Annotated in this window: 206 protein-coding genes, 2 tRNA genes, 2 pseudogenes and 1 riboswitch (1 of these 211 running past the window's edge); of the genes and pseudogenes, 123 read left to right on the top strand and 87 right to left on the bottom strand. The window is 70.5% G+C overall.

What is annotated here, in order from left to right:
- Nucleotides 1-337, bottom strand: partial view of a LysR family transcriptional regulator gene (locus ACWDEW_RS19930; RefSeq protein WP_450514268.1) — the beginning only. It extends 575 nt beyond the left edge of the window; 337 of the gene's 912 nt are visible here — the first part of the coding sequence; it begins with the start codon at nt 335-337; its stop codon lies beyond the left edge, outside the window.
- Nucleotides 338-436: 99 nt separating this feature from the next.
- Here ACWDEW_RS19930 and ACWDEW_RS19925 point away from each other — a divergent pair, with 99 nt between their 5' ends.
- Together ACWDEW_RS19925 and ACWDEW_RS19920 are read left to right on the top strand one after the other, a co-directional pair.
- Nucleotides 437-1,267, top strand: coding sequence for an oxidoreductase (locus tag ACWDEW_RS19925; RefSeq protein WP_450514267.1), 831 nt, complete (start codon nt 437-439; stop codon nt 1,265-1,267).
- 124 nt (nt 1,268-1,391) lie between these two features.
- A complete protein-coding gene (locus ACWDEW_RS19920) occupies nt 1,392-3,611 on the top strand; it encodes a DEAD/DEAH box helicase (RefSeq protein WP_450514266.1) in 2,220 nt (739 codons plus the stop codon).
- A gap of 42 nt (nt 3,612-3,653) precedes the next feature.
- Here ACWDEW_RS19920 and ACWDEW_RS19915 read toward each other — a convergent pair whose 3' ends face one another.
- From ACWDEW_RS19915 to ACWDEW_RS19905, 3 genes are all read right to left on the bottom strand, one after another.
- Nucleotides 3,654-6,257: a discoidin domain-containing protein gene (locus ACWDEW_RS19915; protein ID WP_450514265.1), complete on the bottom strand. Its 2,604-nt coding sequence runs from the start codon at nt 6,255-6,257 to the stop codon at nt 3,654-3,656.
- A gap of 105 nt (nt 6,258-6,362) precedes the next feature.
- Nucleotides 6,363-7,514, bottom strand: coding sequence for a serpin family protein (locus ACWDEW_RS19910; RefSeq protein ID WP_450514264.1), 1,152 nt, complete (start codon nt 7,512-7,514; stop codon nt 6,363-6,365).
- A 133-nt stretch (nt 7,515-7,647) separates the two neighbouring features.
- On the bottom strand, nt 7,648-8,832 hold the full coding sequence (locus tag ACWDEW_RS19905) for a serpin family protein (protein ID WP_450514263.1): 1,185 nt from the start codon (nt 8,830-8,832) through the stop codon (nt 7,648-7,650).
- Nucleotides 8,833-8,959: 127 nt separating this feature from the next.
- Between ACWDEW_RS19905 and ACWDEW_RS19900 the strand changes: the two genes are divergently transcribed.
- From ACWDEW_RS19900 to ACWDEW_RS19875, 6 genes are all read left to right on the top strand, one after another.
- The gene (locus ACWDEW_RS19900) at nt 8,960-10,306 is read left to right on the top strand and encodes a DUF4190 domain-containing protein (protein ID WP_450514262.1); all 1,347 of its coding nucleotides are present in this window, start codon (nt 8,960-8,962) and stop codon (nt 10,304-10,306) included.
- Between the two features lie 147 nt (nt 10,307-10,453).
- Nucleotides 10,454-11,206: a GntR family transcriptional regulator gene (locus tag ACWDEW_RS19895; RefSeq protein WP_450514261.1), complete on the top strand. Its 753-nt coding sequence runs from the start codon at nt 10,454-10,456 to the stop codon at nt 11,204-11,206.
- A gap of 394 nt (nt 11,207-11,600) precedes the next feature.
- Nucleotides 11,601-11,792, top strand: a complete 192-nt coding sequence (locus ACWDEW_RS19890) for an SPOR domain-containing protein (protein WP_019072018.1) — start codon at nt 11,601-11,603, stop codon at nt 11,790-11,792.
- A gap of 22 nt (nt 11,793-11,814) precedes the next feature.
- A complete protein-coding gene (locus ACWDEW_RS19885; protein WP_450514260.1) occupies nt 11,815-12,255 on the top strand; it encodes a (deoxy)nucleoside triphosphate pyrophosphohydrolase in 441 nt (146 codons plus the stop codon).
- A 225-nt stretch (nt 12,256-12,480) separates the two neighbouring features.
- Nucleotides 12,481-12,885 carry an ATP-binding protein gene (locus ACWDEW_RS19880; protein WP_450514259.1) on the top strand — a complete coding sequence of 135 codons (405 nt, stop codon included), beginning with the start codon at nt 12,481-12,483 and terminating at the stop codon, nt 12,883-12,885.
- 276 nt (nt 12,886-13,161) lie between these two features.
- Nucleotides 13,162-15,828 (top strand): SpoIIE family protein phosphatase, encoded by a 2,667-nt coding sequence (locus ACWDEW_RS19875; protein WP_450514258.1) that lies wholly within the window; start codon nt 13,162-13,164, stop codon nt 15,826-15,828.
- A 24-nt stretch (nt 15,829-15,852) separates the two neighbouring features.
- On the opposite strand, the gene ACWDEW_RS19870 is transcribed toward ACWDEW_RS19875, so the two are convergent.
- Nucleotides 15,853-17,313, bottom strand: coding sequence for a hypothetical protein (locus ACWDEW_RS19870; RefSeq protein ID WP_450514301.1), 1,461 nt, complete (start codon nt 17,311-17,313; stop codon nt 15,853-15,855).
- A 224-nt stretch (nt 17,314-17,537) separates the two neighbouring features.
- Between ACWDEW_RS19870 and ACWDEW_RS19865 the strand changes: the two genes are divergently transcribed.
- From ACWDEW_RS19865 to ACWDEW_RS19855, 3 genes are all read left to right on the top strand, one after another.
- Nucleotides 17,538-18,683 (top strand): hypothetical protein, encoded by a 1,146-nt coding sequence (locus tag ACWDEW_RS19865; RefSeq protein WP_450514257.1) that lies wholly within the window; start codon nt 17,538-17,540, stop codon nt 18,681-18,683.
- An 82-nt stretch (nt 18,684-18,765) separates the two neighbouring features.
- On the top strand, nt 18,766-19,053 hold the full coding sequence (locus ACWDEW_RS19860) for a hypothetical protein (RefSeq protein WP_450514256.1): 288 nt from the start codon (nt 18,766-18,768) through the stop codon (nt 19,051-19,053).
- On the top strand, nt 19,050-20,045 hold the full coding sequence (locus ACWDEW_RS19855) for a phosphotransferase family protein (RefSeq protein WP_450514255.1): 996 nt from the start codon (nt 19,050-19,052) through the stop codon (nt 20,043-20,045). The genes ACWDEW_RS19860 and ACWDEW_RS19855 overlap by 4 nt, the downstream gene beginning before the upstream one ends.
- On the opposite strand, the gene ACWDEW_RS19850 is transcribed toward ACWDEW_RS19855, so the two are convergent.
- The 4 genes from ACWDEW_RS19850 to ACWDEW_RS19835 are packed head-to-tail and all read right to left on the bottom strand — an operon-like array spanning nt 20,020 to nt 23,885.
- On the bottom strand, nt 20,020-20,796 hold the full coding sequence (locus ACWDEW_RS19850; RefSeq protein ID WP_450514254.1) for a succinate dehydrogenase/fumarate reductase iron-sulfur subunit: 777 nt from the start codon (nt 20,794-20,796) through the stop codon (nt 20,020-20,022). The two genes, ACWDEW_RS19855 and ACWDEW_RS19850, sit on opposite strands and share 26 nt — an antisense overlap.
- Nucleotides 20,793-22,736: a fumarate reductase/succinate dehydrogenase flavoprotein subunit gene (locus tag ACWDEW_RS19845; protein ID WP_450514253.1), complete on the bottom strand. Its 1,944-nt coding sequence runs from the start codon at nt 22,734-22,736 to the stop codon at nt 20,793-20,795. Before ACWDEW_RS19845 ends, ACWDEW_RS19850 begins: the two co-directional genes overlap by 4 nt.
- An 18-nt stretch (nt 22,737-22,754) precedes the next feature.
- Nucleotides 22,755-23,576 (bottom strand): hypothetical protein, encoded by an 822-nt coding sequence (locus ACWDEW_RS19840; RefSeq protein WP_450514252.1) that lies wholly within the window; start codon nt 23,574-23,576, stop codon nt 22,755-22,757.
- Nucleotides 23,577-23,594: 18 nt separating this feature from the next.
- A complete protein-coding gene (locus tag ACWDEW_RS19835; protein WP_450514251.1) occupies nt 23,595-23,885 on the bottom strand; it encodes a hypothetical protein in 291 nt (96 codons plus the stop codon).
- A gap of 291 nt (nt 23,886-24,176) precedes the next feature.
- On the opposite strand from ACWDEW_RS19835, the gene ACWDEW_RS19830 reads away from it, so the two are divergent.
- The 3 genes from ACWDEW_RS19830 (at nt 24,177) to typA (ending at nt 29,103) form a co-directional block, all read left to right on the top strand.
- Nucleotides 24,177-26,354 carry an ABC transporter family substrate-binding protein gene (locus tag ACWDEW_RS19830; RefSeq protein WP_450514250.1) on the top strand — a complete coding sequence of 726 codons (2,178 nt, stop codon included), beginning with the start codon at nt 24,177-24,179 and terminating at the stop codon, nt 26,352-26,354.
- Between the two features lie 106 nt (nt 26,355-26,460).
- On the top strand, nt 26,461-27,042 hold the full coding sequence (locus tag ACWDEW_RS19825; RefSeq protein ID WP_450514300.1) for a hypothetical protein: 582 nt from the start codon (nt 26,461-26,463) through the stop codon (nt 27,040-27,042).
- 153 nt (nt 27,043-27,195) lie between these two features.
- Nucleotides 27,196-29,103 carry a translational GTPase TypA gene (gene typA, locus ACWDEW_RS19820; protein WP_450514249.1) on the top strand — a complete coding sequence of 636 codons (1,908 nt, stop codon included), beginning with the start codon at nt 27,196-27,198 and terminating at the stop codon, nt 29,101-29,103.
- 53 nt (nt 29,104-29,156) lie between these two features.
- Here typA and ACWDEW_RS19815 read toward each other — a convergent pair whose 3' ends face one another.
- Nucleotides 29,157-29,900, bottom strand: coding sequence for a class I SAM-dependent methyltransferase (locus ACWDEW_RS19815; RefSeq protein ID WP_450514248.1), 744 nt, complete (start codon nt 29,898-29,900; stop codon nt 29,157-29,159).
- A gap of 85 nt (nt 29,901-29,985) precedes the next feature.
- On the opposite strand from ACWDEW_RS19815, the gene ACWDEW_RS19810 reads away from it, so the two are divergent.
- From ACWDEW_RS19810 to ACWDEW_RS19785, 6 genes are all read left to right on the top strand, one after another.
- Nucleotides 29,986-30,381, top strand: a complete 396-nt coding sequence (locus ACWDEW_RS19810) for a VOC family protein (protein WP_450514247.1) — start codon at nt 29,986-29,988, stop codon at nt 30,379-30,381.
- A gap of 506 nt (nt 30,382-30,887) precedes the next feature.
- Nucleotides 30,888-32,510 (top strand): peptide ABC transporter substrate-binding protein, encoded by a 1,623-nt coding sequence (locus ACWDEW_RS19805; protein ID WP_450514246.1) that lies wholly within the window; start codon nt 30,888-30,890, stop codon nt 32,508-32,510.
- 146 nt (nt 32,511-32,656) lie between these two features.
- Nucleotides 32,657-33,583 carry an ABC transporter permease gene (locus tag ACWDEW_RS19800; RefSeq protein WP_450514245.1) on the top strand — a complete coding sequence of 309 codons (927 nt, stop codon included), beginning with the start codon at nt 32,657-32,659 and terminating at the stop codon, nt 33,581-33,583.
- Nucleotides 33,576-34,514, top strand: a complete 939-nt coding sequence (locus ACWDEW_RS19795; RefSeq protein ID WP_450514244.1) for an ABC transporter permease — start codon at nt 33,576-33,578, stop codon at nt 34,512-34,514. Before ACWDEW_RS19800 ends, ACWDEW_RS19795 begins: the two co-directional genes overlap by 8 nt.
- An 11-nt stretch (nt 34,515-34,525) precedes the next feature.
- On the top strand, nt 34,526-35,587 hold the full coding sequence (locus tag ACWDEW_RS19790) for an ABC transporter ATP-binding protein (RefSeq protein ID WP_450514243.1): 1,062 nt from the start codon (nt 34,526-34,528) through the stop codon (nt 35,585-35,587).
- The gene (locus tag ACWDEW_RS19785) at nt 35,580-36,728 is read left to right on the top strand and encodes an ABC transporter ATP-binding protein (protein WP_450514242.1); all 1,149 of its coding nucleotides are present in this window, start codon (nt 35,580-35,582) and stop codon (nt 36,726-36,728) included. Before ACWDEW_RS19790 ends, ACWDEW_RS19785 begins: the two co-directional genes overlap by 8 nt.
- A gap of 70 nt (nt 36,729-36,798) precedes the next feature.
- Here ACWDEW_RS19785 and ACWDEW_RS19780 read toward each other — a convergent pair whose 3' ends face one another.
- Genes ACWDEW_RS19780 through ACWDEW_RS19760 form a run of 5 tightly spaced genes read right to left on the bottom strand, consistent with a single transcriptional unit; the run spans nt 36,799 to nt 42,685 of the window.
- A complete protein-coding gene (locus ACWDEW_RS19780; protein WP_450514241.1) occupies nt 36,799-37,794 on the bottom strand; it encodes an ABC transporter ATP-binding protein in 996 nt (331 codons plus the stop codon).
- Complete coding sequence (locus ACWDEW_RS19775; RefSeq protein ID WP_450514240.1) at nt 37,791-38,786, bottom strand: ABC transporter ATP-binding protein; 996 nt, start codon at nt 38,784-38,786, stop codon at nt 37,791-37,793. The genes ACWDEW_RS19780 and ACWDEW_RS19775 overlap by 4 nt, the downstream gene beginning before the upstream one ends.
- Nucleotides 38,783-39,727 (bottom strand): ABC transporter permease, encoded by a 945-nt coding sequence (locus ACWDEW_RS19770; protein WP_450514239.1) that lies wholly within the window; start codon nt 39,725-39,727, stop codon nt 38,783-38,785. The genes ACWDEW_RS19775 and ACWDEW_RS19770 overlap by 4 nt, the downstream gene beginning before the upstream one ends.
- Nucleotides 39,724-40,761, bottom strand: a complete 1,038-nt coding sequence (locus ACWDEW_RS19765; protein WP_450514238.1) for an ABC transporter permease — start codon at nt 40,759-40,761, stop codon at nt 39,724-39,726. Before ACWDEW_RS19765 ends, ACWDEW_RS19770 begins: the two co-directional genes overlap by 4 nt.
- Before the next feature lie 43 nt (nt 40,762-40,804).
- Nucleotides 40,805-42,685: an ABC transporter substrate-binding protein gene (locus ACWDEW_RS19760; RefSeq protein ID WP_450514237.1), complete on the bottom strand. Its 1,881-nt coding sequence runs from the start codon at nt 42,683-42,685 to the stop codon at nt 40,805-40,807.
- A gap of 344 nt (nt 42,686-43,029) precedes the next feature.
- Here ACWDEW_RS19760 and ACWDEW_RS19755 point away from each other — a divergent pair, with 344 nt between their 5' ends.
- The 5 genes from ACWDEW_RS19755 (at nt 43,030) to ACWDEW_RS19735 (ending at nt 48,994) form a co-directional block, all read left to right on the top strand.
- Nucleotides 43,030-44,664, top strand: a complete 1,635-nt coding sequence (locus ACWDEW_RS19755; RefSeq protein WP_450514236.1) for a peptide ABC transporter substrate-binding protein — start codon at nt 43,030-43,032, stop codon at nt 44,662-44,664.
- Nucleotides 44,665-44,670: 6 nt separating this feature from the next.
- The gene (locus tag ACWDEW_RS19750) at nt 44,671-45,594 is read left to right on the top strand and encodes an ABC transporter permease (protein WP_450514235.1); all 924 of its coding nucleotides are present in this window, start codon (nt 44,671-44,673) and stop codon (nt 45,592-45,594) included.
- On the top strand, nt 45,587-46,567 hold the full coding sequence (locus ACWDEW_RS19745) for an ABC transporter permease (protein ID WP_450514234.1): 981 nt from the start codon (nt 45,587-45,589) through the stop codon (nt 46,565-46,567). Before ACWDEW_RS19750 ends, ACWDEW_RS19745 begins: the two co-directional genes overlap by 8 nt.
- A 368-nt stretch (nt 46,568-46,935) precedes the next feature.
- On the top strand, nt 46,936-47,910 hold the full coding sequence (locus tag ACWDEW_RS19740; RefSeq protein ID WP_450514233.1) for an ABC transporter ATP-binding protein: 975 nt from the start codon (nt 46,936-46,938) through the stop codon (nt 47,908-47,910).
- Nucleotides 47,903-48,994 (top strand): ABC transporter ATP-binding protein, encoded by a 1,092-nt coding sequence (locus tag ACWDEW_RS19735; protein WP_450514232.1) that lies wholly within the window; start codon nt 47,903-47,905, stop codon nt 48,992-48,994. Before ACWDEW_RS19740 ends, ACWDEW_RS19735 begins: the two co-directional genes overlap by 8 nt.
- A 151-nt stretch (nt 48,995-49,145) precedes the next feature.
- On the opposite strand, the gene ACWDEW_RS19730 is transcribed toward ACWDEW_RS19735, so the two are convergent.
- Complete coding sequence (locus ACWDEW_RS19730; protein WP_450514231.1) at nt 49,146-51,269, bottom strand: prolyl oligopeptidase family serine peptidase; 2,124 nt, start codon at nt 51,267-51,269, stop codon at nt 49,146-49,148.
- Between the two features lie 202 nt (nt 51,270-51,471).
- On the opposite strand from ACWDEW_RS19730, the gene ACWDEW_RS19725 reads away from it, so the two are divergent.
- From ACWDEW_RS19725 to ACWDEW_RS19690, 8 genes are all read left to right on the top strand, one after another.
- Nucleotides 51,472-51,666 (top strand): hypothetical protein, encoded by a 195-nt coding sequence (locus tag ACWDEW_RS19725; protein ID WP_019058412.1) that lies wholly within the window; start codon nt 51,472-51,474, stop codon nt 51,664-51,666.
- 23 nt (nt 51,667-51,689) lie between these two features.
- Entirely contained in the window at nt 51,690-52,589 is a 900-nt protein-coding gene (gene mshB, locus ACWDEW_RS19720) for an N-acetyl-1-D-myo-inositol-2-amino-2-deoxy-alpha-D-glucopyranoside deacetylase (protein ID WP_450514230.1), read from the top strand.
- Nucleotides 52,589-53,008 carry a DUF6113 family protein gene (locus tag ACWDEW_RS19715; RefSeq protein WP_450514229.1) on the top strand — a complete coding sequence of 140 codons (420 nt, stop codon included), beginning with the start codon at nt 52,589-52,591 and terminating at the stop codon, nt 53,006-53,008. The genes mshB and ACWDEW_RS19715 overlap by 1 nt, the downstream gene beginning before the upstream one ends.
- A 150-nt stretch (nt 53,009-53,158) precedes the next feature.
- Entirely contained in the window at nt 53,159-55,768 is a 2,610-nt protein-coding gene (locus tag ACWDEW_RS19710) for a hypothetical protein (protein ID WP_450514228.1), read from the top strand.
- 136 nt (nt 55,769-55,904) lie between these two features.
- Nucleotides 55,905-56,831: an ABC transporter ATP-binding protein gene (locus ACWDEW_RS19705; protein ID WP_450514227.1), complete on the top strand. Its 927-nt coding sequence runs from the start codon at nt 55,905-55,907 to the stop codon at nt 56,829-56,831.
- Nucleotides 56,828-57,559, top strand: coding sequence for an ABC transporter permease (locus ACWDEW_RS19700; RefSeq protein ID WP_450514226.1), 732 nt, complete (start codon nt 56,828-56,830; stop codon nt 57,557-57,559). The genes ACWDEW_RS19705 and ACWDEW_RS19700 overlap by 4 nt, the downstream gene beginning before the upstream one ends.
- Nucleotides 57,556-58,770: a sensor histidine kinase gene (locus ACWDEW_RS19695; protein ID WP_450514225.1), complete on the top strand. Its 1,215-nt coding sequence runs from the start codon at nt 57,556-57,558 to the stop codon at nt 58,768-58,770. Before ACWDEW_RS19700 ends, ACWDEW_RS19695 begins: the two co-directional genes overlap by 4 nt.
- Nucleotides 58,767-59,381 (top strand): response regulator, encoded by a 615-nt coding sequence (locus ACWDEW_RS19690; RefSeq protein WP_381243112.1) that lies wholly within the window; start codon nt 58,767-58,769, stop codon nt 59,379-59,381. Before ACWDEW_RS19695 ends, ACWDEW_RS19690 begins: the two co-directional genes overlap by 4 nt.
- A gap of 100 nt (nt 59,382-59,481) precedes the next feature.
- Here ACWDEW_RS19690 and ACWDEW_RS19685 read toward each other — a convergent pair whose 3' ends face one another.
- The gene (locus ACWDEW_RS19685) at nt 59,482-60,360 is read right to left on the bottom strand and encodes a transglutaminase family protein (RefSeq protein WP_450514224.1); all 879 of its coding nucleotides are present in this window, start codon (nt 60,358-60,360) and stop codon (nt 59,482-59,484) included.
- Nucleotides 60,357-61,406 carry a GNAT family N-acetyltransferase gene (locus ACWDEW_RS19680; RefSeq protein WP_450514223.1) on the bottom strand — a complete coding sequence of 350 codons (1,050 nt, stop codon included), beginning with the start codon at nt 61,404-61,406 and terminating at the stop codon, nt 60,357-60,359. Before ACWDEW_RS19680 ends, ACWDEW_RS19685 begins: the two co-directional genes overlap by 4 nt.
- 140 nt (nt 61,407-61,546) lie before the next feature.
- On the opposite strand from ACWDEW_RS19680, the gene fdxA reads away from it, so the two are divergent.
- Together fdxA and ACWDEW_RS19670 are read left to right on the top strand one after the other, a co-directional pair.
- Nucleotides 61,547-61,867 (top strand): ferredoxin, encoded by a 321-nt coding sequence (gene fdxA / locus ACWDEW_RS19675; RefSeq protein ID WP_019058397.1) that lies wholly within the window; start codon nt 61,547-61,549, stop codon nt 61,865-61,867.
- A gap of 128 nt (nt 61,868-61,995) precedes the next feature.
- Entirely contained in the window at nt 61,996-63,090 is a 1,095-nt protein-coding gene (locus tag ACWDEW_RS19670; RefSeq protein WP_450514222.1) for a bifunctional succinyldiaminopimelate transaminase/glutamate-prephenate aminotransferase, read from the top strand.
- A gap of 143 nt (nt 63,091-63,233) precedes the next feature.
- On the opposite strand, the gene ACWDEW_RS19665 is transcribed toward ACWDEW_RS19670, so the two are convergent.
- Both ACWDEW_RS19665 and ACWDEW_RS19660 read right to left on the bottom strand, forming a co-directional pair.
- Nucleotides 63,234-63,686 carry a hypothetical protein gene (locus ACWDEW_RS19665; RefSeq protein ID WP_019072065.1) on the bottom strand — a complete coding sequence of 151 codons (453 nt, stop codon included), beginning with the start codon at nt 63,684-63,686 and terminating at the stop codon, nt 63,234-63,236.
- A 272-nt stretch (nt 63,687-63,958) separates the two neighbouring features.
- Nucleotides 63,959-64,957 carry a heavy metal transporter gene (locus ACWDEW_RS19660; protein WP_450514221.1) on the bottom strand — a complete coding sequence of 333 codons (999 nt, stop codon included), beginning with the start codon at nt 64,955-64,957 and terminating at the stop codon, nt 63,959-63,961.
- 85 nt (nt 64,958-65,042) lie between these two features.
- Between ACWDEW_RS19660 and dapE the strand changes: the two genes are divergently transcribed.
- Nucleotides 65,043-66,122, top strand: coding sequence for a succinyl-diaminopimelate desuccinylase (gene dapE / locus ACWDEW_RS19655; protein ID WP_450514220.1), 1,080 nt, complete (start codon nt 65,043-65,045; stop codon nt 66,120-66,122).
- Nucleotides 66,123-66,199: 77 nt separating this feature from the next.
- Complete coding sequence (locus ACWDEW_RS19650; RefSeq protein ID WP_450514219.1) at nt 66,200-66,958, top strand: LOG family protein; 759 nt, start codon at nt 66,200-66,202, stop codon at nt 66,956-66,958.
- Nucleotides 66,959-67,068: 110 nt separating this feature from the next.
- Here ACWDEW_RS19650 and folP read toward each other — a convergent pair whose 3' ends face one another.
- Nucleotides 67,069-67,929, bottom strand: coding sequence for a dihydropteroate synthase (gene folP, locus ACWDEW_RS19645; protein WP_450514218.1), 861 nt, complete (start codon nt 67,927-67,929; stop codon nt 67,069-67,071).
- Between the two features lie 135 nt (nt 67,930-68,064).
- Here folP and ACWDEW_RS19640 point away from each other — a divergent pair, with 135 nt between their 5' ends.
- Together ACWDEW_RS19640 and ACWDEW_RS19635 are read left to right on the top strand one after the other, a co-directional pair.
- Complete coding sequence (locus ACWDEW_RS19640) at nt 68,065-68,412, top strand: DivIVA domain-containing protein (protein ID WP_450514217.1); 348 nt, start codon at nt 68,065-68,067, stop codon at nt 68,410-68,412.
- The gene (locus tag ACWDEW_RS19635; protein ID WP_450514216.1) at nt 68,409-68,984 is read left to right on the top strand and encodes a DNA-3-methyladenine glycosylase I; all 576 of its coding nucleotides are present in this window, start codon (nt 68,409-68,411) and stop codon (nt 68,982-68,984) included. Before ACWDEW_RS19640 ends, ACWDEW_RS19635 begins: the two co-directional genes overlap by 4 nt.
- Nucleotides 68,985-69,062: 78 nt before the next feature.
- On the opposite strand, the gene chcB is transcribed toward ACWDEW_RS19635, so the two are convergent.
- Nucleotides 69,063-69,866, bottom strand: a complete 804-nt coding sequence (chcB, locus tag ACWDEW_RS19630; RefSeq protein WP_450514215.1) for a 2-cyclohexenylcarbonyl CoA isomerase — start codon at nt 69,864-69,866, stop codon at nt 69,063-69,065.
- A 375-nt stretch (nt 69,867-70,241) separates the two neighbouring features.
- Here chcB and ACWDEW_RS19625 point away from each other — a divergent pair, with 375 nt between their 5' ends.
- A complete protein-coding gene (locus tag ACWDEW_RS19625) occupies nt 70,242-70,409 on the top strand; it encodes a DUF3117 domain-containing protein (protein ID WP_003966491.1) in 168 nt (55 codons plus the stop codon).
- A gap of 87 nt (nt 70,410-70,496) precedes the next feature.
- Here ACWDEW_RS19625 and ACWDEW_RS19620 read toward each other — a convergent pair whose 3' ends face one another.
- On the bottom strand, nt 70,497-71,195 hold the full coding sequence (locus tag ACWDEW_RS19620; RefSeq protein WP_450514299.1) for an O-methyltransferase: 699 nt from the start codon (nt 71,193-71,195) through the stop codon (nt 70,497-70,499).
- A 270-nt stretch (nt 71,196-71,465) separates the two neighbouring features.
- On the opposite strand from ACWDEW_RS19620, the gene sigE reads away from it, so the two are divergent.
- From sigE to ACWDEW_RS19595, 5 genes are all read left to right on the top strand, one after another.
- Nucleotides 71,466-72,167, top strand: a complete 702-nt coding sequence (gene sigE / locus ACWDEW_RS19615) for an RNA polymerase sigma factor SigE (RefSeq protein ID WP_019072074.1) — start codon at nt 71,466-71,468, stop codon at nt 72,165-72,167.
- Nucleotides 72,164-73,138, top strand: a complete 975-nt coding sequence (locus ACWDEW_RS19610) for a zf-HC2 domain-containing protein (RefSeq protein WP_450514214.1) — start codon at nt 72,164-72,166, stop codon at nt 73,136-73,138. Before sigE ends, ACWDEW_RS19610 begins: the two co-directional genes overlap by 4 nt.
- A gap of 77 nt (nt 73,139-73,215) precedes the next feature.
- Entirely contained in the window at nt 73,216-74,628 is a 1,413-nt protein-coding gene (locus ACWDEW_RS19605; RefSeq protein WP_450514213.1) for a S1C family serine protease, read from the top strand.
- Between the two features lie 200 nt (nt 74,629-74,828).
- Nucleotides 74,829-75,257: a sec-independent translocase gene (locus tag ACWDEW_RS19600; RefSeq protein WP_450514212.1), complete on the top strand. Its 429-nt coding sequence runs from the start codon at nt 74,829-74,831 to the stop codon at nt 75,255-75,257.
- Nucleotides 75,258-75,479: 222 nt separating this feature from the next.
- Nucleotides 75,480-76,139 carry a hypothetical protein gene (locus tag ACWDEW_RS19595; RefSeq protein ID WP_019072078.1) on the top strand — a complete coding sequence of 220 codons (660 nt, stop codon included), beginning with the start codon at nt 75,480-75,482 and terminating at the stop codon, nt 76,137-76,139.
- Nucleotides 76,140-76,200: 61 nt separating this feature from the next.
- On the opposite strand, the gene ACWDEW_RS19590 is transcribed toward ACWDEW_RS19595, so the two are convergent.
- The 3 genes from ACWDEW_RS19590 to ACWDEW_RS19580 are packed head-to-tail and all read right to left on the bottom strand — an operon-like array spanning nt 76,201 to nt 79,252.
- Nucleotides 76,201-77,334: an Mrp/NBP35 family ATP-binding protein gene (locus ACWDEW_RS19590; RefSeq protein ID WP_450514211.1), complete on the bottom strand. Its 1,134-nt coding sequence runs from the start codon at nt 77,332-77,334 to the stop codon at nt 76,201-76,203.
- Nucleotides 77,335-77,376: 42 nt separating this feature from the next.
- The gene (locus ACWDEW_RS19585; RefSeq protein ID WP_450514210.1) at nt 77,377-77,961 is read right to left on the bottom strand and encodes a DUF1003 domain-containing protein; all 585 of its coding nucleotides are present in this window, start codon (nt 77,959-77,961) and stop codon (nt 77,377-77,379) included.
- Nucleotides 77,951-79,252: a magnesium transporter MgtE N-terminal domain-containing protein gene (locus ACWDEW_RS19580; RefSeq protein ID WP_450514209.1), complete on the bottom strand. Its 1,302-nt coding sequence runs from the start codon at nt 79,250-79,252 to the stop codon at nt 77,951-77,953. The genes ACWDEW_RS19585 and ACWDEW_RS19580 overlap by 11 nt, the downstream gene beginning before the upstream one ends.
- 189 nt (nt 79,253-79,441) lie before the next feature.
- Between ACWDEW_RS19580 and ACWDEW_RS19575 the strand changes: the two genes are divergently transcribed.
- Entirely contained in the window at nt 79,442-80,158 is a 717-nt protein-coding gene (locus tag ACWDEW_RS19575) for a hypothetical protein (RefSeq protein WP_450514208.1), read from the top strand.
- Between the two features lie 6 nt (nt 80,159-80,164).
- Here ACWDEW_RS19575 and ACWDEW_RS19570 read toward each other — a convergent pair whose 3' ends face one another.
- Nucleotides 80,165-80,680, bottom strand: coding sequence for a hypothetical protein (locus ACWDEW_RS19570; protein WP_450514207.1), 516 nt, complete (start codon nt 80,678-80,680; stop codon nt 80,165-80,167).
- 23 nt (nt 80,681-80,703) lie between these two features.
- Nucleotides 80,704-81,822, bottom strand: a complete 1,119-nt coding sequence (locus ACWDEW_RS19565) for a magnesium and cobalt transport protein CorA (protein WP_450514206.1) — start codon at nt 81,820-81,822, stop codon at nt 80,704-80,706.
- Nucleotides 81,823-82,348: 526 nt separating this feature from the next.
- Here ACWDEW_RS19565 and ACWDEW_RS19560 point away from each other — a divergent pair.
- Nucleotides 82,349-82,945 carry a suppressor of fused domain protein gene (locus ACWDEW_RS19560; protein WP_400979101.1) on the top strand — a complete coding sequence of 199 codons (597 nt, stop codon included), beginning with the start codon at nt 82,349-82,351 and terminating at the stop codon, nt 82,943-82,945.
- A 42-nt stretch (nt 82,946-82,987) separates the two neighbouring features.
- Here ACWDEW_RS19560 and ACWDEW_RS19555 read toward each other — a convergent pair whose 3' ends face one another.
- Nucleotides 82,988-84,229: an MFS transporter gene (locus ACWDEW_RS19555; RefSeq protein WP_450514205.1), complete on the bottom strand. Its 1,242-nt coding sequence runs from the start codon at nt 84,227-84,229 to the stop codon at nt 82,988-82,990.
- Between the two features lie 148 nt (nt 84,230-84,377).
- Here ACWDEW_RS19555 and ACWDEW_RS19550 point away from each other — a divergent pair, with 148 nt between their 5' ends.
- The 3 genes from ACWDEW_RS19550 (at nt 84,378) to ACWDEW_RS19540 (ending at nt 86,734) form a co-directional block, all read left to right on the top strand.
- The gene (locus tag ACWDEW_RS19550) at nt 84,378-85,019 is read left to right on the top strand and encodes a DUF6758 family protein (protein WP_026179063.1); all 642 of its coding nucleotides are present in this window, start codon (nt 84,378-84,380) and stop codon (nt 85,017-85,019) included.
- Nucleotides 85,020-85,216: 197 nt separating this feature from the next.
- A complete protein-coding gene (locus tag ACWDEW_RS19545; protein ID WP_450514204.1) occupies nt 85,217-86,074 on the top strand; it encodes a PHP domain-containing protein in 858 nt (285 codons plus the stop codon).
- A gap of 54 nt (nt 86,075-86,128) precedes the next feature.
- On the top strand, nt 86,129-86,734 hold the full coding sequence (locus ACWDEW_RS19540; RefSeq protein WP_450514203.1) for a MarC family protein: 606 nt from the start codon (nt 86,129-86,131) through the stop codon (nt 86,732-86,734).
- A 100-nt stretch (nt 86,735-86,834) separates the two neighbouring features.
- Here the strand turns inward: ACWDEW_RS19540 and ACWDEW_RS19535 are convergent, their stop codons facing one another.
- Complete coding sequence (locus ACWDEW_RS19535; RefSeq protein ID WP_450514202.1) at nt 86,835-86,987, bottom strand: hypothetical protein; 153 nt, start codon at nt 86,985-86,987, stop codon at nt 86,835-86,837.
- A 196-nt stretch (nt 86,988-87,183) separates the two neighbouring features.
- Here ACWDEW_RS19535 and ACWDEW_RS19530 point away from each other — a divergent pair, with 196 nt between their 5' ends.
- Entirely contained in the window at nt 87,184-88,077 is an 894-nt protein-coding gene (locus tag ACWDEW_RS19530; protein ID WP_093629010.1) for an NYN domain-containing protein, read from the top strand.
- Between the two features lie 33 nt (nt 88,078-88,110).
- On the opposite strand, the gene ACWDEW_RS19525 is transcribed toward ACWDEW_RS19530, so the two are convergent.
- Nucleotides 88,111-88,989, bottom strand: coding sequence for an alpha/beta fold hydrolase (locus ACWDEW_RS19525; protein WP_450514201.1), 879 nt, complete (start codon nt 88,987-88,989; stop codon nt 88,111-88,113).
- A 156-nt stretch (nt 88,990-89,145) separates the two neighbouring features.
- Nucleotides 89,146-91,854, bottom strand: a complete 2,709-nt coding sequence (locus tag ACWDEW_RS19520) for a DEAD/DEAH box helicase (protein ID WP_450514200.1) — start codon at nt 91,852-91,854, stop codon at nt 89,146-89,148.
- A 468-nt stretch (nt 91,855-92,322) separates the two neighbouring features.
- Here ACWDEW_RS19520 and ACWDEW_RS19515 point away from each other — a divergent pair, with 468 nt between their 5' ends.
- Nucleotides 92,323-93,060 (top strand): ferritin-like fold-containing protein, encoded by a 738-nt coding sequence (locus ACWDEW_RS19515; RefSeq protein WP_362975226.1) that lies wholly within the window; start codon nt 92,323-92,325, stop codon nt 93,058-93,060.
- Between the two features lie 104 nt (nt 93,061-93,164).
- Here ACWDEW_RS19515 and ACWDEW_RS19510 read toward each other — a convergent pair whose 3' ends face one another.
- The 4 genes from ACWDEW_RS19510 to ACWDEW_RS19495 all read right to left on the bottom strand — a co-directional run bounded on the left by ACWDEW_RS19510 (nt 93,165) and on the right by ACWDEW_RS19495 (nt 95,051).
- On the bottom strand, nt 93,165-93,434 hold the full coding sequence (locus ACWDEW_RS19510; RefSeq protein WP_262056281.1) for a hypothetical protein: 270 nt from the start codon (nt 93,432-93,434) through the stop codon (nt 93,165-93,167).
- Nucleotides 93,435-93,603: 169 nt separating this feature from the next.
- A complete protein-coding gene (locus tag ACWDEW_RS19505) occupies nt 93,604-93,831 on the bottom strand; it encodes a DUF3107 domain-containing protein (RefSeq protein ID WP_019072095.1) in 228 nt (75 codons plus the stop codon).
- Nucleotides 93,832-93,974: 143 nt separating this feature from the next.
- Nucleotides 93,975-94,619, bottom strand: a complete 645-nt coding sequence (locus ACWDEW_RS19500; protein ID WP_200714443.1) for a TetR/AcrR family transcriptional regulator — start codon at nt 94,617-94,619, stop codon at nt 93,975-93,977.
- Between the two features lie 213 nt (nt 94,620-94,832).
- A complete protein-coding gene (locus ACWDEW_RS19495) occupies nt 94,833-95,051 on the bottom strand; it encodes a hypothetical protein (protein WP_450514199.1) in 219 nt (72 codons plus the stop codon).
- 223 nt (nt 95,052-95,274) lie between these two features.
- Between ACWDEW_RS19495 and ACWDEW_RS19490 the strand changes: the two genes are divergently transcribed.
- The 12 genes from ACWDEW_RS19490 (at nt 95,275) to moeZ (ending at nt 110,676) form a co-directional block, all read left to right on the top strand.
- Complete coding sequence (locus tag ACWDEW_RS19490) at nt 95,275-96,453, top strand: alpha/beta fold hydrolase (protein ID WP_450514198.1); 1,179 nt, start codon at nt 95,275-95,277, stop codon at nt 96,451-96,453.
- A 9-nt stretch (nt 96,454-96,462) separates the two neighbouring features.
- Nucleotides 96,463-98,283, top strand: coding sequence for a DUF3152 domain-containing protein (locus tag ACWDEW_RS19485; RefSeq protein WP_450514197.1), 1,821 nt, complete (start codon nt 96,463-96,465; stop codon nt 98,281-98,283).
- Nucleotides 98,284-98,339: 56 nt separating this feature from the next.
- Nucleotides 98,340-98,432: an Ms4533A family Cys-rich leader peptide gene (locus tag ACWDEW_RS19480; RefSeq protein ID WP_317886218.1), complete on the top strand. Its 93-nt coding sequence runs from the start codon at nt 98,340-98,342 to the stop codon at nt 98,430-98,432.
- A 195-nt stretch (nt 98,433-98,627) separates the two neighbouring features.
- Nucleotides 98,628-100,346, top strand: coding sequence for an ABC transporter substrate-binding protein (locus ACWDEW_RS19475; RefSeq protein WP_450514196.1), 1,719 nt, complete (start codon nt 98,628-98,630; stop codon nt 100,344-100,346).
- A gap of 4 nt (nt 100,347-100,350) precedes the next feature.
- Nucleotides 100,351-101,445 carry an ABC transporter permease gene (locus tag ACWDEW_RS19470; protein WP_450514195.1) on the top strand — a complete coding sequence of 365 codons (1,095 nt, stop codon included), beginning with the start codon at nt 100,351-100,353 and terminating at the stop codon, nt 101,443-101,445.
- Entirely contained in the window at nt 101,442-102,440 is a 999-nt protein-coding gene (locus tag ACWDEW_RS19465) for an ABC transporter permease (RefSeq protein ID WP_450514194.1), read from the top strand. The genes ACWDEW_RS19470 and ACWDEW_RS19465 overlap by 4 nt, the downstream gene beginning before the upstream one ends.
- On the top strand, nt 102,437-104,134 hold the full coding sequence (locus tag ACWDEW_RS19460) for a dipeptide ABC transporter ATP-binding protein (protein ID WP_450514193.1): 1,698 nt from the start codon (nt 102,437-102,439) through the stop codon (nt 104,132-104,134). The genes ACWDEW_RS19465 and ACWDEW_RS19460 overlap by 4 nt, the downstream gene beginning before the upstream one ends.
- Nucleotides 104,135-104,397: 263 nt before the next feature.
- Complete coding sequence (locus tag ACWDEW_RS19455) at nt 104,398-106,278, top strand: glycosyltransferase (RefSeq protein WP_450514192.1); 1,881 nt, start codon at nt 104,398-104,400, stop codon at nt 106,276-106,278.
- Nucleotides 106,275-107,588: a hypothetical protein gene (locus ACWDEW_RS19450; RefSeq protein ID WP_450514191.1), complete on the top strand. Its 1,314-nt coding sequence runs from the start codon at nt 106,275-106,277 to the stop codon at nt 107,586-107,588. The genes ACWDEW_RS19455 and ACWDEW_RS19450 overlap by 4 nt, the downstream gene beginning before the upstream one ends.
- A 149-nt stretch (nt 107,589-107,737) precedes the next feature.
- Nucleotides 107,738-108,697, top strand: coding sequence for an NAD-dependent epimerase/dehydratase family protein (locus ACWDEW_RS19445; protein ID WP_450514190.1), 960 nt, complete (start codon nt 107,738-107,740; stop codon nt 108,695-108,697).
- On the top strand, nt 108,685-109,434 hold the full coding sequence (locus ACWDEW_RS19440) for a spherulation-specific family 4 protein (RefSeq protein WP_450514189.1): 750 nt from the start codon (nt 108,685-108,687) through the stop codon (nt 109,432-109,434). Before ACWDEW_RS19445 ends, ACWDEW_RS19440 begins: the two co-directional genes overlap by 13 nt.
- A gap of 63 nt (nt 109,435-109,497) precedes the next feature.
- Nucleotides 109,498-110,676: an adenylyltransferase/sulfurtransferase MoeZ gene (gene moeZ, locus ACWDEW_RS19435; protein WP_450514188.1), complete on the top strand. Its 1,179-nt coding sequence runs from the start codon at nt 109,498-109,500 to the stop codon at nt 110,674-110,676.
- Between the two features lie 74 nt (nt 110,677-110,750).
- Here moeZ and ACWDEW_RS19430 read toward each other — a convergent pair whose 3' ends face one another.
- From ACWDEW_RS19430 to ACWDEW_RS19420, 3 genes are all read right to left on the bottom strand, one after another.
- Nucleotides 110,751-112,307, bottom strand: a complete 1,557-nt coding sequence (locus ACWDEW_RS19430; RefSeq protein WP_450514187.1) for an alpha/beta hydrolase — start codon at nt 112,305-112,307, stop codon at nt 110,751-110,753.
- Between the two features lie 137 nt (nt 112,308-112,444).
- Nucleotides 112,445-113,989, bottom strand: a complete 1,545-nt coding sequence (locus ACWDEW_RS19425; protein ID WP_450514186.1) for an alpha/beta hydrolase — start codon at nt 113,987-113,989, stop codon at nt 112,445-112,447.
- 126 nt (nt 113,990-114,115) lie between these two features.
- The gene (locus tag ACWDEW_RS19420) at nt 114,116-116,869 is read right to left on the bottom strand and encodes a lysylphosphatidylglycerol synthase transmembrane domain-containing protein (RefSeq protein WP_450514185.1); all 2,754 of its coding nucleotides are present in this window, start codon (nt 116,867-116,869) and stop codon (nt 114,116-114,118) included.
- Nucleotides 116,870-117,055: 186 nt separating this feature from the next.
- On the opposite strand from ACWDEW_RS19420, the gene ACWDEW_RS19415 reads away from it, so the two are divergent.
- The 5 genes from ACWDEW_RS19415 to nudC all read left to right on the top strand — a co-directional run bounded on the left by ACWDEW_RS19415 (nt 117,056) and on the right by nudC (nt 127,261).
- On the top strand, nt 117,056-117,442 hold the full coding sequence (locus tag ACWDEW_RS19415) for an MGMT family protein (RefSeq protein ID WP_450514184.1): 387 nt from the start codon (nt 117,056-117,058) through the stop codon (nt 117,440-117,442).
- A gap of 257 nt (nt 117,443-117,699) precedes the next feature.
- Nucleotides 117,700-121,071, top strand: a complete 3,372-nt coding sequence (locus ACWDEW_RS19410; protein WP_450514183.1) for an ATP-dependent helicase — start codon at nt 117,700-117,702, stop codon at nt 121,069-121,071.
- Between the two features lie 100 nt (nt 121,072-121,171).
- On the top strand, nt 121,172-124,678 hold the full coding sequence (locus ACWDEW_RS19405) for a UvrD-helicase domain-containing protein (RefSeq protein ID WP_450514182.1): 3,507 nt from the start codon (nt 121,172-121,174) through the stop codon (nt 124,676-124,678).
- Nucleotides 124,679-124,748: 70 nt separating this feature from the next.
- Entirely contained in the window at nt 124,749-126,161 is a 1,413-nt protein-coding gene (locus ACWDEW_RS19400) for a dipeptidase (protein WP_450514181.1), read from the top strand.
- Between the two features lie 155 nt (nt 126,162-126,316).
- Entirely contained in the window at nt 126,317-127,261 is a 945-nt protein-coding gene (nudC, locus tag ACWDEW_RS19395; RefSeq protein WP_450514180.1) for an NAD(+) diphosphatase, read from the top strand.
- Nucleotides 127,262-127,347: 86 nt separating this feature from the next.
- On the opposite strand, the gene ACWDEW_RS19390 is transcribed toward nudC, so the two are convergent.
- Nucleotides 127,348-127,590, bottom strand: a complete 243-nt coding sequence (locus tag ACWDEW_RS19390) for a mycoredoxin (RefSeq protein ID WP_019072117.1) — start codon at nt 127,588-127,590, stop codon at nt 127,348-127,350.
- 183 nt (nt 127,591-127,773) lie between these two features.
- Between ACWDEW_RS19390 and ACWDEW_RS19385 the strand changes: the two genes are divergently transcribed.
- The 5 genes from ACWDEW_RS19385 to ACWDEW_RS19365 all read left to right on the top strand — a co-directional run bounded on the left by ACWDEW_RS19385 (nt 127,774) and on the right by ACWDEW_RS19365 (nt 131,681).
- Nucleotides 127,774-129,975 (top strand): ATP-dependent DNA helicase UvrD2, encoded by a 2,202-nt coding sequence (locus ACWDEW_RS19385; protein ID WP_450514179.1) that lies wholly within the window; start codon nt 127,774-127,776, stop codon nt 129,973-129,975.
- Nucleotides 129,976-130,151: 176 nt separating this feature from the next.
- On the top strand, nt 130,152-130,469 hold the full coding sequence (locus tag ACWDEW_RS19380) for a hypothetical protein (protein WP_400979148.1): 318 nt from the start codon (nt 130,152-130,154) through the stop codon (nt 130,467-130,469).
- Nucleotides 130,470-130,643: 174 nt separating this feature from the next.
- A complete protein-coding gene (locus ACWDEW_RS19375) occupies nt 130,644-131,012 on the top strand; it encodes a WhiB family transcriptional regulator (protein WP_019072119.1) in 369 nt (122 codons plus the stop codon).
- Complete coding sequence (locus ACWDEW_RS19370) at nt 131,009-131,338, top strand: hypothetical protein (protein ID WP_381243022.1); 330 nt, start codon at nt 131,009-131,011, stop codon at nt 131,336-131,338. The genes ACWDEW_RS19375 and ACWDEW_RS19370 overlap by 4 nt, the downstream gene beginning before the upstream one ends.
- A gap of 133 nt (nt 131,339-131,471) precedes the next feature.
- Nucleotides 131,472-131,681 carry a hypothetical protein gene (locus ACWDEW_RS19365; protein ID WP_450514178.1) on the top strand — a complete coding sequence of 70 codons (210 nt, stop codon included), beginning with the start codon at nt 131,472-131,474 and terminating at the stop codon, nt 131,679-131,681.
- 42 nt (nt 131,682-131,723) lie between these two features.
- Here the strand turns inward: ACWDEW_RS19365 and ACWDEW_RS19360 are convergent, their stop codons facing one another.
- A complete protein-coding gene (locus tag ACWDEW_RS19360) occupies nt 131,724-133,109 on the bottom strand; it encodes an ABC1 kinase family protein (RefSeq protein ID WP_450514177.1) in 1,386 nt (461 codons plus the stop codon).
- A complete protein-coding gene (locus ACWDEW_RS19355; RefSeq protein ID WP_450514176.1) occupies nt 133,102-134,328 on the bottom strand; it encodes a ThiF family adenylyltransferase in 1,227 nt (408 codons plus the stop codon). The genes ACWDEW_RS19360 and ACWDEW_RS19355 overlap by 8 nt, the downstream gene beginning before the upstream one ends.
- Before the next feature lie 219 nt (nt 134,329-134,547).
- Between ACWDEW_RS19355 and ACWDEW_RS19350 the strand changes: the two genes are divergently transcribed.
- The 4 genes from ACWDEW_RS19350 (at nt 134,548) to ACWDEW_RS19335 (ending at nt 138,379) form a co-directional block, all read left to right on the top strand.
- The gene (locus ACWDEW_RS19350) at nt 134,548-135,144 is read left to right on the top strand and encodes a M48 metallopeptidase family protein (protein WP_450514175.1); all 597 of its coding nucleotides are present in this window, start codon (nt 134,548-134,550) and stop codon (nt 135,142-135,144) included.
- A 114-nt stretch (nt 135,145-135,258) separates the two neighbouring features.
- Nucleotides 135,259-136,914 (top strand): TerD family protein, encoded by a 1,656-nt coding sequence (locus ACWDEW_RS19345; protein WP_450514174.1) that lies wholly within the window; start codon nt 135,259-135,261, stop codon nt 136,912-136,914.
- 11 nt (nt 136,915-136,925) lie between these two features.
- Entirely contained in the window at nt 136,926-137,606 is a 681-nt protein-coding gene (locus ACWDEW_RS19340) for an AIM24 family protein (RefSeq protein ID WP_019072125.1), read from the top strand.
- 17 nt (nt 137,607-137,623) lie between these two features.
- Complete coding sequence (locus ACWDEW_RS19335) at nt 137,624-138,379, top strand: AIM24 family protein (protein WP_399114725.1); 756 nt, start codon at nt 137,624-137,626, stop codon at nt 138,377-138,379.
- A 55-nt stretch (nt 138,380-138,434) separates the two neighbouring features.
- On the opposite strand, the gene ACWDEW_RS19330 is transcribed toward ACWDEW_RS19335, so the two are convergent.
- Entirely contained in the window at nt 138,435-138,956 is a 522-nt protein-coding gene (locus tag ACWDEW_RS19330; protein WP_450514173.1) for an NUDIX hydrolase, read from the bottom strand.
- On the bottom strand, nt 138,953-140,380 hold the full coding sequence (locus tag ACWDEW_RS19325) for a zinc-dependent metalloprotease (protein ID WP_450514172.1): 1,428 nt from the start codon (nt 140,378-140,380) through the stop codon (nt 138,953-138,955). Before ACWDEW_RS19325 ends, ACWDEW_RS19330 begins: the two co-directional genes overlap by 4 nt.
- Nucleotides 140,381-140,572: 192 nt before the next feature.
- On the opposite strand from ACWDEW_RS19325, the gene ACWDEW_RS19320 reads away from it, so the two are divergent.
- The 4 genes from ACWDEW_RS19320 (at nt 140,573) to ACWDEW_RS19305 (ending at nt 143,734) form a co-directional block, all read left to right on the top strand.
- Nucleotides 140,573-141,685, top strand: coding sequence for an SDR family oxidoreductase (locus tag ACWDEW_RS19320; protein ID WP_362984458.1), 1,113 nt, complete (start codon nt 140,573-140,575; stop codon nt 141,683-141,685).
- 118 nt (nt 141,686-141,803) lie between these two features.
- Entirely contained in the window at nt 141,804-142,265 is a 462-nt protein-coding gene (locus ACWDEW_RS19315) for a molybdenum cofactor biosynthesis protein MoaE (RefSeq protein WP_450514171.1), read from the top strand.
- Nucleotides 142,266-142,418: 153 nt separating this feature from the next.
- On the top strand, nt 142,419-142,583 hold the full coding sequence (locus ACWDEW_RS19310) for a hypothetical protein (protein WP_019072131.1): 165 nt from the start codon (nt 142,419-142,421) through the stop codon (nt 142,581-142,583).
- 53 nt (nt 142,584-142,636) lie between these two features.
- Entirely contained in the window at nt 142,637-143,734 is a 1,098-nt protein-coding gene (locus ACWDEW_RS19305) for a YlbL family protein (RefSeq protein WP_450514170.1), read from the top strand.
- A gap of 94 nt (nt 143,735-143,828) precedes the next feature.
- Here the strand turns inward: ACWDEW_RS19305 and ACWDEW_RS19300 are convergent, their stop codons facing one another.
- A complete protein-coding gene (locus ACWDEW_RS19300) occupies nt 143,829-144,371 on the bottom strand; it encodes a PPA1309 family protein (RefSeq protein WP_019072133.1) in 543 nt (180 codons plus the stop codon).
- 174 nt (nt 144,372-144,545) lie between these two features.
- Between ACWDEW_RS19300 and ACWDEW_RS19295 the strand changes: the two genes are divergently transcribed.
- From ACWDEW_RS19295 to ACWDEW_RS19280, 4 genes are all read left to right on the top strand, one after another.
- A complete protein-coding gene (locus tag ACWDEW_RS19295; protein WP_450514298.1) occupies nt 144,546-147,509 on the top strand; it encodes a UPF0182 family membrane protein in 2,964 nt (987 codons plus the stop codon).
- Nucleotides 147,510-147,581: 72 nt separating this feature from the next.
- A tRNA-Met gene (locus ACWDEW_RS19290) sits at nt 147,582-147,655 on the top strand.
- Between the two features lie 206 nt (nt 147,656-147,861).
- Nucleotides 147,862-149,841, top strand: a complete 1,980-nt coding sequence (locus tag ACWDEW_RS19285; RefSeq protein WP_450514169.1) for a sel1 repeat family protein — start codon at nt 147,862-147,864, stop codon at nt 149,839-149,841.
- 208 nt (nt 149,842-150,049) lie between these two features.
- Nucleotides 150,050-150,123 (top strand) — tRNA-Met (locus ACWDEW_RS19280).
- A gap of 51 nt (nt 150,124-150,174) precedes the next feature.
- On the opposite strand, the gene ACWDEW_RS19275 is transcribed toward ACWDEW_RS19280, so the two are convergent.
- The 6 genes from ACWDEW_RS19275 to hisN form a co-directional block, all read right to left on the bottom strand.
- Nucleotides 150,175-151,320, bottom strand: coding sequence for an ABC transporter substrate-binding protein (locus ACWDEW_RS19275; protein WP_450514168.1), 1,146 nt, complete (start codon nt 151,318-151,320; stop codon nt 150,175-150,177).
- Entirely contained in the window at nt 151,317-152,180 is an 864-nt protein-coding gene (locus tag ACWDEW_RS19270; RefSeq protein WP_450514167.1) for an ABC transporter permease, read from the bottom strand. Before ACWDEW_RS19270 ends, ACWDEW_RS19275 begins: the two co-directional genes overlap by 4 nt.
- Entirely contained in the window at nt 152,177-152,947 is a 771-nt protein-coding gene (locus tag ACWDEW_RS19265; protein WP_450514166.1) for an ABC transporter ATP-binding protein, read from the bottom strand. The genes ACWDEW_RS19270 and ACWDEW_RS19265 overlap by 4 nt, the downstream gene beginning before the upstream one ends.
- A 154-nt stretch (nt 152,948-153,101) precedes the next feature.
- The gene (locus ACWDEW_RS19260) at nt 153,102-153,518 is read right to left on the bottom strand and encodes a Fur family transcriptional regulator (RefSeq protein WP_200689012.1); all 417 of its coding nucleotides are present in this window, start codon (nt 153,516-153,518) and stop codon (nt 153,102-153,104) included.
- 97 nt (nt 153,519-153,615) lie between these two features.
- Nucleotides 153,616-154,008 carry a CBS domain-containing protein gene (locus ACWDEW_RS19255; protein ID WP_450514165.1) on the bottom strand — a complete coding sequence of 131 codons (393 nt, stop codon included), beginning with the start codon at nt 154,006-154,008 and terminating at the stop codon, nt 153,616-153,618.
- A gap of 192 nt (nt 154,009-154,200) precedes the next feature.
- Nucleotides 154,201-155,001, bottom strand: a complete 801-nt coding sequence (hisN, locus tag ACWDEW_RS19250; RefSeq protein ID WP_317884661.1) for a histidinol-phosphatase — start codon at nt 154,999-155,001, stop codon at nt 154,201-154,203.
- 215 nt (nt 155,002-155,216) lie between these two features.
- Here hisN and ACWDEW_RS19245 point away from each other — a divergent pair, with 215 nt between their 5' ends.
- Nucleotides 155,217-155,837 carry a TetR/AcrR family transcriptional regulator gene (locus ACWDEW_RS19245; RefSeq protein ID WP_450514164.1) on the top strand — a complete coding sequence of 207 codons (621 nt, stop codon included), beginning with the start codon at nt 155,217-155,219 and terminating at the stop codon, nt 155,835-155,837.
- A gap of 4 nt (nt 155,838-155,841) precedes the next feature.
- On the opposite strand, the gene ACWDEW_RS19240 is transcribed toward ACWDEW_RS19245, so the two are convergent.
- The 4 genes from ACWDEW_RS19240 to ACWDEW_RS19225 form a co-directional block, all read right to left on the bottom strand.
- Nucleotides 155,842-156,165 carry a DMT family transporter gene (locus ACWDEW_RS19240; protein WP_093629046.1) on the bottom strand — a complete coding sequence of 108 codons (324 nt, stop codon included), beginning with the start codon at nt 156,163-156,165 and terminating at the stop codon, nt 155,842-155,844.
- Nucleotides 156,166-156,251: 86 nt separating this feature from the next.
- The gene (rsgA, locus tag ACWDEW_RS19235; protein WP_450514163.1) at nt 156,252-157,262 is read right to left on the bottom strand and encodes a ribosome small subunit-dependent GTPase A; all 1,011 of its coding nucleotides are present in this window, start codon (nt 157,260-157,262) and stop codon (nt 156,252-156,254) included.
- 12 nt (nt 157,263-157,274) lie between these two features.
- On the bottom strand, nt 157,275-158,603 hold the full coding sequence (gene aroA, locus ACWDEW_RS19230) for a 3-phosphoshikimate 1-carboxyvinyltransferase (protein ID WP_450514162.1): 1,329 nt from the start codon (nt 158,601-158,603) through the stop codon (nt 157,275-157,277).
- Nucleotides 158,604-158,727: 124 nt separating this feature from the next.
- Nucleotides 158,728-159,450, bottom strand: coding sequence for a M50 family metallopeptidase (locus ACWDEW_RS19225; protein ID WP_381242992.1), 723 nt, complete (start codon nt 159,448-159,450; stop codon nt 158,728-158,730).
- Nucleotides 159,451-159,555: 105 nt separating this feature from the next.
- Between ACWDEW_RS19225 and ACWDEW_RS19220 the strand changes: the two genes are divergently transcribed.
- The 10 genes from ACWDEW_RS19220 (at nt 159,556) to ACWDEW_RS19175 (ending at nt 169,575) form a co-directional block, all read left to right on the top strand.
- The gene (locus ACWDEW_RS19220) at nt 159,556-160,371 is read left to right on the top strand and encodes an SOS response-associated peptidase (RefSeq protein WP_450514161.1); all 816 of its coding nucleotides are present in this window, start codon (nt 159,556-159,558) and stop codon (nt 160,369-160,371) included.
- Nucleotide 160,372: 1 nt separating this feature from the next.
- Nucleotides 160,373-161,035 carry an alpha/beta hydrolase family protein gene (locus ACWDEW_RS19215; protein ID WP_450514160.1) on the top strand — a complete coding sequence of 221 codons (663 nt, stop codon included), beginning with the start codon at nt 160,373-160,375 and terminating at the stop codon, nt 161,033-161,035.
- Nucleotides 161,036-161,271: 236 nt separating this feature from the next.
- Nucleotides 161,272-161,955 (top strand): RNA polymerase sigma factor SigR, encoded by a 684-nt coding sequence (gene sigR / locus ACWDEW_RS19210; RefSeq protein WP_363100519.1) that lies wholly within the window; start codon nt 161,272-161,274, stop codon nt 161,953-161,955.
- The gene (gene rsrA / locus ACWDEW_RS19205; RefSeq protein ID WP_362984429.1) at nt 161,952-162,254 is read left to right on the top strand and encodes a mycothiol system anti-sigma-R factor; all 303 of its coding nucleotides are present in this window, start codon (nt 161,952-161,954) and stop codon (nt 162,252-162,254) included. The genes sigR and rsrA overlap by 4 nt, the downstream gene beginning before the upstream one ends.
- Before the next feature lie 115 nt (nt 162,255-162,369).
- Nucleotides 162,370-163,677 carry an HD-GYP domain-containing protein gene (locus tag ACWDEW_RS19200; RefSeq protein WP_450514159.1) on the top strand — a complete coding sequence of 436 codons (1,308 nt, stop codon included), beginning with the start codon at nt 162,370-162,372 and terminating at the stop codon, nt 163,675-163,677.
- Nucleotides 163,674-164,930, top strand: coding sequence for an HD-GYP domain-containing protein (locus ACWDEW_RS19195; protein ID WP_450514158.1), 1,257 nt, complete (start codon nt 163,674-163,676; stop codon nt 164,928-164,930). The genes ACWDEW_RS19200 and ACWDEW_RS19195 overlap by 4 nt, the downstream gene beginning before the upstream one ends.
- 104 nt (nt 164,931-165,034) lie before the next feature.
- Nucleotides 165,035-166,015, top strand: a complete 981-nt coding sequence (locus ACWDEW_RS19190; protein ID WP_019072153.1) for a tetratricopeptide repeat protein — start codon at nt 165,035-165,037, stop codon at nt 166,013-166,015.
- 147 nt (nt 166,016-166,162) lie between these two features.
- Entirely contained in the window at nt 166,163-166,813 is a 651-nt protein-coding gene (gene def, locus ACWDEW_RS19185; RefSeq protein ID WP_450514157.1) for a peptide deformylase, read from the top strand.
- Nucleotides 166,814-167,122: 309 nt separating this feature from the next.
- Complete coding sequence (gene cyc1 / locus ACWDEW_RS19180) at nt 167,123-168,208, top strand: epi-isozizaene synthase (RefSeq protein ID WP_450514297.1); 1,086 nt, start codon at nt 167,123-167,125, stop codon at nt 168,206-168,208.
- Nucleotides 168,205-169,575, top strand: coding sequence for a bifunctional albaflavenone monooxygenase/terpene synthase (locus tag ACWDEW_RS19175; protein WP_450514156.1), 1,371 nt, complete (start codon nt 168,205-168,207; stop codon nt 169,573-169,575). The genes cyc1 and ACWDEW_RS19175 overlap by 4 nt, the downstream gene beginning before the upstream one ends.
- 16 nt (nt 169,576-169,591) lie before the next feature.
- Here the strand turns inward: ACWDEW_RS19175 and ACWDEW_RS19170 are convergent, their stop codons facing one another.
- On the bottom strand, nt 169,592-170,554 hold the full coding sequence (locus ACWDEW_RS19170; protein ID WP_450514155.1) for a GlxA family transcriptional regulator: 963 nt from the start codon (nt 170,552-170,554) through the stop codon (nt 169,592-169,594).
- Nucleotides 170,555-170,647: 93 nt separating this feature from the next.
- Here ACWDEW_RS19170 and ACWDEW_RS19165 point away from each other — a divergent pair, with 93 nt between their 5' ends.
- Complete coding sequence (locus ACWDEW_RS19165; RefSeq protein ID WP_450514154.1) at nt 170,648-170,806, top strand: hypothetical protein; 159 nt, start codon at nt 170,648-170,650, stop codon at nt 170,804-170,806.
- On the opposite strand, the gene ACWDEW_RS19160 is transcribed toward ACWDEW_RS19165, so the two are convergent.
- The 10 genes from ACWDEW_RS19160 to ACWDEW_RS19115 form a co-directional block, all read right to left on the bottom strand.
- Nucleotides 170,781-171,242: a hypothetical protein gene (locus ACWDEW_RS19160; protein ID WP_450514153.1), complete on the bottom strand. Its 462-nt coding sequence runs from the start codon at nt 171,240-171,242 to the stop codon at nt 170,781-170,783. The genes ACWDEW_RS19165 and ACWDEW_RS19160 overlap by 26 nt on opposite strands.
- A 156-nt stretch (nt 171,243-171,398) precedes the next feature.
- Nucleotides 171,399-173,483, bottom strand: a complete 2,085-nt coding sequence (locus ACWDEW_RS19155; RefSeq protein ID WP_450514152.1) for a putative Ig domain-containing protein — start codon at nt 173,481-173,483, stop codon at nt 171,399-171,401.
- Nucleotides 173,484-173,764: 281 nt separating this feature from the next.
- Complete coding sequence (locus tag ACWDEW_RS19150; RefSeq protein WP_019072161.1) at nt 173,765-174,778, bottom strand: ribonucleotide-diphosphate reductase subunit beta; 1,014 nt, start codon at nt 174,776-174,778, stop codon at nt 173,765-173,767.
- Complete coding sequence (locus ACWDEW_RS19145; protein ID WP_450514151.1) at nt 174,778-177,201, bottom strand: ribonucleoside-diphosphate reductase subunit alpha; 2,424 nt, start codon at nt 177,199-177,201, stop codon at nt 174,778-174,780. The genes ACWDEW_RS19150 and ACWDEW_RS19145 overlap by 1 nt, the downstream gene beginning before the upstream one ends.
- Before the next feature lie 125 nt (nt 177,202-177,326).
- Nucleotides 177,327-177,450, bottom strand: a riboswitch (cobalamin riboswitch).
- 62 nt (nt 177,451-177,512) lie between these two features.
- On the bottom strand, nt 177,513-178,019 hold the full coding sequence (locus tag ACWDEW_RS19140; RefSeq protein ID WP_450514150.1) for a GNAT family N-acetyltransferase: 507 nt from the start codon (nt 178,017-178,019) through the stop codon (nt 177,513-177,515).
- Between the two features lie 107 nt (nt 178,020-178,126).
- On the bottom strand, nt 178,127-179,716 hold the full coding sequence (gene mctP, locus ACWDEW_RS19135) for a monocarboxylate uptake permease MctP (protein WP_450514149.1): 1,590 nt from the start codon (nt 179,714-179,716) through the stop codon (nt 178,127-178,129).
- Nucleotides 179,713-179,976, bottom strand: coding sequence for a DUF3311 domain-containing protein (locus ACWDEW_RS19130; RefSeq protein ID WP_450514148.1), 264 nt, complete (start codon nt 179,974-179,976; stop codon nt 179,713-179,715). The genes mctP and ACWDEW_RS19130 overlap by 4 nt, the downstream gene beginning before the upstream one ends.
- Nucleotides 179,977-180,116: 140 nt before the next feature.
- Nucleotides 180,117-180,317, bottom strand: coding sequence for a YbdD/YjiX family protein (locus ACWDEW_RS19125; protein WP_450514147.1), 201 nt, complete (start codon nt 180,315-180,317; stop codon nt 180,117-180,119).
- Nucleotides 180,289-182,436, bottom strand: a complete 2,148-nt coding sequence (locus ACWDEW_RS19120) for a carbon starvation CstA family protein (protein WP_450514146.1) — start codon at nt 182,434-182,436, stop codon at nt 180,289-180,291. The genes ACWDEW_RS19125 and ACWDEW_RS19120 overlap by 29 nt, the downstream gene beginning before the upstream one ends.
- 105 nt (nt 182,437-182,541) lie before the next feature.
- Nucleotides 182,542-183,306 (bottom strand): GntR family transcriptional regulator, encoded by a 765-nt coding sequence (locus ACWDEW_RS19115; RefSeq protein WP_362984703.1) that lies wholly within the window; start codon nt 183,304-183,306, stop codon nt 182,542-182,544.
- Nucleotides 183,307-183,615: 309 nt separating this feature from the next.
- On the opposite strand from ACWDEW_RS19115, the gene ACWDEW_RS19110 reads away from it, so the two are divergent.
- The 4 genes from ACWDEW_RS19110 (at nt 183,616) to ACWDEW_RS19095 (ending at nt 188,395) form a co-directional block, all read left to right on the top strand.
- Nucleotides 183,616-184,902, top strand: a complete 1,287-nt coding sequence (locus ACWDEW_RS19110; RefSeq protein ID WP_450514145.1) for an extracellular solute-binding protein — start codon at nt 183,616-183,618, stop codon at nt 184,900-184,902.
- A gap of 98 nt (nt 184,903-185,000) precedes the next feature.
- Nucleotides 185,001-185,984 (top strand): carbohydrate ABC transporter permease, encoded by a 984-nt coding sequence (locus tag ACWDEW_RS19105; protein WP_450514144.1) that lies wholly within the window; start codon nt 185,001-185,003, stop codon nt 185,982-185,984.
- Complete coding sequence (locus ACWDEW_RS19100; protein WP_019072171.1) at nt 185,981-186,844, top strand: carbohydrate ABC transporter permease; 864 nt, start codon at nt 185,981-185,983, stop codon at nt 186,842-186,844. Before ACWDEW_RS19105 ends, ACWDEW_RS19100 begins: the two co-directional genes overlap by 4 nt.
- A gap of 9 nt (nt 186,845-186,853) precedes the next feature.
- On the top strand, nt 186,854-188,395 hold the full coding sequence (locus ACWDEW_RS19095) for a glycoside hydrolase family 3 protein (RefSeq protein WP_450514143.1): 1,542 nt from the start codon (nt 186,854-186,856) through the stop codon (nt 188,393-188,395).
- Between the two features lie 76 nt (nt 188,396-188,471).
- Here ACWDEW_RS19095 and nagB read toward each other — a convergent pair whose 3' ends face one another.
- The gene (nagB, locus tag ACWDEW_RS19090; RefSeq protein ID WP_450514142.1) at nt 188,472-189,257 is read right to left on the bottom strand and encodes a glucosamine-6-phosphate deaminase; all 786 of its coding nucleotides are present in this window, start codon (nt 189,255-189,257) and stop codon (nt 188,472-188,474) included.
- Between the two features lie 188 nt (nt 189,258-189,445).
- Here nagB and ACWDEW_RS19085 point away from each other — a divergent pair, with 188 nt between their 5' ends.
- Nucleotides 189,446-190,516, top strand: a complete 1,071-nt coding sequence (locus tag ACWDEW_RS19085) for an SIS domain-containing protein (protein WP_450514141.1) — start codon at nt 189,446-189,448, stop codon at nt 190,514-190,516.
- A gap of 20 nt (nt 190,517-190,536) precedes the next feature.
- On the opposite strand, the gene ACWDEW_RS19080 is transcribed toward ACWDEW_RS19085, so the two are convergent.
- A complete protein-coding gene (locus ACWDEW_RS19080; RefSeq protein ID WP_450514140.1) occupies nt 190,537-191,289 on the bottom strand; it encodes an SDR family oxidoreductase in 753 nt (250 codons plus the stop codon).
- A 109-nt stretch (nt 191,290-191,398) separates the two neighbouring features.
- On the opposite strand from ACWDEW_RS19080, the gene ACWDEW_RS19075 reads away from it, so the two are divergent.
- Both ACWDEW_RS19075 and ACWDEW_RS19070 read left to right on the top strand, forming a co-directional pair.
- On the top strand, nt 191,399-192,028 hold the full coding sequence (locus ACWDEW_RS19075) for a TetR/AcrR family transcriptional regulator (protein ID WP_450514139.1): 630 nt from the start codon (nt 191,399-191,401) through the stop codon (nt 192,026-192,028).
- Nucleotides 192,029-192,389: 361 nt separating this feature from the next.
- Entirely contained in the window at nt 192,390-193,856 is a 1,467-nt protein-coding gene (locus tag ACWDEW_RS19070) for a sensor histidine kinase (RefSeq protein ID WP_450514296.1), read from the top strand.
- A 238-nt stretch (nt 193,857-194,094) separates the two neighbouring features.
- On the opposite strand, the gene ACWDEW_RS19065 is transcribed toward ACWDEW_RS19070, so the two are convergent.
- Both ACWDEW_RS19065 and ACWDEW_RS19060 read right to left on the bottom strand, forming a co-directional pair.
- Nucleotides 194,095-194,352, bottom strand: a complete 258-nt coding sequence (locus ACWDEW_RS19065) for a WhiB family transcriptional regulator (protein ID WP_006142322.1) — start codon at nt 194,350-194,352, stop codon at nt 194,095-194,097.
- A gap of 319 nt (nt 194,353-194,671) precedes the next feature.
- A complete protein-coding gene (locus ACWDEW_RS19060; protein WP_450514138.1) occupies nt 194,672-195,640 on the bottom strand; it encodes a diacylglycerol/lipid kinase family protein in 969 nt (322 codons plus the stop codon).
- A gap of 116 nt (nt 195,641-195,756) precedes the next feature.
- Between ACWDEW_RS19060 and ACWDEW_RS19055 the strand changes: the two genes are divergently transcribed.
- Complete coding sequence (locus ACWDEW_RS19055) at nt 195,757-196,221, top strand: hypothetical protein (protein ID WP_450514137.1); 465 nt, start codon at nt 195,757-195,759, stop codon at nt 196,219-196,221.
- Nucleotides 196,222-196,235: 14 nt separating this feature from the next.
- Here ACWDEW_RS19055 and ACWDEW_RS19050 read toward each other — a convergent pair whose 3' ends face one another.
- From ACWDEW_RS19050 to ACWDEW_RS19040, 3 genes are all read right to left on the bottom strand, one after another.
- A complete protein-coding gene (locus tag ACWDEW_RS19050; protein ID WP_450514136.1) occupies nt 196,236-197,357 on the bottom strand; it encodes an RNA polymerase sigma factor SigF in 1,122 nt (373 codons plus the stop codon).
- 17 nt (nt 197,358-197,374) lie between these two features.
- The gene (locus ACWDEW_RS19045) at nt 197,375-197,788 is read right to left on the bottom strand and encodes an ATP-binding protein (protein WP_004925829.1); all 414 of its coding nucleotides are present in this window, start codon (nt 197,786-197,788) and stop codon (nt 197,375-197,377) included.
- 266 nt (nt 197,789-198,054) lie between these two features.
- Nucleotides 198,055-198,315: a UBP-type zinc finger domain-containing protein gene (locus tag ACWDEW_RS19040; protein WP_019072181.1), complete on the bottom strand. Its 261-nt coding sequence runs from the start codon at nt 198,313-198,315 to the stop codon at nt 198,055-198,057.
- A 62-nt stretch (nt 198,316-198,377) separates the two neighbouring features.
- On the opposite strand from ACWDEW_RS19040, the gene ACWDEW_RS19035 reads away from it, so the two are divergent.
- Nucleotides 198,378-199,973 carry a Na+/H+ antiporter gene (locus ACWDEW_RS19035; RefSeq protein ID WP_431252875.1) on the top strand — a complete coding sequence of 532 codons (1,596 nt, stop codon included), beginning with the start codon at nt 198,378-198,380 and terminating at the stop codon, nt 199,971-199,973.
- A 4-nt stretch (nt 199,974-199,977) separates the two neighbouring features.
- Here the strand turns inward: ACWDEW_RS19035 and ACWDEW_RS19030 are convergent, their stop codons facing one another.
- Both ACWDEW_RS19030 and ACWDEW_RS19025 read right to left on the bottom strand, forming a co-directional pair.
- Nucleotides 199,978-200,883 carry a 1-aminocyclopropane-1-carboxylate deaminase/D-cysteine desulfhydrase gene (locus ACWDEW_RS19030; protein WP_450514135.1) on the bottom strand — a complete coding sequence of 302 codons (906 nt, stop codon included), beginning with the start codon at nt 200,881-200,883 and terminating at the stop codon, nt 199,978-199,980.
- Nucleotides 200,884-200,931: 48 nt separating this feature from the next.
- Nucleotides 200,932-201,522, bottom strand: coding sequence for an N-acetylmuramoyl-L-alanine amidase (locus ACWDEW_RS19025; RefSeq protein WP_450514134.1), 591 nt, complete (start codon nt 201,520-201,522; stop codon nt 200,932-200,934).
- A gap of 298 nt (nt 201,523-201,820) precedes the next feature.
- On the opposite strand from ACWDEW_RS19025, the gene ACWDEW_RS19020 reads away from it, so the two are divergent.
- From ACWDEW_RS19020 to ACWDEW_RS18985, 8 genes and pseudogenes are all read left to right on the top strand, one after another.
- On the top strand, nt 201,821-203,227 hold the full coding sequence (locus tag ACWDEW_RS19020) for a family 2B encapsulin nanocompartment shell protein (protein ID WP_450514133.1): 1,407 nt from the start codon (nt 201,821-201,823) through the stop codon (nt 203,225-203,227).
- Nucleotides 203,228-203,340: 113 nt separating this feature from the next.
- Nucleotides 203,341-204,471 (top strand): family 2 encapsulin nanocompartment cargo protein polyprenyl transferase, encoded by a 1,131-nt coding sequence (locus ACWDEW_RS19015; RefSeq protein ID WP_450514132.1) that lies wholly within the window; start codon nt 203,341-203,343, stop codon nt 204,469-204,471.
- 289 nt (nt 204,472-204,760) lie between these two features.
- Entirely contained in the window at nt 204,761-205,366 is a 606-nt protein-coding gene (locus tag ACWDEW_RS19010; RefSeq protein WP_450514131.1) for a GNAT family N-acetyltransferase, read from the top strand.
- 4 nt (nt 205,367-205,370) lie between these two features.
- Nucleotides 205,371-205,556: a hypothetical protein gene (locus ACWDEW_RS19005; RefSeq protein WP_450514130.1), complete on the top strand. Its 186-nt coding sequence runs from the start codon at nt 205,371-205,373 to the stop codon at nt 205,554-205,556.
- A gap of 85 nt (nt 205,557-205,641) precedes the next feature.
- Nucleotides 205,642-206,056: pseudogene (locus tag ACWDEW_RS19000) on the top strand (YciI family protein).
- A gap of 5 nt (nt 206,057-206,061) precedes the next feature.
- Nucleotides 206,062-207,305: pseudogene (locus tag ACWDEW_RS18995) on the top strand (RNA polymerase sigma factor).
- Between the two features lie 9 nt (nt 207,306-207,314).
- On the top strand, nt 207,315-207,668 hold the full coding sequence (locus ACWDEW_RS18990; protein ID WP_450514129.1) for a DUF952 domain-containing protein: 354 nt from the start codon (nt 207,315-207,317) through the stop codon (nt 207,666-207,668).
- Nucleotides 207,656-207,919, top strand: coding sequence for a hypothetical protein (locus tag ACWDEW_RS18985; protein WP_450514128.1), 264 nt, complete (start codon nt 207,656-207,658; stop codon nt 207,917-207,919). Before ACWDEW_RS18990 ends, ACWDEW_RS18985 begins: the two co-directional genes overlap by 13 nt.
- On the opposite strand, the gene ACWDEW_RS18980 is transcribed toward ACWDEW_RS18985, so the two are convergent.
- The 5 genes from ACWDEW_RS18980 to sodN form a co-directional block, all read right to left on the bottom strand.
- Nucleotides 207,906-208,658 carry a VOC family protein gene (locus ACWDEW_RS18980; protein WP_450514127.1) on the bottom strand — a complete coding sequence of 251 codons (753 nt, stop codon included), beginning with the start codon at nt 208,656-208,658 and terminating at the stop codon, nt 207,906-207,908. The two genes, ACWDEW_RS18985 and ACWDEW_RS18980, sit on opposite strands and share 14 nt — an antisense overlap.
- 45 nt (nt 208,659-208,703) lie before the next feature.
- Nucleotides 208,704-209,120, bottom strand: coding sequence for a VOC family protein (locus ACWDEW_RS18975; RefSeq protein ID WP_019072193.1), 417 nt, complete (start codon nt 209,118-209,120; stop codon nt 208,704-208,706).
- A gap of 10 nt (nt 209,121-209,130) precedes the next feature.
- The gene (locus ACWDEW_RS18970; protein ID WP_019072194.1) at nt 209,131-209,541 is read right to left on the bottom strand and encodes a helix-turn-helix transcriptional regulator; all 411 of its coding nucleotides are present in this window, start codon (nt 209,539-209,541) and stop codon (nt 209,131-209,133) included.
- A 30-nt stretch (nt 209,542-209,571) separates the two neighbouring features.
- Nucleotides 209,572-209,796 (bottom strand): hypothetical protein, encoded by a 225-nt coding sequence (locus ACWDEW_RS18965; RefSeq protein WP_450514126.1) that lies wholly within the window; start codon nt 209,794-209,796, stop codon nt 209,572-209,574.
- Nucleotides 209,797-209,968: 172 nt separating this feature from the next.
- Nucleotides 209,969-210,364 (bottom strand): superoxide dismutase, Ni, encoded by a 396-nt coding sequence (gene sodN, locus ACWDEW_RS18960; RefSeq protein ID WP_005480378.1) that lies wholly within the window; start codon nt 210,362-210,364, stop codon nt 209,969-209,971.
- A gap of 145 nt (nt 210,365-210,509) precedes the next feature.
- Between sodN and sodX the strand changes: the two genes are divergently transcribed.
- Nucleotides 210,510-210,944: a nickel-type superoxide dismutase maturation protease gene (gene sodX, locus ACWDEW_RS18955; protein ID WP_450514125.1), complete on the top strand. Its 435-nt coding sequence runs from the start codon at nt 210,510-210,512 to the stop codon at nt 210,942-210,944.
- On the opposite strand, the gene ACWDEW_RS18950 is transcribed toward sodX, so the two are convergent.
- Nucleotides 210,848-211,477 carry a CGNR zinc finger domain-containing protein gene (locus tag ACWDEW_RS18950; RefSeq protein WP_450514124.1) on the bottom strand — a complete coding sequence of 210 codons (630 nt, stop codon included), beginning with the start codon at nt 211,475-211,477 and terminating at the stop codon, nt 210,848-210,850. The two genes, sodX and ACWDEW_RS18950, sit on opposite strands and share 97 nt — an antisense overlap.
- Nucleotides 211,478-211,591: 114 nt before the next feature.
- Here ACWDEW_RS18950 and ACWDEW_RS18945 point away from each other — a divergent pair, with 114 nt between their 5' ends.
- Together ACWDEW_RS18945 and ACWDEW_RS18940 are read left to right on the top strand one after the other, a co-directional pair.
- Nucleotides 211,592-212,350: a class I SAM-dependent methyltransferase gene (locus tag ACWDEW_RS18945; RefSeq protein WP_450514123.1), complete on the top strand. Its 759-nt coding sequence runs from the start codon at nt 211,592-211,594 to the stop codon at nt 212,348-212,350.
- 119 nt (nt 212,351-212,469) lie between these two features.
- Nucleotides 212,470-212,916 carry a hypothetical protein gene (locus ACWDEW_RS18940; protein WP_450514122.1) on the top strand — a complete coding sequence of 149 codons (447 nt, stop codon included), beginning with the start codon at nt 212,470-212,472 and terminating at the stop codon, nt 212,914-212,916.
- A gap of 94 nt (nt 212,917-213,010) precedes the next feature.
- Here the strand turns inward: ACWDEW_RS18940 and ACWDEW_RS18935 are convergent, their stop codons facing one another.
- The 3 genes from ACWDEW_RS18935 to ACWDEW_RS18925 are packed head-to-tail and all read right to left on the bottom strand — an operon-like array spanning nt 213,011 to nt 215,742.
- The gene (locus tag ACWDEW_RS18935) at nt 213,011-213,763 is read right to left on the bottom strand and encodes an amino acid ABC transporter ATP-binding protein (RefSeq protein WP_450514295.1); all 753 of its coding nucleotides are present in this window, start codon (nt 213,761-213,763) and stop codon (nt 213,011-213,013) included.
- Nucleotides 213,764-213,813: 50 nt separating this feature from the next.
- Nucleotides 213,814-214,752 carry an amino acid ABC transporter permease gene (locus ACWDEW_RS18930; protein ID WP_450514121.1) on the bottom strand — a complete coding sequence of 313 codons (939 nt, stop codon included), beginning with the start codon at nt 214,750-214,752 and terminating at the stop codon, nt 213,814-213,816.
- Nucleotides 214,753-214,785: 33 nt separating this feature from the next.
- A complete protein-coding gene (locus ACWDEW_RS18925) occupies nt 214,786-215,742 on the bottom strand; it encodes an ABC transporter substrate-binding protein (protein ID WP_450514120.1) in 957 nt (318 codons plus the stop codon).
- 501 nt (nt 215,743-216,243) lie between these two features.
- On the opposite strand from ACWDEW_RS18925, the gene ACWDEW_RS18920 reads away from it, so the two are divergent.
- The 4 genes from ACWDEW_RS18920 to ACWDEW_RS18905 all read left to right on the top strand — a co-directional run bounded on the left by ACWDEW_RS18920 (nt 216,244) and on the right by ACWDEW_RS18905 (nt 219,960).
- Complete coding sequence (locus ACWDEW_RS18920) at nt 216,244-217,467, top strand: NAD(P)-dependent malic enzyme (protein ID WP_450514119.1); 1,224 nt, start codon at nt 216,244-216,246, stop codon at nt 217,465-217,467.
- A gap of 616 nt (nt 217,468-218,083) precedes the next feature.
- Nucleotides 218,084-219,049 carry a zinc-binding dehydrogenase gene (locus tag ACWDEW_RS18915; RefSeq protein WP_450514118.1) on the top strand — a complete coding sequence of 322 codons (966 nt, stop codon included), beginning with the start codon at nt 218,084-218,086 and terminating at the stop codon, nt 219,047-219,049.
- A 126-nt stretch (nt 219,050-219,175) separates the two neighbouring features.
- Nucleotides 219,176-219,385: a helix-turn-helix domain-containing protein gene (locus ACWDEW_RS18910; RefSeq protein ID WP_359602372.1), complete on the top strand. Its 210-nt coding sequence runs from the start codon at nt 219,176-219,178 to the stop codon at nt 219,383-219,385.
- Nucleotides 219,385-219,960: a Clp protease N-terminal domain-containing protein gene (locus tag ACWDEW_RS18905; RefSeq protein ID WP_450514117.1), complete on the top strand. Its 576-nt coding sequence runs from the start codon at nt 219,385-219,387 to the stop codon at nt 219,958-219,960. Before ACWDEW_RS18910 ends, ACWDEW_RS18905 begins: the two co-directional genes overlap by 1 nt.
- Before the next feature lie 69 nt (nt 219,961-220,029).
- On the opposite strand, the gene ACWDEW_RS18900 is transcribed toward ACWDEW_RS18905, so the two are convergent.
- Complete coding sequence (locus ACWDEW_RS18900) at nt 220,030-221,127, bottom strand: helix-turn-helix transcriptional regulator (RefSeq protein WP_450514116.1); 1,098 nt, start codon at nt 221,125-221,127, stop codon at nt 220,030-220,032.
- A 1-nt stretch (nt 221,128) separates the two neighbouring features.
- Nucleotides 221,129-222,220 (bottom strand): DUF4097 family beta strand repeat-containing protein, encoded by a 1,092-nt coding sequence (locus ACWDEW_RS18895; RefSeq protein ID WP_450514115.1) that lies wholly within the window; start codon nt 222,218-222,220, stop codon nt 221,129-221,131.
- Between the two features lie 199 nt (nt 222,221-222,419).
- Here ACWDEW_RS18895 and ACWDEW_RS18890 point away from each other — a divergent pair, with 199 nt between their 5' ends.
- The gene (locus ACWDEW_RS18890) at nt 222,420-223,265 is read left to right on the top strand and encodes a hypothetical protein (RefSeq protein ID WP_450514114.1); all 846 of its coding nucleotides are present in this window, start codon (nt 222,420-222,422) and stop codon (nt 223,263-223,265) included.
- A gap of 49 nt (nt 223,266-223,314) precedes the next feature.
- On the opposite strand, the gene ACWDEW_RS18885 is transcribed toward ACWDEW_RS18890, so the two are convergent.
- Nucleotides 223,315-223,497 (bottom strand): DUF6104 family protein, encoded by a 183-nt coding sequence (locus tag ACWDEW_RS18885; RefSeq protein WP_019075209.1) that lies wholly within the window; start codon nt 223,495-223,497, stop codon nt 223,315-223,317.
- Between the last annotated feature and the right edge of the window lie 95 nt (nt 223,498-223,592).

Below are 223,592 nucleotides of genomic sequence, written 5' to 3'. Positions count from 1 at the left end.
GCAGGCCGCCCCGGCCGGGGCTGGTGCTCATACCGACCACCAGGGTGCTGCGTTGGGCCACACCGACCTCCGCCAGCGCGGACGCGCCCTCCGCCCAGAGGGCCAACACCCGCTCGGCGTACGGCAGTAGGGCCGCGCCGGCCGGGGTGAGCGTCACGGCCTGGCGGTCGCGGCGGAACAGTTCGGCGCCCAACTGCCGCTCCAGCGCCCGGATCTGCTTGCTCAGCGCGGGCTGCGACACGTACAGCTTCTCGGCCGCGCGCGTGAAGTGCAGTTCCTCGGCGACCGCGACGAAGTAGCGCAGGTCCCGCACATGGACGTCTCTCGTCATAGCCATCGGTTATGAGCTTAGGTCTTGGACGCGCAGCCGAGGGCGGGAGCAGGCTGGTCCGCGGATGGCAACACGGATCTCGAACGGATCTCAAGGGGAGACGTCATGAACAAGGTGTGGCTCGTGACCGGCGCCAGCAGCGGGTTCGGGCGGGCGATCGTCGAGGCCGCGCTCGCCGCCGGTGACGTGGTCGTAGGCGCCGCCCGGCGGACCGAGGCGCTGGAGGACCTGGTGGCCGCCCACCCCGACCAGTTGGAGGCGCTGCGCCTGGACGTCACCGACACGGGGGCGGCGGAGGCGGCCGTACGGGACGTGGTGGCGCGGCACGGGCGGATCGACGTCCTCGTCAACAACGCGGGCCGCACGCACGTCGGGGCCTTCGAGGAGACCACCGAGCAGGAGCTGCGGGACCTGTTCGACCTGCACGTCTTCGGGCCGGCCGCGCTCACGCGCGCGGTGCTGCCGTTCATGCGGGAGCGGCGGTCCGGGGCGGTCGTGCAGATGAGCAGCATGGGCGGGCAGATGTCCTTCGCGGGCTTCTCGGCGTACAGCGGAACGAAGTTCGCGCTGGAGGGACTGTCCGAGGCGCTCGCGGACGAGGTCGCCGAGTACGGCGTCAAGGTGCTGATCGTCGAGCCGGGCGCCTTCCGGACCGCCCTCTTCGACACCGGCCGGGCCGGGGTCAGCGCCGACAGCGGTGTGTACGCCAAGGTGACGGAGACCCGCGGCTTCGTCTCCGGCGGCGACGGCGGCCAGGCCGGCGACCCCGCGAAGGCGGCGGCCCTCATCCTCGCCGCCCTCGACGCCGAGGAGACCCCGCTGCGGCTGCCCCTGGGCGACGACGCCGTCGACGCCGTCCTCGGCCACCTCGACCAGGTGCGCGGCGACATCGCGGCCTGGGAGAAGCGGACCCGCGCGACCGGGTTCGACGCCTGACGGACGGCCGGCTCGACGCCCGGCGGACGGCCGGGAACCCTTGGCCCGCCCGCTCCCGTCCCCGTTGTCAGTGGTGGGTGCCACGATGGACGCACGACGGGACGAAGGCGAGCGGGGGGGTGACATGGAGGGGGAGCTTCCGCGCGGCGGGCGGCAGATCAGGGAGCTGTGCGCGCGAGGGACGCGGTTGTACGACGTGGCGCGTGCCCTGCGTGCCGATCACACCCGCGCCCTCGACACCGTCCGCTCCGCGCTGGAACCGCTGCGGGCCGAACTCGTCGCCCAGGAGCTGGAGTCCATCCCCGTCGGCAGACTGAAGGACGTCACCGAGGGGCGGCTGCGGCTCGGCGCCGTGGAGGCGGCGGGGCTCACCTCCGTGCGCGCGGTGTACGAGGCGAGCCGGTACGAGCTGCGGCAACTGCCCGGAGTGGGACAGCAGACCGCCGACCGGGCGCTCGCCGCGGCCCGGCAGATCGCGCGGGCGGTCGGGGAGACCGTCTCCGTGCGTATCGACGCCGACGACCCCGAACCCCGCACCACCGCCCTGGTCGTCGCCCTGCAGCGGCTCGTCGAGGCGGGCCCCGAACTGCGCCGCGCGCTGGACGCCGCCACCCGGCTCGACGAGCGGCTCGGCGCGCTGCTCCCGGTGGCCCGGCCCGCCACCAGCAGGCTGCTGATGGCGCTCGCCGGCCGCGGGCGGCGGAACCGCGCCCTCGCCGCGGTCGCCGATCTCCACGAACTCGTCGCCGACGCCACCGCGCGGGACGTACCGCTGCTGATCGCCCAGGCGTCCACCGATCTGCTGCGCCCGCCGGTCTCCGACATCGCGGCCCTGGTCGACTTCGAGCTGCGGTCCGCCGAGTACTACAGCCAGCTCGCCGAGGTCGACGGACAGCCGCCGGACCACGCGGCGAGCGAGGGGTTCCTGCCCTCGGAACTCGCCGAGCGCGTGCACGCCCAGCAGCTGGACGACACCCACCGGAGGGTCTCGTTGCGCGGGTACCAGTCGTTCGGCGCGCGGTTCGCGCTCGCCCAGCGCCGGGTCGTCCTCGGGGACGAGATGGGACTCGGCAAGACCATCCAGGCCATCGCCGTACTGGCCCATCTCGCGGCCGAGGGCCACAGCCACTTCCTGGTGGTCTGCCCGGCCGGTGTGCTCATCAACTGGACCCGGGAGATCGGCGCCCGCAGCACCCTGCGCGCCCTGCCCGTGCACGGCCCGGACCGGCAGGAGGCCTACGGCGAGTGGCGCGAGCGCGGCGGAGTCGCGGTCACGACCTTCGACACGCTGCACACCCTGCCCGCGCCGGAGAGCAGGAAACCGAAGCTCTGGAAGCCCAGGGGCGAGGCTCCGCCCGGCCCCACCCCGGGCATGCTCGTCGTCGACGAGGCCCACTACGTCAAGAACCCGGACACCCGCCGAACCAAGTCGGTCGCCCTGTGGACCGAGCGCTGCGACCGCGTGCTCTTCCTGACGGGTACGCCCATGGAGAACCACGTGGACGAGTTCCGCACCCTCGTCCGCCACCTCCGCCCCGAACTGCTGCCGACGGTCCGCAACGGCACGGCGGCGGCCGGACCGCAGGCCTTCCGCAAGTCCGTCGCCCCCGCCTATCTGCGCCGCAACCAGGTGGACGTCCTCACCGAACTGCCCGCCCTGGTCCAGGTCGACGAGTGGGTGGAACTCGGCGCCGCCGACCGCGAGGCCTACGACCGCGCGGTCGGCGCCGGCAACTTCATGGCGATGCGCCGCGCCGCCTACGCCGACGCCGAGAAGTCGGCGAAGCTGCAGCGCCTGCGGGAACTGGTCGCGGAGGCCGCGGAGAACGGCGTGAAGGTGGTGGTCTTCTCGTACTTCCGGGATGTGCTGACCACCGTCCGGCACGCACTGGACGGGCCCGGTACGCGGGTGACCGGGACGATCTCCGGGAGCGTCCCGGCCCTCCGCCGGCAGCAACTCGTCGACGACTTCACGCAGGCCCCCGGCCACGCCGTGCTGCTCGCCCAGATCAGCGCGGGCGGGGTCGGCCTCAACCTCCAGGCCGCCTCCCTGGTCATCCTCTGCGAACCCCAGGTCAAGCCGACGGTGGAGCACCAGGCCGTGGCCCGTGTCCACCGCATGGGCCAGATACGCACGGTCCAGGTGCACCGCATGCTCGCCACCGACAGCGTGGACGACCGGCTCCTGACCATCCTCAAGAACAAGGACCGCCTCTTCGACCGGTTCGCCCGCCGCAGCGACCTCGCGGACGCCACGCCCGACGCGGTCGACATATCGGATGCCACCCTGGCCCGCCGCATAGTCGAGGAGGAACAGCGGCGGCTGGCGGCCGAGGCCAACTGACCGTGCCCGTCAGGGCAGTTGGCCGTCACCGATAGGTGGCCGTCACGAGCGCACGTCGAGCTCGGCGAGAGCGGCACCCGTGCCGCCCCGCACGGTGACACGGACGTACCGGGCGGGCGTCCCGTTCGGGGCGTGCCACGCGCGGCCGTCCGCCGAGGCCTCGACCGTGTACGACCCCGGGCGCTTCGTCCACGTGGGCCGGACCGTCCCGACGCGCACCGGGCGGCCCAGGTCGACGGTGAGCGATGCGCGGTCGGTGCCCGGGGACCAGGCGGTCGCGGGGCTGCCGTCCACGGCGGCCTCCGGATAGCGGCCGGACTCCGAGGAGGTCGCCGTCGCGGGGCGGCAGCGGGCCAGGTCGGTGGTGGGGGTGAGGTCCGGGCGCCGGGTCTTCAGGGTGACCGTGCCGGACAGGGTGCGGCGGCCCTCGGGGGTGTCCAGCACGAAGGGCGCCCCGGAGCGCAGCCGTACGGTCGTCGTCTGCGCGCCGATGGCGATGTCGTACGTACGACCGCGCCAGCGCAGGCCCGACAGGCGTACGCCGTCGGAGAGTTGGGGCGGCAGGCTCGGGTCGAGGTGGAGGGCGTCGGGGCGCAGCCGCAGACCCGTCAGGCCGTGGGTGAAGACCTGGAGGAAGCCGCCCTTGCCGGTGAGGAAGTCCTGCGCGGGGGAGCCGGCGAGGGGGTCGGACGCGCCCGCCTTGTCGCCCCGCGACTCCGAGAAGAGGGCGAACGGGCCGCGTGCGAAGGGCTGGTAGGCCCGCCGCAGGTAGGTGTACGCGGCGCAGCCGGGCTCGCCGACGGCCGCCGCGTCGATCGCGTGGACGGCGTCGGTCATGGCGGGGCCGTCCGGGTCGGTGCGCTGGGCGTAGTAGTCGAGGGTGGCGGCTCCGGCGCCGGCGGGCATCGGCCACTCCAGTGGGTAGATCAGCAGCACGGTGTCGGCCTGCTTGATCTGCGAGCCGTCGTAGCCGTCGTACTGGAGGAAGGTCTTGCGCTTGGGGTCGTAGGGGATGCGCAGGTGGTTCGCGATGGTGAGCCACTCGGCGGGGGCGGACGTGCCCAGCGTGCGGGCCGCTTCGGTGGCGGCGCGGAGGGCGGTGGCGGCGACGGCGTTGGTGTAGACGGCGTCGTTCACGCCGTTGCTGTACTCGTCGGGGCCCGCGACCTCCTTGATGGAGTAGGAGCCGTCGGTGTTCTTCGTGACCCGTGAAGTCCAGTACTGGGCGAGGCCGTTGAGGAGGGGCCGCCCTTCGGTCTGGAGCCAGGTGCGGTCGCCGGTGGCGAGGTAGTACTGGCGGGCGGCGAGGGCGATGTCGCCCTGGAGGTGGTTCTGGGTGAGGCAGTGCGGGGGCTGCCAGCTCTGGCACTCGTTCCACAGCAGCCCGTGACTCGCGCTGGTCCACGGGAAGAACAGGCCCTTCACCACGGTCTTCGCCGCGTTCTCGGCGGCGGCCGTGCGGGTGCGGTAGCGGTAGTCGAGGACCGGGCGGGCGAGGTCGGGGTGGGTGGTGAGCAGCGACGGGAACATCCAGGTCTCGGCGTCCCAGAAGATCATGCCCGCGTAGTTGTCGCTGGTCAGACCGGCGGGCGCGATGCTGTTCCGGGCGCCGGGACGCAGTGCGGACAGCAGCCCGTACTGGGCGGAACGGGCCCAGAGCTGCAGATCCGGATGGCCGGGCACCTCGATGTCGGACGACCACAGCGCCCGCCACGCGGCACTGTGCGAGGCGAGCAGCGCGTCCCACCCGCGCCGCGCGGCCCGCCCGGCGGCGTCCTGGGCGGCGGCCCGGGGATCGCGCGAGGTGAGGGCGGTGTCGATGCCGACGTACTTGGTCGCGGTGTAGGTACGACCGGAGCGGACGGGCAGGACGGCCGTCTGGCTGGCGCTCGACTTCCCGTCGCGGGCGGCCCGTTGGCGTCGGCCGGGTGCGTCCAGCACGGAGGCCAGCGCGCCGTCGACCCCGGTCCCGTCGGTGCGGAACGCGACGCCGATGGTGTGCGCGCCGGCCTGGCCGCCGGCCGTCTGTGTGATGCGGCGGGCGCCGCGGCCGTCGAGGCGGTCGGTGAGGGTGAGTTCGCCGTCCCAGTGCGGGGTCACCCGCAGGTGCACGGCGCCGGTGTGCTCGCTGTCGCGGGAGGTGAGGACGTCGTAGACCAGGTCGGTGCGGCGGCCGTCCTTGGTCGTCCAGGTGAGGGACGTGCGGACGTAGCCGCAGCGGAGGTCGAGGGTCTGGCGGTACCGCGTGATCCGGCTGCCGCTGCCGTAGGTTTCGGCGCCCGCCGTCACATCGAGGCCGGTCCAGGTCGGGAGGGCGGCGAGGGCCTCGCGGCCCGCGGTGTTCGCGGGGCCCCGGGCATAGAGGCCGGAGACGAACGCGCCGTCGTAGCGCGGTGTGTAGAGCGGCCAGCCGGTCTTCTCGCCGGACGCCGCGTAGCCCGCGCCGGCGGGCGGGACCCGGGTGCCGAGGTAGCCGTTGCCGACGTACGGGTGGTAGGTGTCGGCCGGGTCGATCCGGGTGGCCGAGGGGGCCCAGCCGGTCGCCCCGCAGTCGTCGCGGTGGAGGGGCGCGGCCGAGGCCGGGGGCAGGGGGAGGAGCAGGGCGGCGGCGAGGAGCGGGAGCAGCAGACGGGGTGGCTTGGTCACCGTTCGACGATGGGCTGCGGGGAGGGACGGGGGCGGGAAGCGCGCGGGGGATTACCACGTACGGAGCGCACCACCCGACCCCGAGACCTGCCCCGACAGCCCCTACTACTGGTACGGCGTCGGCTCGGTGACCCAGCCCGCCGTCAGGACGAGCCGTGACTCGCGGTGTACGGCCAGGAAGCCGAAGGGGCGGTCGAAGCGGGCCGTGACGACCGTGGTCGTGCAGCGGAGTTCGGGCCGGGCACCGCCGGGGGCGGCCGCGACCGCGGTCACCGCTCCCGCCCGGAAGCCGAGCGCGCCGAACTGTGCCACCGCCGCCTGCTCGGCCTTGCCGACGGCCAGCGGGTCGGGGCTGATACCGGGGAAGTGGCCGGCGCCGGTGTCCATGGCGGTGCTGAGCCCGAACAGGCCGTGCTGGTCGAGGAGATCGTGCCGCGCGCCCATGTCGTAGGCCACCGTCGTCACGGACAGCTCCGGCGGCTGCGGTGTGGCGCACCGCCGTTGCTCGATGCGCAGGCCCGGTCCCACGTCGCCGTACGGGAGTTGGCCGCTGGGCACCACGGTGACCTGGTGGGCCAGGGCGGCGACGCCCGTGCCCAGCACCTGGCCGGGGGTCAACCGCTGTTCGCCGAGCAGGAGATGGACGTCGATGCCGTTGTCGCCGGGGACCTTCAGCTCGGTGACGTAGCCGTGCGGGCCGTCCGTCACGCCGGCCCGGTCGAGGCGGACGCCGGTGCGGCGCAGGCCCACCAGCCGCCGCCCCTGCCAGGGGCCGGCGTCCGGACTGAGCGGCAACTCCTCGAAGGGGCGCGGCCATTCGGTGCGCAGCGCGAGCGCGCTCGCCAGCACCATCACCACATCCGCGTCCAGGGCGACCGGCATCCGCTCGACCAGCCCGTCCGTCCGCTCGGCCGCCCACGCGTCCAACGCCCGTCGCCCGGCCGGGAGATCGTCGGTGAGCACTCCGTGCGTGTCCGCCGGCAGCCCGGCCCGCCACTCCTCGCGCAGGGCCAAGTCGTGCCGGGTCCACAGGCCGAGGGCGGAGCGCAGCCCGGGCATCGGTCCCATCGAGGCGAGCAACTCCCGTGCGGCGGTGGCGGCTTGATCGGCGGGCAGGCCCACCGCGTCCGCGAGCTCCGCCCGCGCGGCGCCCCGCGCCCCGTCGGCGAGGAGTGCCAGCAGCGGCCACACCCCGGCCGCCGAGAACACCGTGCCGCCGGTCGCCGTGTCCGCCCAGCGTGCCGTCAGCCGGTTCACCGCGTCGACGGTCCCCCCGACCGCCGTGCCCTGAACCGCCGTCCCCTGGACCGCTCCCAATTCCGCCCCCGTCAGTGCCGTAGCGCAAGATCGCGCACGGGAAGGCTATCGTCGGCGCCCGGACTCCGGATGATCAGCCCCGCTCGTCGGGGAACGGCCGCGGTTCGGTCACCCAGCCCGCCGCCAGCACCAGCCGCGAGTGGCGGTGCAGGGCGAGGAAGGCGAAGGGGCGGTCGAAGCGGGCGGTGACGGTGGTGGTCACATGGCGGAGGTCGGGCAGGCCGCCGGCGATGGGGCCGACCGCGGTCACCGCCGCCGCGCGGAAGCCGAGCGCGCCGAACCTCGCCGTCGTGGCCTGCTCGGCCGAGTCGATGGCCAGCGGGGCGGGGCTGATGCCGGAGAAGTGGCCGCGCGTGGCGTCCCGTGCCGTCGTGAGCCCGAAGAGGCGGTGCAGCCGCAGCAGATCGTGCCGCGCGGTCAGGTCGTACGCCGCCGTCGTCACATCGAGGGTGGGTGGCCGGGGGCTCATGGAGCGGGTCCGCTCCACCCGCAGGCCGGGTCCCGGGTCGCCGTAGGGGAGGTGGTCCCCGGGTACTACGGGATGACGGCTGTCCAGGATTCCCAGGCCCGCGCCCAGCACCTGCGCGGGTGTCATCCGCTCCTCCCCAAGGAGCAGGTGGACGTCGATCGCCGTGTCGCCCAGCACCTTCAGCTCGGTGACATGGCCGTCCGGTGTGTCCGCCACGCCGATCCGGTCCAGGAGGGAGGTCTCGCGCCGCAGGCCGAGCGGGACCCGGTCGCGCCAGTACGTGCTCTCCATCGGCACCTCGGTGAACGGCCGCAGCCACTCGGTGCGCAGGGCCAGCGCGCTCGCCAGCACCAGTTCGGTGGCGTCCGTCAGCGCGAGCGGCATGCGCTCGATCAGCCCGCCGGTCCGCTTCGCCGCCCACGCGTCCAGGGCCGCGCCGTCGACCGCGAGGTCCCCGGTGAGCACTCCGTGCGCCTCGGCGGGCAGCCCCGCCGCCCACGCCTCGCGCAGCTCCAGGGTCCGCTTCGTCCACAGCCCGAGCGCCGCGTCGACACCCCGCATCGCCGCCAGCCCGGTCAGCAACTCCCGTGCGGCGGCGGCCGATTGGCCCGCGGGCAGCCCCACCGCGTCCGCCAGCTCCGCCCGTGCCGCGCCCTCGGCGCCGTCCGCGAGGAGGGCCAGCAGCGGCCACACCCCGGCCGCCGAGAACACCGTGCCCCCGCAGGCGGCCCCGGCCCAGCGCGCGGTGAGCGCGTTCACCGCCCGGACCGTAGTCTTCGCAACCCGCATTCCGCCCCCGCTCACCTCGTGCTTAACATGCGCGAGTCGTACGTCAGTTCCGCACCTGAAGATCTCCGGTTCCTCGGCTCAAGCCCTCCCGCCGGAGATCCCCGCCTGAACCAGGAGCACGGTACCCGTGTCCATACCCCCGCCGCCGGAACCCCATGGGCCGCCCACCCAGGGCCCCGAAGGCCCCCAGGACCAGCCTCCGGGCCCGGCTCCTCTCCCCCAGGCGCCCGCCACCCCGTACAACCCGTACGCCCCGCCGCCGGAGGACACCCACGGGACGGCGCGGCCCCAACCCCCTTACGGGGCACAGCCGCAGCCCCCGTACAACCCGTACACCCCCTACCCCCAAGGTCCCCCGTCCCCGTACGCCCCCTACGGGCCCCAGCCCTACCAGACCTGGTCCCAGGGCTACAGCCCGTACAACCACCCCGCGCCCCTCAACGGCGTGTCCGTCGCCGCCCTGGTACTCGGCATCCTGTGCTGCATCCCGGGTGTCGGTCTGGTCCTCGGGCTGATCGGGCTGAACCAGACGAAGAAGCGGGGCGAGCGCGGCCGGGGCATGGCGGTGGCCGGCATCGTGCTCTCGTCGCTCGGGCTGGTGCTGTGGGCGCTCGGGGTGGCCGGCGGCGCGACCGGCTTCTTCGACGACGTCGAGGTCAGCGGGGGGAACAGCGCGAGCGCCTCCCCGGGCAAGGGCCAGTGCTTCGACGCGCCCAGCGGTTCGCTGGAGGGCATGGCGTACGACTTCGACGTGGTGTCCTGCGCCGGCGAGCACGACGGCGAGGTGTTCGCCGTGGTGCGGCTGAGCGGCGACTCGTACCCGGGGGACAAGAAGGTCACGGCCACCGCGGACGACCGGTGCTACGCGCTCCAGGACTCCTACGCGATGGACGGCTGGGCCGTGCCCGACGACGTGGACATCTACTACGTCACCCCGACCGAGCAGAGCTGGAGCCTGGGCGACCGCGAGATCACCTGCGCGTTCGGCAACAAGGACGAGGAGGCGAGCCTGCCCGGCGGTTCGCTGCGCAACGACGCCACGACCCTCGACGCGGACCAGGTCGCGTACCTGAAGGCGGCCCACGTCCTCAACGCGGCGCTGGACTCGGCGCCCGACGCGCAGTACGTCGAGGACGACCTGCCGGGTCACAGGGCCTGGGCGGGCCGGGTCTCGACCGCGCTGACCCGGCAGGCCGACCTGCTGGAAGGCCATCAGTGGCCGAGTGCCTCCGCGAAGCCGGTCGCCGACCTGGTCAAGGACCTGCGGGCGGCGCAGAAGCAGTGGGCGAAGGCGGCCGGGGCCTCCGACGCCGACGAGTTCTACGGGTACTACGACAAGGGCGCCGAACTCATCGACCCCCATCTGTCGGTCACCGCCCGCAAGGCTCTGGGGCTCGCCACGACCCCACCGCCGTACGACGAGAGCGACAGCGGCGGGGACAGCGGGGGAGGCGATACCGGTCTGGAGGTGTGACGGCCTCTATAGCGGGGAGAAACTGCCTGGGTAAAGCCCACACCGGGCACAAGTCATCACATCGAGTGATTCTCTGGCCTTTGCTTGCATGGCACAACCCACGGTTGCCAGGCTGTTGCTGTCTGTACAACCCGATGGGAGCGGCCAGTGACATTCGGTGAGCAGCCGGCATATCTGCGCGTCGCGGGTGATCTCCGCAAGAAGATCGTCGACGGCCAGCTGCCTCCGCACACCCGGCTGCCCTCCCAGGCCAGGATCCGCGAGGAGTACGGCGTCTCGGACACGGTCGCCCTGGAGGCGCGCAAGGTGCTGATGGCCGAGGGGCTGGTCGAGGGCCGCTCCGGCTCCGGGACGTATGTGCGCGAGCGTCCGGTGCCGCGCCGTATCGCCCGCTCCGGGTTCCGGCCGCCCGCCGGCGCGACACCGTTCCGGCAGGAGCAGGCCGACGGCGAGGCGCGCGGCACCTGGGAGTCCAGCAGCGAGCAGACCGAGGCCGGCGGCGCGATCGCCGCGCGGCTCGGCCTCCAGGTCGGCGAGCGCGTGATGCGCACGAAGTACGTCTTCCGGGACGCAGGCGAGACGATGATGCTCTCCACGTCCTGGGAACCCCTCGCGGTGACCGGCCGTACGCCGGTGATGCTGCCCGAGGAGGGCCCCCTGGGTGGCATGGGGGTCGTCGAGCGGATGCGGGCCATCGACGTCGTGGTGGACAACGTCACGGAGGAGGTCGGCGCCCGGCCGGGCCTCTCCGAGGAACTGCTCGCGCTGGGCGGCGTCCCCGGCCATGTGGTCCTGGTCATCCAGCGCACGTACTACGCCTCGGGGCGGGCGGTGGAGACGGCCGACGTGGTGGTCCCGGCCGACCGCTACCGGATCGCCTATCACCTGCCCGTGAAGTGATCGCCCACCACCCGCCCGTGAAGTAATACGCCGACTTCCCGTGAAGTAGCGCGCCGAGTAGCGCGTTGGGTGCATTCCAGGTGAAGTAGCGCAACTTTCCCGGCACTTGTCGCCGGAACCGGTCAATCCGCCCTGTCTGGACGGCCGTTGGATTCCGGTCTTTCTCGCAGGTCGCTCGCGGGACCTGTAGCGTGCCTCCGACCGGATGCATCGAGGTGTGCCAACGGCGCGTTCGTAGTCGTGCGCCCCCTCCGCCATGGCTGGTTGCGTACCTCTTTGTGAAAAGCCGTATTCGCTGCGTGAAGGTTAGGCGTAGGCTCCGGCATATGCGGATTGCGGTTTCCTTATGGGGTGGGGCACGGCACGAACCGCGAGCGGGAAGCGGAGGGGCGCGATGAACGACGGCACGATCACTCTTCCCTGGCTCGTGATACGGCAGGACGACAACGGCAATCGCTACCGCGTGGGCAGGTACGCGACCCGCGCCGAGGCCCAGAAGATCGCGGACAGCCTCGACGACCGCAAGCACAAGCAGCTCTACTGGGTCGAGCGGATCGGGCAGAACGGGGACGCCACCCGCAACTGACCCACCCCGTAGGCTCCGGCGCATGACGACACGGATCGTGGTGGTCGGAGCCGCCCTGTTCGACGGCGGCCCCGACGACGGCGGTGACGGCCGCGGCGCCCGGCTGCTCGCCGCGCGCCGCAGCGCACCCCCGGAGCTGGCCGCCCGCTGGGAACTCCCCGGCGGCAAGGTGGAGCCCGGTGAGGGCCCCGAGGCCGCGCTGGTGCGCGAACTCCGCGAGGAACTCGGCGTCGACGCCGAGGCCGTCGCCCGCGTCCCGGGGGAGTGGCCGCTGAAGCCTCCTTACGTCCTCCAGGTCTGGACGGCCCGTCTGCTTCCCGGTTCGCCCCGCCCGCGCCCCCTCCAGGACCACGACGAGCTGCGCTGGCTCGCCCCCGCGGACATCTGGACCGTCGACTGGCTCGACCAGGACGTGCCCGCCGTACGGGAGACGCTGGCGCTGCTCGACGCCGGGGCGCGCTGAACCCGTCGTAGGCCGCGACGAGCCGGGTGTGCGGAACCCGCCGTAGTTCGTGGCGGAGGGGCGCGGCGGATTCGTAAGGGGAGTGGGACGGCGGAGTGTGCCGGGGGCGGTGTACGCCGTTCGTGCCACAGTGCGCCCTCCGGGGCGGTACCGGGCCTTTGATATCGGGTATGTGCCCATTAACCCCATGAAATCGGACATGGGTGTGTTGGGCTGGCCCGGGATGTGATCGGCTTGATCGACACCGAAGGCGACTGCGCCGAGTGGACCTTTCCCGCCGACCCCGGAGCCGTCCGCACCGCGCGCTCGGCCGTCCGCGGTCAGCTGCGCGACTGGGACCTCGCCGCCCTCGCCGACCTCACCGCGCTGCTGGTCAGCGAGCTGGTGACCAACGCGCTGCGGCACGCCACCGGCCCCATCGGCCTCCGCCTGGTCCGCCCCGCCGGCCCGGACGGCGTCCTGCGGGTCGAGGTCTCCGACCCGCTCCCCGACCCGCCCCGCGAGCGCGTCGCCCGGCCCGAGGACGAGAGCGGACGCGGCCTCCAGCTGGTCGCCGGCGCCTGTGTCCGCTGGGGCACCCGGCCCGGCCTGACGGGCAAGACGGTGTGGTTCGAACTCGCGGTGCCGTGATGAACCCGGGCCGGTGCGCGGGCGCACGCTCCTGTACGAACCGGACAGTGGTGTCCATCGATTGGTCAAGGCCTGTGACGGTTGTCGATCGGCGTGGTTCGACTGCGTGTCCGCTGGTTAGAAGACTGGGAGTGTTGTCGCGGGCAGGTCCGAAATGCATCGGGATTGTCCTGTGATCGTGAACACCGTGTTGTGGGGCGCCGTAGTGCTGGATACTGCGGGCAGCCGCCCCCGGTGACCGGTGCCGGACGCGGTGAGCTGGAGGGGACGGTTCGCGTGAGCGAGATACCAGCGAAGGCCACGGAGTCCGAGGACCCGTCGGGCGGCGCGAGGGCTGAGGCCGTGGGCTTCGCCGACGTGCCCTCCGCCGACGCCATGACCGTCGGCGACGCCATGTGGCAGAGCAGCCCGCCCGGCTCGATCTACGACTACATCAAGGTCGCCTCCTTCTCCATCGGCCCCGACGGTCTCGTCGACCAGTGGAGCCTGCGGGCCGAGCAGCTCTTCGGCATCCCCACGGACCGCGCCGTCGGCATGGACCCCATCGAGGCGTTCGTCGACCCCGAGCTGCGCGAGCACGGCCAGCGGAAGATGGCCGAGATCCTGGACGGCCGGGAGTGGACCGGAGTGGTCCCCTTCCGGGTGCCGGAGAGCGAGCAGGGAGACCCGGGCAAGGAGGGTCTCGCCGAGGTCTATGTGATGCCGACCCGGACCGAGGAGGGCGAGCGGGCCGCCGTCTGCATCGTCGTCGACGTCCGGATCCTGCGTCGTATCGAGACCGATCTCGCCGCCTCGCAGTCGATATTCGGTCAATCTCCGTTCGGGTTCCTGCTGATCGACCCCGACCTGCGGGTCCGGCGCGCCAACCAGCAGATCGCCAACACCTTCGGCGGCACCCCCGACGACCACCGGGGCAGGGGCGTCCAGGACTATCTGCAGAGCCCCGAGGCCGAGCGGGTCACCGCGACCCTGCGCCGGGTCCTGGAGACCGGCAACTCGATAACCGACATGCATGTCACCGGATTCGTGCCCGGCTCCGAGGAGCGCCGGCACTGGTCCATCAACCTCTACCGCGTGCACAGTGGCAGCGGGCGCCCCATTGGCATCGCCTGGCTCGGCACCGATGTCACCGCCCGCCGCGCCGCCGCCCGCGAGGCCGCCTCCGCGCGGCGCAATCTCGCCCTTCTGAACGAGGCCGGCGCCCGCATCGGGAACTCCCTCGACCTGGAGACCACGGCCCGCGAACTCCTCGACGTGGTCGTCCCCGGCTTCTGCGACCTCGCCACCGTCGACCTCTACCAGGGCCTCCTGGCCGGCGACGAGACCCCGCCCGGGCGGGCCGACGGCAGTGCGGAACTCCGCCGGGTGGCCTTCGCGAGCGCGGTCTCCGACGCCCCCTTCGTGGGCGGCGGCGCACCGGTCTCGGTCGGCGCGGTCCACCACTACCCCTTCAACTCGCCCTGCGCGGACGCCCTGCGCACCGCTCGCCCGCAGTACGTCCCCGCCGAGGAGGGCGGCCCCGTCCAGTCCACGCTGGCCGTGCCGATGGTCGCCCACGACACCGTCGTAGGACTCGTGCAGTTCGCCCGTACGAAGGGCAGCGAGCCGTTCGGCGACCGGGACCGGGACCTCGCGGTGGAGCTGGCGGCACGGGCCGCGGTCTGTATCGACAACGCCCGCCTGTACCGCCGTGAGCACGAGCGGGCGTTGATACTGCAACGGTCGCTCCTGCCGCCCGGCGACCCGGAGGCCTCCGGCCTGGACATCGCCTGCCGCTATCTGCCCGGGAACGCGGCGACGGAGGTCGGCGGCGACTGGTTCGACGTCATCGAACTCCCCGGTCACCGCACGGCGTTGGTGGTGGGAGACGTGATGGGCCGCGGACTGCGCGCGGCGGTCGCGATGGGTGAACTGCGCACGGCGGTACGGACGTTGGCCCTCCTGGACCTGGAACCGGCGGAGGTGTTGTCCGCCCTGGACGAGATCGCGCGCGGGCTCGGCACCCCCGGCGGCGTCCAGCAGGCCACCCGGGCCGCGCGACGCCCCCGCGAGGCCGACCTCTCCGAGGTGTACCTCGCGACCTGCATCTACGCGGTCTACGACTCGGTGACCAGGCGGTGCACCTTCGCCAACGCGGGCCATCTCCCGCCGGTCCTGGTGGAACCCGGCGAGGCGGCGCTGATGCTCGACGTGCCGCCCGGCATGCCGCTCGGCGTCGGCGGCGAGCCCTTCGAGGAGGTGGAGGTCGAACTGCCCGAAGGGGCACTGTTGGCGCTCTACACGGATGGACTGGTCGAATCCCGCGACCACCCCCTCGACGAGGGCCTCCAGGCCTTCGTGGGCGCCCTGACCGACCCCAACCGCCCGGTGGACGACGGCCGTCCGGTCACGGCGGCGGCACTGAACGCCGAGACCCACCGCGACCTGGAGGACGTCTGCGACCACGTCCTCAGCACCCTCGACACCCACCACGGCGAGGACGACATCGCGCTGCTGATGGCACGTGTCCAGGGCCTGCCCGAGGACTCGGTCGGCGACTGGACGCTGCCGCGCGAGCCGCGCAGCGTGGGCCGCGCCCGCGAGTACGCGCGCGCCCGCCTCCAGTCCTGGGACCTCGAACCCCTCATCGACACCACGGAGTTGCTGGTCAGCGAACTCGTCACGAACGCGCTGCGCTACGGCGAGGGCGAGATCCGACTCCGCCTGCTGCTGGACCGCACGCTGGTGTGCGAGGTCTGGGACGCGGGCCTGGTCCAGCCGCGCCGCCGCCGCGCCCGCGACACGGACGAGGGCGGCCGGGGCCTCCAGCTGGTCGGCCTCCTGTCGGCGGCCTGGGGCTCACGCCGGACACCGCGCGGCAAGACGGTCTGGTTCGAACTCCCGCTCCCGGACGGCGAAACCGGCATGGTGGACCCGGCGGAGGCCCTGCTCAGCCTGTTCTGACGGACTCCGGTCAGCGGACTCCGGTCAGTCTGTTCCGACGGGCTCCGGGTCGGGTCCTCCGCGCCTCCGGGTGTCGGGTCCGCCGAAGGCGGGTGGCGGTCCGCCGTCCGGGGCCTCGCCGAGCAGCACGCCGCCGAGGACGGCTCCGCTCGTGTGTCCGGTGGTGCCGGAGTACGGGTTGCCGTGCACGCGGACGTCCTGTTCGGCCGACTCCCGGGCGGCCAGGGCGGGTTCGCCGGACGCGGCGGGGTCGGTGTCGAACAGCCGTGCCGCCTCCGCCAGGAGGGTCCGCGCACCGGCGCCCACCGCACCCCGGTGCGTCGCCACGAAGCCGTCCGCCGCCCGGACGTCAGTCCCGGCGACGAGCCACGCGGCGGCACCGAGCACCCCGTCCCGCCCGGCGCCCAGCGGCGACACGGCCCGCACGATGCTCCGCAGGGCGGCGAGGGGGTCGTACGGACGGCCGCCGGTCAATTCCTCCCGTACGGCGGAGAGGGCGGCGTCGGTGTCGCCCAGGAGGGAGCGGGCCGCGCCGTCGATCGTCCCGGTGGCTGCCCGCGCTCTCACGGTCTCCGCTCCGGTGAGCGCGGCCGGGACCAGGCCGGCGGCTGCGGCAAGGGAGTCGGCGAGCTGGTCGACGCCGGTCAGGAGGGTGTCGGCCTGACCGACGGCACCCTCGGCGGCGCGCAGATCACGCACCGCCTGCTCGGTCCGGCCCAAGTCGGCGGCCTGGCGGGCCTGGTTGAGATGGGTCGTGGCGAACACCAGGCGGTCCTTGGCCTGTTCGACGTATCCGGTGACTGTGGCGCAGGCCGAGGCCGGGTAGCGGGTGCGCAGGCCGGCGAGGGTGGCTTCTACGGCCCCCGTACGGCCGGTCAGTTCACGGAACCGGCCCTCCGCGACCTCCAGCGCCCCGCTCATCTCCCGCTCCAGCGACCGGAGTTGATCGAACTCCGGGGCTGCGGCGTCCAGTCGCCGCCCGGCTTCGGCACACCGTCCGACGATGCCGGCGAGGGCGTGCCGCCGGGCGGCCTCCTCCACGGGGACCCCTTCGTCGTAGCGCAGCCGTATCGCGAACGCGGCGGACAACTCGCGCTCGGCCTCGTGCAGGGCCAGGACGAACGGTTCGACAGCCCGCGCCCCGAACCGGGCCTCCGCGAAGGCGAGTTCGTTGCGGCTGGTGCGGACGCAGTCGTCGGCCTGGACGAGTGCGGCACCGGCCTGGCGTTCCAGTACGGGGAGCGGGGTCACCGGGGGTTGGGGTGAGACCACACCGGGAGTCGTACGGGTACGGGCTCTACGGGTCCGGCGTACATACCCGTACCCCGCGAGTACCCCCGCGCCGCCGACGGCGACGAGCGGCAGAACGAGGTCGGCGGCGGACGTTCCATCGGCAGCCTGCCCCGCGTCGGCCCGCTGACCGCCCCGGGCGGCGGCGGCTCCGGCCCGGGTGGCCGCAACCGGAACCTCCGCATTGATCGTCATCACCGGCAGCACCAGCCACACGACCCCGGCCGCCCCACCCAGCACGGCATGCGCCACCCGCACGGATATCTGAGAGGCCGCGCATCGCGGCCGGCCGCGTATCAGGGATGACGTCACATTTCGGAGCGTATGAGCAGGATTGCGGACGCGCGACCGGGGGTGGGACGTGCGGGTGTGCCGGTGACGGGTGGGGCGCGGGGTACGGCTACAGGAGGGGAGACACGGTGATCGCGCACGCAGGGGGCACGGGCACGGGGAGGGACGAGGGTCCCGAGGCAGCCGACGGTGACGTACCTCCGCAGGGGCCACCCGCACCCGACGACGAAAGCGGTACGGGAGGCACGGGTAGTACGGGTGGGAGAAGGAAGTGGGTCCGCTGGACCCGCCGTACCGCCCTCGCGCTCGTGCTCCTCCTGGTCCTCCCCACCCTCGCCGCCGAGATCGCCCTGCGCGTGAACTACAGCGGCGACCCCGCCGACGGCACCCACACCAGGAACCAGGACGCGATCTGGCTGGGCCACGCCTGGGTGGACGGGCGGAAGACCGACGCGGACGTCACCGCCCTGGCCCGGCGTCTGAAGGGCACCGGCATCCGCGATCTGTACGTCCATTCGGGGCCCCTGGAGCACGACGGCACCCTCCCCGAGGCGGACTACCCCAGAGCCACCTGGCTGATCGACTCGGTCCACCGCGCCCTGCCCGGCGTACGCGTCCAGGCCTGGCTGGGGGACAAGCTCGCCACCGAGAGCCCGGACGGACTGCGGCTGCAGCGCGCGGCGACCCGTACCGCGATCGTCGCCTCCACCCGCCAGATCCTCGACGCCGGCTTCGAGGGCGCCCACTTCGACCTGGAACCGCTGCACTCCGGCGACCGCGACTACCTCGACCTGCTCGACCGGCTGCACGACGTCACCGAGTCCCGGAACGCCCAACTCTCCGTCGCCGCCCACCAGATCGACCCGCTGCCCGCCTTCCACTCCTTCTGGGGCACCGTCACCAACCACCCCAAGTGGTGGTCGCAGGCGTACTTCGGCCAGGTCGCCCGCCGCGTCGACCAGATCGCCGTCATGTCGTACGACACGATGCAGCCCCTGCAGAGCCTCTACGGCGGCTACGTCGCCCAGCAGACCTCGCTCGCCCTGGAGGTCACCCCCGACTCCACCGACCTCCTCATGGGCCTGCCCTTCTACCACGAGAACCGCTTCGGCCACCGAGGCGCCGCCGAGACCGTCCCCGCCGCCGTCCGGGGCGTGCGCCTCGGCCTGTCCCGCACGGACGCGGACCGCGCGAACTTCGGTGTCGCCCTGTACGTGGACTTCGCGGCGACGGAGGCGGACTGGACGGCGTACCGGGAGGGCTGGGTGCATTGAGCGCGTGCCCGAGTCCGGTCAAAATACGGTGCCGTTCACAGCTGCGGATGCGATGATCCGTCACGTCCGATGGGGGTGGGCGATGGTGTTGACATGGCTGGCCGCGGTGGCCTTGCTGCTGCTGGCGGCTCTCGGAGTCCTCACGGCGACGACCGGCTGGATGCCGCCGATGGCGCGAGACAGGGTCGTGCGGCCCGCGTTGTGGGGACTCGGCGCGCTGGCCGGGGCCCTGGGCATGGGGACGGCGATGTCCCTGCGGTGGTGGGCGGACTCCCCGGTGACGGGCGACGTGGGCGGCGCGACGGCGTTCGCCCTGATCATCCTCGGCGGAGTACTGCAGTGGCGCGCGCAGCGCCCCGGCACCCTGTGACCGCCACCCGCAGGGAACTCACCCGCGACGACCTGGCACCGCTGACCCGCGCCGCTCTCGGCCGCACTCCGACGACCGTCACCCGTATCCGGGGCGGTTCGAAGAAGGGCGTCTACCGCCTCGCCTTCGAGGACCGTTCCACCGCCGTGGCCTACGTCTGGTCCCCGGACGAGGACCTCTGGGACGCCGGCCCCGGCGATCCCCGCGACCCCTTCTCCCACGCCTCCGGCCTGACCCTCTTCACGGCGGCGGCCGACCGTCTCGCCGCGGCCGGTGTCCGCACGCCCCGGCTCCTGCACGCCGACCCCACCCACACCCACCTCCCCGCGGACGCGGCGCTCGTCGAGGACCTTCCGGGCGGCACCCTGGAGGACCTGCTGGAGGGCGACCCGGCCGCCGCACCGGAGGCGCTGGAGCGGATGGCGGCCCTCCTCACCACCCTGCACAGCTGCACGGGCCCGCGTTTCGGGAAGGTCGCGGTGGTCGACAACGGCGGTTCCTCGTACGGGAGTTCATGCGAGGAGACCGTCGTGGCACGTGCCTTCGGCGACCTCGACGAACTCCCCGCCCGCGACCCGCGAGCAGCCGCGGCCCATCCTCGACTGACCGACGCCATAAGGACCCTGGCCGCCCGGGTCCGCCCGCGCGACGAGCCCCCCGCCCTCGTCCACGGCGAACTCGGCGGCGACCACGTCCGCGTGACCGCCGACGGCGACCTCGCCCTCATCGACATCGAAGGCCTGATGTACTTCGACGTCGAATGGGAGCACGTGTTCCTCCGCCTGCGCTTCGGCCGCCACTACGACGCCCTGCGCACCGAGCACTTGGACGAGGACCGCCTGCGTCTCTACCGCGTGGCCATGCACCTGTCCCTGGTGGCCGGCCCCCTGCGCCTCCTGGACGTCGGGGACTTCCACGACCCGGAGTTCATGCGGGGCATCGCGGAACACAACCTCAGCCAGGTCCTCACCCTTCTGGAGAACGCCTCCTGATCTTCGACCCCAGCCACACCAGCGGGTCGTACTTGCGGTCGACCGCCCGTTCCTTCAAGGGAATCAGCGCGTTGTCCGTGATGTGGATGCCCTCGGGGCAGACCTCGGTGCAGCACTTGGTGATGTTGCAGTAGCCGAGGCCGTGTTCGTCCTGGGCGGTCTTCTTGCGGTCCAGGCCGCTCTCGGCGGCCGCGTCCAGCGGGTGCATGTCCAACTCCGCGACCCGCATGAGGAATCGGGGACCGGCGAACGCCGTCTTGTTCTCCTCGTGGTCGCGGACGACATGGCAGGTGTCCTGGCACAGGAAGCACTCGATGCACTTGCGGAACTCCTGCGAGCGGTCGACGTCCTCCTGCATCATCCGATACTCGCCGGGCGCGACCCCCTGCGGCGGTACGAACGCCGGAACCTCCCTGGCCTTCTGGTAGTTGAAGCCCACGTCCGTGACGAGGTCGCGGACCACCGGGAAGGCGCGCAGCGGGGTGACGGTGATCGTCTCCTCGCGGGTGAACACCGACATGCGGGTCATGCACATCAGCCGGGGCCGCCCGTTGATCTCCGCCGAGCACGAACCGCACTTGCCCGCCTTGCAGTTCCAGCGCACGGCGAGGTCGGAGGCCTGGGTGGCCTGGATGCGGTGGATGATGTCGAGGATCACCTCGCCGTCGTTCACCTCGACCTTGAAATCCTCCAGGCCGCCGCCCTTGACGTCCCCCCGCCACACCTTGAAGCGGGCCTCGTAGCTGCTCACTCGTACAGCTCCTCTTCGGCGAGGTACTTGACCAGCTCTTCCTTCTCGAAGAGGGCGAGCAGGTCGGCGCGGATGGGGTCGGTGGTCTCACGGGTCAGGCCGATCTGCGCGGACACCGGGTCCGTCGCCCCCGACCCGCCTGTGGGATCGGTGAGTCGGCAGATGAGGTTGATGCGGCGCCAGTCGCGGTTCATACCGGGGTGGTCCTCGCGGGTGTGTCCGCCGCGTGACTCGGTGCGCTCCAGCGCGGCCCGCGCCACGCACTCGCTGACCAGCAGCATGTTGCGGAGGTCGAGCGCGAGGTGCCAGCCGGGGTTGAACTGCCGGTGGCCCTCGACTCCGGCACGGCGGGCCCGTACCCGCAGGTCGGCCAGTTTCTCCAGCGCCTGCTCCATCTCGCCCTCGCGGCGGATGATGCCGACGAGGTCGTTCATGGTCTGCTGGAGTTCCTGGTGGAGGGTGTACGGGTTCTCCGGCGGGCGCCCGTTCTCCTTGCCCGGTTCGGGGCCCTCCGCCGAGAAGGGGCGCAGTGCCTCCGCCGCCGCGAGGTCCACCTCGGTGTCGTCCACCAGTGGGCGGCTGTCCGCCAGGTCGGCCGCGTGGTCCGCCGCGTGCCAGCCCGCCCTGCGGCCGAACACCAGGAGATCGGAGAGGGAGTTGCCGCCGAGCCGGTTGGAGCCGTGCATGCCGCCGGCCACCTCACCGGCCGCGAACAGCCCCGGTACACCGCGTGCCGCCGCGGTGTCGGAGTCGACCGCGATGCCGCCCATCACGTAGTGGCAGGTCGGGCCGACCTCCATCGGCTCCGCGGTGATGTCGACGTCGGCCAGCTCCTTGAACTGGTGGTACATGGACGGGAGCCGGCGCCGGATCACCTCCGCCGGCATACGCGTCGACACGTCCAGGAAGACCCCGCCGTGCGGTGAGCCGCGGCCCGCCTTCACCTCGGAGTTGATGGCGCGGGCGACCTCGTCGCGGGGGAGCAGCTCGGGGGGACGGCGGTTGTGGTCCGGGTCCTCGTACCAGCGGTCGCCCTCAGCCTCCGACTCGGCGTACTTCTCCTTGAAGACGTCGGGGATGTAGTCGAACATGAACCGCTTGCCCTCGGAGTTGCGCAGCACCCCGCCGTCACCGCGCACCGACTCGGTGACGAGGATGCCCTTCACGGACGGCGGCCACACCATGCCGGTCGGGTGGAACTGCACGAACTCCATGTTCAGCAGCGGCGCCCCGGCGAGCAGCGCCAGCGCGTGGCCGTCGCCCGTGTACTCCCACGAGTTGGACGTCACCTTGAAGGACTTGCCGATGCCGCCGGTCGCGATCACCACGGAGGGCGCTTCCAGGACCAGGAAACGGCCCGTCTCGCGCTCGTACGCGAAGACTCCGGAGACTCGGCTCCCGTCCTTCAACACCCTTGTGACAGTGCACTCCTGATAGACCTTCAGACGGGACTCGTACTCACCCGTCTCGCGAAAGTCCTCCTGCTGGAGCGACACGATCTTCTGCTGGAGCGTGCGGATCAGCTCAAGTCCCGTACGGTCGCCGACGTGCGCGAGGCGCGGGTACTCGTGGCCGCCGAAGTTGCGCTGCGAGATCCGGCCGTCCCGGGTGCGGTCGAAGAGGGCGCCCCAGGTCTCCAACTCCCAGACCCGGTCCGGGGCTTCCTTCGCGTGCAGCTCGGACATGCGCCACTGGTTGAGGAACTTGCCGCCGCGCAGGGTGTCACGGAAGTGGACCTGCCAGTTGTCGCCGGAGTTGACGTTGCCCATCGCCGCCGCGATGCCGCCCTCGGCCATCACCGTATGGGCCTTGCCGAACAGCGACTTGCAGATGACCGCCGTACGGGCACCGCGCTCGCGCGCCTCGATGGCGGCCCGGAGGCCCGCGCCACCGGCACCGACCACGACGACGTCCCACTCCTGTCGCTCGACCACGGACATCAGAAGGCCCCTGCCAATCTAAAAGAAGCGCGGATCATTGAAGGCTCCTGAGGCGACCAGGTACACGTAGAAGTCCGCGAGCGCGACACTGATCAACGACGCCCAGGCCAGCTGCATGTGACGGTTGTTCAGTTTCCCGACGAACTGCCAGGCCCGGTAGCGCACGGGATGCTTGGAGAAGTGCTTGAGCTTGCCGCCGACGATGTGCCGGCAGGAGTGGCAGGAGAGGGTGTACGCCCAGATCAGCACGATGTTGGCCACGAAGACGAGGGTGCCCAGGCCCATGTGGCCCCAGTGGTAGTGCTCGTCGCGGAAGGTCAGCACGGTGTCGTAGGTGAGCGTGCCCGCCACCAGGAGCGCCGCGTAGAAGAAGTACCGGTGGACGTTCTGCAGGATCAGCGGGAAGCGGGTCTCGCCGGAGTACTTCTTGTGCGGCTCGGCCACCGCGCAGGCCGGGGGAGAGGCCCAGAAGCCGCGGTAGTAGGCCTTGCGGTAGTAGTAGCAGGTGAGGCGGAAGCCGAGCGGGAAGATCAGGATGATGATGGCGGGCGAGATGCCCCACCAGCTCCCGAAGAGATCGGCGTTCGGGCCCGCGTGCATGGTTCTGCACCGCTCCGCGAGGCAGGGCGAGTAGAACGGGGAGACGTAGGGCGCCGAGTAGTAGTTCGAGTCCGCGAAGGCCCGCCAGGTCGAGTAGACGACGAAGGCGAGCAGTCCGGCGGCGGTGACGGCCGGGGCCAGCCACCAGCGGTCGGTCCGCAGATGCGGGGCGTCGATGGCGGCGCGCGTACCGGTGCGTACGCCGCCGCTGTTCGGATGGGGTTCCGTACCAGTGGCCAACTCAGGACTCCGGTCGGTTCAGGGTGCGTGGCGGTGATGGGCGCCGAGTCCTTCGTCGTCCGTATCCGTCCACAGGGTGTTGTCGTAGGGGGTGTCGGAGATGGGGACGAGATCGGGGCGCTTGGGGCGCTCGATCCCTGGTGCGGCGTCGCGCAGCAGCGCGACGCTCTCGCGCAGGCGGTCGGCGTCGGCCTTGATCCTGCGCATCTCCAGGCCGCCGCTGCCGAATTGCTGTTCCAGCCGTCCCACGGACCTGAACAGGTCTTCGAGACAGCGTTGAACTGACGTCAGTTCGTCGTGCACGGACATGACGTGACCTCACTTCCGTGGGCGTCGGCCCTGGACGGCAACGTTCATGCGCCTGCGAGTGTTGCGCGCCACACCGGCCGGTGGGAAGCGGTGTGCACGGATTGGCCGGGGTGCGTTGGTGTGTACGGGGGCAGATTCGAACATTGCGCCGCACGGGTGGGCTTCCCGGCGCCCCTCGCCGTGTCGCCCCACGGGGCCGAACCGTTTCCTCTTCAGTGGCCGCATAGATCTGATCAGCTCCATATACCACCAAAAGCGATCAGAGCCCGCGGCTTACCGGAGGTAGCAGTGATGTCCCACGACGGCGTCGGACTGCGCGCGGTCATGCGCTCGGTCGCCTTCCTCACCGCGGGCGCGCTCGCGGTGCCCACCCTCTCGGCGTGCAGCTCCGCGGACGAGTCGGGCAAGCCGCTGGCCGCACAGGACATCGCGCCCGTCGCGCGTGACCTGGTCGCCGACGGCGGCACCCTGCGCTGGGCCGTCGACGACGTACCCGAGACCCTCAACGCCTTCCAGTCGGACGCCGACGACGCCACCACCCGCGTCGCCCAGGCCGTCCTGCCCGCCATGTTCCGGCTCGACGCGCAGGGCCGCCCGCAGCGCGACGCCGACTACCTGGAGTCCGCGAAGGTCGTCGACACCTCGCCCAAGCAGGTCGTCCTCTACAAGCTCGACCAGCAGGCCGTGTGGAGCGACGGCCGCGAGATCGGCGCCGCCGACTTCGCCGCCCAGTGGCGCGCCCTGTCCGGCAAGGACTCCGCGTACTGGACCGCCCGCAACGCCGGCTACGACCGCATCGAGAAGATCGACCGCGGCGCCAACAACCTTGAGGTCAAGGTCACCTTCAGCAGGCCGTACGCCGACTGGAAGTCACTGTTCTCGCCGCTGTACCCCAAGGACGTCATGGGCACCCCGGACGCCTTCAACGACGGGGCGCGCCGCAAGCTGAAGGTCACCGCCGGCGCCTTCGGGGTGCAGAAGGTCGACCGCAAGGACAAGGAGATCGTCCTCGCCCGCAACCCGCACTGGTGGGGCCGGCCCGCGAAGCTCTCCCAGCTCGTGCTGGCCGCCGTACCGCTGGACAAGCGGGCCGCCGCGCTCGCCGACGGCACCGTCGACCTGGCCGCGGTCGACCCCGCCGACGCGAGCCGGATCGCGCTCGCGGGCCGCGCCAGGGGCACCGGCACCCCGCTCCAGGGGGCGAGCGCGAGCGCCACGGGCGACACGGAGAGCAAGGACGAGAACAAGGGCGAGAGCCCCAAGGAGACGAAGAAGCTCAGCAAGAAGGAGCGCAAGGCGCTCGCCAAGTACCTGCGCCAGCAGGACGAGTTGCGTGCCTTCACCGTCCGCCGCTCCTTCGAGCCCGCCTACACACAGCTCGCCCTCAACGGTTCCGAGGGCCCCCTCGCCGACGAACGCGTCCGGCGTGCCGTGGCCCGCGCGCTCGACCGGGAGGCGCTCGCCAAGGTCGTCCTCACCCCGCTGGGCCTGCCCGCCGTACCCGTCGGCAGCCACCTCGCGCTCTCCGGGCAGGCCGCCTACGCCGACAACAGCGGCGCGCTCGGCGACCACGACACCGCGGAGGCGCAGGCGCTGCTCACCGACGCGGGCTGGGTGGCCGGCGGACCGGTGAAGGAGAAGGGTGAGAAGGCGGCCGGCGCCGAGGGCAGGAAGGGCAAGAAGGACGACGAGTCGGAGGGCGGCTCCGACGGGCAGTACATCGTGGGCGAGGACAACAAGGACCCCCAGGACCACACCAGGAAGCACGGGCACGGCGACGAGGGCTCCAAGCACCTCGCCGACGGCAAGCAGTACGACGGCCGCAAGGTGAAGCAGGGCGGGGCGCCCGGCGCGTACGCCCCGAAGGGCACGGCCGCCCCCGCCGGCGCGAAGACCGGGACGCTCGCCAAGGACGGCAAGCCGCTCACCCTCCGCTTCGTGCTCCCCTCCGGGACCGGCTCGGAGTCGCTGAGCGCGGTCGCCGACAGCATCTCCCGGATGCTGGAGAAGGTCGGCATCCGCACCGAGATCACCAAGGTCTCCGACGACAGCTACTTCAAGGACCACATCGCGTCCGGCCAGTACGACCTGGCCCTCTACTCCTGGCCCGCGTCCGCCTACCCCGCCACCGACGCCCGGCCGATCTTCGCCAAGCCGGTCCCGGCCGCCGACGGCTCCCTGAACGTCGAGCAGAACTACACCCGCGTCGGCACCGACCAGGTCGACCAGCTCTTCGACCAGGCCGTCTCCACCCTCGACGAGGACGAGTCCGCCGCCCTGGTCCGCAAGGCCGACGCCCGCATCTGGGCCGCGGCCGGCTCCATCCCCCTCTACCAGCGCCCCCAGCTCACCGCCGTCCGAAAGACCGTCGTCAACGCGGGCTCCTTCGGCTTCCAGACCCCGGTCTACGAGGACATGGGCTTCCTGAAGAAGGGGGCCCACCCCTCGGCGAGTCCGTCCAAGGGTTAGCATCGCGCGAACATGACGAGCAGCGCCGCCGTCCCGCAGGTGATGCGGGGCGGCGGTCGTCGTACGGGGGTGGGTTGTGCGGGGTCGGGGCGCGGCGTTGACCGCGGTGGTGATGCTGGGCACGGCCGGCTGTGGAGCCGCGGCCACCGACGACGGCCGGACCGCCGCCGGGGCGGCCACGATCTGCGGGCACGGGACGTATCAGTGGTCCGGGATCCAGCGCAGGCAGAAGCTGACCGCGCTCGCGGACCCGGTCACCTTCCCGAAGGGGACCGAGCACTACGAGTCGAGCCTGAAGCCCGTCGACGACACCGTCTACCGGGTCACCGTGTCCCGCGTGCCCAGGGGCGTCGGCGCGGCCCGCGTGGTCGAGGCGCTGGGCGACCGGCTCAAGACGGACAGTCCCCTGGCCGACCCGACGGAGGTGATGCGGCCCCAGCGGTCGCAGTACTTCCTGGACACCGGGGATCTGGAGGGCCCGTACTACTCCTGGGGATCGATCAGCCTCATTGAGGCCGACTTCACTTACAGCTGTGGGTACAACGTTCCGGTGCGCGGCCATGTGCTGACCTGGGAGACGGTCGGGGTGGGGTTCCTGCCCTGCTCCCAGCCCTCCGACGACGACGCGGGACGCACCGCGGGGCTGCGGCTGTGCCCGACCGGAACCGCGGCGGGGGAGCCCGCCTGACCCCTCCCGCCCCCGCCCGTAAGGCCCTGCGGAGGCCCCTTCCCCGTACGCCACGTACGATGGGGTAAGGCCGTGGCGTGTCCAGCCCGGCAGGGTCCGCGTAACACTGACGTACGCGCAGGCCTTCCTCACTCTCCGGGAGTACGCCGCAATATGGCCACGCGCCACGACATCCGCAACGTCGCCATCGTCGCCCACGTCGACCACGGGAAGACGACCCTCGTCGACGCCATGCTGAAGCAGGCCGGTGCCTTCGCCGCGCACGCCGCCGAATCGCTCGACGACCGCATGATGGACTCGAACGATCTGGAGCGTGAGAAGGGCATCACGATCCTGGCCAAGAACACGGCCGTGAAGTACCACCCGAAGGATGGCAGCGATGTCATCACCATCAACATCATCGACACCCCGGGCCACGCCGACTTCGGTGGCGAGGTCGAGCGCGGTCTGTCGATGGTGGACGCGGTGGTGCTGCTCGTCGACGCCTCCGAGGGCCCGCTGCCGCAGACCCGTTTCGTGCTGCGCAAGGCGCTCCAGCAGCGCCTGCCCGTCATCCTCTGCATCAACAAGACGGACCGCCCGGACTCCAGGATCGACGAGGTCGTCAACGAGACCTACGACCTCTTCCTGGACCTGGACGCCGACGAGGAGCAGATCGAGTTCCCGATCGTCTACGCCTGTGCGCGTGACGGCGTCGCCTCGCTGACCAAGCCGGAGAACGGCACCGTCCCGCAGGACAGCGACAGCCTGGAGCCCTTCTTCTCCACGATCCTGTCGCACGTCCCGGCCCCCGAGTACGACGAGGCCGCCCCGCTCCAGGCGCACGTCACCAACCTGGACGCCGACAACTTCCTCGGCCGTATCGCGCTGCTCCGCGTCGAGCAGGGCGAGCTGCGGAAGGGCCAGACCGTCACGTGGATCAAGCGCGACGGCACCATGTCCAACGTGCGCATCACCGAGCTGCTGATGACCGAGGCGCTCACCCGCAAGCCGGCCGAGATGGCGGGCCCGGGTGACATCTGCGCGGTCGCCGGTATCCCGGACATCATGATCGGCGAGACCCTCGCCGACCCCGAGAACCCGATCGCGCTGCCGCTCATCACGGTCGACGAGCCGGCGATCTCCATGACCATCGGTACGAACACCTCGCCGCTGGTCGGCCGCGGCGGCACCGGCAAGGGCGCCTCCGCGAAGGCGGCCGTCAAGGACCGCAAGGTGACCGCCCGGCAGGTCAAGGACCGCCTGGACCGCGAGCTGATCGGTAACGTCTCGCTGCGCGTCCTCGACACCGAGCGTCCCGACGCCTGGGAGGTCCAGGGCCGCGGTGAGCTGGCGCTGGCCATCCTGGTCGAGCAGATGCGCCGCGAGGGCTTCGAGCTGACCATCGGCAAGCCGCAGGTCGTCACGCAGATCATCGACGGCAAGGTGCACGAGCCGGTCGAGCGCATGACGATCGACGTGCCCGAGGAGCACATGGGCGCGGTCACGCAGCTCATGGGCGTCCGCAAGGGCCGGATGGACAACATGTCCAACCACGGCTCCGGCTGGGTCCGCCTTGAGTTCGTCGTCCCGTCCCGCGGTCTCATCGGCTTCCGTACCGAGTTCCTCACCGGGACGCGCGGCACGGGCATCGCCCACTCCATCCACGAGGGCCACGAGCCGTGGTTCGGTGTGCTGACGACCCGTAACAACGGTTCGCTGGTCGCCGACCGCGCCGGTGCCGTCACCGCGTTCGCGATGACGAACCTCCAGGAGCGCGGTGTGCTGTTCACCGACCCCGGCACCGAGGTGTACGAGGGCATGATCGTCGGCGAGAACTCGCGCGCCGACGACATGGACGTGAACATCACCAAGGAGAAGAAGCTCACCAACATGCGCTCGGCCGCCGCCGACTCCTTCGAGGCGATCGTGCCGCCGCGCAAGCTCTCCCTGGAGCAGTCCCTGGAGTTCTGCCGCGACGACGAGTGCGTCGAGGTGACCCCGGAGGCCGTCCGCATCCGCAAGGTCGTCCTCGACCAGAAGGAGCGCGGCCGCTCCGCGAGCCGCGCCAAGCACGGCTGACGCACACCGGTACAGCTCAACTGAGCCCGGGCACCCCTTGAGGGTGCCCGGGCTCAGTGCGTCGGCCGCGCCACGGTGATGATCTCGGGACTCGCGGAGGTGAGCGGCCCCCGCTCCCAGTCGCCGTACTGCTCGACGACCGCCAGCCCGGCCCCGGCGAGGAACCTCGACAGGGCGGCACGGTCCAGGAACCGCAGGGTCGACCGGCTGACCCGAGGCTGCGCCCACCTCCCGCCCTCGAAGGTCTCGGTGAACGTCACCCGGTCCGCCGCGGCCGGCACGGTCTCGACCTCCTGCCACACCTTTACGACGCCGCCGTCCGGGCAGGTGAGCAGGCGCACGCGGTCGGGCGTCCAGCTCTCCCAGGCACGGGCCGCCGGATTCCGCGTCTCGAACACGAACCGCCCGCCGGGTGCCAGCGCGTCCCGGACCGCGCGCAGCGCGACCCTCAACTCCTCGTCCTGAACCAGGACCTGGAACGCGTGCCCGGTCATCACGACAAGGTCGAACTCGCCGCGCCAGGCGATGGTCCGCAACTCCCCGAGCACCCACTCGACACCGGGTTCCCGCCGACGCGCCTGAACGAGCATGGCGGCGGCGGGATCGATCCCCGTCAACTGCCCCCGGTGCCCCCGGCCCCGGGCCCGGTGCAGCAACTTCCCCGTACCGCACCCCACATCGAGCACGGCCCGCGCGGACATCACCAGGTCCAGACAGAAGTCGTCCCCCGCACCCCACGGATTGAGCCCGTCGTACAACTCGGCAAGCGACATGTCCCCGAATGACCGATCCACCACCGATTCAGCCTGCCACAGCCGCCACACCGGCATGCCGGGACCACCTGCATTCTTGACGGGTTCTCAACTACGAAGGAGGCGGCGGGTGTTGTTGCACCACGTCGAGTTGTGGGTCGCGGACCTGGGGCGCGCGGCCCCGCAGTGGGGGTGGCTCCTGGAACGCCTCGGCTGCGAGCCGTACCAGAACTGGCCGGCGGGCCGGAGCTGGCGGACGGGGGAGACGTACGTCGTGATCGAGCAGTCACCGGCGCTGCGCCCGGCCGCCGGCCACGACCGGATGCGGCCGGGACTGAACCACCTGGCCTTCCATGTCCGCGGTGGCCGCGCCGAACTGGACGCGTTGGTCGCGGCGGCACCCCGGCATGGCTGGACTTCGATGTTCGCGGAGCGGTATCCGCACGCGGGTGGTCCGGATCACTGCGCCGCCTATCTGGAGAACGAGGACGGCTTCGAGGTCGAGTTGGTGGTGGGCGGAACGTGAAGCGGAGGCTTGGCCGAATACAGGGTTATCCCTTGTCCTGGTCAGGAATCCGCACAGGCTGGCGGATCCGCACTACTCTGCCGTTGGCGTGATCCTGTCCATGCCCTGTCGGCTGCCCTTGACGGCCTCCGGCGGAGGGGCGTGTTGACTGCACAGCGGTCTTTGAACCGCAACTGGATTTTCACGCGCTCCGCGTTCGGCATGCGGACATTCAAGCCCGATAAATATGTAACAAGTCCGTTTCGCAGGGATCTTTCACCAAACCCTTTGTCCGGATTTTGGAAGATGTACGCGCGAGGTGTGATCGAACCGAGACCTTGTGAATATGGTTCGGTCCCGCCTCATGGCAGATAGTTAGGCGCGTAGAGCTCGGATCACGGGTCACTCGCTGTAGGCGGCGACTCATCGAGCGCGGGGAGCACTTGACCATTTCAGGCACCGGTGACGGTGATGTGTCATGCGCTCCCCCATGTGGTGAACCATTGGACTCATGAGGAGGAGCCCCCATGCGTGGTGCCAAGAGCGCCAAGTGGGTTGCGATAGCCGCAGTTGTGGCGCTGGGCGCAACGGCCTGTGGCGGCGGCGGTGACGACAACAGCTCCGGCGGCAGCAAGGGCAACGGCGTCGTCTCGGTGGAGATCGGCGAACCGCAGAACAGCCTGGTTCCGACCAACACGTACGAGACCGAGGGCGGCCAGGTCATCAACGCCCTCTTCACGGGGCTGACCAAGCTTGACGCCGACAACAAGGTCGTCAACGCCATGGCGGAGTCGATCGAGTCCAAGGACAACAAGGTCTGGACGATCAAGCTGAAGTCCGGCTACACCTTCCACAACGGGGAGAAGGTGACCGCCCAGTCCTTCGCCGACGCGTGGAACTACGGCGCGAACCAGACCAACGCCCAGCAGACCAACCCGCTGTTCAGCCACATCGCGGGCTACGCGGACCTCAACCCGGGCGAGGGCAAGAAGCCCACGACCGACAAGCTGTCCGGTCTGAAGGTCGTTGACGACAGCACCCTCCAGGTCACCCTGAACGGCGCGTTCTCGGCCTTCCCGTCGCAGCTGTCCTTCACCGCCTTCGTGCCGCTGCCCAAGGCGTTCTTCAAGGACCCGAAGGGCTTCGGCGAGGCCCCGATCGGCAACGGCCCGTTCAAGATGAGCGGTACGTTCAAGCACAACCAGGAAATCGACACCGTCAAGTACGACAAGTTCCCCGACGCCTCGAAGATCGAGGTCAAGGGTGTCAACTTCAAGATCTACTCGAACCAGGACACCGCGTACAAGGACCTTGTCGCCGGCAACCTCGACAGCCTGCTGACGATCCCGACCTCGGGTCTGCCGACGTACCACAAGGACCTGAACGGCCGTTACATCGACGAGGCCGACTCGGCCGTCGGCTACATCGGCTTCCCGATCAAGTACAACAAGGCCTTCCAGAACGCGGACCTCCGCAAGGCCATCTCGATGTCGATCGACCGCGCGACGATCTCGTCGAAGATCTTCCTCGGCGCCCGTACGCCCGCGGACGACTACATCAGCCCGATCATCGACGGCTACCGCAAGGGCGCCTGTGGTGAGTCCTGCACGTACAACCCGACCAAGGCCAAGGAGCTCTACAAGCAGAGCGGTGGTCTGCCGGGCAACACGCTGGAGATCGGCTACAACGCGGACGGCGGCCACAAGGAGTGGGTCGAGGCCGTGTCGAACCAGATCCAGCAGGCTCTCGGCATCAAGGTGACGGCCAAGCCGTTCGAGCAGTTCCAGACCATCCTCAACGACCTGGACGCCAAGAAGTACCAGGGCGCGTTCCGTATGGCGTGGAGCATGGACTACCCGGACATGGAGGACTACCTCCGTCCGGTCTTCTCGAAGGAAGCCATCGCCAACGGCTCCAACTACTCGGGCTACACGAACGAGACGTTCGAGAAGCTGCTCGTCCAGGGCGACCAGGCCCCGACGCACGAGGAAGCCATCAAGAAGTACCAGGCGGCGGACGACGTCCTGCTCAAGGACCTGCCGTACATCCCGGTGTACTTCTACACGATGAACGCGGGCTTCAGCGACAAGATCAAGTCGATGAAGGTCGCCGGTCACCAGATCCTGTGGGACACGGTCAAGCTCAGCTGAACCGGTTCTGAGCAGTTCTGACACAGCAGTACGGGGTGAGCAGGGGGAGGAATAGCCTTCCCCTGCTCACTTCTGCTGCCGTCTCCCGTCCGACCGTGCCCTCCCCCCGGCCGCGGTCGGGTCGAGCATCCCCTCCTGGAGTACCCATGGGCCGATACGTCGCCCGGCGCCTCATACAGGTGATCCCTGTGATGATAGGCGTCACGTTCATCATCTTCTGCCTTGTGTTCTGGCTGCACGGCGATCCGATCCAGGCACTGGCCGGCGACAAGCGCGCCGACCCCAACATCGCGGCGATCCTCCGCGCGCACTACCACCTCGACGAGCCGTTGTACCAGCAGTACTGGCACTACATCAGCGGTGTCGCCACCGGTGACCTCGGTGAGACGTACAACGGGCGTGCCATCTCCGACATCGTCTCCGAGCGGTTCCCCGTCACGGTGAAGCTGGGGCTGACGTCCTTCGCGCTCGAAGCTGTCATCGGCATCGTCGCTGGTATCTTCTCCGCCCTGAAAAAGGGCAAGTTCATCGACAACGTCGTGCTGATCTCGACGCTGGTCCTGATCTCGATCCCGGTCTTCGTGCTCGGCTCCGTGCTGCAGCTGGAGTTCGGTGTGAACCTCAAGATCACGCCGGTCGCCGGCATCGAACACGGTTGGCCGCAGAGCTACATCCTCCCGGCCCTCGTACTCGCCTCGACGTCGATGGCGTACATCGCCCGGCTCGTCCGGACGAGCATGGGGGAGTCGGTCCGCGCCGACTACGTCCGTACGGCGATCGCCAAGGGCCTTCCGACGCGGCGGGTCATCGGCGTGCACGCGATGCGCAACTCCCTGATCCCGGTCGTCACCTTCCTGGGCTTCGACCTGGGCGCGCTCATGGGCGGCGCCATCATCACCGAGCGCGTGTTCAACATGCCCGGCATCGGCGGTCAGTTGGCCCAGTCCATCTATCTGCGCGAGCGGCCCGTCGTGGTCGGCCTGGTGACCCTCCTGGTACTGATCTACCTGGTCGCCAACCTCCTCGTAGACCTGCTGTACGCCGTGCTCGACCCGAGGATCCGCTATGAGTGAGAAGACGATAGAAAGGCCCACCACCGACGAGGCCACCATCGCCAAGGAGATCGAGGCGGAGGAGAAGGCGGCGGCCCGGCAGGCGAGCCTGCTCAGGGACGGCTGGGCGGATCTGCGCAAGCGGCCCATGTTCATCGTGACCTCGTTGATCATCCTGATCCTGCTCGCGCTGGCGATCGCGCCCAGTCTGTTCACGGCGCGCTCCCCGTTCACCGACGGCTTCTGCCAGCTGCAGAACTCGATGAACGGGCCCTCCTCCGGGCACCTCTTCGGCTACGACGTGCAGGGCTGCGACATCTACACGCGGACCGTCTACGGCACCCGCAACTCGATCGTCGTCGGTGTCGTGACCACCACCGCCACCACGCTGATCGGTGGTCTGGTGGGCATGCTCGCCGGTCTCATCGGCGGCTGGGCCGACGCGCTGCTGTCCCGTATCACCGAGGTGTTCGCGGGTCTGCCGCTGATTGTCGGCGGTCTGCTGATCATGTCCATCTGGGGCGGCGGCGACGTCTGGTCGGTGTCGTTCATCATGGCGATCCTCGGCTGGCCGCAGGTCTTCCGGATCATGCGCGGCGAGGTCATCGCCAACAAGTACAACGACTACGTGACGGCCGCGCGGGCACTGGGCGCGGGCTCCTGGCGAATAGCGTTCCGGCACATCCTGCCGAACACGCTCGCCCCCGTCATCGTCATCACCACCATGAACCTCGGTGTGTACATCAGCGCCGAGGCCGCCCTGTCCTACCTGGGCATCGGCATCCAGTACCCCAACATCTCCTGGGGCGTGATGATCAGTGACGCGCAGGACAGGTTCCTGACCTCGCCGCACGCGCTGATGTTCCCGGCCGGTGCCCTGAGCATCACGGTCCTGGCCTTCATCATGCTCGGCGACGTGGTTCGCGACGCCTTCGATCCCAAAATGCGCTGAGGGAGGCGTACGTGACCATCATCGACCCGACGGACGCCGTTCCGGGCCAGCGCCCAGGCGACCACGACAACACCGGCCCACTGCTCGAAGTGCGCGATCTGTACGTCGAGTTCCAGACCCGCGAGGGTGTGGTCAAGGCCGTCAACGGCGTCAACTACACCGTGGACTCCGGAGAGACGCTCGCCGTGCTCGGCGAGTCCGGCTCCGGCAAGTCCGTGACCGCGCAGGCGATCATGGGCATCCTGGACATGCCGCCGGCCCGGATCCCGCAGGGGGAGATCCGTTTCTACGGCCAGGACATGCTGACCATGGGTGCCGAGGAGCGGCGCAAGCTGCGCGGCGCCCGGATCGCCATGATCTTCCAGGACGCGCTCTCCTCGCTCAACCCCGTGCTCAGCGTGGGCTTCCAGCTCGGCGAGATGTTCCGGGTGCACCAGGGCATGTCCCGCAAGCAGGCCAAGGCCAAGTCCATCGAGCTGATGGACCGGGTGAAGATCCCGGCCGCCGCGGCGCGGGTGAACGACTACCCGCACCAGTTCTCCGGCGGTATGCGCCAGCGCATCATGATCGCGATGGCGCTCGCCCTGGAGCCCGACCTGATCATCGCCGACGAGCCGACCACGGCCCTCGACGTGACGGTGCAGGCCCAGGTCATGGACCTGCTCGCGGAGTTGCAGCGCGAGTACCGGATGGGGCTCATCCTCATCACCCACGACCTCGGTGTGGTCGCGGACGTCGCCGACAAGATCGCGGTGATGTACGCGGGCCGCATCGTGGAGACGGCACCGGTGCACGAGCTGTACAAGCGCCCGGCCCACCCCTACACCCGGGGTCTGCTGGACTCCATCCCGCGCCTGGACCAGAAGGGCCAGGAGCTCTACGCGATCCAGGGCCTGCCGCCCAACCTGCTGAAGGTACCGGCCGGTTGTGCCTTCAACCCGCGCTGCGAGAAGGCGCAGGACATCTGCCGTACGGAGTTCCCGCCGCTGGTCCCGGTGACCGAGGCGGACGGAACGGAACTGCCCGGCCGCGCCAGCGCGTGCCACTTCTGGAAGGAGACGATCCATGGCTGACCCGACCAAGGCCGACGAGCCCCAGGACGCGATGCCCAACGTCTCCGAGGTCGAGGTGGCGGAGGTGCACTCGGAGGAGGAGGCGGTCGCCGCTCTCGACGCGAACGTCGAGCGGGGCGAGCCGATCCTCCAGGTGCGCAACCTGGTCAAACACTTCCCGCTGACCCAGGGGATCGTGATCAAACGCCAGATCGGCGCCGTGAAGGCCGTCGACGGGGTCTCCTTCGACCTGCACCAGGGCGAGACCCTGGGCATCGTGGGCGAGTCCGGCTGCGGCAAGTCGACGGTCGCCAAGCTCCTGATGAGCCTGGAGACGCCGACGGCCGGCGAGGTCTTCTACAAGGGCCAGGACATCACCCGGCTGTCCGGCAGGGCCCTCAAGGCCGTCCGCCGGAACATCCAGATGATCTTCCAGGACCCGTACACCTCGCTCAACCCCCGTATGACGGTGGGCGACATCATCGGCGAGCCCTTCGACATCCACCCCGAGGTGGCCCCGAAAGGGGACCGTCGCCAGAAGGTGAAGGACCTCCTGGACGTCGTGGGTCTCAACCCGGAGTACATCAACCGCTACCCGCACCAGTTCTCGGGCGGCCAGCGCCAGCGCATCGGCATCGCCCGCGGCCTCGCGCTCAACCCCGAGGTCATCATCTGCGACGAGCCGGTCTCCGCGCTCGACGTGTCGGTGCAGGCACAGGTCATCAACCTGATGGCGCGACTGCAGGACGAGTTCAACCTCTCCTACATCTTCATCGCGCACGACCTGTCCATCGTCCGGCACATCTCGGACCGGGTGGGCGTGATGTACCTCGGCAAGATGGCCGAGGTCGGCACCGACGAGCAGATCTACGAGTACCCGACGCACCCCTACACCCAGGCGCTGCTGTCGGCCGTACCCGTGCCGGACCCGGAGGCCCGCGAGCACCGCGAGCGGATCATCCTCACCGGTGACGTGCCCTCCCCGGCCAACCCGCCGTCCGGCTGCCGCTTCCGCACCCGCTGCTGGAAGGCCCAGGACAAGTGCGCGCAGGAGGAGCCGCTGCTCGCGATCCCGGAGCGCTTCAAGGGGTCCGACACCCCGGCGGCCCACGAGTCGGCGTGCCACTTCGCCGAGGTCAAGGACGTGGTGCACGCGGCCTGATCCATCCGGCCACCACTGGTTCCCGGCACTGCACGACGGTGCCGGGAACCGGCGTTTCCGGACGGCGATCTCATACGGCGGGGTCGGGCACCCGTGCCCAATGGCAGGCCACCTGAGCCTCGCCCCCGCCGCCCAGCACCTCCAGGTCCTCGGTCCGGCACCGGTGCGCCACCCCCGCCCGCTCAGCCTCCCCGCTCGCGAGGATCTGGCAGCGCACCCGGAACCGGCAGCCGCTCGGAATGCGGGACGGGTCCGGGGGCTCGCCGGACAGCACCACGGGAGCGCCCGGCGCCTCCGGCAGCACCGACAACAGCGCCTGGGTGTACGGGTGTCGGGGTGCCGTCAGCACCTGCTCGGCGTCCCCCGTCTCCACGATCCGGCCCAGGTACATCACCGCGACCCGGTCGGCGATGTTCCACGCCAGCCCCAGGTCATGGGTCACCACCAGTGCGGCCAGGCCGAGTTCGGTGCGCAGCCGCAGCAGCAGGGCCAGGATCTCGCCGCGCACGGAGGCGTCCAGGGAGGCCACCGGCTCGTCGGCGACGAGGAGTTCGGGTTCCAGGACGAGGGCACCGGCGATCACCACGCGCTGCCGCTGACCGCCGGACAGCTCGTGCGGATAGCGCAGGAAGAACCGCTCGGGCGGCCGGAGCCCGGCCCGGCTCAACGCCCGTGCGACCACGGCCTGTTCGTCACCGACGCCCCCGTGGATGCGCAGCCCCTCGGCCACCGCGTCGTACACCGTGTGCCGTGGGTTGAGCGACCCGCTCGGGTCCTGGAGGACGAGCTGCACCCGTCGGCGATAGGCCTTGAGGGCCCGTGAGGAGTACTGCAGGGGCTTTCCGTCGAAGGTGACGCGCCCCCCGGTCGGCGGCACCAGCCCCAGCAGCGAGCGGGCCAGCGTCGTCTTACCGCACCCGGACTCACCGACGAGGGCGACGACTTCCCCCGGCCGGATGTCCAGGTCGACCCCGTCCACGGCCCGGGCGGGCGCACCGCCGCGCCGTCCCGGGAAGGCCACGTGCAGCCCCTGCGCGCTGAGCAGGGGCGCCGCCGGTGTGGTCATGACGCGCTCCTCGTGTCGTGGCCCCGGGCGCTGTCGCCGGCCGGTACCGGCACATGCACACAGGCCGCCCGCCGCCCCCGACCGGCCTCCCGGAGGAACTGGTCCTCGCTCGCGCACACCTCCAACGCCTCGGCGCAGCGCGGATGGAAGGCGCAGCCGGAGGGGAGCGCCGAGGGGTCGGGCGGGTCGCCGGCCAGGCCGCGGGGAGCGAAGCGGGAGGCCGGGTCGCCGATGTGCGGGAAGGAGGCCGACAGGGCCTTGGCGTAGGGGTGGAGGGCGTTCTCGTGGACCTGCCGGGCGGGGCCCTCCTCGATCACGCGGCCCGCGTACATGACGACGAGGCGGTCGCAGCTGTCGGCGAGGACCGCGAGGTCGTGGCTGATCATGATCAGGCCCACGTCCTGGTCGGTGACGAGGCCCTGGATCAGGCCGAGGATCTGGGCCTGGATCATCACGTCGAGTGCCGTGGTGGGCTCGTCGGCGATGATCAGCCGCGGATCGCAGGCGAGCGCCATCGCGATCATGACGCGCTGCCGCTGGCCGCCGGAGAGTTCGTGCGGGTACGCGTTCGCGCGGGCGGCCGGCAGCCCGGCCTGTTCCAGGAGTTCCCCGGCCCGCCGTTTGGCCTGCGCCGCCGTCGCGCCCTGGTGGAGCAGCACCGGTTCGGCGATCTGGTCGCCGATGCGGTGCACGGGGTTGAGGGAGTGCATCGCGCCCTGGAAGACGATCGAGGCACCGGCCCAGCGGACCGCCCGCACCCGGCCCCACCGCATCGTCAGCACGTCCTCGCCGTTCAGCAGGATCTCCCCGGAGACCCGAGTTCCCGGCGGCAGCAGCCGTAGCAGCGCGAGCGCCAGGGTGGACTTGCCGGAGCCCGACTCGCCTGCCACGCCCACTTTCCGGCCTGCCGTCAGGGACAGGTCGACGCCCCGCACGGCTGCGATGCCGCCGGGGTACGTCACTTCGAGGTTCCGGACCTCCAGGAGGGTCAACCCGCCACCCCCAGCCGGGGGTTGAGGACGGACTCCACCGCGCGCCCGCACAGCGTGAACGCCAGCGCGACCACGGCGATCGCGATGCCGGGCGGTACCAGGTACCACCAGTCCCCGGCACTCACCGCGCCCGCCTCCCGGGCGTCCTGGAGCAGGCCGCCCCACGACACCACCGTCGGATCGCCGAGTCCCAGGAAGGCGAGGGTCGCCTCGGCGAGGATGGACGAGGAGACCATCAGGGTCGTCTGCGCCAGGACCAGCGGCATCACGTTGGGCAGCACGTGCCGGGACATCACGTGCCAGTGCCCGCCGCCGAGCGCCCGGGCCCGTTCGATGTACGGCCGTGACTCCACCGCCAGCGTCTGCGCCCGCACCAGCCGGGCCGTGGTCGGCCAGGTGGTCACGCCGATCGCGAGGATCACCGTGCCCAGGGAGCGGGACATGACGGTGGCCAGCGCGATGGCGAGCACCAGCGTCGGCATCACCAGGAACCAGTCGGTGACCCGCATCAGCACGGTCCCGTACGCGCCCCGGAAGTGCCCGGCGGTGATCCCGACCACCGCGCCGATCGCCACCGACAGCACCGCCGCGAGCAGCCCGACGAGCAGCGAGACCCGCGCGCCCCAGATGACGAGACCCAGCAGGTTGCGGCCGAACTGGTCGGTGCCCAGCGGGAATTGGGCGCTCGGACTCTCCAGGGGCCGGCCCGGCGCGTCGGTCACGCTCGACACGTCCGAGCCGACCGTCAGCGGCGCGGTGAGCGCGACCAGCGCGAACAGGCCGAGCGCTGCCAGGCCGACCAGTCCCGCGCGGTGGGTGCGGTACCGCGCCCAGAACCGTACGGCGGACCGGCGGCGGCGCTGCCGGGCGAGGGCGCGCGGGCCGGCCGGGGCCGCCGGGGGAGTGGTCTCGGCGGCCGGGGGAGTGGCCTCGGTCGTCATCGGCCCACCCGGGGGTCGAGCAGCGGATAGACGAGGTCTGCCAGTGTGTTCATGACGATCACCGCCGCGGCGAAGAAGAGGAACAGGCCCTGGACCAGGGGCAGATCGGGCACGCTGAGGGCCTGGTAGAACAGGCCGCCCAGGCCGGGCCAGGAGAAGACCGTCTCCACCAGGATCACGCCCGCGACCGTCCGGCCGAGGTTGACGAAGACGAGGGTGACGGTGGGCAGCAGTGCGTTCGGCACGGCATGCCGGCGCCGGACCAGGTCGTCCCGAAGTCCCTTGGCCCGCGCGGTCGTCAGATAGTCGCTGCCCATCTCGTCGAGCAGCGCGGAGCGGGTGACCAGCAGGGTCTGCCCGTACTCGACCGCCACCAAGGTGACCACGGGCAGGACGAGATGGTGGGCCACGTCCAGTACGTACGCGAAGCCCTCCTTGCCGCCCGACTCCATGCCGCCGGTCGGGAAGAGCCCGGGGATCGGGCCCACGCCCACCGAGAACACGATGATCAGCAGCAGGCCGAGCCAGAACGACGGGACGGAGTAAAGGGTCAGCGCCAGACCGGTGTTGAGCCGGTCGGAGAGACTGCCGTTGCGCCATGCCGACCTGGTGCCGAGGAACATGCCGAGCGCGGTGTACAGCACGAAGGCGGTCCCGGTGAGCAGCAGCGTGTTCGGCAGTGCCTCGCTGATCCTGTCGATCACAGGTGCCCGGAACTGGTACGACGTTCCGAGGTCGCCGGTGAGCGCCTTGCCGCAGTAGTCCGTGAACTGCTCCCACAGCGGCAGGTCGAGCCCGAACTCCCGGCGGTACTCGGCCAGTTGGGCGGCCGAGATCGGACGGCCGCCGGTCATCGTCTTGACCGGGTCGCCCGGGATCAGCCGGAACAGGAAGAACCCGGTGACCAGCACGGCGAGCAACGAGACGACGGCGCCGCCCAGTTTGCCGCCGACGTAGCGGACGTATCCGGACCGGGTGCCCGCTCCCGGTCCGGCCGTCTCCTCCACCGGCACCGAGGTGACGTCAGCGGCCATGAACTGCCGTCCCACGCACAGCTGTCGAGGATCCGCGCACCTGCTACTCCCGGTCCTCGGCGGTGGCCCGGCGCCGCAGCGCGAACAGCACCACCGCGCCGATCACGACCAGCCCCCCGACCACGATGCCGGTGATCGCGCCGCCCGAGAGCCCCCCGGACGACGAGCCGTCGGAGGCCGCGGGCACCGCCGACCACCAACTCCAGTAGCCGTCCTGCCCGTAGATGTTGCCTCCGCCGCTGGGCATCGTCTCGATGGACTTGATCTGGTCGGTGCGGTAGGCCTCGACGGCGTTCGGGTACGCCATGACGTTCATGTACCCGAGGTCGTACAGCCGTGACTCCATCTGCTTGACGAGGTCCGCCCGCTTGGCCGGGTCGTACTCTGCCAACTGCTGGGCGTAGAGCTTGTCGTAGGTCTTGTCGCAGATGAAGTTGTCGGTGGCGCCGATGTCCTTGGGGGTCGCCGGCAGCGCCGCGCAGGTGTGGATGGACAGCACGAAGTCCGGGTCGGGGTTGACGGACCAGCCGTCGAAGGCGAGGTCGTACTTGCCCGCGAGCCAGGGGTCGGTGACGTTGTCGAGGCAGTCGAGCGTCACACCGATGCCGAGCTTGCCCCACCACTCCTTGAGGTACTGGCCGACGGCCTTGTCGTTGGGGTCGGTGGCGTGGCACAGCATGCGGTAGGTGATCGGCTTGCCGTCCTTGCCGACCCGTTTGCCGTCGCCGTTCTTCTTGTAGCCCGCCTGGTCGAGGAGTTGGGCGGCCTTGGCCGGGTCGTAGGCGAGTTCCTGGCTCGCCGAGGGTTTCCAGAAGTACGTCGAGAAGCGCGGCGGGATGTAGCCCTGGCCCTCGACGGCGTGGCCCTGGAACACCTTGTCGATCAGGGTCTTGCGGTCGACCGCAATGAACAGGGCGTGCCGGACGTTCTCGTCCAGCAGGGACGGGTCGCCGTCGCCGAAGTGCTTGCCGTTCTTCGCCCGGGCGCCGGGGTTGGTGGCGAGGGCGTAGAAGCGGCGGCCGGGGGCGTCGTTGACCTTGATGTTCTGCTCGCCCTTGAGGGAGGCGGCCTGGGCGGGGGTCAGGGAGGGGGAGCCGGCGACGAAGGAGACCTCGCCCTTGCGCAGGGCGGCCACCGCCGCGTCCTGGTCCTTGTAGTAGCGGAAGAGGAGTTCGTCGAACTTCGGTGCCCCGCGCCAGAAGGACTTGTTGGCCTTGAGGCGGACATAGCTGTCGGGCTTGTAGCTGGTGAGGACGAACGGACCGTTGCCGACGATCGGGAAGGTCTTGTCGTTGTTGAACTTGGAGAGGTCGCCGGCCTTCGACCAGATGTGCTCGGGCACGATCGGCACGTCGAGCGCGGTCATCGTGGCCTGCGGCTTCTTCAGCTGGATGACCAGCTGGGTGGGGCTGGGGGCGGTGACCTTGGCGAAGTTGGTGACGAAGCTGCCGTTGGCGGTGGCGGCGCCCGGGTCGGTCATCATCTTGTTGAACGTCCAGGCCGCGTCCTCGGCGGTGGCCTGCTGCCCGTCGGACCACGTGGAGTTCGAGCGGATCGTGTACGTCCAGGTCAGCTTGTCCGGCGACGACGTCCACTTGGTGGCCAGACCCGGGATCGTGTGGTTGTCCTTGGGGTCGTAGTTGGTGAGGTAGTCGTACATCAGCCGGCCGATGCTCGTGCTGACCAGGCGCTGTGCCAGGAACGGGCTCAAGGAGTCCACGCTCTGCGCGACGGCGACGGTGAGGACCTTGTCGCTCTTGTTCGCCTTGGCCTCGGCCTGCTGCGGTGCCGGGTTGAGGGGGGTGGCGAGAGCCGCCGTGAGGGCCAGGGCGCCGGATGCTCCGGCCACCAGCCGGTGTAAGCGGCGGGACCGCGGTCTTCTGGGGCGTGAGTGCTCTGTGCCGTTCCGGTCCTGAGTGCTCATGGTCCTGACCTCGCGCTTGACCAGGTGACGCCGGGCTGGGTTGAAGAGTGTGTCTATCAGCGCCGGTCGGCACCCGTCAACGGCGCATGAAAGCCCATGTGGCCTGCGGAAACAGCGAGTTGACGGACCGATCGGAGGTTTATTGGTCCACACCACTGAAGCGTGCCTGGTGGGGCCGTGGCGGTGGAACCGGGACCGCCTCGGCCTGTGGCGTCACCCCTCTCACGCATGGCCTGTGCTGCATTCGGGTGGCTGCGTGTGCGAGGTGCCCAATTTGTGCAGATATTGGCCGGTAATGGATCGATCTGGATCGGCCTGGGTCGGCTTTCCTGAGGAGGCACTCGATGCGTGGAGCCACGCACGCCAAATGGGCCGCTTGCGCGGCGGCGGTAGCCCTCGCGGCGACCGCCTGTGGGAGCAGCGGCGGCAGCAGCAGCGGTGGCGGTGACGGCAGCGCGGTGCTCAGTGCCTCCTGGGGAGACCCGCAGAACCCGCTGGAGCCGGCCAACACCAACGAGGTGCAGGGCGGCAAGGTCCTCGACATGGTCTTCCGCGGTCTCAAGCGCTACAACGCGAAGACCGGCAAGGCCGAGGACATGCTCGCCGACAAGATCGAGAGCACGGACTCGCAGAACTTCACGGTCACCATCAAGAGCGGCTGGAAGTTCAGCAACGGCGAGGCCGTCACCGCGAAGTCCTTCGTCGACGCGTGGAACTACGGCGCCAGCCTCAAGAACAACCAGAAGAACGCGTACTTCTTCGGGTACATCGACGGCTACGACAAGGTCCACCCCGACAGCGGCTCGCAGTCCGCGACCACCCTCTCCGGGCTCAAGGTGACCGGCACCGACACCTTCACCGTCAAGCTCACCCAGAAGTTCTCCACCTTCCCGGACACCCTCGGCTACGCGGCCTACTCGCCGCTGCCGTCGACGTTCTTCTCCGACCACGCCGGCTGGCTGAAGAAGCCGGTCGGCAACGGCCCGTACACCATCGAGTCGTACACCAAGGGCTCGCAGATGCAGCTCAAGAAGTGGGACGGCTACACGGGTGCGGACAAGGCGCAGAACGGTGGCGTGACCCTCAAGGTCTACACCGACAACAACACCGCCTACACCGACCTGATGGCCGGCAACCTCGACCTCGTCGACGACATCCCGGCCTCGCAGCTCAAGAACGTCAAGAGCGACCTCGGCGGCCGGTACATCAACACGCCCGCCGGGATCATCCAGACGCTCGCGTTCCCGTACTACGACAAGAACTGGAACAAGAGCGGCTCGGAGAAGGTCCGCCAGGGCCTGTCCATGGCGATCAACCGGGACCAGATCACCAGCACGATCTTCCAGAAGACCCGTACCCCCGCCACCGACTGGACCTCACCGGTGCTCGGTACCGCCGGCGGCTTCCAGGACGGGCTGTGCGGGGACTCCTGCAAGTACAACCCGACCGAGGCCAAGAAGCTGGTCCAGGAGGGCGGCGGGCTGCCCGGCGGCCAGGTCAAGATCACGTACAACGCGGACACGGGCTCGCACAAGGAGTGGGTGGACGCCGTGTGCAACTCCATCAACAACGCGCTCGACAACGACAAGGCGTGCGTCGGCAACCCGGTCGGCACCTTCGCCGACTTCCGCAACCAGATCGGCCAGCACAAGATGACCGGGCCGTTCCGGGCCGGCTGGCAGATGGACTACCCGCTCATCCAGAACTTCCTCCAGCCGCTGTACTACACCAACGCCTCCTCCAACGACGGCCAGTGGTCCAACAAGGACTTCGACAAGCTCGTGAACCAGGCCAACGCGGAGACCGACACCGGCAAGGCGATCAAGCTCTTCCAGCAGGCCGAGGGTGTCGTACGGGACAACATGGCCGCCATCCCGCTCTGGTACCAGAACGGCAGCGCGGGCTACTCGGACCGGCTCTCCAACGTGGCGCTCAACCCGTTCAGCGTCCCCGTGTACAACGAGATCAAGGTCGGCTGAGCCCGCATGGGACGGTACGTCGTCCGGCGACTGCTGCAGATGATCCCGGTCTTCATCGGCGCCACACTGCTGATCTTCCTGATGGTGAACGTGATGGGCGACCCCATCGCGGGCCTGTGCGGCGACCGGCAGTGCGACCCGGCGACGGCCGCCCAGCTCAAGAAGGAGTTCGGCCTCGACAAGCCCCTGTGGCAGCAGTACCTGACCTACTTGGGGAACATCTTCACCGGTGACTTCGGTACGGCGTTCAACGGCCAGAAGGTCACCGAGCTGATGGCGACCGCGTTCCCCGTCACCATCCGGCTGACCATCGTGGCGATCGTCATCGAGGTCGTCGTCGGCATCACGCTCGGTGTGATCACCGGTCTCAAGCGCGGCCGTCCGGTCGACACCGGGGTGCTGCTGCTCACCCTCGTCGTCATCTCCATCCCGACCTTCGTCACCGGTCTGCTGCTGCAACTGCTGCTCGGCGTCGAGTGGGGCTGGATCAAACCCTCCGTCTCCTCGGAAGCGACCTTCGGCGAACTGATCGTGCCCGGCCTGGTCCTGGCCTCGGTCTCGCTCGCCTACGTCACCCGGCTGACCCGGACGTCCATCGCGGAGAACCGGCGCTCCGACTACGTCCGCACGGCCGTCGCGAAGGGCCTGCCCAGACGCCGGGTGATCGTCCGCCACCTCCTCCGCAACTCGCTCATCCCGGTGGTCACCTTCATCGGCACCGACATCGGCGCCCTGATGGGCGGCGCGATCGTCACCGAGCGGATCTTCAACATCCACGGCGTCGGCTACCAGATCTACCAGGGGATCGTGCGGCAGAACACGCAGACCGTGGTCGGCTTCGTGACGGTCCTCGTCCTCGTCTTCCTGGTCGCCAACCTGCTAGTCGACCTCCTGTACGCCGTACTCGACCCGAGGATCCGCTATGCCTGAGCAGCCGTTCGAGCCGGATCGCGCCATCGCCGGGACCGGCGCGGGCGGCGCGATGGACCTCGCCACGAGCGAGGCGGAGACGCTGGAGAAGACACCCGGGGGACCGGACGGCACCGGCCCGCAGGAGCGGCCCCGCAGCCTCTGGTCCGACGCCTGGCGCGACCTGCGCCGCAACCCGGTCTTCATCATCTCCGCGCTGGTCATCCTCTTCCTGGTGGTCATCTCCCTGTGGCCGTCCCTGATCGCCTCCGGAAACCCCCTCAAGTGCAACCTCGCAAAGGCCCAGGAGGGCTCCCAGCCGGGCCATCCCTTCGGCTACGACGGCCAGGGCTGCGACGTCTACACCCGCACGGTCTACGGCGCCCGTACGTCGGTCACGGTCGGCGTCCTCGCCACGCTGGGAGTCGCGATCCTCGGCTCGGCCCTGGGCGGACTCGCGGGCTTCTTCGGCGGGGCGTGGGACTCGATCCTCTCCCGCCTCACGGACATCTTCTTCGCGATCCCGGTGGTCCTCGGCGGCCTGGTCCTGCTGTCCGTGGTCACCAGCAACACGGTCTGGCCGGTCATCGGCTTCATGGTGCTGCTCGGCTGGCCACAGATCTCCCGCATCGCGCGCGGCTCGGTCATCACCGCCAAACAGAACGACTACGTCCAGGCCGCGCGGGCACTGGGCGCCTCCAACTCCCGCCTCCTGCTACGGCACATCACCCCGAACGCGGTAGCCCCGGTGATCGTGGTCGCCACCATCGCGCTCGGCACGTACATCTCCCTGGAGGCGACCCTGTCCTACCTCGGCGTAGGCCTCAAGCCCCCCACGGTCAGCTGGGGCATCGACATCTCCTCGGCCTCCGCCTACATCCGCAACGCCCCCCACATGCTCCTCTGGCCGGCCGGAGCCCTCGCGATCACCGTCCTCGCGTTCATCATGCTCGGCGACGCGGTGCGCGACGCCCTCGACCCGAAGCTGAGGTGACGGCGCTGTGATGGTGGAAGGGCGCGAGGTGAGGAGCGGGGCGGCCGCCCCGGGGATCCGGCGCGGGCAACCGGCAACCGTGCCGAAGCCCACCGTGTACGGCGGTCCTGGCGCCGCGAGGTGGCAGCCGGCCCCGACCGGCGGGCCGGCGCCCGGTGACCGGGGCGCGGACGCCCGGCCGGCTCTGCGAGCCGGAGTCGGGGTGACGGCGTGCTGACGGCGGAACTGCGTGGCGTGCGGTGGGAGCCGCAGGGTGTGCGGTCCGCTCGGTGCGCTCCGGCCGGACCGGTCCAAGTCGGGGCCGGGGCCGGTGTGTTCGGCGGCGCCGTGTGCGGCGCACTTGATCCGAAGGCGAGGTGACCGGCGTCATGCTGCTCGAAGTGCGGGATCTGCACGTGGAGTTCAGGACCAGGGACGGGGTCGCCAAGGCCGTCAACGGGGTCAACTACAGCGTGGACGAGGGGGAGACCCTCGCCGTGCTGGGGGAGTCGGGGTCCGGGAAGTCCGTGACCGCGCAGGCCGTGATGGGGATCCTGGACGTGCCGCCCGGGAAGATCACCGGCGGCGAGATCCTCTTCCGTGGCCAGGACCTGCTGAAGTTCAAGGAGGAGGAGCGGCGCAAGGTCCGCGGCGCCGAGATGGCGATGATCTTCCAGGACGCGCTGTCCTCGCTCAACCCCGTGCTCTCCGTGGGGGATCAGCTCGGCGAGATGTTCGTCGTGCACAAGGGGATGTCGAGGAAGGACGCGCGCGCCAAGGCCGTCGAGCTCATGGAGCGGGTGCGGATCCCGGCCGCCAAGGAGCGCGTCCGGGACTACCCCCACCAGTTCTCCGGCGGTATGCGCCAGCGCATCATGATCGCGATGGCGCTCGCCCTGGAACCCGCGCTCATCATCGCCGACGAACCCACCACCGCCCTCGACGTCACCGTCCAGGCCCAGGTCATGGACCTGCTCGCCGAGTTGCAGCGCGAGCTCAACATGGGGCTCATCCTCATCACCCACGACCTCGGAGTCGTCGCGGACGTCGCCGACAAGATCGCCGTGATGTACGCGGGCCGGATCGTCGAGTCGGCCCCGGTCCACGACATCTACAAGGCGCCCGCCCACCCGTACACCCGCGGCCTGCTCGACTCCATCCCGCGTCTGGACCAGAAGGGCCAGGAGCTCTACGCCATCAAGGGCCTCCCGCCGAACCTGATGCACATCCCGCCCGGCTGCGCCTTCAACCCCCGCTGTCCGATGGCCCAGGACGTGTGCCGGACCGATGAACCCGAGCTGTACGAGGTTGATCAACACCGGGGCAGCGCCTGCCACTTCTGGAGGGAGTGCCTCAATGGTTGAGTCAACAGGTCGAGCCGGATCAACAGTTGAGCCGATCCTCGAAGTGACCGGACTGGTCAAGCACTACCCGTTGACCCAGGGCATCCTGTTCAAGAAGCAGGTCGGTGCCGTCAAGGCTGTCGACGGTGTCGACTTCACCCTGGGCAAGGGCGAGACCCTCGGCATCGTGGGGGAGTCCGGCTGCGGCAAGTCAACTGTCGCCAAGATGCTGGTCAATCTCGAGCGGCCGACGGAAGGGTCGATCAAGTTCAAGGGCGAGGACATCAGCAAGATGTCCGGCCGCGCCCTGAAGACCGCCCGCCGCAACATCCAGATGGTGTTCCAGGACCCGTACACCTCCCTCAACCCCCGGATGACGGTGGGCGACATCATCGGGGAGCCGTTCGAGATCCACCCCGAGGTGGCCCCAAAAGGCGACCGGCGCAAGCGGGTTCAGGATCTGCTGGACGTGGTGGGACTCAACCCCGAGTACATCAACAGGTATCCGCACCAGTTCTCCGGCGGCCAGCGCCAACGCATCGGCATCGCAAGGGGGTTGGCCCTCCGCCCCGAGGTCATCGTCGCCGACGAACCTGTCTCCGCGCTCGACGTCTCCGTGCAGGCCCAGGTCATCAACCTCCTCGACCGCCTCCAGGACGAGTTCGACCTCTCCTACGTCTTCATCGCCCACGACCTGTCGATCGTCCGGCACATCTCGGACCGGGTCGGGGTGATGTACCTCGGGCGGATCGTGGAGATCGGCAGGGACGAGGAGATCTACGACCACCCGACGCACCCGTACACCCAGGCGCTACTGTCCGCCGTCCCCGTGCCCGACCCCGACGCGCGTGAGCACCGGGAGCGGATCATCCTGTCCGGCGACGTGCCGTCCCCGACGAACGTCCCGTCCGGCTGCCGCTTCCGCACCCGCTGCTGGAAGGCCCAGGAGCGCTGCGCGCTGGAGGTGCCGCTGCTCGCCGTACCGGCCGAGTTCCGGCTCGTGAGCGGGCCCGCCGCGCACGACTCGGCCTGTCACTTCGCGGAGGAGAAGACGGTCGTACCGCCGGAAGAGACTCCGGGCGATCTTGGAAACGGGGCGGAATAACCGCACAAACAGGCATCAACCGCGTTAACACGCAGGCAACTCGGCCGACCCTATCTCGATATACGGACGCGTCAACCTGAACAACGTACGGCCGTGCGGGTGCCGTAAACGGACCGGGGCGCGCCATGTCGCCCCGGTCCGTTGCCCGTTGTCAGCGGGGGAGCCCCAACGCGCGCCGCAGGAAGTCCAGTTGCAGGAGCAGCAGGTTCTCCGCCACCGTCTCCTGCGGGGTCATGTGCGTCACCCCGGACAGGGGGAGCACCTCGTGCGGGCGGCCCGCCGCGAGCAGGGCCGAGGACAGGCGCAGGGAGTGGGCGACCACCACGTTGTCGTCGGCGAGGCCGTGGACGATCAGCATCGGGCGGTGCGGCTCGGCCGCGTCCACCAGGCCCGCGTCGTCGATCACGGAGTTGCGCCGGTAGACCTCGGGCTGCTCGGCGGGGTGCCCGATGTACCGCTCCTGGTAGTGGGTGTCGTACAGCCGCAGGTCGGTGACCGGTGCGCCGACGACCGCCGCGTGGAAGACGTCGGGACGGCGCAGCGCGGCGAGGGCGGCCAGGTAGCCGCCGAACGACCAGCCCCGGATCGCGGCCCGGCCGAGGTCGAGCGGGAAGTCGGCCGCGAGTGCCTGGAGCGCGTCGATCTGGTCCTCAAGGGTGACCGCCGCCACGTCGTCCCTGATCGCCTTCTCCCATGCCGGCGAGCGGCCCGGCGTGCCCCGCCCGTCGGCGACGAGCACCGCGAAACCCTGGTCGGCGAACCACTGCGAGGTGAGGTGCGCGTTGTGCGCGGCGACCACCCGCTGACCGTGCGGACCGCCGTACGGATCCAGCAGAACCGGGAGCGGGCTGGTGCCGTCGTAGTCCCGTGGCATAAGCAGGGCGCACGGGACGCGGCGTGCGCCCCCCTCGGTGAACGTGATGCGCGGGGACATACCGGGATCTTCGGCGTACGACGCGACCGTCACCGTCTTCTTGCCCTCGCGCAGCACCTGTACCTGCGTGCCCGGCCGGTCCGGCACCGCCGACAGCAGGATGGTCACGCCCCCGGCGCGTACCGCCGAGTGCACGCCGGGCTCCTGCGAGACGCGCTCCAGGCCGAGTTCGTTGACCCGGTAGACATGCACCTCGCCGATCTCCGGGGCGGCCGCTGCCTCGCCCGCCGAGGCCGCGACCAGCACATTGTCGTCCGAGACGTCCAGCACCGCGCGGACGTGCAACTGCGGTCCGGTGAGCGGGCGTCCACCGACCGAGAGGACCCGGGCGCCCCCCTCGTCGGCGATCCGCACGAGCCGTCCGGAGGGGCTCCAACAGGGCACGCCAGGGAAAAGATCAAGCCAAATTGGATCTTCGTCGGCATGCACCATCCGGGTCGCCCCGGTGTCCGGCTCCACGGCCAGGAACAGCTGGCTGCGCTGGTCCCGCGCCTGCACGAGCAGCAGCGGCGCACCCGCCGCTGACCAGTGCACTCGCGCCAGATACGGGTACCGCGTCCGGTCCCAGGCGACCTCTGTGCGCACCCCGTTCAACCCGATCACATACAGCCGCACCTCCGCGTTGGCCGTCCCCGCCGCCGGATACGCGACCTGCCGGGGCTCACGCTCCGGGTGGGCCGGGTCGGCGATCCACCAGCGCTCCACCGGCGTGTCGTCCACGCGGGCGACCAGCAGCCGGTCCGAGTCCGGCGACCACCAGAAGCCGCGGGTACGGCTCATCTCCTCGGCCGCGATGAACTCGGCCAGTCCGTAGGTGACTTGTTCCGACTCCGGCTCGGCCAGCGCCCGGTCGCCCTCTCCCTCGGCCCCCACGACCCGCAGGGCGCCGCCGGTGACGTAGGCGATGTGCCGTCCGTCGGGGGCCGGGCGGGGGTCGATCACCGGCCCGGGGACGGGGAGTTCACGTGCCGTGCCGGCCCGCAGCTCGGCCGTGAAAAGCCGCCCTGACAAGGCGAAAGACGCCAACTCGACCTCGCTGTCGGTGGCGTAGCCGACGATCCCCGCACCGCCCTCACGGGTGCGTTCGCGGCGCGCCCGCTCCTCGGGCGAGAGGTGCTCCGAGGCGCCGCCCAGGAGGGCGCGCGGATCGGCCGCGACGCGCTCCTCGCCGCCCGCCGGATCGAGGACCCACAGCGCGTTCGCCCGGTCCGTGCCGGAGGGGGAGCGCAGGAACACGACCCGCGAACCATCGGGCGCCACGCTGAACGCGCGCGGCGCGCCGAGCGTGAACCGCTGGGTACGGGCGTGCCGTCGGGGGAAGGAGTCGGTCTCGGTCGTCATGCCCCGACCATATTGGCCATGCGCCCCCTTGTGCGGCTGTGCGCCGAGCGATGCGCGAGCGCGGATAGTTATGATCACTGGCGCTGGGTGGGTATGAACCTGCTGGCTGCTGTATGGATTTGCTCTACGGATCCACGCCATGGGTCCATTGCCCCCATAGTCCGACCCCCCTAGTCCCTGGGATCATTGGAGGTGAGCCGCCGTGGCACTCTCGATTTCGGCGGTGGTGCTGCTGGCGATCGTCGTCTTCCTTCTGGTCAAGAAATCAGGGCTGAAGGGCGGACACGCGGTCGTCTGTGTCCTCCTCGGGTTCTATCTGGCCTCCTCGACCATCGCGCCCACGATCAGCGATCTCACGACGAACATCGCGAGCATGATCGGCAGCATCAAGTTCTGACGGCCCGCCTTTAGGGTGGGCACATGACCGAACTGCCCTCCCCCACCCTGCGGGCGGGGGGACCCCCATCTCGCTGCGCTCGCCGTCTGCTGCTCGTGCACGCGCATCCGGACGACGAGTCGATCAACAACGGCGCGACCATGGCCAGGTACGCGGCCGAGGGTGCCCACGTGACGCTGGTCACCTGCACCCTCGGTGAGCACGGTGAGGTCATTCCGCCCGCGTCGCGGCACCTGACGGGTGCCGCGCTCGGGAAACACCGGGCGGGCGAGCTCGACGCCGCGATGGGCGAGCTCGGAGTCCGTGACGTCCGTCTCCTCGGCGGTGCCGGTCGCTACCAGGACTCCGGGATGATGGGCACCGCGGACAACGACGACCCGGACTGCTTCTGGCAGGCCGACGTCGACGAGGCCGCCGGACACCTCGTCGAGGTGATCCGCGAGGTGCGCCCGCAGGTCCTGGTCACCTACGACCCCGACGGCGGCTACGGCCATCCCGACCACATCCAGGCCCACCGCGTCGCCATGCGCGCGGCCGAACTCGCAGCCGACGCAGGGCAGTCGATCGCCAAGGTCTACTGGAACCGCGTACCCCGGACCGTCGTCGAGGAAGGCTTCGCGCGGCTGCGGGACGCGCTGCCGGAGCTGCCCTTCGCCGCCACGGCCGCCGTGAACGACGTACCGGGTGTCGTGGACGACGGGCGGATCACCACCGCGATCGACGGCACCGAGTACGCCGCCGCCAAGACCGCCGCGATGCGCGCGCACGCGACCCAGATCGAAGTCGCCCCGGACGATCCGTACTTCGTGCTCTCCAACTACCTCGCGCAGCCGATTCTCACCACCGAGTACTACGAGTTGGTCAAGGGCGAGGCCGGCGGTCCGGCGCCCGAGACCGACCTCTTCGAAGGGCTGGGCCTGTGATGAGCGCGAATCAAGGCGGCGGAAGCCTGCTCGCCCAGCCGCTGCAACGGCCTTCCGGACCACGGGTGTTGGCCTACCTCGGGCTCTTCGTGCTCGGCGCGCTCGTCGGGGCGGCCGGTGCGCTGGTGCAGGGCGCCTGGTTCCCCGGCGGGCTGCTGCTCGCGCTCGCCGGAGCGGGCGGGCTGTTCCTCGGCGGGGCGAGAGCGGCCGGCGGCCGGGGCGGGGCCGTGGCGCCCGCGGCCGGCTGGATGGTCGCCGTCGTGCTGCTCACCGCCAGCCGCCCGGAAGGGGACTTCCTCTTCGGCGCGGGAGTCGGTTCCTATCTCTTCCTGCTCGGCGGAATGGCTGTTGCTGTGATCTGCGCCACGTTGGGTTTGGGGCGGCAACCAACCGGCCCTGACGTCCGACTTGGCAAGTGACGTACCACTTCGCGGTGACGCGCGCGTGCGAGTCCGGTGTGGGTTTCCCCAGCGGCCGTGGGATCCCGCCAAGAAGTGGCCAGTATGGTGGTGCGCGCCGCCGAGTCGCCCGCGGGTGTCGGGCGGCGGAGCCAACCGGGAGAACCTGCCTTGAGTCGTGAAACTGACACTCCGTCCTCCGGGCCCGACGGGCGCGGCGGAGCCGCTTACCCCTCGGGGACCCCGCCGTACGGGACGCCCGCGGCTTCCGACGACCGTACGGATGCGGGGCGTTCGGCCGCGCAGCCGGAGGAACGCAAGACCGAGACGACGCTGACGACCCGGATCCGGATCAACATCCCGGGGTCGCGGCCGATTCCGCCGGTCGTCGTGCGCACGCCCGTCGCGGACACCGAGTCCGCCGGCGGGTCCGCGACTGCGGAGACGCAGTTGCCGAGTTCCGCGCTGCCCACGGGAGTCGTCGAACCGACCGCCGAACTCGCCCTGCCCGCGCCCGAGGAGAAGACCAGCGACTGGTTCGCGCCCCGCAAGTCCGGCCCCCCGAAGGGCGGTCAGGGCGGTGGCGGCACCAACGGCGCCGGAATCCCGGGCGGTTCGGCCGCCGGGACCCCGAGTGCCGGCGCTCCGGCCGCGGGTGCGCCCGGGGCCGCGCGGCCGACCGGCGGCCGGCCCGGCGGTGTGGTCGGTGCCATGGGCCTGCCGAGTGCTTCCCGGCCGGGCGGCGCGAACGGCGGTACGAACGGTGCCGGGTTCGCCGGTGCCACCGGTGGCGGACCAGTTGCCCCCGGGCACGGCGGCGGCACCGGTTCCTTCGATGTGACCGAGGCACTGGCGGCCGGCTCGCTGGGCAACGGTTCCCGTCCGGGTGCCGGCCCCGGCGAACCGCGCCGCGACGAGCTGCCGTACTTCTCGGGGAACGGGCAGGGCGAGCAGGGCGGCCTTCCCGGAGCCGAGGTCCAGGGCAGCGAGCAGGGAGGTTTCCCCGGGCCCGGCGGTCAGGGCGCCCAGGGCGGCTACCCCGGTTCCAACGGACAGGGTTTCCCCGGGACCAACGGTCACGGCGCGCGCTTCGAGCAGTTCCCCGGAGCCGACGGCCAGGGCGTCGGACCCGGCGCCCCGGGCGGCCCCGGTGGACCCAGCGGTTTCAACGGCCCGAACGGGCGCGGCGGTCAGGGCGGTCCCGAAGGCCCCGCGGGCCCGACCGGCGGCCCGGTCACCGGCGACGGCCTGATGCTGCCGCCCGGCCCCACGGGCGGAGCACCGGGCGCACCCAGCGCGCTGAGCGGCTATGCCGACGGCCCGGGCGGCCAGGGTGCGGCCGGCGGCCCGGGTGGCCCCGGTGGTGCGGCCCCCGGCAGGCACAGCGGTCGTGGCAGGGGCCCGGGTGGTCCTGGAGGACCCGGCGGTCCTGGTGGTCCGGGCGCGGGCCCCGGCGGTCCTGGCACAGGCCCTGGTGGCCCCGGCGCAGGCAGCCCCGCCATGGGCCTCGGCGGCCCCGTCACGGCCGGCGGCGCGAGTCTCCCCGGCGCGATCCCCGGCGGCGGGCTCAGCGACGACACCGCGATCCTCACCCCGCAGAAGCTCACGCAGCCCGGCGTGCCCGGCTACGGCGCCCCCGCCGACCAGGTCTCCGGACACACCGTCACCAGCGGCATGCCGGTCGTCCCGGGCAGCGGCACCGCGCCGTTCGGCACGGGCACCCACCCCGACGGACCGCTGCCGCACACGCCCCCGAAGCTGCCCGACCCCGGCTCGGCGCAGGGCGCGCCCGCCGCCAAGAACGCGGGCAAGGGCGCGGCGAAGAAAAAGAAGAAGGGCCGCAGCAAGCTGGTCCTGCTGGGCGTCGGCGTGTTCGTCATCGCGGGTGGTGCCTACGGCGCCGGGCTGCTGATGAACCACACCGACGTGCCCAAGGGCACCACGGTGCTCGGCGTCGACATCGGCGGCGGCACCCGTGACGACGCGGTCAAGAAGCTCGACGACGCGTTCGGCGACCGGGTGAACAAGCCGCTGAAGCTGTCGGTGGGCGGCAGGACCGTCTCGCTCAAGCCGGACCAGGCGGGGCTGCAGTTCGACTTCGCGTCCACCGTCAGCAAGGCCGCCACCAGCGACTACAACCCGGTCTCCGTGATCGGCTCGCTCTTCGGCCAGCACCGGGTCGTCGAGCCCGACATGCCGGCCGACGAGGAGAAGCTCCAGGCCGCCCTGGCGGACCTGGGCGGCGGCTCCGGCTCCGGCGCGGTCACCGAGGGCACGATCCAGTTCACGTCCGGCAAGGCGGTCGCCGTCTACGGCAAGGCGGGCAAGGCCATCAACCCGTCCGGGTCCGTCACGGCGGTGAAGGAGGCGTACCGCAACGAGGTGGAGACCAACACGGCCACCACGGTGACGGTCCCGACCACCACCAAGCAGCCGACGGTCACGAACGCCGAGGTCGACCGCGAGATGAAGGCCTTCGCGGAACCCGCCATGTCCGCGGACGTGACTGTTCAGACGGACACCGCGCACTCGATCCGGATGAGCCCGCAGAACTCCCTGTGGAAGTTCCTCAAGGTGACTGCCGTCGACGGCAAGCTGGTCGACAAGCCCGACCTGACCGCCTTGAAGGAGCTCTACGGTCAGACCTTCGACGGCGTGCTGATCAGCCGGGCCAACGGCAAGAAGACCGCCGTCACACCCCAGGACGTCTACGGCGCCCTGCGCCAGGCCCTGATCAGCAAGACCGACCGGGTGGGGATCATCGACACCAACCCCAGCTAGACCGAGTCCGACCGACCGAGGGGGCACCCGGCACCACGCCGGGTGCCCCCTCGGTCGTAGGACATGACATCTGTCATGTGCCACACCGGACCGCCGACACTGCCGGGCACCGGCCCCGGGCGGCCACGATGGACGCATGACGACAACAGCGGCGACCACCGCCACCCCGGTGGTCGGGTTCGACCAGGTGAGCAAGAGCTACGGCGAGGTCCGGGCCGTCGACGGGCTGTCGCTCGCGCTGCACCCGGGGGAGACGGTGGCCCTGCTGGGGCCGAACGGGGCCGGCAAGTCCACCACCCTCGATCTGCTGCTCGGCCTCAAGCACGCCGACAGCGGCACGGTCAGCGTCTTCGGCACCAGCCCCCGCGAGGCGATCGTCGCCGGCCGGGTGGGCGCGATGCTGCAGAGCGGCGGGCTGATGGACGAGGTCACGGTCGGTGAACTGGTCAAGCTGGCCTGCGACTTGCACCCGAAGCCGTACAAGGTCACCGACGTGATCGCCCGCGCGGGCATCGCCCAGATCGCCGACCGCAAGGTCAACAAGCTCTCCGGCGGCCAGGCCCAGCGCGTCCGCTTCGCCCTCGCGACCGCCGGCGACAGCGACCTGATCGTCCTCGACGAGCCGACCACCGGCATGGACGTCTCCGCCCGGCAGGCCTTCTGGGCCACCATGCGCGAACAGGCGGACCAGGGCCGTACGGTCCTCTTCGCCACCCACTACCTCGAAGAGGCCGACGCCATCGCGGACCGTGTGCTGGTCCTGCACCGCGGCCGGCTGCTCGCCGACGGCACCTCCGCCGAGATCAAGGCCAAGGCGGGCGCCCGCAGGGTCGCCTTCGACCTGGAGGGCGAGATCGACGAGGCACCGATCCGGTCCCTCCCCTTCCTGACCTCCGTGGACATCTCGGGCCAGACGGTCCGCATCCAGTCCACCGACGCCGACGCGACCGTCCACGCGCTCTACGGCCTCGGCGTCTACCCCCGCAACCTCGAAGTCGCCGGACTCGGCCTGGAACAGGCCTTCGTCGCCATCACCACCGCCGAGGAGGCCAAGCAGTCATGAACAGCTTGATCAAACTGGAACTCACCCGCGCCCTGCGCAACCGCAAGTTCCTGTTCTTCTCGGTGATCTACCCGTCCGTGATCTTCCTGCTCGTCTCCAACCAGACCGGCACGGTCGACGGCACCGGCCTGAGCATCGCCAAGTACGTCATGGTCTCCATGGCCTCCTTCGGCGCCCTGACGGCCGTCCTGATGGGCAACAGCGAGCGCATCGCCAAGGAGCGCGAGAACGGCTGGGTACGGCAATTGCGGCTGACCACCCTGCCCGGGCGCGGCTACGTCCTCGCCAAGACCGCGAGTGCCGCGGTCGTCAGCCTGCCGTCCATCGTGGTCGTGTTCATCGTCGCCGCCGTGGTGAAGGACGTACGCCTGGACGCCTGGCAGTGGCTCGCGCTGACCGGCGCGATCTGGGCCGGCAGCCTGGTCTTCGCCGCGCTCGGCGTCGCCATCGGCTACCTCGCCTCCGGGGACGCGGTCCGCCCGATCACGATGATCGTCTACTTCGGACTGTCCATCCTCGGCGGCCTCTGGTTCCCGTCCACGACCTTCCCGACCTGGCTCCAGGACATCGCGAAGTGGCTGCCCACGCACGCGTACGCTGCCCTGGGGCAGGCGATCGAGCAGAGCCGGTCGCCCCACGCCAAGGACATCACCCTCCTCGTCGTCTACTTCGCGCTCTTCGCGGGCGGGGCGGCCTGGCTGTACCGGAAGGACACGCTGAAGGCGTGAGCGCGATGACCGAAGACCCGCTGCCGGAGAAGGCCAGGGTGGAGCGGCTGATCCGGATCGGACAGCCGCCCCGCAACCGGAGCGAGGTGCTGCGCAAGCTGGTGTGGATCCTGCCCTGGCTGGTCTTCCTCGGCGCGCCGGTGCAGGACCTGCTGGCCGGTCACCACACCACCGCTGCCACGACGGCCGGCTGGGCGGGCCTGGTGGCCTTCACCACGATCTACCTGGCCGTCGTCTTCCGCACCATGGGCCGCGCCTACGCCGGCTGGCTCGTCGGCGCCATGGTCGCCGTCCTGTGGGTCCTGGCGGTGGCGCTGACCCTCTCCCTCGGCCACTCCTGGCTCGGCCTCTTCGTCTACGTCTCCGTCACCTGCGGGGTCACCCTTCCGCTGCGCGCCGCGTACTGGACGATCCCGCTGACCACCACCGCGATGATGCTGGCGGGCTGGTTCGTCGACGACCTGGACGACGCCTGGGGCCTCTTCCTGATCGTGCTGCTGGTGGGCTACTCCATGACGGGAGTACGGCAACTCGTGCGCACGACCGTCGAGTTGCGCAAGGCACGGGCCACGGTCGCCCAACTGGCGGCCAACGAGGAGCGGTTGCGCCTGGCCCGGGACCTGCACGACCTGCTGGGCCACTCCCTCTCCCTGATCACACTGAAGAGCGAACTGGCCGGCCGGATGCTCCCCGACCACCCCGACAAGGCGGCCCAGCAGGTCGCCGACATCGAACAGGTCAGCCGCCAGGCCCTGGTGGACGTCCGCGAGGCCGTCACCGGCTACCGCCGCCCCCGCCTCCCCGGCGAACTCGCGGGCGCCCAGGTCGCGTTGGCGGCCGCGGGCGTCACGGCCGACCTCCCCGCCGAACCGGACCTCACCGACGTCCCCGAGGACAGCGAGTCCGCCCTCGCCTGGGCCCTGCGCGAGGCGATCACCAACGTCGTACGGCACAGCGGAGCCCAGCGCTGTGTGGTCGAACTGGTCCGGCGCCAGACCCTGGACGGCCCGATGCTCGAACTCTCCGTCGAGGACAACGGCTCGGGCGGCTCGGGCAAGGGCCCGGGCAACGGTCTGTGCGGGCTCACCGAGCGCCTGGACAAGGTCGGCGGCTCCCTGGAGGCGACCCGCGTCAAGCACGGTTTCAGGCTGGTCGCACGGGTGCCCGCGGGCGTTCCCAGCACCTCGGCGGACGTAGGATCCCCGGCATGAGCCGTACGATCAAGGTCCTCCTCGCCGAGGACCAGTCGATGGTCCGCGAGGCACTGGCCGCCCTGCTCGGCCTGGAGGACGACATCGAGGTCGTCGCCCAAGTGGCGCGCGGCGACGAGGTGTTGGCGGCGGCCCGGGAACACGCCGTGGACGTGGCCCTCCTCGACATCGAGATGCCCGGCTGCACCGGCATCGAGGCGGCGGCCCAGGTCCACAAGGCGCTCCCCGAGGTGAAGCTGGTGGTCCTGACGACCTTCGGCCGCCCCGGCTACCTGCGCAGCGCGATGGAGGCGGGCGCGGACGCGTTCCTGGTGAAGGACGCCCCGGCGGCGCAACTCGCGGCAGCGGTACGGAAGGTACTGGCGGGTGAGCGGGTCATCGACCCGACTCTGGCCGCAGCGGCCCTGGCAGAGGGCGCCAACCCGCTGACCGACCGCGAGCGCGAGGTCCTGCGGGCGGCGGCGGACGGTTCGACGAACGCGGAACTGGCAAAGGCCCTTCATTTGTCGCAGGGGACGGTCCGCAACTACTTGTCGACGGCCATCCAGAAGCTGGCGGTGAGGAACAGGGCGGAGGCGGTACGGATCGCGAGGGAGAAGGGCTGGCTGTAAAACGCTGGCCAGGGGCAATTTTCCGGGGGCGCGGGGCTGTATCGATGTGCGGCTCCGCCGCGTGGGCGCGACCAGCCACAACGCACCCGCACTCGCCAACTCAGTTCAACCTGGCCCTCGCAGACTGCGCCTGCCCCCGCACTCGATCAGCAGCAGGTTCATCCACAACAGCCACCACCTCCGCGTACGCCTCCAACTCGGCAGCCCCGGTGAGGAAATCCCCCCGCTCAACCAGCAGTTGAGCCCGCTCATACCGCAACCGAGCCGAGTGTGAGGGCAACAACAGCGCCAACTCGACGGCCCACAGGGCAACATCCGACCGCTCCGGCCGAGCAGCGGCCCACGCCCGGATGTTGTTCAGGACGCGCGAAACAACCTCCAGCGGCGCCGCGGGCACAAGCATCGAGGGCTCCAGCGAAGCCCCCGTCGCCCCCGCGACCAGCAACTCCGCATCGCCGCCCGACAACACCCGCCCTCCGTCGAACGGATCGGCCAGCACCTGTTCCTCCGCCGGCCCGAACCCCACCACGAAGTGCCCCGGCAGCGCGACCCCGTACACCGGAGCCCCCGCCCGCCGGGCGACCTCCATCCACACCACGGACAACAGGATGGGCAGCCCGCGCCGCCGCCGCAGTACGTCGTGCAGCAGCGAGGACCCCAGCCGCTGGTAGTCGCCGGGCGTGCCCCGGAACTCGAAGCGGACGCCGAGGAGTTGGTGCAGCGCGTTCGCCCAGGCGGAGGGCCCGCCGGGGCGGTACGGCAACTGACCGGCCAGCCGGTCGAGTTCGACCTGCGCCGCGTCGATGCCGGAGTCGTCCAGCGCCCCGTCGGCCGTCGCCCCCACCAGCAGGCAGAGCGTGGTCAGATCGGGCCGCTCGGACCGCGCCTCCTCGGCGAACCGGGCACGTACCTCCGCCGACCGCTCGGGCGACGGGGGGGAGGGACAGGGAACGGGCATGGCGAACTCGAACCCCCTCATGACGAAGCGTCGCGACCGGTGACACCGGTGACACCGGTGTCACCGGTCGAGGCCGGCTCGCGATAGTGGTGGTAGGCGTGGTGCGCCGCGAACCCCATTCCGGCGTACAGCGCCCGGGCCCCCGCGTTGTCCTCCTCGACCTGCAACCACGCGGCCGACGCCCCCTCCTCCAGCGCCCGCGAGGCCAGCGCGGCCATGACGAGCGAGGCGAGCCCCCGCCGCCGTAGCGCCGGATCCACCTCGACGGCACCGAAACCGGCCCAGCGCCCGTCGACGACACACCGCCCGACGGCCGCGGGAGCCGAATCCGGGGCCTCCGCGGGCACGGTCGCGAACCACACCGACGGTCCGCCGCCCAGTACCTTCAGGGCCACCTCGCTCACCCCCTTGCGCTGATAGCGGGCCAGCCACGCGTCGTCGGCCGTCCTGGAGAGGACGACCCCGGCCGGGTCGGCCCGGTCGGCGACCGGGGCCAGGGCCCCGACCCACAGCTCGGCCGTCACCTCCCGGGTCCAGCCGCGCCGCTCCAGCTCCGCACAGAGCAGCTCCTGCGTGCCCTCGGCGCCGGTCGCGGTCTGGACGTAGGCGGGCAGCCCGTGGTCGCCGTACCACCGTCGTACGGCGGTGAGGGCCGCGTCGAGGGGCAGGCCGGGATCGCCGAGCGGGAGCACGGAGTTGGCGCGGCGGGTGAATCCGGCGGCGGCGCGCAGCTCCCACTCGCCGAGCCGCTCGCTCTCCACCGGCAGCCAGCCGCGCGCGGAGACCTGTGCCAGTTCCCGGTAGGTGGCCGCGGGCCCGCGCCGACGGGCCGGAGCGGCCGGTACGACCTTGCCCGCCACCAGCGAGGATTCCGAAATATGCACGGTCTCCCCACCTTTCCGTGTGATCGTCAGCACACCGCTGTCCCATGATGTGAGAACACCCACCGTGTCGGTGAACTTCTCGGCCGTGTCTTCAGCATCTGACAAGCACCTGACGGACACCCGTTTGCCCACGTCAGCAGCGGTGATGCGGACCTCAAGACGTCCGGCCGCAGAGATTTCCACAGGTCAGTTCACCCCTCCTGTATGGATCACGCCCCGGAACGGAGATACTAGGTGCGGGCATGGACGACGCCGCGCTCCAGCGCGCCTGGCGGCGGAGCCTACGGAGGCCCGCCAGCGCCCTATCGAGGAGGAACGACAGCGTGACCTACGTCATCGCGCAGCCTTGTGTCGACGTCAAGGACAAGGCGTGCATCGAGGAGTGCCCGGTCGACTGCATCTACGAGGGCTCACGGTCCTTGTACATCCACCCGGACGAATGCGTCGACTGTGGAGCCTGTGAGCCGGTGTGCCCGGTCGAGGCGATCTTCTACGAGGACGACACTCCCGAGGAGTGGAAGGACTACTACAAGGCGAACGTCGAGTTCTTCGACGAGCTCGGCTCCCCGGGCGGTGCCAGCAAGCTGGGTCTGATCGAGCGCGATCACCCCTTCGTCGCCGCGCTGCCGCCGCAGAACCAGTAAGAGCGGCCCGCACAGACGCGCCGCCTCGGTCCCGTACGGCCTGATCACGCCCGATCAGCGCCCTACGGGGCCGAGGCGTTTGCCGTACCGGGTCTACCGGTCGTACCGATGAAAGTGAGCGAGCAACCGTGTCCGCAGTCTCCGACCGTCTGCCCACCTTCCCCTGGGACAAGCTGGAGCCGTACAAGAAGACGGCGTCGGCGCACCCGGGCGGCATCGTCGACCTGTCGGTCGGCACCCCGGTGGACCCGGTCCCCGATCTGATCCAGAAGGCCCTGATCGACGCGGCCGACTCGCCCGGCTACCCCACGGTCTGGGGCACCCCGGCCCTGCGCGACGCGCTCACCGGCTGGGTCGAACGCCGTCTCGGCGCCCGAGACGTCACCCACCGCCACGTCCTGCCGATCGTCGGCTCCAAGGAACTGGTCGCCTGGCTCCCCACGCAGTTGGGCCTCGGCCCGGGCGACCGCGTCGCGTATCCCCGCCTCGCCTACCCGACGTACGAGGTCGGCGCCCGTCTGGCCCGCGCGGACTACGAGGTCTACGACGACCCGCGCGACCTGGACCCGGCCGGCCTCAAGCTCCTCTGGCTGAACTCGCCGTCCAACCCGACCGGCAAGGTCCTCTCGAAGCAGGAACTCACCGAGACCGTCGCCTGGGCCCGCGAGCACGGCGTCCTGATCTTCTCCGACGAGTGCTACCTCGAACTGGGCTGGGAGGCCGACCCGGTCTCGGTCCTGCACCCGGACGTCAACGGCGGCTCCTACGACGGCGTCGTCGCCGTCCACTCCCTCTCCAAGCGCTCGAACCTCGCCGGCTATCGCGCCGCCTTCCTGGCCGGCGACCCGGCGGTCCTCGCCCCGCTCCTGGAGATCCGCAAGCACGGCGGAATGATGACCTCGGCCCCCACGCAGGCGGCGGTCGTAGCGGCCCTGGGCGACGACACCCACGTCCAGGAGCAGCGCGAGCGCTACAAGGCCCGCCGCACCCTCCTGCGCGAAGCGCTGACCGCCCACGGCTTCCGCATCGAACACAGCGAGGCCAGCCTCTACTTGTGGGCAACACGGGACGAGTCCTGCTGGGACACGGTGGCCCACCTGGCCGACCTGGGCATCCTGGTGGCACCGGGCGACTTCTACGGAGAAGCGGGCGACCGCTTCGTACGGGTAGCGCTGACGGCAACGGACGAGCGAGTAGGGGCAGCTGTAAACCGGCTGAGCTGAAGGTTCTCGCTTTGAGGGGCGCGGGGCTGTGACATTTGCGGCTCCGTCGCGTGGGCGCGACCGGCCCCCACCGGCAGTCAGCCAAGAAACCGGCATGAAAAAGGGGTCCAGGGAACTCCCTGGACCCCTTCAACGCAGGGCGCCTAGCCGAGCGGCAGCCCCTTCAACGGCAGCTCCTGAGCCGTCGGCAGCCCACCCTTGGTGACCGCGTCGGTCGGCAGGCCTCCACCCGCCGTGGCGGTCTTGGCGGTGTCACCGAGCAGGCCGCCGGCCTGCCCAGCCGTGTCCCCGGCAACGTGCTGCGCAGCCGGAGCCACCGTCTTGGCGACCTTCCCGCCGGTCTTGCCTGCGGCCGGTACCGCCTTCTCCAGCGTCTGGCCACCGGACTTGCCGGCGACCCCCGTGACGTTCTGGCTCGCGCCGTCGACCGTGTTGCCGACGCTCGCCCCGTCCAGGGCGGTCAACGCGCCCAGGTTCGGGGTGGCCGGCAGGGAGGGGGCCGCACTGGCGGAGCCGGCCGCACCGACCCCGGCTGCCGCTCCCGCTGCGACGAGCAGCGCGGCACGGGCGATCCGGCGGGTCAGGGGGAGGGACATGATGCTCCTTGTGTTGATCTCCGGGCTCGGACGCAGTGACTACCGCTCGAAGCGCGCGAAGGTTGCGGAGCGCCAACGTAAAGAGTTGGCAATGCGTCGCATTATCAGCTACGGATAAAAACGGACAAAGGTCGCCCGGTCCGAAAGTCCGTCGAATGCTTGCAGCCCTTTGTTTTCAAGGACTCCGGCGCACCCGAGGGTGACCACGCGAAAACCTGAGCACCCTCGACCCGGGACCGACCACGCATAACCCCTACGGGTGAGGACCCGTACTACTGCCCGGTCGGCCCCTCGGTCTGGATGCGGACCCCGCCCGCGGCCTTCGTGCCGGTCGAGTGCCACGGGTCGTCCGCGCTGCCGGCGGCCCACTCGCGCCCGGCGTACGACACGCGATCGATGTGCAGCGCCGAGGAGTTGGCCACCGCCCAGTGGGCGAGCTGCCAGCCGGTCTTCGTGCTGCCGGACCGGACCGGCAGGGTCACCGTGCTGCTCCCGCCGGTCGCACTCGCGCTCGGAGACGGCGTGGCCGTGCCTTTCGCCTTCGTTTTGGACTTGGACGTGCCCTTGGACGTGGAGCCGTCGCCGGTCACCTCCGCGCCGGTCTCCTTCAGCACCTCGCGCCCGAAGTCCCGTACCAGCGCGGCCCGTACGGCGTCCGGGCCGGTGGCGGTCACGGTGGTGTCCGGGAGGCCCTGGCAGGTCAGCGTGGCGGCCGACTGCCCGGTGAGGGCGGCGGACAGCAGCGCGGCGTCGGGCTCGTGCTTGGCGTACGCCTCCGGGTAGCCGCTGCGCTGCACGCGCTGCGCGGCGACCGTGAGGGGGAGCTTCTGGTAGTCGTCCACCTTGGCCAGGTGCTCGTAGAAGACGCCCGCCGCGTACGTCGGGTCCATGATCTGCTTCTCGGTGCCCCAGCCCTGCGAGGGCCGCTGCTGGAACAGGCCGAGCGAATCCCGGTCCCCGTGGGTGATGTTGACGAGCTGCGACTCCTGGATCGCGGTCGCCAGCGCGATGGTCACGGCCCGCTCGGGCATCCCGCGCCCGGTGCCGACGGCGGCGATCGTCGCCGCGTTCATCGTCTGCTCCTGCGTGAACTCGAACTCCTGGCCGTCGCCCTTCCCGGAGACCACCTTGCAACCGGGGCCGCCCCGGCCGCCTGTGACGTACTGGACGACCAGATAGCCCGCGACCGCGAGCAGCACCACGAAGGCGGCCGAGAACCTGAAGAGGCGGCCGCGTCGACGCTTCTTTGGGGTGGGGGACTGCTCAGGCATCCTCACAAGGTAGCGGAGGCTCCTGTTACCGCTGAGCCGGGTGTGGACAAACGGTGGAGACGCCCTTCGCGTTAGGGTCGACGGCATGGCCGATACCCCACTTGACCTCACGCTGGACGCCGCACGCCTCACCGCGCAGCTCGTCGACCTCCCCTCGGAGAGCGGCAGCGAGAAGCCCCTCGCGGACGCGATCGAGACCGCGCTGCGCGCCCTGCCCCACCTGACGGTCGACCGGTACGGCAACAACATCGTCGCGCGCACGAACCTGGGCCGTACGGAACGCGTCATTCTGGCCGGCCACATCGACACGGTCCCGATCGCCGGAAACGTCCCCTCGCGCCTCGACGAGCACGGCGTCCTGTGGGGCTGCGGCACCTGCGACATGAAGGCCGGCGTCGCCGTCCAACTCCGCCTCGCGGCCACGGTCCCGGCCCCCAACCGCGACCTCACCTTCGTCTTCTACGACAACGAGGAGGTCGCCGCTCCTCTCAACGGCCTCAAGCACGTCTCCGAAGCCCGTCCCGAGTGGCTGGCGGGCGACTTCGCGGTCCTCCTGGAGCCGACGGACGGTCAGGTCGAGGGCGGCTGCCAGGGCACGCTCAGGGTGTTCCTGAAGTTCAAGGGCGAACGAGCGCACTCCGCGCGCGCGTGGATGGGCTCCAACGCGATCCACGCGGCCTCCAGGGCACTGGCCAAGCTCGCCGCGTACGAGCCCCGCACGCCGGTCGTTGACGGCCTTCAGTTCCACGAGGGCCTCAACGCGGTGCGGGTGGAAGGGGGCGTGGCCACCAACGTCATCCCCGACGAGTGCACCCTGGTCGTCAACTTCCGCTACGCGCCCGACCGCAGCGAGGCGGAGGCGGAGGCCTTCGTGCGCGAGTACTTCGCCGACTGCGGGGTCGACGAGTTCGTCGTGGACGACCACACCGGGGGAGCCCGCCCCGGCCTCAACCACCCGGCCGCGGCGGCCTTCATGGCGGCCGTCGGCGGCGAGGCCCGCCCCAAGTTCGGCTGGACGGACGTGGCCCGCTTCAGCGCCCTCGGAGTGCCCGCGGTGAACTACGGCCCCGGTGCCCAACTCCTCGCCCACAAGGTCGACGAGAGGGTCGAGGCGGCTCTCATCCCCGAGGCGGAGCGGCGGCTGCGGGACTGGCTCACCGCCTGACATCCGTATGTCCCCCCTCCGTAACCCGCGTAGACCTACGCTGAGGTACGAAACACCTGCAAGTGGAGGGAGCGCACATGGCTACAGGCAACCCCGAGGGCAAGCAGCAGCCACCGGAGGAGCAGCGCCTGGGACCGGTCCTCCGGAGGCGCGGCCAGGTGACCGCGAGCACGACCGACCAGCGTCTCCTGGACGCGGGCGGCCCCTCGGACTGGGTCCACACCGACCCGTGGCGCGTTCTGCGCATCCAGTCGGAGTTCATCGAGGGCTTCGGCACACTGGCCGAACTGCCGCCCGCGATCAGCGTGTTCGGCTCGGCCCGCACCAAGCCGGACTCACCGGAGTACGAAGCGGGCGTACGGCTCGGACGCGGCCTGGTGGAGGCCGGGTGGGCTGTGATCACCGGCGGCGGCCCCGGAGCCATGGAGGCGGCCAACAAGGGCGCTCTGGAGGCCAAGGGCATCTCCGTCGGCCTGGGCATCGAGCTGCCTTTCGAGCAGGGGCTCAACCCCTACGTCGACATCGGCCTGAACTTCCGTTACTTCTTCGTCCGCAAGATGATGTTCGTCAAGTACGCCCAGGGCTTCGTGGTCCTGCCCGGCGGCCTCGGCACCCTCGACGAACTCTTCGAGGCCCTCACCCTCGTGCAGACCCAGAAGGTCACCCGCTTCCCGATCGTGCTGTTCGGCAGCGAGTACTGGGGCGGCCTGGTCGACTGGCTGAAGAACACCCTGATCGCCCAGGGCAAGGCGTCGGAGAAGGACCTCCTGCTGTTCCACGTGACGGACGACGTGGACGAGGCGGTAGCGCTCGTATCAAAGGAAGCCGGCCGGTAGTGATCAGCCCGTCCGGCGTTTGAGGACGAGGCCCCTTCAGGGCCGAAGCGGGGGTCTGGGGGCGGCAGCCCCCAGGGACGGGACGGGCAGGGGCGGTGGGGGCGAAAAAATCAGGCCAGCCCCCGCCGCGCCACAGCCGGCGGCCGATGCCCCGCGATCGACGCCACCATGTCCAGCACCTGCCGCGTCTCCGCGACCTCGTGCACGCGGTACACCTGGGCACCCAGCCACGCGGACACCGCGGTGGTCGCCAACGTACCGACGACCCGCTCCTTCACCGGCTTGTCGAGCGTCTCGCCCACGAAGTCCTTGTTGGACAGCGACACCAGCACCGGCCACCCCGTCTCGACCATCTCGCCTAGCCGCCGCGTCGCCTCCAGACTGTGCCGCGTGCTCTTCCCGAAGTCGTGCCCGGGATCGATCAGCACCGACTCCCTGGCCACGCCCAGCGAAACGGCCCGCTCGGCGAGCCCCAGGGTCACGCGCAGGATGTCGGCCATGACGTCGTCGTACGTCACCCGGTGCGGCCGCGTCCGCGGCTCGGCGCCGCCCGCGTGCGTGCACACCAGCCCCACGCCGTACCGCGCGGCGACCTCCGCGAGCTGCGGATCGACGCCGCCCCACGCGTCGTTCAGGAGATCCGCGCCGGCCTCGCAGACGGCCTCGCCGACCTCGTGCCGCCAGGTGTCGACGCTGATGATCACGTCCGGGAAGCGGCGCCGCACCTCGGCCACGAAACCGACCGTGCGCCGCGCCTCCTCCTCGGCGGTCACTTCCTCGCCGGGGCCGGCCTTGACCCCGCCGATGTCGATGATGGCGGCGCCTTCGGCCACCGCGTGCTCCACGCGCGCGAGGGCGGGCTCGTCGCGGAACGTCGCCCCCTGGTCGTAGAAGGAGTCCGGGGTCCGGTTCACGATCGCCATGATCACCGGCTCGTGCGCGTCGAATTCACGCCTGCCCAGCCTGAGCATCCCCTGTGACCTCTCCTAGTACTGACCCGTCTTCAGCCGCCTGTGACCCTAACTGTCAGCGTCGCATGGCACGATCGGACCCTGACACATTCGGCTTCGGCACGTCCGACATCGACGCCCGTGGAGACTCCAGCGATGTTCATGTTCCTGTTCCTGGTCGTCGGGCTGGCCGTCGTGGTCGGCGCCGTGACCCTCTCGGTGATCGGCGGCGGCGAGAACGCCCCGCTGCCCGACGTCGCGCCCGAGCGCCTCGACGACGCGCTGCCCCCGGACCGGCCCGTGGACCAGGCCGACGTGGAGAGCATCCGCTTCCCGCTCGCCGTGCGGGGCTACCGCATGGCCGAGGTGGACGACGCGCTGGGCCGCATCGCCGCCGAACTCGCCGAGCGCGACGCCCGGATCGCCGACCTGGAGTCCGCGCTGGCGGGCGCGCAGAGGCACCGCGTCTCGATCGAGAAGCCCGCCGAAGGCGACCACCAGTGAGCGAGGCCGTGGCCGGTCCCGACGGCGGGCTGCGCTGCCCCTGGGCGCTGTCCACCGAGGACTACGTCACGTACCACGACGAGGAGTGGGGCCACGCGGTCCACGGCGACGACGCCCTCTTCGAGCGGCTCTCCCTGGAGGCCTTCCAGTCGGGCCTCTCCTGGATCACGATCCTGCGCCGCCGCGAGGGATTCCGGGCCGCGTTCGACGGCTTCCGCATCGCCAAGGTCGCCGCCTTCACGGACGCCGACCGCGAACGCCTGCTCCTCGACGCGGGCATCATCCGCAACCGCCTCAAGATCGACGCCACGATCGCCAACGCGCGCGTGCTGGCCGACTGGGCGCCGGGCGAACTGGACGAGTTCATCTGGTCCCACGCCCCCGAGCCGGGCCCGGCCCCGAAGACACTCGGGGACGTCCCGGCGGTCACGGACGAGTCGACGGCCCTGTCGAAGGCCCTGAAGAAGCGGGGCCTGAAGTTTGTCGGCCCGACGACGGCGTATGCCTTGATGCAGGCGTGCGGACTGGTCAACGACCACTTGGAGACCTGCGTTGCCAGGAGCGCCCCTTAGGGGCGCCGGGCTGTATCGACATGCGGCTCCGCCGCGTGGGCACGACCAGCCACAGCGGACCCGCAGCCCCCGATGGCGCTATCGACCCAAGTACTTCGGCGTCTCCTTGTTGACGAACGCCTCCACAGCGATCGCGTGATCCTCCGACGCGCCCGCCCGAGCCTGGAGTTCGTCTTCTTTCTCCAGCGTCTCCTCAAGGGTGTGCGAGAGCCCGTACGCCACCGACTCCTTCAGCGCCGCATACGCGACCGTCGGCCCACTGGCCAACGCCCGCGCAACCTGCTCGGCCTCGGCGTGCAGCTCGCCCGCGGGCACGAGACGGTTGGCGATCCCGAGGTCGTACGCGTCCTGCGCCGTGATCGTGCGCGGGAACAGCAGCAGGTCCGAGGCGCGCCCGGGACCGACGACCCTGGGCAGCGTCCAGGAGATGCCGGAGTCCGCGGTCAGCGCCACGCCCGCGAAGGACGTGTTGAAGCCCGCGCGGTCCGACACCACGCGGTAGTCCGCGGCCAGCGCGAGCCCGAAGCCGGCCCCGGCCGCGACGCCGTTCACCCCGGCCACCACGGGCTTCGCCATCCCGGCCAGCGCCCGCACGATGGGGTTGTAGTGCTCTTTGACCGTCGTCATGGTGGCCCCGGTCCCGGCCTCGCGGTCGGAGGCCAGCAGGGTGATGTGCTCCTTGAGGTCCTGGCCCACGCAGAACGCCCGCTCGCCGGCCGCGGTCAGCAGCACCGCCCGTACGGCGTCGTCGCCCGCCGCGGCCCGGACCGCCTCCCGGAGGGCGACCTTGGTCGCGATGTTCAGCGCGTTCATCGCCTCCGGGCGGTTCAGCGTGATCTTCGCGAGTCCGTCGCTCACCTCGTAGAGCACGGTGTCGGCCATGGTGGGTCCCCTCCGGTGTCGCCGCTCCGGCGTACCGGTCGGTACGCCCTGTGTCCGTAGGACAGCATGGCGGAGATCGCCGTCCACGCGCCGGACCGGACGTGTGACCTGCGTCAAAGAATTCCGGGGCGGATTCGGTCGGCGGGGGTCCGCGCGGCGGCGAAGTATCGCAGTCACATCGGCGAATTGAGTGGTTTTGCTCGCGCGCGTTGCCCAAGCGATGCCGACTGATGTTGGTCATCGGGTCCTGAGATGCGGGATAATGGCTTGGAAGCAATGTGTTCGATGCCGGTGACGCGTGTCTCATTAGGGGCCGCGCGTGCCCTCCATGGGGCCGTCGGCGACGATGAGCTGGTTTCAGGAAGGGGAACGAGCATGGCGGCCATGAAGCCGCGGACGGGCGATGGCCCGCTCGAGGTGACCAAGGAGGGGCGGGGCATCGTCATGCGCGTTCCGCTCGAAGGCGGCGGTCGGCTCGTCGTCGAGCTGACCCCTGACGAGGCCGACGCCCTGGGCGACGCCCTCAAGAAGGTCGTCGGCTGACGCGGCGGAACGCGCCCATACCCCTTCAGCTGCCCCGGCATCCGAGATGGTGCCGGGGCAGCTGCTTTCCCGAGTTCCCACGGCGTCCTACCGCTTGACCGCGCACAGCAGCCCGTCGCCCACCGGGAGCAGCGACGGCACCAGCTCCGAAGTCTCGCGCACCGCCCGCAGCAGCTCGCGCAGCCGCAGCACCTCGGTCGGCTGCGGGCCCGAGTCGACGGTCCGGCCGTTGGCGAAGACGCCCTCGAAGACCACCAGGCCACCCGGACGCAGCAGGCGCAACGATTCAGCGAGATAGTCCAGGAACTCCTGGCGGTCGCCGTCGCAGAACACGAGGTCGTAGCCGGCGTCCGCGAGCCGGGGCAGCACGTCGAGGGCGCGGCCCGGGATGAAGCGGGCCCGGTTGCTGGCGAAGCCGCAGGCGCGGAAGGCCTGGCGGGCGAACTGCTGGTGGTCCGGCTCCTGGTCGACGGTGGTCAGTACCCCGTCCGGCCGCATGCCGTGGAGAAGATGCATCCCGGACACGCCGGTCCCGGTACCGATCTCCGCCACCGCCTTCGCGTCCACGGTGGCGGCCAGCATCCGCAGCGCGGCGCCCGTGCCGGGCGACACCGAGCGCAGCCCTGCCTCGCGGGCCCGGTCCCGGGCCCAGCGCAGTGCTTCGTCCTCGGCGACATAGGCGTCGGCGAACGCCCAGCTCGTCTGCCGGTTGCCGGTAATGACCCTCTCCTGTCCCCGTGGTTGCCTGGGCGTGACTGTATCCGTTGGTGCCGGGAACCTGCTGATGGGACCGGGCGTTTAGAGGGGGAGGAATGCACTGGGGGACGCGGCCGGAGGGGAGAGCGGGGGATGAGGACGGATCAGGACGTCGAGCAGCGGCGGGAGCAGGGGCCCGAGCATCGGCTCGTACCGCCGGAAGGTCGGTATGAGCGTGTATCAAATTCTCGTAAAACCCCTTATCCGGAGCTAACGGGCGAGGTGGCTATGGTAGGGACTCCACTGGACACCACCAGAGCCGACAGGGGAGGTGCGGCTGTACCTGTGGATCGGGGAGGAGTGCTCCGGCGCTTTCTCGGATCGGCGGGCAGGCCGAAATCCGTGAACGACACCGCTGCTGACCACAGCCACGCCGCTGACCATGCCCAGACCGCGACCTTCTCCACCGACGCGGACGGGCAGGCGTGGACTCCGCCCACCTGGGAGGAGATCGTCAGCACCCACAGCGGCCGTGTGTACCGGCTCGCGTACCGCCTGACGGGGAACCAGCACGACGCCGAGGACCTCACGCAGGAGGTCTTCGTCCGGGTCTTCCGTTCCCTGTCGACCTACACGCCCGGCACCTTCGAGGGCTGGCTGCACCGCATCACCACCAACCTCTTCCTGGACATGGTCCGCCGCAAGCAGCGCATCCGCTTCGACGCGCTGGGGGAGGACGCGGCCGAGCGCCTGCCCAGCCGCGAGCCGTCGCCCCAGCAGGTCTTCAACGACGCGCACTTCGACGCCGACGTCCAGCAGGCGCTGGACACCCTCGCCCCGGAGTTCCGGGCGGCCGTCGTCCTGTGCGACATCGAGGGCCTCTCGTACGAGGAGATCGCCGCGACCCTGGGCGTCAAGCTCGGCACGGTCCGGTCCCGGATCCACCGTGGCCGCTCCCAGCTGCGCAAGGCCCTCGCACACCGCTCGCCGGAAGCACGGGCCGAGCGCCGTTCCTTCGTGGCGCGTGTGCCCGCGCTGGGGGGAGGGGGCGCGACCGCGTGAGTGGATCACGTCCTACGCCTGCGGAGCAGCACCTGGGAGACCGACTTTCCGCCCTGGTGGACGGAGAGCTCGGTCATGAGTCGCGCGATCGCGTACTGGCGCACCTGGCCACCTGTACGAAGTGCAAGGCCGAGGCCGACGCGCAGCGCCGACTGAAGAACGTGTTCGCGGAAATGGCCCCGCCGCCGCCCTCCGAGAGCTTCCTGGCCCGCCTCCAGGGACTCCCCGGGGGAGACGGCGACTCGGACGCCGAGGAACCGCCCGGCGGGGGACTCTTCGCCGGAGCCGGTTTCTTCGGCGTGAAAAGAGACGGCCCGCTCGACGCCTTCGAGTTCGGCTACGTCCCCGCGGGCCCGCACACCGCGACAGCACTGACCCCTTCGTCCGCACCGGCCCGCGAGGGCTTCCGCATCCATGACGTCAGCCGGCACGACACCGACCGCTCCGCCTCGCGCGGCATGCGGTTCGCGTTCGTCGCCGCCGGCGCGGTCTCACTGGCCGCGATCGCCCTGGGCGGGGTCGCCACGGTCACACCGGGCGACACCGCGGCCGAGGCAAGGGGCGGCGCGGGGGTGACTCCGGCGCGTACGCAGGGCACGGGCGCCGCGGCCGCCGACTCCGGGCGCCGCCGTGGCGTCGGGCCCCTGCTCGCCCAGGGCGCGAGCCAGCGGTCGATGCTCGGCGACACCCCGATGGCCCCGACCTCCGTCTCCGCGCCGCTGCTGCCCGGGGTGCCGTCCCCGGCGGCCGTCCGGGGCGACGACGAGGTCATGCACACGCTGACCGCGCCCGTGGTGGCCGGCGCGGCGGTCATGTCCCCGCTGATACGCCCGCTCAGCACGAACCCGCCGGTCGCCCTCACCTCGTGGTCCACGACCCCCGACGTCATGGCCCCCGGCCTGCTGCGCGCACCCGACGCCACCTCTTCCCCCACACCCGCCCCCTCCGCCTCCTCCCGCCCGCTGCGCTGACCGGCCCCTGCACCGCACCCCGCCGACCTGGTTGAATCCGGGGAGTACGGGGTGGCACGGCGGGCGGTGGGGAGCACATGAACGAGGAGACACCGAAGCCGAAGTGGTGGGGCCGAGGGCGGGCGGTGACGCCCGGTGCGGCCGTGAGTGCCGAAGTCGCTTCCGCCGACGCCGACTTCGAGCCGGAGCGTCCCGCACAGGCGCCCGAAGGCGCCCCAGAGGCTCCCCCAACGGCCTCAGGTGTTCCTGCCCCACGTGATCCCACCCCCGACCCCGTTCCCGACCCCTGGCACCGCTACGACCCCTGGGCAGCCCCACCACCCGCGGCCCCCCTCCAGCAAACGGGCGCCGCACCCCCCACCCACCAGCAGCGCCGCAACCGCACCCGGAAGCTCCTCGTCGTCTCCGGGCTGGTGCTCGCCCTGGTCTCCGGCGGCGTCGGCGGTGTCGTAGGGGCGTATCTGGAGCGGGACGGTGTCGGCGGTGGAGACGTCGTGTTGCCGCAGGCCGGTGCGGAGGACGGTGGGCGGGCGGCCGGGAGCGTGGCCGGGATCGCCGCTCGGGCGCTGCCCAGTGTGGTCACCCTGCATGTGACCGGTGACGCGGAGTCGGGGACCGGCACCGGGATCGTGCTGGACACGCGGGGACACATCCTCACCAACAACCATGTCGTGCAGCCCGCGGGCGCCGACGGCGAGATATCCGTGAGCTTCAGCGGGGGACAGACCGCCAGGGCGAAGGTCGTCGGGCACGACACCGGGTACGACCTCGCCGTGGTGCAGGTGACCCGGGTGCGCGGGCTCAGGCCGATGCCCCTCGGCAACTCCGACAACGTGCGGGTCGGCGACCCCGTCGTGGCGATCGGCGCGCCCTTCGACCTCGACAACACCGTGACCGCCGGGATCATCAGCGCCAAGGACCGGCCCATCACGGCCGGCGGCGACTCGGCGGACGGGAGCGACGTCTCGTACGTCGACGCCCTGCAGACCGACGCGCCCATCAACCCGGGCAACTCCGGCGGCCCGCTGCTCGACGCCCAGGGGCGGGTCGTGGGGATCAACTCGGCGATCCGGTCCGCCGCCGACGGGACCGACACGGGCGACGGCCAGGCCGGTTCGATCGGGCTCGGCTTCGCCATCCCCGTCAACCAGGCCAAGCGCGTCGCCGAGGAACTGATCAACACCGGGAAGGCCACCCACCCGGTCATCGGCGTCACCCTCGACATGGACTACACCGGGGACGGAGCCCGCATCGCGACCAAGGGCAGCGGCGGCGACCCGGCGGTCACCGCCGGCGGCCCCGGCGCCAGGGCCGGGCTCAGGGCGGGCGACGTCATCACCGAGGTCGACGGCGAGCGCGTCCACTCCGGCGACGAACTCATCGTCAGGACCCGCGCCCACCGCCTCGGCGACCACCTGCGGCTGACTCTCCGGCGCGGCGGCAAAGGCATGACCGTGTCGCTCGTTCTGGGCTCCTCGACCGGCGATTGACAGAAACGTCACAGGTGAGAGCCCCGCGCCCCGTCCCACTAGGCAAACAACCCGGAAAACCGGTCCCGTACACCCACTCGTAGCCCACGGGACAGTACCGGTCGGGTGGGATCGCCGGGTACCGTGGACCCGGCCCGGACCACGGAAGACCCGCACAGCCACCGAGGGCCGAGGACCGAGGACATCGCAAGGAGCTTCAGGTGTTCAATGACATAGGACCGCTAGAGCTGGTGACGATCATTGTCCTCGCCGTGCTCGTCTTCGGTCCGGACAAGCTCCCGAAGGTCATCCAGGACGTCATGCGGACGATCCGGAAGATCCGAGAGTTCTCGGAGAGCGCCAAGGCGGACATCCGCGAGGAACTCGGCCCGGACTTCAAGGACTTCGACTTCGAGGACCTCAACCCCAAGACGTTCCTGCGCAAGCAGCTGGACAACGACGAGCTGGGGCTCAAGGAGATCCGCAACGGCTTCGACCTGAAGAAGGAGATGGCCGAGGTCACGGAGGCGGTGCAGAGCGCCGACACCCCGAGTTCCCCGCCCGCTTCCGGTGGTCGTCTCGACATGACCAAGAAGCCCGAGGACCCCGGGAAGGACGAGCGCCCGCCCTTCGACGCGGACGCCACCTGACCCTCCCGCGCGGCTCCCGAAGCCCTTCCCACGTGACGCGTTTCATACGTTTGCCACGCCCTCGTACGGCCTGAACACGGCCTCCGCACGCCTCACGCGCCGGGCGCTTTCCGGGCTGTCTCGCACGAGGTGGCTATGCTGCCGAGTTGTTGTGCGGACCGGGCGAGTCGCCCGAAGGGGGGCGGGCCGCCCCGGTCCGACGAGAGCGAGGAGGCGTCCGGCATGGAGACGACGAGTCGGGTAGGCGCGCAGGCGCCGGCCGCGGAGGGCGGACAACAGGTCCCCTCCGCCCGGCGCACGGTCGACGGCTACCTGCTGGCGCCCTTCCCGTGGTACGGCCTCGACGAGGCCTTCACGGGGCCGCGCTGGCTGATGCAGGTGGGCATGGCGGCGGACGGTGCCGTCGAGCACGGTTCGATCGGGCACGGCGACGAGCCCTCCGTACGCAACGAAGGCACGGAGGACAAGGAGAAGTTCGCGGTGGTCGTCACCGTCGCGGGCAACCCCGCCCGGCGCACCGCGGACGGCACGGGCCTCCTGGAGGCCACCTCGGTGTCCTCGGCGGCCTGGCTCGCCGGTGTCGGACTGCTGTCCTTCACCTGGCCCGGCCAGATGGACCACACCCTGCGCGACGACTGGCTGGAGCAGCAGACCGAGACGGCGTGGGTCCTGGCCGACGACCTCGCCGGCGACGACTGGTCGACCCTGTCCCTGCCCGTGGACGGCGTCCCGACGCCCTTCCACTACCGCGAGTCAGAGTTCGGCTGGGTACTGGCCGGGTCGACCCAGGCGGGGGTCCACGTGGGGGCGTACGGCCGGGGCATGAGCGCGTACGGGCTCGGCTTCGCCGCGATCAAGGACATCGCCGCGTACGCCCAGTAGGTCCTACGACGATGGGGGCGCCGTCTCACCGGACGGCGCCCCCATCGTCGTAGGAAGAGCTCTAGAACTTGTTCTTGGGCGTGATCCCCAGCGACAGTCCCGAAAGGCCTCGCTGCCGTCCCCCGAGCTTGCCCGCGATATCCCTCAGGGCCGCGCCCGCAGGGGAGTCCGGGTCGCTCAGCACCACCGGCTTGCCGTCGTCGCCGCCCTCGCGGAGGCGGACGTCGATCGGGATGGAGCCGAGGACGGGAACCGAGGCTCCTGTCGTCCGCGTCAGGCCGTCCGCGACCGACTGGCCGCCGCCCGTGCCGAAGACGTCGACCATCTCGCCGCAGTGCGGGCAGGGCAGGCCCGCCATGTTCTCGACGACACCGACGATCTTCTGGTGGGTCTGCACGGCGATGGAGCCGGCCCGCTCGGCGACCTCGGCCGCCGCCTGCTGAGGGGTCGTCACGACGAGGATCTCGGCGTTCGGGACGAGCTGCGCGACCGAGATCGCGATGTCGCCCGTGCCCGGCGGGAGGTCGAGGAGCAGCACGTCCAGGTCGCCCCAGTACACGTCCGCCAGGAACTGCTGGAGCGCCCGGTGGAGCATCGGGCCGCGCCACACGACCGGGGCGTTGCCCGGCGTGAACATGCCGATGGAGATGACCTTCACGCCGTGCGCGGACGGCGGCATGATCATGTTCTCGACCTGGGTGGGAGTGCCGTCGGCGCCGAGCATGCGCGGCACGCTGTGGCCGTAGATGTCGGCGTCGACGACCCCGACCTTGAGGCCGTCGGCCGCCATCGCCGCCGCGAGGTTCACCGTCACCGAGGACTTGCCGACGCCGCCCTTGCCGGAGGCGACCGCGTAGACGCGGGTGAGGGAGCCGGGCTTGGCGAAGGGGACCTCGCGCTCGGCCGTGCCACCGCGCAGGGCGGTCGCGAGTTCCTTGCGCTGCTCGTCGCTCATCACGTCGAGGGTCACGTCGACACCGGTGACGCCCTCGACACCCAGGACCGCCTCCGTCACGCGCTGCGTGATCGTCTCGCGCATGGGGCAGCCGGAGACCGTCAGGTACACGGTGACCGCGACCGCTCCGTCCGCACCGATCTCCACCGACTTGACCATCCCCAGTTCGGTGATGGGTCGGTGGATCTCGGGGTCGTTCACCGTCGACAGTGCTTCACGCACCGCGTCTTCCGTAGCCATGGGTCGATGGTACGGCGCCGACCGGGCCCCTAGGCCAGCCCCTCAGCGGTCGTCTGCGTCACGCACGGGAGACCGTTCTGCCGGGAATACGACATGCCCGTCGTGCCGTACGTCCAGTTCCTTGACCAGGTCCTGCAACTCGGAGCGGATCCAGTCCCGGGTCGCCACCTCGCCGAGCCCCATGCGCAGGGCGGCGATCTCGCGGGTGAGGTACTCGGTGTCGGCGATCGACCGCTCGTTCTGCTTGCGGTCCTGTTCGAGGTTGACCCGGTCGCGGTCGTCCTGCCGGTTCTGCGCGAGCAGGATCAGCGGGGCGGCGTAGGAGGCCTGGAGCGACAGCATCAGGGTGAGGAAGATGAACGGGTAGTTGTCGAACCGCAGATCACTGGGCGCGAAGATGTTCCACAGCACCCAGACGATGATGACGATCGTCATCCAGACGATGAACCGCCCGGTGCCCAGGAAGCGGGCGATGCGTTCCGACAGCCGTCCGAAGGCCTCCGGGTCGTACTCGGGCAGCAGCCGGCGCCGGGGCGGGCGCGGCTGGTCGAGCCGGGTCCGCGACCGGGTGGTGGCGGTCGCGCCCGCCGGTGTCCGCTCACGCGTGGTCTCGCGCTCAGGAGTCATGAGCCGCCACCTCCTCTGTCCCTGCCTCGTCCTCGTCCAGGTGGAATTCCGTCTCCCGCCAGTCCTGCGGCAGCATGTGGTCCAGTACGTCGTCCACGGTCACCGCGCCGAGCAGCGACCCGGTCTCGTCGACCACCGGCGCCGCGACCATGTCGTACGTCGCGAAGAACCCGGCGATGAGCTGCAACGAGGCGTTCGGGTCCAGGGGTTGCAGGTCGTCGTCGATGATCGCGCTGACCAGGGTGTACGGCGGGTCGCGCAGCAGCCGCTGGAAGTGGACGGTGCCGAGGTACTTGCCGGTCGGGGTGTCGTCGGGCGGGCGGCACACGTAGACCTGGGCGGCGAGGGCCGGGGAGAGGTCGGCGTTGCGGACCCGGGCGAGCGCGTCGGCGACGGTCGCGTCCGGGCGCAGGACGATCGGCTCGGTCGTCATGAGGCCGCCCGCGGTGTGCTCCTCGTACGACATCAGGCGGCGTACGTCGGCGGCTTCGGAGGGCTCCATCAGGTTCAGCAGCCGCTCCTGGTCCTCCTCCGGCAGCTCGCCGAGCAGGTCGGCCGCGTCGTCCGGGTCCATCGCCTCCAGGACGTCCGCCGCGCGCTCCTCCTTCAGCTTGCCGAGGATCTCGATCTGGTCGTCCTCCGGGAGCTCTTCGAGGACGTCGGCGAGGCGGTCGTCGTCGAGGGCGGCGGCGACCTCGGCCCGGCGCTTGGGGGAGAGATGGTGCAGGACGTTGGCGAGGTCGGCAGGGCGCAGCTGCTCGAAGGTGGCCAGGAGGCTCTCCGCGCCCTGTCCCTGCTCCTCCAGGGAGAAACCGGTGACGGCGGACCACTCCACGGTCAGCGTCTCGCCCTTGGCCCTTCTGAAGGCTCCGCCGGCCCTGCCCTTGCGGACGAAGACCCGGTCGATCTCCCAGTCCCGGCGGGCCGGCAGCTGCTGCACCGCCAGGTCGAGGACGGTGACCTCCTCGCCGGTCTCCACGAGGGTGACGCGCCGGTCGAGGAGTTCGCCGAACACCAGCCGCTCGGTGGGCCGTTGCTCGAAGCGGCGGACGTTGAGCACGCCGGTGGTGACGACCTGGCCGGACTCGATGCCGGTGACCCGGGTCATGGGGAGGAAGATGCGGCGCCGGGTGGAGAGTTCGACGACCAGGCCGAGCAGGCGCGGGGGCCTTTGGCCGACGCGGAGCATGACGACGAGATCGCGGACGCGGCCCACCTGGTCGCCGTTCGGATCGAAGACGGCGACACCGGAGAGGTGCGAGACGAAGACCCTGGGGGCGCCTCCTGCCATGGCCGCACCTCCCTTTCTCTACTGGTTTCCGGATGTTCCGATTTGCCCGCTCGGACGGGCTTCAGGCTAGCCCGTCCGTATGCGATCCGCGCAGGTGGGCGGTCCGGACGGACCCGCTCCGGCACGGTGCGGCGACCCCGGTACGCTGCCGTACGCCATCGCCGCCCGCCGCACGAAAGGCCCCCACCTGTGACTGCGATTCCCCAGGTCCGAAACCGTCGTGCGGCGCTGCTCGGCGCGGTCTGCGTCCTGGTGCTGACGGGGTGCAGCGAGGATCCGGACGCGGGGACCAACGGGGTCGGCAAGCTGGCCGCCGACAAGATCCAGTCGAAGTCGGTGACGGCGGCGGGCGCCGCCGACGCGGTACGGCTGTCCGGGACCGTCGTCACCAGCGGGCGGACGTACAGGCTCGACATGCGGCTGAAGTCCGACGGCGGCACCGGCTCGGTCACCTCGAAGGGGTCGACCTTCGGGCTGCTGCGGGTCGGCGAGCAGCTGTATCTGAAGGCCGACGCGGACTTCTGGAACAGCAACGGGGACTCGGGCGTCGGCGACTCGCTGCACGGCAAGTACGTGAAGGTGCCGCAGGACGACCCCTCGTACAAGAAGTTCAGTGGTTTCACGGACAAGGACGTCCTCCTCTCCAGTCTGCTGACCCTGCACGGGTCACTCGCGACGGACGGACACCACGACCAGAACGGCGTCCGCACGATCCGTATCACCGGCGACGACGGCTCCGGCGGCACCCTCGACGTCTCCCTTGAGGGCAAGCCGTATCCGCTCCGGCTGGTCCGCGCGGGCGGCGCGGGCACGCTGACCTTCTCGGACTGGGGCAAGAGCTTCGCCGTGACGGAACCCGCGGACGACGACACTGTCGACTACGGCAAGCAACTGCCGTCTTCCTAGCGGTACTTACCGCCGTTTGTGTTTCTTCAGCAGCAGGCGCGGCAGCGCGGCCGGGGCCGGCTGACGGGTCGTCGCGGGAGAGGGCAGCGGAGGTTCCGCCAGCGACCCCTCGGGCAACTCGGCCGTGGCGCCCGTCGGTTCGAGCCGCAGCACCCGGCACTCGCGCGCCCAGCGCTCCGTCATCGCCTCGCCGTCGGGCGCGTTGAGCCGCTTGCCCTTAAGCTCGCCGACGGCCGCGGTCCAGGCCTCGGAGCCCGGCGCCAGTTCCACGACCTGCGCCGTCCAGGCGACCAGCCGGCCGCCCTTGTCCTTGCTGCGGACCGTGACCTCGGCCGTGCCGCCGTCGGTCAGTCCCGGCAGCGGCTGCTCGCCCGGACCGTCGCCGACCAGACAGGCCGCGCCCTCGTGCCAGACGTGCCACAGGGCACGCGCCGGTACGCCCGGACCGTTGACCCAGACGAGGCCGGACTTCTTCGTGGCCTCCTCGACGAGGGCCTGGTCGAGCAGCTCGCTGCTAGTCATGTCGCCCAGCCTATCCAGGCCGCTCACAGCCAGCCGTTGCGCTTCAGCGTGCGGTGGATCGCCAGACAGACCGTCACCGTGAAGGCGAGCACCACCGGATACCCGTACCGCGCGTGCAGTTCGGGCATGTGCTCGAAGTTCATGCCGTACACGCCGGTCACCATCGTCGGTACGGCGATGATCGCGGCCCACGCGGTGATCTTCCGCATGTCCTCGTTCTGCGCGACGGACGCCTGCGCGAGGTTGGCCTGGAGGATCGAGTTCAGCAGCTCGTCGAAACCGATGACCTGCTCCTGAACCCGGGCGAGGTGGTCGGCGACATCGCGGAAGTACTTCTGGATGTCGGGGTCGATCAGCCGCATCGGCCGCTCGCTCAGCAGCTGCATGGGACGCAGCAGCGGCGACACCGCGCGCTTGAACTCCAGTACCTCGCGCTTGAGTTGGTAGATCCGCGCCGAGTCGACACCGCGCGAGACCCCGCCCTTGCGGCCCGGCGTGAACACCTCGGTCTCGACCTCGTCGATGTCGTCCTGCACCGCGTCGGCGACCGCGACATAGCCGTCGACGACATGGTCGGCGATCGCGTGCAGCACCGCCGAGGGTCCGCGGGCGAGCAGCTCGGGGTCGTCCTGGAGGCGGTGGCGCAGCGCCCGCAGCGAGCCCTGCCCGCCGTGCCGGACGGTGATGAAGAAGTCCCGCCCGGTGAAGCACATGACCTCGCCGGTCTCGACGACCTCGCTGTTGGCGGTGAGTCGGTCGTGCTCGACGTAGTGGATGGTCTTGAAGACGGTGAACAGGGAGTCGTCGTAGCGCTCCAGCTTGGGCCGCTGGTGGGCCTGCACGGCGTCCTCGACGGCGAGCGGGTGGAGGCCGAACTCCCCGGCGATACCGGCGAATTCGGCCTCGGTCGGCTCGTGCAGCCCGATCCACACGAAGCCGCCGTCACGGCGCACCTGGCGCATCGCCTCGTGCGGGGTGAACGGCTTGCCGGTGTGGACGCGGGCTCCGTCGCGGTAGACGGCGCAGTCGACGACGGCCGACGGGGTGCCGGGGTCACGCGTGGTGTCGTACGCGCCGCCGTCCTTGCGCAGGGAGGGGCGGGACGGGCGGACCACGGCACGCAGGTCGCGGATCATCGACATGGCGGGCTCCTTCGCGACGAGCAACGAAAGGCGCCAACGACGGTTGGAACTGCCCGGAATGGGGACGTCCTGTGTGCGGATGTTTGGCACGTCCACAAAGCGGGGAGCACCGCACCGTCGCGGTGGCGAGTTTCGCTACTGATACAGGCACTGCACTGACTTACAGGCACCGACCGACTTCGGGCCGTCTTCGGAACAGGCGGACCACGGACACGGCCGGACAGATCAGGTAAAGAAACGAAGTGCTCTTCCGCGACGGTGAAGAAGTGCGAGCGGCGACAGCCGGCTGGAGGCCAGAACCAGAGCTACGACATCAGCGGCCGGAAGAGCGGGTGGTACTGCCAGGTCGACTTCGGTCCATTGCAGCCCCACCTCCTCCGGCCGGTCCCCCGTAGGGGAGTCTCAACGGCGTCGGACTTGATCGCGACGCTTCTGCGTGCTGCCCGAACGACCGGCCCAGACTATCAGCAGGCCGAAGTGTCAAGGCGCTGCTTTGCCCGGTACTGACGAGTTCTATGCTCCCCGCATGGTTGATGTTCTTGCTCTGGTCGAGGCACGGTTGCGCACCGCGCTGGGCGAACCGGACGCGCGCGCGGCGGTCACCTTCCTGGGCACGGACCGCGTCGAGGTACTCCGTTTCCAGGACACCGGTCAGGAGGGCGGCATCGTCCGCTACGCCACGCTCGGCATGTCCGCACAGCCCATGAGCGACCCCACGGCGATGCTCGCAGACCCGGTCGCGGGCCCCCGCGCCGAGCTGGTCCTCTCCGTGCGCGGCGGCCTCGCCGACACCGACAAGGTGCTCCGCCCGCTCGCCGTGCTCGCCGCGTCCCCGCAGGTCGAGGGCGTGGTCGTGGCCCCCGGCGCTTCCCTCGACGTGGGCGAACCGCTGTGGCCCGGCGCTCCGTTCACCTCGGTGCTGGTCGCCGAGCCGGGCGGCCTGGTCGAGGACCTGGACCTCGACGCGCCCCTCGACCCGGTCCGCTTTCTCCCCCTGCTCCCCATGACCCCGAACGAGGCCGCCTGGAAACGCGTCCACGGCGCCCAGGCCCTCCAGGAGCGCTGGCTGACAAACGGGACGGACCTGCGGGATCCGTCCCGCAAGTCCGTCCCGCTCGACTGACGGCCGGAGTGAGCAAGCTCACCAACGGCGGCCGGGATCCGGCTAGTTGGCGAACACCGCGACACCGTCCTCGGACGCGTGCTTCGGCTCCAGCACTTCCGCCTCGTGCGTGAGCGCGTTCCGTCGTACGACGACCACCAGCGCGCCCAGCGTCGCGGTGACGGCGGCGACCACGAACGGGATGTGGATGTTGCTCCAGCCCTCGATCTTCGGCGCGAAGAACGGCGCGGCGGCCGCGGCGAACCAGCGGACGAAGTTGTAGCCCGCGCTCGCCACCGGGCGCGGCGCGTCCGAGACGCCGAGGGCCAGCTCGGTGTAGACGGTGTTGTTCACGCCGATGAACGCGCCGGACAGGATCGTGCAGACGACGGCCGTGGTGTGGCTGCCGTAGCCGAGGACGAGCACGTCGACGGCGAGCAGTACCAGGGAGCCGCCGAGCACCTTCAGGGAGCCGAAGCGGGACTGCAGGCGCGGGGCGACGAAGACCGAGAAGACGGCGAGCAGCACACCCCAGGCGAAGAACACGGCACCCGACTTGTAGGGGGTCATGTCCAGCACGAACGGGGTGAAGGCCAGCACGGTGAAGAACGTGTAGTTGTAGAAGAAGGACGACACGGCCGCGGAGGCCAGACCGCCGTGGCCGAGCGCCTTGAGGGGGTCCAGCAGTGAGGTCTTGCGGGCGGGCTTCGGCTGTTCCTTCAGGAATGCCGTGATGCACAGGAAGCCGATCGCCATCAGGAACGCGGTGCCGAAGAAGGGGTAGCGCCAGCTCTGGTTGCCCAGCAGGGCGCCGACCAGCGGGCCGCAGGCCATGCCGAGGCCGAGGGCGGACTCGTAGAGCAGGATCGCCGCGGCGCTGCCGCCGGCCGCCGCGCCGACGATGACCGCGAGGGCCGTCGAGACGAACAGCGCGTTGCCGAGGCCCCAGCCGGCCCGGAAGCCGACGAGTTCGCCGACCGAGCCCGAGGTGCCGGCGAGTCCGGCGAAGACCACGACGAGGGCGAGGCCGAGCAGCAGGGTCTTCTTGCCGCCGATCCGGCTGGAGACGAAGCCGGTCACCAGCATCGCGACGGCGGTGATCAGGAAGTACGAGGTGAAGAGCAGGGAGACCTGGCCGGCGGTGGCGTCCAGGCCCTTGGCTATCGACGGCAGGATCGGGTCGACGAGCCCGATGCCCATGAAGGCGACGACCGAGGCGCCCGCGGTGGCCCATACGGCCTTCGGCTGGCGCAGCAGGCTGCCGGTGCCGGCTCCGGTGTCGAAGGGGTCGTCCGTCCCGTCCATGCTTCCTCCCAAGTAGTTGGTATATGCACATAGTAAGTTAGGCAAGGTAATAAATGCAAGATGCATCTAGTTTTGTAACGTGAGTGGTCCCGTCCGGACGGGTGATCGTCCTTGACGTGCGGGTGCGAGGGTAGGACCGTGGGGCCCTATGAGGGGCGAACCCAGTTGCCCGAAGTGCGGTGGCCGGGTCAGGGCTCCCGGACTCTTCGCCGATTCCTGGCAGTGTGATGTCCACGGCACGGTGCATCCGGTGCAGCCCGTGATCCCGCCGAGCGTCGAGGCCCTCAGCGTCGTCGTGCACCGCACGCAGGTACCCGTGTGGATGCCGTGGCCCCTGCCGGTCGGCTGGCTGTTCACGGGCGTGGCGTGCGCGGGGGACGACCGGAGCGGGGGGCGGGCGACGGCTGTCGCGTGTTCCGGGCCCGGGCCGCTCGGTGGGATGGGTGAGCTGATCCTCGTCGCGGAGGAGCTCGGTGTCGGGCTCGGTGCGCGGTACGCCGGGATCGACGGGCCGGACCCGGGGCCGTACATGAGCGTCGAGAAGCCACCGCAGGCGAAGTTGTTGGCCGCCGGGCGGCCCACGCCGTTGTGGCATGTGGCTACGGCGCCGGATGATCGGGCCGTTTTCGCCGGGGAGGCGTTGGGGCTGTGGCTGTGGGCCGTTGTCTGGCCCGAGCAGTCGGGGCTGTTGATGTACGACGAGCTGGTGCTCACGGATTTGCGGGATGCCGGGGCGGAGGTCGATCTCGTGCCCTGTGGTGCGTTGTCGCCGCGCTTGCTGGAGCCGTAGCGCCCAAGGGGGTGTCTCGGTCGGTTGTGGGGCGGGTGAGGGTGCGTGGGGGCTTGTCGCGCCCACGCGGCGGAGCCGCATATCGACACAGCCCCGCGCCCCTTGGGGGCTGCGGCTCAGCGTGTTCGAAGGGGTCCTTGGGATGCCGTTACCCTTGAGTGGTCCCTTGTTGAACTGTCGCCGTCTGGAGCCTGCGCGTGCGTATCGATCTGCACACCCACTCCACGGCCTCCGACGGTACGGACTCGCCCGCTGAGCTGGTGCGGAATGCCGCTGCCGCCGGGCTGGACGTCGTCGGGCTGACCGATCACGACACCAGTCGTGGGTACGGCGAGGCGATCGACGCGTTGCCCTCGGGGCTCACGCTCGTGACCGGGGCCGAGATGTCCTGTCGGATCGACGGGATCTCGATGCACATGCTGGCCTATCTCTTCGATCCCGAGGAGCCGGCGCTGCTCGCGGAGCGGGAGCTGGTGCGGGACGACCGGGTGCCGCGGGCCCGGGCCATGGTGGAGCGGCTTCAGGGGCTCGGCGTGCCGGTCACCTGGGAGCAGATCGCGCGGATCGCCGGCGAGGGTTCGGTCGGGCGGCCGCATGTCGCCACCGCGCTGGTCGAGCTGGGTGTCGTACCGACCGTGAACGACGCCTTCACCGCGGACTGGCTGGGCGACGGCGGCCGGGCCCATGTGGCGAAGCACGAGACCGATCCGTTCGAGGCGATCCGGCTGGTCAAGGCCGCGGGGGGCGTGACCGTGTTCGCGCATCCTGGGGCCAGCAAGCGCGGGCGCACCGTGCCCGAGTCCGCCATCGCCGAGATGGCCGCGGCCGGGCTCGACGGCATCGAGGTCGACCACATGGACCACGACGCCGAGACGCGGGTGCGGCTGCGCGGGCTCGCGAAGGAACTCGGCCTGCTGACCACCGGGTCCAGCGACTACCACGGGAGCCGCAAGTCCGTGCAGCTCGGTGAGTACACGACCGATCCCGAGGTCTACGGCGAGATCACGCGGCGCGCGACCGGCGCGTTCCCGGTGCCGGGGGCCGGCGGAGTCTGACCCCGCCCGCGTCCTCCCCGCTCACCTCTTCTCTGCAAGGCTTGTGGCTCACCCATGTTCGACGTCGCCGTCTTCGGCTCTCTCTTCCTGACCCTTTTTGTCATCATGGATCCCCCCGGGATCACCCCGATCTTTCTCGCGCTGACCGCCGGACGGCCGGCCAAGGTGCAGAGGCGGATGGCCTTCCAGGCCGTGTGTGTCGCGGGCGGGGTCATCACCGTCTTCGGGCTGCTCGGGCACCAGATCCTCGACTACCTGCATGTCTCGGTGCCCGCGCTGATGATCGCGGGCGGGCTGCTGCTCCTGCTGATCGCGCTCGACCTGCTCACCGGCAAGACCGACGAGCCCAAGCAGACCAAGGACGTCAACGTCGCGCTGGTCCCGCTGGGCATGCCGCTGCTCGCCGGGCCCGGGGCGATCGTGTCCGTCATCCTCGCCGTGCAGAAGGCCGACAGCGTGGCCACGCAGGTGTCGGTGTGGGCGGCGATCCTCGCCATCCACGCCGTGCTGTGGGTGGTGATGCGGTACTCGCTGCTGATCATCCGGGTCATCAAGGACGGCGGGGTCGTCCTCGTCACGCGGCTCGCGGGGATGATGCTGTCGGCCATCGCCGTGCAGCAGATCATCAACGGGGTCACCCAGGTGATCCGCGCCGGCTGAGGCCGGTGAACGCGGAACCCCCGCACGGCGTCGGTGCCGTACGGGGGTTCTGAAGTGTGGTTGCGATGCGTCTTCGGTGCGCTGGCGAAGGTCGTAGGTGTTACGAGGTCTTGGTGTCGGCGGGGCGGATCCACAGTCGCTGTCCTATGGCGGCGGCCTGTTGCACGATCCGATTGACGGAGGCGGCGTCCACGACGGTGCTGTCCACGGTGGTGCCGTCGACCTCGTCAAGACGCATGATTTCGAAGCGCATTGGCTTCTCCCTTCGTCTGGTCATCCTCCTGAGGAGAACTACTTGGTTACGTATGTAGTCAACGGGGTGCGTGTTACAAACATTCCCTACGCTAAGGAAATTTTTCGAACGCCTAATTACTGACCGGTAAGGGATCGGTGCGAGACTGACCGGGACCGGTTGTGTTCGCAGCGTGACCGCCGGGACAATGGAGGTGATGAACGACGACCTCGCGGCCCTCAGCGCCCGCATCGACCGCACGAACGAGCTGCTGCAGCGCATGCTCGCCGAAGTGGCGAAGACGCCCTCGACGCATGCGATCTTCGTCGACGCCGGGTATTTGTATGCAGCCGCGGGCCGACTCGTCTCCGGGACCGAGGACCGGCGCACCTTCGACCTCGACACCGAGGGCCTCATCGAGGCGCTCATCGACAAGGCCCGCACGATCTTCGCGGACAGCCGACTGCTGCGCGTCTACTGGTACGACGGAGCCCGGCGCCGCATCCACACCGCCGAGCAGCAGGCCATCGCCGAACTCCCGGACGTGAAGGTCCGGTTGGGCAATCTCAACGCCAACAACCAGCAGAAGGGCGTCGATTCGCTCATCCGCTCCGACCTGGAGTCCCTCGCCCGGCACCGCGCCATCAGCGACGCGGCCCTCATCGGCGGCGACGAGGACCTGGTCTCGGCGGTCGAGGCGGCCCAGGGGTACGGCGCCCGCGTCCACCTGTGGGGCATCGAGGCCCCCGAGGGCCGCAACCAGGCCGAGCCGCTCCTCTGGGAGGTCGACAGCCAGCGCACCTTCGACCTCGACTTCTTCAAGCCGTACGTCTCCCGGCGCACAGCCGCCGTCTACGAGGCCGCCGCCACCCGGCCCACCCGCGACGACGTCCGCTTCGTGGGCGCGCAGATCGCCGCCAAGTGGCTCGCCGCGCGGGGACGGGAGGCGCTGGTGGAGCTCCTGCCCGGGCATCCGTATCTGCCCGGTTCGGTCGACCAGGATCTGCTGGTGGAGGCGGAGGGGCTGCTGCAGTACTCCCTGCGCGGTCAGTCCGATCTGCGCCGGTCGCTGCGGGACGGGTTCTGGGAGCACCTGCAGACGCAGTACTGACCCCTTCCCACAGGGGCAGTGCTGACTCCCTTCCTACGGGGCTGCCGTGTCCCAGAAGTCGGCGATGGCCTTGGCCGTCGCGTCCGGCTGGTCCGTGTTCGGCGAGTGCTCGGCCCGCGCGACGACCGTCCGCCGCGCCTTCAGCCGTACGGCCATGTCGTCGAGGAGCGGCACCGGCCAGGTGTCGTCGCGTGAACCCGACAGGACGTGGAACGGGAGCGGGACGGCGGCCAGTTCGGCGACCCGGTCCGGCTCGACGCACAACTGGCGTCCCGTGGCGAGGAGTTGGGCCGGCTTGGTGCCCAGCCAACGGCGCCGCAGGTCTTCCCGGTCGTCCAGCCCCTCGTCCAGCGCACCGCCGGTCTCGGTCTCCTCGGGCGTCTCCATCGCCTGGATCGCGTCCCACACCTCGGCCATCGACATCACACTCAGCGCGTCCCGCAACAGCTTCACCCGGTCCTGCTGGGACGCGGAGATCTGCGCGGGTCCCGACGCCATGAGCGTCAGTGACACGAACGGCGTGTGGTCCAGGAGTACGGCGGCCCGCGCGACCTGTCCGCCGAGGGAGTGTCCGAGCAGCTGCACCGGCGCGCCGACCGCCTCGGCCAGCGCGAGCACGTCCCGCGCCAACTCGTCCTGGGCGTAGGCGGATTCGTCGTCCCGGGGGCCGTCCGTCTCGTACTGCCCCCGCCCGTCCACGGCGACCGTCCGATACCCGCGCGCGCCGAGCTGCACATGCAAGGGGTTGAAGTCCTCCTTGCTCCCGGTGAATCCCGGCAGCAGCAGGGCGACGCCCCTCGGCTCGACACCGTCGGCCACGGGCGAATCCACGACGGCGAACTCACCGCGACCGGTCCGCAGCGGGTACGCGCGAGCGCCGGGGGGCGGGACGAAGGAGGGGGGCCTACTCATGGCCTGAGGTTATCCGGCGGAGGTGAGCGGAATGGGGACGGGAGGGTGTAACCGGGGTTAACGGGGGAGCGGGAGCGTCGAGCGGAGGGGGAACGCCGACGGCCCGGCCCACGTGGAGTGGGCCGGGCCGTTCGGTGGTGTCACCTTCGGCGGCGATCAGCTCTCGCCGACCTCCGCTGCTGCGGCCTTGCGGGGACGGCGCACCCTGGGCTTCGCCTCGGCGGCCTCCGTCTCCGTCGCGACCGGAGCCTCGGCGGTCTTGCGCGTCGTACGGCGACGGGGCTTGACCTCCGACTCCTCGGCCACCTGGGCCGGGATGTCGGCGACGGCCTTGCGGGTCGCGGCACGGCGGCGCGGCTTGGCCTCCGCGTCCTCGGCCACGGTTTCGGCGGCGACGGCCGCGGTCTTCCGGGTCCGGGTGCTGCGCGGCTTGGTCTCGGCCGCCTCGGTGGCCACCGGCTCGGCAGCGACCTTGCGCGTCCGACGCGGCTTGACCTCGGCCGCCTCCGACGCTTCGGCGGCTACCGGAGCGGCGGCCGCCTTGCGGGTCCGACGGGGCTTCGCCTCGACGGCCTCGACCGTGTCCAGGACCGCTTCGGCGGCCTCGGTGGCGACCGCGGTCTTCCGCGTCCGGCGCGGCTTGACCTCAGCGGTCTCCGTTGCCTCGGTGGCCACCGGCGCGGCGGCGACCTTGCGGGTACGGCGCGGCTTGGTCTCGACGGCCTCGGCCGTGTCCACCACGGATTCGGCGGCGACCGCGGTCTTCCGGGTCCGGCGAGGCCTGGCCTCCTCCGTGACCGCCGGCTCCACCGCGGCCGGGGCCTCGGCGGTCCTGCGGGTCGCACGGCGGGGCTTGACCTCGGACTCCTCGGCCACCTGGGCCGGGATGTCGGCGACGGCCTTGCGGGTCGCGGCACGGCGGCGCGGCTTGGCCTCCGTGCCCTCGGCCGTGTCCACGGCGACGACCTCGGCCGGAGCCGCGGTCTTCCGGGTCCGGGTGCGACGCGGCTTGGTCTCGACGGCCTCGGCCGTGTCGACGGCGGCCACGGCGGCGGCCTCCGGAGTGGCCGCGGCGACGGTCTCCGCCACGGTCCCGACCGGCTCCGTGGCAGCTACGGCCTTACGGGTCCGGCGGCGCGGCTTCGTCTCCTCGGCGACCGGGGCCTCGGCCACCGGCGTCTCGGCGATCACGGTCTCGGCCGTCGCGACCGCCGACTCCGAGGACTCCGCGGACTTGCGGGTCCGACGGCGGCGCGTCGGCGCGGGGGTGTCCAGGGCCGTGCCCTCGGCCGTAGCCACGGCGCTCTCCGCCGCCTCGGGTGCGACAGCGGAGGTGACTGCCGTGGCCGGCAGCTGCTCTCCCGTCGCTCCGTTGCGGGTGCGGCGACGGCGGCGCGGAGTGCGGGTCGCCGTCTCCTCGGAGGCGGCCAGCGCGGTTTCCTCCGGCGTGGACGTCACGGCCGTGGCGGCCGAAGTCCCTTCCATCGGGGCGCCGTTGCGCGTACGACGGCGGCGGCGCGGGGTGCGCGCCGGACGCTCGGCGTCGACGGGAGCGGAAGCGGAGCGGGGCTCGTTCCGGTTGTCCCGGCCGCTGTCACGTCCGCCTCGGCCGCTGTCACGACCGCCCCTGCCGGCGTCCCGACCGCCACGGCCACGCGGGCCGCCGCGACCGCCGGTCTCGCCGAGGTCCTCGACCTCCTCCGCGGCCAGCCCGGCGCGGGTGCGCTCCGAGCGGGGCAGGACACCCTTGGTGCCCGCGGGGATGTTCAGTTCCTCGAAGAAGTGCGGGGAGGTGGAGTACGTCTCCGGCGGGTCGTTGAACTTGAGGTCCAGCGCCTTGTTGATGAGCTGCCAGCGCGGGATGTCGTCCCAGTCGACGAGCGTGACCGCGATGCCCTTGGCGCCCGCGCGGCCGGTACGGCCGATGCGGTGCAGGTAGGTCTTCTCGTCCTCGGGGGACTGGTAGTTGATGACGTGCGTGACGCCCTCGACGTCGATGCCGCGGGCGGCGACGTCGGTGCAGACGAGCACGTCGACCTTGCCGTTGCGGAACGCGCGCAGCGCCTGCTCGCGGGCGCCCTGGCCGAGGTCGCCGTGGACCGCGCCGGAGGCGAAGCCGCGCTGCTGGAGCTGGTCGGCGAGGTCGGCCGCGGTGCGCTTGGTGCGGCAGAAGACCATGACCAGGCCCCGGCCCTCGGCCTGCAGGATGCGGGCGACGAGCTCGGGCTTGTCCATGTTGTGCGCGCGGTAGACGAACTGCTTGGTGTTCGCGACCGTCTTGCCCTCGTCGTCCGGCGAGGTGGCGCGGATGTGCGTGGGCTGCGTCATGTAGCGGCGGGCGAGACCGATGACCGCGCCCGGCATGGTCGCCGAGAACAGCATCGTCTGGCGGCGGGCCGGCAGGAAGTTGATGATCTTCTCGACATCGGGCAGGAAGCCCAGGTCGAGCATCTCGTCGGCCTCGTCGAGGACGAGTGACCGGATGTGCTTGAGGTCGAGCTTCTTCTGGCCGGCGAGGTCGAGCAGTCGGCCCGGGGTGCCGACGACGACGTCGACGCCCTTGCGGAGCGCCTCGACCTGCGGCTCGTAGGCCCGGCCGCCGTAGATGGCGAGGACGCGCACGTTGCGCACCTTGCCGGCGGTCAGCAGGTCGTTGGTGACCTGGGTGCACAGCTCGCGGGTGGGCACGACGACGAGCGCCTGCGGGGCGTCGGTCAGCTGCTCGGGCTTGGCGCGGCCGGCCTCGACGTCGGCGGGGACGGTCACGCGCTCCAGGAGCGGGAGGCCGAAGCCCAGCGTCTTGCCGGTGCCGGTCTTGGCCTGGCCGATGACGTCCGTGCCGGAAAGGGCGACGGGGAGCGTCATCTCCTGGATCGGGAAGGGGGAGACGATACCGACGGCCTCAAGGGCCTCAGCGGTCTCGGGAAGGATTCCGAGCTCTCGGAAAGTAGTCAGGGTGCTGCCTCTTCTGTGTGCGCGGTGCGAGGCGAGCGCGGGGGTCGTGTCAGGACCGTGCCGGGGACGTCGGCTGCCCGTACGGCAAGCCGTAAAGGCACGGGACCACTGCCGACGCTCTAGCGCTCGAACCGCTGAGGGTCCCCCTCCGAACTTCGTACGCAACGTGCCGTACGGGCGAGGAGGGCTGTCGGGTCGGAGCCGATCGGGCCACCGACCGGGCATCCTCATTCGTGCGGCCCGGCGAATACTCGGCGGGCGCATTACCACCATACCCCGGAATCACGCACATGCGTTGGCCGATTTGGTCACGTAGTCGTCGTCACAGTGATTGACCAGGGCCTTCCGCCGTGCGGTGAGCGGGCTATTGTGCGCTTCATGACGACCGCTGACAATGCCTCCGACGCACCCGCCGAACCCACCGGAGTCGCCGCCCAGGACTGGGCCACGGCCGCCGCCGACCCCCAGTACCGCAACGCGGTCGTGGACCTGCTCGGCGCCCTCGCGTACGGCGAGCTGGCGGCGTTCGAGCGGCTCGCGGAGGACGCCAAGCTGGCGCCGACGCTCGCGGACAAGGCGGAGCTGGCGAAGATGGCGTCGGCCGAGTTCCACCACTTCGAGCAGCTCAGGGACCGGCTCACGGAGATCGGGGCCGAGCCGACCGAGGCGATGCAGCCGTTCGTCGCCGCGCTCGACGGCTTCCACAAGCAGACGGCGCCCTCGGACTGGCTGGAAGGGCTCGTCAAGGCCTACGTCGGCGACTCGATCGCCAGCGACTTCTACCGCGAGGTCGCGGCCCGCCTCGACAAGGACTCCCGCTCGCTGGTGGTCGGCGTCCTCGACGACACCGGGCACGCCAGTTTCGCCGTGGAGAAGGTGCGCGCGGCGATCGACGCGGACCCGCGCGTGGGGGGCCGACTCGCCCTGTGGGCACGGCGGTTGATGGGCGAGGCGCTGTCGCAGTCGCAGCGGGTGGTCGCCGACCGGGACGCGCTGTCGACGATGCTCGTGGGCGGCGTGGCGGACGGGTTCGACCTCGCGGAGGTTGGCCGGATGTTCTCCCGGATCACCGAGGCGCACACCAAGCGGATGGCTGCGCTGGGGCTGGCCGCCTAGCTACGTCGGCTGCCCCGGGGTTCGCCGACCGGTTACGTCGGCTGACCCGGGGGTTTGTCGACCGGTTACGTCCGTTGCCGGGAGGGCTTGCCGCCTAGCTACGGCTAGGCGGGGGCCGACCGTCCCCGGAGTCGTCTCGACGGTCGAAGCAGCAGGGAGAGCGAGGCGGCCGAGACGACCGCGGCGCCGAGCAGGCTCGGCAGGCCACTGCCGGGGCCCAGCGCGCTGTGCGTGACGAAGTCGCCGAAAAGCGCTCCCGCGACACCGGTGGAGAAGACCAGGGTGCGGGCCGGAAGACGGTCCGCGAGCCGATGCGTGGCGGCCCAGGCGAGGAGCAGACCGAGCACAGCGGAGCCGAGCGCTTCCAGGATCATCACGGGGGTCCCTCCCACGGTCGGCCTGCGTACTGCTGTCACAGCCGGTCATACCCGTGACCTGCGGAATGCAATCCTCCCCTGTGGGCGTCTTGTGCTCCATCTGTGATGGAAACGCGTGGGGGCCCGGTGGCCTTTCCGGTCACCGGGCCCCCACGTCTGTCCGTGGCTACAGCGCTCCGAAGCCCACCTTGCGCGGGGCCGCCTCGCCGAGCTCGACATAGGCGAGCCGGTCGGCGGGGACGAGGACCTTGCGGCCGTGCTCGTCCACGAGGCTCAGCAGCGGAGCCTTCCCGGTCAGTGCCTCGGCCACGGCCTGCTCGACCTCCTCGGCGCTCTGACCGGTCTCCAGAACGATCTCGCGAGGCGTGTGCAGCACGCCGATCTTGACCTCCACGCTGTGTCCCTCCGACGGTCAGCAAAGTGCGCGATCTTCCGCGCCGTACGCAGCACACACTAGCCCGGTGAGAGGACGTAGATGTTCCGCGCCGGGAACGCCAGGAGCGAACACCGGACGGGAACAAAAGGGGAGCCCGCGGGTCAGTGGTGCTGTTCGCTCCCGTGCAGCGGGAAACCGGCGATGCCGCGCCAGGCCAGCGAGGCCAGCAGCTGGACCGCCTGGTCGCGCGGGACGCTGCGGTCGCTGTGCAGCCAGGAGCGGGCGACGACCTGCGCGAGGCCGCCCAGACCGGAGGCCAGGAGCATCGACTCGGCCCGCGAGAGGCCGGTGTCCTCGGCGATGACGTCGCAGATCGCCACGGCGCACTCGTTCGTCACCTTGTCGACGCGTTCGCGCACGGCGGGCTCGTTCGTCAGGTCCGACTCGAAGACCAGCCGGAAGGCGCCGCCGTCGTCCTCCACGTAGGCGAAGTACGCGTCCATCGTGGCCCGGACGCGCTGCTTGTTGTCGGACGTCGACGCGAGGGCGGTCTGCACCGCCTGGATCAGCGACTCGCAGTGCTGGTCGAGGAGGGCCAGGTAGAGGTCGAGCTTGCCGGGGAAGTGCTGGTACAGCACCGGCTTGCTGACGCCGGCGCGCTCGGCGATGTCGTCCATCGCGGCCGCGTGGTACCCCTGCGCGACGAAGACCTCCTGGGCGGCGCCCAGCAGCTGGTTCCGTCGGGCACGGCGCGGCAGGCGGGTGCCCCGCGGGCGTGCCGCCTCTGTCTGCTCGATGGCTGTCACGCCGCCTCCCAATGTCGTCCTCATGCGGTGAGCGCCGCGCGGCCATCGTACTTTTCGGTAACCCTGGTGTGCGCGCTGCGAGCGCAGAATTTCACGGACCGGACGGTGACGGAAGTCGCGCAAAGTGTTTTGAAAGGGGACGGAGCGGGCATGGGGGCGCGGTTCGGTACGCGCTCCAGGGGGAGGCGGAGGACGGTGGTGACCGTGGGGCGGTCAGCGATAGTCGTCCTCGTCGATGGAGACGATCCGGGCCTGTTCGATGACGTCGGCCTCGTTCGCGGAGTCCGGGTCCACCTCGGTCAGCGGGTCCTCGCGGCCCGCCGTCACCTCGGTCGACTGCTCGGCGGCGTCGTCCTCCGGAGCCTCGACGCCGAGTTCGGCGGCGCCGCTCTCGTCCTCGAAGGTCTCGGGATCGGTGGGATCGACGGCCATGAGGGGCTCCCTTCCTAGTACGTCCCTGGCGAAGCAGGGGGCCACATGCGGGTGCCCTGTCTACGAGACTAGGAGACACGCGATCCGGACGCCATGCGATGAGCGGAGCAGTTGCCCTGTTCGCCCGCCCGCTGCCGGGGCGCCGTCGGTCCGCCGCGGCTCGTTCGCTGTCTGTGACGGCGAACACATGAACCACAGCGTGATCGTCTCGTAACATTGCCGCATGTCTTCGACAGAGCTGCCCTCCGTGTCGGTCGCCGCCGTGCTCCCCAAAGTGGCGCCGGTCAGAGTCGGCGACGGCGAGCGGCTCAGGTCGGTCCGGCTGCCGGGAATCAGCCTCACGGTGCGGTCGAGGCCACCGGCGCGCGAAGGACTCCCGCCCGCGTTGTACGTCCACGGGCTCGGCGGTTCCTCGCAGAACTGGTCGCAGCTCATGGCCCGGCTCGACGGCGTGGTCGACAGCGAGGCCCTCGACCTGCCGGGCTTCGGCGACTCCCCGCCGCCGGACGACGGCGACTACTCGGTGACGGGGCACGCCCGCGCGGTCATCCGCCACCTCGACGCCGCCGGACGCGGCCCGGTGCACCTCCTCGGCAACTCCCTGGGCGGCGCGATCGCGACCCGCGTGGCCGCGGTACGCCCGGACCTCGTCCGCACGCTCACCCTGGTCTCCCCGGCCCTCCCGGAACTCCGCGTCCAGCGCACGGCCGTCCCGACGGCGCTGCTCGGCGTACCGGGAGTGGCCTCGCTGTTCACCCGCGTCAGCAGGGAATGGACGGCCGAACAGCGCGTCCGCGGCGTCATGGCCCTCTGCTACGGCGATCCCGGCCAGGTGACGCCCGAGGAGTTCCGCCACGCCGTCGAGGAACTGGAACGGCGGCTCCAACTCCCGTACTTCTGGGACGTGATGGCCCGTTCCTCCCGGGGCGTCGTGAACGCGTACACCCTGGGCGGCCAGCACGGCCTCTGGCGCCAGGCCGAGCGCGTCCTCGCCCCGACCCTCCTCGTCTACGGCCGCCGCGACCAGTTGGTCGGCTACCGCATGGCCCAGCGGGCCGCCCGCGCCTTCCGCGACTCCCGCCTGCTGTCCCTGCCGGACGCGGGGCATGTCGCGATGATGGAGTACCCGGAGACCGTGGCCACGGCGTTTCGTGAACTGCTCGCGGATGCGGGGGAGTTGGGGACGGACACGGGTACCGGCGCCCGTTCCGGTACCGGTGCGGGCGCGGGTGCGGTGACGGAGCGTCGGACGGCTGACGTGGAAGCGGTGGGCCGCGGTGGCCGAGGGGGCCGGAGTGGTGCGCGGGGGGTCCGTGACGGCGGTTCGGTGAGTACGGTGAGCGAGAGCGGCGGCGCTGCCGCGGCTGACGGCAAGAGCGACGATACGAACACGGGGAGTTGAGGAGGCGACGTGGGACGCCATAGTCGCCGTAAATCCAACTCCAAGGGTGACTCCGCGGACGGAGGCATAGGCACGGGGGCCGGTGCCGACGTCAATGCCAACGCCGGTACTGGCAAGGGCAGTTGGGCCGCTCAAGGGCGTCAGCGGGCTCAAGGGTCCCAGCCGGGCGAGGCGGCCAGGTCGAGCCGGGTGGGTCAGCCGGGCAGGCCGGGTCAGCCGGGCCAGCCGGGTCAAGTGAACCGAGCGGGCCAAGCGGGTCAGGGGGCTCAGCCGGGGGCGAGCCGGCCGGGTGCGCCGCGTTCCGGGGGCGGGAACCCGGGCCCTGGAGGGCCGCGTTACGTCGACGGGACCCCGGCGCACGGCTTTCCGAGGCTCCCGGACGGAACTCCAGCGCATGGCTTTCCGAGGCTTCCGGACGGCACTCCGGCGCGTGGTGTTCCGCGCCTGGCGGAGGGGACTCCCGCACACGGCAGTCCCCGCTTGCCCGACGGGACTCCGGCACATGGCATGCCGCGCTTTTCTGACGGCACGCCCGCGCACGGCACCCCCCGCTTTCCCGATGGCACTCCCGCGCGCGGTGTTCCGCCGGCTCGGGCCGGGCACCCCGAGCAGGCTGAATCCGGGGGCGGTTGGGGCGAGTTGAGGGGGCGGGGCGGTCGGTCCGGGGTGTCTCAAGCTCCGGTCGTCGGCGGACCCGTACCTCCCGGGGCGGGCCCGGTGCTTCCCATTCCCCGGCAGCGGCAGGCGCCTGCGCCTCAGGCCGGGACCGGGCGAGGTGGGCGGCGCGGTCGTGGTCCCCGGCAGGACTATGTCGACGCCTTCGACGGAGACGGGGACGGTGACGTCTTCGCGCCCCGGGCCAGTGTCGCCGCCCACCGCTCCGACCCGTATGCCTCCGTCACCGACTGGCCGTCCGCGAGTGACTTCGGCACCGACGCCGAAAACGGCACCGAGGGCGACGTCGACGGTGCGGGCGCGCCGCCCGGCGACCGTGGCCGGCCCGGCGTCGGCGCCGGTTCCGCCAAGGGCGGCAAGGGGCGTACCTACACCGGCATCGCCGCTGCGGCCGTCACCACCGTGCTGGCCGTCGTCGTCGCCGGACAGGTCGCCGGGGACGGCGGTAAGGGCGGTGTGCGGTCGGAGGCGGCCACCGACCAGGCCCGGGACGTACGGGGGACCGGTGCCGCCTCGGCGCAGGCCGGCACGTCCGCCTCGCCGCGGGTGGAGACTCTGACGTATGCCCAGAAGATGGACAAGAAGTACCCGCTCAGCGCCACGCTCAAGGGGCCGGACAAGTTCGACGCGGTGCCCGGTGTCGACAAGGCGCCCGGCAAGGGGCGCAAGTACACGTACCGCGTGGACGTGGAACAGGGGCTCGGGCTCGACGGCACGCTCTTCGCGGAGGCCGTGCAGAAGACGCTCAACGACAAACGGAGTTGGGCCCACAACGGCGCCCGTACCTTCGAGCGTATCTACTCCGGCAAACCGGACTTCGTGATCACCCTCGCGAGCCCTGGTACCACCGCCAAGTGGTGCGCCAAATCCGGCCTCGACACCACCGAGGACAATGTGTCGTGCGATTCGGCGGCCACCGAACGTGTGTTGATCAATGCGTATCGATGGGCGCAGGGGTCGTCAACATATGGGGACAAGATGTACGCGTATCGACAGATGTTGATCAACCATGAGGTCGGTCATCGTCTTGGCTACGGGCACGTCACCTGCGACAAGGACGGTGAGTTGGCCCCGGTCATGCAGCAGCAGACCAAGTTCCTCGACCACGACGGGATCCACTGTCTGGCGAACCCCTGGCCGTACCCGGGGAGTTGACGGGCGACGCTTATGTCACATTGACACGAGCCGCAGCATCCTTCATATTTTTGGGCATGTGGTCTAGTCATGTCGCGAATCGCGCCGCCATCGAGCTGGCGCTCATCGGCGTGACCCCGCTCTGCGTGGCCGACATCCTCTGTCGCTGAACACCGCCCCTGGCGTTCGTGTCGCGACCCGCACCACTCCGCCCTTGCCCGTGTGACTTCGGCAGGGCATTTCCGACGACCTGACGCCGGGGCAGACGCCTGTTCATTTCCGTCTCACCCCTCGTCCATCCGTCTCACTATTCGGGAAACCCCATGAGAATTCCCGAACATCCCCCCCGAGAGGTCGTCATTCCGATGCGTCAACCGTCCGTCATAGCCCGGCGCGTGGCCGTGGCATCCGTCAGCCTGGCCGTGGCAGCGGGCGCCGCCGCCTGCGGGCCGAAGGACAACGATGCCAAGGGCTCAAGTGGCGACTCCACGCCGCACAAGGGCGGCACGCTCACGGTCCTGAACTCCAACCCCCAGGAGGACTTCGACCCGGCGCGCCTGTACACCTCCGGCGGCGGCAACGTCCCCTCCCTCGTCTTCCGTACGCTCACCACCCGCAACCGTGAGAACGGCGCGGCCGGCGCCAAGGTCGTCCCGGACCTCGCCACCGACACCGGGCGCCCCAACAAGGACGCGACCGTCTGGACGTACACCCTGAAGAAGGGCCTCAACTACGAGGACGGCACCGCGATCACCTCGGCCGACATCAAGTACGGCATCGAGCGCTCCTTCGCCCCCGAACTCTCCGGCGGCGCGCCCTACTTGCGGGACTGGCTGGTCGGCGCGGCCGACTACCAGGGGCCGTACAAGGACAAGAAGGGGCTCAGTGCGATCGAGACTCCCGACAGCCGGACCATCGTCTTCCACCTGAACAAGCCCGAGGGCGAGTTCCCCTACCTCGCCACGCAGACGCAGTTCACGCCCGTCCCGCAGGGGAAGGACACGGGCACCAAGTACGAGCAGCACCCGATCTCCTCGGGGCCGTACAAGGTCGTCAGCAACCAGAACGACGGTGAGACGCTCGTCCTGGAGCGCAACACGTACTGGTCCACGGCCACGGACTCCGAGCGCAAGGCCTATCCGGACAGGATCGACGTGAAGTCGGGGCTCGACTCGTCCGTGATCAACCAGCGGCTGTCGTCGTCCCAGGGAGCGGACGCCACCGCCGTCACGACCGACACCAACCTCGGTCCTGCCGAGCTCGCCAAGGTGACCGGCGACAAGGAACTCGCGGCGCGCGTCGGCACCGGGCACTTCGGTTACACGAACTACATCGCGTTCAACCCCACGGTCGCGCCGTTCAACAACGTCAAGGTGCGCCAGGCGATCTCGTACGCCGTCGACCGGTCGTCGGTGGTCAACGCGGCGGGCGGTTCGTCGCTGGCCGAGGCCGCGACCACCTTCCTGCCCAACCAGAAGTCCTTCGGGTACGACCCCTACGACCTCTTCCCGGCGGGCGCGTCCGGCAACGCGACGAAGGCCAAGGAGCTGCTGAAGGAGGCCGGTTGCCCGAAGGGGATCACCGTCACCCTGACGCACTCCAACGACAAGGACTTCGAGACCAGCCCGGAGATCGCGACCGCGATCCAGGACGCGCTCAAGAAGGCCGGCATCACCGTCAAGCTGCAGGGCCTGGAGATCAACGACTACAAGGACAAGATCCACAGCGTCAGGACCGAGCCCGGCTTCTTCCTCGCCCACTGGGGTGCCGACTGGCCCTCCGGCGGTCCCTTCCTCGCCCCGATCTTCGACGGCCGCCAGATCGTCAAGGACGGCGCGAACTTCAACACCGGCCTCCTCAATGACAAGTCGGTCAATGCCGAGATTGATTCGATCAACAAGTTGACGAATCTTGACGAGGCCGCCAAGCGGTGGGGTGCACTGGACAAGAAGATCGGCGAGCAGGCCCTGACCGTGCCGCTGTTCCACCCCGTCTACAAGCGACTGGTCGGCAAGGACATCAGGAACGTCGTGATCAGCGACTGGACCGGCGTCCTGGACATCTCCCAGGTCGCGGTCAAGTAACCCCATGAGTGAGGCACTTGTCGCCTCCCAGGCCGCCGGGACGGACGTCTCCGTCCCGGCGGTCTCGGGGGCCCGTCAGTTCTGGCGGCGGCTGCGTGCGCAGCGCGCCGCCCTCGTCGCGGGGGCCGTCGTCGCCCTGCTCGTCCTGGTCGCGCTCGCCGCGCCGCTGCTCACCGCGATCGAGGGCCAGGACCCCTTCACCTACCACCCCGCGCTCATCGACTCCGCGCGCGGCGGCGTCCCGACCGGCTCCTTCGGGGGCGTCACCGGCGACCACTGGCTCGGCGTCGAACCACAGACCGGCCGCGACCTGTTCGCACGTCTCGTCTACGGCGCCCGGGTCTCGCTCGGTGTCGCGCTGGGGGCGACCGTCGTACAGGTCGTCATCGGTGTCGTGGTCGGTGTCGCCGCGGCGCTCGGCAGTCGATGGGTTGATCAACTGTTGAGCCGGTTGACCGAGATCATCGTTGCGATGCCATTGATGATCATGTCGTTGGCGCTGCTGGCGATCGTGCCCAGCAGCTTCCCGCGGCCCCTGCTGGTCGCCCTCGTCATCGGCCTGATCGCCTGGGGCAACACCGCGAAGATCGTGCGCGCCCAGACGCTGACCCTGAAGCAACTCGACTATGTGTCCGCCGCCCGGCTCAGCGGCTGGGGCACCTGGCGCATCGCCCGCCGCGAACTGCTCCCGGGACTGGCCGCGCCGGTCATCACGTACGCCGCGCTCCTCGTTCCGACGAACATCACCGTCGAGGCCGCGCTGTCCTTCCTGGGTGTCGGCGTGAAGCCCCCGACGCCCTCCTGGGGCCAGATGCTCACCGCCGCCGACGTCTGGTACCAGGCGGCCCCGCAGTACCTGCTGCTGCCGGCCGGTGCGTTGTTCGTCACCGTGCTGTCCCTGACGGTCCTGGGCGACGGCATCCGCACGGCCCTCGACCCGCGCGCGGCCTCCCGCCTGCGCATCGGCACCGGCCGCAAGCGCGAGGCCAAGGCGGGCGCGGGCACCAAGGACGTAAGCACCAAGGACGTAAGCACCAAGGACGTGAGCGACAAAGACTCGACTACGAAGAGCGCGAATTCCAAGGAGGCCACGTCATGAGCGGCTTCGGAGGATTCGTCCTGCGCCGCGGTATCGGCACCGTGATCACCCTGCTCGCCATCTCGGTGATCGTCTACGTGGTCTTCTTCGTCACGCCCGGCAACGTCGCCCAGATCACCTGCGGCCCGCGCTGCTCCCCGGAACAAGTGCACCAGGTCGCCCAGCAGTTGCGGCTCGACGACCCGCTGTACCTCCGCTACTGGCACTTCCTCCAGGGCATCCTCGTCGGCCAGGACTACTCCACGGGCACCTCCGTGGAGCACTGCTCGGCGCCCTGCCTCGGCCTGTCGTACCAGGGCGACCAGCAGGTCACCCAGCTGATCCTGACCAAGCTGCCGGTCAGCCTGTCCCTCGTGTTCGGCGCGATGGTGCTGTGGCTGCTCCTCGGGGTCGGCACCGGCGTCCTGTCGGCTTGGCGGCGCGGCCGGTTCACCGAACGCCTGCTGACCGGCATCACCCTCGCGGGCGTCGCCACCCCGGTCTTCGTGATCGGCCTGGTGCTGATGATCGTCGTCTGCGGGCAGCTCCAACTGCTGCCCTTCCCGCAGTACGTCGCCCTCACCGACGACCCCGAACAGTGGGCCTGGAACCTGCTGCTGCCCTGGCTCTCCCTGGCGCTCATCGAGGCCGCCACGTTCGCCCGGCTCACGAGGGCATCGATGCTGGAGACCCTCGCGGAGGACCACATCCGCACCTTCCGCGCGTACGGCGTCGGCGAGCGGTCCATCATCGGGCGGCACGCGCTGCGCGGGGCGTTCGCGCCGATCATCGCCCTCAACGCCAACAACGTCGGCTCGGCGGTCGGCGGCGCGGTGCTCACCGAGACGCTCTTCGGGCTGCCCGGCATCGGACAGGAACTCGTCCACGCCGTCAATGTCGTCGACCTCCCTGTGGTCGTCGGCATGGTCCTGATCATCGGTTTCTTCGTGGTCATCGCCAACGCCGTCGCGGACGTGCTGTACGCGGTGGCCGACCGACGGGTGGTGCTCGCATGAGTGCGGTGGAAGCTTCCATTGAAAGCTCGGTGGACGTCCTGGTGGAGGTCACCGACCTGACGGTCGGGTTCGGATCGCTGCGTGCCGTCGACGGTCTGTCCTTCCGGCTGGAGAAGGGCGCCGCGCTGGGGCTGGTCGGCGAGTCCGGCTCCGGCAAGTCCACGGTCGCCTCGGCCCTGTTGGGGTTGCACCGCGGCACGGGGGCCGACGTGGGCGGGTCGGTGCGCGTGGCCGGCCTCGACGTCCAGGAGGCGTCCGACGCGGACCTGGGGCGGCTGCGCGGCGGCAAGGCCGCGATGGTCTTCCAGGACCCGCTGTCGTCCCTGGACCCGTACTACGCGATCGGCGACCAGATAGCCGAGGTGTACCGGGTGCACGCGCGTGTGTCGCGTCGGGCCGCACGCGCGCGTGCCGTCGAGGTCCTGGACCGGGTGGGCATCCCGGACGCGGCACGACGGTCCCGTTCGCGCCCGCACGAGTTCAGCGGCGGTATGCGTCAACGTGCCCTGATCGCCATGGCGTTGGCCTGCGAGCCGGAGCTGCTCATCGCCGACGAGCCCACGACCGCGCTCGACGTCACCGTCCAGGCCCAGATCCTCGACCTCCTGCACACGCTGCGCGAGGAGACCGGCCTGGGGCTGCTCCTCGTCACGCACGACGTGGGTGTCGCCGCCGAGAGCGTCGACGAGATCCTGGTCATGCGGCACGGACGGGCCGTCGAGCACGGACCGGTGGGCACGGTGCTGGGGGCGCCGACCGAGACGTACACCCGGGACCTGCTGGGCGCGGTCCCGCGCGTCGACGCGCGGCGTGCTCGTGCCGAGGAGTCCGCCGGGGTGCTCCCCGCGGCCTCGTCCACGGCCTTGTCCGAGACGTCGTCCGAGACGTCCTCCGAGGCGTCTCCGACGGCCCAGGAGGTCGTCCTGGAGGCCACGGGCCTGCGGCGCGAATTCGGGCGCGGGAAGCGGGCGTTCGCGGCCGTGGACGACGTCTCGCTGACCGTCCACCGGGGCGAGACCCTCGGCATCGTGGGGGAGAGCGGCAGCGGCAAGACGACGCTGGGCCGCATGCTGGTCGGGCTCCTGAAGCCGACGGCCGGCGAGATCAAGCCCGGCGGCGGGGTACGCCCCGATGTCCAGATGGTCTTCCAGGATCCCGTCTCCTCCCTCAACCCCCGCCGCAGCGTGGGCGAGTCGATCGCCGACCCGCTACGCGCGCGCGGCGAACGCGACGAGGGCCGCATCCGGGGGCGCGTACGCGAACTCCTGGAGCGTGTCGGGCTGGAAGGGGCGCACTACGACCGCTATCCGCACGAGTTCAGCGGCGGCCAGCGCCAGCGCGTGGGTATCGCGCGGGCGCTCGCGGCCGACCCGCGCGTGATCGTGTGCGACGAGCCCGTCTCCGCGCTCGACGTCACCACTCAGGCCCAGGTCGTCGCCCTGCTCGGCGAACTCCAGAGCGAACTCGGCCTCGCCCTCGTGTTCGTGGCCCACGACCTCGCCGTCGTGCGTCAGGTCAGCGACCGGGTCGCGGTGATGCGACGCGGGAGGATCGTTGAACAGGGCCCCGCCGACGAGGTCTACGACTCCCCGCAGGACCCGTACACGAAGCAGCTGCTGGCTGCCGTACCGGCCCTCGACCCGGAGGTGGCGGCCCGGCGGAGGGCGGTCCGGCGGGAGTTGGCGACCACATGAGGATCGTAGAACGATCTGGGTGCGGATCGTAGAACGATCCGCACCCGGGTGATCCCTTAGCGCGAGCGAACGCGAGCCGCACGGGAAAGTTACGACCGTTCACCCCTTTTGGTGGTGCGATGGACAACCGTCCGTCGCGCCACCGTCATGTCCGCATACGTTCGTCCCGCTGCGAGCCGCCGGGTCAACGGTGGCTCCCCACAAGGGAGATCGGGGGTGTGGTCGTGCGCATAGGACTGGTTACGGAGGGTGGCTATCCGTATGTGAGCGGTGACGCCAGACTCTGGTGCGACCGGCTCGTACGCGGGCTCGGGCAGCACGAGTTCGACGTCTACGCGCTCAGTCGCAGCGAACGCCAGGAGGACGCGGGCTGGCTCGAACTGCCGCCCCAGGTCCGGCGAGTGCGTACCGCGCCGCTGTGGAGCACCGAGGACGACGGACCGGCGCTCGGCCGCCGCGCACGCCGGCGGTTCCGCGAGCACTACGAGGAGCTGGCGGCGGTGCTGTGCGCGGGGGATGCGCCGGTGCAGGGCTCGACCGTGTCGGGCGTGCCGACACCGGGGCCGATCGGGTCGGGGTCGGCCGTGTCCGAGTCGGTTGGGCCGGAGCCGACCGGCTCCGTGCGGCTCGCGGAGTTCTCGGAGGCCGTTGCCGAAGGGCCTTCCGCGCTCTCCGGGGAGGCTTCCGCCGTTGTGGCGGACCGTTTCGCCAACGCGCTGTACGGGCTCGCGGACCTCGCCCGCGACGAGGGCGGACTCGTGTCCGCGCTGCGCTCCGAGAGCGCCGTACGTGCCCTCGAACGCGCCTGTCGTGCGCCCGGCGCACTCCGCACAGCACGCGAGGCGCGCGTACCCGACCTCCTCAGCGTCGCCGCGCACATCGAACGCGCCCTGCGCCCCCTCTCGCTCGACTGGTACGAGGACGACGCCCTCGGCTCCGTGGACCTCTGCCACGCGACGGCCGGCGGCACCGCGGCCCTCCCCGGACTGCTCGCCCGGCACTTCGCCGGCGTACCGCTGCTGGTGACCGAGTACGGCGTACAACTGCGCACCCACTACCTGGCCTCCGCGGACGCCCCGCCCGCCGTACGGGCCCTGCTCGCCGCCTTCCACGGCAGGCTGGCCGCCGAGGTGTACCGGCGGGCCGCGCTGATCACCCCGGGCAACACCCACACCCGCCGCTGGCAGGAGCGCTGCGGCGCCGACCGTGCGAAGCTCCGCACCGTCCACCCCGGCATGGAGGCGTCCCGTTTCGCGGAGGTGGGCGAGGCGCCCGACCGCGCCGACCCGGACACGCTCGTGTGGGTCGGCCGTATCGAACCCGCCAAGGACCTGATCTCCCTCCTCCACGCCTTCGCGGAGATCCGCAAGGAGGAGCCCAAGGTGCGCCTGCGGATCGTCGGCGCGCCCGCCGGCGCCGAGGGAGCGGCCTACCTGGGCCACTGCCGGGCACTGGCCGCGCAGCTGTTCCCCGACGAGGCCGAGGGCGTGCACGCGGTGGGCGACAACCCGGTGTCTTTCGAGGAGATCGGCGGCCCGGAGGCTCCCACGCTCGCCGAGGCGTACGCGTCCGGCACGGTGATCGTCCTGTCGAGCGTCGTCGAGGGCTTCCCGATCGGCCTGGTCGAAGCCATGTTCTGCGGCCGGGCGACCGTGTCCACGGACGTCGGCGCGGTCGTCGAGGTCATCGGCGGCACGGGACTCGTCGTGCCACCGCGCAATCCTCGGGCGCTCGCCGAGGCGTGCGTGACCCTGTTGCGCGACCCCGAGCGCCGTGCGCGCCTGGGCGCCGCCGCGCGCGCCCGCGCACTCGAACTGTTCACCGTCGAGCAGAACATCGCGGCATTTCACGGCATTTACCTGGAGGTCGTCTCCCACTCCCCGGTCCACCGCGTCGTCCTCGACGACACCGGCGAACCCCTCCCGTTCGCGGCCCCCGCGGAGTCCCACGTCCCCGGCCGCTGGACCGGCCGCCCCACGGCAGGCCCGGCCAAAGGATCTACGGCCGTCCCGGCCATCGGCTCCACTCCAGGCCCGGCGACCGCCCCCGCAGCCCGCGTCGTCGCTCGCGGCGGCCCGCGCTGGGCGGCGGGAGCACCGGTAGGCGCCACCACTCCGCTGCCGACGACGGAGGCGGCCCGATGAGCGGCCTCGGTGAACTCGACCGCCCCGGAACACCCGCCGGCGCGGAGGCGTGGGACGCGCAGTCGGGGGAGTGGCTCGGAGGACGGGGGGAGCCCGAGCCGGACACGGAGAAGGCGCGGGCCGACGACGACACCGATCCGCCCACCGCCTGCCCCGCCCCCGTACAGCCCCCGCACGCAACCGGCCGCAAGTCCGCCCCCGCCCGGCGCGGTGCCGCCGATCCCGTGAAGGCGTTGATGCACCGGCATCGCGAACTGTGCGAGCGGGCCGTCGACCCGCTGGAGATCGCGGCGGGCCTTGAGGCGCACGGTGTCACCGACCGGACCGCCACCCGCTTCCGGCACCGTGACGTCTTCTCGCTCGCCGAGGAGATGTACGCGCGCGTGCCCCGCGCCGACACAGCGGCCGCACACCCCGACACCGACGCCGTCACCACGCCCGCGCCCCGCGCCACCTGGGCCGTGCGCACCCTGCTGCCCGGAGTCCTCTGCGCCGCAGCCGTGACCGGCGTGCGGCTCACGGACGGTCGGGTGCGGACGGCGGTGGCCGTCGCCGGCGTCCTCGCCGTGGCGTTCGGCGTGCGCATGGCGCTCGGTCGGGGCCCACTGAGCACCCCGCCCGGCACCCCCGCGTGGCGCACCCCGCCCGGCACGCGCCTGTGGACGTACTGGTTGCTCGCCTACGCCCTCCTCGGCGACGGTCTGCTCCGCGCGGCGGACGACGGCGGCCCCGACAACCTGCCGACCGGCATCGCCGGCGGACCCTGGCCCACGGCCACCGCACCCGTCCTGGCCCTCACCCTGGCTTGTGTCCCCGCAGCCTGGTGCGCCCACCACTTCGCCGTACGCGCCCGGCGCAAGCTCGCCACCAGCCGCGGCTTGGAGGACTTCGCCGACTCCGTGCAACCGCTGCTGCTCGGCACGTTCGCCCTCTTCGTGTGCGCCCTCGTTGCCCTCCTCGCTCTCTGCGGAGCCGTCCTGGGCGAGTCCGCCGCGTATGCCCAGGGCGTCACCCTGGGCGCGCTCCTGCTGCTCGCCCGCCTCCTCTTCGTGCACGGCTTCACCCGCGCCCCGGCCCTCGCCCTGGGTGCGGCAGCCGCGACGGAGGCCACGGGCCTGGCCCTGGACCTCATCGGCCGGCTCCCCGACTGCGGCTTCCTGGCCACCCCCGTCGAAACCCTCCTGGGCTCCTGGGGGCCGGGCGGCATTCCTGCCCTGGCCTGCGGAGCCGCCGCCGTGACCCTCCTGTTCCACACCACCCGCACGCTGACCAGAGCCTCCGCGCACGCGCCGGCGGACGAGCCGCGGTGACGCCGCCATGACCTCGAACCAACCGGCCCCGTCACCCAGCCGCAGGCGCCCGGCCCCATTGCCGCGCCGGAGGCAACCGCATCACCTTGTGAAGGAGAACACCAGATGATCACCTCCCGATCCGGAGAGTCGGCCCCGGGAGCCGTCCGATGAGGGTCCTGCTGATCGGAGCCAACGGCTATCTCGGCCGGTTCGTCGCCGACCGTCTGCTCGCCGACCCGGCCGTCCAGCTCACCGCGCTCGGCCGCGGCGACGACGCCGACGTCCGCTTCGACCTCGCGTCCGGCAGTCCCGGAGCACTCACCCGCTTCCTCGACGCCGTCCACCCCGGAGTCGTCGTCAACTGCGCGGGTGCCACCAGAGGCGGCGCCCGCGAACTCACCCGCCACAACACCGTCGCCGTCGCCACCGTCTGCGAGGCGCTGCGCCGCAGCGGCTGTGGCGCCCGACTCGTGCAGATCGGCTGCGGCGCCGAGTACGGTCCCAGCCAGCCCGGTTCCTCCACCGCAGAGGACGCCGTCCCCCGCCCCGGCGGCCCGTACGGCGTCAGCAAACTCGCCGCCACCGAACTGGTCCTGGGCTCCGGTCTCGACGCCGTCGTCCTGCGCGTCTTCTCGCCCGCCGGACCCGGCACCCCGGCCGGCTCCCCGCTCGGCCGGCTCGCCGAGGCCATGCGCCGGGCCATGCAGTCCGGCGACGGCGAACTCAAGCTCGGCGGCCTCGGCGCGCAGCGCGACTTCGTCGACGTCCGGGACGTGGCCCGCGCCGTCCACGCCGCCTCGCTCTCCGCCGCGCAGGGCGTCATCAACATCGGCTCGGGCCGCGCGGTCCGGCTGCGCGACGCCGCCTCCGTCCTCGCCCGCGTCGCCGGATACGGCGGAGCGCTGCACGAACTCGACGGTCCGCCCGGACCGCTGCGGGCCGCCATCGGCCACCCCCGCAACGACCCCGACCACGCGGCCCCGGTCGCGTACCCGTACCCGGACGGCTGCGGCAGCTGGCAGCAGGCCGATGTGCGCACCGCGCGCGACCGGCTCGGCTGGCGGCCCCGGATCAATCTGGAGGAGTCCCTCGCCGACATCTGGATGGAGGCGGCGTGCCGCATCTGACCAGCACGACCCAGGGCATCGCGACCACCGGTGTCCGGACCGGCTTCGGCATCCCCGGCTACGCACACCCCCTCGTCGCACCGGCCGAGTGGGGCGAACTCACCCGCCCCGGAACCCCCTTGCACTGGGTCGTGCTCAACGTCTCCTCCGGCCCGGGGGCGCGTCCCGACCCTCACTGCCTGGAAGCGGCCGGCCGGCTGCGCAACATGGGCATCCGCGTGCTCGGCCACCTGGACGCCGCGTACGGCGCCCGCGCCTTCGGCGAACTGATCTCCGAAGCGCACCGCTATCTCGACTGGTACCGGACCGACGGCTTCCTCCTGGACCGCTGCCCCATCGGAGGCACCGCGCTCCCCGAGGTCCGCCGCACCGTCACCACGCTCCGCGAGATCCGCGACGGCGCTCACGTCGTCCTGGGGCACGGCACCCACCCGCACCCCGGATACGCCGAGTTCGCCGACCAGTTGGTGACCTTCTCCGGTCCGTGGAGCGACTACCGCTGGTCCCAGGTGGCCGAGTGGACCGCCGACCACCCGCCCGAACGCTTCTGCCACTTCGTGCACAGCGTCCCGCTCGGCCATCTCGACGAAGCGCTGCGCATCGCCCGCTGGCAGGGCGCCTCGACCATCTACTTCACCGACCGCACCGATCGCGGGGGCCGCACCGATCCCTGGGAGACCATGCCCGGCTACTGGGACGAGATCGTCTCGCGGATCGGAACGGGTGTCTCGGAATGAAGAGGGGCATGGCAGTGTTACGGGGAGAACAACTGTAGTGATTGACCGACCAACGGAGACCCCGTGTCGCTGCCACCCCTGGTCGAGCCGGCTGCCGAGCTCACCGTAGACGAGGTCCGCAGGTACTCCCGCCACCTGATCATCCCCGACGTGGGCATGGACGGGCAGAAGCGGCTGAAGAACGCCAAGGTGCTCTGTGTGGGCGCCGGCGGTCTGGGTTCGCCCGCGCTGATGTACCTGGCCGCGGCGGGCGTGGGCACGCTCGGCATCGTGGAGTTCGACGAGGTCGACGAGTCGAACCTGCAGCGCCAGATCATCCACAGCCAGGCCGACATCGGCCGCTCCAAGGCGGAGTCGGCGCGCGACTCCGTGCTGGGCATCAACCCGTACGTGAACGTGGTCCTGCACGAAGAGCGGCTCGAAGCCGAGAACGTGATGGACATCTTCAGCCAGTACGACCTGATCGTCGACGGCACGGACAACTTCGCGACCCGCTACCTGGTCAACGACGCCGCCGTCCTGCTGAACAAGCCGTACGTGTGGGGTTCGATCTACCGCTTCGACGGCCAGGCCTCCGTGTTCTGGTCCGAGCACGGCCCCTGCTACCGCTGCCTCTACCCGGAGCCCCCGCCCCCCGGCATGGTCCCCTCCTGCGCCGAGGGCGGCGTCCTGGGCGTGCTGTGCGCGTCCATCGGCTCGATCCAGGTCACCGAGGCGATCAAGGTCCTCACCGGTGTCGGCGACCCGCTCGTCGGACGCCTGATGATCTACGACGCCCTGGAGATGCAGTACCGCCAGGTCAAGGTCCGCAAGGACCCCAACTGCGCGGTCTGCGGCGACAACCCGACCGTCACCGAGCTCATCGACTACGAGGCCTTCTGCGGCGTCGTCTCCGAGGAGGCCCAGGAGGCGGCCGCCGGTTCGACGATCACTCCCAAGCAGCTCAAGGAGTGGATCGACGACGGCGAGAACATCGAGATCATCGACGTCCGCGAGGTCAACGAGTACGAGATCGTCTCGATCCCGGGCGCCAAGCTGATCCCCAAGAACGAGTTCCTCATGGGCACCGCCCTGGAGACCCTTCCGCAGGACAAGAAGATCGTCCTGCACTGCAAGACGGGTGTCCGCAGTGCGGAAGTCCTCGCCGTCCTCAAGTCGGCCGGTTTCGCGGACGCGGTCCACGTCGGCGGCGGCGTGATCGGCTGGGTCAACCAGATCGAGCCCGACAAGCCGGTCTACTAGGCACACGCCTTCCCGGGAGGGGCTCGGCACCACGGGTGCCGGGCCCCTTTCCGCTGTCCGGGCGGGCGTGGACGCTACGAGGCGCAGACCTTGCCGTCCTTGGGCACCGTCCCCTTCAGCAGATACGCGTCCACCGTCGAGTCGACACAGTCGCTCCCACTGCCGTACGCGCCATGACCCTCGCCCTTCCAGGTCAGCTCCACACCGACGCCCTTGCCCAGCTCGTCGACCATCTTGCGGGCACCCTCGTACGGCGTCGCCGGGTCCCCGGTGTTGCCGACCACCAGAATCGGCGCCGCACCGGGCGCGCTGACCTCCGGGGTGTCGTACTGCCCGGTCACCGGCCAGTCGTGACACCACCCGGCCGTGTCCCAGCCCAGGAAGTCGCCGAACACGGGGGAGACCTTCTCGAACTCCGGCAGCAGCTTCTGCGTCTGCTCGGGCGTCGGCCGCTGCTTGTCGTCCAAACACGATATGACCCGTTGTGAATGCGTCGTCGTGCCGTAGTGCCCCGCGCTGTCACGGTCGTTGTAGCCGTCGGCGAGCGCCAGCAGTTCCGAGCCGTCGCCCTCCTTCGCGGAGTCCAGGGCGCTGGTCAGCGTGGGCCAGCTCTGCTTGCTGTACAGCGGAAGGACGATGCCGGTCAGTGCGAGCGTCTGCGTCAGCTTGCGTCCCGTCGAGGTCGCCAGCGGTTTGGCGTCGATCTGCTTCAGCAGGGCCGCGATCTTCTTCGAGCCCTGCGCGGGGTCCTGTCCCGTCGACTTGAGGTAGTCGTCCAGGGCGCGCTGGAAGCCCCGGGTCTGGTTCAGGGCGTGGCCCACCGAGTCGGCGCTCGGGTCGACGACCGCGTCCAGGATCAGCCGCCCCACCTTCGTCGGGAACAAGTGGGCGTAGACACCGCCGAGTTCGGTGCCGTACGAGATGCCGAAGTAATGCATCTTCGCGTCGCCCAGGACCTGGCGCATCAGGTCCATGTCGCGGGCCGTGTCGGTCGTGGACACGTGCGCCATCAGTCTTCCGGCGGCCTTCTCGCAGCCCTTGCCGAAGTCGCTGGCGTCCTGGAAGTACGCCTTCTCCTCGGCCGGTGTGTCCGGTGTGGCGTCCACGTCCTCGGCGGCCTGGATCGCCTTGTCGCTGCGGCAGCGGACACCCTCGCTGGCGGCGACCCCACGCGGGTCCCAGCTCACCAGGTCGTAGCGCTCGTGCAGCGCGGAGACGGTGGCGGAGTACGCCGGCATGTAGTCCACGCCCGAGCCGCCGGGGCCGCCGAAGTTGAACAGCAGCGAGCCGATGCGGTCGCCGCCGGTCGCCTTCGAGCGGATCAGCGCGAGCCCGATCGTGGTGCCGTCCGGCTTCGCCCAGTCCAGCGGCACCTTGAGCGTCGCGCACTGCCAGTCGCTGCTCGGCGCGGCCGAGTCGCCGGTGGCCTTGCAGCGCCCCCAGCCGAGCTTCTGCGCGGTCAGCGACGCGGGCAGCGCGGCCGTGGTGGACGTGGAAGAGGACGAGTCGGCCGCGGACGGCTTGGCGTCCCCCGCGCCGTCCTTGCCGTCGTCGGACGAGCCGCCGCTACAGCCGGCCGTCAGCAGTGCGGCGGCGGCCAATAGGGCCGTCCACCGTGCGAATCGCGCCATGTGCATTCCCCCCTCGCAGGCCGTCCGCGTCACGCCGCGGATGGCGGTCAGGCCATAGTAGGCGGCGCGCGCCGAGCCCGTGACGGCCTGTGGATAACCATTTGACCTGCGAGTTTGCCCGGATTTCGAGAGTGGGCTCAGGAGCAGACGGTGCCCGCCGCAGGCACTTTTCCGTTCAGCAGATAGCCGTTCACCGCGCTTTGCACGCACTTGTTCCTGCTGTCGTACGCCCCGTGCCCCTGGCCCTTGTACGTCAGCTCGACCGCGACGCCCTTGCCCAGCGCGTCCACCATCTTCCGCGCGCCCTCGTACGGCGTGGCCGGGTCGCCGGTGTTGCCCACGACGAGGACCGGCGCCGAACCGGCCGCGCTCACGTCGGGATGGTCGGCGGCGCCCGGCACGGCCCAGTCGGTGCAGCTGACCATGCCCCAGGCCAGGAAGTCCCCGAACAGGGGAGAGGCGGCCCGGAACTCGGGCAGCTTCTGTTCCACGTAGTCGGCCGTGTAACGCGGCTTGTCGTCGGCGCAGTTGATGGCGACGTTCGCCGCGGTGATGTTGCTGTACTCGCCGTTCTCGCTGCGCCCGTTCATCGAGTCCGACAGCGCCATGAGGACCTTGCCGTCACCGCTGTAGGCCTGTTCGAGCCCTTCGGTGAGGTACTCCCAGAAGTCCTTGGAGTACAGCGCCTGCGCGATGCCGTTGGTCGCGGCGGTCTGGGTCAACTGGCGGGGGAAGATGCCCGGGATCGGCTTGCTGTCGAGGCTCTTGAGCAGCTTCGCGATGCGGTCTTTGACGTCCTGCGCGGTGTCGCCGATCGGGCAGTCGGTGGTCTTCGACGTGCAGTCGTCGGCGAAGTTGTCGAGCGCCAGCTGGAAGCCCTTGGCCTGTCCCAGGGAGCCCTGCTCGGAGTTCTGGGTGGGGTCGACGACCGCGTCGAACACTGCACGGCCGACGTGCTTGGGGAACAAGTGGGCGTAGACACCGCCCAGTTCGGTGCCGTAGGAGATGCCGAAGTAGTGGAGCTTGTCGTCGCCGAGGACCTGGCGCATCAGGTCCATGTCGCGGGCCGCGTCGGTGGTGCGCACCTGGGGGAGCATCTGCTTGGAGTTCTTCTCGCAGGCCGCGTTGAACTGCTTGGTGTTGGCCAGGAGCTTGGTGCGTTCGGCCGCGTCGTCCGGTGTGGCGTCCTGCTGGAAGTACTCGTCGAGCTGGGAGTCGCTCTCGCACTTGACGCCGGCGCTGCGGCCGACTCCGCGCGGGTCGAAGCTCACCAGGTCGTAGCGGGTGCGCAGGGTCGCGTAGTCCTCGCCGAACGCGGGCAGTGTGGTGACGCCCGAGCCGCCGGGGCCGCCGAAGTTGAAGACGAGCGACCCGATCCGCTTGTCCGCGGCACCACTGGTCTTCGCCCGGATCAGCGCGAGCCCGATGGTGTCGCCCTTGGGCTTGCTCCAGTCGAGCGGCGCCTTCATGGTGGCGCACTGCCACTTGTCGCCGTTCCGCAGCGGCGACGGCGCGGCGCCGCCGCCCTCCGACTCGGACGGGGCCGGGCAGTCCTTCCAGCTCAGCTTCTGGGCCGTCGGATCCTCGTCCTTGGAGTCGCCGCTGCAGGCCGCCAGGGTGGCGGACAGGAGGACGACGGTGGCGGTCAGGGCAGCGGCACGCAGCCGGGAGGGGTTCGGCATGATCCCATCCTGGAGTCGTACCCGGCGGGGCGCTCGGGGCACGGGCCGTACGAGGTACGCACGCACGCGTGCCCCACGCCCGTCCGCGCACGCGCTCCACAGGGAGCGCCCGTCTGCGTGCGTGCTCTACAAGGAGCCCTTGCGGGACAGGTGGTTGAAGAACAGCCAGCCCGGCAGCACCGGAATCCACAGCGTCAGCAGCCGGTACAGCAGCACCGCCGGAGCCGCGACCTCCTTGGGCAGGCCGACGGCGATCAGACCGAGCGTCAGGCTCGCCTCGACCGCCCCCACACCGCCCGGAGTGGGGGCCGCGGAACCGAGCGCGTTGCCCGCGAGGAAGACGACGGCGACGCTGGCCAGGCTGAGCGACGTCGACTGATCGCCGAACGCCCGGATCGACGCGTCCAGGCACATCACGAAGCAGGCCGTCAGCAGCAGCATGCCGCCGATGCCGGTGACCAGCTTCTGCGGCCGCTGCAGGACGTCGAGCATGCGCGGGATGACACCCGCGAACAACGACCGCACGCGCGTGACGAGGAACTTCCGCAGGAACGGCACCGAGGTCACCACGAGCACGAGCACCGCCACCGTCAACAGCCCGGCGATGACCGTCCTGGACGGCGACAGCGACGGCGTCTTCTCGGTGCCGGTCAGATAGCCGAAGGACAGCAGCATCAGGATGTGACAGCCCAGGCCGAACAGCTGCGACGCGCCGACACTCGCCACCGCGAGCCCCGGCCGCACCCCGGCACGCTGCAGGAAGCGGGTGTTCAGCGCGACACCGCCGACCGCGGCCGGGGCCACGATCTTCACGAAAGACCCGGCGACCTGCGCCGCCACGGCCCGCAGGAACGGCACACGCTCCGGCACGAACCCCAGGAGGGCCATCGCCGCAGCGAAGTAGCTCAGCGCCGAGAACAGCACGGCCGCGGCCACCCAGCCCCACTGGGCGTTGGCGACGAGCGGCCCGAACTCGATGTGCGTGAGCTGCGTCAGCAGGAAGTACGCGCCGATCGCACCCGCGATGAAACTGATCAGCGTCCGTGGCCGCACCCGCTCCAGGCGGGCCGGTTCGACCGGCGCCTGCGGCCTGATCAACAACACCTGGTGGCGGATCTGGGTGAGCAGATCCTCCTCGCGCGCCTCGTCCAGGGCATCGTCGATGGCCCGCTTCTCGGCCCGCTGCTCCGCCCGTACGGCCTTCTTGTCGGGCTTCTCGAGTACGGGTGCCGAGCCACTCTCCGCGTTCGCCTCCGCGTGCGCCAGCCTGGTCTGCCGGGACGCCTCCAGGATCGCCTCACGCTCCCGCTGGGCCCGCTCCCGGGACAGCCGGCGCAGTGTCGCGCGCGTGGAGCGCGACAGCGCGATGGGCTGGAGCATCGGCAGACAGTCGGCCACGGCGTCGGGGCCGAGTACACCGACCGCCGACGCCACCGCGCGCTCGGCGCCCACCCGCAGCGCGAGCGTCGTCACCAACTGGGCGACGTCCATGCGCAGCAGCAGTTCACCGGCCGCGATCTCGCCGCCGCGCAGGTCGGTCAGGATCACTTTGCCGGAACGATCCACCAGAATCGCGTCACCGGCGAGCCTGCGGTGGGCGATGCGCCGTGACTGCAACGCCTGTACCTGATGCCAGGTCAGGCGCAGCAGATCGTCGGTGATCTCCTCGTCCGCGAGCGAGTCGAGCGTGCGCCCGCCGGTGTGCTCGTAGACGAGCATGACGGCGTCGGGGCCGAGTTCCGAGGTCGCGATCAGCTTGGGGGCGTTGGCCCCGGCCGCGATCGCCGCGTAGGCGAGCAGGGCCTCCTGCTCCAGCGCCTGGCGCAGCGACTGGAGGCTGCTGCGGGTCGCGAAGCCGCGCAGCGTCAGATTGCGCCACGCGCGGTAGAAGAACCCCTGTGCCTGCTGTTCCCGGTCGACCACGGTGACGTCCAGCGGCGGACCGTCCTCCAGGCTGACGAAGTAGCGTCGGCCGCGATCGCCGTTCTCGGTGTCCACGGCCTCCTCGCGGGCCGCGCCCACCGGGTGGAAGCCGACCGTCCGCAGGCCCGCCATCAGCGTCCGCCCGGTGGGACGGACGTTCGGGGAGCCCACCGCGTACAGCGTCCCGTAGGCCACGGTCCAGCCGATCAGCACCGTCAGGATGATCGAGAACGGAGTCGTGTACCCGGTGACCAGCATCGAGAAGGCGTCCAGCAGCAGCACGATCCACAGCACCGAGCGCCAGCGCGGCCTGCGGGACATGCCTACGGCCGTCATATAGGCGATGACGGGCGCCAGGTAGCCGTGCACCGGGTCGGTCAGCGCGTGGATGTCACCGGGGGAGGGCTGGGTGAGCGCCTCCTGGATGGACCCCGGGGCCGCTTTGGCGACCCACAGGTCCGTGGCGAGTGTCACTCCGTGCGCGAGGACCGCGGCGAGCACACCGTCGGCGATGCGCAGTCCGTCGCGCTTGATCAGCCGCTCGATCGCGAAGGCGACCGGCACCAGCAGAATGGCGATGCTGGAGGCCAGCCCCGCGAGCTTGATCAGCAGGTCGGGTGCCTGGCCGGTGCCCTTGTTGATGTCCTGTTCGAGCCCCGAGGTCGTGCCGTGCGCGAACGCGGCGATCGCGAGCAGTACGACGATCGCAAGAAAGCCCACCAGGAGGCGCATGAGATCGGAAGGGCGGTGCACGCGCGCGGGGAGCAGCGGTTCGTCGCCCTCGACCTCTTCGGCGTGCGTGTCGTCGCAGTCGTCGAGGCCGGGAGTGGGGTCGGGCGTGGGCGCCTCGGCGGGATCCTCCGAGGGGCCCTGCTCGTGCTTGTCGGCGGTGTCCGGGCGCGACGCAGCGTCAGAGGTGCCCTCCGCGTCTTCGGGGTGCACACCCTGCTGCTTCATCGTCTCTTCTTGATCTCGTATCACCTGTCACCGCCCGCACGATGGTGGCATGCCCCACCGACACACGGGGGCATCAGGGTGCAAATGCGGGGGCGCACAGTCTGCCCCAAGCGGCGCTTCGGGGCGAGGGATACGCACAGTCGCCAGCGCGTCGCACTGTCGGTGGCGTGCGGCAGGATGGGGCGGATGAGCGAGCAGAGCCTTCCGGACGACACCGCGCCGGAGCACGAGGACGCGCTGCCCGAGTACGCGGAGCGGGTCCTCGACGTGGCCGAACGCATTCCGCACGGACGCGTCATGACCTACGGCGACGTCGCCGAATGGCTGGAGCAGGGCGGGCCGCGCCAGGTCGGCCGGGTGATGGCCCTCTATGGAGGAGCCGTCGAGTGGTGGCGGGTCGTCCGCGCGGACGGCGTGCTGCTTCCCGGCCACGAACTGGAGGCCCTCGCCCACTACCGCGAGGAGGGCACCCCGCTGAAGGAGGCGAGCAGGGCCGCCGAGGGCCACCTGCCGCGCCTCGACATGAAACGGGCGCGATGGGACGGCGGCGAGCGCGCGGACGGTCACACCTGACAGCTTCCGCCATCGGACCCGCCCCGGTGCGACCTGTGGCCCGTACGGGGGAAACGAGGCACGTCCGTGGCATGCCGTACGTTCGAGGGGCGAGGGACACACGGGTCGTGAGAGCCGAGGGGGAAGAAGCAGAAGTCCCGCTCCCGTACGACCCGTCGGCGTAGCGTCGGCTGCGCGCGTCCCCCTCACCCCGCTGCCACCGACCTCGACGCGCGGCAGCCTGCCAACCAGTACACCCACCAGGACCGGCGAACCACGTGAGCTCCTCTTCCTCCACCAGGCGCCTGTCGCACCCCCAGGTGCGACAGGGGAACCGTGGCGCTTACCGACTGGTGCGTACCCCGCCGACCCGGCCGGCTCCCCCTCACCTGGACGCGCCACAGCGCTCGGTGGTTGACCACCAGGCCGGTCCGCTGCTCGTCCTCGCAGGTCCCGGCACCGGCAAGACCACCACACTCGTGGAGTCCGTCGCGGCCCGGATCGCCCGGGGAGGTGACCCCGCGCGGATCCTCGTGCTGACGTTCAGCCGCAAGGCCGCCGTCGAACTGCGCGACCGCATGGCACTGCGCATCGGCGCCGCCCGCGCACCCCGGGCCACCACCTTCCACTCGTTCTGCTACGCCCTGGTCCGCGCCCACCAGGACAGCGAACTGTTCGTCGAGCCGCTACGACTTCTGTCCGGCCCCGAACAGGACGTCGCCGTACGCGAACTGCTCGCCGGCCAGCCCGACCTGGAGCGGCTCGGCCTCGCGCACGTGCGCTGGCCGGACGAGCTGCGGGCCTGCCTGACCACCCGGGGCTTCGCCGACGAGGTCCGCGCGGTCCTCGCCCGCAGCCGCGAACTCGGCCTGGACCCCGCCGCCCTGGACGCCTTCGCCCGCCGCATCGGCCGCCCCGACTGGCGGGCGGCCGCCGCCTTCCTCGCCGAGTACCTCGACGTACTCGACCTCCAAGGAGTGCTCGACTACGCGGAACTGGTCCACCGCGCGGTGCTCCTCGCCCACCGCCCCGAGGCCGCCGAACGGCTCGCCGCCCAGTACGACGCCGTGTTCGTCGACGAGTACCAGGACACCGACCCGGCCCAGGTACGACTGCTGCACGCCCTCGCCGGCGGTGGCCGCACCCTCGTCGCCTTCGGCGACCCCGACCAGTCGATCTACACGTTCCGGGGCGCCGACGTGAACGGCATCCTGGACTTCCCGAGCGCCTTCCCGCGCGCGGACGGCCGCTCCGCCCCCGTAGAGGTGCTCCGGACCTCCCGCCGCTCGGGCGCCACCCTGCTGACCGCCACCCGCCTGCTCACCCAGCGCATGCCCCTGACCCGGCTCCCGGCCCAGAAGGTGCGCGCCCACCGCGAGCTGTCCCCGGTGCGCGACGGCGGACGCGTCGAGGTGTACACGTACCCGACCCCCGGCACGGAGCTGGACAACATCGCCGACATCCTCCGCAGGGCACACCTGGAGGACGGCGTCCCCTGGAGCGACATGGCCGTCCTGGTGCGCGCCGGCTCCCGGACGATCCCCACGGTCCGCCGCGCTCTCACGGCGGCCGGCGTCCCCCTGGACATCGACGGCGACGACCTGCCCCTGCGCCACGAACCGGCGGTGGCTCCTCTGCTGACGGCGTTGCGGGCGGTGGCGGTCGCGGAGGCGTCCGGGGGCGCCCCGGCCGAAGCGGACGACTCCGATCCGGACGTGTCCGACGAGAACCCCACGGACACCGTCCCCGAGGAGCCCGCCCCGGTCACCTGGCTCGACACCGAGACCGCTCTCACCCTGCTCGCCTCCCCCCTCGCCGCCATGGACGCCGCCGACCTGCGCCGCCTGGGCCGGGCGCTGCGGGAGGAGGAGCGGGCCGGTGGCAATCCCGTTCCGCCGCCCTCCGACGTGCTGCTCGCGCGGGCGCTCGCCGAGCCGGAGCGGATGGTCTCGCACGACCCCACGTACGCGCGGGGAGCCCAGCGCCTGGGCGCGCTGCTGCGCAAGGCACGGGAGCGCCTGGCGGGCGGCGGTACGGCCGAGGAGGCGCTGTGGGACCTCTGGCAGGGCACTCCCTGGCCCGGGCGCCTGGAGCGGGCCACCCTGCGCGGCGGTGCGGCGGGGCGCAACGCGGACCGGGACCTGGACGCCGTCTGCGCGCTGTTCGCGACCGCGGCCCGCGCGGAGGAGCGCACCGGGGGCCGGGGCGCCCTCAACTTCCTGGAGGAGATCGACGCCGAGGACATCGCCGCCGACACCCTCACGCGGCGTGCCGTACGCCCCGACGCCGTACGACTGATGACCGCGCACCGGTCCAAGGGCCTGGAGTGGCGCGTGGTCGTCGTGGCCGGTGTTCAGGAGGGCCTGTGGCCGGACCTGCGCCGCCGCGGCTCACTCCTGGAGGCCGACCGCATCGGCCGCGACGGACTCGCCGAACCGCTCACTCCGGGAGCCCTGCTCGCCGAGGAACGCCGCCTGTTCTACGTCGCCGCCACGCGCGCGCGTGAGCGACTCGTCGTCACCGCGGTGAAGGCACCCGCCGACGACGGCGACCAGCCGTCCCGCTTCCTCACCGAACTCGGCGTCGAGCCCAAGGACGTCACCGGCCGCCCCCGCCGACCGCTGTCCGTCGCCGCACTGGTCGCCGAGCTGCGCGCCACGACCGTCGACCCGCGCGTGTCCGACACCCTCAGGGAAGCCGCCGCGCGGAGGCTGGCCCGGCTGGCCGCGCTCGCCGACGAGGACGGCCGCCCGCTGGTCCCGTCGGCGCATCCGTACCGTTGGTGGGGCATGTTCGAGCCGACCGAGAGCAAGGTGCCGCTGCGCGACCGCGACCAGCCCGTCGTGCTCTCCGGAAGCGCCCTCGACCAGCTCGCCAACACCTGCGCCCTGCAATGGTTCCTGGGCCGCGAGGTGAAGGCCGACGCCCCCGCGACCGCGGCCCAGGGCTTCGGGAACGTGGTGCACGTCCTCGCCGACGAGGTCGCCTCCGGACGCACCCCCGCCGACCTGGCCGTCCTCATGGAGCGCCTCGACACCGTGTGGAACGCGCTCGCCTTCGACGCGCCCTGGAAGTCGGCACAGGAGAAGGACAACGCGCGCGTGGCGCTCGAACGCTTCCTGAAGTGGCACGTCGACTCCAACAGCCTCCGCGCCGGCCGCACCCCGGTCGCCAGCGAGCACGACTTCGACGTCACCCTCGAAGCGGGTGACTACGAGGTGCGCATCCGCGGTTCCATGGACCGCGTCGAGACGGACCGCGACGGGCGCGCCTACGTCGTCGACTTCAAGACCGGCAAACAGACGCCCACCGCCCGCGAGGTGGAACGCCACCCCCAGCTCGCCGTCTACCAGCTCGCCGTCCAGGAAGGCGCCGTGGACGACGCCTTCGACGGAGTGCGCCCCGAGCCGGGCGGCGCCGAACTCGTCCAGCTGCGGCAGGGCGCCGCCGTACGGGACGGCGGCGAGACCCTGCCCAAGGTGCAGGCCCAGGAGCCCCTGGAGGGGGAGTGGGCCGGTGAACTGCTGGCCACGGCCGCGGGCAAGGTCCTCGACGAACGGTTCACGCCGAAGACCGGCCAGCACTGTACGCACTGCGCGTTCCGGGCCTCGTGCAGCGCGCGGCCCGAGGGGCGGCACGTGGTCGAGTAGCGCGCGTGACACATCGCACCACATGTGCTGACCTGCGCTTCTTCTTCCCCCGAGGGCGATTGGTCCTCGACTGTCAGTGGCCGCCGCTAGCCTCTCCGACATGCCCGCCCGTATCACCGATCCCGATCAGCTCAAGGAGCTCCTCGGCATCCCCTTCACCCCGGAGCAGACGGCCTGCATCATCGCGCCGCCCGCCCCGCAGGTGATCGTGGCCGGAGCCGGGTCGGGCAAGACGACGGTGATGGCGGCCCGCGTGGTGTGGCTGGTCGGCACCGGCCAGGTCGCCCCCGAACAGGTCCTCGGCCTGACCTTCACCAACAAGGCCGCCGGTGAACTCGCCGAGCGCGTCCGCAAGGCGCTCATCAAGGCGGGCGTCACCGACCCCGACGTCATCGACCCGGACAACCCCCCGGGCGAGCCGGTGATCTCGACGTACCACGCCTTCGCGGGCCGTCTCCTGACCGACCACGGCCTGCGCATCGGCCTCGAACCGACGTCCCGCCTGCTCGCCGACGCCACCCGCTTCCAGCTCGCCGCGCGCGTACTGCGCGAAGCCCCGGGCCCCTATCCGGCGCTCACCCGCTCGTTCCCGGACCTCGTCAGCGACCTCCTCACCCTCGACGCCGAGCTTGCCGAACACCTCGTACGGCCCGAGGAGTTGCGCGCGTACGACGCCGAGTTGCTGAGTGACCTGGAGGGCCGCAGACTCGGCAACGCCGAGCTCCGCAAGGTCCCCGAGGCGGCTGCCGCCCGGCGTGAACTCACCGAACTGGTGAGCCGCTACCGGGCCGCCAAGCGTGAGCGCGATCTGCTCGACTTCGGCGACCAGATCGCCCTGTCCGCGACCCTGGCGCGCACCCGCCCCGAGGTCGGCGAGATCCTGCGCGACGAGTTCCGGGTGGTGCTGCTCGACGAGTACCAGGACACCTCGGTCGCCCAACGCATCCTCCTGGCGGGCCTGTTCGGCTCCGGCACGGGCCACCCGGTGACCGCCGTCGGCGACCCCTGCCAGGCGATCTACGGCTGGCGCGGCGCGTCCGTCGCCAACCTCGACGACTTCCCCGAGCACTTCGCGCACGCCGACGGCCGCCTCGCCGCCCGCCAGTCGCTCAGCGAGAACCGCCGCAGCGGCGGCCGACTCCTCGACCTCGCCAACGGCCTCGCGGAACCCCTGCGCGCCATGCACGCGGGCGTGGAGGCCCTCCGCCCGGCCCCGGGCGCCGAGCGCGACGGCATGGTGCGCTGCGCCCTGCTGCCCACCCACGCCGAGGAGATCGACTGGCTCGCCGACTCCGTCGCCCACCTCGTACGGACCGGGAAGGCACCCGGCGAGATCGCCGTCCTGTGCCGCACGGCCACCGACTTCGCCGAGATCCAGGGCGCCCTGGTGGCCCGCGACATCCCGGTCGAGGTGGTCGGCCTCTCCGGGCTGCTGCACCTGCCCGAGGTCGCCGACCTCGTCGCCGTCTGCGAAGTCCTCCAGGACCCCGGCGCCAACGCCTCCCTGGTCCGGCTGCTGACCGGCCCGCGCTGGCGCATCGGCCCCCGCGACCTCGCCCTCCTGGGACGACGCGCCCGACTCCTCGTGGCCCACGCGCGCGTGGGGGCCGACGAGGACCCGGACCGCAGGCTCGCCGCAGCCGTCGAGGGGGTCGACCCCTCCGAGGTGATATCGCTCGCCGACGCCCTCGACACGTTCCTGGAGACACCCCTCTACGGCTCCGACGGCAGAGGGGACGACGACGGGCTGCCCTTCTCACCGGACGCGCGCGTGCGCTTCGCCCGCCTCGCCACCGAACTGCGCGACCTGCGCCGCTCCCTGTCCGACCCCCTGATGGACGTCCTGCACCGCGTCCTGGCCGTCACCGGCCTGGAGGTCGAACTCGCGGCGTCCCCGCACGCCCTGGCCGCCCGTCGCCGCGAGACCCTGTCGAACTTCCTGGACGTCGCCGCCTCCTTCGCCGCGGGCGACGGCGAGGCCACCCTGCTCGCCTTCCTCGGCTTCCTGCGCACCGCCGCCCAGTACGAGAAGGGCCTCGACAACGCCCTCCCCGGCGGCGAGAACACCGTCAAGGTCCTCACCGCGCACAAGTCCAAGGGCCTGGAGTGGGACGTCGTGGCCGTCCCCGGCCTGGTCACCGGGACCTTTCCCAGCAGCCAGGGCCGCGAGAAATGGACCGCCCAGGGCAAGGTCCTCCCGCACGCGCTGCGCGGCGACACCGCCACCCTGCCCGGCGTCGCCTCCTGGGACTCCAAAGGCATGAAGGCCTTCCACGAGGCCATGAAGGACCACCAGAGCACCGAGGAACTCCGCCTCGGCTACGTGACCTTCACCCGCCCCCGCTCCCTGCTGCTCGGCTCCGGCCACTGGTGGGGTCCCACCCAGAAGAAACGCCGAGGACCGTCCGACTTCCTCCAGGCCCTCCACGACCACTCCGCGGCCGGGTACGGCGAGATCGAGGCCTGGGCGGACGAACCCGAGGAGGGCGAGGAGAACCCCGTCCTGCAGACGGCCACCGCCGACCAGGCCTGGCCACTGCCGTTGGACGACAGGGCGATGGCCCACCGTCACAAGGCCGCCAAGATGGTCATGGACCACCTGGAGCGCCTCGCCTCCCACGACGAGAGCCACCCCGCGGCCACCCACGACCCGGACGCGCACGACGACCCGGACTGGCCCCCGCCGCCGGAGGACGACGAGCCGCCCTACGACGAGCCTCCGTACGAGGAAACCCCCCTCGATGCCGAAGACGGCCTCCCGGAGGACGACCCCGCCGACTGGGACGCCTGGACCACGGACCGCCCGACCGTCCCGCACCAGGCGACGGCACCGCACCCGGACGAACACCCCAGCGCGCCGGAGGGCGTCCGCCCGCACCCGGCGGAACCGCCCGGCACCCGCCTCACCCCCGAGGAAGCCCGAGCCATCGCCTCCTGGGACCGCGACCTCGACGCGCTCACAGGTGAACTCCTGCGCGCCCGCCGGGGTGTCACCGATGTCCCCCTGCCGGCCTCCCTGACCGCCACCCAGCTGCTGCACCTGGCCGCCGACCCGGACGGGCTCGCGCAGGAACTCGCGCGCCCCATGCCACGCCCTCCGCAACCCGCCGCACGTCGGGGCACCCGCTTTCACGCCTGGGTGGAATCACGCTTCGAGGAGCTGACCCTGCCCATGCTGGAGCCGGAGGAACTGCCCGGCAGCGAGGCCGAGATCGCCGACGAACGCGATCTGGAAGCACTCAAGGACGCCTTCGAGCGCACCGAGTACGCCCGGCGCACGCCCTACCGCGTCGAGACCCCCTTCCAGCTCTCGATCGCCGGCCGCGTCGTACGGGGCCGTATCGACGCCGTCTACAAGCAGGGCGACGGCGACGGGGCGACGTACGAGATCCTCGACTGGAAGACCAGCAGCACCCGGACCGCCGACCCGCTCCAGCTCGCGATCTACAGACTTGCCTGGGCCGAGCAACAGGGCGTGCCGCTGGAGGCGGTCACGGCCGCGTTCCTGTACGTGCGCGGCGGCGAGGTCGTCCGGCCGAAGGGCCTCCCGGACCGGGCCGCACTGGAGCGACTGCTGCTGGAGGAGCCGAGCGCGCAGGGGGAGTAGCCGGCCGCGCAAGCAAACTGTGAGGAACCGCCCACCGAGGATGTCAGTGCGGGCCGATAGGCTCGTGACCATGAGCCACACCGTTGACAGTGCCGTCAGCGCGGTCCGCACGTACATCGAGCAGCACCGCGCAGCCTTCCTCGACGACCTCGCCGAGTGGCTGCGCATCCCCTCCGTGTCGGCGCAGCCCGAGCACGCGCCCGACGTCCGGCGCAGCGCGGACTGGCTCGCCGCCGCCCTCCGGGAGACCGGCTTCCCGACCGTCGAGGTCTGGCCGACCCCGGGCGCACCGGCCGTCTTCGCCGAGTGGCCCTCCGACGACCCCGAGGCGCCCACGGTCCTCGTCTACGGCCATCACGACGTACAGCCCGCCGCCCGCGAGGACGGCTGGGACAGCGAGCCCTTCGAGCCCGTCGTCCGCGGAAACCGCCTCTACGCGCGCGGGGCCGCCGACGACAAGGGCCAGGTGTTCTTCCACACACTCGGCGTCCGCGCCCACCTCGCCGCCGCCGGCCGCACCACCCCTGCCGTGCACCTGAAGCTGCTCGTCGAGGGCGAGGAGGAGTCCGGCTCCCCGCACTTCCGGGCACTGGTCGAGGAGCGCGCCGACCGGCTCACCGCCGACGCCGTGATCGTCTCCGACACCGGCATGTGGTCCGAGGACACCCCCACGGTGTGCACCGGCATGCGCGGCCTCGCGGAGTGCGAGATCCGGCTGCACGGCCCCGACCAGGACATCCATTCCGGCTCCTTCGGCGGCGCCGTGCCCAACCCGGCGACCGCCGCCGCCCGCCTGGTCGCCGCGCTGCACGACGAGCACGCACGCGTGACGGTCCCCGGCTTCTACGACGGCATCGTCGAACTCACCGAGCAGGAGCGCGAGCTCTTCGCCGAGCTGCCCTTCGACGAGCGGGAGTGGCTGCGCACCGCCAAGTCGCACGCCACCCACGGAGAGGCCGGACACACCACCCTGGAGCGCATCTGGGCCCGCCCCACCGCCGAGGTCAACGGCATCGGCGGCGGCTACCAGGGCCCGGGCAGCAAGACGATCATCCCGTCCTCGGCCATGGTGAAGCTCTCCTTCCGGCTGGTCGCCGGCCAGGACCCCGACCACATCGAGAAGGTCGTCCGCGACTGGGCAGCCCGGCAGGTGCCCGACGGCATCCGCCTGGAGATGGAGTTCAGCGCCGCCACGCGCCCGTGCCTGACACCGCTGGACCACCCGGCTCTCCAGTCCGTTGTCCGCGCCATGGCCATCGCCTTCGATAAACCGGTCCTCTTCACCCGCGAGGGCGGCTCGGGACCGGCCGCCGACCTCCAGGAAGTCCTCAGGGCACCCGTTCTCTTCCTGGGCATCTCCGTCCCCTCCGACGGCTGGCACGCCCCGAACGAGAAGGTCGAACTCGACCTCCTCCTCAAGGGCGTCGAAACCACCGCCCACCTGTGGGGAGACCTCGCCGACACCTGGCGCCACGCGCCCTGACGAACCCACGCGATCCGGAACGGCGACAAGCGCGAGGCACACTGGAAGAACCGCCCCGCACACCCGTCCCCGCCGGACCCGGTCGCCTCCTGCCGTACGTCCCGCTGAACCGCCCGCCGAAACAATCCGCATTGCCGGGGGAGTTGGAAGCACCCGTGACCACCTGGACCGACCACACAGCCGACCGACCCATCTCGCTCACCGCCCCGAGCGGCATCGACCGAGCCGCCCACCACCGGCTCGACGAGGCCTGGCTCGCCGCGGCGTGGAGCCACCCCACCACCCGATGCTTCGTGGTCTCCGGCGGCCAGGTCCTCATCGACGAGACGCCCGACGGCAGCACCGAACTCGTCATGACCCCGTCCTTCGAGGCACCCCTCACGGAAGCGCACCGCTACTTCCTGGGCACCGACGAGGACGGCGTCAGCTACTTCGCCCTCCAGAAGGACGCGCTGCCCGGCCGTATCGACCAGTCGGCACGGCCCGCGGGCCTGCGCGAGGCGGGCCTGCTGCTGTCTCCCCGGGACGTGGGCCTGATGGTGCACGCGGTCGCCCTGGAGAACTGGCAGCGCCTGCACCGCTTCTGCTCCCGCTGCGGCGAGCGCACGGTGATCGCCGCGGCCGGCCACATCCGCCGCTGCCCGGCCTGCGGCGCCGAGCACTACCCGCGCACCGATCCCGCAGTGATCATGGCGGTCACCGACGAGGAGGACCGCATCCTGCTCGGCCGCCAGGTCCACTGGCCCGAGGGTCGCTTCTCGACACTCGCCGGCTTCGTTGAGCCCGGCGAGTCCATCGAACAGTCCGTGCGCCGCGAGGTCTTCGAGGAGGCCGGCATCACCGTCGGCCACGTCGAGTACGTCGCCAGCCAGCCCTGGCCCTTCCCGTCCAGCCTCATGCTGGGCTTCATGGCCCGCGCCACCTCGACGGAGATCAACGTCGACGGCGACGAGATCCACGAGGCCCGCTGGTTCTCCCGCGAGGAGCTGCGCGCAGCGTTCGAATCCGAAGAGGTGCTGCCGCCGTACGGCATCTCGATCGCGGCCCGCCTGATCGAACTCTGGTACGGCAAGCCGCTGCCGACCCGCAGCCTCGTCTGAGGTCGACAACGAGAAGCAGACAGCAGGAAGGCGGCCCCTGACCTATCAGGGGCCGCCTTCTGCGGAGCCGCGAGCCGATCGCCGGATCAGGCGCCGACCTTCTGCTTGACCTGGGCCAGCGACGGGTTCGTGAGCGTCGAACCGTCCGCGAAGAGCAGGGTCGGAACCGTCTGATTCCCGCCATTCGCCTTCTCGACGAACGCCGCCGAATCCGGGTCCAGCTCGATGTTGACCTCGTTGTACGCGATGCCCTCGCGGTCCATCTGGCTCTTCAGCCGACGGCAGTAGCCGCACCAGGTGGTGCTGTACATCGTCACGGTGCCCGACATTCTCTCGCGCTCCTCAACAGCTCAGGGAATATGTCCTCGCGTGGAGGAAACGTACGCGACGCACCCGCCATTCCCGCCGGGGGTATCCCATGGGACGTGACGCCTGCCGCATTAGTACGACTGCGGGTGCCTCCCTGTGGACAACCGGCTCACCCGTCTCCGGCGACCTGGCAGCATGGCCGTGTGACAGCAGCAACGCACTCCCCCCTCTTCCCGCAGGTACCGGACTCGGCCGACGCGGTGCTCGAAGGGCTCGACCCCGAGCAGCGCGAGGTGGCGACCGCCCTGCGCGGTCCGGTGTGCGTGCTGGCGGGCGCCGGCACGGGCAAGACACGGGCGATCACCCACCGCATCGCCTACGGAGTGCGCGCCGGGGTCCTGCAGTCCTCCAGCGTGCTGGCCGTCACCTTCACCAATCGCGCCGCCGGCGAGATGCGCGGCCGGCTGCGCCAACTCGGCGCCACGGGAGTGCAGGCACGTACGTTCCACTCCGCCGCCCTGCGTCAGCTCCAGTACTTCTGGCCGAAAGCGATCGGTGGCAGTATGCCCCGGCTCGTCGACCGCAAGATCCAGCTCGTCGCCGACGCGGCGGCGGCCTGCCGCATCCGGCTCGACCGCGGTGAACTGCGGGACGTCACCGCCGAGATCGAGTGGTCCAAGGTCACCCAGACCGTCCCCTCCGACTACGCCGCCGCGGCGGCCAAGGCGGGCCGTGACGTTCCCCGCGCCCCCGCCGAGATCGCCCAGCTCTACGCCGCCTACGAGGACGTCAAACGCGACCGCGCGGTCATCGACTTCGAGGACGTCCTGCTGCTGACCGTCGCCGTGCTCCAGGACCGGCACGACATCGCCGAACAGGTCCGCTCGCAGTACCAGCACTTCGTGGTCGACGAGTATCAGGACGTCAGCCCGCTCCAGCAGCGGCTTCTGGAGCTGTGGCTCGGCGATCGCGACAATCTGTGCGTGGTCGGCGACGCCAGCCAGACGATCTACTCGTTCACCGGCGCGACCCCCGACCACCTTCTCGACTTCCGCACCCGCCACCCCGGCGCCACCGTCGTCAAGCTGGTCCGCGACTACCGCTCCACACCCCAGGTCGTCCACCTCGCCAACGGCCTGCTCTCCCAGGCCCGTGGCCGGGCCGCCGACCACCGACTGGAGCTGATCTCCCAGCGCACCGCGGGTCCTGAGCCCGTCTACGCCGACTACACCGACGAGCCCGCCGAGGCCGAGGGCGCCGCGCGCCGCATCCGTGACCTGATGGCAGCGGGCGTGCCGGCGAGCGAGATCGCGATCCTGTTCCGTACGAACTCCCAGTCCGAGACCTACGAACAGGCCCTCGCCGACGCCGGAGTCCCCTACCAACTGCGCGGCGCGGAGCGGTTCTTCGACCGCCCCGAGGTCCGCAAGGCCGGCGTCGCCCTGCGCGGCGCGGCCCGCTTCGGCGGCAACGACTCCCTCCTCGACGACATCGTCGACCTGCCCTCCCAAGTCCGTGCCGTCCTCTCCGGCGAGGGCTGGACCAGCGAGCCACCGGCCGGCTCCGGAGCCGTCAGAGAGCGCTGGGAGTCCCTGGCCGCGCTGGTCAACCTCGCCCAGGACTTCGCCGCGGCCAGACCCGGAGCCACCCTCGCCGACCTGGTCGCCGAACTCGACGAGCGGGCGAACGCCCAGCACGCCCCGACCGTCCAGGGCGTCACCCTCGCCTCCCTGCACTCGGCCAAGGGCCTGGAGTGGGACGCCGTCTTCCTGGTCGGCGTCGCCGAGGGCATGATGCCGATCTCCTACGCGAAGACCGACGAACAGATCGAGGAGGAGCGCCGCCTCCTGTACGTCGGAGTCACCCGCGCCAGAGAGCGGCTCCATGTCTCCTGGGCCCTCGCCCGCTCACCCGGCAGTCGGCCCAACCGCCGCCCCAGCCGCTTCCTGGACGGCCTGCGCCCCGGTTCGACCGGTGGCGCGGGCAGGCCCGGCCTGGTCGCCCCCGGCGGCATCGAGCGCGGTTACACGGGCACCGGCCTCAACCAAGTCGTCCCCCGGCGGACACAGCGCACCGTGGCCCGCTGCCGGGTCTGCGGTCGCACGCTCACCGACGCCGGCGAGATGAAACTGATGCGCTGCGAGGACTGCCCCTCCGACATGGACGAGGGCCTCTACGAGCGGTTGCGGGAGTGGCGGGAGATCCAGGCGCAGCGCAGCGGTCAGCCGGCGTTCTGCGTCTTCACCGACAAGACGCTGATGGCGATCGCCGAGACCGTCCCCGACGACGAGGGCGAACTCGCGCGGATCCCCGGCGTCGGAGTGCGAAAGCTCAACCGCTACGGGGCCGATGTCCTGGCCATCTGCGGCGGTCAGGAGCCCGCGGAGGGTGCTGCGGGGGACTGATGAAAACTCGTCGGAAAAATAGTTTGCGCATGCCCCGGCGATCCCCATAGGTTCTAAGCCACGGGAACAGAAGGCCTTCTCGGAGGCCCTGATTCCGTGATGTACTTGCATATCCGCAGGATCGGGCTTACCCCCGCTCCCCCGCTCCCCCGAGACGCCGAGAGGAGGCGATTCCAGTGATCAGCATCAACACCAGCTCCGCCAGCATCGTGAAAATGACCGATCCCTCGGTCGTCTCCCTGTGCATGCTCGGCGTTTCGAACCTGGGCACCGGTCTGTCCGGCATTTCTGCCGCCCGTCCGGCGTCCGTCCTGTCTCTCGCGGTTCTTCCCATCCGCGAGCGCAATGAGCGACCGACCAAGGCACTGGAAGCAGTAGGAGCACAGGCGCAGGCCTATGCCTTTGCGCCCGGTGCCGGAAGCCGGAAGCAGACGACGCAGCACCACCAGATGTGGGCCTTCCGTGGGCCAGAACCCTGGAGTGATCCAGCCTGATTGATCAGGCCGGCGCCTTCAGGGCCGCGGAACCCCATCCGGGATCCGCGGCCCTTCTGTTTGTCCCCGAACGGGGATGACGGAGCGAAGGGGCCTCGGGACAAGAAAAGAACCCGGTACCAAGCCGACACCCGGCCCAACAGGGCCGGACCGACCAGACGAGGAACAACAACCGTGCAACTCGAAGCGCACGCCCCGTCCGTACCGCCTTCCGAAACGATCCCCCCGCCCGGCCTCACGGAGGACTCCACCTTGACTCCGCTCACTGCGCTCACCGCGCTCGACGACGCCATCGAGAACCTCGGCGTGCCCGTCCCCTGCCGTTCCTACGACCCGGAGGTCTTCTTCGCCGAGTCGCCGGCCGATGTCGAGTACGCCAAGTCCCTCTGCCGCACCTGCCCGCTGATCGAGGCCTGCCTCGCCGGCGCCAAGGAGCGGCGTGAGCCCTGGGGCGTCTGGGGTGGCGAGCTCTTCGTCCAGGGTGTCGTCGTGGCCCGCAAGCGGCCGCGTGGCCGTCCGCGCAAGAACCCGGTCACGGCATGAACACCACCCTCGGAACGATCGACCGCCCCCTCACGCACGACCCCAAGAAGCAGGCCCCGATGAAGCCGTCCACTCCCAGCGAGCCCGCGGGCTCCGCGATCCCAGACTTCACCACTCCGGGTGCGACCGAGTCGCGCCAGAACAGGACGCGAGAGATGCAACTCATCCCAGAAGCCCTGGCCCGTGCGCATATGCACGAGCGCCTGCAGGAGGCCGAGCGGGAACGGCAGGTCACGCGCCTGCTGGCCGCTCGTCGGATGCAGCGCAGGGCCGAGCGTGCCTCGCTGCGCGCCCGGCGTGCGCTCGCCATGGCCGTCATGCAGTAGTCGATCACGCCTGAAGCGGTGGCCTCCCCAGCCCGGAGGCGAATGCTCCCCGCGGGGGCCGGTCCGTCCGAACGGACCGGCCCCCGCGGTGCGTTCTGCCCCCGATCCCCGACCCCGGCGATATCGTCGCCGGGTGACGAGTCGTCCCGGAGGCAGCGACACCAGCGCCTCCACCGAGGAGCCCCAGCCCCTCGTGTGCGCCCGCTGCGGTACCCGGTCCGAGGGCCCGCAACCCACCTGGACCTGCTCCGTGGAGAACGGAACCCGGCACTACTTCTGCGACACCTGCGCCAGGGAGAACCTCAGGGCGATCGAGGGACGGTTGGACTCCGACTGGTGGTAGGCCGCACTCGCGCCCGTCCTCGCCCCGCCCTCGCGACGGGGCTCAGGCCTCCGCCGCCGGTTCCTCCTCCGCGAACTCCTCGTACTCGTCCGGCTCCTCCGGCACGAACCCCGGCAGCCATTCCTCCAACTCCTCGCGCAGCCGCACAGCCGCACCCAGCTGACACAGAACGCCGATTGTGCTCAAGGTCACTCGATGTATCAGGAGATACGCGGGAGGCAGGTTGAGCTGCTTGCCCAACTGGTGGGCGGGAGAACGGGGATCGGCGATACGGGCGGCCTGACTGCGCATCCAGCCGCGGGTGAAGGTGAACTCGTCGACCTGGGCCGGCTCGATGATCGGCACCAGGTAGTCGAGGACGGCGTCCGGATCCAGCTCTATCGACTCCTTGACGAAGCCCTCCGCGCACAGCAGTTCGTAGACCGCCTCGGCGTCGCCGTCCAGCGTCATGCGCAGGGAATCACCGATGGGCGTCGGCAGACCGCCGGGCAGCCGGTCGACCGTGCCGAAGTCCAGGACACCCAGGCGCCAGTCGGCCTTGCCGTCCGGGTCGGCGGGCAGCAGACGGAAGTTGCCCGGATGCGGGTCCGCGTGGAGCAGGCCCGTACGGGCCGGGCCGGAGAAGAGGAAGCGGGCCAGCAGCTGGCCTGCCCGGTCGCGCTGCTCCTGGGTGCCGTCGGCGATCACCTCCGACAGTGGAATCCCGTCGATCCACTCCGTGACCAGGACCTGGTCGCACTGGTGGACCACGGCGGGCACCACGACATCCGGGTCGCCCTCGAACTCCTCGGCGTGCACCTGCTGGGCCTGTGCCTCCAGGCCGTAGTCCAGTTCCTCGGAGACCCGGTCGCGGAGTTCGGCGATGAGGGGCTTGATGTCCATCCCGGGGATGAGCGGGCCCAACAGGCGGGCGAATCGGCTCAGTTGGGTCAGGTCGGAGAGGAGGGCCTCGCCGGCGCCCGGGTACTGCACCTTGACCGCAACCTCGCGGCCGTCGTGCCACACCGCCCGGTGCACCTGGCCGATGGACGCCGCGGCCGACGGCTTGTCCTCGAACTCCTCGAACAGCTCGCGCCAGTCCTCGCCGAGCCGCTCCGCCAGCACACCGTGCACGGTGCGCGTCGGCATCGGCGGCGCCGCCTCCTGGAGCTTGGTCAGCGCGGCGCGGTAGGGACCGGCGACCTCTTCGGGCAGCGCCGACTCGAAGACGGACAGCGCCTGCCCGAACTTCATCGCCCCACCCTTGAGTTCGCCGAGCACCTTGAACAGTTGCTCCGCCGTGCGCTGTTGCAGCTCGCGGCCGACGATCTCCGCCGACTCGCCCACGATCCGTTTCCCGAGCCCCCACGTGGCTCTCCCGGCGAAGCCGAGCGGGAGCGCGGCGAGCTTGGCGGTACGGGTGACCGCCTTGCGGGGAAGATCAGACATGCGCCCTCCAAGTCCCAGCCGGCCGGGCCGAGTCTGCCTTACGGCGCACGCCCATCTTCGGCCGGTCCTCTGCCATTGTCGCGTGTCGATCCTCGTCCGTAGAGGTGTGTCCCTCCTTACCTTTCTCCGCCTCCCCTTCCGCGGCTCCGCAGGGGCATGCGGAATGCGCCCAGACCGGTCGCGCGTGCCAGTGCAGACCGGGTAGCGAGACCTCCCACCGCGCGCCCGCGCTCGACGGCGACTGCCCGTCCAGGAAGGCGAGCGCGTGCGCGGCCGCCAGCCCGGCGACGGTCGTGGCCAGCGTCAGATCGCAGGGCCGCACCCGGGGCTGCTTGCCGGAGCGCCACTGCGCGACCAGCCGGGGCCAGGTCGGATCCCGGTCGGTGCGCGCGTGCTGCAGACAGCCCGCGCACGCCGACTCGCCGGGCAGTACCAGCGGGCCGACCGTTCCCGTGGCCTCCACGACACCGGCGTACAGATGAGGGGTCCCCGAGGCGATCAGGTCGGCGGCGGCGGACGGGTCCGGCGCGTGCACGGCGACATCGTCGCGCGGGGCGAGGACCACCAGGGAGAAACCGGGTTCGCCCTCCTCCCGTGCGGTCCCGGAGGTCCGGCGCGGCGACCGGTCCGGGGCCGCGCGACGTACCGCCCGCCGCGCCGACTCGTCCCGGCGCTCGCCGACGGCCTCGGCGGGCAGCCCGCCCGGAGCGACGTCCCAGGGCTCGGTGTCACCTCCGTCGCGCACGTCGATCTCGCCGACCCCCGCACCCGACAGCAGTGAGGCAAGCACCGCGCCCACCCGGCCCGCGCCCCTCACCTGCACACGCAGTCCGCGACGCGCCGCCAGCCGGGCCATGGCCGCGCCCGGCTCGCCGGTCGTCAGGGAGAGCGACGCGAGGTCCGGGCGCAGCCGGTCCAGGACGTCCTTCTTCGCGCGAAGCGCGTCGGCAGCGGGACCGCCCCCTTTCGCGTCGTCGAGCAGGCCGGCGTGCGTGAGCCCCTTCACCAGGTGGTCGACATGGCCTTCGGGCAGATCCATCCGCTGGCCCTCCTCGCGCAGGAGCGGCAGGCCGCGCGTGCCGTTGAGCAGGTCCAGGAAACTGCCCGTCGCCGTGTCCATCGGTCCCAGCGTCATCGCGTGCGCCGGTGTCATCCCGAACTGCACGGTGTTGAGATCACGCCAGCCGCGCCGCAGCGCGGGCTTCAGCATCGGATGCATGACAGGCCCCCGTAGCCGTAGGAAGTACATCCCGTGTTCCGGTGGAACTGGTCGGTGCTCCGCCGGTGGTGCCAGAGTGCCCGGCCGGGCCGGAGGACGCCGAAAGTTGTCCACAGGCAGGGGGGATTCGTCGTACGAATCAAACGCTTGGTGGGGGATCGACACCGAAACCGTCCCGGAGTCGGGACTTCCCGCGTGTGCAGAGGGTAACGTCATGGCGTGCCCGCCGACCCACTGCACAGCGCCGGAAAACCACAGCGCAGTACGACGAGCCAGCCGCCAAGCGGCTCGGGGGCGAGCGCGATCGAGGTTCGCAGGAGTGCGCGTCGGCGCAGAACGGTCTCCGCGTACCGCGAGGGCGATCGCACCGTCGTGCTGATCCCCGCCCGGATGTCCGAGGCGGAGGAGAAGCGCTGGGTCACCGTCATGCTCGACAAGCTGGCCGCCCAGGAAAGCAAACGCGTGCTCGGGGACACGGAGCTGGCCGAGCGCGCCGAGCGCCTGTCCGCCCAGTACTTCGACGGCCGCGCCCGGCCCACGTCCGTGCGCTGGGTCACCAACCAGAACACGCGCTGGGGATCCTGCACGCCCTCCGAGGGCAGCATCCGGCTCTCCCACCGGCTGCAGGGCATGCCCGAGTACGTCGTCGACTACGTGTTGCTGCACGAGCTCGCGCATCTCCTGGTGCCCGGGCACGGACCGCGTTTCTGGCGGCTCCTGGAGGCGTATCCGCGCACCGAGCGGGCCAAGGGGTACCTCGAAGGCGTGGTCGCGGCCGAGCGGCTGCCCCATTCGCCGGGCGCCCGCGAGGAGTGACCGTCCCCTGTGGGGGATTGTGTACCGGGTCTGTACCGACTTACTCCGGTGTCGGAGATTGCCGTTAGCCTGACGCGACGCACATCGCATCGGGATGGGGGACGGTCGTTACGCATGGCCAGGGAATTCCAACGCGGCCACAAGGCCAAGATCAGTGACCTCACCGCGGGCACCGATCTGTACGTAGGCGTACAGATCACCGGCCCCGGGCTGACGTTCGACATCAGCTGCTTCGGTCTCGACGCCGAGGAGCGGCTCTCGGACGACCGGTACTTCGTGTTCTTCAACCAGCCGAAGTCCCCCGAGGAGTCCATTCAGCTCCTGGGTGCCCAGGCGGGCGACGCCGAGTCCTTCAGGGTCACGCTCGACAAGATCCCGCCGCAGATCCACAAGCTGGCGTTCACGGCCACGATCGACGGCGCCGGACAGATGTCCCAGATCGCCCCCGGGTACGTCCGGATCGTCGCGGGTGGCGAGGAAGTGGCCCGCTACTCGTTCAACGGTTCGGAGTTCACCACCGAGCGGGCCGTGATGCTGGGCGACTTCTACCTGAAGGACGTCTGGCGGTTCGCCGCCGTCGGCCAGGGCTTCGACGGCGGCCTCGAAGCGCTGCTGAAGAACTTCGGCGGCGAGGTCATGGAGGAGGAGGCCCCCGCCGCGCCGCAGCCGCAACCGCAGTCCGGCGCTGCCCCGGGCTTCGCGCCACCCGCGTTCGGCGCCCCGCCCGCCCCGACACCCGCCCCTGCCCCCGCGCAGGGCTTCGCGCCGCCGCCGGGAGCCACCCCGCCCCCGGCCCCGGCTCCCGCGCCCTCCGTGCACGCCGCACCGACGATCATCGCTCCGATGACCCCGCCCGGCCCCGGCACCGTGCCGCCGCCGGGCCCCGTTCCCGCGCCCTACGGCCAGCCGCCGCAGCCGTACGGGCAGCAGGCCCCCGGCCAGACCGCGCCGCTGCCTCCGGGGTACGGCCAGCCGCCGCAGGCACCGCCGCCCCCTCCCGGCTACGGCCAGCCGCCCGCGCCTCCCGGCTACGGGCAGCAGCCTCCCGCGTTCGGGCAGGTCCCGGCCCAGCCCGCCGCCTACGGAGTGCCCTCCGGCGCTCCCCAGGGCGCCGGTGTGTCGGCCGCGCTGCAGAAGTTCAAGGAGACGCCCACCGGGCAGCGCTGGACGCAGCAGAACAAGAAGCTGATCCGCGTCGACCTCGGCATCGGCGGCCAGCCCGTACTGGCCCGCCAGGGCAGCATGGTGCTCTACCAGGGCAAGGTCGACTTCGGCTACAAGGGCGCCGGGTTCGCCGGCCGGCTCGTGGGCAACGCGACCGGCCAGGAGATGCAGCTGATGCGCTGCACGGGCCAGGGCCAGGTGTTCCTCGCCGAGAACTCGACCAACCTGCACCCCGTCGAGCTCCAGGGGGACGCGATCTGCGTCTCCGCCGAGAACGTCCTCGCCTTCGACGAGAGCCTCCAGTACGAGGTCCGGCGGATCGAGGGACACGGCATCCCCGGGGGCGCGCTGTTCACGATGCAGTTCCAGGGGACCGGCACCATCGTCGTGAAGACCCACGGCGAGCCCGTCGTCCTGCCGGTCACGCCGACCACGTTCGCCGACTGCAACGCCGTCGTCGCCTGGTCCGCCGCCGCCCAGGTGATCGTCTCCAGCCAGGTCCGGATGCGCCGCAACGCGTACCCCGGAGACACCGGCGAGAGCGTCAACCTGCAGTTCCGGGCCGCCCCCGGCAACTTCGTCGTCGTCCAGCCTTACGAGGTCTGAGGGAGCCCGTCATGAACCAGCCGCTCGCGGGCTACGCCCCCGCACCCGTCACCGCCCGCATGGAGAACCACGGCAACAACATGCTGAAGGTCGCCATGCAGACCGGAAGCGACCTCTTCGCGCGCGTGGGCTCGATGATCGCCTACGAAGGCTTCATCCAGTACGAGCCCAACCCGCCGGCCGTGCGCCAGATCGCGCGCGACTGGATGACCGGCGAGGGCGCGCCCCTGATGAAGTGCTCCGGGGACGGACTGCTCTACCTCGCCGACTACGGCGCCGACGTCGTCGTGATCAACCTCAACGGCGACGGGATCTCCGTCAACGCCACCAATCTGCTCGCCTTCGACACCTCCCTCACCTGGGGCGTCGAGCGCGTCAAGGGGCTCGCCAAGTTCGCCGGGCAGGGCCTGTGGAACACCAAGATCAGCGGCCAGGGCTGGGTCGCGCTGACCTCCCGCGGCAAGCCGATCGTCGTCGACTGCGGTGGTGGCGACGACGAGACCTACGTCGACCCGGACGCGCTCGTCGCCTGGTCCCCGAACCTCAAGGTGAAGGGCAAGCGCAGCTTCAAGGCGCAGTCGCTGATCGGCCGCGGCAGCGGCGAGGCCTACCAGATGGCCTTCTCCGGGACGGGCATCGTCGTCGTCCAGCCCAGCGAGGACAGCACCGACCGCCTCCGGTTCCGGGGCTGAGGGGGGAACACGACACCATGCAGAGCCCGCTTTTCGCGTTCAACGACTCGCAGTCCCAGGACCGCTACAGCCTCCAGAACAAGCAGATGCTGCGCATCGTCCTGGAGGGCCACGACGACATCCTCGCTCGCAAGGGCACGATGGTCGCCTACCAGGGGCTTGTCGAGTTCGACGCCGAGTACCAGAACACCCGGCAGGCCTACGCGCGTGCGGCCACCGGCGAGGGCCTCAGTCTGATGCGCTGCCACGGGCAGGGCACGGTCTTCCTCGCCAACCTCGCCCAGCACATCCACGTGGTGGATGTGGAGCAGGACGGCCTCACCGTCGACAGCAGTTACGTCCTCGCGATGGACTCCTCGCTGCACCACGAGGTCATCGCCGTGGACAGCCAGTACGGCATCTCCGGCTCCGGGAAGTACCAGCTCAACATCACCGGCCGCGGCAAGGTCGCCCTGATGACCTCGGGCGCGCCCCTGATGATGCAGGTCACGCCGGACAAGTACGTCAACTGCGACGCCGACGCGATCGTCGCCTGGTCCACCGGCCTGCGTGTCCAGATGCAGGCCCAGACGCACTCCTCCGGGGTGTGGCGGCGCCGCGGCAACACCGGCGAGGGCTGGGAGCTGAGCTTCATGGGCAGCGGCTACGCGCTCGTCCAGCCCAGCGAACTCCTGCCGCCGCAGAACGCAGGCATCGGCCAGGGCCTCGCCGCGCAGTACGGCATGGGCCAGCACGGCGCCCACGCGCAGAACCAGGGCAACGCCTGGAGCTGAGCGACCAGCAGTCGAACGTAAGGGGCGCCCGCCATCGCGGGCGCCCCTTACACGTTCAGAGCCTGGCGCGCGACGCCTCCAGCAGCCGCACCACCGACTCGTCCGCTACGGCCGCCACCTCGTCGTAGGCGAACCAGCGCAGGTCGAGGGACTCGTCGCTGATCTCCTGCACGGCACCGGGCGGTGCCACGACCGCGTACTGGACGTCGTAGTGGAAGTGGCACGGTGCCGGGATGGGATGGAGGTCGAGGCGGGCAGGACCGCCCGGCAGCAGGGTGAGTCCGGTGATGCCTGACTCCTCCGTGGCCTCGCGCAGGGCCGCCTCCTCCAGGGAGGTGTCCTCGGGCTCGCAGTGGCCGCCCATCTGGAGCCACATCCGCAGCTTCTTGTGCAGGGTCAGCAGGACGCGACCCTGCTCGGGATCGACCACCAGCGCGCTCGCCGTGACGTGACCGGCGTGGCAGGACTTCCACATGCCGTCCGGGTGAGCGGCCAGGTGGTCCAGGTAGGCCTGGCGCAGCTCCGTCTGGTCCTCGTAGCTCTTCAGTACGAGGACCGCGTCGTCGTGCAGGGTCACTCGGAGTCGTCGTCCTTCTTCTTCAGGTCGGGCTTCTCCTCCGTGCCGCTCGCCGCCTCTCCGAGCAGCTTGTCCAGCTCGGAGAAGTCCAGCTGCTCGCGGTGCACGAAGCCGTCCGGGTCGTCCAGGTCGGAGGCCGTCGGCAGCATGTCCGGGTGGGCCCACAGGCCGTCCCGGCCGTCGACACCGCGCGCGTCCGTGAGCGAGGCCCACAGCCGGGAGGCGTCGCGCAGCCGGCGCGGGCGCAGCTCCAGGCCGATCAGCGTGGCGAACGTCTGCTCGGCGGGGCCACCCGTCGCCCGCCGGCGCCGCAGGGTCTCGCGGAGCGCGTCGGCGGACGTCAGACGCGGCTTCGCGGCGGCGTGGACCACCGCGTCCACCCAGCCCTCGACGAGCGCCAGAGCCGTCTCCAGACGGGCCAGGGCGGCCTTCTGCTCGGGCGTGTCCTCCGGCTGGAACATGCCCTGCTGAAGGGCGTCCTGCAGCTGCTCCGGGTTCTGCGGGTCGAACTGGCCGACCACGTCCTCCAGCTTGGCGGTGTCGACCTTGATGCCGCGCGCGTAGCCGTCGACCGCGCCGTACAGGTGCGAGCGCAGCCACGGCACGTGCGCGAACAGACGCTGATGGGCGGCCTCGCGCAGGGCGAGATAGAGCCGCACCTCCTCCTGGGAAATGCCCAGGTCCTTGCCGAAGGCCTCGATGTTCAGCGGCAGCAGCGCGGCCTTGCCGACCGGGCCGAGGGGCAGACCGATGTCGGTCGAGCCGACGACCTCGCCCGCGAGCACGCCCACGGCCTGCCCGATCTGCGTGCCGAACATGGCGCCGCCCATGGAGCGCATCATGCCGATCAGCGGGCCCGCCATGGCCTGCATCTCCTCCGGCAGGACATCGCCCATGGCCGCGCCGACGCGCTCGGCGACCGGGTCCACGAGTTCCTTCCAGGCAGGCAGGGTCGCCTCGACCCACTCCGCGCGGGACCACGCCACGGCGGAGCCGGCGCCGGACGGCAGCGAGGTCGCGTCGTCCAGCCACAGATCGGCCAGCCGGACGGCCTCCTCGACGGCGCTGCGCTCGGCGGGGCCGATGCTCGCGTCCTTGGTGCCGTCCTGAGTGCCCTGGGAGACCGTCTGGCGGGCGATCTGCTTGGCCATGTCCCAGTTCACCGGACCGCCCTCGTACGAGAGCATCTGGCCCAGCTGCTGGAACGCGGCGCCCAGGTCGTTGGGGTTCAGGGAACCGAACATGGCTGCGAGCGGATTGTCCGCGCCGGGGCCGCCAAAGCCCCCGGCACCGGGCAGCCCGCCAAATCCGAACGGGTTGGCCGGTCCCTGACCACCACCGCTCTCCTGGTCCTTCTTCTTGCCCTCGTCGCCGTCGTCCGGCTCCTCCGGCGGAAGGCCGAATCCGAATGGGGTGTCACTCACGGGATTCCTCGGCTGTTAAGGCCGCCGGTTCTCTCCGACGGCACGACTGCCCTTCAACACCACCCAGCGTAGACACCGCGAGCCGATCGGGCCTCGGTGCTTCGCCGAGACCTGGCCTGCGGCAGGATGGATGCCACCTGGTCCGGACGCGTCACGCGCGTCCGTACTGAAGACAACCGCTGGAGACGCCCGGTGAGTTCCCCAGATCCGCAGGTTCGCGCAGCGCGAAACCACTCAACCAGTCCCGCCGTGCGCGGGCCCGTCGTCGCGGTCACCGGCGCCGCGTCCGGGATCGGGGCGCTCCTCACCGAGCGGCTCGCCGCCTCGGAGGAGATCAAGCAGGTCATCGCCATCGACGAGCGGCGCGGCGAGTGCGCGGCGGCCCAGTGGCACATCCTCGACGTACGGGATCCGGCCATCGCGGAGAAGCTGCGCGGCGCCGACGTCGTCGTCCATCTGGCGCTGGACCTCGATCTGGAGACCGACCCGGCCGCCCGTTCGGCGTACAACGTACGGGGGACGCAGACCGTGCTGACCGCCGCCGCGGCGGCCGGGGTCCACCGGGTCGTGCTCTGCACCTCGGCGATGGTCTACGGAGCGCTGCCCGACAACGAACTGCCGCTCTCGGAGGACGCCGAACTGCGCGCCACCGCGGAGGCCACCGGTGTCGGCGATCTCCTGGAGGTCGAGCGGCTCGCGCGGCGCGCGCCCCGGGCGCATCCCGGGCTCAATGTCACCGTCGTCCGCCCCGGAGTGCTCGTCGGAGGCACCGACACCGCGCTGACCAGGTACTTCGAGTCGCCCCGGCTGCTGGTGGTGGCCGGGTCGCGACCCGCGTGGCAGTTCTGCCACGTCGAGGACCTGTGCAGCGCCCTGGAGTACGCCGTCCTGGAGAAGGTCGACGGGGAACTCGCCGTCGGCTGCGACGGCTGGCTGGAGCAGGAGGAGGTCGAGGAGCTCAGCGGCATCCGGCGCATGGAGCTGCCCTCCGCGGTCGCGCTCGGCGCGGCGGCCCGGCTGCACCGGATCGGTCTCACCCCGTCCCCGGCCGGCGACCTGGCGTACACGATGTACCCCTGGGTGGTCAGCGGGAGCCGGCTGCACGACGCGGGCTGGCGGCCCCGGTGGACCAACGAGGAAGTCCTCGCGGAGCTGCTGGAGGAGGTCGCCGGACGGCACACGGTCGTCGGACGACGGCTCGGCCGCAAGGACGCGACGGCGGCGGGTGCCGCGGGCGCGACGGTCGCACTGCTGGGCGCGGCGGCGGTCGTACGACGGGCGCGGAAGGCCCGGCGCCGGATCTGAGCAGCGTGTCCACGAAGGACACCGGAGGAGACCCTGTAGGACGCTCCAAACAGGCACGCGCGTGTGCCTGGTGAAAGTGCTATTCCGCGCTGTCGGCGGGGTGCGGCACGATGGAGGCATGGCACCCACGATCGACCACCCCGGTGAGCAGGCCGCGCAGGATCCCGTCAAGCTGATCGGGATCCGGGAGACGCCGCTCTCCGTGGACGAGGTCTTCCGAGCCGTCGGGGACGACGCGGCCGGTGGCACGGCGCTGTTCGTCGGGACCGTGCGCAATCACGACGGCGGCGCCGACGTCGAAAGGCTCGGGTACTCCTGCCACCCCAGTGCCGAGGCCGAGATGCGCCGCGTCGCCGAGAAGGTCGTCGCGGACTACCCGGTGCGGGCGCTGGCCGCCGTCCACCGGGTGGGAGATCTCGGGATCGGGGACCTGGCGGTCGTCGTCGCCGTGTCGTGTCCCCACCGGGGCGAGGCCTTCGAGGCGTGCCGGAAGCTGATCGACGATCTCAAGCACGAGGTGCCGATCTGGAAGCACCAGCAGTTCTCCGACGGCACCGAGGAGTGGGTCGGCGCCTGCTGACGCCGGCCCACCGCGTCTGCTGATGCGCACTCACGTACTTCTCACCCGCCCTCCGGTTGCGTAACCGCCCCCCTGCCACGAGCGTTGTCAGTGGGCCTGGCTAATCTGCTGATCAGGCAGTTGAGTTCACTTGTCCGGGGTTGGGAGGTCGGCATGGCGGCACTCGCCTGGTTGTTGATTCCGCTGGTGGCTGCGATAGGCGCCGGTCTGTGGGGCAGTTGGGCCAACAGGACCCGCAAGGTGCGCAGCGACGGTCCGGAACTGGACGGCTATGCCCGCTTTCGTGAGGCCATGGACAAGTCCCACTCCGGCACGTGAGCCGAAGGCGGCCCTGACGGTGCGCTGACAGAAGCGTCCCGTACTGTCGTGCCATGCCACGCCGCACCGCGACGATGCTCGCCTCCACCCTGATGCTGATCGCGCTCCTGTGCGCGGGAGTCCTCATCAACGTCCCGTATTCGGAGATGTCACCGGGCCCGACGGTGAACACGCTCGGGGACCACGACGGCGAGCCGGTACTGCAGATCACCGGGCGCAAGACCTACCCGACGACCGGTCACCTGAACATGACGACGGTCCGGGTCACCAGCGCCGACTACAACATGAACCTCATCGAGGCCGTCTACGGCTGGCTCGCCCACGACGACAAGGTCGTCCCGCACGACACGCTGTACCCGGACGGCAAGACGGAGCAGCAGTCGACCCAGGAGAACGCCGAGGAGTTCAGCCAGTCCCAGGAGAGCGCCAAGGTCGCCGCCCTGGACCAACTGGGCATCCAGGTGAAGTCCTGGGTGATCGTCTCGACGGTCCTCAAGGGCTCCCCGGCCGAGGGCAGGCTGCACGCCGGTGACGTGATCAAGGCTGTTGACGGTACGACGGTGAAGCAGCCCGACGACGTCGCGAAGCTGGTCACCAAGCACAAGCCGGGCCAGAAGGTCGTGTTCACGATCGTGTCGGCCAAGGACCAGGCCGCCGCGGTGAAGGCGAACAAGACGGCGACGGCCACGAAGGACATCACGATCACCACGGCGACCTCCGACGACACCGGTGCCAAGCGCGCCATCGTCGGCATCTCGGCCGGAACCGATCACACATTCCCGTTCACCATCGACATCAAGCTCGCCGACGTCGGCGGCCCGAGCGCCGGCCTGATGTTCGCGCTCGGCATCTACGACAAGCTCACCCCGGGCGACCTCACCGGCGGCAAGTTCGTGGCCGGCACCGGCACGATCGACGACACCGGCAAGGTCGGTCCGATCGGCGGCATCTCGATGAAGACCGTCGGTGCACGCAGCAAGGGCGCCCAGTACTTCCTGACGCCCGCCGAGAACTGCGCGGAGGCCGCCAAGGACACCCCCAGTGGCCTCAGGCTCGTCAAGGTGAACACCATCAAGGACGCGATCAGCGACCTCAAGCTGATCAACAGCGGCAAGACCGCCGACCTCCCGAAGTGCAGCACCAAGAGCTGAACGAGCCTCTTTCTTTAAAGAAGGCCTCGCGTACGACTCCGGGGGCGCCCTCAGGCAAAGGGCGCCCCCGGAGTCGTACGAGAAGAACAGGACGTCAGTCCTCGAAGGTCGCCGACAGGGCCTCTGCGAGGCCGGGGACCAGGGCGCCACCGGTGAGGACCTCCGTGGGGGAGTCCTTCTCGCGCAGCCGCAGGGCCGAGTCGCGGGTGCCGTCGCGCAGGACCGCGACCGTCATCCGGACCTCCTGGCGGTCGGGGTGCTGGGCGACCCACTGGGTGAGCTTCTTCTCGCTGAGCCCCTCCGGGACGGAGGCCTCGGCGGACGGCGGCAGCATCAGCCGCTCGACGGTGAGCGCGCAGCCGGCCACCGCGTCGGGCCAGGCGATCGTGCCGAGGAACTCGTCCAGCGGCTTTCCGGCCGGGATCTCCTCCTGCTCGATCGGGGTGAGACCGGTGGTCTCGGGCTCGTCCCGCAGGCCGAGTTGGGCCGCGAGACCGGGCTCCTGGGCCCGCAGTCGCGCGGTGTCTACGAGGGCGAAGAGGCGAGCGGGCTGGTCCCAGCCGAGGCCGGAGGCGTACTCGTCGATCTCCAGTACGGCCCGGGTGAGGGGGTTCGCTGCCATGGGAGTGTTGGACATGGTCACAATCCTGCCTCGTTCATGGCCGGAATCGGGAACCGAGTAAACGGTGAGTAAGTTGCATAGGTGTGGGCCCGCGATCACGTGGGGCTACGGACGGTCCGCGAACCCGGGGGCCTGACGCAACGACAGCGACCAACAGCGAACTTCGAGGTGCGCACCTTGGCTTTCCAGATGCCGGACCGCGGCGGAGGCCCGCAAGGGCCGCGGATCAGAGTGGGCCGCCCGTCCCGGCGGGTCCGGACTTTGCTCATGACACTGGGCGTCCTTGCCGTACTCGGCATGGCGTTCACGATGTTCGCGGGCTTCTGGACGGACTGGCTCTGGTACCGGTCGGTGCATTACTCGTCCGTGTTCACCACCACCCTGTCGACCAAGATCGGCCTGTTCTTCGTCTTCGGCCTGCTGATGGCGGCAGCGGTGGGCGTGAACATCTGGCTGGCGCACCGCCTGCGCCCGCCGCTCAGCGCCATGTCGATGGAGCAGCAGAGCCTCGACCGCTACCGCATGGGCATCGCGCCGTACAAGAAGTGGCTGCTGCTGGCGATCACCGCGCTCGTCGGGCTGATCGCGGGCGCCTCGGCGTCCAGTCAGTGGCGGGTCTGGCTGATGTGGGTCAACGGCGTGCCCTTCCACCAGAAGGACCCGCAGTTCCATCTCGACGTCTCCTTCTACGCCTTCGACCTGCCCTGGTACCGCTTCCTGCTCGGCTTCGGCTTCGCCGCCGCGATCCTCTCGCTGCTCGCCGCCGCGCTGACGCACTACCTGTACGGCGGGCTGCGCGTCACCAGCCCGGGCGCGCGCGCCACGGCCGCCGCCACCGGCCATCTGTCGGTGCTGCTCGGCATCTTCGTCGCCCTCAAGGCGGTCGCCTACTGGCTCGACCGCTACGGACTCGCGGTCAAATCAAGCGACTTCAAGGCGACGGGTGACTGGACGGGCCTCCGATACGTCGACGCCAACGCGTATCTGCCGGCCAAGACGATCCTGTTCTGCATCGCCGTCATCTGTGCGCTGCTGTTCTTCGCCACCCTGTGGCGGCGCACCTGGCAGCTGCCCGTCATCGGCTTCGGCCTGATGGTGCTCTCCGCGATCCTCATCGGCGGCCTGTACCCGGCGATCGTGCAGAAGTTCACGGTCCAGCCGAACGAGCAGGCCAAGGAAGCCCCGTACGTCCAGAAGAACCTCAAGGCGACGCGCGAGGCCTACGGCATCGACGACACCAAGGTCACGGAGTACTCGGGGACGAGCACCACCAAGGACAAGACCAAGCTCCGCGCGGACGTCGACTCCACGGCGAGCATCCGGATCGTGGACCCGAACGTCGTGTCGCCCACCTTCCAGCAGCTCCAGCAGATCAGGAACTACTACGCGTTCCCGACCAACCTGGATGTCGACCGCTACACCGAGGACGGCAAGGACCAGGACACGGTCATCGGGCTGCGCGAGCTGAACCTCAACGGCATCCCGAAGAACAACTGGATCAACGACCACTTCCGCTACACCCACGGCTACGGCGTGGTCGCCGCCAAGGGCACCGAGGTCGACTCCGAGGGCCGCCCGGTCTTCACCGAGTCCGATCTCCCGTCCTCGGGGGACCTCGGCAAGTACGAGCAGCAGATCTACTACGGCGAGAAGACCACCACGTACTCGATCGTCGGCGGTCCCCAGAAGGAGATCGACTACTCCGACGACAGCGGTGAGAAGACCACCAGCTACAAGGGCAAGAGCGGGGTCAACCTCTCCAACCCGCTCAACCGGGCCGCGTACGCGGTGGCGTTCAACGAACCGCAGATCCTCTACTCCGGTGCCATCGGCGAGGGTTCGCGGATCCTGTACAACCGCACGCCCAAGGAGCGCGTCGAGGCGGTGGCCCCCTGGCTGACCATCGACGGCGACGCCTACCCGGCGGTCGTGGACGGCCACATTCAGTGGATCGTCGACGCGTACACCACCAGCAACGGCTACCCGTACGCCTCCCGGACGACCCTCGGGGACACCACGGCCGACTCGCTCACCGCGACCAACAACAACCGCGCGGTGGTGGCCCAGCAGAACCAGGTCAACTACATCCGCAACTCGGTGAAGGCGACCGTCGACGCGTACACCGGTCAGGTCAAGCTCTACCAGTGGGACACCGAGGACCCGGTCCTGAAGACCTGGATGAAGGCGTTCCCCGGCACGGTCGAGCCCAGGTCGGACATCTCGGCCTCGCTGATGGCCCATCTCCGGTACCCGCAGGACCTGTTCAAGGTCCAGCGCGAGCTGCTCACCCGCTACCACGTGACGGACGCGCAGACGTTCCTCAGCGGCAGCGAGGTGTGGCAGGTGCCGGACGACCCGACCAACAAGTCGGGCAGCGCGGTGCCGCCGTACTACCTGAGCATGAAGATGCCGGACCAGTCGGCGCAGGCGTTCTCCCTGACGACGACGTTCACACCGAACGGGAGAGACAACCTCAGCGCCTTCATGGCGGTCGACTCCGAAGCCGGCAGCCCCGACTACGGCAAGATCAGAATCCTGAAACTGCCGACCAGTACGACCGTCGGCGGGCCCAAACAGGTGCAGAGCGCCTTCAACTCCCAACAGGACATCGCGGAATCCATCAAGCTGCTCAAGGGCGGCGACTCCGACATCGAGTACGGCAACCTGCTGACGGTGCCGCTCGACGGAGGACTGCTGTACGTGGAGCCCGTCTACGTACGCGGTGGTGGACTCAAGTACCCGCTCCTGCGCAAGGTGTTGGTGGCCTACGGGAACAAGACCGCGTTCGAGGACACGCTGGACGAGGGCCTCAACAAGGTCTTCGGGGCGGAGACTTCGACCACGCCACCGGATACCGGTACCACCACGCCACCGACATCCAGCAACCCGACGGTCCAACAGGCCCTGACCGACGCCCAGAAGGCCTTCGACGCGGGGCAACAGGCCCTGAAGAAGGGCGACTGGGAGGCGTACGGGCAGGCGCAGAAGGATCTGCAGGCGGCGCTGAAGCGGGCCGAGGACGCGCAGGCCGCGGCCGAGAAGAGCAGCGGCAGCGACAAGAGCAGTCCGAGTGCCAGCAGCAGTCCGACTGCGAGCAGTAGTCCCAGCAGCAGACCGAGTGCCAGTAGCAGTCCGAGCAGCGCGAGTGGTTAGCGCAGCTCAGACGGCAGTTGATCACTAGGTCAGAGGCCCACCCCGCACCGTGGTACGGTTGCAACACAACGGCGCGGGGTGGAGCAGCTCGGTAGCTCGCTGGGCTCATAACCCAGAGGTCGCAGGTTCAAATCCTGTCCCCGCTACTGATCGCGAAGGCCCGGATCCTTTCAAGGATCCGGGCCTTCGCGCTGTGCGAACGCATGTGCCGACGAGGGCGACGGCCGTGCCGCCCGGGGGAGTTGGTGGAACCGTGTTTCGCTTGTCTCTCTGTGGGCATGTCGACAAAACGCTGTAGAGACCTCACTGGCTGCGGTATACCAGGTGTACCCAGGTTGCAGGTGGTGCGACGATGGACGTTATGGGGGACAAGGCAACTCTGTTGGATACAGGGCGTTTTGTGCAGCCTTCCGACCGGGACGAGACCGGTGAGGGGGAGGCTGTCGACGAGGCACGCACACGGCTCGCCGCGCAGGCCGGCGACGTCGAGGCGACGAGTGTCCTCGGAGCGATGCTGCTGCGCCGCGGTGATCTCGACGGAGCCGAGCCTCTGCTGCGTGCCGCCACCGCCGAGGGCGACCGGGCCGCGGCCAACAACCTGGGTGTCCTTCTGCACCAGCGCGGATACGCCGACGAGGCCGCCGGATGGTGGCGGATCGCCGCCGTGGCCGGGTCCGCCGCAGCAGCGCACGCACTCGGCCGGTACCACCGCGAGCGCGGTGACGAACCCGCGGCCGAGTACTGGCTGCGCCAGTCCGCCGAGCAGGGCCACGCGCTCGGCGCGTACGCCCTCGCCGACCTGCTGGAGCACCGCGGGGACACCGCCGCCGAGCAGTGGATGCGGTCCGCCGCGGAGCGCGGGCACCGCGAGGCCGCGTACCGACTGGCGCGTGCGCTCGATCGGCGGGCACCGCACGAGGACGAATACGGGGCCGGGAACGGGATCCCGGACGGGGTCAGGTACGGGAAGCGGGTCGGCGGCGGGAGCGAGGCCGGAGGCCGGAACGGGATCGAGGACGGGGGAAAGGACGACGGCGGGAGCAGGGCCGGTGGTCGGAGCGGGGGCGGGGAAGGTGCCGGCAGTGGTGCTGGATCGGTCGCCGGAGGACCCGCGGCCCCTGTCCCCGGCAACGAAGCCGAGCAGTGGTACCGGCAGGCCGCCGCGCGTGGGCATCAGCGGGCCGCGCTGCAGCTCGGGGCGATCCTGGAGAAGCGGGGTGAGCTCAAGGAGGCCGGGCGCTGGTATCTGACGTCCGCCAAGGACGGCGAGGCCCGGGCCGCCTGCGCGCTCGGGTTCCTGCTGCGCGACGCCGGTGACACCGAGAGCGCCGCCGTGTGGTGGCTGCGCGCCGCCCAGGACGGCGACGGCAACGCGGCCAACGCGCTGGGCGCGCTGCACGCCGAGCGCGGCGAGACACAGACCGCCGAGCGCTGGTACCGGGCCGCGATGGACGCCGGTGACGTGAACGGCGCGTACAACCTCGGGCTGCTCTGCGCCGAGCAGGCGCGCACCGCGCAGGCCGAGCAGTGGTACCGGCGCGCGGCCTACGCCGGACACCGCGAGGCGGCCAACGCGCTCGCCGTGCTGCTGCTCCAGGGCGGCGACGCGACCGGCGCCGAGCCCTGGTTCTCCAAGGCGGCCGAGGCCGGCAGCGTGGACGCGGCCTTCAACCTGGGGATCCTCTTCGCCGGGCGCGGCGAGGAGGCCGTAGCGCTGCCCTGGTACGAGCGGGCGGCTGCCGCCGGGCACACGGAAGCGGCGCTCCAGGTCGGGATCGCCCGGCTGCGGGACGGCGACGAGCAGGAGGCCGAACGGCATCTGCGGTGCGCCGCCGGCGGGGGGAGCGCGGAGGCGGCGTACCGGCTGGCCTCGGTGCTCGACGCGCGGCGACCGCCGGCGCCCGCGCACGAGCTGGGCGAGCAGGTGCACGAGAAGACCGAGTGCGAGGAGTGGTACGAGCGGGCGGCCTCCCAGGGGCACCGGCGTGCCCAGGTGCGGGTCGGGATGCTGTCGGCCGCGCGCGGGGATGTGGTCGAGGCGGCTCGGTGGTACCGGGAGGCGGCCGAGGCAGGGTCGCGCAACGGGGCTTTCAATCTTGGGCTGTTGCTGGCTCGGGAGGGGAGCGAGCCGGAGGCTGCGGTGTGGTGGGCGCGGGCCGCTGACGCGGGGCACGGGCGGGCGGCGTTGCGGCTGGCTCTGGTTTACGCGCGTCGCGGCGAGCTGGCGGAGGGGCAGCGGTGGGCTGATCGGGCCGTGTCCCTGGGGCCGGTGGAGGTGTCGGAGCGGGCGGCTCGGTTGCGGGATGCGTTGCGGCAGGAGCTGACGGCGTAAGGGGTGTGTTCTTCGCCCCCGCCGCCCCTACCCGTCCCGTCCCTGGGAGCTGGGCCCCCGGACCCCCGCTTCGGCCTGGACGGCCTCGTCCTCAAACGCCGGACGGGCTGAGGGCGTCGACCGGTGCTGAGAAGTGCGGGTGCGCTGACCTGCGCTGTTAAACGATTTGCTTCTCTCGGTACGGCTGACGTAGTGTCGTGTTTACCGACGCGGGGTGGAGCAGCTCGGTAGCTCGCTGGGCTCATAACCCAGAGGTCGCAGGTTCAAATCCTGTCCCCGCTACTGAAGGCCGAGGGCCGGAGTCCAGCACATGGATTCCGGCCCTCGGTGTTTCTACGGTTGGTGACCCACCGCTTCCTCGTACAGCGAGCGGTCGACGGTCCGTGACTCTGGGAGCGCGGCCCCCTTTGACACTCCCGCCGCCTTGTAGGCGGCCTGCAAGCGCGTCGTCGTCCCCGCGCGGATCTCCCAGTCCATGGTGAGCGACGGGGTGGATTTCAGGACCGCCTCGTCCGTCTTCAGGAGTTTCGCGAGGTATGCGACGAAGGCGGGGTCGCTCTTGTAGTCGCTCGCGAAGTACGTGTTCACCGTGCGGATGTAGGCCCGGAGGAGGGCCACCCCGGCGTCCACGTCGTCGTGCAGGAGGCTGCGGCCGTACAGCATGCCGCCCAGGGGCTCGCCGAGGGGCTGGCCGCCCAGGAAGGCGTACGCGGGGTTGCCGTCGACCTTGCGCCAGACCGGGTCGAGGAGCCATGCGGAGTCGACGCCGCCGTTCTGGAGGGCGGTGAGGACGTCGGCCGAGCCGAGCTGCTGGTACTGGATCTTGTCGAGGCCGCCGCCGTGGGTCGCGAGGGCTTTCTCCATGGGGTACGCGATCACCGAGCCCTTGCCGATCATCGTGCCCATCCTGCGGCCCGCCATCCGGACGTCCGCCGCCGCCTCGCCCTTCTTCAGCTTCACCCACAGGCCGCTCTTCGAGTCGGCGTCGGGCGAGAAGTTCCCGGCGACCCACTTGATGTCGAAGCCGCCCTTGATCCCGTTCATGACGGCCGCTTCCGGAGCCGCCCACATCGCGTCGATGTCCCCCTTCGCGAGGAGGGGGAGTGCGTCCGGGGTCGGGAGCACCTTGAGCGTGACGTCCAGGCCCTCCTTCTTGAACTCGCCCTTGTCCAGTGCGACTTCGAGCGGGGCCACGTACTCCGCACTCAGCGTTCCCGTCGCGATCGTCAACTTCGTGGTTTTGGGGAGGGGTTGCGGGGCCGGGGTGAGTGGCTTGCAGCGGGCCGGGGTGCGGGTGGGGGAGAGGTCCGCCGGGTCCGTCCAGGCGGACGTGCCGCAGCCGGTCACGGGTTCGACCGTGCGGTTGCCTGCGGCCGCCGTGGCCGAACTCCCGGCGTCGTCCGCGTACTTGGACGAACAGCCCGCCGACGCCAGCACCGCCGCCACGACGACCACCACACCGTACGCACGCCGTCTCACGACTGCCCCCGTCCTCGGTCACGCGGTGCCCACGGAGTGAGCAACCGGCCTGCCACCCGCACCAGTTCGGAGAAGACGACCCCCAGGACCGCGACGCACACGATGCCGACGAACATGACGTCGTTCTGGAAGAGCGCGCGGGAGTCGAAGATCAGGTGGCCCAGGCCGTTCGTCGCGGCGATCTGTTCCGAGGCGACGATGACGAGCACGGCCACGCCCGCCGCGATCCGCGCGCCCACCAGGACCGCGGGCAGGGAGGCCGGGAGGAGGACGTGGCGGAACATCTGCCAAGGGGAGGCGCCGAAGACCTGGCCCGCGTCGCGGTGGCCGGAGGGGATCGCGACGACCGCCGACATCGTCGAGATCCACACGAAGAAGAAGACCGTGGCGGCCACCAGGGCCAGTTGGGGACCCTCGCCCAGGCCGAACATGTTCAGGAAGACAGGCAGCAGGGCCAGTTTCGGTACGACGTACAGGGCGTCCAACAGCGGTTCCAGCGCGGCCCGGACGAGCGGGAGGGAGCCCATCAGCAGGCCCAGGGCGTAGCCGGCCGCCGTGCCGATCGCGTAGCCGCCCAGGACGCGCCGGGTGGTGGCCCACACGTCCGGCCACAGGTCGCCGGCGGTGGCACGGTCCCAGCCGTCGGAGAGGATCGTGGAGGGGGCCGGGTAGACGCGGGGGTCGATCCAGCCCTGGGTGGTGGCCAGTTGCCACCAGAGGACCAACGCGAGGGGTACGGCCACGGCGAGGGACAGTTCCAGTGCGCGTCGGCGGCGGTGGGTGCGTACGGGACGGAGTTCCTGCGGACCGGGGCGGCGGACCAGGACCGCATCCTCGCGGTCGGGGGCGACGGTCGTCATGCGGGCACCACCGCCTCCTTGCGCAGCAGCTCCCACAACTCGCTCTTCAGGGCGGTGAATTCGGGGGTGTCGCGGATGTCGCCGGTGCGTGGGCGCGGGAACGGCGGACGGTGTTCGGCGATGATCCGGCCCGGGCGGGCGGACATCACCAGCACGCGGTCACCGAGCACGAGCGCCTCCTCCAGGCTGTGCGTGATGAAGAGGGTGGTGGTGCGCAACGCCTGGGTGAGATCGAGGAGTTCGTCCTGGAGGATCGTGCGGAGTTGGGCGTCCAGGGCGGCGAACGGCTCGTCCATCAGCAGGAGTTCGGGTTCTACGGCCAGTGCGCGGGCGATGGCGACCCGCTGGCGCATGCCGCCGGAGAGGGTCGCGGGGTAGGCGTCCGCGAAGTCGGCGAGGCCCATGCGGATCAGCCACTCGTCGGCGCGGGCGTTGGCCTCGCGGCGCGGGACGCGCTGGACGTCCATGCCGAAGCGGACGTTGGCGCGGACCGACTTCCAGTCGTAGATGCCGTAGTCCTGGAAGATCATGGCCGCCGGGCGGGGGCTGGACGTGCGGATCTCCAGGGTGCCCGTGCTGGGGCGCAGGAGGCCCGCGGCGATGCGCAGCAGGGTGGATTTTCCGCAGCCGGACGGGCCGACCAGGCAGACGAACTCGCCGGGGGCGACGGTGAGTTCGAGCGGGCCGAGGGCGTGGACCTGGTGCGGGGCGCGGCCGAAGGCGCGGGTCAGTCGGGTGGCGTGGAGTTTTGGGTGCGGGTCTCCCACGGTTGCTCCTCGCGGAGTTCGGTACGGGTGTGAGTACGGGGGGTGGGGAGTGCCGCACGACGATATGACGGACCGTCAGATTCGGGAAGGCTGTAGGCAGCACAAAGCCCCGGCGTCCGTGTCGAACGGATGCCGGGGCCGGTGCGAGGACTTGCTACGCGCTCGCGCAGTTGGGGCACAGCCCGCGGTACGTCACCTCGACGTCCGAGACCGTGAAGCCGAAGCGCTCCGAGTCGGGGAGGTCGGCGAGCGGGTTGCCGCCCGGGTGGACGTCGCGGATCTGGCCGCAGTTGGCGCAGACCAGGTGGTGGTGCGGGCTGTGCGCGTTGGGGTCGTAGCGCTTGGCGCGCTTGTCCGTGGCGACTTCGAGGACCTCGCCGAGGGAGACCAGCTCGCCCAGCGTGTTGTAGACCGTCGCCCGGGAGATCTCGGGGAGCTTGGCCACGGCGCGGGAGTGGACCTCGTCGGCGGTCAGGTGCACGTGGTCGCCGTCGAGCACTTCGGCCACGACGCGCCGCTGTGCGGTCATCCGCCATCCGCGTCCGCGCAGCCGCTCCAGAAGGTCACTCATGCAGGCCAGCCTAACAGCAACGTGACCAGTTCCCGAATAGGTGTGACTTTGGAGGGCTGCCGGACTTGGACTGGATCCAACTAATTCCGGACGGCTGTCAGGCCGGTACCTGCTGTCGTGCGGGTGCCCAGCAGCGGATGATGTCGCGCACCGAGACGATGCCGGCGGGCTCGGCGCGGTCGAGGACGATGAGATGACGGAAGCCACCGTGGGCCATCGCGCTCGCCGCGTCCTCCAGGGTCCAGGCCGGGGTGGCGAACACGACGTCGGTGGTGGTGTGGGCGTGGGCGCGCTCGGTGTCCGGGTCCTGGCCCCGGCCGAGCGAGTTGAGGATGTCCCGTTCGGTGAGGATCCCGATGCCGCCGGCGTCCGGATCGAGGACCACGGCCGCGCCGACATGGCGCGAGGCCATCAGGGCGGCTGCCTGGCGGAGGGTGTGGGCGGGGCCGATGGTGAGAACCACCGTGCTCATGGCGTCGCGGACCAGCATGGGATGAGGCCACCTCCTAGGGAATCCGGACGGTTCACGGACCTCGGGGCCGGTGGTCGTCCGGCCCCGGTCCGCTAGTTACCGGATTCACAAGTTCACAAGTGGGGGAACTCTCAGAGTCGCAGGTAAAGCACGGGTCAACAAGAGGGCGCGCGCGGCCGGTTGGGGGCGTGTGCAGGCGTCCCGTGGTGCTCAGTAGCGCATGTTCAGATACCCCAGGAACTCGTCGTGCAGGATCCCGTTCGACGCCGCCGCGTTGCCGCTGTGCGGGCCCGGGCGGCCGTCGAGGCCCGTGAAGGTGCCGCCGGCCTCGGTGACGATGATCGCGTTGGCGGCCATGTCCCAGAGGGAGAGTTCGGGTTCGGCGCAGATGTCGACCGAGCCCTCGGCGACCATCATGTAGGGCCAGAAGTCGCCGTACGCGCGCGTGCGCCACACCTCGCGGGTCAGGTCCAGGAAGCCGCCGAGTCGGCCCTGGTCCTCCCAGCCGGTGAGCGAGGAGTACGCGAAGGAGGCGTCCGCCAGCTTCGAGACCTGGGAGACGCGCAGCCGGGACGCGGAGGACAGGCTGCGTCCGGTGTAGGCGCCGTGGCCCTTCGCGGCCCACCAGCGGCGGCCAAGGGCGGGCGCGGAGACCAGGCCGACGACGGGCTGGTAGCCGCCCTCCGCCGCCTCCGTCAGGGAGATCAGCGTGGCCCACACCGGGACGCCGCGCACGTAGTTCTTGGTGCCGTCGATCGGGTCGATCACCCAGCGGCGGGGGCCGGTGCCCTCGACGCCGTACTCCTCGCCGATGACCGCGTCGCGCGGGCGGGCGCGCTGCAGATGGCCGCGGATGAGTTCCTCGGCGGCCTTGTCGGCCTCGCTGACCGGAGTCATGTCCGGCTTGGTCTCGACCTTGAGATCGAGCGCCTTGAACCGGGCGGTCGTCGCGGCGTCGGCGGCGTCCGCGAGGACGTGGGCGAGGCGCAGGTCATCGTGATAGTCGGCCATGCGTGAACCGTATCTTCAGGGGTCGGCGCGGGGCTACAGGGTCCGGTGGGCGGAACGGGAGGTGAGGGACCCGGAGGAGACCGTCAAGGGGGAACCCCCGCCCCAACTCCCGCGCGCAATGGCCGAAGTGCGCCCCCCGGCGCAGCCGCGAACCCTTGACAGTGCTCCCGTGCGCGTCAAATCTGGGCGCAGAGCCGCTCGTCCCCGGGAGGCGAATGATGCCTGCAGCGCGGGAATCCCTGTTGGACGCCGCCTATACGGCGCTGGCACGCAGGCCGTGGTCCACCGTACGGATGGTGGACGTGGCGGCCGCGGCCGGAGTGTCCCGGCAGACGCTGTACAACGAGTTCGGCAGCAAGGAGGGGCTCGCGCGGGCGCTGGTCAGAAGGGAGGCCGACGGCTATCTCGTCGGCGTCGACCGGGCCCTCGGCGCGCATGCCGACGCCCGTGAGCGGCTGACCGCGACCGCCGAGTGGACCACGTCGGCGGCCCGCGAGAACGCGCTGGTGCGGGCCATGCTCACCGGCTGCTGGAGCGAGCGGCTGCCCTCGCCGACGCTGTCCGCGGTGCCGTCCTCCTCCGCCGTACCGGCACAGCGCAGGGCCGACGGACCGCTGCCCTCGCCCGGCGACTTCGTGGCGGTCGTCCGCGACCGTGCCGTGGCCGCGCTGGCCGGTCCCGGAGCGCCCCGGCCGGACACCGCGGACCTGGCCCGCTCCTGCGAACTCGTCGTGCGCCTAGCCCTGTCCTGCGTGGCGGCGCCACCGGGTGAGGGCGGCGTCGGTGAACTGGTGCGCAGCGCGCTCACCCCGGTCCACCGGGCCCTGGTCACCTAGGACGTCAGTGGGCGGAACCGGACAGCTGGAGTCCGATGACCCCGATGATGACGAAGCTGATCGACACGATCTTCAGGGTGGACACCAGGTCGCCGAGGAAGACCATGCCGTAGATCGCGGTGCCCGCCGCGCCGATGCCGGTCCACACGGCGTAGGCGGGGCCCACGTCGAGCTTCTTCAGGGAGAGGGTGAGCAGGCCGAAGCTGCCCAGCGCGAAGGTGCAGAAGGCGACGGTCGGCCACAGGCGCGTGAAGCCATGGGACAGCTTCAGGCACACGGCGAACCCGGTCTCCAGAATTCCGGCCACGACAACCAGCAGCCACGCCATGTGCTGTCCTCCCGTTTGTCCGGCTCGGTGCGATTATGCACTTACCGAACTTGAGTCCCCACAAACACGCGGTGGTCGGCCGGTGATCAGTCGCCCTCGGTTCGCTCCCGGGTGGCCAGCAGCCGCCGTAGCGAATAGAGCCGCTGCGGGTCGGCGTGGCCGTCGGCCACCCACTGGTCCAGGGCGCAGTCCGGCTCGTCGTGACTGCACGCGCGTGGGCAGTTCTCCGTGCCGGGCTCCAGGTCGGGGAAGGCCTTGATGACCCGGGACGGGTCCACGTGATGCAGGCCGAAGGAACGGACGCCCGGGGTGTCGACCACCCAGCCCGAGTCGTCCGGCAGCGGGATCGCGCGGGCCGAGGTCGTGGTGTGCCGGCCGCGCCCGGTCACGGCGTTGACGATGCCGGTGCTGCGCCGCCGCTCCAGCGAGACCAGCGCGTTCACGAGGGTCGTCTTGCCGACGCCGGAGTGCCCGACGAACGCGGTGATCTTGCCGTCGAGCTGCTTGCGGACCCGCTCCACCGCGCTGCCGTTCTCCAGCTCCTCGCGGCTCGTGACGACGTACGGGACACCCAACGCGCCGTACAGCTCAAGGAGTTCGTCGGGCGAGGCCAGGTCCGACTTGGTCAGGACGAGCAGCGGGTCCAGGCCGCCGTCGTAGGCCGCGACCAGGCAGCGGTCGATGAGGCGGGGGCGCGGCTCGGGGTCGGCGAGGGCGGTGACGATGGCGAGCTGGTCGGCGTTGGCGACGACCACGCGCTCGTACGGGTCGTCGTCGTCGGCCGTGCGGCGCAGCACCGAGGTGCGCGGCTCGATGCGGATGATCCGGGCGAGGGTGTCCTTGTCGCCGGACAGGTCGCCGATGATGCCGACCCGGTCGCCGACCACCGCCGCCTTCCGGCCCAGTTCGCGGGCCTTGACGGCCATCACGACCCGGTCCTCGACCAGGCAGGTCAGGCGCCCCCGGTCGACGGTGAGGACCATGCCCTCGACCGCTTCCTCGTGCTTGGGGCGGATGTTCGTACGCGGCCGGTTGCCCTTGCGGTTCGGGCGCTGGCGGATGTCGTCCTCGTCGGTGTTCTTGCCGTAGCGGCGCATGGCGTGTGTCCCCTACGCCCCATCGCTCCCGAGCATCCCGGTCCACAGGTCGGGGAAGTCCGGGAGGGTCTTCGCGGTGGTCGCCACGTTCTCGATCTGCACGCCCTCGACCGCGAGGCCGATGATCGCGCCCGCGGTGGCCATGCGGTGGTCCTCGTACGTGTGGAAGATCCCGCCGTGCAGGCGGCGCGGGCGGATGTGCAGACCCTCGGCGGTCTCGGTCACGTCACCGCCCAGCTCGTTGATCTCCTTGGTGAGCGCGGCCAGCCGGTCCGTCTCGTGCAGCCGGAGGTGCGAGACGCCCCGCAGGGTCGAGGGGGAGTCGGCGAGCGCGGCCACGGCCGCGATGCCGGGGGTCAGCTCGCCGACCTCGCCCAGGTCCACATCGATACCGTGGATCACACCCGAACCGGTGAACTCCAGCCCGTACTCGGTGAGTTCGCAGGAACCACCCATCTCGGTGAAGATCTCCCGCAGTCGGTCACCGGGCTGCGTCGTCCGCGCAGGCCAGTCCGGTACGACGACCTTGCCGCCGGCCACCAGCGCCGCCGCGAGGAACGGCTGCGCGTTCGACAGATCCGGCTCGATGGTCAGGTCCCGGCCCAGCAGCGCGCCCGGCGTCACCCGCCAGACGTTCGGCTCGCCGCCCGACTCCGGGGTGTCCACCTGGGCGCCCACCGCGCGCAGCATGTCGACGGTCATGCGGATGTGGGGCATGGAGGGGAGGGAGGAGCCGATGTGACGGACCTCTACGCCCATGTTGAAGCGCGGGCCCGAGAGCAGCAGCGCGCTCACGAACTGCGACGACGAGGACGCGTCGATCTCCACCGGCCCGCCGTCCAGCGCGCCCCCGCCGTGCACGGTCAACGGCAGCGCGCCCCGGCCGTCGTCGTCGATCCGGGCACCGAGCACGCGCAGGGCGTCGATCACGCCGTTCAGGGGGCGTTCGTACGACCTCGGGTCGCCGTCGAAGCGGATGGGGCCGTCGGCCAGCGCGGCGACCGGCGGCAGGAAGCGCATCACCGTGCCCGCGTTGCCGACGTCCACCGTGGCCGGGCCGTGCAGGCCCGACGGGATGACCCGCCAGAACTCGCCGGAGCCCTTCTCCGTGCCCACGCCCTCCTCGATGCCCACGCCCATCGCGCGCAGGGCGCCGGCCATCAGGAGGGTGTCGCGGGAGCGGAGGGGGCGGCGGAGCCAGCCCGGTTCGCTGGCGAGGGCTGCTAGGACGAGGGCGCGGTTGGTGACGGACTTGGACCCCGGGACGTGGACCGTCGCGTTGACGGCTCCGGCGGCGGTGGGGGCGGGCCAGAGGGCGGTTTGGTCGTTGTTCGGGGCCATGTGACCCACTGTATAAGTAGGCCGTCTTTCGGGTGCTGCGCCGTCGTGGCTGGTCGCGCCCGCGCGGCGGAGCCGCAAATCGATACAGCCACGCGCCCCTGGTGACTCGCCACTTCGGGGCTTGTCACAATTCCAACAACCACCGTCCGCCGCCTATCAGCGAGCAAAGCGACACCAGGTGGAAGAGGAACAGCCACAGACCCGCCGGTACGTGCGTCAGGCGCGCCAACTGGTCCGCGTCCGAGTCGCCCGCTCCACCCCTCGACCTCTTCGCCTGCAACTCGAACGCCGGACGCACCCCACCCAGCAGCAGGAACCACACCACCGCGTACGCGAACGCCGCCTGCACCTGAGGGCCCGTCAGCCACGACACCAGGAGGAAGGCCGCGCCGCTCAGGATCACCGTCAAGGCGCCGTACGCGTTGCGGATCATCACCAGCATGGCGATGAGCAGGAGGGTCGACAGCCACAGGAGGAGGGTGATGTGGCCGGCGCCCAGGAGGGCGGCGCCGCCCAGGCCCAGGAGTGGGGGAGCGGTGTAGCCGGCGGCTGCCGTGAGGATCATGCCGAGGCCGTGCGGCTTGCCGCGGCTGACGGTGAGGCCGCTGGTGTCGGAGTGCAGGCGGATGCCGGTGAGGGTGCGGCCGGTGAGGAGGGCCACCAGGCCGTGGCCGCCCTCGTGGGCGATGGTGATGGCGTTGCGGGAGACGCGCCAGAGTCCGTGCGGGACGACCACGGCGAGCGCGGCGACCATGGTGGCGATCACCACCCACAGATCCGGGTCGGGCTGGCTGCCGAAGACCTCGTCCCAGAGGGCGGGTATCGAGGCGATTGCGGTGCTGTCCATTGGCGGCGGAGGCTCCCGTGGGTGTCGATATACAGGGGCTGGCGCGTAGCGCCATCGTTGAGGGGTGGTGGTCGGGTGACGGGCGGGCCTGGCAGTCTGGCATGTATGTGCGGACGGTATGCAGCTAGTCGTGGGCCCGAGGATCTCGCAGGAGTCTTTGAGATCGAGAAGTGGGAGCCCGAGGAGGTTCTGGCCCCCGACTACAACGTGGCCCCGACCAAAGAGGTCTATGCAGTCCTCGACCGTCCACTTAAGGACGCGGACAGCCCGAAGCCGGTTCGCCAGCTGCGCAAGCTCAAATGGGGGCTCGTGCCGAGCTGGTCGAAGACCCCCGAGGGCGGCGCGCGGATGATCAACGCCCGCGCGGAGACCGTGCACGAGAAGCCGTCCTACCGCCGCGCCTTCGCCGCCCGGCGCTGCATCGTCCCCGCCGACGGCTACTACGAGTGGGTCACCGCCAAGGACGAGCGCGAGCTGGAGGTCGAGGGGAAGAAGAAGCGGCAGCGCAAGCAGCCGTACTTCGTGCTTCCCGCCGACGGGTCGGTGTTCGCGATGGCCGGGCTGTACGAGTTCTGGCGGGACCGGACCCTGCCCGACGACCATCCGCTGGCCTGGTGGGTCACCTGCTCGGTGATCACGACCGAGGCGGAGACGACCCCGCTCGCGGTCGCCCCGGCGGACGGGCCGTACGCACTCGCCGACATCCACCCCCGGATGCCCCTGATGCTCACCCCGGACCGCTGGGACGCCTGGCTCGACCCCTCCCGCACCGACCCCGACGACCTGCGCGAGCTGCTCGCCCCGCCGCCCGCCGGGCTGATGCGCGCCTACCCGGTGTCCACGGCCGTCAGCAACGTCCGCAACAACGGGCCGGAGCTGCTGAAGGAACTGGAAGGTCCGGAAGAAGGCACACTCTTCTGATGTGAGCGACATCATCGAGACCGACGCGGGGACCGCCCGCATCACCTGGCACAGGGCGAAGCAGGCGCGGTTCGTGCTGGCCGTCAGTCACGGGGCAGGCGGTGGCATCGAGGCCCGGGATCTCCAGGCCCTCGCGGCCGTCCTCCCCGCGCACGGCGTGACCGTCGCGCTGGTCGAGCAGCCGTGGCGGGTGGCCGGGAAGAAGGTGGCGCCCGCGCCGAAGACGCTGGACGTGGGCTGGCGGGGCATCTGGCCGGCCGTCGCGAAGCCCGGGCTGCCGGTGATCTCCGGGGGCCGTAGTGCCGGAGCGCGCGTGGCCTGTCGTACGGCGACGGAGCTGGGCGCCGCCGCCGTCCTCGCCCTGAGCTTCCCGCTGCATCCGCCCGGCAGGCCGGAGAAGTCGCGGGCCGACGAGCTGCTCGGGGCCGGGGTGCCCACGCTCGTCGTACAGGGCGGGAACGACCCCTTCGGGAAGCCGGCCGAGTTTCCCGAGGGCGGCTTCGAACTGGTCGAAGTGCCGTACGGCGATCATGGGTTCGCGGTGCCGATGGGGGTCCCCCCGCGCGAGCGAAGCCGAGCGTGGGGGAGGGCGGAGACCGGCCAGGAGCAGGCCCTGGAGATCATCACGGGGCGCGTGGTGGAGTGGACTCGAACACTCGGGTAGGGAGTGGGAATGCCGAGACCCTTACCACTGTTGTGGCGGACACAGAGAGTCGTAGAAAGGAAGTCCGCCGCATGGGTTCGACCTTCTGCCCGGCCCGTAGCAGCCGCTCCGACCTGGACTGGTCGGTGCTGCACGCGACCAAGGCCACCCCTATTGGGGCGGCGGGCGGACCGGATCGTCGTCTATCCTCCGATTCTGGTGGCATCGGCTTCGGTGCTGCCCGGAATCTTGAGGAGGTGGGTCCGGTTCCCGGTACCGACGCAGGGACCGAACACGGCCAGGCGGAGCAGCCCGAGGGCCAGGGCACGAGCACGGAGTCCACGGCGGAGCGCAGTGCGCGCTTCGAGCGGGACGCGCTCGAATTCCTCGACCAGATGTACTCGGCCGCGCTGCGTATGACCCGCAACCCGGCCGACGCCGAGGACCTGGTGCAGGAGACGTACGCCAAGGCGTACGCGTCGTTCCACCAGTTCCGCGAGGGCACCAACCTCAAGGCGTGGCTGTACCGGATCCTGACCAACACGTTCATCAACTCGTACCGCAAGAAGCAGCGCGAGCCCCAGCGTTCCGCGGCCGAGGAGATCGAGGACTGGCAGCTCGCGCGTGCCGAGTCGCACATGTCGACCGGTCTGCGCTCCGCCGAGTCGCAGGCGCTCGACCATCTGCCCGACTCGGATGTGAAGGAAGCCCTCCAGGCCATCCCGGAGGAATTCCGCATCGCCGTGTATCTCGCGGACGTAGAGGGCTTTGCGTACAAGGAGATCGCGGACATCATGGGGACACCCATCGGTACGGTGATGTCCCGGCTGCACCGGGGCCGCCGTCAACTGCGTGGCATGCTCGAGGACTACGCGCGTGACCGCGGACTGGTCCCGGCCGGTGCCGGGGAGTCGGACGAAGCGAAAGGCTCGGGCTCATGAGCTGCGGTGACCATCACGAGACGGACTGCAGTGAAGTCCTGGCGCATCTCTACGAGTTCCTGGACCGGGAGATGCCGGACGCGGACTGCACCAAGTTCGAGGTGCACTTCGAGGAGTGCTCGCCGTGCCTGGAGAAGTACGGCCTGGAGAAGGCCGTGAAGAAGCTCGTGAAGCGGTGCTGCGGGCAGGACGACGTGCCGACGGACCTCCGCTCCAAGGTGATGGGACGCCTGGAGATGATCCGGTCGGGGCAGGTCGTGCCCGAGCATGACGTGGCGGCTTCTCCGCAGGAGTCCTGAACGGACTGTCGTCACTCGAATGTGCTAATCCGCGGGTGATACGCCCGCACCTTCCCCCTGGTCGCCCTAGGCTCCTCGGCCTGGACAGGCATGGTCGGGGGGAAGGGCGTCAGCCATGGAGGCGACACCGGCACGGGCACGTGCGTACGTGGTCTGTGTCGTCCTCGGGGCGCTGCTCTGCCTGCTCCCGCTGCCGACCGTCCACGCACCCTGGTGGGCGGTCGTGCTGTTGGCGGCCCTCTACGCCGGCTGCGAGCAGATCGCCCGCCGCCGGTTCGCGGGCACCTTCTACCCGGTCCTGCTCGCCGCCGCCTTCCTCCTCCCACCGCCCGCCGCCGCGCTCGTACCGCTGCCGGGCGCGCTGTTCTCCCACGTCGACGAGGGCCCGCCCTGGCTGCGGCGGAGCTGGCGGGCCGCACAGCTCGCGCTCGCCGTGTGGGCGGCCGGCCGCGTGCACTGGGCGCTGGGCGGCCGGAACGCGGTCGTCGCCTCCGACTTCCCGTACGCCCTGCTGCCCGCCCTCGCCGCCGTCCTCGCCTTCTGCCTGGTCCTGACCGCCCTCGACGGCGGGATCCTGGCCCTCGCCGAGCGGATGCCGGTTCGACGGGCCTGGCGCGGTCTGTTTCTACGATCCCTGGCGCCCATCGGCGTCCACGGGCTCGCCGGGCTGATGATGGCCGTCCTGTGGCGCAGCCCCTACGGCCCGGTCGCCGCGCTGCTCGTGCTGCTGCCGATGGGGGTGTCCTGGTGGGTGTTCGCCCAGTACCACCGGGAACACGCCGCCCACCAGGCCACCATCCGCGCCCTCGTCCAGGCCGTCGACATCAAGGACGGGTACACCCGCGGGCACAGCGAGCGGGTCGGACAGGCGTCGATGATGATCGCGCGGGAGTTGGGGATGGACGACTCGCGGGTGGAAGTGCTGCGCTTCGCCGGGATCCTGCACGACGTGGGGAAGCTGGGCGTTCCCACACGCCTGCTGCGCAAGGACGGGCCGCTCACCCCCGAGGAGCGGCGGGTGATCGAACTGCATCCCGAGTACGGGCACGAGATCGTGCGCGGTATCGGCTTTCTCGGGGAGGCCCGTGCGGCCGTCCTGCACCACCACGAACGACTGGACGGCAGCGGGTACCCGTACGGGCTGCTGGGCAGCCAGATCCCGGAGTCCGCGCGGGTGGTCGCCGTGGCCGACGCCTTCGACGCGATGACGTCGACGCGGTCCTACCGGAGGGCTCGCCCGGTGCAGGCAGCTCTGGCGGAGCTGGAGCGGTGTGCGGGGGCGCAGTTCGATCCGCGCATGGTGGCCGCGCTGATGCTGGCCCTCGGCAAGTACGGCTGGCGGCCCGCCGTGACCGCGGACGAGCCCGCCGACCTCGTGCCGCCGCCCGCGCCGGTCCCGAGCCGGCCAGGTGTACGCCGATGACGCCGCGCCGAAACCCCCTGCCCCTCACCCTCATCCACACCTCCGCCGCCCTCCTCGCCACCGCCTCCCTCGCCGTCACCCTCTGGACCGGCCTCGAAGAGCGCGGAGTCGCTCTCGCCTTCGGACTCCTTGTCGCCGTGGGGGAGTTGAGCCGGTGGAACGGGACGAGCGGGCTCGGACTCAGGGAGACCGCCCCGCTCGGCGCCGCCGGCGCCCTCTCCTACGCACTGCTCGGCGCCGACGCCGGCCGGCCCACCCACCACGGCGCCTTCCAGGTCGTCACCGTGGTCGTCGCCGCCTCCCTCGTCGGCTGTGTGCCGCACATCGCGCGCGGCCGGAGCCGCACCCCCGACCACCTGGCGCGCCGCGTGCTGACCGTCGGCTTCGCCGCCGTCTGCTTCCAACCCCTGTACAACCAAGGGGTGTTCGGCCACTGGGGCGGCCCCGCCTACGCCCTCCTCCTGCTCGCGCTCCTCGCCCTCACCGCCCTCTGCGACGCCGTGCTCGCCGCCGCACTCGCCCACTCCCGCACCCGCTGGCCCTTCGGCCCGCTGCTCCGCGACGAGCTGCGGGGCATGCTCGGTATCGGGTCCGCCGTCTGCGCGACCGGCGCGGTGATGGCGCTCGCGGTCGCCGTCGTCGGGCTGTGGGCGCTGCCCGTCTTCTCCGTGCCGCTGCTGCTGACCCAGCTGTCCTTCCGGCGGTACGCGGCCGTGCGGGACACCTACCGGCAGACCATCACCTCCCTCGCCCGCTCCACCGAGATCGCCGGGTACACCCCGGCCGGGCACGCCCGCCGGGTCGCCGCGCTCTGCCAGGCGGTCGGGCGGGACCTGGGACTGTCCGAACCCGACCTCACCGTCCTGGAGTACGCAGCCCTGATGCACGACATCGGCCAGCTCAGCCTCGTCGACCCGGTACCGGCCGGAGCCACCGCCGTACTCCCCGTGGCCGAGCAGCGGCGGATAGCCCTGCTCGGCGGGGCCGTCGTACGGCAGACCGGGGTGAGTCCTCAGGTGGCGGCCGTCGTGGAGCGGCAGGCCGACCCGTGCCGGGAGCAGCCGGTCTCCGCGCGGATCGTCCGGGCCGTGAACGCGTACGAGGAGAAAACCCGGGCAGGAGGCCCCGGCGGGCCCCTCCAGGCGTTGGAGGAGCTGCGCCTCGGGACCGCCGGGGACTACGCTCCCGAGGTCGTGGAAGCGCTGGCCCGGGTGCTCTCCCGTGGCTGTCTGACCTTGCCTTCGGCTGGGTAACCCATGGGTAATGAGCGCCCTCCCAGCCGTACGTGGTTGGATGCGAAGAAGTGGGTGTCCGGGGGCAGAGCCAGCCCAACGAACGGAACTGGCAGGCGGGAATCGTGAGGATCTTCGGCAAGGGACGGCACCGGCCCTCCGCCTCCTGGCGGCAGGCCACAGACCGCGCGTTCACGCTGATCGGCGACGGTCGCTACGAGGACGCGGGCGCGCTGCTGACACGTGCCGCCGATCTGGAACCCTGGCTGTCCGAGTCCTGGTTCAATCTCGCCCTGCTCCACAAGTTCCGGCACGACTGGGAGCAGGCCCGGGCGGCCGGGCTCCGCGCGGTCGCGCTGCTGGAGCGGGAGGCCGGCGCACCTGACTGGTGGAACGTGGGCATCGCGGCCACCGCCCTCCAGGACTGGCCGCTGGCCCGGCGGGCCTGGCAGGCGTACGGGCTGCGGGTGCCGGGCGGGGTCACCGCGGCGGGCGAGCCCGCTGGCATGGACCTCGGCAGCGCGGCCGTACGGCTGTCTCCCGAGGGGGAGGCCGAGGTCGTGTGGGGGCGGCGGCTGGATCCCGCGCGGATCGAGGTGCTGTCCATTCCGCTTCCCTCGTCCGGGCGACGCTGGGGTGAGGTCGTGCTCCATGACGGGGTGCCGCACGGTGAGCGGACCACGGCGGCCGGGCACTCCTACCCCGTGTTCGACGAGATCGAGCTGTGGGCGCCGTCGCCCGTGCCGACGTGGGTGGTGCTGCTGGAGGCTGCCGCTGAGGCCGACCGGGACGCGTTGGAGCAGTTGGCGGCGGACGCGGGGTTCGCGGCGGAGGACTGGTCGTCCTCGGTGCGGTTGCTGTGCCGGATGTGTTCGGAGTCCCGGATGCCTTCCGATGAGGGTGACGGGGAGCATCTGGATCCGCACGATCACAGTGAGCCGGGGCATCCTGGGCCGCTCGGTCATCGGACCGATGGGCAGTTGTGGGTGCCGGAGCGGGAGTGCGGGTTGGCTGCGCCGGCTTCGCTGGTTCGGGGGTTGCTGGACGGGTGGGTTGCCGACAGCCCGGATTCAAGGGACTGGCGGGATTTGGAAGAGGTCTGCTGAGGTCGATCTTTGGCTGCGGGCCGGTGGGGGCTGAGCGCGCTCACGCGGCGGAGCCGCAGATATGCACAGCCCCGCGCCCCCAAAAAACTCCACGTACCCTGTATCAGCAACTCACCCCCCTTGGTTTTGAGGAAGGCGTTCGTCGGCATGGCGCAGCAGGACACCGATCAGCAGCACGTGGGCGTGCTTCCCGTGGACGACGAGGGGTTTGTCGTCGATACCGAGGGGACCGAGGAGCGTGAGGCGGCCTGGCGGGAGCGGGGGACCTCGCGGGCGATCACGGTCGTCGGGAATCCGGTGCTGCACAAGGAGTGCGCGGACGTCACCGAGTTCGGTGCGGAGCTGGAGTCGCTGGTGGCGGACATGTTCGCCTCGCAGCGCACCGCCGAGGGTGTCGGCCTCGCCGCCAACCAGATCGGCGTCGGCCTGAAGGTCTTCGTCTACGACTGCCCGGACGACGAGGGCAAGCGGCACGTCGGTGTGGTGTGCAACCCGAAGCTGGTCGATCTGCCCGCGGACAAGCGGCACTTGGACGAGAGCAACGAGGGGTGTCTGTCGGTGCCGACCGCGTACGCGCCGCTCGCGCGGCCCGACTACGCCGAGGTGACCGGACAGGACGAGCGGGGCAACCCGATCAAGGTCCGCGGCACCGGCTACTTCGCCCGGTGTCTGCAGCACGAGACCGACCACCTCTACGGCTACCTCTACATCGACCGGCTCTCCAAGCGCGACCGCAAGGACGCGCTGCGGCAGATGGCCGAGAACGAGCCCCGCTACCCCGTGGTCGCCAACGACTGAGTCCCAGGAAGTCCCGGAGAGTCCCAGGGACGATCACAACCCCCTTGCGTACGGCGTCTGTTCAGGTGCACCTCCCTGACCAGGCGCCGTTCGCATGTCCGTCGCACATTCGATCGTTTTCGCTCTCGTGGTGATCCAAAATCAGTCACACGGGGATGGATTCTCGGCACTTGGGGGTAGTGAAGGAAGCAAATCCGTTCCCAGAACGGTCAGTTGTGGTGCTGAATGGGAAGTGCGGGGATACGCAACGGCGCACGCCCGGCACAGCGGGAGGGGCGTGTGCACCTGGCGGCTGAGAGGGGTTTGTTCGTGCCTGCTTTCTCGCACAGCACCACAACGGCATCGACGGCGATCGCCGTTCCACCATCGCTCTCTCTCCCGGTGATCGAGGCGGCGTTTCCCCGGCGACTGCATCCGTATTGGCCGAGGCTCCAGGAGAAGACACGTGTCTGGCTGCTGGAAAAGCGTCTGATGCCGGCGGACAAGGTACGTGAATATGCCGACGGTCTTTGCTACACGGACTTGATGGCCGGGTACTACTTGGGCGCACCGGACGAGGTGCTCCAGGCGATAGCGGACTTCAGCGCGTGGTTCTTCGTCTGGGACGACCGCCATGACCGGGACATCGTGTACGGCCGGCCCGACGCCTGGCGGCGGCTCCGGTTCCGCTTGCACGCCGCTCTGGACTCACCACGCCACCACCTGCTTCACCCGGATCCCCTGGTCGCCGGGTTCGCCGACTGCGTGACGCGGATCTACTCGTTCCTCCCCGCCACCTGGAACGCGCGGTTCGCCCGGCACTTCCACGCCGTGATCGAGGCCTACGACCGGGAATTCCGCAACCGCTTCGAGGGGACCATTCCCGCGGTCGAGGAATATCTGGCACTGCGCCGGCTCACTTTCGCGCACTGGATCTGGACCGATCTGCTGGAAGCGAGTGCGGTGTGTGAACTCCCGGACAGTGTGAGGAAACATCCGGGATATCGGCGTGCGGCGCTGCTCAGTCAGGAATTCGCCGCCTGGTACAACGACCTCTGTTCCCTGCCGAAAGAAATAGCGGGCGACGAGGTCCACAATCTCGGAATCAGTCTCATCAAACACGAGGGACTGACCCTTGAGGACGCGGTCGCCGAAGTGAGGCACCGGGTCGAGGAATGCATCGCCGATTTCCTCGTCGCGGAACAGGAGACCCTACGTCTGGCCGACCGGCTCGACGACGGCACCGTACGGGGAATGGAATTGAGCGCCGCCGTACGGTCCTGCCTCGGCAATATGCGGAACTGGTTCAGTTCCGTCTACTGGTTCCACCACGAGTCCGGCCGTTACATGGTCGACAGCTGGGACGACCGGTCCACACCCCCGTACGTCAACAACGAAGCGGCAGGTGAGAAATGACCGTCGAGTCTGTGAAGCCCGCGGCACCAGAGGTGCCGGAACTCCTTGAGCCGCCCGTCGCGGGCGGCGGAGTCCCGCTGCTCGGCCACGGCTGGAAACTGGTCCGCGACCCGCTGGCCTTCATGGCCCAACTCCGCGACCACGGCGAGGTGGTACGGCTCCGCCTCGGCCCCAAGACGGTGTACGCCGTCACCGCGCCCGCCCTCACCGGGGCCGTGGCGCTGAGCCCCGACTACATCATCGCGGGCCCGCTGTGGGAGTCCCTGGAGGGACTGCTCGGCAAGGAGGGGGTGGCCACCGCCAACGGGCCCACCCACCGGCGCCAACGGCGCATCATCCAGCCCGCGTTCCGGCTCGACGCGATACCCGGCTACGGGCCGGTCATCGAGGAGGAGGTGCACGCGCTCACCGAGCGCTGGCGGCACGGCGGGACGATCGACTGCACCTCCGAGGCCTTCCGGGTCGCCGTGCGGATCGCGGCCCGCTGTCTGCTGCGCGGCGACTTCATGGACGAGCGCGCCGAGCGGCTGTGCGCCGCCCTCGCCACCGTCTTCCGGGGTATGTACCGGCGGATGGTCGTCCCGGCCGGACCGCTCTACCGGCTGCCCCTTCCGGCCAACCGCGAATTCGGCCGGGCGCTGGCCGATTTGCATCTCCTCGTCGACGAGATCGTCGCCGAACGCCGGGCATCTGGTCAAAAGCCGGACGATTTGCTGACGGCGCTGCTGGAGGCGACCGACGAGAATGGCGAGCCGATCGGGGAACAGGAGATCCACGACCAGGTCGTCGCGATCCTGACCCCCGGAAGTGAAACCGTGGCGTCCACGATCATGTCGCTGCTCCAAGTCCTGACCGAACACCCGGAACATACCGACAAGGTATGCGCAGAAGTTGAATCCGTGACGGGCGGACGCCCGGTGGCATTCGACGACGTCCGCGCGCTCACCCACACCAATAATGTCCTCGTCGAGACGCTGCGCCTGTGGCCCGCCGTATGGATATTGACGCGGCGGGCGGTCACCGACACCGAACTGGGCGGCTATCGGATTCCGGCCGGGGCCGACATCATCTACAGCCCCTACGCGATCCAGCGCGACCCGCGTTCGTATGCGCACCACCTGGAGTTCGACCCCGACCGCTGGCTTCCGGAACGGTCCAAGGACGTACCGAAGTTCGCCATGAGCCCGTTCAGCGTGGGCAACCGGAAGTGTCCCAGTGACCACTTCTCGATGGCCCTGCTGAGCCTGTTCACGGCGGCGGTGGCGGCGAAGTACCGCTTCGAGCTGGTGTCCGGCTCCTACGACACCACCCGCGTCGGCATCACCCTCCATCCGCACCGGCTGATGCTCAGGCCGATCCCCAGGTGAGACGAGAGGCGTGCGTTCAGGCGGCTTCCGGGCCCCTGAACGTGCGCCGGTAGGCGTTCGGGGTGGTGCCCAGGGCACGGACGAACTGGTGGCGCAGGGCGGGCGCGGTCCCGAAGCCGGTGCGCCAGGCGATCTCGTCCATCGTCTCGTCCGTCCCCTCCAGCAACTGCTGCGCCAGCAGCACCCGTTGACGCAGGATCCAGCGATAGGGCGTGGTCCCGGTCTCCTGCTGGAAGCGGCGGGCGAAAGTGCGCGGCGACATGTGGGCACGGGCGGCGAGCTGCTCGACGGTGACCTCCTGGTCGAGGTGCTCCGCCATCCACACCAGCACCTCGCCCACCGTGTCGCACTGCGAGCGCGGCAGCGGCCGCTCGATGTACTGGGCCTGCCCGCCGTCGCGGTGCGGCGGTACGACCATCCGCCGGGCGATGGTGTTGGCGACCTCGGGCCCCTGCTCCTTGCGCACGATGTGCAGACAGGCGTCGATACCGGCCGCGGTGCCCGCCGAGGTGATCACCGGGTCCGCGTCGACGTACAGCACGTCCGGCTCCACGAGGACCTTCGGATACCGCCGGGCCAGCAGCTCCGCGTGATGCCAGTGCACCGCGCACCGCCGCCCGTCCAGCAGCCCGGCGGCGGCCAGCACGAACACCCCCGAGCAGACGCTGAGCACCCGGGCACCCCGGTCCACCGCCCGCCGCAGCGCGTCGAGCAGCTCCTTCGGGTACTCCCGCGCCGCATAGGCCGCACCGGCCGGTACGGCGATCAGGTCCGCGCTCTCCAGCCGCTCAAGGCCGTGCTGGACGGCCAGCGAGAAGCCGGCATGGGTGGCGAGCGTCGGCCCCTCGGCCGAGGCGACCGCGAAGTCGTAGACCGGCAGGCCCTCGTCACTGCGGTCGAGGCCGAACACCTCGCAGACGACGCCGAGTTCGAAGGGATGGACTCCGTCGAGCAGGACCACGGCCACGTTTTTCAGCATGCTGCCAGTGTGCGCTCGATGTGGCAGTAAATCGAGGGTGTACGGCAGTACTGCCACTCACGGTAAGGAGCGTAACGCGCGACAGTGGTGTCTATGAACACAGCCATGGACAACCTCATCGCCCTGCTGGCCGTCCTCGGCGTCATTGTCGCCGTGGCCTTCCCGTCGCTGCTCGGCATCGCGCACGACCGGCGCATCGACCGTCAGATCCGGACCGCCCACCGGATCATGACTTCGTCACCACGACGGTGACCGACCACTCCTGAATGCCCTTGCAGGAGATCTTGTGCGGGGCGGTCGCACACAACGGCCGGGACGACGTGAGCTTCACGGTCCCGGCCGAGACCGCCTTGAACGCGTTGCTCGCGTCGCCGGGCCGGATCAGGATCCCGCTGTTGGTGGCCTCCAGGCCGGTGCCGGCGGTCTTGACCTGCGTCCACGGCCGGGACGCCGTCCCGTCCAGCAGGATCCGGACCGTGCTGCCGGTCGTCAGACAGAACGTGCCGTTGTCGTCGGCGGCGGCGAGGGTCTCCTTCGCGGTGCAGGCCGACGTGCTCTTGCTCGGTGTGGGGGACGAGGACGGCGACACGCTGCCGCTCCCGGTGTCGGACTTCGTGCCGCCGCAGCCCGTGAGGGCCAGTGCCAGGGTGGCGACGGCGAGGGACGGAGCGAGGATGGATCGACGCATGGGGGGCCTCCTTGCCCCTTTGACGTGTCACGGACTCATCCGGATCCGCCGTGAGAAGTGAAGTATTCGTGGACATGACACCCGTGGATCGGGCATTCGCGCACATGACAGAGCCCCGGCCGCTGCGAGACGGCCGGGGCTCAGCTCATGAGGAGGTCAGCTGGTCGTCACGGCGGTGTCGTCGAGGACGAAGCTGGTCTGGAGCGAGGAGTCCTCGACTCCGCTGAACTTCAGCGTCACGGTGGTGCCGGCGAAGGCCGACAGGCTGAAGGACTTCGCGACGTATCCGGTCGCCGCGTTGAGGTTGGAGTAGGTGGCCAGGGTGGTCGATCCGGCGGTGACCGTCAGCTTGTCGTACGCCGTGCTGGTGGTGGTCTCCGCGGTGTCGACGTGCAGGTAGAAGGTGAAGGTCGTGCCGGTGCAGCCGGACGGGATCGTCACCGACTGGGACAGCGTGTCCGTGTGGGTCGAGCCGTAGCCGTCGAGCCACGCGTAGTACGAGCCGGCGTGCGCGGCCTCACTGCTGGAGTTGGTGATGACCCCGCTGCTCGCGGTCCAGGTGGTGTTGCCGGACTCGAAGCCCGCGTTGCCCAGCAGCTGGGACGAGGAGCAGGAGCCGCCGCCCGAGGTGCTGACCGTCCAGGTGAAGGAGGCCGAACCGGAGGCGCCGGTGGAGTCGGTCGCGGTCACCGTCACGGCGTAGGTGCCGGCGGTGGACGCGGTGCCGGAGATCAGACCGGTCGAGCTGCTGATCGACAGGCCGGTCGGCAGCCCGCTCGCGCTGTAGGTGAGGGTCGCGCCCGCGCTGTCCGAGGCCGAGATCTGCAGGCTGGCCGAGGAGCCGGTCGCGGTGGACTGGCTGCCCGGGTTGGTGACGGTCACCGTGTTGCCGGTGGTGGTGCCGGCGGTGAAGGCGGCGGTGCCGTCCGGGGTGCCCCAGCCGGTCGGGCCGTCGTAGCCGGTGCCCGCGGTGCAGAAGTACGAGGTCGAGCAGGAGCCGTTGTTGCCGCTCGTGACGTCGTACAGGTTGCTGGTGTGGGAGTAGGGGTACTTCGCCGGGTAGTCGCTGGAGCCCGGGGTGCCGGCCAGCGCGTAGACGCCCGCGATGATCGGGGACGAGGCGCTGGTGCCGCCGTAGACCGCCCAGCCGGAGCCGCCGTAGGTGTCGTAGACGGCCACGCCGGTCGCGGGGTCGGCCACGGCGGAGACGTCGGCCTCCATGCGCTTGGTGCAGCCCGTGTCGGTCTGCCAGCTCGGCTTGGCGTCGTACGCCGAGCAGCCGGAGCCGGTGCCCTCGGTGCTGCTGGTCTTCCACACCGACTCGGTCCAGCCGCGGGTGTTGGAGGACGTGGAGAGAGCCGTGCCGCCAACTGCGGTCACGTACTGGGACGTTGCCGGGTACTCGGCACCGTAGGCGGAGTCACCGGAGGAGACGGTGATCGCTACGCCCGGGTGCTTGAAGTACGAGGTGTCCTCGCTGGTCTGCGAGGAGGACTCGGAGCCGCCCCAGCTGTTGGAGACGAACTTCGCGCCCAGGGCGACGGCCTCGTTCTCGGCGGTGCCGAGGTCCGAGTCGGTCGCGGAACTGGCCTCGACCAGGATGATGTTGCAGTTCGGGCACACCGCGCTGACCATGTCGATGTCGAGCGCTTCCTCGCCCGCCCAGCCGGTGTCGTTGGTCGGCAGCGAGGTGGTCGAGCCGGTCTGGCTGACCTGCTTGAAGCAGCCGCTGGCCACGGTGCAGGCCGACAGGCCGAAGTTCGAGCGGTAAGTGGCCAGGTCCGAGGCCGCGTTGGGGTCGTTGTACGCGTCGACCACGGCGACCGTCATGCCGGAACCGCCGGTCGAGGGCAGGGCGTAGGCGCTGTGCAGGTTGGCCGGGCTCAGCCCGGAGACCGCGGCGGCGGCGTTCGCCTTCACCGCGGAGGCCAGCTGCTGCTTGATGTCGGTGCGCCGCTGGGCGAAACAGGCCGCCGAACCGGGGGCCGCGGTCGCGCACAGGTGCTTGGTGGGCACCTTCTGCCCGGCCTTGCCGGTCGAGTGGACGGCCTGGGCCGCGGGGGCGGTCAGGGCCTTCGCGTTCTGGGTGACCTTGGAGACCTGGGCGGACTGGACGACTGCCTGGGTCGCGGGACGCGCGTCGGCGGGGGAGGCCGCCGCGAGACCGAAGACGCTGAGGGTGAGGGCGGGTATGGCGGCGGTCAGTAGTCTTCGCAGGCTTCGTCTGGGCTTCTCACGCATGGGGGTACTGCCTCCGTCGAGTTCGATTGGAGTGGGGTTCCTCGGCGTGGTGGCAGGCCTGTGACGCGCGTAGCGGCGGCGTTGAACGTCGTCATGGGCATGACACTTGGAGCGTTCTGTGATGCCGTTGTGCATGACATGGACAGGACGGGCAGAACGTAGCCGGGGCGACGAGACCGCGAACAGACGCACCCCATGAACTTTGCCGCTCCATAGAAACACCATGGACGGCCCATGGAAGCTCCATGGGCCGTCCGCGAAGTAAGCGACACATAAAGGGACTAGAAGTCCTCGTCGAGGTCGACCGTGCCCTCCACGGCCACCTGGTACGCCGACGGGCGGCGCTCGAAGAAGTTGGTCAGCTCCTGCACACCCTGCAACTCCATGAAGGAGAAGGGGTTCTCGGAGCCGTAGACCGGAGCGAAGCCCAGCCGCTGGAGGCGCTGGTCCGCCACGCACTCCAGGTACTGGCGCATCGAGTCGGTGTTCATGCCCGGCAGACCCTCACCGCACAGATCGCGCCCGAACTGCAGCTCCGCCTCGACGGCCTCCTTCAGCATGTCGGTGACCTGCTGCTGGAGTTGGTCGTCGAAGAGCTCCGGCTCCTCCTTGCGGACGGTGTCGACCACCTCGAACGCGAAGGACATGTGCATGGTCTCGTCCCGGAACACCCAGTTGGTGCCGGTGGCCAGGCCGTGCAGGAGACCCCGGCTGCGGAACCAGTAGACGTACGCGAACGCGCCGTAGAAGAACAGCCCCTCGATGCACGCGGCGAAGCAGATCAGGTTGAGGAGGAAACGGCGGCGGTCGGCCTGGGTCTGGAGGCTCTCCAGCTTCTCGACCTCGTTGATCCACTTGAAGCAGAACTCGGCCTTCTCGCGGATGGAGGGGATGTTCTCCACCGCGTCGAAGGCGGCGGCCCTGTCCTCCGGGTCGGGCAGGTAGGTGTCCAGGAGCGTCAGATAGAACTGGACGTGCACGGCCTCCTCGAAGAGCTGCCGGCTCAAATACAGCCGCGCCTCGGGGGAGTTGATGTGTTTGTACAGGGTCAGCACGAGGTTGTTCGCCACGATCGAGTCGCCCGTCGCGAAGAACGCGACCAGCCGGCCGATCATGTGCTGCTCACCCGGCGTCAGCTTCGCCAGGTCGGCGACGTCCGAGTGGAGGTCGACCTCCTCGACGGTCCAGGTGTTCTTGATCGCGTCCCGGTAGCGCTCGTAGAAGTCCGGGTAGCGCATGGGGCGGAGGGTCAGCTCGAAGCCCGGGTCGAGAAGGTTCTTGGCTTCGGTGGTCATTATTGGCAGGCCTCGCAGGACTCGGGGTTTTCCAGGGAGCAGGCGACCGCGTCTTCGTCGGGCGTCAACTGCTGTACGGGGACGGTGGTTTGGGGCTGAGCCTGGGCGGCGCGGGCGATCCTCGTCGCCGGGCGGGAGCGCAGGTAGTACGTCGTCTTCAGGCCCTGCTTCCAGGCGTACGCGTACATCGAGGAGAGCTTGCCGATCGTCGGCGTCTCCAGGAACAGGTTCAGGGACTGGGACTGGTCCAGGAACGGGGTCCGCGCGGCGGCCATGTCGATCAGACCGCGCTGCGGGATCTCCCAGGCCGTGCGGTACAGCGCGCGGACCTCGGCCGGGATCCAACTGAAGCCCTGCACGGAGCCGTTGGCGTCACGCAGCGCCTCCCGGGTGCGGGCGTCCCACACGCCGAGCTGCTTCAGCTCGTTCACCAGGTAGGAGTTGACCTGGAGGAACTCGCCGGAGAGCGTCTCGCGCTTGAACAGGTTGGAGACCTGCGGCTCGATGCACTCGTACACGCCCGCGATGGACGCGATGGTGGCGGTGGGGGCGATCGCCAGCAGCAGGCTGTTGCGCATGCCGACTTGGGCGATCCGTTCCCGCAGGGCCGTCCAGCGCTCCGGCCAGGTCAGCTCCACGTCGTAGTGGTCGGGGTGCAGAACACCCTTCGCCGTACGGGTCTTCTCCCAGGCCGGCAGCGGGCCGTTGCGCTCGGCGAGGTCGGCGGAGGCCTCGTACGCGGCGAGCATGATGCGCTCGGCGATCCGGGTGGAGAGGGCCTGGGCCTGCGGGGAGTCGAAGGGGACGCGGAGTTTGAAGAAGACGTCCTGGAGGCCCATCGCGCCCAGGCCGACCGGGCGCCAGCGGGCGTTGGAGCGGCCCGCCTGCTCGGTCGGGTAGAAGTTGATGTCGACCACGCGGTCCAGGAAGGTGACGGCGGTGCGGACCGTCTCGTCCAGCCGCTCCCAGTCGATGTCGCCGTTCGCTTGGTCGACGAACGCGCCCAGGTTCACCGAACCGAGGTTGCATACCGCCGTCTCGCCGTCGTCCGTGACCTCCAGGATCTCCGTGCAGAGGTTCGAGGAGTGGACGGTGTGGCCCGGCTCGGCCGTCTGGTTGGCGGTGCGGTTGGCCGCGTCCTTGAAGGTCATCCAGCCGTTGCCGGTCTGCGCGAGGGTGCGCATCATGCGGCCGTAGAGGTCACGGGCCGGGATGGTCTTCTTGGCCAGCCCCTGCGCCTCGGCCTTGCGGTAGGCCGCGTCGAACTCGTCGCCCCACAGGTCGACCAGTTCGGGCACGTCGGCCGGGGAGAACAGCGACCAGACGCCGTCCTCGTTCACCCGGCGCATGAACTCGTCCGGGATCCAGTGCGCCAGGTTCAGGTTGTGCGTACGCCGGGCGTCCTCACCGGTGTTGTCCCGCAGCTCCAGGAACTCCTCGATGTCGGAGTGCCAGGTCTCCAGGTAGACCGCGGCGGCCCCCTTGCGCCGGCCGCCCTGGTTCACCGCGGCCACCGAGGCGTCCAGCGTCTTCAGGAACGGGACGATGCCGTTGGAGTGCCCGTTCGTGCCCCGGATCAGCGAACCGCGGCTGCGGATACGGGAGTACGACAGACCGATGCCACCGGCGTGCTTCGAGAGGCGGGCGACCTGGTGGTAGCGGTCGTAGATGGAGTCCAGCTCGTCCAGCGGGGAGTCGAGGAGGTAGCAGGACGACATCTGGGGGTGCCGGGTGCCGGAGTTGAAGAGCGTGGGGGAGGAGGGGAGGTAGTCGAGGCGGCTCATCAGGCGGTACAGCGCGGCGACTTCGTCGAGCGCACGGGTCGAGTCGTCCTCGGCCAGGCCGGAGGCCACACGCAGCATGAAGTGCTGGGGGGTCTCGATGACCTTGCGGGTGATCGGGTGGCGGAGGAGGTAGCGGCTGTGGAGGGTGCGCAGCCCGAAGTAGCCGAAGCGGTCGTCGGCCTCGGTGTCGACCAGCGCGTCGAGGCGGGCCGCGTGCACGGTCACGAACTCGGCGGTGCGGTCGGCGATAAGGCCCTCGCGGTGGCCCACGGCGACGGACCCGGTGAACGTCGTGACGCCCTGGGAGGCGGCCTCGGCGGCGATGCTGATCGTCAGCAGCCGGGCGGCGAGCCGGGAGTAGACGGGGTCCTCGGAGATGAGGCCGGCGGCCGCCTCCGTGGCCAGTTCGCGCAGTTCCGTCTCGTCCGCGTGCGCGGACCGGCCGCGCAGCGTGGCGGCGGCGACCCGGCCGGGGTCGGCGTCGGGAAGGTCGGCGGTCAGCTCGGTCAGGGTCCGCAGGATCGCGGCGCCGGGACCGTCGGCACCGGGAACGGCCGTTCCGGGACGGTCGGTTCCGGACGCTGCGTTCGCCTCGTTCGCCTGGGTCGCTGAAGCCGGCTCTGCTGGCGCGATGGTCACGGTGGGGCTCTCCCTCGCTCGGCACGGGGCCTTGCGGAGGGCAGGCGGCAGCTCACGAGCGCACGGGGCGTCGCGTCCACCGGCCCACTCCACGAGGCCCGGACGTCATGCGCCCTGACCGGGTGGCCGGGCGCGCGCAGTCGGCAGGTCCTCGGACTGACCATGCGTGCGTATGCACGCAAGTACACCGTTGCGGGACAGTTCCGGATTCGCACCGGATTCCCCTGCGTCGACAGCGAGCATGAGCATACATCTTGTGCCGGGTCGTCGTGGCACCCCCAGATGTTGTGTCGCGGTGACTTCGGAGCGTGTCAGAACGTCAACTCGTAGGTGAGCAGAGTGATGTCGTCGAGCTCCGGAATCGGGTTCCAGTCGCGCTCGGGGGTGCGGGTGAAGCCGAGCCGTTCGTAGATGCGGTGGGCGGCGTGCATGGTGCGCTGGGTCGACAGGATGACGCGCACACAGCCGTCCGTGGCCCTGGCGCGCTCGACGCAGGCGCGGACGAGGGCCTCGCCGGCACCCCGGCCACGGGCCTCGCGGGCGACGGCGAGCATCCTGATCTCGGCCTCGCCCGCCGTCGCGAGATCGGCCATGGGTCCCCCGGACGGGACGAAGGTCACGCCGCCGAGGACCTGTTCGCCGTCCAGGGCGACCAGGACCTGGGCCTCGGCTGCCCGCTTGGCCACGTCTCTCAACTCGCCGAGGTACCAGTCGCTTTCGCCGAAGTCGAGGAGGCCGTCCTGGAGGTAGGCCTGGGCGGTGATCTCGCCCAGGGTCTCGTATTCGGTGGGTTTCACTCGCCGGATGAGGATGTCCATGTAGGTGAGTGTGTACGAAACAGCGGGCCGCCGAGGGTGGTGTTCCCGGTGGCCCGCCGCGGGTTCGTTGTGGCGGGGCGCGCAGTTCCCCGCGCCCCTGGGTGGGTTCAGCCGGCGGCGATTACGGGGAGCTCCTCCTTCACCCCCGGGTCGCCCGCGTCCGCCGTGTAGTCGCCGGGGCTCGTCTCGTCCACGCCCTCCGGAGCCTTCAGCGCCTTCAGCGCGAACGTCAGCACCACCGTCACGACGACGTTCAGGACGAACGCCGTCAGACCGATGTACCCGATCTCGCCGATCCCCGGGATCTCCTTCGCGGAGCCGCCGAAGTGGGCCTGCGTCGGCGAGGCGACACCGTAGGCCGCCAGCGTGCCGTAGATCATGCCCACCGCCCAGCCCGCCAGCAGCGCCCAGCGGTGGAACCAGCGGGTGAAGAGGCCGCCGACCAGGGACGGGAAGGTCTGGAGGATCCAGATGCCGCCCAGGAGCTGGAAGTTGATGGCGACTGTCTTGTCCATCGTCAGGACGAAGGCCAGGGCGCCGACCTTCACCAGCAGGGAGACCAGCTTGGAGACCTTGGTCTCCTGGGCCGGGGTCGCGTCCGGGTTGATGAAGTCCTTGTAGATGTTGCGGGTGAAGAGGTTGGCCGCCGCGATGGACATGATGGCGGCGGGGACGAGCGCGCCGATGCCGATCGCCGCGAAGGCCACGCCCGCGAACCAGTCCGGGAACATGTTCTCGAAGAGCTGCGGGATGGCCAGTTGGCCGTTGGTGACCTTGACGCCCGCCGCGATCGCCATGAACCCGAGCAGCGCGAGCAGGCCCAGCATCAGTGAATACAGCGGCAGGATCGTGGTGTTGCGGCGGATCACGTTGCGGCTCTTGGAGGAGAGGGTCGCCGTGATCGAGTGGGGGTACATGAACAGCGCCAGTGCCGAGCCCAACGCCAGGGTGGCGTACGTCCATTGGCCGGCCGGGGCGGGTACGAGTCCGCCCGCTCCCGCCGCCTTGAACTTGGCGCCCGCCGCGCTGAAGATGTCGTCGAAGCCGCCGAGCTTGATCGGGATGTAGATGATCGCCACGGTGATGACGAGGTAGATCAGGCCGTCCTTGACGAACGCGATCAGCGCGGGGGCGCGAAGGCCGGACGAGTAGGTGTACGCGGCCAGCACGGCGAAGGCGATCAGCAGCGGCAGGTCCTTCACGAACCAGTTGGAGTTCGCGCTGCCACCCACGCCCATCACGTCCAACACGGCCTGGATGCCGACCAGTTGGAGCGCGATGTACGGCATCGTCGCGAGGATGCCGGTGACCGCCACCGCCAGCGAGAGGCTCTTGGAGCCGAAGCGGCCGCGCACGAAGTCGGACGTCGTCACGTATCCGTGCTTGTGCGACACCGACCAGAGGCGGGGCAGGAAGGTGAAGATCAGGGGGTAGACCAGGATCGTGTACGGCACCGCGAAGAAGCCGGCCGCGCCCGCCGCGTAGACCGCCGCCGGGACGGCGACGAACGTGTACGCGGTGTAGAGGTCGCCGCCGAGCAGGAACCAGGTGACCCAGGTGCCGAACGACCGTCCGCCCAGGCCCCATTCGTCGAGGCTGTGCTCGTTGTCGGCCCGGCGCCAGCGAGCGGCCAGGAAGCCCAGGACCGTGACGGCCAGGAAGAAGAAGATGAAGACGCCGAGAGCGACGCCGTTCACCGGGTGCCTCCATGACGGGTGCGCTGGTCACGCTGCCAGAGCTTGTAGGCGGTCATGGTCAGCGCCGTCGACACCAGCACCCACAGCATCTGGTACCAGTAGAAGAACGGGATACCGATGAACACGGGGTCCGTCTTGGCGTAGGAGCCGACCCAGAGCAGCGCCACGAAGGGCGCGAACAGGCAGACGGCGATGGCCACGCGGACCGGTGTCACCACCGGCGCCGCCACTTCGGGCGGAACTTCAGGCACATCTGACATTTCGCGGCTCCCGTCCCCTCACTGATCACCTGTGTAACGCGCAGGCAATGTAGGTCACGGGATCGCGGGTGCGGAAGACCCCGTCCGCATATCGTCATGTCGATTTAGTGAAGACCTGACATCGGTGTCAAAAGCAGGGTTCAGCAGCAGCGGAACCCCTGCCTCGGGTCGGCCTCCTGACGGTCCGTCCGCATTCGTTCGAAGGCGCGGCGGTCCGGGACCTCCGCGTCCGGATGGTCTCGGCGTACATGCGCGACATACCGCTCGTACGCCGACTCGTCCGTCAACTCCCGGACGTACCAACGCACTCCGCTAGTCGCCCGCCGGAGCACCGACCACATCGCGCGCCCTCGCCTCCTCCTCCTTCTCCTCCCGGGTCGGGATCAGCCCGGCCGGTGCCACGATCTTCGACTCGACGTACGGCGTCTCGCTCAGCGTGGAGAGCGCCGGGCGGCGGACGTGTCGAACGCAGACGCGAAGGGCGTCCGCGATCACGACCACGACCAGCACCGCGAGAATGGCCGAAAGCACTCCGTCCACGGTGGAGTTGGTGACGACGGTGTGCATGTCGTCCATGTTCTTGGCGGGCGGCAGGACCTTGCCCGCGTCGATCGCGTCCTGGAACACCGAGCGTTGTTTGAAGAAGCCGACCTTGGGGTCGCTGGAGAACACCTTCTGCCAGCTCGCGGTCAGGGTGACCGTCGCGTCCCAGGCCAGCGGAATCCCCGTGATCCAGGCCCACTTGAGGCGGCCGGACTTCACCAGGAGGGTGGTGCAGACGGCCAGCGCGACGGCGGCGAGCAGCTGGTTGGAGATGCCGAAGATCGGGAAGAGCTGGTTGATCCCGCCGAGGGGTTCGTGGACGCCGACCCAGAGGAAGTAGCCCCAGAGCGCGCACACGATCGCGCTGGTCACCGCCAGGCCCGGCTTCCAACTCACGTTCTTGAAGGGCCGGTAGAGGTTGCCCAGCATGTCCTGGAGCATGAACCGGCCCACCCGTGTGCCCGCGTCCAGCGCGGTCAGGATGAACAGCGCCTCGAACATGATCGCGAAGTGGTACCAGAAGGCGCGCAGACTTCCGCCGGTGACCTTGGCGAAGATCTCCGAGACGCCGACCGCGAGGGTGGGCGCGCCGCCGGTGCGGGAGAGCAGGCTGGCCTCGTCGACGTTCTTCGCGGCCTGGGCGAGGTCGGCGGGGGAGATGTGATAGCCCCAACTGGTCACCACCTGCGAGGCGTTCTGCACGGTCGTGCCGATCGCGCCCGCCGGTGCGTTCATCGCGAAGTACAGACCGGGGTCGATGATGCTCGCGGCGACCAGCGCCATGATCGCGACCGACGACTCCATCAGCATGGAGCCGTAGCCGATCATCCGGATCTGCGTCTCCTTCTGGATCATCTTCGGCGTCGTACCGCTGGAGATGAGCGAGTGGAAGCCGGACAGGGCTCCGCAGGCGATCGTGATGAAGACGAAGGGGAAGAGCGAGCCGGCGAAGACCGGGCCGTTGCCGTGCTTGGCGAAGTCGGTCACGGCGGGCATCTTCAGGTCGGGCAGGGCGACCACCACGCCGATCGCCAGCAGGGCGATGGTGCCGATCTTCATGAAGGTGGAGAGGTAGTCGCGCGGGGCGAGCAGGGTCCACACCGGCAGGATCGAGGCGATGAAGCCGTACGCCACCAGCCAGATGACCAGCGTCGAGGGCGCGAGCGTGAAGGTGTCGGCCCAGGACGACTCGGCCACCCAGCGGCCCGCGACCAGGGCGAGCAGCAGCAGGGCCACACCGATGAGGGAGACCTCGGAGACGCGGCCGGGGCGAAGTACCCGTAGATAGAAGCCCATCAGCAGGGCGATCGGGATGGTCATCCCGATGGAGAAGGTGCCCCAGGGGGAGGAGGCCAGCGCGTTCACGATGACCAGGGCCAGCACCCCGAGCAGGATGATCATGATGGCGAAGGTGGCGAGGAGCGCGGCGGCTCCCCCGAAGGGGCCGATCTCCTCGCGGGCCATCTGCCCGAGTGACCTGCCGTCGCGCCGGGTCGAGAAGAACAGCACCACCATGTCCTGGACCGCGCCCGCGAAGATGACGCCGACGATGATCCAGATCGTGCCGGGCAGATAGCCCATCTGCGCGGCCAGTACCGGTCCGACGAGCGGGCCGGCGCCGGCGATCGCGGCGAAGTGGTGGCCCAGCAGGACGCGGCGGTCGGTGGGGTGGTAGTCGATGCCGTTGTTCAGGCGTTCGGCCGGGGTGGCCCGGGTGGCGTCGACCTTCAGGACCTTGTACGCGATGAACCTGGCGTAGAAGCGGTAGGCGATGGCGTACGAGCCCAGTGCGGCGGCCACCATCCACGCGGCCGACACGTTCTCGCCCCGCGCCAGCGCGAGGACGGACCAGCCCGCCGCCGCGACGAGCGCGACGAGGGTCCAGACGACGATGGTTCGGACGTTCGCGGTACGCACCGGGGAGTCCTCCCGTCCATGCGGCGACGGGAGGAACGTAGAGCAGGAGCGGCAGTTGCGCTACACCGCGTGCACTACCTCAAGTGGCGCGATCCGTACGCCCCTTCAGTCCGTGGGGCGCTTGAGGCGGGCCACGAACTTGTAGCGGTCGCCCCGGTACACCGACCGCACCCACTCCACCGGCTTGCCCTCCTTGTCGAGGGAGTGGCGGGAGAGCATCAGCATCGGTAGGCCCACGTCGGTGCTGAGGAGGCCGGCCTCGCGCGGGGTGGCCAGCGAGGTCTCGATGGTCTCCTCGGCCTCGGCGAGATGGACGTCGTAGACCTCGGCCAGCGCGGTGTACAGGGAGGTGTACTTGACCAGGGACCTCCGCAGCGCGGGGAAGCGCTTGGCGCTGAGGTGGGTGGTCTCGATGGCCATCGGCTCGGCGTTGGCCATGCGGAGGCGCTCGATGCGCAGGACCCGGCCGCCGGTGGTGATGTCGAGCAGGTCGGCGAGGGTGTCGTCGGCGGTGATGTAGCCGATGTCCAGGAGCTGCGAGGTGGGTTCGAGGCCCTGGGCGCGCATGTCCTCGGTGTACGAGGTGAGTTGGAGCGCCTGCGAGACCTTGGGCTTGGCCACGAACGTGCCCTTGCCCTGGATGCGTTCGAGTCGGCCTTCGACGACCAGTTCCTGAAGGGCCTGGCGGACCGTCGTGCGCGAGGTGTCGAACTCGGCGGCCAGCGTGCGCTCGGGCGGGACGGGTGTGCCGGGCGGCAACGTCTCCGTCATGTCCAGCAGGTGCTTCTTCAGGCGGTAGTACTTGGGCACACGCGCGGTGCGGACGGTAGCCCCACCCTCGTTCTCCGCACTGCTGACGTCGGTGCTCATGCTCCGCCTTTCCGGCTCCGGACAAGGGTCACTTCGTGATCCCTTCTGTATACCGTCGCGGTCGCTTTTGGTCTAGTCCACAAGGGCAAGTGGTCTAGCGGAAGAGAGTACTCCGGCACGGTTGATTTCGCTGCCTTCTTACTTAAAGGTTCCTGCATATGTAGGTCCCATAACGGCTGGTCAGGGCGGTTTCGGGAACCCTTGACAGGCTCTGTGGTCTGGTCCAAGCTCCCGGTACTGGTCTACACCATTGGTTCAGGTCCCGGCCCATGGGCGGGAGGTGTGGCAGGCATCCCTGAGGAGGGTGGCGTGAAGCGCAAGCTGATAGCCGCGATCGGTATCGCGGGCATGATGGTCTCCATCGCGGCGTGCGGGGGCAACGACGACAAGGGCTCTTCGAAGAGCGGCGCCGACGCCAAGGAGCTGACCGTCTGGCTCACCGTCGACGCGCAGAACAACTGGCCCCAGCTGGTGGCCGCAGCCGACGCGGCCGTGAAGAAGGCGCACCCGGGCGTCACGATCAAGCACGAGTACTACGGCTGGCCGGACAAGAACACCAAGCTCGACGCGGTCCTCGCCACCGACAAGGCCCCCGACGTGGTCGAGATGGGCAACACCGAGATGCTGGGCTACATGGTCAAGGGCGCCTTCGCGCCGGTCGACCCTGCCAAGTTCACCAACTCCTCCGCCTGGCTGGACGGCCTCAAGGCCTCGGTCACCTACTCCGGCAAGACCTACGGCGTCCCCTACTACGCCGGTGGCCGCGTCGCCAACTGGCGCAAGGACATCGCCGCCTCGGTCGGCATCAAGTCCACCCCCACGACGTACGCCGAGCTGACCGCCGACCTGGACAAGATCCAGAAGAAGGAAGGCAGCAAGTTCAGCGCCTGGTACCAGCCCACCCGTGACTGGTACGCGGCCATGTCCTTCGTCTACGACGCCGGCGGTGCCATCGCCACCCAGTCCGGGGACCAGTGGAAGGCCAGCCTCTCCTCGCCCGAGTCCATCAAGGGACTCAACGAGTGGAAGTCGGTCATCGACAAGTACATGCACGGCGACAAGACCAAGGACGAGTCCGACCGTTACATCGTCTACGGCCAGGGCAAGGCGTCCATGATCTTCGGCGCCGCGTGGGAGGGCGCGAGCGCGGCCGACCCGAAGGCCGACAAGACCGGCGGCAAGCTGAAGACCAGCCTCGTCAACTTCGTGATGCCCGGCCCGTCCGGCAAGAACATGCCGGTGTTCCTGGGCGGTTCGGACCTGGCCGTCCCGGTCAAGTCCAAGGCGCAGGCGCTCGCCGCCGAGTGGATCAACGCCTTCACCGGCCCCTCCGGCCAGAAGGGCCTGATGGCCAAGGGCAACCTGCCCAACAACAAGACCGACCTCGCGACGCTGAAGAACGACCCCGCGACGGCGGTCCCGGCCACCGCGGCCGAGTCCAACTGGTTCGTCCCGATGGCACCGGGCTGGGGCCAGGTCGAGAAGGCCCAGGTCCTGCAGACCATGCTGCAGAACATCGGCACCGGCAAGCAGTCGGTCGAGGACGCCGCGAAGGCCGCGGACACCGCGATCGACAAGGTCATCAACACCAAGTGACCTGAGGGTGGGGCCCTGTTGGACACCCAGGTGTCCTCGGGGCAGGGCCCCGCCTCACGTACGGCCGTACGACCTGAGGGACCGCTGAGGAGCGCGCGATGAGTGCCGACACGACCACCCCTGCCAAGGTGCCGCCGCCGCGGCAGGCGCCCCCACCGCGCGTATCCGGCGCACCTCGCGGAAAGCGGACGTCGAGCGGGACCGGGATCCCCTGGCTGCTGCTCGCGCCCTGTCTGCTCGTCCTCGCCCTGGTCATGGGCTATCCGCTGGTCCGCCTGGTCACGCTGTCCTTCCAGTCCTTCGGACAGTCCCAGCTGTGGGGCTTCAAGCCCGCCGATTGGATCGGCTTCGACAACTTCTCCGGGATCCTCGGCGACGGCGAGTTCTGGGGCGTCGTCGTCCGCACGATCGTCTTCGCGGCCGGTTCGGTCATCTTCACGATGGTCGCCGGCATGGCCCTCGCCCTGCTCCAGCAGCGGGTCTCCGGCTGGATGAAGACCCTCATCAACATTGTCCTGGTGGCCAGTTGGGGCATGCCGGTCATCGTCGCGACCACCGTCTTCAAGTGGCTCTTCGACACGGACTACGGCGTCTTCAACGCCCTGCTCAGCAAGCTCCCCGGCGTCGACATGGTCGGCCACAACTGGTTCGCCAGCGGACCGCAGGGCCTCCTCGTCATCATGCTGCTCGTGGTGTGGGGCGCGGTGCCCTTCGTGGTGATCACCCTCAGCGCCGGACTCACCCAGGTCCCCCAGGAGCTGGAGGAGGCCGCCCGCCTCGACGGCGCCGGAGCCTGGGGCGTCTTCCGGTACGTCACCCTGCCCATCCTCAAGCCGATCATCGTGATGCTCACGACCCTCTCGGTGATCTGGGACATGGGCGTCTTCCCCCAGGTGTTCGTGATGCGCGGCGGCCACCCCGAGGCCGACTTCCAACTCCTGAGCACCTACTCGTACGACCGTGCCTTCGTCGTCAACGACTACGGACAGGGTTCTGCGATAGCCCTGGTCACGGTGGTGCTGCTGCTCGGTGTCGTCGCCGTCTACATGCGTCAGATGCTTCAGATCGGAGAGGTCGAATGAGCGCGCTCACGACCGACGCGCCCCGCAGGCCGACCGGCGGGCGCAAGAAGTCCAAGCTCGGCTGGAACCTCGTCGGCCTCCTCGTCTTCCTCGTCGTCGGCTTCCCGCTCTACTGGATGGTCGACACGGCGTTCAAGCCGGCCAAGGACGCCATCGACCCGGACCCGAGCCTGCTGCCCACCGGCATCACACTCGACAACTTCCGCCGGGCGCTGGACATCGCGGACTTCTGGGGCCCGGTCGGCCGCAGCCTCATCGTGTCGCTGTCGGTCGTCGTGATCGGCATCGTCGTCGGCCTGCTGGCCGCGCTCGCCATCTCCCGCTTCGCCTTCCGCGGCCGCAAGATCGTGATCGTCGGCATCCTCGCGGTCCAGATGGTCCCGCTGGTCTCGATGATCATCCCGGTCTTCCTGCTGCTGAACGACCTCGATCAGTACGACAAGCTCTCCGGCCTGATCATCACGTATCTGACCTTCATCCTCCCGTTCACGGTGTGGACCCTGCGCGGCTTCATCGTCAACATCCCGAAGGAACTGGAGGAGGCGGCCATGGTCGACGGCTGCTCCCGCACCGGCGCCTTCATCCGCGTGGTCTTCCCCCTCCTCGCCCCCGGCATGGTCGCCACCTCGGTCTACGGCTTCATCCAGGCCTGGAACGAGTACCTCTACGCCCTGATGCTGCTCAGCCAGGAGCACCAGACGGCGACCGTCTGGCTCGGCAACTTCACCACCAAGCACGGCACCGAATACGCCCCGATGATGGCCGGCGCCACGATGATGGCCGTGCCGATCGTCGTCCTCTTCCTCCTCGTCCAGCGCAAGATGGCCGCGGGTCTGACCGCCGGCGCTGTGAAGGGATAACGCCAACCGATGACGACATTCGCCAGCGGTACCGACACCCTGACGCGCGACGCACTCACCGTCCTGCAGCCCGGCTTCCCCGGCACCACGGCCCCCGACTGGCTGCTCAGGCGCCTCGGCGAAGGCCTGGCCTCGGTGGGCCTGTTCGGCCGCAACATCGCGTCACCCGAGCAACTCTCCTCCCTGACCGCCCAGTTGAGGGCCGAACGGGACGACGTGCTGGTCGCGATCGACGAGGAGGGCGGAGACGTCACGCGCCTTGAGGTGCGGACCGGCTCCTCCTTCCCCGGCAACCACGCGCTCGGCGCGGTGGACGACGTGGACCTGACGAGGGAGGTGGCCCACGAGTTGGGCCGCCGCCTCGCGGAATGCGGCGTGAACCTCAACTGGGCCCCGTCCGCCGACGTGAACTCCAACCCCTCCAACCCGGTCATCGGCGTCCGCTCCTTCGGCGCCGACCCGGAACTCGTCGCCCGCCACACCGCCGCCTACGTCACCGGCCTCCAGGCCGCGGGCGTCGCCGCCTGCACCAAGCACTTCCCGGGCCACGGCGACACGGCGGTCGACTCCCACCACGCGCTGCCGCGCATCGACGCGGAGTCCTCCGTCCTGGAGCGACGCGAACTCCTCCCGTTCCGCGCGGCCATCGCCGCCGGCAGCCGTGCGGTGATGAGCGCCCACATCCTGGTCCCCACCCTGGACCCGGACCGTCCGGCCACCCTCTCCCCGCACATCCTGACCGACCTCCTGCGCGGCCGGCTCGGCTACGACGGCCTCATCGTCACCGACGCCATCGAGATGCAGGCCATCGCCGCCACCTACGGCATCGAACGCGGCAGCGTCATCGCCATCGCCGCCGGCGCCGACGCCCTGTGCGTGGGCGGCGGCCTCGCGGACGACGAGACGGTGCGACGGCTGCGCGACGCCCTGGTCAGCGCGGTCCGCGCGGGCGAACTCCCGGAGGAACGCCTGGCCGAAGCGGCGGAACGGGTACGGGGTCTGGCCCACTGGGCGGCCTCGGCATCGGCTGCCGCCGAGGGCTCCGCGGCGGCGGAGACGGGTTCCGCTTCGGCCACGGCCGCCGCGCCCTCGTCGGACGTGACGCGCGTCGACGTCGGTCTCGTCGCCGCCCGCCGCGCGCTGACGGTCACCGGCGCCGAAGGCTTCACCCCCTTCACCGAACCGCCCTACGCCGCTCTCCTCACTCCCGTCGCCAATATCGCCGTCGGCGACGAGACGCCCTGGGGCATGGGTGTGGAGCTGACCCGGTTGCTGCCCGGTACGGACACGGGGAACTTCGCCGGGGAGGCCGCGGGGGACGCGGTGCTGGAGGCGGCGGGGGCACGGCGGATCGTGGTCGTGGTGCGCGACGAGCACCGGCATCCGTGGATGGCTGCCGCCCTCGACACCGTGCTGGCGGCCCGCCCCGACACCGTCGTGGTCGAGATGGGCGTACCGCAGGCACCGCCCCGAGGCGCCCTCCACATCGCGACGCACGGCGCGGCCCGGGTCTGCGGCCGTGCGGCGGCGGAGGTCATCGCGGGGGAGTGACCTCAGGTGATACGTCGGTGCCGGGCCCTCCACGAGGGAGCCCGGCACCGGTACGTACGCGTGAGGAACCCGCGCCTCAGATCCCCTGCCAGTCCGGCTTGTTGACGAACGTGTGCCGGAAGTAGTCCGCGAGCTTCAGCTTGGACGCGGCGTCCTCGTCCACCACGACCGTCGCGTGCCGGTGCAACTGCAGTGCCGACGCCGGGCACACCGCGGCGACCGGCCCCTCCACCGTCGCGGCGACCGCGTCCGCCTTGCCCTCGCCGGTCGCCAGCAGCACCAGGTGCCGCGCTTCCAGGATGGTCCCGATGCCCTGCGTGATGACGTGGTGCGGGACCTGACCCATGTCGCCGTCGAAGAAGCGCGCGTTGTCCACCCGCGTCTGCTCGGTCAGCGTCTTGATCCGGGTCCGCGAGGCCAACGACGAGCACGGCTCGTTGAACCCGATGTGCCCGTCGGTCCCGATCCCCAGTATCTGGAGGTCCACCCCGCCGGCCTCGCCCAGCGCCCGGTCGTACGCCGCGCACGCCCCCTGCACGTCCTCGGCCGTCCCGTCCGGCCCGAGGAACGAGTCCATCCCGACCCCGAGCGGCTCCAGCACCTCGCGGCGCACTACCGAGCGGTACGACTCCGGGTGCTCGGCGGGCAGCCCCACGTACTCGTCGAGCTGGGCGATCCGCGCCCGCGAGGTGTCCACGGCGCCGGCGCGGACCTTGGCCGCCAGCGCTTCGTAGATGGGCAGTGGCGTCGAGCCGGTGGCCACGCCCAGCAGGGCGTCCGGCTTGCGCCGGAGCAGCTGCGCCATGGCCTCGGCGATCAGCTCGCCGCCCGACTTGGCGTCCGGAACGATGACAACTTCCACGCTGGGCCTGCCGTTCTGAAGTGAGCCATGTGGTTTAGACCAATCGGGGCTCAATCTAACAGAATCGGATCCGACCGCCCAGGTGATCCCCGTCCCACCACCCCGCGCGGGCGGCCTCGTGGCAGAGGGGGTGAAATGGACCCGACGGACCACCGTCGCCCTTCCCCGCGCACCTCCGGAGGACCCGCATGACCGCCACGACACCGACCCCCGAGAACGACGTGCCGGGCCGGATCATGGCCCGCGAAACGGCCGAGCAGCCGGCCGTCCTGCGCCGCATCCTGGAGGAGGGCGCCCCGCGCATCCGGCAGGTGGCCCGGGAAGTGGCCGCCCGCAAGCCCCGCTTCGTACTGCTCACCGCCCGCGGAACCTCCGACAACGCCGCCCTGTACGCCAAGTACCTCCTGGAGATCCGCCTCGGCCTGCCCTGCGGGCTCACCTCGATGTCGACCACCACGGCCTACGGCGCCCGCCCCGACCTGACCGATGTCCTCGTCGTCACCGTCAGTCAGTCCGGCGGCTCCCCGGACCTGGTGGCCTCGACCCGCGCCGCCCGCGAGGCCGGCGCGATCACCGTCGCCGTGACCAACAACCCGGACTCACCGCTGGCCGCCGTCTCCGAGTACCACATCGACGTCATGGCCGGCCCGGAGAAGGCCCTCCCCGCGACCAAGACGTATACGGCCTCCCTTCTCGCGCTCTACCTCTTCGTCGAGGGACTTCGCGGCGGCGACGGCGCCGCGGCCAAGGTCCTGCCCGACCTCGCGGAGCAACTGCTCGCCCGGCAGGACGAGGTCCGCACCCTCGCCTCCCGCTACCGCTTCGCCGAGCGCATGGTCATCACCTCCCGCGGCTACGGCTATCCCACCGCCAAGGAAGCCGCCCTCAAGCTGATGGAGACCAGCTACATCCCCGCCCTCGCCTACTCCGGTGCCGATCTGCTGCACGGCCCCCTCGCCATGGTCGACAACGTCTCCCCGGTCATCGCGGTCGTGACGGACGGCAAGGGCGGCGCCGCCCTCCAGCCCGTGCTCGACCGGCTGCGCGGCCGGGGCGCCGACCTGGTCGTCATCGGCCCGGTCGGCCAGGTCGAACAGGCCTCGGCCGGCTTCGTCCTGCCCGTCGAGGGCGTCCCCGAGGAACTCCAGCCGATCCTGGAGATCCTGCCGCTCCAACTCCTCGCCTACGAGGTCACCATCGCCCGGGGCCAGGACCCCGACGCGCCCCGCGCCCTGGCCAAGGTGACGGAGACCCGCTGACCGCACACCCCGGACAGGCCCTAGGTGAGGGAACCTCCCGTCGCGTCCACCCAACTCCCCGTGATCCACCGCGCGGCGTCGGACGCCAGGAACGCCACCACATCCGCCACGTCGGCGGTCTCTCCCACCCGCCCCAGGGCGGAGAAGGCCGCCGCCCGGGTCCAGCCGTCCGCGCTCCCGTGCAGGAACTCGGCGGTGTTGTCCGTGTCTATGAGGCCCGGCGCCACCGAGTTCACCGTGATGCCCCGGGGGCCGAGCACCTTGGACAGGTCCCGGGAGAAGACGTCCAGGGCGCTCTTCGTCATGGAGTACGCGATGTTGTGCGGCATCGCCGCGCTCTGGGCGAGTCCCGAGGAGATGTTGATGATCCGGCCGCCGTCCCGCAGCCGGTCCAGCCCATACCGGACGAGGAAGAACGGCGCCTTCACGTTCACCGCGAAGACACGGTCGTACTCCTCTTCCCCTATCTCCTCGATCGGCGAGGAGGATCCGATCCCCGCGTTGTTCACCAGGATGTCCAACCCGTCCGTGTGCCGGTCGAACTCCGCCCAGAGCCGCTCGGCATCACCCGGCACACCCAGTTCCCCGCCGAGCGCGAACGCCGAGCCGCCCGCGCTCTCGATCGTGGCTGCCACCTCCTTCGCCGCCGCCTCGCTCCTGCCGTAGTGCACCGCGACCCGCGCCCCGTCCCGCCCCAGCCGCTCCGCGATGCCCCGTCCGATTCCCCTGCCCGCACCCGTGACGAGTGCCGTCCTGCCCGCGAGCACACCCATGTCCACGCCCCCTCCGCGTCTCTCCGGCGATTTCCCTAGCGGTCGATACAGAAAAGACCGTACAACAGCGCGCCGACATTTCCCTAGCGTCCGCTATACAATTCACTCCATGGTGGACGGTGCTGAGGCGAAACCGCAGGTCAAGGCCGGTAAGTCGCGAGGGCGGCCGCGCTCCTTCGACCGTACGACCGCGTTGGGGCGGGCGGTGCTCGCCTTCTGGGAGCACGGCTACGAGGCCACCTCCGTCTCGGACCTGACCCGCGCCATGGGCATCGGCGCCCCCAGCCTCTACGCCGCCTTCGGCGACAAGCAGGCCCTGTTCGCCGAGGTCGTCGAGGAGTACGGCACGCGCTACGGCTCCTTCGCCGACCGTGCCCTCGCCGAGGAGCCCACCGCCCGCGCCGCCGTGGCGCGGATCCTGCGGGAGGCCGCCGCCGAGTACACGGCTCCAGGCCGGCCGCACGGCTGTCTCGTCATCCACGCGGCCACCAACTGCACGACCCCCGAGGTCGAGGAGTCCCTGCGGGCGCGGCGCAACGCCAACCTCGCCGCCTTCGAGCGCCGTATCGCCGCGGACGTCGCCGCGGGGGAGCTGCCGCAGGACCTCGACGCCGCCGCGCTGGCCCGGTACGCGGGGGCGGTCGTCCAGGGAATGTCCCAGCAGGCGCGGGACGGGGCGAGCCGGGCGGAGCTGGAGGCGCTCGCGGAAATTGCCATGACCATCTGGCCCCGCACATGACTCAACACCGTTAGGCTTCCCACTGGATGCTGGGGCGTCCGACTAGTAGTGGACCGGTGCGGGAAAGCGCCAGCATCAAACATCCTTCAACGCATGGACACGGATAGTGGTCTAGTCCAGAATGTGTTAAGGCGAAAGCCTCCGTCTTCCCCGCACAGGAAGACGGACCGAGGAACCGGGTCTCTCTGCCCTGACTGCCCCGGCTCCTCATCCATCGGCCGATCGGGACCGCACACCCCGTGGCCGTTGCTGCTCCGGGCTGCGGTGCCGAGAGGGCTGAGGGTCCCTCTCAGGCGCCGCGGCCCGCGGGTGTTTTTAGGACAGGTACAGACCGGCGGGTACGCTCGCAGACGTGCCCTCCATGAACGAACTCGTACGCCAGCACACCGCACTCGACGACTCCGACCTCGAGTGGCTCCACCTGCTGGTCTCGGAGTGGCAGCTGCTCTCCGACCTCTCCTTCGCCGACCTGGTCCTGTGGGTCCCCACGCGCGACGGCACCCGCTATGTCTCCGTCGCCCAGATGCGGCCGAACACCGGCCCCACCTCCTACCAGGACGACATGGTCGGCCACCTCGTCCCGCGCGGCCGCCGCCCCATGCTGGACGCCGCCCTCGACGAGGGCCGGATCGTGCGCGAGGGTGACCCCGAGTGGCGCGAAGAGGTCCCCGTCCGCGTCGAGTCGATTCCGGTACGACGGGACGGGCGCGTCCTGGGAGTCATCGCGCGCAACACCAACCTGCTCACCGTGCGCACCCCGAGCCGCCTCGAACTCACGTATCTGCAGAGCGCGTCGGACCTCGCGCAGATGATCGCGGCCGGTTCCTTCCCGTTCCCGAACCAGCTCGTCGACATGGACGCCTCGCCGCGCGTCGGCGACGGACTGATCCGGCTCGACGGCGACGGCATCGTGCAGTACGCCTCGCCCAACGCCCTCTCCGCCTACCACCGCATGGGCCTCGCCACCGATCTCGTCGGCCAGCACCTGGGCGTGACCACCGCCGAACTCGCCCCGACCCGGGGCCCGGTGGACGAGGCGCTCGCCAAGGTGGCCAGCGGGTGGGCGCCGCGCGAGTTCGAGATCGAGGCGCGTGACGGGGTGATCCAGTTCCGGGCGATCCCGCTCAAACCCAAGGGCACCCGCATCGGTTCCCTGGTGCTGCTCCGGGACGTCACCGAACTGCGGCGCCGCGAGCGGGAGTTGATCACCAAGGACGCGACCATCCGGGAGATCCACCACCGGGTGAAGAACAACCTCCAGACGGTCGCCGCCCTGTTGCGCCTCCAGGCCCGCCGGATCGAGTCCGAGCGCGGCCGGGAGGCACTGGAGGAGGCCGTACGTCGGGTCGGTTCGATCGCGATCGTGCACGAGACGTTGTCCCAGAACCTGGACGAGCGCGTGGAGTTCGACGAGATCGCCGACCGGGTGCTCGCGATGGTCGCCGAGATCTCCCCGGGCAAGGTCACCGGCCGGCGCAGCGGTCGCTTCGGAATACTGGACGCCGAGGTCGCGACCCCGCTCTCCATGGTCCTCACCGAGATCCTGCAGAACGCCCTGGAGCACGGCTTCCGCGAGGGCGAGACCGGCACGGTCGAGGTGTCCGCGGTGCGCGGCGGCACCTCGAAGGAGGCCCGCCTCCTGGTCACCGTGCAGGACGACGGCGTGGGACTCCCCGAGGGATTCGACCCGCACCGCTCCGGCAATCTGGGCCTGCAGATCGTGCGGACCCTGGTGGAGGGCGAGTTGGGCGGCACGTTCGACATGGTGCCGGGGCCGGAGCGGGGGACCCGGGTGATTCTGGATGTGCCGGTGCAGGCGCACAAGTGACGTATGTGCACACGACCTCCACACGCGCGTGCCCGAACTGCCGTACTCGCGCGCGTGCTTGAGTGCCGCGTACTGAAGAACGTGTACCTGAACAGCAAAGAGCCCCGGATCACTGGGTGATCCGGGGCCAGTCGCTCGTTGCTATGCGCATCGGGGGTACTGCGCGCTGCGGCTCGGGGGCGGGAGATGCGTACTCGCTGTACGCGCCGCCAAGCTCAGGCTGTTAGCAGGGTGGATGTCAGGCGGAGGCCTGACGGGCCCGGTTGCGAGCGGCGCGGCGCTTCATGGCGCGGCGCTCGTCCTCGCTGAGACCACCCCAGACGCCGGAGTCCTGGCCGGACTCGAGCGCCCACTGCAGACACTGATCCATAACGGGGCAGCGACGGCAGACGGCCTTGGCTTCCTCGATCTGCAGCAGCGCAGGACCGGTGTTGCCGATGGGGAAGAAGAGCTCGGGGTCTTCCTCGCGGCAAACGGCGTTGTGACGCCAGTCCATGGCTGCTACCTCTCCTTGGTATTACGTGCGGGTTGCTTGTGAATGTGAACGCTTTCACGAATCCCTCAACAAGTGAAGGGCCGAACGCCAGGTTCACTGGCGGGGTCCTGTGGATTGAAGAGGGGTTCCGGCGATCCGTGGAGGCCGGTGTTGCGGGCCGTCTCGATCGCCACGTAGAGACTCGCAAACCTCAGCGGCGGATACAACCCCTTCTGGAAAGTTTTTTTTGATTCCTCGGTGTCGACTAGGTCACAGCCGTACTTCCATGGGGTGGATCCTGGTCTAAACGTTCGAGTGAAAGGACTTCAGCCCTTTCTGCTCACACAATCACACGCAGTGCACGGCGTACGCCTGTGAACGTCACGCTCGTACGCAGTCCGAGGTGGTCGCCGTCCATCTGAAGGGGTAGAGGGGCCTTCGAATGCAAGGTGAACTCGGTCAGGTCGTGCAGAGCCGCAGCGTGCTTGCCGTGGGGTCCACGCTCGGGGGACGAAGTGAGCAACTGGGTGCCATACCGGGCAACCGCGGCGCTGGACAGGCGGCTGAGACCGAGTACGTCGAGGCCTTTATCGAACGACGCCTTAGGTGACGTGTACATCGGGCGATTGCCGAGATACGTCCAGGGCGAGGTGTTCGAGACTATGGCCACCACCAGATCGGTGACCGGGTCCTCGCCGGGCTGCTCCAGGGTGATCGTCCCGTGCCGGCGGTGCTGCTCCCCGAGGAACTGCCGGACCACCTGACGCACGTACAACGCGTGCGTGGATTTCTTGCCCTGCTCCCGCTGCTGCTCGACCCGCCCGACCACCCCGGCGTCGAACCCGAGCCCGGCGTTGAAGGTGAACCAGCGCGACGGCACCGCCTCGTCCTCGGTACCGGGCGTCCCGGAACTCAGCCCCAGACCGACCGTCCGCTCGCTGCCCTCGCGCAGGGCGTCGAGAATGGCGCCGGTGGCCTCCACGGCGTCGTTGGGCAGCCCCAGGGCGCGCGCGAAGACGTTGGTGGAACCGCCGGGGACCACGGCGAGGCCGGGCAGACGCTCCGGGTCGGGACCGGTGTGCAGCAGGCCGTTGACGACCTCGTTGACGGTGCCGTCGCCGCCGAGGGCCACCACCAGGTCGACGTTCCCGCTCTCCGCGGCCTGCCGGGCGAGGTCACGCGCGTGGCCTCTGTACTCCGTGGTGACGGCCTCCAGCTTCATCTCGCTGGCGAGCGCGTGGAGCAGGACGTCGCGCGTACGTGCGCTTGTGGTGGTTGCCGCCGGATTGACCACGAGAAGTGCACGCATGAGTTGCAGCGTACCTACTGGGGGGTACCCGTCCCATACCGAGGTAGGGGTTCGGTAAGAGGAGAGGGCGTGAGCCTGGACACCCGGGGCCGTTTTCCGAGGGCTACCCTTCTGGGGTGAGCGCTGAGCAGACCCCCGCCCCGGAGACGGAGACCGACGGCCCCGACGGACCCCGTCCGCGCCGGCTGGCCTACGCGGCGGCCCTGGTCGCGCTGGAGGGTCTCGCGCTGGCGGTAGGCGGAGTGTGGATGCTCGTCCTGGGGCTCACCGGCGACCCGGACGACCGGCAGCAGGCCGTGACCGGAGGCATCACCCTGGTGGTGCTCGCGCTGCTGCCCCTGCTCGCCGCGCGCGGACTGCTCGGCCGGCGGAGCTGGAGCCGGGGCCCCGCCGTCATCACGCAGATCATGGCGCTGCCGGTGGCCTACAACCTGCTCCAGGCCGACAGCGTGGCCATCCCGGCCGGGATCGCGCTCGCGGTGGTCGCGATCGCCTCGCTGGTGCTGCTGGTGAACCCGGCAACGACACAGGCCCTCGGAATCCGAGGGCCCGGCCGCCGTACCGAAGAGCCGAAGGGCTAGCCTCCGGCCCGGTCCTACTCCTCCACGAGGAGCTTCTCCCGCAGCTGGGCCAGTGTCCGGGCCAGCAGCCGGGACACGTGCATCTGGGAGATGCCGACCTCCTGCGCGATCTGCGACTGCGTCATGTTGCCGAAGAAACGCAGCAGCAGGATCCGCTTCTCCCGGGGCGGCAGGTCCTCCAGGAGCGGCTTGAGCGACTCCCGGTACTCGACGCCCTCCAGGGCCTCGTCGTACGCGCCCAGGGTGTCCGCGACCGCGGGGGACTCGTCGTCCGTGTCCGGGACGTCCAGGGACAGCGTGGAGTACGCGTTCGCGGACTCCAGGCCCTCCAGGACCTCCTCCTCCGAGATGCCCAGCTTCTCGGCCAGCTCGTGGACCGTGGGGGAGCGGCCGTGCCGCTGCGAGAGCTCCGCCGTCGCCGTGGTCAGCGACAGCCGCAGCTCCTGGAGCCTGCGCGGAACACGCACCGCCCAGCCCTTGTCACGGAAGTGCCGCTTGATCTCGCCGACGACCGTCGGGGTCGCGTACGTCGAGAACTCGACCCCGCGTTCCGGGTCGAAGCGGTCGACCGACTTGATCAGGCCGATGGTGGCGACCTGGGTCAGGTCGTCCAGCGGCTCGCCGCGGTTGCGGAAGCGGCGCGCGAGATGCTCGACGAGCGGCAGGTGCATACGGACCAGCCGGTTGCGCAGCTCCGCGTACTCGACGCTGCCGTCCTTGAGCGTGCGCAGCTCGATGAAGAGAGCGCGCGCTCCGCTGCGATCCTGGGGGTCGTGCCGGGTGCTCTGCGCACTCTGCACACTGTGCGCGCCCGCCACGTCGTCCCGCTCGTGCTCGCTCATCGCCTGGTCCGTCGCCCTTCCCCGAGCTTTCGCCTCCTCCCCCACGCTCGACTCAGTCGGAGCGGGGGAACCCCCGGCAACAGGGGAGACCCCACCAATACGCACGGCACCGTCCTGCTCACGTTGACCGTCGTCCGTCACACCGGCCTCCGAGGGTTCGTCCTCCGGATGCGGCCGGGCCTGCTCGGGGATTCCGCCGCAGGGCACCAGGGGGCCGGCGTCCGCCGTACGGCGTGCTCCGCCCGTGCCGCCCTCGGCCGGCAGCTCCCGTGTGCCGCGCTCTTCGTCCCGCACCGGCCCGTCCCCGTTCCTCACGCCGGCCCGGGTCCCGCGCCGCGCTGTTTGTAGAGGCTGATCGAAACGGTCTTGTCCTCGTCGACTGCCGATGAGACCTTGCCCGCGAGGGCCGAGAGCACGGTCCAGGCGAAGGTGTCGCGCGAGGGCGCGTGACCGTCCGTCGTCGGGGCGGAGACGGTGACTTCGAGCGAGTCGTCCACGAGCCGGAAGACACAGCTGAGCACTGAGCCGGGCACGGCCTGCTGGAGCAGGATCGCGCAGGCCTCGTCCACCGCGATGCGGAGGTCCTCGATCTCGTCGAGGGTGAAGTCCAAACGGGCTGCGAGGCCGGCCGTGGCCGTACGCAGCACCGACAGGTAGGCACCCGCAGCCGGCAGCCGGACTTCCACGAAGTCCTGGGTCGCGGGCTCGCCTGCGATCTGGGACACCCTCACCTCCAAGGTGGTACAAGCTCTTTCGGGGGCCCAGGGGTCGCCCCCCGGGGTAACGCGATACTTGGTTCAGCGGTGACGCTACCGCGCTCCGAACTTTCCTGTCCCCGGGACCCCAACCCCATGCTGTCACTCATAGTAAACCTACGGATACGCTCCGTGGCTAGGGGTCCTGCGGGCCCAATTGGGAAGAGCGCGCGCCGGGTTGACGTACCCAGACGTCAGACGGTCGAACCGTCGAAACCGGGGGTCGGATTACGGGGTCACAGGAGTACGTGGTCCACGAAGCACCAGCGCCAGCTCTCCCCGGGTTCGTAGGTCCGCATCACCGGGTGCCCGGATTCCTTGTGATGTGCTGTCGCGTGGCGCAGGGGCGAGGAGTCGCAGCAGGCGACATGGCCGCAGTAGAGGCACAGTCGCAGCTGTACGGGGTGGGTGCCGGCCGCCAGACACTCAAGGCAGGTCTCGCTCTGGGGCTTCGGTTCCGGGAGCGGCAGCGCGTCGGCGTGCGTGCACTGTTTCATGATTGCCAGATTACGACGGCTGTGCGGTTGGCCGCGCGGAAAAACGAGGGCGGGCGAGGACGATGGACGTGATGCCACTGCTGTTGCTGGTGGCGGGAAGTGCCGCGGTGGCCGCGGGGGCCCGGCGCACCCCGGTGCCGGCACCGCTGCTGCTGGTCGCGGTCGGGCTGGCCGTCTCGTACGTGCCGGGGGTCCCGGACTACACCCTGGACCCGGACGTCGTCCTGCCGCTGCTGCTGCCCCCGCTGCTGTACACGTCGGCCACCGACAGCTCGTACCTCGACCTGCGGGCCCAAGTGCGGCCGGTGGCGCTGTTGTCGGTGGGGTACGTGCTCTTCGCCACGTTCGTCGTCGGCTGGGCCGCGTACGTGATCGTGCCCGGGCTGCCGCTGACCGCGGCGCTGGTGCTCGGCGCGGTGGTCGCGCCGCCGGACGCGGTCGCCGCGACCGCGGTGGCCCGCCGGGTGGGACTGCCCTCGCGGATCACGACGATCCTCCAGGGCGAGTCCCTGCTGAACGACGCCACCGCGATCACCGCCTACAAGGTGGCCCTCGCGGCGGCGGTCGGCGAGGGCGCCACCTGGGCCGGCGGCATCGGGGAGTTCCTGCTCGCGGCCGTCGGCGGTGTGGGTGTCGGGCTCCTGATGATGGTGCCGATCCACTGGCTGCGCACCCACCTCAAGGAGGCGCTGCTCCAGAACACGCTCTCCCTGCTGATCCCGTTCGTCGCCTACGCGGTCGCCGAGCAGGTGCACGCCTCCGGAGTGCTCGCCGTCGTGGTCGTGGCGCTCTATCTGGGCCACCGCGCGTGGGAGGTCGATTTCGCGACCCGCCTCCAGGAGGAGGCGGTCTGGAAGATGGTCGCCTTCGTCCTGGAGTCGGCGGTGTTCGCCCTGATCGGGCTGCAACTGCCGGTGGTCCTCAAGGGACTTGGCGAGTACCGGGGCCTGGACGCGGCCCTGTACGCGATCGCCCTCTTCCTGGTGGTCGTCGTGACCCGCTTCGTGTGGGTGTACCCGGCGGCCTTCCTGCCCCGCATGTTCTCCGCGCGGATCAGGGAACGCGAGGACAACCCCACCTGGAAGGGGGCGATGACCACCGCGTGGGCCGGCATGCGGGGCGTGGTCTCACTCGCCATCGCCTTCTCGATCCCGCTCACGGTGCACGGCGGCGACCCCTTCCCGCAGCGCAACATCATCCTATTCCTGACCTTCACGACGGTCATCGGGACCCTGGTGGTGCAGGGCCTGAGCCTGCCCCCGATCATCCGGCTGCTGAAATTCCCCGGGCGCGACCCCCAGGCCGAGACGCTCGCCGAGGCCAACGCCCAGGCGCAGGCCTCCCGGGTGGCCGAGAAACGCCTCAACGCCCTTCTGGAGGACGAGCGCAACGCCCTGCCCCCTCCGCTGGCCGACCGCCTCCGCGAGGTCCTGGAGCGCCGCCGCAACGCCGTCTGGGAGCGCCTGGGCGCCACCAACCCCGTCACCGGCGAGACCGTCGACGACACCTACCGCCGCCTGTCCCGCGAGATGATCAGCGCCGAACGCTCGATGTTCGTCCGCCTGCGCGACGGCCGCTACATCGACGACGAGATGCTGCGCACCCTGCTGCGCAGGCTGGACCTGGAGGAGGCGGCGGCTTATCGGGAGGCGGCCTAGAAGGTCACGGCAAGGGGCGCCCGGTGACGACAGCCGCGACCGTGCTCCCGCGCGGGAAGGCACCTTCGCCCACGAGGGCAACGAGTCCGTACAGCGACTTGGCGACATAGAGACGCTCGACGGCCAGCCCGTGCCGGTCCTCGAAGTCCTCGGCGAAGGTGTCGAGTTCGGCCGGCACGCGCGCGTAGCCGCCGAAATGGAAGCGGTCGTCGAGCGACCAGTCGCCGCGTCGGCCGCCGAAGGCCCGCTCCTGGAGGGCCGTGATGTCGGCGCCCAGGAAGCCACCCTTGAGGACCGGTATCCCCAACACCCGCTGGTCGGGGGCGAGTCCGGCGGCCAGTCCGGCCAGTGTGCCGCCGGTCCCGCAGGCGAGGGCGACCACATCGACGTCGGCACGCGCGCGCAGTTCCTCGCCGAGGGCCCGGCAGCCGTGCACGGCAAGGGAGTTGCTGCCGCCCTCCGGGACGACGTACGCGTCCTCCGTGTCCACCTCGCGCAGGATGCCGGCCAGTGTCCTGGGCTCGCTCTTGTGCCGGTACGTCGACCTGTCGACGAAGTGGAGGCGCATCCCGTCGGCCGCGCACCGGGCCAGGGACGGATTGAGCGGACGGTCGGACAGCTCCTGGCCGCGGACCACGCCGACCGTCCGCAGGCCCAGGAGACGGCCCGCGGCGGCGGTGGCGCGCAGGTGGTTGGAGTAGGCGCCGCCGAACGTGACGACCGTACGGCCGGCCGCCGCCGCGAGGTTGGGCGCGAGCTTGCGCCACTTGTTGCCGATCAGGTCCGGGTGGATCAGGTCGTCCCGCTTGAGCAGCAGCCGGACGCCGTGCCGGCCGAAGCGCGCGTCCGCGATCTCCTCCACCGGCGACGGCAGCCGGGGCCGTAGCGCGGCGAGGTCGGGGCTGGTCACGGCACCATTGTCACCCGGGGCGCCCGAGTCGTCCGTGTCCCCCGGGGGTCACTTCAGGCGCTCGCCGACCCGCTCGCGCAGCCAGTCCATCGTGAACCCGCGCGGGTCCACCTTTCCGGGCTGCCACTCCAGGTGCCCGATCACCGAACGAGCAGACCAGCCGTGGTGGCGGCAGATCGCCGCGCAGACCTTCTCGATCGCCGCCAACTGGGCCTCGGGCCACGGGTCCTCGCCGTCGCCGAGGTTCTCGCACTCGAAGCCGTAGAAGTGCCGGTTGCCGTCGGTGTTGGCCTCGTTGTCGTGCGGCAGCCGCTTCTCGGCGATCACCGCGCGCAGCACGTCGTCGTCGCCCAGGCCCGCGTGGTTGGCGCGTCCGTAGCCGACCAGGTGGACGGTGCCGTCCTTGGTGATGACGCCGTGGCACAGCGGGCCGGGCAGGTCCGGGCGGCCCTCGCGGCAGAGGTCCACGGTGTGGGCGCTGCCCTTGGTGACCGTGTGGTGGATCATCACGCCGTGCACGGGTCCCCACGGGCCCTTGTGGTTGCGGTTGTGGTGCTCCCAGTCGCCGACCTCGACGACCGTTGCGCCCTCCGCCTTCAGACCGGCCAGGAAACCGCCCGCGGACATGGGTGAGGCCATGAACGCCTCCTTCGTGCTGTGCGACGGCCGACGTGCACGGCCGCCTGTTATCGCTGCTTGTACCGAAAAGATCCCGTTACGCACGACTTGTTCGCACGGCGTGCGAGCCGATCCGGACAACGGCGGCCCCGGCCACAACTCGAACAACATTCGAGGTGAACGGCCCTGTGCCCAGCACGTGAAGATCCATTCCCGCTCTTTCGGGTAATACCACCGGCACGCTGAGTGAGGAAGGCTGGTGCGCGAGAACGATGCCGGGCGCACAGGCGCCGGGCATGAATGGGGAGGGCATTTCTCTATGTCGGTAGGCGAAGAGGTCCGCGCGGAGCAGAACAAGCCGCAGCAGAGCCTTGGCACGGCGGCTGCGCGGAACCTGGCCACCACCACCAAGTCCGCACCGCAGATGCAGGAGATCAGCTCCCGCTGGCTCCTGCGCACACTGCCGTGGGTGAACGTGCAGGGTGGCACATACCGGGTGAACCGACGGCTGAGTTACTCCGTGGGCGACGGCCGGGTGACATTCGTGAAGACCGGCGACCGCGTCGAGGTCATCCCCGCGGAGCTCGGCGAACTGCCCGCGCTGCGGGACTACGAGGACGAGGAGGTCCTCTCGGAACTGGCGGTCCGCTGCCGGCAGCGCGAGTTCGCCCCGGGGGAGGCGATCGCGTCGTTCGGCAGCCAGGCCGACGAGGTGTACCTGCTGGCACACGGCAGGGTGGAGAAGATCGGCACGGGCCCCTACGGCGACGACACGGTCCTCGGAGTCCTCGCCGACGGCGCCTACTTCGGCGACCAGGCACTGCTGGACCCGGAGGCCATCTGGGAGTACACGGCCCGCGCGGACACCGCCTGCACGGTGCTCGTGCTGGCCCGGGGGGACGTCGAGCAGGTCGCGGAGCGCTCCGACACCCTGCGCGAACACCTCACGCAGCTGCGCGCGATCCCCGAGCAGCGCACCAACAAGTACGGCGAGAAGGCGATCGACCTCGCCGCGGGCCACTCCGGCGAGCCGGACATCCCGCACACCTTCGTCGACTACGACGCCCGGCCGCGCGAGTACGAACTCAGCGTCGCCCAGACCGTCCTGCGCATCCACTCGCGCGTGGCCGATCTCTACAACCAGCCGATGAACCAGACGGAACAGCAACTCCGGCTCACCGTCGAGGCGTTGAAGGAGCGCCAGGAGCACGAGCTGATCAACAACCGCGAGTTCGGCCTGCTCAACAACTGCGAGTACGACCAGCGGCTCCAGCCCCACGACGGCGTGCCCAGCCCGGACGACATGGACGAGCTGCTCAGCAGGCGGCGCGGCACCAAGCTGTTCCTCGCCCACCCGCGCGCGATCTCCGCGTTCGGCCGCGAGCTCAACAAGCGCGGACTGGTCCCGGAGTCCATCGACGTCGGCGGCAACCGCATCCCGACCTGGCGCGGGGTGCCGATCTACCCGTGCAACAAGATCCCGGTCAGCGACCGGCGGACCACCTCGATCATCGCCATGCGTACCGGCGAGGCAGACCAGGGCGTCATCGGCCTCCAGCAGGCCGGTATCCCGGACGAGATCGAGCCGAGCCTGTCGGTGCGCTTCATGGGCATCAACGAACAGGCGATCATCAAGTACCTCGTGACGGCCTACTACTCGGCGGCGGTCCTGGTGCCGGACGCCCTCGGCGTCCTGGAGAACGTCGAGATCGGCCGCTGGAGGTGACGTTTCAGCAGCTGGACGCGGTGTCCCCGCCCGTCGGGGCGGGTACACCCCGGTCACATGTGCCCAGCCGCGGTGGAAACGCCACCGTCCGCGGACTCTCCGAGGGGGACCCCATGGCCGAGTTCAGGGCGGAGACGAAACAGCGCGCCGACGGGAGCCGGCCGGTCGACGGGACACAACCGGCCGACAGGGGACAGTCGGTCGACGGGACACAACCGGCCGACGGGTATGAGGCGGCGGTGATCCTGGAGGGGGCCAGGGCGTCCGTCGACCCCGAACTGCGCTCGGCGATCGACTCGCTGCCCGGCTCGATGCGCCGGATCGCGCTCTACCACTTCGGGTGGGAGCACGCGGACGGCACCCCGGCGGCGGGCAACGCCGGCAAGGCGATCCGCCCCGCCCTTGTCCTCACCGCGGCCACCGCACTCGGCGGCGAACGGGCCCGGACGGGCGCGCTCCGGGCCGCTGCGGCGCTGGAACTGGTCCACAACTTCACCCTGCTGCACGACGACGTGATGGACCGGGACACCACCCGCAGACACCGGCCCACCGCGTGGACCGTGTTCGGCGACCCCGACGCGATCCTCGCCGGGGACGCACTCCAGGCACTGGCGCTGCGGCTGCTCGCCGAGGACCCGCACCCGGCCTCCTCGGCCGCCGCGGCCCGGCTCGCGGACTGCGTCGTCGAACTGTGCGCGGGCCAGCACGCGGACACCGCCATGGAGAAGCGCGCCCCCGGCGAGGTCACCCTCGACGAGGTGCTCGCCATGGCCGAGGCCAAGACCGGCGCGCTGCTCGGTTGCGCCTGCGCGGTGGGCGCGCTGTACGCGGGGGCGTCCGCCGAGGACGTCGAGGCGCTGGACGCGTTCGGCCGGCAGGCCGGGCTCGCCTTCCAGCTGATCGACGACGTCATCGGCATATGGGGCGACCCCGGCCGCACCGGCAAACCGGCCGGCGCCGACCTCGCCGTACGCAAGAAGTCGCTGCCCGTGGTCGCCGCGCTCGGCTCGGGCACCCCGGCGGCCGCGGAACTCGCCGAACTGTACGGACTGCCGTACGAGGAAGGGGACTTGGAGCGCACCGCGCTCGCCGTCGAGCGGGCGGGCGGCCGGGACTGGGCGCAGGCCCAGGCGGCCGACCGGATGGCACGGGCCGTGCAGGAGCTGGCCCGGGCGATCCCGGACCCGCAGGACGCGGGCGGTCTGCTCGCGCTGGCCGAGTTCGTGACCCGGCGCAGCAGTTGAGGACTCCGGAGCCTTTGGGAACCGTGCGGCCCTGACTCCGCCCGGCCACCGGGCTCCGGACCGACGGGTCCCGCGCATCCCCACGGTGCGCGGGGCCCCTCTTTTTTGAGGCTCGGTTCGCCTCCGGGGCGCAAAAGTCGGTGTCGAGAGGCCGACCGTGCTCGGCCCTGCGGGCCTCCGCGCGCTCGGCCTCTCGACACCGACGCGCCCCTTCGGCTCACTCGCCCGTAAGTCCCGCTAGTCTCAACACCCGTTCAGGTGACGGTGGTTGAGAGCTAAGGGGCGGGACATGAGCGTGGCGATACGGGCGGCGGGCGAGGGCGACCGGGAGTTGATCGTCGGGCTGCTGGACGACGCGTTCCAGGACGACCCGGTGAGCGGCTGGGTCTTTCCCGACGCCGAGTACCGCCGTACGACCCACCACAAGCTGATGGCCGCCTTCACGGACGCCGTGTTCGCCGACGGCCGGATCGATCTGGCCGAGGACGGCTCGGCCTGCGCGCTGTGGCTGTCGGTGCCGGGCGAGGCGCACACGGCGGACGGCGAGGACGAGGCCGTACAGCTGCGGGAGTTCGTGGATCCGGACAACGAGCGGGTCGAGACGATCGCCCGGCTCATGGCGGAGGGGCATCCCACCGGCCGGGCCCACGAGTACCTGTGGATGATCGCCGTGACACCGGGCCGGCAGGGCGAGGGCCTCGGCGCCGCGCTGATCCGGCACGTCCTGGAGCGCTGCGACCGCGAAGGCCTGCCCGCGTACCTGGAGGCGAGCAGCGAGCGCAGCACCAAGCTGTACGAACGGCTCGGCTACGCCTTCACCGACACCACCCTCGACCTCCCGGACGGCCCGCGCATGTATCCGATGTGGCGCGAACCCCGCACGGTTCTACTCTGAGTGCATGGGCAGAGAAGAACACACCTGTCCCGTCTGCGGACAGCCGGTCGCCACCGTCGTCCGGCGGTACAAGACGCTCGGGGCATGGGTGCCGAAGTGGGTGGCCGGCCCCTGCCGGAACCCCGAGTGCGAGGCGTACGCCGGCGAGGGTCCCGGGCCCGGGGCCGCATCCGTCCCGGAGGAATCCTGACCCCGTGTCGAGAATCCCGGCCCGGCTCCGATGTCTCCTGTGAGAGCCGCCCGGCACGGGTGGCCCGAGCCGAAGGAGCGGACTCATGAAGTACCTGGTCATGGTGCAGGGCACGCAGGCGGACTACGACGGCATGCAGGGCAAGCCCACCCCCCGGGTCCCCGGCCTGGAGCGAGGCGGAGCTGCAGGCCATGTTCGCCCACATGGGCGCCATCAACGACGACCTGTCCGAGACGGGTGAGCTGATCGACGCGCAGGGGCTGACCGAACCGGAGAGGACCCGGCTGGTCGCGCTGGGCGCGGACGGCAAGGCCGTGATCACCGACGGCCCGTACAGCGAGACCAAGGAACTGATGGCCGGCTACTGGGTCCTGGAGTGCGCGAGCCTGGAACGCGTCACGGAGATCGCCGACCGCGTCACCCGCTGCCCCCTGCCCGAAGGCGCCGTCAACCGCGCGGTGGTGATCCGCCCCATCCAGGACGGCACCGCGGACGTCTGAGCCCCGTGCGCGACACCACCGGCACCGAGGACCTGCTGCGCCGCCACGCCCCGCAGGTCCTCGGCGCGCTGGTCAGGCGGTACGGCCATTTCGACACCGCCGAGGACGCCGTACAGGAGGCGCTGCTCGCGGCGGCCCGGCAGTGGCCGGAGCGCGGTGTGCCGGAGAATCCGCGCGGATGGCTGATCCGGGTCGCCTCGCGGCGGCTGACGGACGCGCTGCGCGGCGAGGAGGCGCGGCGGGCGCGGGAGGAGAGGGCGGCGGCTCTTGAGCCCCGGAACCCGTACACCCCCGAGCCGCCGCGCGAGGACGACACCCTCTCCCTGCTCTTCCTCTGCTGTCATCCGGAGCTGACCCCGCCCGCGCAGATCGCGCTCACCCTGCGGGCGGTCGGCGGTCTGACGACGGCGGAGATCGCCCGGGCGTACCTGGTCCCCGAGGCGACGATGGCGATGGGGGTCCCCCGGTTCGAGCGAAGCCGAGAACTGGGGGAGGATCAGCCGGGCGAAGACGAAGGTGCGGGGCGTGCGCTTCGGACGGCCGGACAACTGGGCCGAGCGGCTGCCCGCCGTCCTGCACACGCTCTACCTGATCTTCAACGAGGGCTATACGGCGACGTCCGGCCCGAGTCTGATCCGGCGCGAACTCGCGGGCGAGGCAATCCGGTTGACCCGGGCCGTGCACCGGCTGCTCCCGGAGGCCGGCGAAGTGGCGGGCTGCTCGCGCTGATGCTGCTCACCGACGCCCGCCGGGCCGCCCGCACCGGTCCCCACGGCGAACTCGTCCCCCTAGACGACCAGGACCGCGACCGCTGGGACAGGGCGGCGATCGAGGAGGGCGTCGCCCTCGTCACCCGGGCGCTGTCCCAGGGGCCCGCGGGGCCCTACCAGCTGCGCGCGGCGATCGCCGCCGTACACGACGAGGCGCCGTCGGCGCGGGCGACGGACTGGCACGAGATCCTCGGCTGTACGAGGTGCTGGTGCGCCTGGTCCCCGGCCCCGTCGAACGCCTCAACCGGGCCGTCGCCGTCGCCATGGTCGACGGTCCGCACGCGGGCCTGGCCGAACTGGACCTGGTGGCGGACGAGTTGGGGGAGGGGTACCGCCCCGACGCGGTCCGCGGCCACCTCCTGGAACGGGCCGGCGAGTTCACCGCGGCCCGGGCCGCCTACGAGTCGGCGGCGGCCGGGACCCTCAGCCTGCCCGAGCAGCGCTACCTGCGGGCACGGGCCGCACGGCTGAGGCCTTAGCGTGGGCGTATGCCGGAATCCGAACCCACCGCCGCCCCCGCCACCATCCTCCACATCACCGAGCGCGCCCTCTGGGACGCGGCCCGCGAGCGCGGCGCCTACGAGTGGTCGACCCGTGGCCGCACCCTCCAGGAGGAGGGCTTCATCCACTGCTCGACCCGCGCCCAACTCCCGCGCGTGGCAGCCTTCTTGTACGGCTCCTACGACGGCCCCGGCGACCTCGTGGTCCTGGAGGTGGACCCGGGACGGCTCGGCGCACCGCTGAAGTACGAGGCGCCGGAGCCGGGCGGCGAGGAGTTCCCGCACATCTACGGGCCGATTCCGGTGGACGCGGTGGTCGGGGTGGAGGCGTGGACGGCTTGAGCCGGTTGTGGCGCCGGGTCCTGGTGGCGTGGGCGGTCGCCGTGGCCGTCGGGGGCGGGCTCACCCTGTGGCTGCAGGACTCCGGCGGGCCGCACGAGCCGTACGGCGGGCAGCTGAACACGCCCGACGGCGAGACGCCGACGGCGTCGCCGGGTCAGGACGGTCAGGACGCGGCGAACGGCTGTCCGACGCCCACGGCCTCGCCGTACGACGACCCGCATACGATCTTCATCTGCCTCAAGAGCGGCTAGGCAGCCCGCCGGTCTCCGGGTCGCGCCCCGTCAGACAGTAGACGCCGCCCGCCGGGTCCCGCATCACCGTCCAGTGCGTGCCGTGGGAGACGACACGCGCCCCGAACCGCTCGTGCCGTGCCGTCGTCGCGCCGATGTCCGCGCAGGCCAGGTCGAGGTGGGCGGAGGCGGGGCGTTCCTCGCCGAGCCGCTGGAGCAGGATACGGATCGGCAGGCCGGGTGGCGGCTTGAGCACATGGAACTCCGGAAGGGCGCCCCGCAGTGACGCCCAGTCGGGCAACAGGGCGCTCCAGAAGGCGACTTCGGCGTCGTAGGAGCCGGGTCCGATGTCGAGGGACACCTGGTCGAGGCGGCTGCCGTCCACGACGGGCGGTCGTACGGCCTCGCCGTGCCAGGGGACAGCGCAGAACAACTGCCCGGCGGGGGACCGGAGTACGGCCCAGCCGTCGTGCTCGGCGACGGCGTCGGCGCCGAGCCCCAGCGCGGACGCCACGAACGCGGGCACGTCCTCGACGGAGAAGTCGAGGTGCGCCCCGCCCGAGCCGGACCCGACCCCCTGCACCTTCACGCAGGCGTCCGCCCCTTCCATCACCAGGGTGACGAACTCCCCCTCCTCACCGCGCGGTTCGGACAGCCGGGTGTCCGTGACGGCCGTCCAGAAGGCGCGGGCGGGATCGAGGAACGCACGCGGGCGGTCGACGAAGGCGTAGGTCCAGCGGATGCCGGCCGGGATGCTCATGAGGTGATCGTAAGCGGGAGGACGCGAACCGCCCTCCCGCGATTCTCAGTCCCCGCTGCGCTGCATGAACCGCAGCATGTTCCCCGCCGGGTCCCGGAACGCGCAGTCGCGGACACCGTACGGCTGGTCCGTCGGCTCCTGGACCACCTCGGCGCCGGACTCCTGGACGCGGGCGTAGAGGGCGTCGCAGTCGGCGGTGGTGAAGTTGACCCCGCGCAGGGTGCCCTTGGCGAGCAGTTCGGCCATGGCCTGCTTGTCGGCGGGGGAGGCGTCCGGGTTCGCGGCCGGCGGCTCCAGCACGATCTCCACGTCCGGCTGCAACGGCGACCCCACGGTCACCCACCGCATGCCCTCGAAACCGACGTCGTTGCGGATTTCCAGCTCCAGCACGTCGCAGTAGAAGGCGAGGGCCTTGTCGTGGTCGTCGACGGCGATGAAGCACTGGCGGAGTTTCAGGTCCATGCAGCACAGGCTAGGGGCGGAGCGGCGGTCCCGCCCGGTTCGGCCGGGTAAAGGTGCGGGCCACGCAGGACGGGATCACCGCGCCCGCCTCGTGCGAACGGGCGCGATAGGCGCTGGGCGTCTCACCGACCAGCTCGGTGAAGCGCGAGCTGAACGAACCGAGCGAGGTACAGCCGACGGCCATGCACACCTCCGTCACACTCAGATCCCCGCGCCGCAGCAACGCCTTCGCCCGCTCGATCCGCCGGGTCATGAGATAGCTGTACGGCGTCTCCCCGTACGCGGCCCGGAAGCTCCGCTGGAAGTGCCCCGGCGACATCAGCGCGGTCCGCGCGATCGAGGCCATGTCGAGCGGCTCGGCGTACTCCCGGTTCATCCGGTCGCGGGCCTGACGCAGCCGTACGAGGTCTTCGCGATTCACGGGTCCAGGATGGCACGGGGGCCGGTACGGCTACCGGGGAATCGAGCTGAGGAACGGGCGCCCTTGCGCGCGCATCAGCTCGATCACCCGGGCGTACAGGGCGTTGTCCTCGATGAGGAGGGCCATGCGGGTGGTGGTGTTGTAGATGGTGCCCGCAGCCACGGTCGTCCGGACGACCACCCAGCCGTCCTCGGAGCCGTCCCAGAGGTAGCCGTACTCGGCGCTCCCGTCGGTGCCGGTGTCGGTGTCTGTCATGCGATGCGGCTCCAGCGGTCGGAATTGCCGTACGACGAAGCACGACGAAGGGGCCCGGCCGGCGAACCGGTCGAGCCCCTTCATCATGCCCACTGACACATGCCCGACGGCCCCGGCCCGCTGACCTGCGATGGTGCACCGATCGCCGGTCGGGCCGGGGCTGTTGGGTGTGTCAGGCCTTCTTGGTCTCCCAGAAGATCTTGTCGATCTGGGCGATGTAGTCCAGCGCCTTCTGGCCCGTCGCCGGGTCGGTGGACGCCTTGGCGGCCGAGAGGGCCTTCAGGGCGTCGTTGACCAGCTGGTGCAGCTCCGGGTACTTCTCGAAGTGCGGGGGCTTGAAGTAGTCGCTCCAGAGCACCGAGACGTGGTGCTTCGCGAGCTCGGCGCGCTGTTCCTTGATGACGGTGGCACGCGCCTGGAAGTGCGGGTCGTCGTTGGCGGCCATCTTGTCCTGTACGGCCTTCACCGACTCCGCCTCGATGCGGGCCTGGGCCGGGTCGTACACACCGCAGGGCAGGTCGCAGTGCGCGCTGACCTTCACCTTGGGGGCAAACAGGCGGGAAAGCATGGAGCGTTCCTTCCTCGTGATCGTCTTCTCAGGTGGGACATTACTCCCTGGAGAAGCTGATTTCGCGAGTGCCCCCATGCGCTTAGGACAAAAGTCCGGGGTCGGACTCAGACTGGTGGAGGATAGGACCGGGGAGGTGCCGGGGATGCCGGAGCTGTCGCAGGAGACCGAGCGCGGGAGGGCCGTACTGCCCTTCGGGACGGCCGAGGTGACCGGGCCGTCCATGGTGCCGACGCTGGTCCACGGGGATCTGCTCGTGGTCCAGTACGGCGCCAGGATCAGGCCCGGGGACGTCGTCGTGCTGCGGCATCCGTTCCAGCAGGACCTGCTGGTCGTCAAGCGGGCCGTGGAGCGGCGGGACGGCGGCTGGTGGGTGCGCGGGGACAACGCGTTCGCCGGTGGGGACAGTACGGACTACGGCGCGGTGCCCGAGGATCTGGTGCTGGGCAAGGTGCGCTTCCGGTACCGGCCGCTCAGGCCCGGTCAGCGTTCGCCGTTCGCGCTCGCGCGCTGGGCGCTCTCGGCCGCCAGGCCCGTCCTCTCCGACCGGTCGGCCTCCAGGCGCTTCCGGGCCCGGTAGGCGGCCACGTTGGCGCGGGTCGCGCAGCGGTCCGAGCAGTAGCGCCGGGAGCGGTTGGTCGAGGTGTCGAGGTAGGCGTTGCGGCACGGGGGCGCCTCGCACAGGCCCAGCCGGTCCACGCCGTACTCGGTGAGGTGGAAGGCCAGGCCCATCGCCGCGATGGCCGCGTAGCCGGCGGTCGCGTTGGACGGGTGGTCCGCGAGGTGCATGTGCCACAGCGGGCGGCCGTCGTCGTCGCGATGGTTGTGCCCGGAGATCTGCGGGCTGACCGGGAACTCCAGAAGGAGTGAGTTCAGCAGGTTCACGGAGAGGGTCTCGTCGCCGCCGTCGGCCGCCTCGAAGACCGCCCGCAGCCGCGCCCGGACCGAGCGGAAGCGGGTGACGTCGGCGTCGGTGGCGCGGCGAGCCGCCTCCTTGTTGGTGCCGAACAGGTCCCGCACGGCCTCGACCGAGGTCAGGGCGTCCTTGCCCCGGGCCGGTTCCTCGGTGTTGACGAGGCGTACGGCGTAGTCCGAGTAATAGGCCAGTTCCACTTGTAGTCCTTACAGAGGCGCTCTATGGTCGTGGATGCGGTCGGGTAACAGCTGATCGTGCTTCCAGGGTATTACGAGAGTGGCGTTGCCACAGTGTGCGGACAGGGGGTCCTCATGACGACCGGTGTCGGAACCGACTGGCAGTCCTGGCAGGAGAGCTGGGACCGGCAGCAGGAGTGGTACATGCCCGACCGGGAGGACCGCTTCCGGATCATGCTCGACATGGTCGAGGCCTGCGTCGGGCCTGAGCCGCGCGTCCTCGACCTCGCCTGCGGCACCGGCAGCATCACGGCCAGGCTGCTGGCCCGCTTCCCGCACGCCACCAGTACCGGCGTCGACCTCGATCCCGCCCTCCTCGCCATCGCCCGCGGCACCTTCGAGGGCGACGAGCGGGTCTCCTTCGTCACGGCCGACCTCAAGGACCCGCGGTGGACGAGGGACCTGCCGTACGACTCGTACGACGCGGTCCTCACCGCCACGGCCCTGCACTGGCTGCGCGACGAACCCCTCGCGGCCCTCTACGGCGAACTCGCCGAACTCGTCCGCCACGGCGGCGTCTTCATGAACGCCGACCACATGATCGACGACACCACGCCCCGGATCAACGCGATCGAGCGCACCCACAGCCATTCCCGTATGGAACAGGCCCAGCGGAACGGCGCCCTCGACTGGGCTGAGTGGTGGCAACTCGCCGCCCAGGACCCGGTCCTCGCCGCACCGACCGCCCGCCGCTTCGAGATCTACGGCGCCCACGCGGACGGCGACATGCCCTCGGCCGCATGGCACGCGCGCGTGCTGCGCGAGAAGGGGTTCGGGGAGGCGCGGGCGGTGTGGTGCTCGCCGTCGGACACGTTGCTGCTGGCGCTGAAGTAGGCCCCGCAGGGCCCTGGTTGACGCGGTGGCCGATGTCCTGAGCCTTGTCGTGCCACAGTGACGCGCGCACACTCCGGTCACTGGAAGCGTGTCCACTGGCAGCGCGGGAGGGACGAGCCATGAACGTGCGCAAGGTCCTCGTGGTGGCCGGTGCGGCGGCCGCGGTGCTGGTCGGTACGACGGCGTCGCCGGCCTCCGCCGTCACGAACTACCGGGAGTACGCGAGCGTCGCCGGGTCCTCGCCGCCCTCGGGCTCAAGCTGCAGCCAGGTCTCCTACGGCGGGGGCTTGGCGGGCGTCGCCTGCTACCAGCCGCTGGGCGATGTGTTCTGGATCAGGGACACCGCGGCCGACGGGCATCATGTGGAGGCACGCGGCGTCATGGAGGGCGTCGGCCGCGGCTTCAGCTGCTACAGCTACCGAGGGTCGGGCGTCGGCTGGGAGAAGTGCACCGGCTTCGCCGACCTCATCCCCGAGCACGACACGATCAACCTCTTCCGCTCGGAGCTCTATGAGGGCGACACGCTGCTGGCGGGGGGCCTGATTCTTTCCGTGCAGACGACGTGAGGCGGCGCGCCCGACCCGGCCCCTACGTGCGCGAGTGCCGCTCACCGCTTCACAGAAGGAGCGGGGAGCGGCACTCGTACGGCACTGTTCCGCGTCAGAGAACCTTCGACAGGAACGACTGCGTCCGCTCGTGCTGAGGGTTCGTCAGGACGTCGCGCGGGTGGCCGGATTCGACCACCACGCCGCCGTCCATGAAGACGAGGCTGTCGCCGACCTCGCGGGCGAAGCCCATCTCGTGGGTGACGACGATCATCGTCATGCCGGACTCGGCGAGGTCACGCATGACGTCGAGGACGTCGCCGACCAGCTCCGGGTCGAGGGCCGAGGTCGGCTCGTCGAAGAGCATCAGCTTCGGGTCCATCGCCAGCGCCCGCGCGATCGCGACCCGTTGCTGCTGGCCGCCGGAGAGCTGCGAGGGGTAGCTCTGGGCCTTGTCGGCCAGTCCCACCCGCTCCAGGAGCTGCATCGCGCGCTCCTTGGCCTGCCCCTTGTTGACGCCCCTGACCTGCACCGGCGCCTCGACGATGTTCTCGGCGGCCGTCATGTGCGGGAACAGGTTGAAGCGCTGGAAGACCATGCCGATGTCCCGGCGCTTCACCGCGACCTCGCGATCGCGCAACTCGTAGAGCTTGTCGCCCTGCTGGCGGTAGCCGACGAGTTCGCCGTCGACGTACAGCCGGCCGGCGTTGATCTTCTCCAGGTGGTTGATGCACCGCAGGAAGGTCGACTTGCCGGAGCCGGAGGGGCCGATGAGGCAGAACACCTCGCCGGACTTCACCTCCAGGTCGATGCCCTTGAGCACCTCCACCGGGCCGAACGACTTGTGGACGCCCTCGGACTTGACCATCGGGACCGACGGGTCGGTCGTGGTGGACTCGGTCTTGGTGAGCTTGTCGGTCATGCCGCTGCTCCCTTCGGACGGCCGACGGACAGCAGGTTCGCCCGGATCTTCTGGAGCGGGGTCGGCGGCAGCGCACGGCTGGAACCGCGGGCGTAGTACCGCTCGACGTAGTACTGACCGACGCTCAGGACGGACGTCATGATCAGGTACCAGGCGGCGGCGAGGAAGTACATCTCCACCGGGGCGCCGGAGTTCTGGCCGATGTCCTGGGCATAGCGGAAGAGCTCCGGATACTGGACGGCCGCCACGAGCGAGGTCGTCTTCAGCATGTTGATGACTTCGTTGCCCGTGGGCGGCACGATCACCCGCATCGCCTGCGGGATCACGATCCGGCGCAGCGTCTTGGCGTGGCTCATGCCCAGTGCGTGCGAGGCCTCGGTCTGGCCCTCGTCGACCGCGAGCAGGCCGGCGCGGCAGATCTCCGCCATGTACGCGGCCTCGTTGAGACCGAGGCCGAGCAGCGCCGTCAGCAGCGGCGTCATGAAGTCCGACCAGTAGTTCTTGTAGATCGGACCGAGGTTGATGTACTCGAAGACCAGGCCCAGGTTGAACCAGAGGAACAACTGGACCAGCACCGGGGTGCCGCGGAAGAACCAGATGTAGAACCAGGCGATCGACGAGGTCACCGGGTTCTTCGACAGCCGCATCACCGCGAGGCCGATGCCGCCGACGATGCCGATCACCATCGACAGAACCGTCAGCAGGAGCGTCTTGTAGACACCGGTCATGATCCGGTGGTCGAAGAAGTAGTCCGGCACGGCATGCCAGTTGATCTTGCCCTGGCCGAACGCGTAGATGATCGAGACCAGGATGCCGATCGCGACGACGGCGGAGACGTACCGCCCGTAGTGCCGGACCGGTATGGCCTTGATGGGCTTCGGAGCGGCCGGGGGAGTGTCCTCGGGCCCCGGCGCTCTCTCGATGTCAGAAGTCACGGATGTTGCCTCTCAGCGACGGCGGATCCGCGGTCACTTGCCGCCGTTGATCACGGACGACTTGACGGCACCGTCCTCGGCGCCCCACTTGGTCAGGATCTTCTGGTACTCGCCGCTCTTGATCACGGCGTTCATCGCGGCCTGCAGCGCGTCCCGCAGCTGGGTGTTGCTCTTGGCGACCGCGATGCCGTACGGCGCCGCCTCGACCTGGTCGCCGACCAGCTGGAAGTCCTTGCCGCCGCCCGAGGTCTTCACCGCGTAGGCGGCGACCGGGAAGTCGGAGGAGGCCGCGTCCGCGCCGCCGGAGCGCAGCCGGGTCTGGGCCTGCTGGTCGTCGTCGAAGGGCTCGATGGTGATCTTCTTGCCGCCCGTACACTTCTTCGTCTCGGTCTTGGCGAGGTCCTCCGAGACCGTGCCGCGCTCGACCGCGAGCTTCTTGCCGCACAGGTCGGCCCACGAGGCGATGTTTCCGGTGTCGCCCTTGCGCGTGTAGATCGAGACACCGGCGGTCAGGTAGTCGACGAAGTCGACGCCCTCGCCGACCTTCTTGCCCGTGTCGCCGTCGATGCCGTTCTGCCGGTTCTTGTTGTCGGTCATCGCGGACATGGCGATGTCGTAGCGGTTGGAGCGCAGACCGGTGAGCAGCGCGTCGAACGTGCCGTTCTCGAACTCGAACTTCACGCCGAGCTGCTTGCCCATGGCGGCCGCGAGGTCGGGGTCGAGGCCGACGACCTTGCCGGAGTTGTCCTTGAACTCGACCGGCGCGTACGCGATGTCCGAGCCGACCTTGACGACTCCCGCGCTGCGGATCGAGGCGGGCAGCTTGGAGGCCAGCGGCGCCGAGCTGGTGGACGCGCTGCTGGAGTCGTTGCCCTTCTTGGTCTGGTCGCCGCAGCCGGCGAGCAGCAGGGAGCCGGCGACCGCGATCGCACCGACCGCTGCCAGCCGGGTGTGCGGGGCGGTCGTACGACGGGCGGAGCGTGCGGTCATGATGGATTCCTCCGGCGGATGGATGGCGGTGCCGACGGGTCGACGAGAACACACACCTTCGGGTGTCGCGACCTCGTGTGATTAGGGCATCTTGCCATTCGGACTGAACCATTCAGGGGACTCCCTATGTCAAAATCGGATAACGGGTGAACCCCGAAACGCATCAGGTCGGTACATCAGGACGCCCTGATCACGGACCATCTGCTGGAATCACTCCTTCCGGCCGGAAGATCTTCGGCATGTCTCACGATGTGATCGATCATCGTTCCGCCCTCGGCCGACGAGATGTGACCTTGCGCCTATTGGACTCGTCCTCGGCGCCGTCCGTCCGGTAAGAAGGTTCTTTACACCCCTCATCCGGGGCTCAGGGCGCGTGTGCGGCGCGCCCGTCGCGCAGGTGCTCGTACGCATCAACTCTCTGGGCCCTGCGCGGTGCCCGCCCACCCCTCACCAGGGAGTGGCCACCCTCAAAATCAATGAAGACTTAAGGGGTAAGACAAAGTGGCAGCGGAGATCGTCAATCCTCGCAGCGACAGCAGTACGGATCAGGACGGCGGGGCCGAGCCCCTCGATTCCTTCGATCCTGCGTTCGCGCTGCACCGCGGCGGCAAGATGGCCGTGCAGGCCACCGTGCCGATCCGCGACAAGGACGACCTGTCCCTGGCGTACACACCCGGCGTCGCGCGCGTGTGCACCGCGATCGCGGAGCAGCCGGAACTCGTCCACGACTACACATGGAAGTCGTCCGTGGTCGCCGTCGTGACGGACGGTACGGCTGTGCTCGGACTCGGCGACATCGGTCCCGAGGCCTCCCTCCCCGTCATGGAGGGCAAGGCGATCCTGTTCAAGCAGTTCGGCGGCGTGGACGCGGTGCCGATCGCGCTGGACTGCACCGGCGTCGACGAGATCATCGAGACCGTCGTGCGCCTCGCGCCCTCCTTCGGGGGCGTCAACCTGGAGGACATCTCGGCGCCGCGCTGCTTCGAGATCGAGCGCAGGCTCCAGGAGCGGCTCGACATCCCGGTCTTCCACGACGACCAGCACGGTACGGCGATCGTGACGCTGGCGGCCCTCCGCAACGCGGCGAAGCTGACCGGGCGGGAGCTGGGCGACCTGCGGGCGGTCATCTCGGGTGCCGGTGCGGCTGGCGTGGCCATCGCCAAGTTCCTGCTGGAGGCGGGGCTCGGTGACGTCGCCGTCGCCGACCGCAAGGGCGTTGTCTCGCGCGACCGGGACGACCTCACGCCCGTCAAGCGCGAACTGGCCGAGCTGACCAACAAGGCGGGGCTCTCCGGCACGCTGGAAGCGGCTCTGGAAGGCGCCGACGTCTTCATCGGTGTCTCCGGCGGTACGGTCCCGGAGCCGGCCGTGGCCTCGATGGCCAAGGACTCCTTCGTCTTCGCCATGGCCAACCCGAACCCCGAGGTGCACCCCGATGTGGCGCACAAGTACGCGGCGGTCGTCGCGACGGGCCGTTCCGACTTCCCGAACCAGATCAACAACGTGCTGGCGTTCCCGGGCATCTTCGCGGGCGCGCTCCAGGTGCGGGCGTCTCGGATCACCGAGGGGATGAAGATCGCGGCGGCCGAGGCGCTGGCCGGGGTCGTCGGGGACGACCTTGCCGCGGACTACGTGATCCCCTCGCCGTTCGACGAGCGGGTCGCGCCTGCGGTGACGGCCGCTGTGGCCGCGGCGGCGCGGGCGGAGGGCGTTGCCCGCCGGTAGTCCGAATGGCCCCGCCCATTTGGGCGGGGCCATTTTTTTTACCCACCCGCCCGCCCGTTCGGGTGATTGAGAGGTGGGCGTTTCGGGTGGGGGCTCGGGTCGTTGGGCGGCTGACGGCTGACGGCTGACGGCTGACGGCTGACGGCTGACGGCTGACGGCCCGGCGGGTCGGCGGGTCGGCGGGTTGAGGTCTGAGGCCGGGCGGGTCGGCGGGTTGAGGCCTGTATCGGGCAGTCCGGCCGGTTGAGGCCTGCGGCCCGGCAGCCCTGCCGGTTGAGGTCTGAGGCCGGGCGGGTCGGCGGGTTGAGACCTGCGGCCAGGCAGTCCGGCGGGTTGAGGCCTGCATCGGGCAGCCTGACCGGTTGAGGGCTGCGGCCGCGCGCCCGGGCGGGCTGACGCCTGCGGGGTCGTTGGGTTTGGGTTGGCGTTCGCCGGTGTGCGGATGTCCCGGCCCGTCCCGCGTTTGAGGACGAGGTCCGTTCAGGGCCGGAGCGGGGGTCTGGGGGCGGCAGCCCCCTGGACGGCCACCCGAACACCCCCCGTCCCTTGGCAAGAGGGCATGTGTCACACCGCGAGGTAGTTCCCCGCGCCACCGGCGGAGCCTATGGTCAAGGGCATGTTCGCCGTCTACGCCGCCCGAATCGACCGCGACCAGCCGCTCTCCGGCCTTGAGTTGGGGGAGCGTCCCGCCCCCGAGGCCCGGCCGGGCTGGAGCACCATCGATGTCAGGGCCGCCTCCCTCAACCACCACGACCTGTGGTCCCTGCGTGGCGTGGGCCTCGCGGAGGACAAGCTGCCGATGATCCTGGGCTGCGACGCCGCCGGCGTCGACGCGGACGGCAACGAGGTCGTCCTGCACTCCGTCATCGGCCAGACCGGCCACGGCGTCGGTCCCAGGGAACCCCGCTCCATCCTCACCGAGCACTACCAGGGCACCTTCGCCGAACAGGTCGCCGTACCGACGTGGAACGTGCTGCCGAAGCCGAAGGAGCTGTCCTTCGCGGAGGCCGCCTGTCTGCCCACCGCCTGGCTGACGGCGTACCGCATGCTCTTCACCAACTCCGGTGTACGGCCCGGCGACTCGGTGCTCGTCCAGGGCGCGGGCGGCGGTGTCGCCACGGCCGCGATCGTGCTCGCGAAGGCGGCCGGGCTGAGGGTCTTCGCGACCAGCCGGGACGAGGCCAAGCGGAAGCGGGCGCTGGAGCTGGGCGCTCTGGAGGCGGTGGAGCCGGGGGCTCGGCTGCCGCAGCGTGTGGACGCCGTCATCGAGACCGTCGGCGCGGCCACCTGGTCCCACTCGGTCAAGTCGCTGAAGCCGGGCGGCACGCTCGTCATCTCGGGTGCCACGAGCGGTGACCGCCCCTCGCACGCCGAACTGACCCGCATCTTCTTCCTCGAACTCAAGGTCGTCGGCTCGACCATGGGCACCAAGGACGAGCTGGAGGACCTGCTCGCCTTCTGCGCCACGACGGGTGTCCGCCCGGTCATCGACGAGGTACTCCCACTGGACCGGGCCCGTGAGGGCTTCGAACGCCTCGACTCCGGCGACCAGTTCGGCAAGATCGTGCTCACGAACGGCTGACGTTTCCTGGTATTTCCCTCGACGGCCGGTCCGGTTTCCCGGGCCGGCCGTCGGCGTCTGCCGACGTACCGACATCGCCCGTCAACTTTGGTTGACATGCAAGGTGTGTCAACGTAGGTTGACATCATGACCGAAGCAACGGATCTCGCCGAGCGCGCGGGCGACCGTGACCCACGGGTCGGCCTCCGTGCCGTGTCCGCGCTGCGCAAGCTGGTGGAGCAGTTGGAGGCCGTGCAGGTGCGCGCCGCGCGCAATCAGGGCTGGTCGTGGCAGGAGATCGCCGCGGAACTCGGAGTCAGCAGGCAGGCCGTCCACAAGAAGTACGGGAGGCAGTGATGTTCGAACGGTTCACGAAGGACGCCCGCGCAGTGGTGCGGGGCGCGGTGGAGTACTGCGAGCGGTCCGGGACCGGTTCCGGTTCCGTCGAGGCCGAACATCTGCTCCTGGCACTCCTCGACCGCGAGGGCAGTCGCGCCTCCTTCACCCTGACCGCCCTCGGTCTCACCACCGACGAGCGCAAGGAGTCCCTACGGCAGGCTCTCGGCGACGCGCGCCGACGTGCCGGGCTCTCGCAGTCGGAGGCCGACGCCCTTGCCGGACTCGGCATCGACGTCTCGGAGATCGTCGCCCGCGTCGAGGAGGTGCACGGTGTCGGCGCGATGTCCGGCGACCGCAAGAGCGGGGAGTGGCGGTCGGGCCGCCGTACCTTCAGCCGGGGTGCCAAGAACGTCCTGGAGAAGTCCCTGCGCATCGCCGTGGCCCACCACGACCGGCACATCGGCGACGAGCACCTCCTCCTCGCCCTGACCATCCTCCCCGGCGTGCCCGGCGAGGTGCTCGCCGATCACGGGGTGACCCACGAAGCGGCGACACGCGTCCTGTACGGCGGGGGAGAGGCGAAGGCGGGGTGAGGAGCGGGGCGGTGCGCCTCGGTCCGATGGCGCGGCGCACCGCCTGCGGGCCCTGGCCCTGGCCTCGGCTCAGGCCTTGCGGCCGCCCCGCAGTATCGCTCCGATGTGCGCCGCCGCCGCGGACAAGTGGCGGCGCGTGTCGCGGAGTTGGTCCTCGGTGACACCGCGGTCGCGGGCCGCGTCGCGGATGTCGTCCCGGAAGCGGTCGAGGAGCCGGTCCAGATCGCGGGCCGGGTCGCCGGTGGAGTCCTCGTGGGCCCAGGACGGCTCGTACTCCGCGGGGAAGTCCTCCGGGGTCTGGCTGTACTCGGGTGCCGACGTCCCCGATGCCGATCCCGGTCCCGACGCGGGTGCCGATGCCGACTTGCCCGTACCCGGCCGCCCCCCGAACCCGAAGTCCTTGCCGAACTCCTTCCCGAAGTCCCCGAACTCCTTTGCCAGTTCGGTCAGACTCTCCCGTACGCCCGTGGGCCAGTCGCCGCGCGCGAAGTGGTCCTGCGCGTGCTCCTGGACCTGGCGGCCGATGCGCTGCATCTCCTCCTGGGCCTGAGCCCACGCCCGGGCCTGCGCCTCCTTGGCCTGGCGCCGCGCCTGCTGGGCCTCCTCGCGGGCCCGCCGGCTCTCGTCCTTGGCGCGCCGGGCCTGCTCCTTCCACTCCTGCTTGGCGCGGCGCATCTCCTCCTTGGCGGCGCGCCACGACTCCTTGTCGCCGAAGTCCGTGAAGTCCCCGGCGGTGCCCTCGTGTTCGCCGCCGCGAGCCCGCGCGCTGCCGGTGCCGCGCCGGGCCTCGGAGGCCGCCGCGCGCATCTCGCGGCGCAGGTCGCCCGCCGCGCCCCGGACATCGGCCCGGATCTCGGCGGCCAACTCGGCGACGGACTCGCGAATCTCCAGCTCCAGGTCCGCCAACTCGCCGCTGCGGTCGGCCAGTTCGGCGCGGCCGGCGTCCGTGATGGCGTACACCTTCCGGCCGCCCTCGGTGGTGTGGGTGACCAGGCCCTCGGCCTCCAGCTTGGACAGGCGCGGGTAGACCGTGCCGGCCGACGGCGCGTACAGCCCCTGGAAGCGCTCCTCCAGGAGGCGGATCACCTCGTAGCCGTGGCGTGGGGCCTCGTCCAGCAGCTTCAGCAGGTAGAGGCGGAGGCGGCCGTGGGCGAAGACGGGAGGCATGTCAGAGCACCTTCTTGTCGGTCGTACCGTCGGCCGCGGCGCTGCCGGAAGCACCGTCCGGGCCGGAAACGGAATTGTCCCCCGAGTCGCCCTGGGCCCCGTCCCCAGGGGCGTGTGCGGTGTCGTCCACGGTGCCGGACGCGGGCGCGTTGGCCGAGTCGTCCGAGGCGTCCGAGGTATGCGGCCCCTTGGTCATGTCGGGACGCGGAGTCTTGTCGGCCCGCGTCGCCGTGGTGGCGGCCCCCGTGTCACCGTCGCTGTCCCACGCCCCGTCGCCCTCGTCCTCCTCCGCCGCCGGCCGGCGCAGCAGGGCGATCGAACCGGAGACGGTCGTGGCACGCAGCTTTCCGGTGCCCGCGCCCAGGCGGCCGGTGATCTTGTGGGCGCCCCACTGGCCATGCACCCGCAGCCCGTCGAAGGCGTTGGAAATGGAACCGCTCGCCGTGTTCGCCTCGACGTCCGCGTCCGCCGGATGCGGCAGCCGGATGGCGATCTCGCCCGAGACATTGGTCAGCCGGACGTCGGTCGGGCCGTCCGGGTCGAGGTCCACGATCATGGAGCCGCTCACCGACTCGGCGCGCACAGAGGTCCCCGAACCCTCGACGACGGTGAGGTCGCCGGAGACGGAGTTGAACCGGAGGTCACCGGTGACGGCCTGGGCCTCCAGGTTCCCCGAGACGGTCTCGGCGCGGACCGGGCCGGAGAGGCTGACGAGGGTCGTGTCGCCCGTGACGCCCCGCACCACCGAAGGCCCGCTGATCCCGGAGACGACGGCCGCGGCGCCGACCACTCCGACCTCGACCCGGGTGCTCGCCGGAACCGCCAGCGAGACCACCGCGCTGCGCCGCCACCCCTTGCGGTCGAGCCACTTGAGGAAGCCCTTCCAGGGCAGGTCCTCGTACGCCACCGTCAGGGTGCCGTGCTGCTGGGTCACCACCAGGGGCGGCCCGTCGATCTCGGAGACTTCGAGGCGGGCGGAACCCTCGTCGGTCCCCACGACGTTCACCGTTCCGTTGACGATGCGTACATGGAGATCGCTCACGGGCTCGTCGAACGTGAGCTTCTTGGGCTCTGCGACGGACCACTCGGACATGATGCAGACCTCCTCGGTCGTACCGCACGGGACGGGAACGGACACAGACGGGACCGGACGCGACGCGCCATATCGCGTCTTCCGAGAAACACGATATATCGCGGATGCGGAAAGTCAAGACACTCGTTTCGGTGATCGCCGATCGACCCCGACCGTCCAACGACCGGCGGAAAGGGGTGTATTGCCCTAGCGTGTGACCATGTCCACGGAGAAGTCCCAGGTCGGACGCCGGGCCGGTGCCGGTCCCGGCGCGCTGCTGCTCTGCCGGGCGGAGGCGGATTCGGTCGCTCCGGCGGCACATCTGCTCCGCGAGCGCATGCTGCTGACCCGCGCGGGCGACGGCTGGAGCGTGCTGGTCCCCGAGGGCAAGCCCTGGCTGGACGGCGACGAACCGGTCGACCGCGTCCTCACCGGCTGGGCCGCCGCACTCGCCGTCGGCGCCCCCTGGCCCGTACTCGCCCTGTGGTGGGACGCCGACCGCGCCGGTTACACCCTGGCCTCGGGCTTCCGCCGTCCCGTCGGCTACGTCTGGCTCTCCGACGGGACCCCTGTCGGCGAGGACGAGGCGATGCGCAGCTTCGCCGCCCGCCTGGCCCTGGACCCCGTACTGGATCTCCAGTCCCTCGACCACCTGACCAAACCGGACCCCGAGGCCGACGCCCGCACCCGTCTGCGCGGCCTCCTGGCGGTCCTCACGCGCGCGGGAGTGGCCCTGCCGGCAGGCCTCACCCCCGGCGAACCGGCGGACCGCCTCCGCGAGATCGCCCGCACCCGCCCGGACGCCCGGCAGATCGAGCGCTGGGGCTGGCGCGAGACGATCCGCACGGAACTAGACGCGGCCGACAACAGCCGCCTGGGCCCCTGGCTCCCCTGGTCCGGCACGTACGCGACCAGTGCCCTGTCCGTGGCCCAGCTGACGGCGGGCGTTCCGCTCACGGCCTGGGGCCTACGGCGCCGCAGCGCGGGCTGGACCGTCGCAGGGGTACTGCTCCTGGCGCAGGGGGCACTGGGCATCGCCTACGGCCTGGCCCGCCCGCGCGACTGACACAGGGGGCGCGACGGGCCGTCGTAGCAACTGCTACTCGTCGAAATGGCTACTCGTCGTCGTCCTCGTCGTCCAGCCGGGCCAGCCAGGTCGCCAGGCGCTCCACCGGGACCTCGAAGTCGGGGTTGAGGTCGACGAACGTCCGCAGCTGCTCGGCGAGCCACTCGAAGGTGACTTCTTCCTCGCCGCGCCGCTTCTCCAGTTCTTCGATGCCACGGTCCGTGAAGTACATGGGTCAAGGATAAGTGCGTGCAAACGGCCGGGCCGCACCCCCTCATGGCCTGGTTCTTCACCGGCGTCGGCATGATCCCGGTGGACCGGGACGGA

The organism is Streptomyces sp. NPDC001100, assembly GCF_053598575.1.
This window is presented reverse-complemented; position numbering and strand designations above follow the sequence as displayed.

What these genes read in the sequence shown, in the direction of transcription:
- ACWDEW_RS19925 (WP_450514267.1), top strand. Translation starts at nt 437, where the DNA reads ATGAACAAGGTGTGGCTCGTGACCGGCGCCAGCAGCGGGTTCGGGCGG.
- ACWDEW_RS19920 (WP_450514266.1), top strand. Translation starts at nt 1,392, where the DNA reads ATGGAGGGGGAGCTTCCGCGCGGCGGGCGGCAGATCAGGGAGCTGTGC.
- ACWDEW_RS19905 (WP_450514263.1), bottom strand. Translation starts at nt 8,832, where the DNA reads ATGCGGGTTGCGAAGACTACGGTCCGGGCGGTGAACGCGCTCACCGCG.
- ACWDEW_RS19890 (WP_019072018.1), top strand. Translation starts at nt 11,601, where the DNA reads ATGAACGACGGCACGATCACTCTTCCCTGGCTCGTGATACGGCAGGAC.
- ACWDEW_RS19885 (WP_450514260.1), top strand. Translation starts at nt 11,815, where the DNA reads ATGACGACACGGATCGTGGTGGTCGGAGCCGCCCTGTTCGACGGCGGC.
- ACWDEW_RS19870 (WP_450514301.1), bottom strand. Translation starts at nt 17,313, where the DNA reads ATGACGATCAATGCGGAGGTTCCGGTTGCGGCCACCCGGGCCGGAGCC.
- ACWDEW_RS19860 (WP_450514256.1), top strand. Translation starts at nt 18,766, where the DNA reads ATGGTGTTGACATGGCTGGCCGCGGTGGCCTTGCTGCTGCTGGCGGCT.
- ACWDEW_RS19845 (WP_450514253.1), bottom strand. Translation starts at nt 22,736, where the DNA reads ATGTCCGTGGTCGAGCGACAGGAGTGGGACGTCGTCGTGGTCGGTGCC.
- ACWDEW_RS19835 (WP_450514251.1), bottom strand. Translation starts at nt 23,885, where the DNA reads ATGTCCGTGCACGACGAACTGACGTCAGTTCAACGCTGTCTCGAAGAC.
- ACWDEW_RS19830 (WP_450514250.1), top strand. Translation starts at nt 24,177, where the DNA reads ATGTCCCACGACGGCGTCGGACTGCGCGCGGTCATGCGCTCGGTCGCC.
- typA (WP_450514249.1), top strand. Translation starts at nt 27,196, where the DNA reads ATGGCCACGCGCCACGACATCCGCAACGTCGCCATCGTCGCCCACGTC.
- ACWDEW_RS19805 (WP_450514246.1), top strand. Translation starts at nt 30,888, where the DNA reads ATGCGTGGTGCCAAGAGCGCCAAGTGGGTTGCGATAGCCGCAGTTGTG.
- ACWDEW_RS19800 (WP_450514245.1), top strand. Translation starts at nt 32,657, where the DNA reads ATGGGCCGATACGTCGCCCGGCGCCTCATACAGGTGATCCCTGTGATG.
- ACWDEW_RS19795 (WP_450514244.1), top strand. Translation starts at nt 33,576, where the DNA reads ATGAGTGAGAAGACGATAGAAAGGCCCACCACCGACGAGGCCACCATC.
- ACWDEW_RS19785 (WP_450514242.1), top strand. Translation starts at nt 35,580, where the DNA reads ATGGCTGACCCGACCAAGGCCGACGAGCCCCAGGACGCGATGCCCAAC.
- ACWDEW_RS19780 (WP_450514241.1), bottom strand. Translation starts at nt 37,794, where the DNA reads ATGACCACACCGGCGGCGCCCCTGCTCAGCGCGCAGGGGCTGCACGTG.
- ACWDEW_RS19770 (WP_450514239.1), bottom strand. Translation starts at nt 39,727, where the DNA reads ATGACGACCGAGGCCACTCCCCCGGCCGCCGAGACCACTCCCCCGGCG.
- ACWDEW_RS19765 (WP_450514238.1), bottom strand. Translation starts at nt 40,761, where the DNA reads ATGGCCGCTGACGTCACCTCGGTGCCGGTGGAGGAGACGGCCGGACCG.
- ACWDEW_RS19760 (WP_450514237.1), bottom strand. Translation starts at nt 42,685, where the DNA reads ATGAGCACTCAGGACCGGAACGGCACAGAGCACTCACGCCCCAGAAGA.
- ACWDEW_RS19755 (WP_450514236.1), top strand. Translation starts at nt 43,030, where the DNA reads ATGCGTGGAGCCACGCACGCCAAATGGGCCGCTTGCGCGGCGGCGGTA.
- ACWDEW_RS19750 (WP_450514235.1), top strand. Translation starts at nt 44,671, where the DNA reads ATGGGACGGTACGTCGTCCGGCGACTGCTGCAGATGATCCCGGTCTTC.
- ACWDEW_RS19745 (WP_450514234.1), top strand. Translation starts at nt 45,587, where the DNA reads ATGCCTGAGCAGCCGTTCGAGCCGGATCGCGCCATCGCCGGGACCGGC.
- ACWDEW_RS19740 (WP_450514233.1), top strand. Translation starts at nt 46,936, where the DNA reads ATGCTGCTCGAAGTGCGGGATCTGCACGTGGAGTTCAGGACCAGGGAC.
- ACWDEW_RS19735 (WP_450514232.1), top strand. Translation starts at nt 47,903, where the DNA reads ATGGTTGAGTCAACAGGTCGAGCCGGATCAACAGTTGAGCCGATCCTC.
- ACWDEW_RS19730 (WP_450514231.1), bottom strand. Translation starts at nt 51,269, where the DNA reads ATGACGACCGAGACCGACTCCTTCCCCCGACGGCACGCCCGTACCCAG.
- mshB (WP_450514230.1), top strand. Translation starts at nt 51,690, where the DNA reads ATGACCGAACTGCCCTCCCCCACCCTGCGGGCGGGGGGACCCCCATCT.
- ACWDEW_RS19715 (WP_450514229.1), top strand. Translation starts at nt 52,589, where the DNA reads ATGAGCGCGAATCAAGGCGGCGGAAGCCTGCTCGCCCAGCCGCTGCAA.
- ACWDEW_RS19705 (WP_450514227.1), top strand. Translation starts at nt 55,905, where the DNA reads ATGACGACAACAGCGGCGACCACCGCCACCCCGGTGGTCGGGTTCGAC.
- ACWDEW_RS19700 (WP_450514226.1), top strand. Translation starts at nt 56,828, where the DNA reads ATGAACAGCTTGATCAAACTGGAACTCACCCGCGCCCTGCGCAACCGC.
- ACWDEW_RS19690 (WP_381243112.1), top strand. Translation starts at nt 58,767, where the DNA reads ATGAGCCGTACGATCAAGGTCCTCCTCGCCGAGGACCAGTCGATGGTC.
- ACWDEW_RS19685 (WP_450514224.1), bottom strand. Translation starts at nt 60,360, where the DNA reads ATGAGGGGGTTCGAGTTCGCCATGCCCGTTCCCTGTCCCTCCCCCCCG.
- ACWDEW_RS19665 (WP_019072065.1), bottom strand. Translation starts at nt 63,686, where the DNA reads ATGTCCCTCCCCCTGACCCGCCGGATCGCCCGTGCCGCGCTGCTCGTC.
- ACWDEW_RS19660 (WP_450514221.1), bottom strand. Translation starts at nt 64,957, where the DNA reads ATGCCTGAGCAGTCCCCCACCCCAAAGAAGCGTCGACGCGGCCGCCTC.
- dapE (WP_450514220.1), top strand. Translation starts at nt 65,043, where the DNA reads ATGGCCGATACCCCACTTGACCTCACGCTGGACGCCGCACGCCTCACC.
- ACWDEW_RS19650 (WP_450514219.1), top strand. Translation starts at nt 66,200, where the DNA reads ATGGCTACAGGCAACCCCGAGGGCAAGCAGCAGCCACCGGAGGAGCAG.
- folP (WP_450514218.1), bottom strand. Translation starts at nt 67,929, where the DNA reads ATGCTCAGGCTGGGCAGGCGTGAATTCGACGCGCACGAGCCGGTGATC.
- ACWDEW_RS19640 (WP_450514217.1), top strand. Translation starts at nt 68,065, where the DNA reads ATGTTCATGTTCCTGTTCCTGGTCGTCGGGCTGGCCGTCGTGGTCGGC.
- chcB (WP_450514215.1), bottom strand. Translation starts at nt 69,866, where the DNA reads ATGGCCGACACCGTGCTCTACGAGGTGAGCGACGGACTCGCGAAGATC.
- ACWDEW_RS19625 (WP_003966491.1), top strand. Translation starts at nt 70,242, where the DNA reads ATGGCGGCCATGAAGCCGCGGACGGGCGATGGCCCGCTCGAGGTGACC.
- ACWDEW_RS19605 (WP_450514213.1), top strand. Translation starts at nt 73,216, where the DNA reads ATGAACGAGGAGACACCGAAGCCGAAGTGGTGGGGCCGAGGGCGGGCG.
- ACWDEW_RS19595 (WP_019072078.1), top strand. Translation starts at nt 75,480, where the DNA reads ATGGAGACGACGAGTCGGGTAGGCGCGCAGGCGCCGGCCGCGGAGGGC.
- ACWDEW_RS19590 (WP_450514211.1), bottom strand. Translation starts at nt 77,334, where the DNA reads ATGGCTACGGAAGACGCGGTGCGTGAAGCACTGTCGACGGTGAACGAC.
- ACWDEW_RS19585 (WP_450514210.1), bottom strand. Translation starts at nt 77,961, where the DNA reads ATGACTCCTGAGCGCGAGACCACGCGTGAGCGGACACCGGCGGGCGCG.
- ACWDEW_RS19580 (WP_450514209.1), bottom strand. Translation starts at nt 79,252, where the DNA reads ATGGCAGGAGGCGCCCCCAGGGTCTTCGTCTCGCACCTCTCCGGTGTC.
- ACWDEW_RS19570 (WP_450514207.1), bottom strand. Translation starts at nt 80,680, where the DNA reads ATGACTAGCAGCGAGCTGCTCGACCAGGCCCTCGTCGAGGAGGCCACG.
- ACWDEW_RS19565 (WP_450514206.1), bottom strand. Translation starts at nt 81,822, where the DNA reads ATGTCGATGATCCGCGACCTGCGTGCCGTGGTCCGCCCGTCCCGCCCC.
- ACWDEW_RS19560 (WP_400979101.1), top strand. Translation starts at nt 82,349, where the DNA reads ATGGTTGATGTTCTTGCTCTGGTCGAGGCACGGTTGCGCACCGCGCTG.
- ACWDEW_RS19555 (WP_450514205.1), bottom strand. Translation starts at nt 84,229, where the DNA reads ATGGACGGGACGGACGACCCCTTCGACACCGGAGCCGGCACCGGCAGC.
- ACWDEW_RS19550 (WP_026179063.1), top strand. Translation starts at nt 84,378, where the DNA reads ATGAGGGGCGAACCCAGTTGCCCGAAGTGCGGTGGCCGGGTCAGGGCT.
- ACWDEW_RS19540 (WP_450514203.1), top strand. Translation starts at nt 86,129, where the DNA reads ATGTTCGACGTCGCCGTCTTCGGCTCTCTCTTCCTGACCCTTTTTGTC.
- ACWDEW_RS19535 (WP_450514202.1), bottom strand. Translation starts at nt 86,987, where the DNA reads ATGCGCTTCGAAATCATGCGTCTTGACGAGGTCGACGGCACCACCGTG.
- ACWDEW_RS19530 (WP_093629010.1), top strand. Translation starts at nt 87,184, where the DNA reads ATGAACGACGACCTCGCGGCCCTCAGCGCCCGCATCGACCGCACGAAC.
- ACWDEW_RS19525 (WP_450514201.1), bottom strand. Translation starts at nt 88,989, where the DNA reads ATGAGTAGGCCCCCCTCCTTCGTCCCGCCCCCCGGCGCTCGCGCGTAC.
- ACWDEW_RS19520 (WP_450514200.1), bottom strand. Translation starts at nt 91,854, where the DNA reads ATGACGCTCCCCGTCGCCCTTTCCGGCACGGACGTCATCGGCCAGGCC.
- ACWDEW_RS19515 (WP_362975226.1), top strand. Translation starts at nt 92,323, where the DNA reads ATGACGACCGCTGACAATGCCTCCGACGCACCCGCCGAACCCACCGGA.
- ACWDEW_RS19510 (WP_262056281.1), bottom strand. Translation starts at nt 93,434, where the DNA reads ATGATCCTGGAAGCGCTCGGCTCCGCTGTGCTCGGTCTGCTCCTCGCC.
- ACWDEW_RS19495 (WP_450514199.1), bottom strand. Translation starts at nt 95,051, where the DNA reads ATGGCCGTCGATCCCACCGATCCCGAGACCTTCGAGGACGAGAGCGGC.
- ACWDEW_RS19490 (WP_450514198.1), top strand. Translation starts at nt 95,275, where the DNA reads ATGTCTTCGACAGAGCTGCCCTCCGTGTCGGTCGCCGCCGTGCTCCCC.
- ACWDEW_RS19480 (WP_317886218.1), top strand. Translation starts at nt 98,340, where the DNA reads ATGTGGTCTAGTCATGTCGCGAATCGCGCCGCCATCGAGCTGGCGCTC.
- ACWDEW_RS19475 (WP_450514196.1), top strand. Translation starts at nt 98,628, where the DNA reads ATGCGTCAACCGTCCGTCATAGCCCGGCGCGTGGCCGTGGCATCCGTC.
- ACWDEW_RS19470 (WP_450514195.1), top strand. Translation starts at nt 100,351, where the DNA reads ATGAGTGAGGCACTTGTCGCCTCCCAGGCCGCCGGGACGGACGTCTCC.
- ACWDEW_RS19465 (WP_450514194.1), top strand. Translation starts at nt 101,442, where the DNA reads ATGAGCGGCTTCGGAGGATTCGTCCTGCGCCGCGGTATCGGCACCGTG.
- ACWDEW_RS19460 (WP_450514193.1), top strand. Translation starts at nt 102,437, where the DNA reads ATGAGTGCGGTGGAAGCTTCCATTGAAAGCTCGGTGGACGTCCTGGTG.
- ACWDEW_RS19450 (WP_450514191.1), top strand. Translation starts at nt 106,275, where the DNA reads ATGAGCGGCCTCGGTGAACTCGACCGCCCCGGAACACCCGCCGGCGCG.
- ACWDEW_RS19445 (WP_450514190.1), top strand. Translation starts at nt 107,738, where the DNA reads ATGAGGGTCCTGCTGATCGGAGCCAACGGCTATCTCGGCCGGTTCGTC.
- ACWDEW_RS19430 (WP_450514187.1), bottom strand. Translation starts at nt 112,307, where the DNA reads ATGGCGCGATTCGCACGGTGGACGGCCCTATTGGCCGCCGCCGCACTG.
- ACWDEW_RS19425 (WP_450514186.1), bottom strand. Translation starts at nt 113,989, where the DNA reads ATGCCGAACCCCTCCCGGCTGCGTGCCGCTGCCCTGACCGCCACCGTC.
- ACWDEW_RS19420 (WP_450514185.1), bottom strand. Translation starts at nt 116,869, where the DNA reads ATGAAGCAGCAGGGTGTGCACCCCGAAGACGCGGAGGGCACCTCTGAC.
- ACWDEW_RS19415 (WP_450514184.1), top strand. Translation starts at nt 117,056, where the DNA reads ATGAGCGAGCAGAGCCTTCCGGACGACACCGCGCCGGAGCACGAGGAC.
- ACWDEW_RS19405 (WP_450514182.1), top strand. Translation starts at nt 121,172, where the DNA reads ATGCCCGCCCGTATCACCGATCCCGATCAGCTCAAGGAGCTCCTCGGC.
- ACWDEW_RS19400 (WP_450514181.1), top strand. Translation starts at nt 124,749, where the DNA reads ATGAGCCACACCGTTGACAGTGCCGTCAGCGCGGTCCGCACGTACATC.
- ACWDEW_RS19390 (WP_019072117.1), bottom strand. Translation starts at nt 127,590, where the DNA reads ATGTCGGGCACCGTGACGATGTACAGCACCACCTGGTGCGGCTACTGC.
- ACWDEW_RS19370 (WP_381243022.1), top strand. Translation starts at nt 131,009, where the DNA reads ATGAACACCACCCTCGGAACGATCGACCGCCCCCTCACGCACGACCCC.
- ACWDEW_RS19360 (WP_450514177.1), bottom strand. Translation starts at nt 133,109, where the DNA reads ATGTCTGATCTTCCCCGCAAGGCGGTCACCCGTACCGCCAAGCTCGCC.
- ACWDEW_RS19355 (WP_450514176.1), bottom strand. Translation starts at nt 134,328, where the DNA reads ATGCATCCGATGCTGAAGCCCGCGCTGCGGCGCGGCTGGCGTGATCTC.
- ACWDEW_RS19345 (WP_450514174.1), top strand. Translation starts at nt 135,259, where the DNA reads ATGGCCAGGGAATTCCAACGCGGCCACAAGGCCAAGATCAGTGACCTC.
- ACWDEW_RS19340 (WP_019072125.1), top strand. Translation starts at nt 136,926, where the DNA reads ATGAACCAGCCGCTCGCGGGCTACGCCCCCGCACCCGTCACCGCCCGC.
- ACWDEW_RS19335 (WP_399114725.1), top strand. Translation starts at nt 137,624, where the DNA reads ATGCAGAGCCCGCTTTTCGCGTTCAACGACTCGCAGTCCCAGGACCGC.
- ACWDEW_RS19315 (WP_450514171.1), top strand. Translation starts at nt 141,804, where the DNA reads ATGGCACCCACGATCGACCACCCCGGTGAGCAGGCCGCGCAGGATCCC.
- ACWDEW_RS19310 (WP_019072131.1), top strand. Translation starts at nt 142,419, where the DNA reads ATGGCGGCACTCGCCTGGTTGTTGATTCCGCTGGTGGCTGCGATAGGC.
- ACWDEW_RS19305 (WP_450514170.1), top strand. Translation starts at nt 142,637, where the DNA reads ATGCCACGCCGCACCGCGACGATGCTCGCCTCCACCCTGATGCTGATC.
- ACWDEW_RS19300 (WP_019072133.1), bottom strand. Translation starts at nt 144,371, where the DNA reads ATGTCCAACACTCCCATGGCAGCGAACCCCCTCACCCGGGCCGTACTG.
- ACWDEW_RS19295 (WP_450514298.1), top strand. Translation starts at nt 144,546, where the DNA reads ATGCCGGACCGCGGCGGAGGCCCGCAAGGGCCGCGGATCAGAGTGGGC.
- ACWDEW_RS19285 (WP_450514169.1), top strand. Translation starts at nt 147,862, where the DNA reads ATGGACGTTATGGGGGACAAGGCAACTCTGTTGGATACAGGGCGTTTT.
- ACWDEW_RS19270 (WP_450514167.1), bottom strand. Translation starts at nt 152,180, where the DNA reads ATGACGACCGTCGCCCCCGACCGCGAGGATGCGGTCCTGGTCCGCCGC.
- ACWDEW_RS19260 (WP_200689012.1), bottom strand. Translation starts at nt 153,518, where the DNA reads ATGAGTGACCTTCTGGAGCGGCTGCGCGGACGCGGATGGCGGATGACC.
- ACWDEW_RS19255 (WP_450514165.1), bottom strand. Translation starts at nt 154,008, where the DNA reads ATGCTGGTCCGCGACGCCATGAGCACGGTGGTTCTCACCATCGGCCCC.
- hisN (WP_317884661.1), bottom strand. Translation starts at nt 155,001, where the DNA reads ATGGCCGACTATCACGATGACCTGCGCCTCGCCCACGTCCTCGCGGAC.
- ACWDEW_RS19245 (WP_450514164.1), top strand. Translation starts at nt 155,217, where the DNA reads ATGATGCCTGCAGCGCGGGAATCCCTGTTGGACGCCGCCTATACGGCG.
- ACWDEW_RS19240 (WP_093629046.1), bottom strand. Translation starts at nt 156,165, where the DNA reads ATGGCGTGGCTGCTGGTTGTCGTGGCCGGAATTCTGGAGACCGGGTTC.
- rsgA (WP_450514163.1), bottom strand. Translation starts at nt 157,262, where the DNA reads ATGCGCCGCTACGGCAAGAACACCGACGAGGACGACATCCGCCAGCGC.
- aroA (WP_450514162.1), bottom strand. Translation starts at nt 158,603, where the DNA reads ATGGCCCCGAACAACGACCAAACCGCCCTCTGGCCCGCCCCCACCGCC.
- ACWDEW_RS19225 (WP_381242992.1), bottom strand. Translation starts at nt 159,450, where the DNA reads ATGGACAGCACCGCAATCGCCTCGATACCCGCCCTCTGGGACGAGGTC.
- ACWDEW_RS19220 (WP_450514161.1), top strand. Translation starts at nt 159,556, where the DNA reads ATGTGCGGACGGTATGCAGCTAGTCGTGGGCCCGAGGATCTCGCAGGA.
- rsrA (WP_362984429.1), top strand. Translation starts at nt 161,952, where the DNA reads ATGAGCTGCGGTGACCATCACGAGACGGACTGCAGTGAAGTCCTGGCG.
- ACWDEW_RS19200 (WP_450514159.1), top strand. Translation starts at nt 162,370, where the DNA reads ATGGAGGCGACACCGGCACGGGCACGTGCGTACGTGGTCTGTGTCGTC.
- ACWDEW_RS19195 (WP_450514158.1), top strand. Translation starts at nt 163,674, where the DNA reads ATGACGCCGCGCCGAAACCCCCTGCCCCTCACCCTCATCCACACCTCC.
- def (WP_450514157.1), top strand. Translation starts at nt 166,163, where the DNA reads ATGGCGCAGCAGGACACCGATCAGCAGCACGTGGGCGTGCTTCCCGTG.
- ACWDEW_RS19175 (WP_450514156.1), top strand. Translation starts at nt 168,205, where the DNA reads ATGACCGTCGAGTCTGTGAAGCCCGCGGCACCAGAGGTGCCGGAACTC.
- ACWDEW_RS19170 (WP_450514155.1), bottom strand. Translation starts at nt 170,554, where the DNA reads ATGCTGAAAAACGTGGCCGTGGTCCTGCTCGACGGAGTCCATCCCTTC.
- ACWDEW_RS19165 (WP_450514154.1), top strand. Translation starts at nt 170,648, where the DNA reads ATGAACACAGCCATGGACAACCTCATCGCCCTGCTGGCCGTCCTCGGC.
- ACWDEW_RS19160 (WP_450514153.1), bottom strand. Translation starts at nt 171,242, where the DNA reads ATGCGTCGATCCATCCTCGCTCCGTCCCTCGCCGTCGCCACCCTGGCA.
- ACWDEW_RS19155 (WP_450514152.1), bottom strand. Translation starts at nt 173,483, where the DNA reads ATGCGTGAGAAGCCCAGACGAAGCCTGCGAAGACTACTGACCGCCGCC.
- ACWDEW_RS19150 (WP_019072161.1), bottom strand. Translation starts at nt 174,778, where the DNA reads ATGACCACCGAAGCCAAGAACCTTCTCGACCCGGGCTTCGAGCTGACC.
- ACWDEW_RS19140 (WP_450514150.1), bottom strand. Translation starts at nt 178,019, where the DNA reads ATGGACATCCTCATCCGGCGAGTGAAACCCACCGAATACGAGACCCTG.
- ACWDEW_RS19130 (WP_450514148.1), bottom strand. Translation starts at nt 179,976, where the DNA reads ATGTCAGATGTGCCTGAAGTTCCGCCCGAAGTGGCGGCGCCGGTGGTG.
- ACWDEW_RS19125 (WP_450514147.1), bottom strand. Translation starts at nt 180,317, where the DNA reads ATGTGGTCGGTGCTCCGGCGGGCGACTAGCGGAGTGCGTTGGTACGTC.
- ACWDEW_RS19115 (WP_362984703.1), bottom strand. Translation starts at nt 183,306, where the DNA reads ATGAGCACCGACGTCAGCAGTGCGGAGAACGAGGGTGGGGCTACCGTC.
- ACWDEW_RS19105 (WP_450514144.1), top strand. Translation starts at nt 185,001, where the DNA reads ATGAGTGCCGACACGACCACCCCTGCCAAGGTGCCGCCGCCGCGGCAG.
- ACWDEW_RS19100 (WP_019072171.1), top strand. Translation starts at nt 185,981, where the DNA reads ATGAGCGCGCTCACGACCGACGCGCCCCGCAGGCCGACCGGCGGGCGC.
- ACWDEW_RS19095 (WP_450514143.1), top strand. Translation starts at nt 186,854, where the DNA reads ATGACGACATTCGCCAGCGGTACCGACACCCTGACGCGCGACGCACTC.
- ACWDEW_RS19085 (WP_450514141.1), top strand. Translation starts at nt 189,446, where the DNA reads ATGACCGCCACGACACCGACCCCCGAGAACGACGTGCCGGGCCGGATC.
- ACWDEW_RS19080 (WP_450514140.1), bottom strand. Translation starts at nt 191,289, where the DNA reads ATGGGTGTGCTCGCGGGCAGGACGGCACTCGTCACGGGTGCGGGCAGG.
- ACWDEW_RS19075 (WP_450514139.1), top strand. Translation starts at nt 191,399, where the DNA reads ATGGTGGACGGTGCTGAGGCGAAACCGCAGGTCAAGGCCGGTAAGTCG.
- ACWDEW_RS19070 (WP_450514296.1), top strand. Translation starts at nt 192,390, where the DNA reads ATGAACGAACTCGTACGCCAGCACACCGCACTCGACGACTCCGACCTC.
- ACWDEW_RS19065 (WP_006142322.1), bottom strand. Translation starts at nt 194,352, where the DNA reads ATGGACTGGCGTCACAACGCCGTTTGCCGCGAGGAAGACCCCGAGCTC.
- ACWDEW_RS19060 (WP_450514138.1), bottom strand. Translation starts at nt 195,640, where the DNA reads ATGCGTGCACTTCTCGTGGTCAATCCGGCGGCAACCACCACAAGCGCA.
- ACWDEW_RS19040 (WP_019072181.1), bottom strand. Translation starts at nt 198,315, where the DNA reads ATGAAACAGTGCACGCACGCCGACGCGCTGCCGCTCCCGGAACCGAAG.
- ACWDEW_RS19035 (WP_431252875.1), top strand. Translation starts at nt 198,378, where the DNA reads ATGGACGTGATGCCACTGCTGTTGCTGGTGGCGGGAAGTGCCGCGGTG.
- ACWDEW_RS19025 (WP_450514134.1), bottom strand. Translation starts at nt 201,522, where the DNA reads ATGGCCTCACCCATGTCCGCGGGCGGTTTCCTGGCCGGTCTGAAGGCG.
- ACWDEW_RS19020 (WP_450514133.1), top strand. Translation starts at nt 201,821, where the DNA reads ATGTCGGTAGGCGAAGAGGTCCGCGCGGAGCAGAACAAGCCGCAGCAG.
- ACWDEW_RS19015 (WP_450514132.1), top strand. Translation starts at nt 203,341, where the DNA reads ATGGCCGAGTTCAGGGCGGAGACGAAACAGCGCGCCGACGGGAGCCGG.
- ACWDEW_RS19010 (WP_450514131.1), top strand. Translation starts at nt 204,761, where the DNA reads ATGAGCGTGGCGATACGGGCGGCGGGCGAGGGCGACCGGGAGTTGATC.
- ACWDEW_RS19005 (WP_450514130.1), top strand. Translation starts at nt 205,371, where the DNA reads ATGGGCAGAGAAGAACACACCTGTCCCGTCTGCGGACAGCCGGTCGCC.
- ACWDEW_RS18990 (WP_450514129.1), top strand. Translation starts at nt 207,315, where the DNA reads ATGCCGGAATCCGAACCCACCGCCGCCCCCGCCACCATCCTCCACATC.
- ACWDEW_RS18980 (WP_450514127.1), bottom strand. Translation starts at nt 208,658, where the DNA reads ATGAGCATCCCGGCCGGCATCCGCTGGACCTACGCCTTCGTCGACCGC.
- ACWDEW_RS18975 (WP_019072193.1), bottom strand. Translation starts at nt 209,120, where the DNA reads ATGGACCTGAAACTCCGCCAGTGCTTCATCGCCGTCGACGACCACGAC.
- ACWDEW_RS18965 (WP_450514126.1), bottom strand. Translation starts at nt 209,796, where the DNA reads ATGACAGACACCGACACCGGCACCGACGGGAGCGCCGAGTACGGCTAC.
- sodN (WP_005480378.1), bottom strand. Translation starts at nt 210,364, where the DNA reads ATGCTTTCCCGCCTGTTTGCCCCCAAGGTGAAGGTCAGCGCGCACTGC.
- sodX (WP_450514125.1), top strand. Translation starts at nt 210,510, where the DNA reads ATGCCGGAGCTGTCGCAGGAGACCGAGCGCGGGAGGGCCGTACTGCCC.
- ACWDEW_RS18945 (WP_450514123.1), top strand. Translation starts at nt 211,592, where the DNA reads ATGACGACCGGTGTCGGAACCGACTGGCAGTCCTGGCAGGAGAGCTGG.
- ACWDEW_RS18940 (WP_450514122.1), top strand. Translation starts at nt 212,470, where the DNA reads ATGAACGTGCGCAAGGTCCTCGTGGTGGCCGGTGCGGCGGCCGCGGTG.
- ACWDEW_RS18935 (WP_450514295.1), bottom strand. Translation starts at nt 213,763, where the DNA reads ATGGTCAAGTCCGAGGGCGTCCACAAGTCGTTCGGCCCGGTGGAGGTG.
- ACWDEW_RS18925 (WP_450514120.1), bottom strand. Translation starts at nt 215,742, where the DNA reads ATGACCGCACGCTCCGCCCGTCGTACGACCGCCCCGCACACCCGGCTG.
- ACWDEW_RS18915 (WP_450514118.1), top strand. Translation starts at nt 218,084, where the DNA reads ATGTTCGCCGTCTACGCCGCCCGAATCGACCGCGACCAGCCGCTCTCC.
- ACWDEW_RS18910 (WP_359602372.1), top strand. Translation starts at nt 219,176, where the DNA reads ATGACCGAAGCAACGGATCTCGCCGAGCGCGCGGGCGACCGTGACCCA.
- ACWDEW_RS18905 (WP_450514117.1), top strand. Translation starts at nt 219,385, where the DNA reads ATGTTCGAACGGTTCACGAAGGACGCCCGCGCAGTGGTGCGGGGCGCG.
- ACWDEW_RS18900 (WP_450514116.1), bottom strand. Translation starts at nt 221,127, where the DNA reads ATGCCTCCCGTCTTCGCCCACGGCCGCCTCCGCCTCTACCTGCTGAAG.
- ACWDEW_RS18895 (WP_450514115.1), bottom strand. Translation starts at nt 222,220, where the DNA reads ATGTCCGAGTGGTCCGTCGCAGAGCCCAAGAAGCTCACGTTCGACGAG.
- ACWDEW_RS18890 (WP_450514114.1), top strand. Translation starts at nt 222,420, where the DNA reads ATGTCCACGGAGAAGTCCCAGGTCGGACGCCGGGCCGGTGCCGGTCCC.
- ACWDEW_RS18885 (WP_019075209.1), bottom strand. Translation starts at nt 223,497, where the DNA reads ATGTACTTCACGGACCGTGGCATCGAAGAACTGGAGAAGCGGCGCGGC.